The following is a 230,686-nucleotide window of genomic DNA, read 5'->3' as shown; positions in this document are numbered from 1 at the left end:
AATACCTAAATTCAAGTTGTTCTGAAAATAAGCAAATATGTATTCATACCCTGATGTCAATAATCTCACCCCTCATATTTATTATACAATAAAATAGGCGTGAACTAAAACGTATATACATAATATTCTAAATTTATAAACTTAAATGTTTTTCAAATAAATAAAAGAACACATAAACGATATCGTTTATGTGTTCTTTATGACGTTCAACGTTAAATATTGTTCATTATAATTAATTAATATTCATTGAGGGAGTTCAATAAAAAATTAATTATTTAAATTTACGTTTACGTGCTGCTTCTGATTTCTTCTTACGCTTAACGCTTGGTTTTTCATAGAACTCACGTTTACGCACTTCTTGAATCGTACCGCTTTTTGAAACTGTACGTTTGAAGCGACGTAATGCATCTTCGATTGATTCGTTTTTACGAACTACTGTTTTAGACATCTGTATTTCCCTCCCTCCAAATATCAACAAAGCTTTATATGTCATTTACATAGTATATATTACTATGTACTTAAACATTATAAAATAAGTCATTTTTTAAGTCAATAATCATTTGTTATGAATATTAATATGCAACTAATCTTTCGTCTTTATTTGTTGCATGATCCACAACTTTTACAAGTTTACCTTTATTGATAGGATAACCTGGTGTTACAACTTTCACTTTCACTAATTCTCCAATTAGTGATTCATCGCCTTCAAATTCAATCTTCATGTAATTATCTGCATATCCGACTAGTTTACCGTCAGTTGAACCTTTTTCTTCAGGTATCACTTCTAATACAGTTTGATCAAATTTAGAAGCATAATCTTTAGCTAATTGATTTGATAATTCAATTAAACGATGTACACGTTCATTTTTAACTTCTTCATCAATTTGATCTTTCATTCTAGCTGCTGGTGTTCCTGTTCTCATAGAATAAGGGAACACGTGTAATTCAGAAAATTGATGTTTAACAATGAAGTCATATGTTTCTTGGAATTCTTCTTCAGTTTCACCGGGGAATCCAACAATTACATCACTTGTAACAGCTAAGCCTGGTAAAGCTTTATGCAATTTTTGTAGTCTTTCAGAGAAGTGTGCCATCGTATATTTTCTTCTCATACGTTTCAATACAGTATCAGAACCTGATTGTAATGGTATATGAAGATGTCTTACAACTTTAGTTGATTTATCAATAACATCAATAATTTCATCTGTAAGTTGACTCGCTTCTATAGATGAAATACGAATTCTTTCAAGATTTTCAACTTGTTCTAAATCTCTTAATAATTGCGCCAAGTTATAATCTTTTAAGTCTTCACCATATCCACCTGTATGAATACCTGTTAAAACAATTTCTTTATATCCTGAGTTTACAAGTGTTGTTGCTTGGCTAACTACTTGTTCAGGATCTCTTGATCTCATTAACCCTCTTGCCCATGGAATGATACAGAAAGTACAGAAATTATTACAGCCTTCTTGAATTTTTAATGATGCACGTGTTCTGTCAGTAAAGTATGGAACTTCTAATTCTTCATACTTTCTGTTTTTCATAATATTACCTACACCATTAATAGGTTGTCTACTTTGTTTATAGTCCTCAATATAAGAAATAAGTTTATGTCTATCTTGAGTACCTACAACAATATCAACGCCCGGAATTGCCATAATTTCAGCAGGAGATGTTTGAGCATAACAACCTGTTACACAAACAACTGCATCTGGATTTTTACGTATTGCTCTTCTAATCACTTGTCTACTCTTCTTGTCACCTGTATTTGTTACAGTACAAGTATTAATGATAAAGACATCAGCATTCGTTTCAAAATCCACTCTTTCGTAATCATTTTCCTTAAATAATTGCCAAATTGCTTCAGTTTCATAATGGTTTACTTTACAACCTAACGTATGGAACGCTACTGTAGCCAATTTTATTCACCTCATTAATTCTAATTGATAGCTTAAAGCAGCTAAAGCATACAATGGAGCGGTTTCAGCTCTTAATATTCTAGGTCCTAAACTCACCTTAATAGCATCATCATAAAGATTAACTTCATTTTCAGTTAATCCACCTTCTGGTCCAAATATCATTAAAACCTTTTGTCCATGTTTAAGGTTAGAACCAATTTGATGAAATTTGCTTGTTCCCCCACTTTTAGCTTCTTCTTCATAAGCTATTATTACATAATCATATTCATTCATATTATCATAAATTGATTTAAAATTCGACTTATACTTTATACTTGGTATAGTAAGTCTCATACTTTGTTCACTAGCTTCTTTAACAATTTTTTGCCATCTATCTAATTTTTTAGATATTTTTTTCTCGTCTAATTTGACAATAGATCTTTCGGTTTGGACAGCAATAAAATGATGCGCACCCATTTCAGTTGCTTTTTGAAGCAACCATTCATATTTATCGCCTTTAATAAGCCCACTCGCAATCGTTATATCAACAGGTAGTTCCGTTTGTCTTGTAATGTCTTCTACCGTTTCTAACTCAATGCTATCGTCATGAAAAGCAATGATTTTTGAAATTAACGACTTTTGATCTTCAAAAGTTAATATAATTTCTTGATCGATACTTTTGCGCATCACATTTTTAATATGATGTATATCATCTGTATTATGTATAAAAAAACGCTGATTTAACTCAGCGTTTTCTTGTAAGAAATATCTTTGCATCATTTCTCCTACTTTCTAGCTCGTATTGAAACCCAACCATCTTCACGTAGTACTTTTTCGATAGTATAACCAGTATTTTGTAGTTTTTCAATTATTTCATCGGATTTTTCTTCAATAATGCCTGAAGTAATAAAGTAGCCATTATCATTCAATCTTTCATAACTATCTTCTATCATTAAATCAATAATATGCGCTAATATATTTGCAATAACCACGTCATATTGTTCTGTTTCTTCAGTAAGCAAATTGCCAGTATCTGCGACGATATCTTTTTCACAATCATTGATTTCAAAGTTTTCTTTAGCAACTTTAATTGCTAAATCATCTAAATCCACCGCTTTAATGTCGTTTACCCCTAGTAAATGACAAGCTATGCTTAGAATACCTGAACCTGTACCAACATCAATCACTTTGTGTTGAGGTTGTACAACCTCTTCTATATGTCTTAAACACATACTTGTTGTGGGGTGGTCACCTGTACCAAAAGCCATACCTGGATCCAGTTTGATGCAAAGATCACCTTCGTTATTTTGATATCCTTCTTGTTCCCAACTTGGAACAATCGCAAATCTTTCAGAAGCTTTAAACGGATGGAAATAATTTTTCCATTCATTTTCCCAATCTGATTCTTTAATAATCGTTTTCTCAAACGATAAAATTTCTGACTGAATGCCATTTACATTTGCAATTGTTTCTTGAATTTCTTGTTCTAATTGATCCGTAAATACTAATTCATTAAAATAACATTTAACCCTAATATCATGATCAGGATAATCTGCGGGATTTAATTCATAAATCTCACCGTATACATCTGTATGTTCTTTCTCTAATTCTGCTGAATCTTCAATTACGACACCATTTGCACCTAATTCATTTAACAATGCTGTAACTTCTGGTTCTGCTTCGCTATTTATCATGATAGAATACTCAATCCAATTCACAGGCTATTCTCCTTTAAAAAACTTTTTGGCTCTGTCTTTAAAGCTAGATGGTTGTTCTGTAATAGTTTCTCCACCTATTTCAGCAAACTCGCGTAATAGTTCTTCTTGTCTTTCAGTCATTTTATCTGGAGTTACAACTTTTACAGTTACGAAGTAATCACCTTTACCGTAACCATGAACGTTTTGAACACCTTTTTCTCTCAATCTAAATTGTTTACCAGTTTGTGTACCTGCTGGAACGGTTAATGATACATTACCAGTCAATGTAGGAACAGTAATTTCATCACCAAGTGCTGCTTGAGGAAATGATAGATTTAGATCATAGAAGATATTGTCTCCATCACGTCTAAATTTACTGTGTGGTTTCACTCTGAACACAACATATAAATCGCCTGCAGGTCCACCATTTACACCTGGTCCACCTTTACCAGCTAAGCGAATTTGTTGGTCATTATCAACACCTTCAGGTACTTTCACTTTGATTGTAACTTTTTTGTTTTGAGTACCTTTACCATGACAATCTGAACATTTTTCTTCAAATACTTGTCCAGAACCTTCACATTCAGGACAAACTTTTTGCGTTTGCATTCTGCCTAGAATAGTATTTTGTTCAACTGTTACATGACCTTGTCCGTTACAGTACGTACAAGTTTTTTTCTTAGTGCCAGGTTTAGCACCATTACCATGACATGTATCACATTCTACATCTTTACGAACTGTAATATCTTTTTCAGTACCAAATACAGCTTCTTCAAATGTTAATGTCATGCTATATTGTAAGTCATCACCTTGTCTTGGAGCGTTAGGATCTCTTCTAGCGCCACCGCCACCAAAGAATGAACCGAAAATATCTTCAAAGCCACCGAATCCAGAGAAGTCTTGTCCTCCAAATCCTTGTGATCCACCGAATCCTTGTTGCGGACCACTATGACCGAATCTGTCGTATTGCGCACGTTTGTTTTCATCACTTAGCACTTCATATGCTTCTGAAATTTCTTTAAACTTTGCGTCAGCACCTTCTTCTTGATTGATATCAGGATGGTACTTTTTTGATAATTTACGATAAGCTTTTTTTATTTCATCTTTAGAAGCATCTTTGGATACGCCAAGTACTTCATAATAGTCTCTTTTTGCCAATGTAATCTCTCCTTTACACACTGATTTATAATACGTATATGAATTAAAAAAGTCAAAGCCAATCACATTGACTTTGACTTTTTAATGATTAGTATTATTTTTTATCGTCTTCGTTGACTTCTGTATATTCAGCATCAACTACGTCATCATCGTTTGAAGTAGATTGGCCTTCAGCGCCTTCCGCACCTTGTTGTGCTTGTGCAGCTTGTTCATACATTTTAACAGATAATTGTTGTACGATTTCTTGAAGTGCATCTTTTTTAGTTCTGATATCTTCTATATCAGTACCTTCAAGTGCTTTTTTCAATTCTTCTTTAGCTTCTTCAGCTTTAGCTTTTTCGCTTTCATCAACGTTATCGCCAAGATCATTTAAAGTTTTTTCAACAGTAAATACCATTTGGTCTGCTTCATTTCTTAAATCGATTTCTTCACGACGTTTTTTGTCTGCTTCAGCATTTTTCTCTGCATCTTGAACCATACGATCGATTTCTTCATCTGATAATGATGAGCTTGATTCAATCGTAATTTTTTGTTCTTTGTTTGTACCTAAATCTTTAGCTGTTACATTAACGATACCATTTTTATCGATATCAAATGATACTTCGATTTGTGGCACACCACGTGGAGCTGGTGGAATATCCGTTAATTGGAATCGACCAAGTGTTTTGTTATCTGCTGCTAATTGACGTTCACCTTGTAATACGTGAATATCAACTGCTGGTTGGTTGTCAGCTGCAGTAGAGAATACTTGAGATTTAGATGTTGGAATTGTTGTATTTCTTTCGATTAATACTGTAGATACGCCACCCATAGTTTCGATACCTAATGATAATGGTGTAACGTCAAGTAATACTACATCTTTAACATCACCAGTGATTACGCCACCTTGAATTGCAGCACCCATTGCTACTACTTCATCAGGGTTAACACCTTTGTTAGGTTCTTTACCGATTTCTTTTTTGATTGCTTCTTGAACAGCTGGGATACGAGTTGAACCACCAACTAAAATAACTTCATCGATATCAGAATTAGATAATCCTGCATCTTTCATTGCTTGGCGAGTTGGACCCATTGTTCTTTCTACTAAATCGCTTGTTAATGATTCAAATTTAGCTCTTGAAAGTGTTGTTTCTAAGTGTAATGGACCATTTGCGCCACCAGAGATGAATGGTAATGAAATTTGAGTTGAAGATACGCCTGATAAGTCTTTTTTAGCTTTTTCAGCAGCATCTTTAAGACGTTGTAATGCCATTTTATCTTGTGATAAATCTATGCCATTTTCTTTTTTGAATTCTTCAACTAAATATTTAATGATAACGTCATCGAAATCGTCACCACCAAGTTTATTGTCACCTGCAGTTGCTAATACTTCGAATACACCGTCACCTAATTCAAGGATAGATACGTCGAAAGTACCACCACCAAGGTCAAATACTAATACTTTTTGATCTGTTTCAGTTTTATCTAAACCGTAAGCTAATGCTGCTGCAGTTGGTTCATTAATAATACGTTCTACTTCTAAACCAGCGATTCTACCAGCATCTTTAGTTGCTTGACGTTCTGAGTCATTGAAATAAGCTGGAACTGTAATAACAGCTTTAGTTACTTTTTCACCTAAATAACTTTCAGCAGTTGATTTTAAGTTTTGTAAAATCATAGCTGAGATTTCTTGTGGTGTATATTCTTTATCTTCAACTTTCTCTTTATAATCAGTACCCATGTGACGTTTAACTGATTGAATTGTATTTGGGTTAGTTACTGCTTGACGTTTAGCAACTTCACCAACTTGTGTTTCTCCATCTTTAAATGCAACAACTGATGGTGTTGTTCTGTTACCTTCTGGATTTTGGATTACTTTAGGTTCTCCACCTTCTAATACTGAAACTACTGAATTTGTTGTACCTAAGTCTATACCTATTACTTTACTCATAAGAATTATTCCTCCAATTTATAATTAATTAATCATCGAGTTCATTATTCGTTTACTTTAACCATTGCTGGTCTTAAAACACGATCTTTCAATTTATATCCTCTTTGTAACTCTTCAGTTACAACACCTGATTCAAAGTCAGGATTGTTATCTTGCATTACTGCTTGATGTACATTTGGATCGAATGGTTGGTTGTAAGATTCGATTTCTTCTAAACCATTATCTTTTAATGATTTAAGTAAATCGTTATAAACCATGTCTACACCTTTTTTGAAAGTTAAGAAGTCTTCAGACTCACCTTCTTGTTTAAGTGCACGATCCATATTATCTAGCGCAGGTAATACATCTGTAAGTACACGCTGTGCTTGATAATCTTTAATAATGCTTGCTTCTTGTTTCATTCTACGTTTATAGTTTTCAAACTCAGCATATAAACGTAAGTATTTTTCTTCTTCTTCATTTGCTTTTTGTTTAAGTTGTTCGAGTTCAGCTTCCGGAATTTCGACTACTTTATCTTGCTCAACCTCTTCAACATTTTCTTCAGTTTCATTCGCTTCTACTTCTTCAGTAGCGACAGATTGAGTTTGATCATTAGTTTCATCGAATTGTTCATTTTGCTTTTCTTCCGTCATTTCATGCCCTCCATTTTTTCCTTATTTAAAAATGATTCAAAAGTTGAATCACTTTGTTATAATGCATTGCAGTTGGACCAATAACGGCTAAATGACCAGTTATATCACCAGAAATTTCATAATTGGTACTAATAATTGAAATACCATGTAAATCTTTATTAATTTCCTGTCCAATTTTGACACTTATCGAATCATTTGATGTTTCATTTAAAAATTGAGCGATACGTTCAGATTCAAGATACTTTAAAATCGATTGAATCATGGACACATTTGTTACATCTAACGCATCAATTAGGTGCATCTTACCACCTAGAAACATTTCTTCATTATGATCATTAATTTGCGTTAATAATGCTTGTTTAAAATTATTAATAAATTCTTGATCAATGAATGACAACGATAATGATTCTAACGTTTTTATCATTGTAGTTAAAGTATTTTGCTTAAAATACTGGTTTAAGTAGTTCATAAATTTCTCAATTTGTAATTGATTTAAAGATTCATGAATTTGAATATGAACTTTCTCTACATAACCATCTGTAAATACAATGACGCCCATGAGATGAGTTGGGCTGACTCTCACAAAATGAATTTCAAATATAAATCTTGAAAATTTATTCGGTCCGAGTACTACAGTTGTATAATGTGATCGATTTGAAATTTCTAATGCTAACCATTTAAGCATTGCGTTTACATCATATTGATTTTTATCTTGAAAATGTTCAAACCAATTTAAGCTTTTCTTACTTTGAGATTTAGACTCAAGTAATTGATTAACATAATACTTAATCCCTTGTTCAGAAGGAATACGACCTGATGACGTATGTGTCTTCTCAAGAAGGTTCAAATCTTCTAATTGTTTCATTTCATTTCTAACTGTCGCTGGACTAATCGGCAATTGATGCCTTTCAATAATCGACTTAGAACCAATTGGTTGTCCTAACTCAACATAATCCTCAACAATTACATTCAAAATTTGTAATTGCCTCTCAGTAATCATGTCATCACCTCGATTAGCACTCTATCTTCCCAAGTGCTAATTATAATTTATCAAATTGGTCAAAGAAAGTCAACGTTAAAGCATTCAATTTTTATATCTTTTTTTAATACATATTTTTAACTTAATAAAAACTTCTCAAACACTTCATTTCCGATTATTTGTCCACGATTACTTAAGCGTAAATAGTCTTGTTCATCTAGTAATAATTCTTGTTCAATCAGTTCTTTCACATGTTGACCAAATACATCTTCTATTGATTGGTCAAACTTATTTTTGAATTTTGATTTAGAAACACCTTTAGTCATTCTTAATCCAAGAAACATTTCTTCTTCCATTTGTTCCTTCAATGATACTTCTGTACTTTGCAATACAGGCATTTCACCATTCTTTAATTTCTTAATATATTGATTAACCGGATTGATATTTCCATAGCGCACACCATTAATATAGCCATGAGCACCAGCACCGAAACCATAATATTCTTCATTTTTCCAATATACTTTATTATGAAGAGATTCATGCCCTTCTTTCGAGAAGTTTGAGATTTCATATTGATTTAGGTTAGAATCTGCTAATTTCTTTTTCAAATGTTGATACATTTCTTCACCTAAATCTTCATTAGGTAACTTCAAACGCCCTTTTCTATATAAATTATAGAATTGCGTCTTAGGTTCAAGTATAAGTGCATAACTTGAAATATGATCTACATCAAGTGATAGTGCCTTATTAAGTGAATCATCAAATTGTTCTAATGTTTGACCTGGTAAATGAAACATAAGATCTAAACTTACAGAAGGAATTTTGTGTTTTCTAGATAATGTAACGGCTTTTTCAATATCGTCACTATGATGAGTTCTTCCTAACACTTTTAACAATTCATCATCAAATGTTTGAACACCTAATGACAATCTGTTCACACCATATTGTTTGAGTAATTTTATTTTTGCTTCTGTTAATTCATCTGGATTAGCTTCAAATGTATACTCTTTTGTAATCACAAATAAATCGTTAATAGCTTGCAGTAATCTTTCAAGTTGTGCTTCAGATAATGCTGTAGGTGTACCTCCACCAACAAAGACAGTCTCAACTTCTTTATCTTTTCTCGTTGACATCTCTTTTATCAAACAATCTAAGTACTCATCTACCGGCTGATTAGCAATATAGAACTTATTAAAATCGCAATAAGTACAAATTCTCACACAGAAAGGTATATGAATATATACACTTTTTGCCATATAAACGCTCCTTTAAAAATAGAAACAGCTACATATTATGCAGCTGTTTCAAAATTATTCTTCATCCATTTTAAGCACGGCTAAGAAAGCATCTTGTGGAATTTCCACATTACCTACTGATTTCATCTTAGCTTTACCTGCTTTTTGTTTTTCAAGTAATTTACGTTTACGGCTAATATCCCCACCGTAACATTTTGCTAAAACATTTTTACCCATAGATTTAATGTTTGTTCGAGCTACTATTTTATTACCAATTGCTGCTTGAACTGGTACTTCAAATTGTTGTCTAGGGATTAATGTTTTTAATTTATCTACTATTGCTTTACCTCTATCATATGCAAACTCTTTATGGACGATAAAGCTTAATGCATCTACTTTATCACCATTTAATAAAATATCCATTTTAACAAGTTTACTCTCTTGATATCCAATTAATTCATAATCAAACGATGCATAACCTTTCGTATTAGATTTCAACTGATCAAAGAAATCAAATACGACTTCAGATAATGGAAGTTCATAAATAATATTGACACGAATATCATCTAAATAATCCATCGTCTTAAAGTTACCACGTTTTTTCTGACAAAGTTCCATTACAGCACCCACATAATCATTCGGAACCATCATTGTTGCTTTAACGTATGGTTCATATATTCTGTTGATTTTTTGTGGGTCTGGGAATTGTGATGGGTTATCAATTTGTAATTTTTCGCCATCTGTTAATTCACATTCATAAATAACTGAAGGTGCCGTCGCAATCAGTTCAATATTAAATTCTCTTTCAATTCTTTCTTGAATAATTTCCATGTGTAGTAAACCTAAGAATCCTGTTCTGAAACCAAAGCCTAAAGCTTGAGAAGTTTCAGCTTCAAATTCTAAAGATGCATCATTAAGTTGAAGCTTTTCAAGTGCTTCTCTTAAATCATTGTATTTACTATTATCAATTGGATATAATCCACAGAATACCATTGGATTCATCTTTTTATACCCTTTTAAAGGCTTCTCAGCAGGTCTGTCAGCTAAAGTGATTGTATCACCGACATTGGAATCTCCAACGTTTTTAATTGAAGCTACAATATAACCTACATCTCCGACAGATAACGTATCAACTGGAAGTTGTTTCGGTGTATTAATCCCCACTTCAGTAACTTCAAATGTCTTACCTGTAGACATCATTTGAATTTTGTCTCCAGCTTTAACTGAACCTTCAACAACACGTATAGAAGAAATTACACCTCTATAAGCATCAAAAGAAGAATCAAAAATAAGCGCTTGTAGTGGGTTATCTGGATCACCTTCTGGAGGTGGTACCATTTCTACAACTTTCTCTAATATGTCTTCAATTCCAATATTAGATTTAGCACTTGCAAGTACTGCATCACTTGCATCTAAACCAATTACGTCTTCTATTTCTTGTTTAACACGCTCTGGTTCAGCTGCAGGTAAATCAATTTTATTAACAACAGGTATTAATTCTAAGTCATTGTCTAATGCTAAATATACGTTTGCTAACGTTTGAGCTTCGATACCTTGTGCAGCATCTACAACTAAAATCGCACCTTCACATGCTGCTAGTGATCTTGAAACTTCATATGTAAAATCGACATGCCCCGGTGTATCAATTAAATGTAAGATATATGTTTCCCCATCTTTAGCAGTATAATTTAATCGAACAGCATTAAGTTTGATTGTTATACCACGTTCTCTTTCAAGATCCATAGAATCTAATAATTGTTCTTTCATTTCACGTGATTCTACACTTTTTGTATTTTCCAAAATTCTATCAGCTAACGTAGATTTACCATGGTCAATATGAGCAATGATAGAAAAGTTTCTAATTTTATTTTGGCGCTCTAGGCGTTTAGTTCTGTCCATTTGAACTCCAACTTTCTCGTTAATTTTACATGTATTAAATGTAAGTCGCATCTTTGATATGATACCGTCTTTATGAAATAAATGCAAACGTATTATCAAACTATCAATAAAGTGTTATGCTTTATAAGGAATGTGTAAATAATCATTGCACTTATGCCCTACATTTGATAAAATATTTTTTGTTGCAATCAAAAATTCTTTGATCACGGACAACATATTTAGGAGGTGACTCTCATGCCAAACATTAAATCTGCTATTAAACGCGTTGCTGTTACAGAAAAGAAAGACGCTGCTAACATTTCACAAAAAAATGATATGCGTTCAGCTGTAAAAGCTGCTAAAACTGCAATCGAAAACAATGCTGAAAACAAAGCTGAATTAGTTTCATTAGCTGTTAAAAAAGTTGATAAAGCTTCTAAAAACAATCTAATTCATTCAAATAAAGCTGATAGAATTAAATCAAGCTTAATGTCAAAAGCTAACTAATTATGTGAGAGCGTGACACAGAACATTCTGTGTCACGCCCTTTTTTTATGGAATGAAAGACTTGCCTCACATCTTATATTTTTAAAATGAAAAGTTCTAATATGAGTACTTTATCCATATATGAAGATTTCAATTGGTAATCTGTATCAGCACAAATATCAATAGTCGCTAATAAACGATCGAGTGATAGCTTTCTCGTAATACGTAATGCCAGTTTAACCCTATATGGATGTACACCAATCGTTTTGGCTATTTGTTGTTCGCTATAATGTTTACCAGCAAGAATCTTACATTGATAATACAAGCGATAATTACTTGTGATTAACGCTAATAGCTTAATCGGCTCTTCTTTCATATTGATTAAGTCTTTCAGTAAATTAATAGACTTTTCTTTTTGACCCTTCTGAATATATTCCGTTAATAAAAATACATTCTGTTCTAGAGAACGACTCACAATTTCTTTAACGTCTTGTTTATTAATAACCGCTTCATCACCAATAAATAACACTAATTTATCTAATTCTGCTTTAATAATATTAAATTGAATACCTGTCAGTTCTAAAAATTCTATTAGTGCATCTTCTTTTATATCTTTATATTGTTCATGCAAATAAGATTTAATCCATTGTTTTATTTCTTGTTCAGTCATTTGGTCAATTTTATTGAGCCTTGCATTTTTCTTAACTGTTTTAACGAGTTTCTTTCTTTCATCTAATTTCTCATTAAACACATCAAATACGACTAACGTTTCACCATCATATTGTTCAATAAATTGAATTAATTGATCGATATTTTGATTGATTTGAGTACTAACTTTTTCTCCTGTAAAAAGGTAAGCATTCTTAACATGTACAACTTTTTTGTCTGAGAGGAATGGTAAAGTTAATGATTCTTCTATCGCACTTGAAATAGGTGTTTCGTATAAATCAAATATAATATAATTGAAATCGTCTCTTTCTTCACCTAAATATTGATTTATAATTTCGTCAGATTTTTTCTCAATAAGTGCATTTACTGCACCATAATTCAATACAATATTGTCTTCCAAAATAAGTCTCCCTCTCTTATAAAGTTCTAATTAAGTATAGCATTTTTAAGTTTAATATCATATAATGAAAGTAAGTATAGGAGGGAGTCATATGAACAGATTTGAAGGTGAAAATACTCAAGGGCGTAACAATGATGTTAAAGACTCTGGATTTGGATTTATAATTGGTTTCGTATTCTTAGCAGCAATTTATATTATTGCACAAGTATTCAGTTTACTACCAAACTAATATATCAAATCCATTTATATAAAGCTTACAAACGACTACTGTCGATTGTAAGCTTTTTTATTATGTTCTTGTAGTCCATTTGTCATCATCATGTTGTCTTTATTGATTTCAAATTGCACCATTCCGTAATCTTGTGTATTGAACACTTTACAATTGTTTTGTTTAAGTTTATTTACAATAGCCTCTTTCGGAAGTCCATGCCTATTATGTCGACCAGAACTTATGACACAAATATGTGGCTTTGCTTTGAATAAAAAGCGATCACTTGTACTTGTCAAACTACCATGATGCGCTACTTTTAAAATATCATAATTCCCTTTAAGTTGACTCAATATACTTTCCTCTACCTTTTCTGTTGCATCACCTGTTGTTAATATTGTTCTGCCAAACGTTGTGATCTCAGTAACGATTGATGTATCATTCTTATCTTCATAATTCGGACTATTTTGGTTAAAAAACTTATATGTCGATTCTCCAATCTTTAATTCGCTCAAATATGAACTATCTACAATTTGGGTGTTCGTTTCTTTAACCTCTTCTAACAAATGTTTTAATTCACGGCTATCCCAAGTCTTTTTATTAATAATTAAATGTTTGATTGATACCTTTTTACTCAAAGTAGCTAATTCTCCCATGTGATCTGCATGTGGATGTGTGATGATTAAATAATCAATCTTTTGAAATCCCTTTTCTTTAAGTTCAGGCACAATAATTGAATCTGTATAATTTGATATTTTACTTCTAGTTTGCCACGGTTTCTTCTTCAATTTATCTTTACCACCCGTATCGATCATCACAATTTGATTTACATCATGATGATAAGCTATCATTGCATCTCCTTGGCCAATATCAAGAAATTTTAAAATAACCTCATTATGATTAAAATGGTATATGATTCCAATGACTAACATTGCGAAAAGGAGTAACGATGTTATATATTTCTTTTTAATAAATAACATTAAAACTAGTACTACAATAATGAGAATGATTAAATATATCCATTCGGCTAGATTTCTTACAACCAACTCATTTATAGGAATACGACTCATAACATCTATTAATTTAAAAGTTTGATTCATACAAATTTCTATTAGTGTCGTAAATAAATTGGGAACTTTACCAAAAGTGGCAAACATCAACATGAATAACATCACAAGTGGAAAAATAATTAATTCAAAAAGTGGGATAAAGATGAAGTTTGTTATAAACCCTAACCATTGAAAAGCATTAAAGTGAATCAGTAATATGACAAACGAGGATAATTGAGATACGACATTGATCGTAATGATTTTGTGGATTGTATTGAAAGACTTTATAAGTGGTACACATAAAATGATAAACGTGGAGACGATATAGGATAATTGGAAACCAATATCGAAAATAATGTGAGGATTATAAATTGTATAAACAATAAAAGTGATAGATAGTATTTGTAAAGCGTCTATTTTCATGATTTTATTCAAAATCATATAAACCATTACTACCCCTACTGCTCTAAGAACACTCGGACTTAAGCCAGTTAAGACAGCATATATTGGCAACAATATAAATATCATATTCTCGGCATGATGATATTTGATATTCATTTTAAGTAATAATTTAAATAAAAATATATTTAACAATGCGACATGTGATCCACTTACAGCATACAAATGATATATACCTAATTTCTTAAGTTGATCTATTCTTTCTTCACTTAAATAACTTGTATCACCTAACGTGAGCGCAATAATATCATCAACACCATCTATATCAAGTTGTTTCATTTCATGAATTAAATTCGTTCGATATAGTTGAATACGTTCGATAATAGATAATGACCGATTCGAACAAGTATTTAAAAATAAGTGTTCTATCTTAATAACACCTTTAATATCATGATTTTGCAAAAACTCAAAGTATTGAAATTTTAATGCGTTAGTATTAGGTAAAGTTTGATTAACAGAGTATGTAATACGGCAATTTTTTAAATAAGGCATTTTCTTCAAAAATTTAAGCTTTTCTTTTTCATTTTTAATCGTATAAAATGCTTTATACGTTTGATTATGGATTTGTCCTTCAGCTTGAAAGCCGTCTCCATCAATCGTTATCTTATCTCCAAACTGAATCATTTCAGTATAATTTTTATGATTTTTTGAAACTTTAAATGATTCGTAATATTGTATTGGATCATTCGGATAAATTAAGCAACCTATCATAAAAAATATAAAGCTCATCACCAAAATTTTTAATGATTGCCATTTAATATAGCAACTTATAACTAAGATAATGAGCATGACTATACTTACATAGGGATGTACAAAGAAAATTAAACCGGACAATAAATAAAGTGCAAAATAAAACCACATCTTAAATATTAGTCCTTACTTTAGATATTTAATAATGTCTTCTGGGTGGAAATTAATTTTTTCGTAGTGTACACCAGACTGTTCTAACAGTTGTATTGCATATGTATGATTATGATAATCGTCTGCATAATAAATTTGTTTAATACCAGCTTGTATAATTGATTTCGTGCAATTTAGACAAGGAAAATGTGTAACATAAATAGTCGCACCTTCTGAGGAAACGCCTAACTTAGCGCATTGTATGATCGCATTCATTTCAGCATGAATGGTTCTAATACAATGACCGTCTACTACAAGGCAGCCATTATCTATACAATGTTCTTCTCCTGAAACAGAGCCATTATATCCACCAGCAATCACTCTATTATCTTTAACGATTGTTGCACCAACAGATAATCTTTCACATGTTGACCTTAATGATAATAGATGACTTTGAGCCATAAAATATTCTTTCCATTCAATTCTATCCATTACACATCGACCTACCTTTCATATATTCCTATTGTAAAATTTAACAAGTATAAATGCAATTCAATTTAAAACGATAAAGTCTTTTAAACTTTCTACTGTTTTATCTCCAAATCCTTTAACATTCTTCAAATCATCCACAGTTTTAAATTCTCCATTTGTTTCTCTATATTGTAAAATGGCATCTGCTTTACTCGGACCGATACCAGGTAATTTTTCAATTTCTGATTTATCTCCTGTGTTGATATTAACTTCTACTTTATCATTAGAAGGTTGGTTTGTATTAACACTTGGCACATGTTCTCCAGTTATTGGAACATATATATACATTTGATCTTTAAGTCGTTCTGATAGATTGATTTTAGACAAATCTGCATTATGCTTTGTTTGAGCTTTCTTTAATACATCATGTACGCGATCCTTTGAAGACATTGAATATGTATTTGGATAATTAACAGCTCCTTTCACATCTACTACTACGTTTCTATTAACTTCTTTAGTAGATTTAGATTCATCCATCTTATCAACTGACTTCTCTTCTGAAGACTGTTGTTTAACTTCATTTATAGTATCTTGTTGATGAATAATAGCTTCATGATCATCATTACCAGTGAAAAGGCTATTACAAATAAAAAACAATACAACAATCATGATGATTGCAAGTTGATAATTCTCTATTATCCATTCTTTTATTTTATGAATGTATTTCAAAAAAACACCTCCTACATAATTAAACGTAGGAAGTGTTCTAAATTACTTTCGTGCAACTATAAAATGTCTATCGCCTTTTTCATCAAATTGTTCAATATTGAAATCAGTAAATACATTTTCAACTTTAAATCCAGCAAAGTCTAAAAGTTGTTTATAAAGGTCGATTTCATATGTGACTTGATAATGTTCTTCATCGAATCGTTCGTAAAGTCCATCTTCTCTTTCAATGAAAAATGACATTTGATGATATACACTATTTGGTTCTTCACCAGCAATAGCTTGCCAGGCTAAAGTTAATTGTTCGGTTTCATCAATATAGTTACGGTTATTAAATTGGTGATTCATCTTATATAGTGAATGCACATCAAATATAAGTAATCCACCATTATTTAAAAATTGATTAACATAGTTAAATACTTGAAGAACTTCTTCAGGGTCGGTTATATAGTTCAAGCTGTCACAAAAGATGGTAATTACATTGTAACTTTGAGGTAAGTCTAAATCTCTCATATCTTGACAATACCAATTAATATTAGGATTACGACTTTCAGCTACTTCTAACATCTCTTCACTTAAATCAAGACCACTTACGCGACCATATTCTAATAATTGCTCTGTTAAGCGTCCTGTCCCACAACCAATATCCAAAATATCGTTATCATTACCTGTAACATAATGACCGACGATGTGTTTCCATTTATCATATGGTTGATCTTCAGTTAGAAGGTCATAATAATGACTCATACGATTGTATGCCATTATTGCGCTACCTCATTTAGTGTAGTGATTGGTGCATCTTTATATAATCTTTCTAAATCGTAGTAATCACGTTCTTCTCTATGGAATACGTGTACAACAACATCGCCTAAATCAATTAATACCCATCTTGCTTCATTAAAGCCTTCTAGTCTTTTTACTAATACATCATTAATTTCCGCTTCGTCTTTAACATTTCTTGCAATAGCTTGAACTTGCTTGTCACTGTTACCATGACATACAACAAAATAATCAGCTATATCGCTAATACCTTTCATATCAATTGCAATAATATCTTCAGCACGTTTATCATCACATGCAAGTAACGTTTGTTTCATTAAATCATTTGAATTCATTTAACCATTCCTTTATTGTTCTGAATGCATATTATAATAATTTAAGCATTCTATAGTTTTTAAATGTACTGTTTTATCCTTATTAATTAAGTGTAACACTGTACGTTTTGATATTTCATAAACTGCTTTATCCAAGTTGCGTTCTTTAAAGACAATATCTCTAATTTCATCTACACCTGGAGTTGTTCTTTTAGGTTCAATATAGTCAGCAATAAAAATTATTTTTTCAGTCTTATTCATTTGTGCTCTACCAGTCGTATGATTATAAATTGCATAATAAATATCTTCGTCATTTATATCATATTGATCTTTAAGCCTTGCAGCAGCAACTGGTCCATGTAGTATTTCTGAGCCATAACTTAATAAATCTTGCCCTAGATCATACTGCGTTACACTTTGGTATAACGCTGAAAGTTCTTCATATTTACATAAATCATGCAGTATACCTGCTAATTCAACTTTTTTCATATCACCATCAAAGATTTCTGCCATTTTCTTACCTGTTTCGGCAACTCTCATAGAGTGATTATATCTTTTTGTTGGTAACGTTTCTTCAACCAATTTGACTGCTTTTTTAATTTTCATACAATCGTCCCCTTTTGATATAGCTTTCAATTCGTGGCGTAACGAGCATCTTTATAGATTGACGATTTTTACATCTATTGCGAATGTCTGTTGAGCTTACATCCATTCTAGGAATGTGTAATGCTAACATTCCTTCTTTTACATCTTGTTTATCAACTTCTCTATTAACTACGACAAATGTTAATAATTCTTTCAATTCTGCAATGTTTCTCCACTTATGCAAATTCTCATATTGATCTGAACCGATTACAAAATATATTTGGTAATCAGGAAGTTCTTGTTTAAATTCTTTAATCGTATCAAATGTGTAACTCGTACCTTTTCTATTAAGTTCTCTCTCATCAACTTCACCGAATTGCAAATCTTCAATAGCTAATTCTAACATTTTTACACGTTCTGATTCTATTAAATAAGATTCGTTATGTTCTTTAAGTGGTGATTGATAACTTGGTAAGAAAATGAATTTATCAGGTTGAACAAATTGATATGCTTCACTCGCAACTAACATATGTCCAATATGAATTGGATTAAATTGACCTCCATAGATCATGAGCTTTTTCATAATATTATGGTAGTTCTAATCTTTTATTTTCTTTAGATTCTTTATATAAGACAATAATATTACCGATAAGTTGTACGAGTTCAGCACCTGCTTGTTCAGCGATTGATTCAGCTACTTCTTTATGATCATCCATATTATTTTGTAAGATATGAATTTTGATCAATTCTCTTTTTTCAAGTACGTCTTGCACTTGTTCTATCATATTGTCATTTAATCCGCCTTTACCAATTTGGAAAATTGGATCTAAATGATGCGCTTCTTTTCTTAAATATCTCTTTTGTTTACCTGTTAACATAATGATCTCCTTTTAAGTTCCTCTTGTACTTTATTTCTCATTGATTCTATATAAGCTTCTTGTCCAGTCCATATTTTAAAGCTTTCTGCGCCTTGATAAACGAACATATCCAATCCGTTATATATTGCAATACCTGCTTGTTCACATGCTTTAAGTAGCGGTGTCTTGTCAGGAATATAGATAATATCACAAACTAAACTACTTTTACTTATCTTCTCCACAGGAATAATGAATTCACTATGCTGAGTATTCATGCCTACCGGTGTCGTATTAATAATAATATCAAATGTGTGAAGAATAGATTGAACATCTGTAAGACTTATTGTATTTATATCAATTTGCCAATTATCAAATCTAGACATCGTTCTATTTGCTACTGTTATTTTATGATTCGTGAACTTCTGCATTTCCGAAACAATACCTTTACTCGCACCACCAGCACCGAGTACTAAAATTTTACGATCTTGAATACTACCATAATGTTCAATTAAACCTTTAACAAAACCAATACCATCTGTATTATACCCAACCCATTTATTATCTTGTATTAGAACGGTGTTAACAGCACCAATATGCTTAGCATTTGATGATACTTCATCTAAATAAGGCAAGATGAATTCTTTATGCGGTATTGTAATATTAAATCCATCTAAAGCTTTTTCATTTATAATTTCTTTAATTTGTTTAAATTGTTCTGGTGGGATATCTAAAGCACCATATTCATCTTCTCTACCTAATGCTTCAAAATTTGCTGCATGCATAATCGGTGAAAGTGAATGGCTAATAGGATGTCCGATAACTCCAAACTTCATTTAATTCACCTCTTATAAAATAGATGTTCTTAATGTAACTTCGACTTCTTTAGGTGCCGTAACATGTATTTCTGCACCTGCATCTACAGTTACAAATCCTAATCCTGAAATCATAACATCTTTTCTTTCAGCTTCAGTTGTAATCTTAGTTGTTTTTAAGTTGTCGAAGTTAAAGTTTGATGGATCATATGGAGGTTTAAGCAGTTCACCAATTTGACGTTTCCATAAATCATCAGCGTTTGATAACTTTGTTCTATGAATGTTTAAATCGTTTGATACAAAACAAGTTAATGAACGTCTACCGCCACTTACATAATCTACTCTAACTAAGCCACCTAAGAATAAGCTTTGTTCTTCGTTTAATTGATACACTTTTGGCTTAATTTCTTTTTTAGGCATAACAACTTTTAATTCTTTATCTGTAACGTAATGCGTCATTTGATGGCTTTGAATAATACCTGGTGTATCAAACATATATGAATCATCATCTAATGGAATATCAATCATATCTAATGTTGTACCAGGAAAATGACTTGTTGTAATCACTTCTTTTTCACCGACACTCTTTTCAATCAATCTATTGATTAATGTAGATTTACCTACGTTTGTTGTACCTACTACATAAACATCTTTACCATCTCTAACTTTCTCGATAGTTGATAATAAATCATCAATTCCTTGATTTTTATATGCAGAAATCAATACAACTTCGTCAGGATTAAGTCCAAAATCTTTCGCACGATTTCTTAACCAAATTTCGACTCTTCTTTTATTAATGGCTTTAGGTAAGATATCCATTTTATTCGCAACAAGTACAACTTTTTTCTTCCCTACTATATCTTTTAAGCGATGTATCATTGATCCTTCTAAATCAAATACATCCACAACATTGACAATTAGACCATCTTCATTGTGAAGAGATTTCAACATATTTAGAAAATCTTCACTTGTTAAATCAACATCTTGGACTTCATTATAATTTTTAAGTCTAAAACATCTTTTACAAATGACATCTTCTTTATTCAAACTTGATTGTGGAACGTATCCAGCTTCATTCGGATTTTCAGATTGAAGTGTTGCACCACAACCGATACATTTAGCAAACTCTGTCAAATTTATTCCTCCCAGTTAATTAAACCTTTTCTCTTAAAGTAATTTAAAAATCTTCTTTCTATTAATCGATTGAATTTCGTAACGAAACCATCTGTCTTTTTCACAGGTACGACCATAATTGTATATAATCCGTTTCTATTTCCACCAAACACATCTGTTAACATTTGATCACCAATAACAACTACTTCAGACTTATTGACGTTCATTAATTTAGCTGCTTGTCTAAACGCTTTACCACGTGGTTTACGCGCTTTAAAAATATAATCAATATTTAATGTTGATGAAAATGACGCAACACGTTCTTGATTATTATTAGAAACAATCGTAACTGTTATACCATTATCTTTCATATTTTCAAACCAATTTCTCACTTCATCTGTTGGATCTTTAACATCCCAACCAACTAATGTATTATCTAAGTCTGTGATAATTGCTTTTATATTTTTAGATTTTAAATGTTCAGGTTCGATTTTAAATACTGATTGAACATATTCATTTGGTAAAAAATATTTTGTAAATAATCCCATTATTACACCTCAATATTATCTTTTATTTTAACATAAATCATATATACATTCCTTTGGTTGAATACAAAATAAAAGTGTTGCAAATCACTTACGATTCGCAACACTAAATATTATTCTGTAATTTCACGGTCAGAAGATTTTTCAACTTCTGTATTCGCATAAATCACATAACCAACAAGTGCTGTAGCAATGACAGCGATAGCCATTAATATTAACATGAAACTGCCTCCTTATGCCACTCTATTTAATAATAATTTTACAATTTTACTAGAATTGACGCAAGCTACTTTTAAAAATTCTTCAAAAGTAACATCAGATTCTTTATCTGCTAAATCTGAAACAGCTCTCGTAACAATAATAGGCACATTATATTGGTAACAAGTTTGCGCAATTGCACCAGCTTCCATCTCTACGACACTCGCAGTAGGAAAGTTAGATTTAATCACTTTACGCTGATCAATTGAGCCTATGAAACTATCACCTGTAGCAACTTCACCAACAATACCATTTAAATCAAGTTGTTCTATTGATGATTTAGCTAAGTCAATTAATTCCTTATCAGTTTCATAAAATTCTGGCATACTTGGTACTTGTCCCAATTTATAGCCAAATGCCGTTGCATTAACATCATGATAATAAACTTTATTACTAATAATGATATCACCAATATTTAATTCGCTATCAACAGAACCTGCTGACCCTGTATTAATGATTAAATCTGGTTTAAATTCATTGATTAGTAATGTTGCTGTAATTGCAGCATTTACTTTACCAATACCACTTTGTGCTAATACAACTTGTTTATCTTCTATATTACCTTTATAAAAAATAACATGTGCAATTTGGATTGTTTCTCTATTTTCAATAGATGACTTTAATATTTCTACTTCTTCTTCCATTGCTCCAATAATACCAATCATGCTTTATCACTCCATCATATTCATTCATATTTATCTTAACATAATTAGTATACTTTGAAATAAGTTTTTAACTATTCCATAAACTTTGTAAGCCTTGTAATGATAAGACCCCTGCTATTAATGTTGTAAGAACAGCAACAATACCAATTACAATCATCCAAGTTGGGTGTTTATAGTCACCAACGATACTTTTCTTCTTAGAAGCAATTAAAATTGTTCCTAAAGTTACTGGTAAAATCAACCCGTTCAATGCACCAGCAATAATTAATAATTTAACCGGCTTACCAATTGTTAAGAATACAATAGATGAAACGACTATGAAAATAATAATAACTAAGTTTCTATGATTTTTAATAGATGGATGCAATGATTGAATAAATGTTGTACTTGTGTATGCACAGCCAATTACGGATGATAATGCTGCTGCAAATAATACAATACCGAATACTTGTTTACCGACAGGTCCTAATACATGTTCAAATACAGAAGCTGGCGGATTGTCTGGATTTAAAGTGAACCCTGTAACAACAACACCAAGTACTGCTAAGAATAAAAATGTTCTCATTATACCCGTTGTTAAAATACCTGAAATGGCCGCTCTATTTACAAATGGTATATAGCCTTTTCCAGTGATACCTGCTTCTAACAATCTATGAGCACCTGCAAATGTAATATAACCACCAACAGTTCCACCAACCAATGTGATGATAGGTACAATGAGTTTACTAATATCATCAGGTACAATCATTTTTTGTGCCGCTTCGACAACTGGAGGTTTCGTTAATACCATTACATAAGCAACAATGGCAATCATGAGCACACCTAAAATTTGTGTAATAATATCTACGACTTTTTGTGCATTTTTAACAACAAATATTAAAATCGCTAATACGCCTGTAATACCTGCACCAATTCTTACGTCTAAACCGAATATCGCATTAAGTCCTAGTCCAGCACCTGCAACGTTACCGATGTTAAATGCTAGCCCACCAATAGCGATTAATATTGCGATAAATGTACCTAACCCCTTAAACACATCATTTGCGATATCTTGTCCACCTTTACCGACAACTGTGATAACGCGCCAAATATTAATTTGCGCACCGATATCAATCAGAATAGATGCAAGTATTGCAAATGCAAAGCTTGCAAGAAATTGCTCAGTAAATACTGCCGTTTGAGTTAAAAATGCTGGTCCAATAGATGAAGTAGCCATTAAGAATACTGCACCCCATAGAATTCTTCTATGCTTATTTGTTATTTCAAACGGTTGATTTAACTCCTCATACCCTTTATTTTGCTTCATACGCTTTCCTCCTATTTCATTGCACTAATTTCTATGCCTTCAGCTTTAAACTGTCGAATAATTTCTTGAACAAAATCTAAAGCATGTTGACCGTCTCCATGTACACAGATTGTATCTGCTTCAATCGGAATTTCATTTCCATTTATCGTGATAACTTTAGATTCTTTTACCATTTTAATAACTTGTGCGACAGCTTGGTTTGTATCTTTAATAAGCGCACCTTCTTTTTTCCTAGAAACTAATTGGCCATTATCTTCGTATGCACGATCAGCAAATACTTCGCTCTTATATGTTAAATTATGACGTTTACATGATTCGATTAATTCACTATTAGATAAACCAACAAATAATAATTGATCATCAAAATCTTTCACCGCTTTAACAATTGCATCAGCTATTTCTGGATCTTTAGCACCCATTTGATACAATGCGCCATGTGGTTTAACATGGTGAATTTTTGTTTGATGTATTTTACAAAATCCAGCTAATGCTCCTAATTGATAAATGACTAAATCATAAACTTCTTCTGGTGTAACATCTATGTTTCTACGACCAAATCCAATTAAATCTTGAAATCCTGGATGAGCACCAATATGTACATCATGTTGAACTGCCAATTTAACTGTTTCATTCATAACGTGCTGATCTCCTGCATGAAAACCACAAGCCACATTTGCAGAAGTAATTAAAGGTAATATACTTTCATCATTACCAAGTTTATAGTTACCAAAGCTTTCTCCTAAATCACAATTCAAATCAACTTGTACCATAATACCCTCTCCTTAAACGATTTTATGTTCATGTAGAAATTTAATGGTTATATCATTTTTAATATATGGTTCATAGCTCAACACGCGATATAAAAAGTCTAACGTTGTCGGAAAACCATCAATAACCGTTTCTTCTAACGTACCTTTCATTTTTTCAATTGCTTCAAGTCTATCTTCAGCTTTAACAAGTATTTTAGCGACTAATGAATCATAGTATGGTGGAATTTGATAACCATCATATAACATACTGTCTACTCTCGTATTAAATCCATTAGGTAAATGTAATGCTTGAACAACACCTGCTGCTGGGCGGAATTGTTTTTCTGGATTTTCAGCATTTATACGACATTCAATCACATGCCCATCAAAACGGATATCCTCTTGATTAATAGATAACTTCTCACCATTAGCTACTAATATTTGTTGCTTAATTAAATCAACACCTGTTAATAATTCTGTGACTGTATGTTCAACTTGAATGCGCGTATTCATTTCTAAGAAATAATAGCCGTCATCAGTTAGTAAAAATTCAATTGTTCCAGCACTTTCATAATTACAAGCTTTAGCGGCTTTTACAGCATCTGCATGTAACGAATCTCTTGTTACTTGATCTAATGCTGCACAAGGTGCTTCTTCGATTAACTTTTGGTTCTTTCTTTGAATTGAACAATCACGTTCACCGAGATGAATCGCTTCTCCATGTTTACTCGCGAGTATTTGAACTTCCACATGTCTAGCTTCATCAATAAATGTTTCAATATACACACGTTTATCTCCAAAGTATTTTTCGCCTTCAGATTGAGCTTCTTTAAAGAATTGTTCAAGTTGGTCAGGTTCTTGTACGATTCGAATCCCTTTACCACCACCGCCACTAGCAGCTTTTAATACAAATGGATAGCCTACTTTTTGAGCAACTTCTTCTGCTTCTTTAATTGTCTTTACTTCTCCAATAGACCCAGGAATAATAGGTACGTTCGCGTTGTACATCGTTTCTCTTGCTTTTATTTTATCTCCCATTAAATCCATCGTGTTATAACTAGGACCAACAAAGATAATATTTTCTTCATCTACTCTTTTTCTAAAAGTCGTGGATTCTGATAAAAATCCATAACCAGGATGAATCGCATCTGCTTTACTCATCTTACAAGCTTCTAAAATGCGTTCAATATCTAAATAACTACCACTTGATTGACTTGGTCCAATACAAATGGCTTCATCTGCTAATTGCACATGTAAACTATCTTTATCTGCTTTGGAATATATTGCGATTGTTGTGATATTCATCATTCTACATGTTCTAATGATTCTTACCGCAATTTCACCTCTGTTTGCAATCAGTAAACGCTTAATCATATAAATCCCCCTTATTTCAATGTGATAATCGTTTGTCCGTATTCAACAGGATCCCCATGATTAATTTGAATATCATTAACGATACCGTCATACTCACTTATAACTTCATTGAGCACTTTCATTGATTCGATATATCCGACAACTTGACCTTTTTTCACTTCATCTCCAACTTTGACAAGTGGATTTTGTAATGTTTCTTCATCTTGTAAATAAAATGTTCCAAGAATTTCCGCTTCAATTGTATTAAGCTGTTCTTCTTGTTTTGAAGTTGGCGTGCTTTCTTCAATATTATTGGCTGGTGTTGTAGTCACGTTATTTGAAGTTGATTTTAAATCTAACTCAACTTCGACAGTTTCATCTTTATACTTCATATAATTCACTTGATTTTGTTTCATGAGTTTAATAAGTTCTTCTATCTTTTCTATATTCATGATTGATTCCCCTTTATAAGTTTTGCTATTTTTTTAGATTTAGGACGAATATTGCTTAAATCTTTATATTTTTTCAGTTTAATATCATCTATATCTGTTTCTAATTGTTTAATATATGTTTGATATTCAACAGTTGCTTCCTCAAACGAAATCCATTTAAAAGTAATGCTGTCATTTGCTTTTAATTGAGAGAGCTTTTCTCTACCTACAAAACTAACTGTAGCAATCTTTGTATAACCACCTATCGTCTGACGATCATTAAGTAATATAATTGGTTGACCATTAATAGGAACTTGTACACTACCTGGTGCAATCGGTTCAGATATAATATCTGCGTTATGCTTATGTACAAGTGGTTCTTCACCATTAAGTCGATAGCCCATACGATCTGACATTTCTGATATCGTATATGATTGATTAACAAGTTGGTCATGTGCTTCTGATGTAAATTCATCAAATTGTAGACCTTCCATAATTGGAATGATATTTGCATCTTCTAATTGGTTGATATTAAACGTATTACCTATAATGTCATGGTTGATTGTTTTATCTTTGAATTTCAAAACATCATTTCTGTTTAATGTTCTTCCATTCATGCCACCTATCCCACTTCTAGTATGTGTTGATACACTGTCTAATATGGGTTCAATATTTAAAGACTTATGAAAAGCTAAATAGCCTCTCGCCCCAGATAAAATAGTCTTTATATTGAGCACTTGCCCTTTTTCTACATAAATTGCTGTATTTACTGGTATTGTTTGATCATCAAGCTGTATATCAGCATCATACGCAACAAATGCAACTATGTTCGATTCTTCAAATTTCAATGTGGGACCATTTAAAGTCACTTCTAAAACAGGTGCATTGTCATTATCCACTAAAGCATTGGCGATATTGTATAAATATTGATTCATAACACCCGCTTCAGAAAATCCATCTTTTTCAAACTTTGATCGACCAATATCTTGAACAGTCGTAAACAAACCGGGTTTTATACATTTCATTTCAATTCACCTACTAACTGACTATAATCAAATGTGCCATTTGCAATTTCGTCTTCGATTCTTGTAAATTCTTCTTGATGAATTGCTTTAAAAGCAATATAGTCTCCAGCTTCGTATAAAATCATAGGCTCTCGATCTAAGTTAAAAACATCTATCGGCGTGCGACCAATAATTTGCCATCCGCCTGGTGATGATTTCGGATAAAGGCCTGTTTGATTATTTGCAATTCCAACAGATCCTTGGACGATTTTACTTCTTGGCGTTTCCTTTCTAGGTGTATGTATTTTCTCATTTAGTCCTCCTAAAAATGGAAAGCCAGGTAAAAATCCAATTGCATAAATTAAATAATTTTCTTCAGTATGTATTTGAATCACATCTTCTTCTGATAATTGTGCATGGTCAGCAACAATATTTAAGTCTGGTCCAAATTCACCACCATATACAACTGGTAGTGTTATCAATTTCTTTGAACGTGATGCATTTTCTTGATTAAGATTTAAATGATGTAAGTCTAGTTCATCAAGGACTGTTTCGTATGTATAATGTTTAACATCAAATGCGACCATGATTGATCGATATGATGATGTCACACTTATAACAGCTGGATGCTGCAATGATTCAATATGTAATGCGATTGTCGAAATTTTATTCCTTATTTCTGGACTGATTTCATTTTGTTCATAAATCATAAAATGCGTCTCACTCACTTGCTTAATATCCAATTTTACCACCCCTTTGTTAACGCTTTTAATAATCAGATAATTAAATCAATTATACTTTATCATAATACCATGATTTATATATAAAAAAAAAGCTGTAAAAACGTTTGTTTAATACGTTTCTACAGCTCTTCTATTAAATTATTATACGATTAATCGATTTTTACGATTTTAACTTTCATTTCGTTACCATTTGGTAATGGAACATTTACTTCTTCGTTTAATTTTTTACCAATTAAAGCTTTAGCAATTGGAGATTCATTAGAAATTTTACCTTCGAATGGATCTGCTTCTGCTGAACCTACAATTTTGTAGCTTTCTTCTTCGTTACCTGGAATTTCAGTAAATGTTACAGTTCTACCGATTTGCACGTCATTTTTTGAACCATTATCTTCAATAATTTGAGCATGACGAATCATGTTTTCAATTTTTTGAATTTCTTGCTCAATGAAACCTTGCTCATCTTTAGCTGCATCATATTCAGAGTTCTCAGATAAGTCACCAAAACTACGTGCTACTTTTATTTTTTCAACGACTTCTGGTCGCTTAACTGTTTTTAATTCTTCAAGTTCTTTTTCTAATTTGTTAAAACCTTCCTGTGTCATAGGAAATTCTTTTTGTGTTTCCATTCTTCCATCTTCCTTTACTTTATAATTATTTAAATATTTTTAACTAACGATTGAATTTTCGTAGTCATAATATCAATAGCTACCTTATTACTACCACCTTCAGGGATGATGATATCCGCATATTTCTTCGTTGGTTCAATAAACTGGATATGCATCGGTCTTACAACTGATAAGTATTGATCAATTACTGACTCCATCGTACGTCCTCTTTCTTTAATATCTCTCGTTAAACGACGTAAAATTCTTAAGTCAGCATCAGTATCAACATAAATCTTAACATCCATTAAATTACGTAAATCTTCATTTTCAAGCGCGAATATACCTTCAAGTATAATAACATCTTTAGGTTCGAATCTAATCGTCTTATCGCTTCTCGTGTGATTTGAATAATCATACGTAGGCACTTCAATTGCATGTCCATCTTTAATTCTTGTTAAATCTTGTTTCAATCTTTCATTATCGAAAGCGAATGGATGATCATAGTTAGTCTTCAATCTATCTTCAAAAGACATATGTGATTGATCTTTATAATAGTAATCTTGTTCTATTAATGCAACACTATATCCATCTAAATTTTTCATAATTTCGGATGTTACAGAAGTCTTACCTGAACCAGAACCCCCTGCAATACCTATAATTGTAGTCTTTCCCATCAAACGATTCCCTTTCTCATCATGTTATTTGGATAAATCTGACGATCCACTTTTATTTGAATGACTTGAAGTGGATGTCTGGCTGCGTCTAGCTCTTCACCATTTTCATCATATATCTTATCAATGACTTGAGTGAAGTTTTCAATCTCAGGTCCAAAAAATTCAATTTCTTGTCCTGGCTTGAAATAATTTCTTTGTTGGATGGTAGCTATTTGTGATACTTCGTCATAGTCTAACACTAATCCACAAAAATCAAAAGGTGTTTTTTTATTTGATTCGTGTCCAAACATTTGTTCTTCGTAATGTGGTACACCTTCGAAGAACGCTGGTGCAGTGTCTCTATTCGCACATTTATCTAATTCAATCAACCATCTAGGATCAATTTTAAAGTTTTCTGGATCCTCAGCATAGCGATCAATTACTTTACGATATACAGATACAACAGTAGCAATATAATGAATAGATTTCATTCGACCTTCAATTTTTAGAGAATCTATACCGATGTCCATCATTTTAGGTATTGATTCGATTAATTTCAAGTCTTTTGGACTCATTGCAAAAGGTGTGATCTCATTACCATCGAAATATGGCTCTAATTCTCCATCTTCTTCTACTGAAATTAAATCATAATCCCATCTACAACTTTGACAACAGCCACCTCTATTTGAGTCTCTAGCTGTCATATGATTACTTAATGTACATCTACCAGAATATGCAATACACATTGCACCATGTATAAATGTTTCTATTTCAATATCAACTTTTTCTTTCATTTCGCGCATTTCTTCAGCACTCGTTTCACGAGCTAGAACGACTCTCTCAAGCCCTTCTTCTTTCCAATATTGAACTGCGCGATAATTTGATAAAGATTGTTGTGTACTTAAATGGATTTCTAAATTAGGTGCAACACGTTTACACGTTTCTATAATAAGTGGATCGGCAACTATAATTCCGTGTGCACCAGTTTCATTTAGATTTTTTAAATATTCTTCTAGTCCTGGAATATTTTCATCATGAGCAAAAATATTTGTTGTAACATAAATTTTTGCGCCATATTTTGCTGCAAACTGAACGCCTTCTTTTATTTCTTCCATCGTAAAGTTATCAGCATTTGACCTTAAACCATATTCTTGTCCACCTAGGAACACTGCATCCGCACCATAATGAACAGCAATTTTGAGTTTTTCTAAATTTCCTGCAGGCGCTAGAAGTTCTGGTTTTTTTATCTTTGTTTGACGACTTGCGCCAATAGGTTCTAGAACTTTCATATATATCATTCCTTTAATATAACTTAATAAACTGTTTGTTTGAACATAAATCCTTGATCCATTGGACGATGATCTTTTTGAACCGCTTCAATTGGTTCAACTAACATAAATTTTTCATCTTCATATAACTCTGGATCTTCGTTATATAAGTCAATCGCTTGTCTATATTGCTCAGTCGCGATATTAATATATTCATCTGTTTGAAGTACGCCGTCAATCTTAAACGCATCAATTTGTGCTTCTAATAAGTCCTCTAAGTCTTCGATTAAGCAAATATCATTCGGACTCATAATGTGTGTACCATTATAATCTTCATAAATTGGATATTTATTACTTCTTTCTTCATCATATAAAAGCATGTCTTTATTTTCTTTACGATTTTCAATTTTCATGACTTTATCTTGATACATAAAGTAATTACCAAGTAATTTTCTTTTAGACTGGAACATACAAGTCATGCCATGTACTTGAACTTCTATTTCGACATTACTTTTTTCTTTAATTTCTAGTACTTCTTCAATACTTAACTCACGAGCCAACACTGCTCTAGCTGAACCTCTATCACCCCAATAATTACATTGAAAATGATTTGTCACGATTGTTTCAGCATTCCAATTTAAAGGTATAGGATTCTCACGATTTTTCATTGCCATAACTACTGCTGGATCGCCAAAAATGATTCTATCTGCCTTTAATTCATGTAACAGATCAATATAAGATTCCAAATCATCAATATGTTCATTATGAAAAATACCATTTACCGCTACGTATGCTTTTTTACCATGATCATGGATAAGCTTAATGGCTTCACGAAGTTCTGGTTCTTTAAATTCACCAGCAAGTCTTAATCCAAATTTTTCTTCACCAATGACAAATGCATCAGCACCTAATTTGATTAATTGTTCAATATGTTCAACGGACTTAGGTGTCACTAGTAATTCTGTCATTACAATTTCTCCTTTTTAGAAATGGCCATTCCATCACCAATATTAATCAATGTCGTTTTATATTTATCATGATTCATTAACCACTGATTATATTTTTGAACTTTTCTTACCATTTGTTTAACGTTTCTGTTTCTTACAATTTCAATATTACTTACAAAACCATGGTATAAAATATTGTCTGTAATAATGATGCCATCATCTTTAAGCAGTGGTTCATAAAGCTCAAAAAACTTTTGTGATTGTGCTTTAGCAGCATCGATAAAAATCATATCAAATGACTGGTCGGTAGGTAATAATTCAAAAGCTTCTAATGCATCAGAAAAGATAACATTAACTTGGCTTTCATAACCAAAGTCTTTAATATTTGAAAGAGCTTGTTCATACATTTCTTCTTTTCTTTCAATCGTCCACACATTAATACTCGGATCACATGAAGCAAAATGCATCGCGCTATATCCAATTGCCGTTCCAATCTCTAGAATACTTTTCACATCTTTAATTCTAATTAATTGTTTAACAAACTCTGTGGAGATTTTGTCCATTATTGGAACATTATATTGTTCAGCATAATGCCTTAATTCATCGATATTTGATGAATTTTGAAACAACAATTGTTCGATATATTCTATATCTTTTTCCATGTCATTACTTCCTTACACTCGAATATAATAAAAAACCCAACTAGTCTCCTGACTAGTTAGTATGTATCAGTCATATCTGCAATATGATTTCATAAACATTAGATATTTTACCATATTTTCGAATAAAAAGTAAGTATATATATAACAAGAACGCTTTTAAAAATAAAAAGCGTTCTTGTTTGTATTATTTATCTCTATTCTTTTCTTGTTCTTTTAAGTTCTCTGCAAATAATACTTTACCCTTTTTGGTTGTTGTATAGTAAAAATAATCTGTTTCCGGAGGGTTTACCGTTGTTCTAGCTGTTTCATCAGATATGTTGCATATTGGACCTATAGGTAATCCTTTATGTGCATATGTGTTATATTTTGAATCATTTTTATAATCTTTATCTGATAATGCTTCAGTTGTCTCTTTTTTATTCGCATATCTTACAGTGGCATCTGAGTTCAAAGCAATTTGTGGATTATTTTCAATTCTGTTTAAAAGTAATGAAATATATCTCGATTTATCTGTCACGTTTTTCATTTCTGATTCTACAATTGATGATAACGTTAAATACTCATGGAAAGTAATCTTCTTTTCTTCATAGTTAGTCGTATATTTAAAGCCGCCATTTTCTTTATATATTTTATAAGTTGTATGGTAAGTTTCATTCAACATTTCATTTGTAACATCATCAATCGTCACATCTTTTTTTGAAAACTGATACGTACTTGGTGCTAAATAGCCTTCTAATGGGTATCTTAAGTTTTTATTTAATACTTCGTCCGTTAACATATCGGGATATTTTTTTTGATATTTTTTCACAAAATCTTGATCTCTCATTTTCTTCAAAAAGCTTTCGCGACTAATAGAAGTATTCTCTTCTAAAATGCCTGCAATTAATTCTATATTCGAACCTTCTTTTACATCATATTGTACCGCTGTTTTTAAATACACTTTTCCAGTTTCTAAACTTTTCGCAATATCTCTTGGTGACATTGAAGGAGAAAACTTATATTCCCCAGCTTGAAAGCTTGAAATATTATTGAGTTTTAAATAATATTTGAAAATAGTAGCATTTCTAATTATTTTTTTATCGGATAACTCTTGGCTTAACATTTCAGTATTTGTGTTTGGATTAACATTGACAATAACTTGCTCATTGCTGTCGGCGTTAACAGGTTTCACATTAATACCTACTACAATTAAGCCTATTAAAGTAATTAATATAAGTAATAAAAAGAGGATGCTTATGATTGTTAAACTAATATACTTAGATAATAATCTCGCATCTTTATATATACTATTTTTTTCCATATGTAACTCCTTATGTAAAATAAATACCCCTAATGATTATATCACATTAGGGGTAAAGTGTACTATTACATATTAAATTTTAAACATCGTCCATTTCAGTATTAACGATTTCTTCAATCATATCCCACTCTTCGTCAGTTTCAACTGGTAATAATTTACCACCTTCACCGTCGTCATTAGCTTCATTGATCATTGGGATTAATTCAATTTCTTCATCATCTGCTGTACCTTCTTCAGCTAAGATGATGTATTCTTTCTTGAATTCTGGGTGATAGAATTCTAATACTTTACGGTATAAGACTTCATTATTATTTTCGTCTATTAAAGTTAATAATTCTTCCTCATTGTTAATTTCTAAATGTCCTTCGTGATTATGTTCAGTCATTATTCATTCTCCTCATCAATTATTTAATAGAATCTAGGTAACCCTGTAATATAAATACAGCTGCCATTTTGTCTATTACTTTTTTTCTTTTCTTTCGAGAAACATCTGCTTCTAATAATGTGCGTTCAGCACCAACTGTGCTTAATCTTTCATCCCACATTACCATTTTTAATTCTGGTCTTTCTTGTTGAAGTAAATCTTTGAATTGAATGGATGCCTCTCCGCGAGGACCAATAGAATTGTTCATGTTTTTTGGCAATCCTATAATGACAGTATCAACATCATATTCATCAATGATTTTTATAAGTTGGTCAATTCCAAAATCTTCGTTTTCTTCGTTAATGCGGAGTGTATCTATACCTTGAGCTGTCCAACCCATCGCATCACTTACAGCTACACCTATTGTTTTACTACCGACGTCTAAACCTATTATCCTGTTTTTAAGCATTGAATTCATTTTCTTGCTTTAAATAGTGTGATACAAGCTCTTCCATAATATCATCTCTATCTAAACGTCTTATTTGATTTCTTGCTTCGTTGTGTCTAGGTATATAAGCTGGATCGCCAGAAAGTAAATAACCGACTATTTGATTTACTGGATTATAGCCTCTTTCTTCTAAAGTTCGATAAACATTTTGTAGTACTGTTTTGACATTTTCTTTTGGAAAATCATCATAGTTAAATTTCATAGTTTTATCAAAATTATTCATCTTTATTTACACTCCCTAACTCCATTAACTTAATATTAATTATATCATATTCTAATTACACGTAAAATTATAGCGTTTTAATGTAGTCTTTAACAAACTGTAATGCTTCTGTTACTTTAGATGGATCTGTTCCGCCACCTTGAGCCATATCAGGACGACCGCCACCTTTACCGTTTGTAATTTGAGCAGCTTCTTTAATAATGTCACCAGCTTTAACTTTATCCGTTAAATCTTTAGGTACTGAAGACACAAGTGAAACTTTACCTCCGTTGACACTAGCTAATAATAGTACCGTATCTTGCATTTTAGATTTGAAATCATCCATGATTGATCTTAATACTTTTGGATTTTCAGCTTCAACTAATTGTGAAAGTACTTTAATACCATTAATTTCTTCAACGCTATCTTCAATATTGCCTGATTTTAATTCAGTAATTGTTTTGTTCTTTTGTTGAACTTCTTTTTCTAAGTCTTTATTATGTTGTTGAATTTGTTCGATTTTTTCAATTGTTCTTGATTGGTCTTTAATTTTGACATGTTGCATAACATCTTTAAGGATTGTTTCTGTTTCTTTTAATGTTTCGTATGCTTTTCTACCTGTTACAGCTTCGATTCTTCGAACACCTGCACCTGTACCAGATTCTGAAACAATTTTGAAGATACCAATTTCACTTGTGTTACGTACGTGTATACCACCACATAACTCGATTGAGTATGATGACATTTCAACAACTCTTACAACATCACCATATTTTTCTCCGAATAATGCCATAGCGCCTTTTTCTTTAGCTTGTTCTATTGGCATTTCTTCGATTACTACAGGAATGTTTTGCCAAATTTTTTCGTTAACAATTTTTTCGATTGTTTCTAATTCTTCTTGTGTAACTTGACCAAAGTGTGAGAAGTCAAATCGTAATCTATCACTTTCAACTAATGAACCTGCTTGATTAACATGCGTACCTAAAACTTCTTTTAAAGCTGCATGTAATAAGTGAGTTGCTGAGTGGTTTTTGATAATTGATTTACGATCATCTTTATTAACAATAGCTTCTACAGTTTCACCAACATGAACTTGTCCAAATGTCACATGTCCAGCATGTAAATTTTGACCATTAGGTGCTTTTATTACTTCTGTCACTTCAATTTCAAATTGATCATGACGAATGATACCTTTATCCGCTACTTGACCACCTGATACTGCATAAAATGGTGTTTCTCTTAAAATAAATTGGATGTTTTCTCCACTTTCTACTTCATCAACTAATTCACCATTAAATATAATATCTGTAATTTCTGTTTGTGCTTCTGTTACGTCATAGCCAACGAATTTACTTGGTGTATTGATGCTACCAAGTACTTCATTTTGAACTTGCATTGATTGCGTCTTTTGACGTGCAGCTCTCGCTCTTTCACGTTGTTGATGCATTTCATTTTCAAAACCTTCATTATCTATTGAAATGCCTTCTTGTGCAGTGATTTCTTCTGTTAACTCGATTGGGAAACCATACGTATCATATAATTTAAATGCATCTGATCCAGATAATACATTATCCTGTTGCTTAGCTGATGCCATCATTGTGTTTAAAATTGCTAAACCTTCTTCAAGTGTTTCATGGAACCGTTCTTCTTCAGATTTTACAACTTTTTTAATGAAGTCACTTTGCGCTTTAACATTTGGATAATAAGGTTCCATAATATCTGCTACGATATCAACTAATTTATATAAGAATGGCTCGTTAATATTAAGTGATTGACTGAAACGAACAGCTCTTCTTAGTAATCTTCTTAATACATATCCTCTACCTTCATTTGCAGGTAACGCACCGTCACCAATCGCAAAACTGATCGTTCTAATATGGTCTGAAATAACTTTAAATGCGATATCTTGTTCTTTATTCTCTAAGTATTTTAATCCACTAACCGCTTCAACTTGTTCAATAATTGGAATAAATAAATCTGTATCATAGTTCGTTGGCACATCTTGAGAAATAGATGTCATACGCTCAAGACCCATACCTGTATCAATATTTTGATTTGGAAGTGGCGTATAAGTATGGTCAGCATTATGGTTAAATTCACTAAATACTAGATTCCACACTTCTAAATAACGTTCATTTTCTCCACCTGGATACATTTCTTCAGCTGGATCTTCTTTCCCGTATGTGTCGCCTCTGTCGTAGAATATTTCAGTATTAGGTCCAGAAGGTCCTTCACCGATATCCCAGAAGTTACCTTCGATTCTAATAATTCTACTTTCTTCAAGACCAATCAAATCATGCCATAAATCATATGCTTCTGTATCTTCAGGATGAATCGTTACATATAATTTCTCTGGATCCATTGCCATCCATTTATCACTCGTTAAAAATTCCCAAGCATATTCAATTGCTTCACGTTTAAAGTAATCACCAATTGAAAAGTTTCCTAACATTTCAAAGAATGTATGGTGTCTTGCAGTAAAACCAACATTTTCAATATCATTTGTTCTAATTGCTTTTTGAGCATTTACAATTTTAGGATTTTTAGGGATTTCTCGACCATCAAAATATTTTTTTAAAGTCGCAACACCTGAGTTTATCCATAATAAAGTATCGTCATCAATTGGCACTAGAGGTGCAGATGGTTCAACCATATGTCCTTTTTCAACAAAAAAGTCAATATACATTTGTCTGATTTCACTAGCTTTTAATTTTTTCATTGTCTTCACTCCTCAATTAAAATAAAAAACGTCCATCCTCTAAAAAAGGGACGAACGTATCGCGGTACCACCCTAGTTATGACTATAAGTCATCACTTTAAGTTTATTAAACTTTTATAAAAGAAGTAGCGTTCAATAATCATTGTCATGTTTCTCACCAGCCAACATGTCTCTTAAACAATCAATTATTTACTCGGTTTCTTTTTTGTATTCTATTTGATTATAATCACTCGATTTTTAGATGTCAATTATTTCATAAAATCATATGGTGTTTTATTATTCATATTAATCATTGGATCTATTTCAAACATATTATCTTCAGTTAAAATAATATGTTTCGTTTGAATAGATTCTGTTTCAGACTCCGTATCTTCTTCAACATCAGTATCGAAATACATTTTTAATTTCGTATCAAACGATGTCATTCTCTCATGACCTAGCGTTTGAATACCTTGGTTAAAGGCTTGTTCTTCACCGCACACAACAAGCGACTGTTTCGCACGTGTAAGTCCGGTATATAGAATGTTCTTTTGTAACATTCTAAAGTATTGTCTGACAATAGGCATGATGACTATCGGGAATTCTGACCCTTGTGATTTATGAATTGAACAACAATAAGCATGTGTAATTTCTGATAAATCTTGTTTAGTGTATGTTATGTCATTCCCTTCATAATCTACAATGACGACATCTTTGCCAAGTGCATTTTCTTCTGCTTTATAAACACCCGTCACTACACCAATATCACCATTAAATACATTATCATCTGGACGATTAATAAGTTGAAGTACTTTATCATTTTCACGATATTCTATATCACCATATTGAAGGAATCTTGTATCTTCATCTTTCGGATTTAAAATATCTTGCAATAATTCATTTAATTTATTAATACCAGCTGGTCCACGGTATATTGGGGCTAGCACTTGAATATCTTGCATATTATACCCTTTATTTACGGCACCTTGTACGACCTTTTCTACGACTGTCGCAATTTGATTACTACTGCACGGAATAAATGAGCGGTCGTGATGTTTTTCATTGATAGAAACAGGCAATCCATTTTTTATTTTATGCGCTAAATCTATGATAGATGATCCTTCTTGTTGTCTATATACTTCTGTTAAGTTCACTCTCGGTATAACTTTAGAATCAATCAAATCTTTAAAAATCTGACCTGGACCAACAGATGGTAATTGATCTTCATCCCCTACAAATATGATTTGGGCATAATCAGGAACTGCTCTTAAAAATTGGTACATTAACCATGTATCTACCATAGACATTTCATCTAGAATGATTAAATGAGCATGAATATCATTATCTAACACATCATCCGGTTGCGTATCTTTACTCCATCCAATTAATCTATGAATTGTCATCGCTTCTAGTCCAGTTGATTCACTTAAACGCTTTGCTGCACGTCCAGTCGGTGCTGCTAATACAATTGGAAAATCTGTTCCTTCTTGATAATCATCATAATTCAAACTCACACCATGTATTTCAGAATACAACTCACAAATGCCTCGAATAACGGTTGTTTTACCTGTTCCAGGTCCACCTGTTAAAAGCATCATTTTATGATTAATGGCTGTTTCTAACGCTAATTTTTGACCATCTGCATATGAAACATCATTCATATCTTCAATTTGTCCGATATGTAATTGAAGGTCACTTTTCTCAATTTCTTTAAGTTCATCTTGATGTTGATAAAGTCTATGAATGATTTGCACACTTTTCGCTTCTGAATAATAAAGTGAAGGTAAAAAACAATTATCATTTTCGATAATAAGTTTATTTTCTTCACTCATTTCTATAATGACACCATTTATTTGATCTTTAGTTACAACTTCAGGTTGATTATGATTTAACAATTCATATGCACCGTTAACCAATATATCAACAGGTAAAAATGTGTGACCATTCTGTAATGATTGCTGATCTAAAAAGTAACTCACACCCGCTACAAGTCGATCATGATGATCTTTAGATATCCCAACTTGTTCAGCTATTTGGTCAGCTCTTTGAAAACCTATACCATTTATATCCATCACTAAACGATAAGGAGATTGTTTAATAATATTAAGTGTTTCATCTTTATAAAATTGATAAATTGCCATCGCGAGTTTCGGTCCGAATCCAAGTTCATTAAGTTTAATCATAATGCGTTCAATGGCTTGATTTTCACGTATGGATTCTGCAATCGTGTCTCTTTTTTGCTTATTGAGTTTAGGTATTTCTTTAAGGACATCCGGGTCATCTATAATTTTCTGAAGTGCATCTTCACCAAGTTTGTCCACGATTGTTTCTGCTGTTTTCTTACCAATACCTTTAAATAAATCACTCGATAAGTAATGGATAACACCTTGTTTCGTTTGTGGCAATTCTTTTTCAAATGTTTCAGCTTGTAGTTGTTTACCGTATTTCGGATGGTTTGTCACTTTACCTTTGAAAAGGTACGTTTCTCCTTCAACTATTTGAGGTAAGTAACCAACAATTGTGACTTCTTGATCAAAATCTTCATTTGAATCCATCACATCGACTTTAATAACGGTATAATAGTTATCACTATTTTGAAAAAGAATTCTAATAACTTCACCTTTTACATGTGAAAGATCAAATAAAGATAAGTTTTCCAATGTTAGTCCTCCTCTTCTAATAATTGTTCAAACATGTTGATAGCATGACCACTTAATAAATGATCTGGTTGAATGTCGACCGCTTTTCTAAAATAAACAAGTGCTTCTTCAGCATTTTCATTTTTCATATATTTAGCCAATCCTAAATTGTATAATGCGTCTACATGTTTAGAATCTTTTTCTAATACTTTTTCTAGTTGTACAATGGCCTCATCGAACATTTCTAATTGGCATAATGTTAATCCGTATTGGAATCCAATTTCTACATCATCTTCATTTAGCTCATGAGCTCTCATTACATACGGTATAGCTTCAGTATGTGCACCTAATTCGTTGAAACTCATTCCTAACATAAAATTAGTATCTGCATCATTAAGCCCTCTTTTAATCGCATGTTGATATAATTTAATCGCTTCTTCAAAGCGCTGTTGGTTGTAGTATAAATTTGCAAGACTATAATAAGCACCACCATGACTTTCGTTTACAGTAATGGCTTTTTGAAAGAATTTCTCAGCTCTTTCAATATCATTTGCTTCTGCTAATATTGTCCCTGCGTTGATATAATTGGTTACTTCTTTTGGATCTTCTTCTATATTTTCAAATAAATGCGACAATGCTTCGTCGAATTTTTTATTTTGAATTAATTTAACAATTTGTTCTTCACTATGCATGTTGTGACTCCTTTAAATATCATTACTTGCTATTATAACAAAAATAAAAATAGACTGAGACATAAATTTATCTCAGTCTATATATTTTATACCATATAATCTAATTGCTTTTCTGTTTTGTAAACTTCATCGATTGTTGCGCCACCTAAACAAACTTCACCGTCATATAATACGACAGCTTGACCAGGTGTAATTGCACGCACTGGTTCATCAAATATTACTTTAATTTGATTGTCAGAAATTTTTTCTACAGTTACTTGCGTATCTTTTTGTCTATATCTGAATTTGGCTGAACATTTCACCGGTTGTGAAAAATCAAGATCATTCACAAATGAAATATCAGAAGCGATTAAATAGTCACTATATAATGCTTCATGATGGAAACCTTGTTCAACATATAGGATGTTTTCTTTTAGGTTTTTACCGACTACAAACCAAGGATCTCCGTCTCCACCAATACCAAGACCGTGTCTTTGGCCAATTGTATAATACATTAAGCCACTATGTTCACCCATGTCAACACCGTCTAATGTTTGCATTTTACCGTTTTGTGCAGGTAAATATTGAGATAAGAATGTTTTAAAGTTTTTCTCACCAATAAAACAAATACCAGTAGAATCTTTCTTTTTAGCAGTTGCTAAGTTTTGTTCTTCAGCAATTCTTCTTACTTCACTTTTTTCTAATTCACCAATTGGGAACATCACTTTAGATAATTGATCTTTTGTAAGTTGATTTAAGAAATAAGTTTGGTCTTTGTTGTTATCAACACCACGTAGCATTTCAACTTTATCACCATCACGATTAACACGTGCGTAATGACCTGTAGCAACATAGTCCGCACCTAGTTTAAGTGCATGATTTAAAAATGCTTTAAATTTAATTTCTTTATTACACATTACATCTGGGTTAGGTGTTCTACCTTTTTTATATTCGTCTAAGAAATACGTAAATACTTTATCCCAATATTCTTGTTCAAAGTTAACTGCATAATAAGGTATATCTAATTGGTTACATACTTCGATGACATCATTATAGTCTTCAGTAGCTGTACATACACCATTTTCGTCTGTGTCATCCCAATTTTTCATAAAAATTCCAACTACATCATAGCCTTGTTCTTTTAATATATGTGCAGTTACCGAGCTATCTACGCCCCCGCTCATCCCAACGACAACGCGGGTAGATTGATTATTCATTTTCTTCCTCCTTAAATTGTTGATATATTTTCATTATCGTACTTACGATATAATTAATTTCTTCTTCAGTCGTTAATGAGCTGAAACTAAATCTTACAGATTGCTTCACTCTATTATCTTCACCGAACATCGCTTCTAGAACGTGAGATGGTAATGTTGAACCGGCTGTACATGCAGATCCACTTGAAACATATATATTTGCCATATCTAGTAACGTTAACATCATTTCAACTTCAATAAATGGGAAATATAAATTTGTAATATGACCAGTCGTATCTGTCATACTACCATTCAATTCAAACGGTATTGCACGTTGTTGTAAACCTACAATGAGCTTTTCTTTTAAGTTCATTAAATGAATATTACTTTCATTCATATGTTCATAAGCGTCTTTCAGCGCTGTTGCCATACCACATATATATGGAACATTCTCTGTACCTGCTCTTCGCTTTACTTCTTGTTTGCCACCTTGTATAAACGTTTCGAACTGAACACCTTGTTTTACCAACAATGCACCTATTCCTTTTGGTCCGCCAAATTTATGCGCAGTTATGCTTAACATATCAACTGGCATTTCATCGAATTCTATTGGCATATGACCGATAGCTTGAACAGCATCAACATGAAATACGATATCCGTATTCTCTATGACTTCCGCAATATCATACATAGGTTGAACTGTGCCGACTTCATTATTCACTAACATAATTGACACTAATGTCGTATCAGGTCGGATTGCTTGTCTCAAAGCATCAATATCGACAATACCTTCTGAATTTACATCTATATACGAAACATCGAAACCTTCACGTTCAAGTTCTTCAAAGACATGCAATACAGAATGATGCTCTATTCTACTCGTTATAATATGTTGACCTATATGTTTTCGTTTTCGTGCTATACCTTTTATTGCTGTATTATTAGACTCTGTTGCCCCACTTGTAAAAATAACTTCTTGAGGCTTTGCACCTAATAATGTAGCAATCTCTCGTCTTGATTGATCTAAATACTTTCTGCCGTCTCTCCCAATTGAATGAATAGATGACGGGTTTCCAAAGTGTTCAGATAATATTTCTGTTATTTTTTCAGTTACAACGGGCTTAACTGGAGTAGTTGCTGCATAATCTGCATATACTTTCATGTTGAACGTCCTTTCTTAGTTTTCAATGTACCTATTCTAGCACCATTTTTATGAAAAGACTAGAACTCTGTTTCACGATTTCTTTCATCTGTATATTGTTCTAATTCTTTTAATTGATGTTTCATAGATTCTGTATTAATTGGATCTTTAACTTGAACATTTTCATGCGTCATTTGATGATTTTTGATCGTCCATATTTGGTCTTTAATTTGTGATTTAAAATAATCATCATGAGATACAATAAGGACCGAACCTTGAAATGATTGTATTAATTTGATGATTTTTTCTTGCATGCCAATATCAAAATAGTTTGTTGGCTCATCTAAAATCATAATATGAGGATTTGAAAAATATAATTTCACAAATTGTAACCTACACTTTTCACCCATCGACAATGTTTCAACGACATCATTTATTCTATCTTTATCAAAATAAAAGCTTGCTAAAATGGTTCTAGCATCTGCTTCTTTCATTTCAGGAATTTCTAATATTTCATCTATGACAGTATGATGCATATTTAAGTTTTCAAAATCTTGAGAGAAATATCCAATTTCTAATTCTGGATGAACAGTTATATCACCTTTAGTCGGCTCGAGTTCACCGAGTATCAATTTAATTAAAGTTGATTTTCCTGTTCCATTTCTGCCTTCTATAATCACATTTTGATTTCGCTTAATATAGAATGATACATCTTCGAATATCTTCCTATTATCATATGCAAACGACACATGGTTAAATTGAACTAAATAATGTGATTTAAAATCATGATGTTGTATTGAGAAAGCTTTCTCTTTTTTATTTGGATTAGCGATGTGCTCTTGATCAAGTTTACGATTTAATTGTTGTTCTTTTGATTTGAATCGTTTCGCTAACTTACTTAATTGTTTTTGTTGATACGGGTTTCGCACAGAAGCACTTTGTTCTGCTTTTTGATACCACGCTTTATATTTTTTGATCGTTTCTTCAATAGCCGCTTGATCTTTTTGTTGCTTTTCATATTGTAGCTTTAATGTTTCATGCTCTATATCTTTTTGTTGTTTGTATTTATCGTATTTACCGATATATTTCTTAGCACCATCAGGACTCAATTCTAATATAGCATCTGGTGTTTCATTTAAGAATGTTCTGTCATGAGATACAAATAATATAGCACGTTGTTCTTGTTTAAATGCCTTCGTCAACCATTCCTTCATTTCTAAATCCATATGATTTGTTGGTTCATCGATTAATAATAACGATGCCTTAGACATTTTCACTTTTAAAAATGATACTTTTGTCTGTTCTCCACCACTTAAAGTAGAAATTTTCTGTTCTAATTGTTCCTCTTTTATTCCGAGCTTTTTTGCTTCTGTTACGATTTCTCCTTCTATAAGGTATCCATCTAACTCAATATATTTATTAATCATATCAGTATGATTAAGTTGCGATCTAACCTTGGCGATTTCTGGGTAAGATTCAATTATATAATCCATAACTGTCCAATCATAATAAGGTGTTAAATCTTGTTCCATCATCGCTGAATCAACTGTTTGATCTTGGTGAATCACTTTTAATAATGTAGACTTTCCAACACCATTAACACCAACGATTGCTAAATGTTCATGGTCCTCTATTGAAAAAGTCAACTCGGGTATCAATACTTTATGTTCAACTTCTAATGCTTTTTCTTCAAATAAAAATAGCATAATGTAGCCTCCTATACCCATGTATTACACATGAAGACGCACCATTACACTATTCTCAGTTGTAACGGCAACATCATATTATAGACATACTTATCCAATCATCATTGTGCAACACAATGGTTTTTTTACGTTATTTACTATTAGCGCAAAAAATTATTGGATATCCATGCCTATTGTTGATGCCACCTCTCTGTAAATTTGCATTAATTATAACTTTTAGTTACATATTAGTCAAATGTTGTTGAGCAATTAAATAGTACAACATAAATACAGTTGATATACTTCCAATATATAATTATGTAAGGAGCGTCACAAAATGAAATCAAAATTCCCAGTTTCTGCATTAAATCTTGTTCCACTTAGAAAAGGTGAAACGGAACAAGATGCTATTAAGAATATGGTATCACTTGCTCAAAATGTAGAAAAATTAGGCTATGAACGTTACTGGATTGCAGAACATCATAATGCACCAAATTTAGTAAGTTCTGCAACTGCTTTACTCATTCAACATACACTTGAACATACAGAGTCTATTCAAGTAGGTTCAGGCGGTATCATGTTACCAAACCATGCGCCTCTTATTGTTGCTGAGCAATTTGGAACAATGGCTACAATGTTCCCTAATCGATTAAATCTTGGCTTAGGACGAGCACCAGGTACCGATATGATGACCGCTTCTGCACTAAGAAGAGATTCACATAAAGGTGTATATACATTTGGTGACGATATTAAACAATTACTACAATATTTTGGTCCTGAAGAACAACAATCATATGTAAGACCATATCCAGGTGTAGATACAAACATTCCGATTTATGTGTTAGGATCTTCAACGGACTCTGCACATTTAGCTGCTCGATTAGGTTTACCATATGTCTTTGCAGCACACTTTGCACCAGATCAAATGGCTCAAGCAATCGAAATATATAGAGACTTATTTGAGCCATCAGAATATTTAGATGAGCCATACATGACCGTTTGTTTAAATGTCATTGTCGGTGAAACAGATGAAGAAGCAACATATTTATCTTCAACTATGCACTTGATGTTCTTAAGTATTGTAAGAAATGCGCGTATGCCATTACAACCACCTACTGATCAACTTGAAAACATTTGGTCACCACAAGAAAAATATATGGCGCAATCTAAAACAAACACATCTTTCATTGGTAGTGAAGAAACTGTAAAACAACAATTGATAGATTTCCAAAACAAATACAATGTAGATGAAATTATGGCAGTGAGCTATATTTATGATTTAGATAAACAATACCAATCATATGAATCATTCAAGAAAATTGTAGATGATATATACGGGGAAGCATAAAAAAAACGATCATAAAGTGATGAGTCATCACTTTATGATCATTTTTTTATTATTTTAAATTACTTTGTATAAATTGTTGAACGTTGCTGTTAAATAACACGCCACTGTTATGGCTATCTGGTACGCCACCATAATGTAAACCAATAACTTGGTTATTTGCATTAAAGATTGGTGAACCTGAATTACCACCATAAGTACTTAAGTCGTAAGATACGTCACTACCTGAAGCAGATAATATATTACCTTTACTTTCCCATAATGTCGCAATAGGTTTATCTCCTGGATAACCTGTTACTGTGATGTTATCACCTTTTTTAACTGAAGATGTATCTGCGATTGTCGCTGCTTGAACAGCATCACCAATAGATTGACCTTTACTATTTTTACCGACTGTAACGACTGCTAAATCTTCACCGCCTGGCGCTACTTTATAATCAGTTGCTGTAAATGTTCCTGCTGGAAAATTACCATCGCCATTTGCTGCTGGTGAGAATTTTAGTACAGAAGCATTACCATTCGTAGCATCTACTACATGTTTATTTGTTAGTACGGTATTTTTACCGACAACAACGCCTGATGCAATTGATGTACCTCCGATATCAGCGAATGCAATCGATTGATAATGTGCAGACGTTGTATTCGTAATTTGTGTACGATCATTTTTCGGTAATATAACTCTAGATGATGGACCATCTGTCTTTGCGTTAACTTCAAACGGTAATGCAATGAAACTTAATAATAAAACTGCTACTACACTTAATATGTATCGTTTTAAATTTTTCATATACTCTCCCCTTTGTTGTAGTGTACAACTATCTTAATATGAAAGTAATCTTGAAGGGGAATATTACACTACTTAACACATATTCATGCTTAACTGTTAAAATAACGAAATATTTTGTGCAGTTAGGCATGAAATCCATACAGTTAAGAAATAAAAAATAAGATAGCAATCTCCAATATTCGTCTTGAAGATTGCTATCCTATTTAATTTGTGAACTAGATATAGAACATATAGCCTTCTAGTTCATCTTCATTTGTATAATTTGCTAAGTATTCTAGTGTTGTATTATCTAGAACTTCTTTTACAGCGTCTCTAATACGAATCCACAATTGTTGTTGTGCAGGTGGCTCGTCTTCTATACCTTCAACAGGTGTAATTGGCCCTTCTAACAATCTAATCACATCACCAGCTGTAATTTCTGATGGTGCTTTTTGTAATTGATAGCCCCCTTTGGCACCTCTTACACTTTTAATAAGACCAGCATTACGTAGCGGTCCTACTAATTGTTCTAAATATAAATCACTTAAATTGTTTTCTTCAGCGATTGACTTTAAAGATGTACATCCTTGACCATAACGCTTAGTCAACGATATCATAAGTGTTAAGCCATATCGTCCTTTAGTAGAAATTTTCATGTACTACACCTCTTATTTTCTAAAAAAATATTATTAATTCATTTTATCATTTTTTGTACACTTTGAGTAATTAGAAAGGTTGATTCCAAATGAAAAACGAACCATTAGCTTATAGAATGCGTCCCCAAACGATTGACGATGTGATAAGCCAAGAACATTTAGTCGGTCCAAAAGCCATTATTAGGAGAATGGTTAACACTAAAAAGTTAACTTCTATGATTTTTTATGGACCTCCGGGAATTGGAAAAACGAGTATCGCCCAAGCTATTGCCGGGAGTACTCAATATAAATTTAGACAACTTAACGCTGTCACTAACACTAAAAAAGATATGCAACTTGTCGTTGAAGAAGCCAAAATGTCTGGACAAGTTATACTTTTACTAGACGAAATTCATCGTCTAGATAAAGCAAAACAAGATTTCTTATTACCGCATTTAGAATCTGGCAAAATCGTTCTTATTGGCGCAACGACGTCAAACCCATACCATGCTATCAACCCAGCTATACGAAGCAGAACGCAAATATTTGAACTATATCCTCTTAATGAAGATGATATCATCATTGCTTTAAACAGAGCAATTGAAGATGAAGAAAATGGATTAGCATCATACGCTCCTGTTGTAGACAAAGATGCTTTAGAATATTTCGCAAAAGCAAGTTACGGCGATGTGAGAAGCGCTTTAAATGCACTCGAACTTGCTGTACTAAGTGCTGATGTTCAAGATGACAAACGTCATGTCACGATTGAAGATGCGAAAGTTTGTATTCAAAAGAACGCTTTCCAACACGATAAAGATGGCGATCAACATTATGATGTTATGAGTGCATTCCAAAAATCTATTAGAGGAAGTGATGTCGACGCAGCGCTACATTATTTAGCTAGATTAATTGAAGCGGGAGATTTACCAACTATTGCAAGACGCCTTCTTGTAATTAGCTATGAAGATATCGGTTTAGCTTCTCCAGGTGCTGCAGCTAGAACATTATCAGCTATTGAAGCGAGTGAACGTCTCGGCTTTCCAGAAGCACGTATACCATTAAGCCAAGCAGTCATCGAGCTATGCTTATCACCTAAATCTAATTCAGCTATTGTATCTATTGATGAAGCTCTATCAGACATCAGAAAAGGTAAAGCTGGGTTAGTTCCGAAACATTTGAAAGATGGACACTATCAAGGTGCAAAAGAATTAGGCAATGCAATTGGTTATAAATACCCACATAATTATGAAAATGGATATGTAGAACAACAATATTTACCTGATACTTTAAAAGGCAAACAATATTATCAACCGAAGCTCACATCTAAATCTGAACAAAAATTAGCAGAAATATATCGCAACTTAAAAAAATGAGGCTGGACGTATCCAGTCTCATTTTTTATTATCAAAGCTGCTAGCTATTTATCTTTGATTCTTTTTACTGGGATATCTTTCAAAATATCATTCACAACATAGCTCGCACAAATTAAACCAACAACGCTTGGTACAAAAGCATTAGATGATGGTGGCATTTGCGCCTTTCTAACTTTTGCGTTTTTATCGCCTACAACTTCTTTTACATCTTCTCTTATCATAATTGGACTTTCATCACTAAATACAACATTAATACCTTTATGAATGCCCATTTTTCTTAATTTTAGACGTATAATTTTCGCCATAGGATCTGTATGTGTTTTAGAAATATCAGCTATTTCAAATTTAGTAGGGTCTGTTTTGTTTGCAGCACCCATACTTGAGATAACATTAATACCTCTTTCTAAACACTCTTTTATAAGATGAACTTTATACATGATTGTATCACTAGCATCTACAAAGTAATCAATGTCGTATTCATTAAATAAAGCTTCGTAAGTTTCTTCAGTATAGAACATATGCAATGAAGTGACTTTACAATCAGGATTAATTAATTTAATACGCTCTTCCATTAAATCTACTTTAGATTGACCAATAGTTGTTGTTAATGCATGTAATTGTCTATTTACATTTGTGATATCTACATCATCTTTATCTATTAATATGATATGACCAATATTAGTTCTCGCTAGTGCTTCAGCAGCAAATGAACCTACACCGCCTACACCAAGGACAACTACTGTTTTACTTTTTAATAAATCTAAGCCTTCTTTACCAATCGCTAATTCATTTCTTGAAAATTGATGCTTCATCATTATTTACTCCTTTACACAAAAATACGCAAGACATAAAGTCTTGCGTACCGATAGAATCCAATTGTGCCGTAATATTAAGTGCTAGATCATTTTGGCCTGCTATATACAGGTGGGTGCCCTGTTTCTTATTTTGCATGTCCTCCTTACGAGGCGTATGCGCTATTAAGAAAACCAATTAGGCTCCCTTGATCAAAAGTGTTAGGTCAAAATATAAAAAGCTTATTACGAACACTTCAGATGACTACCTTATAAATTTATTTTATCATAATTCTTCTAAATAACAAGTATTTATACTTTTAATTATTTTTCATCTAAATCAAGTTGCAAATGTAATTCATGTAACTGACTGTTAGACACTTCACTTGGCGCATCTGTTAATAGACAAGAAGCACTTGCTGTTTTAGGGAATGCAATTGTATCTCTTAAGTTTGTTCTTCCTGACAATAACATAACTAATCTATCTAAACCTAAAGCAATTCCCCCATGTGGTGGTGCACCATATTTGAACGCTTCAATTAAGAATCCAAATTGTTCTTGTGCTTGTTCTTCAGTGAATCCAAGCGCTTTAAACATTTTTTCTTGGAGTTCTGATTTATGAATTCTAATAGATCCTCCACCTAATTCAAAGCCATTTAAAACGATATCGTATGCATTCGCTTCAACATTTGTTGGATCAGTTTCAAGCATTTCTTCATGCTCTTTTTTAGGTGCAGTAAATGGATGGTGCGCTGCAACATAACGTTCTGATTCTTCATCGTATTCAAATAATGGCCAATCAGTTACCCATAAGAAATTATATTTATTTGGATCAATTAAACCACGATCTTTACCAAGTTTATTTCTTAACTGCGCTAAACTTGCTGCTACGACATCTTTTTTGTCTGCTACAAATAATACTAAGTCTCCTGCTTTAGCTTCAGTTTGGTTTAATAATTCAGCTGTAATGTTTTCATCAAAGAATTTGCTAATTGGACCGTTTAAGCCTTCTTCTGTTACTTTAACCCACGCTAAACCTTTAGCACCATAAATACTTGCAAATGATTGTAATTGGTCGATATCTTTTCTAGAGTAATCAGCCGCACCATCTTCAACGACGATTGCTTTAACTTCTCCACCATTTTCAACTGCAGATTTAAACACTTTAAAGTCCATTTTTGAAGCAAGTTCTGATAAGTTAATCAGTTCCATACCAAATCTTGTATCTGGCTTGTCAATTCCGTATCTTTCCATCGCTTCAGCGTATGTCATACGTGGGAATGGCGTTGTAATATCAATACCTTTTACATCTTTCATGATACGTTTCATAAGACCTTCATTCATTTTGATAACGTCTTCTTGATCTACAAAGCTCATCTCGATATCGATTTGCGTAAATTCAGGTTGTCTATCCGCTCTTAAATCTTCGTCTCTAAAACATTTAACGATTTGATAGTATTTATCAAATCCACCAATCATTAATAATTGTTTAAATATTTGTGGAGATTGAGGTAAAGCATAGAACTCTCCATCATGTACACGAGATGGTACTAAATAGTCTCTCGCACCTTCTGGCGTAGATTTAGTTAATACAGGTGTTTCTACTTCGTAAAACTCACCTTCATCTAAGTAATTTCTTACTGCACGTGTAATTTGATGTCTCATTTTGAATGTTTGAGCTAAACTTTCTCTTCTTAAGTCAATATAACGATATTTTAATCTTACGTTTTCATCAATATCATTCATATCTGTAATAGAAAATGGTGGTGTTTCAGATTCATTTAATATTGTAATTTCAGAAACTTGTACTTCAACTTTACCAGTCTTGATTTTGTCATTAATTGATTTTTCGTCTCTTTTAGTTACTAAACCTTTAACTTGAATGACATATTCAGAACGGATTTTCTCAGCTACACTTAAAGCTTCTTGAGAGAAGTCTGGGTTAAAGACAATTTGTACAACGCCTTCGCGGTCACGTAGATCAACAAATATTAAACCACCTAAGTCACGTCTTTTTTGTACCCAACCATTTAAAGTAACGGTTTGACCAATATATTCTTCAGTTATTTTACCAGCATATGTTGTTCTTTTTTCCATTATGATTCCACCTTTAAATAATTCTCTAATTCTGATAATGAAACAAGTGTCTTTTCACCAGTTTCCATATTCTTAACTTCCACTTCTTGTTTTTCTAATTCATTCTCACCTAATACAATCGTATATTTCGCATTTAATCTATCGGCTTGTTTCATTTGACCTTTTAATTTACGTTGTAAATAGTCTTTATCACAACTAATACCAGCCATTCTTAATTGATTGATTAATTGAACAGACATTCTATCCGCTTCTTCACCCATTGTTGCAATAAACAAGTCGATTGTATTTTCTTCTTCGATTTCAATACCTTCAGCTTCAAGCGCTAGTAATAAACGTTCAATACTCAATGCAAAACCAATACCTGTTTCTTTAGGACCATCAAGTAATTCTAGTAAGCCGTTATATCTACCGCCACCACATAAAGTTGTAATAGCACCAAATCCTTCAGCATTACTCATTACTTCGAATGCTGTGTGTGTATAATAATCTAAACCACGCACTAAATTCGTATCTATTTCATACTCGATACCAAGTTCGTCTAATAAACTTTTTACCTCTTCGAAATATTGTTTAGAATAGTCATTTAAGTATTCCGTAATTTTAGGCGCATTTTTAACTGCTTCTTTATCTCTGTCTACTTTACAGTCCAATATACGCATTGGATTTGTGTGTAATCGACTTTGACAATCGCTACAGAAAGTATCAATTACTGGTTCAAAGTGCGCTTGTAATGCCTTCGTGTAATCAGCTCTTGATTCTGCATCACCAATACTATTGATGACTAATTTTAAGTCTTTTAATCCGAAAGATTTGTAAATGTGTACGAGCATTGAAATGATTTCAACATCAATTGCAGGATTTTCTGATCCTATCGCTTCTACACCGAATTGAACAAATTGACGATAACGCCCTTTTTGTTTTCTTTCATAACGGAACATTGGACCATTGTAATAAAGCTTAACAGGTTGATTCGGTTCACCTTGCATTTTGTTTTCGATGTAACTTCTAACTACACCTGCAGTGCCTTCAGGTCTTAATGTAATGCTTCTATCACCTTTATCTTTAAATGTGTACATTTCTTTTTGTACAACATCTGTTGAATCACCGACACCTCTACTAAAAAGTTCAGTACTTTCAAATATTGGTGTTCTAATTTCTTTGTAATTATATATTTTCATTAACTCATGTAATTTATTCTCAATGTATTGCCATTTATAAGTGTCTTTTGGTAATAAATCTTGTGTACCGCGTGGTATATTAATCATAATATTTCCTCCTTTAAAATATAAAAAGTCCCTTGTATGCATATACATACAAGGGACGAATTATCCGTGTTGCCACCCTAATTAGTATTTAATGATTCATTAAATACTCACTTAACAACATTATAACGGATGTTAACCGATCTTATTTTCGTAAGATTCCCTCTTCTTGTGTTCAAAAGTATACGCAGTATTCATATAACTTTCAGCAAATGTTATACTCTCTGTTTCCTACTATAACGGTATACTATTCAAGAATAAACGGTATATAATCTATTTCATAATTTATATTAATATTAAACCCATAATCTGTAGTAGTCAATATCTAATTTGAAAAGTAAACTTTCAAACCGTCAACAATACCTGTTTCTACAATGTGTCTATATTTTCTATCAACAATTAAATCTTCATCTGTAGGATTACTAATATAACCTAACTCTAACAATACAGCCGGCATTTTAGTTTGACGAATCACTTGGAAGTTTTCGTTTCGTACACCTCTATCAGATAGTATGGATTTTTGATTGATTGAAGTTTGTAACGTATCTGCAAATTCTTTTTGAGAATCATGATGGTAATAAACTGTTAAACCATGTGGTGCTGATGAATCTAATGCATCATTATGGATACTAATAAAGACATCTCCATCACCTTGTCTATCTTTTAATTTAACATATTCATCTTTTGTTCTCGTCATTTTCACTTTAGCGCCTTCAGCTTCAAGCATTTCTTTAAGTTCTTTTGCAGTTTTTAATGTAATGACTTTTTCGGTTACATCTTTATGTTTTGAACTCGATGCACCTTGGTCACTTCCACCATGACCAGGGTCTAAAATAATCACTTTTCCTTTTAATGGTTTTAATACTGGATTAACATCTTCTTTAATATCAAGATTTGTATGCCAACCAGCAATCCAGCCTTTTTCATTTTGATCATTTTTGACTTCGAACCATTTTCCTTCTCTATCTGTTATATCAAAACTATCTCCCTTTTTTACATCAAAGATAATAGGATAATAAGCGGCAGGTCCAGTTCTTAACTCACCATCTTCTTTCATAGATAATGTTTTAGGTTCGTCCTCTTTAGGAATCAATAAATAAATAATAATGATTAACAAAACAATCAGTAAAATGGCAACACTGATGACAGGAACAGGCTTTATTCTCCTCTTTTTAAACCATAAATTAATTCGGTTCATTGAATGTTACCATCCTTACTTTCGAATATAATCGTAATTGGTCCATCATTGATTAATGACACATCCATATGTGCGCCAAATTCTCCTGTTTTCACGTTAATATTATAAGAAGCTAACTGTTCATTAAAATATTCATATATCTTTAATGCTTCATCTGGACTTTTAGCATTTGTAAATCCAGGTCTATTACCTTTTTTCACTGAAGCATATATTGTAAATTGAGATATCGATAAGATTTCACCACCGACTTGGTGTATATCTAAATTCATTTTACCTTCTTGATCTTCAAAAATTCTTGTCTTTGCTATTTTCTTAGCGATAACATCTGCATCTGCATAAGTAGATTCTTGTCCAACACCGACTAATAATAAGAATCCTTGTTTAATTTCATTTTGAGTATTTTCAGATGTCACTTTAGCTTGGCTTACTTTTTGTAGAACAACTTTCAAAAAAATTCACCTCTTAATTCCATACACGACTTACTGTATAAATATCGCCTAATTGTTTAATTCGATCAACAATTCTATATACGTCATTCACATTTTTAACCATTACGCTAATGTTAATAACAGCATTTTTATCTATATCAGCTTTACCTGAAACTTTTACTAATTGTACTTTAATGGCATTCACAACTTGAAGTACTTCATTTAATAAACCATTTCTATCGTAACCCGTAATTTCTAAGTCTACTTGATAATTTTTTTGTTCATTTGTATTTTTAACCCATTCAACATCGATTAATCGTTCATTTTCGTTAACGATGTTCGGGCAATCTTTACGATGAACTTTGACGCCATGACCTTTTGTAATATAGCCAATGATTTCATCACCAGGTATTGGATTACAACATTTAGAAAGTTTAATAAGCATGTTATCTAAACCTTCGACATAGACACCAGTATCTGTTCTAATATCTTGTTTAATAGGAATGGATTTATTGACTTCTTGCACTTGGTTAAGCGATTGTTTCTTACGTTCAAGTCTAAGCTTTTCTGTTAGTCTATTAACAGCTTGTAAGGCAGTTATGCCACCAAAACCAACTGCAGCATATAAGTCATCTTCATTTGAAAAATTATATTTTTCGTTAACAAGTTTAATGTTTTCAGCATTTAATACTTCATCTACATTGTAGCCATGCTCTTTAATTTCCGCTTCAATCATGAATTTACCTTTTTCAATATTGGCAGAGCGGTCTTGTTTCTTGAAGAAACTGCGGATTTTACTTTTCGCACTTGAAGATCGGACGATTTTTAACCAATCTCGACTTGGTCCATATGAATGTTTACTCGTTCTAATCTCAACAATATCACCAGTAGATAACTTATAATCGATAGGAACGATTTTGCCATTAACTTTCGCACCTATCATTTTATTACCTACTTCACTGTGAACAGCATAAGCAAAATCAATTGGAACTGCGCCATATGGTAATTCAACAACATCACTTTCAGGTGTAAAGACATACACTTTATCACTTTGAAGGTCATATTTTAAAGATTCCATAAATTCTTCTGCATCAGGTGAAGTATTGTCAGTTTCAGCTATTTCTTGTAGCCAACTCATTTTTTGTAAATATTCTTCTGATTTATTGCTTAAATTTTTGCCTTCTTTATATGCCCAGTGTGCAGCAACCCCATGTTCTGCAATTTCATGCATTTCAAATGTTCTGATCTGTATCTCTAACGGATCTCCATTTGGACCAACGACTGTAGTATGCAGCGATTGATACATATTCTGTTTAGGCATAGCAATATAGTCTTTAAATCGACCAGGCATTGGTTTCCATAATGTATGGACAAGACCTAGCACAGCATAACAATCTTTGATTGAAGGAACGATTACTCTTATTGCAAGTAAGTCGAAAATTTGTTCGAATTGCTTTTTCTGTTTGACCATTTTTCTATAAATACTATAGATATGTTTAGGTCTACCACTTATGTCGCCAGAAATATTCATAACTTCCATTTCAGACTCTATATCTTTAATCGCATTTGCAATATACGTTTCTCGTTCGCTTCTTTTCTTTTTCATCAAATTAACAATTCTAAAATATTGAACACTATCAATATATCTTAATGAGATATCTTCAAGTTCCCACTTAATTGTATTGATCCCTAATCTATGCGCAAGTGGTGCATAAATTTCTAACGTTTCTTTAGCAATACGTTTTTGTTTTTCTTTAGGCATCGCTTTTAAAGTACGAACATTATGTAATCTATCTGCTAATTTAACTAATATAACTCTGACATCTTTAGCAATTGCTATAAATAATTTTCTATGATTTTCAGCTTGTTGCGTTTCTTTAGATTTATATTTAACTTTTTTTAATTTTGTAACACCATCTACTATAATGGCTACTTCTTCATTAAACATTTCTACCAAATCATCATACGTATAAGGTGTATCCTCAATTACATCATGAAGGAATCCAGCAACTATAGTTGGACCATCCAATTTCATTTCGGTTAAAATACCCGCTACCTGAATAGGATGCATGATATATGGCAAATTATTTTTTCTAATTTGTCCTTGATGTGCTTTAAAAGCCAAATCATAACTCTTTTCTACTAAACGATACGCGTCTTCAGATAAGTAACTTTTAGCTTTATATAAAACATCATCAGCACTATATGGATATTCTTTATTCATAGGGACACCACCTCATCAAATAAAATTCTCTTGAATATTACTATTATAGCAATTTTCAATAGTAATATGCCACCGTTAATTATAATAATTAAAAATAAAATAGCCACAAAGTGACTATTTTATTCATCGTATGAAATTAACGAAACAACATCGTAACCTTTTAATTTTTCAATGCCGTTTAAATATTTAAGTTCAATTAAAAATGCGATACCCACTACGATTCCACCTAATGATTCTACTAAGTGAATTGCCGCTTCAATTGTACCACCTGTTGCTAATAAATCATCTGTAATCAATACACGTTGACCAGGTTTGATTGCATCTTTGTGCATCGTTAACACATTTGATCCATATTCAAGATCATATTCATAACGAATCACTTCACGCGGTAATTTCCCTTCTTTACGTACTGGTGCAAAACCAATACCCATTGCATATGACACAGGACAACCAATAATAAATCCTCTTGCTTCTGGTCCAACTACAACATCAACTTGTTTGTCTTGAGCATATTGTACGATTTGGTCAGTAGCATACTTGTATGCTTCACCATTATCCATAATTGTCGTAATATCTTTAAAGTTAACACCTTGTTTTGGCCAATCTTGTACTTCTGAAACGTATTGTTTTAAATCCATTATACTTCCTCCTCAACATCACTTAACAATGAATGCATCCACTTAATTAATGATTGGCTATCATTGTACAACAATGTCTTTTCTATTTCTATTTGTTGTTTTCTTGCTTGATATAACGGTGCGTTTTCAATGTCATTTTTTCCCGCATCTTTATTTATTTCAATTATACCACGATTCATTGTAATAAAGTTTAACTCATAAAAGCAATTCAAAATGAATTTCAATTGATCAGGTTTAATTTTTAATGCTTCACATAATTTCATACCATCATTTTGAATATTGGTTGATTGATTCATATATAAGGCTTTATAAGCTTGTTTGAACTTTTCATCACTTGGAATACCTTCAAAGTATGAATTGGTTTGCCCTTTAAATACAAGATAATATTTTTCGGCTTTAATATTAGATAAAGTTTGTTTGAATGATTCTAAATCTTGTGGTAAATCTCTTAACACACACGTTTCGACTTCATTTGGATAAGTATCACCATAATGTATATATTGCTCATTTATTTTCTCTGATGATGGGTTAATGACAAATAATGCATTTTCTTGATCAATTTTTAACAAGTCATGTTTATTTTTACTTCTATAATCAAAAATAGCATGGTCATTACTCAACGCTAAATCTTTAAGAATAATTTGTGGTGATTGATGTCCATTCCATTCATTAACATTTAAACTACCTGCAACATTGATTGTCGTATCATTTGAAATATCATGAATGAGATGTCCAGCATTCCAATGTAATGCTGCAATATTTTTGTCTGTTAAAGTTAATTTAAGGTGTTTATTACCTTGACCAATACCTTTAACAGATTTAACCGGAACTTTACTAATTGAAAATAGAGGTGCTAATAAATTAGTACCAAAAGGTCTTAATCTTTCTAAATCAAATATGTTATCAACCGTAATATCTGAAGTTTCTATTTCTGCATCAACGATTAACTGTGGTAATAATTTTTTACCTTCTGTTATGTTGTGCATATCTGCATTCAAAGCTTTCTTCAATGGTTCAATCGCGTCAATATCTAATGTCATACCAGCCGCCATATGATGACCACCAAATTTACGAATTAAGTCGCTATGGTTTGTTAGAAATTCAAACATTGAAACTTGTTCAATACTTCTTGCTGAACCTTTAGCATGGTTTTGCTCAATATCGACATTTAATACAATTGTTGGTAAATGATACTTCTCGACTATTCTTGAAGCCACAATACCTAATACACCTTCATTCCAATCTTCTTTTGCAAGTATTAGAAATTGGGCATTTTGTTGCATTTCAATTTCAGCTAGCTCCATAGCTTCATTCGTAATATTTTCAACAATTGCTTTACGTTCTGTATTAAATTGGTCCACTTCTTCAGCTAAGAACATTGCTTCATCGTCATCATCACTCATAAGCAATTCTCCAGCTAATCTGGCATCATCTAATCTACCAACTGCGTTTAAACGAGGTCCGATAATAAATCCAACTGTTTGTTCACTCACTTCATCCGTAAAATCAGCTACGGATAATAAACTTTTAATCCCTGGTAAAGGTTGTTCATTTAATATGCGTAACCCTTGTTTAACCATATATCTATTTTCATCAGTTAAGCTCACTAAGTCGGCAATCGTACCGATAGCAACTAAACCTAAGAACGCATCTGGTATATCTGCTTTAAGTGCTTTAGAAAGTTTATATGAAACACCTACACCAGCTAAATATTTAAACGGATAATTAAAATCAGGGTGCATAGGGTGAACAATCGCATATGCATTAGGCTTTGTTTCGCCAAATTCATGATGGTCTGTCACAATCACATCAATACCAAGTTCATTGGCAATATCAATTTCATGATGACCTTGAATACCATTATCCACTGTAATGATAAGAGAAACACCTTCATCATGTGCATTTCTAAACGCCGCTTCACTTGGTCCATATCCTTCAGTAAACCTATTAGGAATATACCAACCTACTGTAGCGCCCATAGACTCTAAAGTCTTAACGAGAATCGTTGTAGATGTGACACCATCTGCATCATAATCACCATATACTAATATTCTTTCATCATTTTCAATAGCTTTATGTATTCTCGAAGTTGCCTTTTCCATATCACTTAGTAACATCGGATCGTGGAATAACACTTCATTAGATAATAAACTTTCAATTTGTTCTTCAGACGTATAGCCTTTTGAAATTAAAGTTTTTTCTAAAAGTGGCGAAATTTTATATTTTTTTATGATTTGCGGATCAATATTTTGATTGAGCTCTGATTTTTTCCATTGATAACAAGCTTTAGTCATATCAAATCTCCTCATTTCTACTCAAAACATTATACATGAAATATCATACTTTCTCTACTAAACAAATAAAACATAATTAAAGAGTATGTATGAACAAAAAGGCAGCTGTTAGTTACAATTTGTCGGGATTTTGTAATTATAGGGTTCCATAGTTACAATTCCCCGGACTTTTGTTACTATGGACTGCCTTAGTTACAATTCTACGAACTTTTGTAATTATGGGGCGCCATAGTTACAATTCAGCCGACTTTTGTTACTATGGCACTCCTTAGTTACAATTCTTCAGACTTTTGTTACTATGCCGCTAAGCTAAATCTTTATCATTTACTCTAAAACAAAAATGTACCTGCCCTTTTAACAAGGACAGGTACACAATTATTTAAACTAATATTTTTTCATCGTTTGATTTTTTCTCAGTATATACAACTAATTTACCATTTTCTGATTTTTTAAGTTGTCGTTTTTTCAAGATACCCCATAAAGGTACTGCAACGAATACTGATGAGAACACACCGGATACTAAACCGATTAATAGTGCTAATGAGAAGTTGAAAATACTTGATGAACCAAGTATTAATAATGCGACAACTACTATAACAACTGTTAATACGGTATTGATTGATCTTGTCATCGTTTGTCTAATAGATGAGTTAACGATCATATCAATTGTTTCTGGTTTCGTTATCACTTTCACTTTACGTAAATTTTCCCTCACGCGGTCAAATGTAACGATCGTGTCATTAATTGAATAACCAATTATTGTTAGAACTGCTGCAATGAATGTAATATCCACTTCGAGTCTGAATAAACTAAATACCGCTACAATCATAAATACGTCATGTAATAACGCAAGTACTGCAGTAGTACCCATTCTCCACTCAAATCTAAAGGATACGTATAATACAATTCCTATTGCTGCATAAAGCATTGCTTTTAATGCATTGCCAGCTAACTCTTGACCAACAACTGGTGAAACCGTACTTACGTTTGGATCATGACCCAATGATTTACCAAAGTCAGATTTAACTTTTTGTATTTCAGATTTGTTTAATGCATCTTTAAATTGTACGGTTGCCATTTTGTTTCCAGTTCCACTAGTTGTAACTTGTGACGGATCTAATCCCATATCTTTAAACTGTTTTGAAACTTGTTCAGTCTTGATAGCTTGATCAGATTGTAAGTCAACACGTGTACCACTTGTGAAATCAATACCTAAATTCAATCTGAATATTGATACGATGATGGCACCAACAATGATTGTAATAATACTAAATGTTAATAATGGTTTAGCAAGTTTTACGAAATTAATTTTGTCATAAACAGTTCTTAAATCATGAACATCTAATCTTTCACTAATATCATGTCTATCTTTCTTAGAAACACCAAACCAATTGTATTTTTTCTTGAAGTAATTTGAGTTTACTAGTAAACCTAATAATATTCTAGTGAAGAATACTGAAGTTACAAAACTCATTAGAATCGCAAGTAATAACATTGTTGCGAAACCTTTTACTGAACTTTCACCAAATACGAATAATACGAGCGCTGCTAAAATTGTTGTTAAGTTAGCATCTAATATCGTAATAAATGAAGAACCAGAACCTTTTTTGAAGGCTTGTTGTAAAGTCCTTCCGATCCGTAATTCATCTTTTATCCGTTCGTACATGATGATGTTAGCATCAACGGCCATACCTACACCTAATACTAAGGCTGCAAGTCCAGGCAATGTTAATACCCCTGAAATAAAGTTAAATGCTACTAATGTTAAGTAAACATAAGCACTTAATGTAATAACAGCTACAACACCAGGTAATCGGTAGTAAATAAGCATGAATAAGAATATAATACCTACACCTATTGTAGAAGCAAGTACTGTTTCATCTAATGCATCTTTACCGAATTGCGCACCTACTGATGTAGAATAAACTTCATCTAATTTAACAGGTAGTGAACCTGAATTTAATAAGTCTGCAATTTGTTTTGCTTCTTTAACGCCTTGTTCACCATTAAATCCACCAGAAATTTCAACATTTTCTGAATTGATTGGTTGGCTTACAGTCGCTGCAGAAATATATTTTGGCTCTTTACCTTCTTGTTCTTTTTTAGCTTCTTTCTCGTAACTGTCTCCTTTTTCATAGTCCATCCAAATGACCATTAAATTAGGATTCATTTTAGAAACTTTTTCAGTTACTTCTTTGAACTTTTTGGCATCTTTAAGCTTAAGTGTAACGGCTACTTCGTTTGTATTGTCTTTAAAGCCTTGCTTAGCGCCACCTTGAACTAAATCTTTACCAGATAGTAAAACTCTATCCTTTGCATCTCTGATTGTTAAATTCGCTTGTGTAGAAAGTACTTCACGAGCTTCATTCTGGTCTTTAATACCAGCTAATTGAACTCGAATACGATTACCTTCCTCAACTTGAATTTTCGGCTCAGAAACACCTAATACGTTTACACGTGACTCTAAAGTCTTTGCAGTAGATTTAACCGCATCATTATCAATCTTATCACCTTTGTCTAAAGGATTAACTTGATATAATACTTCAAAACCACCTTGTAAGTCTAGACCTAAATTTACATTCTTTGTTATATCTTTTGTTGTTGATCCTATTAAACTAAAAACCAACACTGCAAGAAGTAAAAAGGCTATAATTCTACTCCGCTTTTTCACGATAACACCTCTTACATATATTTAATTCACTATATATGTTATAGCATACATCAACTATAGTTGAATAGCCATAACATTCATGAATGAAAAAAAGACATGGATAACCATGTCTTTTAACATCAAATATGATACATAATATTAAACCAATTTCCTAAAAAAGTAAACTATTTTATGAAGGGTCTACTTGTTTGATAGCTGGTTTTTCAAATGTAATTTCGTGTCCTTTATCGTTTACAGAAACAACAACGATAGACTCATCAACTGCTCTAACTGTACCTTTGATACCACCGATTGAAGTTACTTTTTGACCAACTTCTAAACGGTTTAATAATTCACGATGTTCTTTAGCACGCTTTTGTTGTGGTCTGATCATTAAGAACCAAACAAGCGCAAAAATTAAGATAATAGGTAATAATTGTACTAATACTTCCATATTCAATCTCCTTTAAAAGTTTTTGGGGTTATCTACATTTAGTCCATACTGCTCGAAAAATTCATCTTTGAAATCAAGTAATCGATCTTCTCTTATTGCTTGGCGAATGTTCTCCATAAGTTTTAATAAGAAATACAAATTATGATATGTAGTAAGACGAATTCCAAATGTTTCATCTGCTTTAATCAGATGACGCAAATATGCTTTAGTATAGTTTCTACATGTATAACAATCACACTCTGGATCAAGTGGTGATAAATCTTGCTGATATTTAGCATTTTTTATAACGACTCTACCTTGAGATGTCATACATGTACCATTTCTAGCTATACGTGTAGGTAATACGCAATCAAACATATCGATGCCCCTAATTGAACATTCGATTAATGCGTCTGGAGAACCAACTCCCATTAAATATCTTGGTTTATTAAATGGCATTAATGGCGTTGTATGTTCAACCATTCTGTACATGACAGGTTTAGGTTCACCAACAGACAAACCACCAATTGCATAGCCAGGAAAATCAAGTGAAACGAGGTCTTTAGCACTTTGCTCTCTAAGATCCTTATATTCTCCACCTTGGATAATACCAAATAAAGCTTGATCTTCAGGGCGACGATGAGCTTCTAGACATCTTTCCGCCCATCTTGATGTTCTCTCAATTGAATTTTTTACATATTCATATTCAGATGGCATTGGAGGACATTCATCAAACGCCATCATAATATCTGAACCAAGATCATTTTGAATATGCATCGCTTTTTCAGGACTTAAGAACAATTTAGAACCATTTAAATGATGTCTAAAATGTACACCTTCTTCTTCGATTTTTCTCATATCACTTAAGCTGAATACTTGAAAACCACCAGAATCAGTAAGTATAGGTCCATCCCAATTCATAAACTTATGTAATCCACCCACTTTAGAAATGATATCACTTCCAGGTTGTAACCACAAATGATAGGTATTACTAAGTATAATTTTTGCTTCCATTTGTTTAAGCTCTTCAGGGCTCATTGTCTTAACGGTTGCTTTAGTTCCAACAGGCATGAACATTGGCGTCTCAAATGAACCATGAGGTGTATGCACAATCCCGAGTCTTGCACCTGATTGCTTACAAGTTTTAATGTGCTCATATGTTACTGCAGGCATATTGTTACTCCTTTTCTATATTAAAATCATTGCATCGCCAAAACTAAAGAATCTATACTTTTCTTCAACTGCATGTTTATATGCATTTAAAATATGTTCTCTAGTTGATAATGCAGATACCAACATAATAAGTGTTGATTTTGGTAAATGGAAATTGGTAATTAATCCATCTATCGCTTTAAATTCGTATCCCGGATAAATAAATATATCTGTCCAACCGCTTTCTTCAACAAATTGGTCATTTTTAGAACGAATTGTTTCTAGTGTTCTTGTAGACGTTGTACCTACAGATATGATTTTATGACCACTTGCTTTTACACGATTTAATAAATCAGCCGTCTCAGCAGTCATTTGGTAATATTCTGAATGCATCTCATGATCATCTATATTATCTACACTGACTGGTCTAAATGTACCTAAGCCAACATGTAATGTAATAAAAGCAATGTGAACGCCTTTATCAGCGATTTCTTGTAATAAATGTTCAGTGAAATGTAAACCTGCTGTAGGCGCAGCTGCAGACCCAACTGCTTTAGCATAAACTGTTTGATATCTATCTTGGTCATCTAAACGTTCTTTAATATATGGTGGTAAAGGCATTTCACCTAGTTCATCTAATCTTTCTTGTAAAATACCTTCGTATGAAAGTTTCATAATGCGTCCACCTTGTTCAAGTTCTTTGACACAAGTCGCAATAATTTTACCTTCTCCAAATGACACAGATTGACCAACTCTAATACGTTTAGCTGGTTTAATCAATACTTCCCATTCATTATCTTCTTGTTGCGTTAGCATTAGCATTTCTACTTTTGCACCAGTTTCTTCTTTGATACCAAACAATCTTGCTGGCATCACTTTCGTATCATTTAATACTAAACAGTCCCCTGGTGAAAGTTGATTGACAACTTCTTTAAACGTTAAATCTTCCAATTCACCTGTTGCTTTATTACATTTTAATAACCTACTGCTTTCTCTATCTAACAGTGGTGTTTGTGCAATTAATGATTCAGGTAAATCAAAATCGAAATCTTCAATATTCACAAACTTTGCCTCTTTCCTAATCCTTTTTAATGTCGAAGTGATCGTAACTTAATGCAGTTGCACGACGACCTCTTGGCGTTCTTTCTATAAATCCTTTTTGGATAAGATAAGGTTCATAAACGTCTTCAAGTGTTACACGCTCTTCACCTATGGTAGCTGCTATTGCATCTAACCCAACTGGACCACCTTTATAATTATTCAGGATACAGTGCATAATTTTATAGTCTATATGGTCAAGTCCTTCTTCATCTACTTGCAACAAATCTAAAGCATGCTTTGTAATATCCATAGAAATAGCTTCGTCACCTTCTACTTGAGCAAAATCACGCACTCTACGTAACAAACGATTTGCTATACGAGGTGTTCCTCTACTTCGTTTAGATAATTCAACCGTGCTATTTTGATCAATATCTACTTCAAATACTTCAGCAGTACGTTTTATAATTTCTTGTAAACTATTATCGTCGTAATATTCTAATCTAAGATGCACACCGAAACGATCTCTCAAAGGTGCTGAAAGACTCCCTACACGCGTTGTAGCACCTACTAGCGTAAATGGTGGCAAATCGATTCTAATACTTCTAGCTTCTTCACCTTTACCAACAACGATATCTAAGAAGAAATCTTCCATAGCAGGGTATAACACTTCTTCAACAACTCTGCTTAATCGGTGTATCTCATCTATGAAAAGTACATCTCCAGGTTGTAGCGCAGAAAGTATGGCTGCTAAATCACCGGGTCTTTCAATAGAAGGTCCACTTGCAGTTCGTAGATTAACATTCATCTCATTAGATATAATATGCGCTAAAGTTGTCTTACCTAGACCAGGTGGACCGTAAAGTAAACAATGATCTAAAGGTTCTTCCCTTAACTTAGCAGCTTTAATAAATATATCTAAGTTTGATTTAATATTGTTTTGACCAATATATTGATTTAAAGTATCTGGTCTTAATGAAAGTTCACTTTGGATATCATCTTCGTGCCCATGTTCATCCATTAATCGCTCATCCAAAAAATCACCTCATTTACTGAATAAGTAATGCTAAACCTCTTTTAACACAAGCATCTACTGAATCAAATGATTCTTTTTCTAGGTTCTTCTTAACTTTTGTAATTTCTCGTTTAGAGTAACCTAATGCTTCTAAAGCTAACAATGCTTCTTCTAATACATCTTGACCGGCATCTTTACTTTCTGGGAATAACTCAGATTCTTCTGTGATGATTAATTTCCCTTTTAAATCAAGAATAATTTGTCTTGCTGTTTTTTTACCGATACCTGGAAACTTTGTTAAATATGATTCATTTTCATTTTCTATAGCAATTGCTACTTCATTAGGCGTGCTTGTCGCTAAAATTGCTAAAGCTGACTTCGGTCCAATACCTGTCACTTTAATTAAGCTTAAAAACATATCCTTTTCTTCAAGATTCACAAATCCATATAATAATTGGGCATCTTCACGCACAATTAATTGTGTATATACTTGCGTTTCTTTATCTAATTGAGATTGAAAACGATATGAGTTAGGTGTTTGAATTTCATAACCTATACCATTTGCCTCAACTACAATATGAGAAGGGTATAATTGTGTAACGATTCCTTTTATATATGCATACATTTAGACAACTTCCTTTACATACTCATTCCAATAATTTCTACTTCATCAACATATGGACTTTCTTTAATTGCATCCATTAACTCTTCTAAAGATAACTCAATATTTGCAGCATTAAGAGAAATTGTAATCGTTGCTCTATCCTTTATTGGTAGACTTTGATGTATGGTAAGTACAGAACCTTTAACTTCTGCAATTTTATTCAAGACAGTTGCGAGCATCCCCACTTCATCTTGTACATATAAAATTAACGTTAAATTTTTGGTCTGTTCTTCTAATCTATCAATTGGAAATATTGTATCTTTATATTTATAAAAAGCACTTCTAGATAAATTAAATTCTTTAACTGCATCATAAATCGTTAAATTATTATTTTTTAATAATGCATTTTTAACTTTGATTGTCTTTTGCACTGACTCTGGCAAAACATCTTCTCTGATTAAATAAAACCTTTTTGTTGATTCATTTGATTTTTTCAATTGGAACACGCCCTATTCGACAAATTCAAATTCTCCACCTAAAATTCTTACAATATCACCATTTGAAGCACCACGTTCTCTTAAGGCATCATCAATACCCATTGAACGCATTTGTCTTGCAAATCTTCTGACTGCTGCATCACGATTAAAGTCCGTCATTTTGAATAATCTTTCAATCGAATTACCTGATACAACATAGGCACCATCGTCATCTCTTGTAATAACAAAATGATCTCGTGATTTTTCGTGTTTATAGACAACACGATGTACGCCAGTTTCTTCTTCGACTGAATCGAAGTCCATTCCTTCAGTTTCATCTAATAAATCAGCAATTTGATAAAGTAGTTTATCAACATTATGACGTGTAACTGTACTAATAGGAATAATATTAACATCTTCTTGAAGTTGTTCTTTAAACATTTCTAATTGTGTTTCTGAATCTGGTAAATCCATTTTATTCGCAACAACAATTTGTGGTCTTCTAGAAAGATTTTCATTATATGATTTTAATTCTTGATTAATTGTAACATAATCTTCATATGGGTCTCTGCCTTCCATTCCACTCATATCTATTATATGAACAATTACTCTTGTACGTTCAATATGTCTTAAGAATTGATGACCTAAACCTACACCTTCAGAAGCACCTTCAATTAAACCTGGTAAATCTGCCATTACAAATCCTCGACCATCATTTGTTTGGACAACACCTAAATTAGGTTTAATTGTCGTAAAGTGATAAGCACCGATTTTTGGTTTTGCTTTGGAAACGATAGATAATAATGTTGATTTACCAACGCTTGGATAACCTACTAAACCTACATCTGCCATAAGTTTAAGTTCTAACATGACTTCAAGTTCTTCACCAGGTTCACCATTTTCACAGAAATCTGGTGCCGGATTACTTGCTGAAGCAAATCTTGAGTTACCTCTACCACCACGGCCACCTTTAGCGACTGTAGCGCGTTGACCATGTTCAACAAGGTCAGCTAAAATCTCTTCATTTTCGGCATTTTTAATAATTGTACCAGGTGGTACTTTTAATACTAAGTCGTCTGCTCCACGACCGTGCATATTACTACTTTGTCCATTCTCACCTTTATCAGCTTTAAATTTTCTTTGGAATCTAAAGTCTAATAAAGTACGTAAACCTTCATCTACCTCAAATACGACTGAAGCACCTTTACCACCGTCGCCACCTGCTGGTCCACCAAATGGAACATACTTTTCACGACGAAAAGCTACTAAACCGTTACCGCCATCACCGGCTTTTAACGATATTTTGACCTGATCTATAAACATGTTTACACCTCTATTTCTTTTATGTTAATAAAAAATTCTAAATCTATATGATTTTGACTTTCTGATAAAACTTCAACGTTATATTTAGAAAATGATTGTTCAATTTGATTAAGCTCCTGATTAGTCGCACTTAACCAAATAATCATTGTGACAAATTCCTCTTCTACTGTAAGACTAATATGAATATTTTTTTCATCCATATCGTTAATCACAACATATTTCAAATCATTAAATATATTTGTTAAAGTACCATCTGTTCTTTCTAAGTTCTTTTGATAATAATCGATATTTGAGTTGTCAATTTCAAATGTCCATTTAGAGCCTGACAAAGATAGTTTGTATTCAAATACATTATGAACAAATTTTCTACACGGTGCATTTAAAAACAACTGTTCTTGCTTGAGATTTTTGTACAATTCATCAATTAATAAATCAACCTCTTCATGTTTTCCTAACTGTTTATATGTATATAACAATTGGAACTGATTCACAAAATCATGTCTAGACTTTAAATACACATCTAAATTATTCATTCCATCACCTTTATTATCATTATTCATAACACTCATTATAACATTTTAATATTATGAATAAAAAAAGAAACTGCATTTCTGAATACCTTCATTATAAATAAAACGTACCATTCATGTTTATATAAATAACTGCCAACATAATGATTGAGGCTGGGACAATTATACATGTCCCAGCCTCATCTAAATATAAAGATTATTCAGCAGCTGCGTATACAGATACTTTCTTTTTGTCACGACCAAAACGTTCGAATTTAACAACGCCGTCGATTTTAGCGAATAATGTATCGTCTCCACCGCGACCTACGTTTTCACCAGCGAAAACTTTAGTTCCACGTTGACGATAAAGAATAGAACCACCAGTAACGAATTGACCGTCAGCACGTTTAGCACCTAAACGTTTTGATTCAGAGTCACGACCGTTCTTTGTAGAACCTACCCCTTTTTTCGATGCGAAAAATTGTAAGTTTAATTTTAACATGAGTTACACCTCACTTGTAATTTAGTTTAATATATTGCCCATATTCTTCTTCGATTGTTTTCAAAGAAACGATAAGGCCTTGTAATAATATTTGCGCTTGTTCATTTTCTAAGTTTACACTACGTATATGAAAATATCCACCGTCGTCACTGTAATCTATATCAGGCGACTCATCAGTTAATCCAATGATAGCATTTGTTGTACCAAAGACAACTGCTGAAGCACCGGCACAGACTAAGTCTTTACCGTATTCACCTGAATCAGCATGTCCAGACATTTCAATATCTGTAACTTGCCCTTCTTGATTCAAACTAACATCTACATTAATCATAAATTATGCGTTGATTTTTTCGATTGTTAATTTAGTGTAAGGTTGACGATGACCTTGTTTACGTTTGTAGTTTTTCTTAGCTTTGTATTTGAATACAGTGATTTTTTTACCGCGTCCTTGTTTTTCAACTTTAGCAGTAACTGAAGCACCTTCAACAACAGGTGATCCAACTTTAACTGAATCTCCACCTACAAATAATACTTGGTCAAATGTGAATGAATCACCTTCATTTACGTCTAATTTCTCAACCCAAATTGTTTGACCTTCTTCTACTTTAACTTGCTTTCCGCCAGTTTCAATTATAGCAAACATACTTGCACCTCCTAATTTTTTAAGTCACGCCATTCATAGGTGACATACGTACTTTAAGACCTATGATCGAGCGGTTGTATGTAGCTAGAAACTACTCAACTTCAATAGAGTACCACCTACAGCTATTGATGTCAATAATCTTTCATTAATTAGTATTTCTTTCTAATAATTTTAATACAAATGGGAAAATGATGATTAAACATATTAAATTAAATATGACAGTTGGAATTAATCTAAATAGAATAATTTGGCCAATATTAATTGAGGCAATGCCTAAAAATCCATAAAAAACCATGACCCATATTTCAAGTAATACAACTGAAGATATTAAGAGAATAACCATCATCAAAATATCTCTATAAAATACTTTAAATAGTTTATCCATCATAATCACAAAAATAGCATATCCAAATGTATAGACACCGTATATACCGCCATAATAAATATCTGTAAAAATACCTGTAACGATTGCTAAAATAATGGCAACTTTAGGATTTTTGTATACAGCAATTATGAGTAAGTACAAAAATGTTAATCGAGGCACGATAATAAATGTCTCACCAAATAAATGTAAAGGTGATAAACGTGTTAATAATGAATCTAAGTAAAATAATAAGACACCAATTAAAGGAATAACGTAAAATCTCATTATTCCTCACCACTTTCTTCAGATGAAGGTATCGTTTCTGGATCACGTTTAGCAACATATACATGGTTTAATTCTTTAATGTTTGTAGATGTCTTGATATAGGCAACTTTAGATAAACCATATTCATCATTTTCTACTTTTTCAACTTTACCAACCAATATACCTTTAGGAAGTTGGTCACCTAAACCATTTGTTACAACTTTAGATCCTTTTTTGATACTGTATTTATTATCGATATCACTAATAACAAGTAAATCTTTATCTTCGTCATATCGATTAATCATACCAAAGATATTATCATCATCTTGCTGTATATCTACTGAAAGCTTACTCGTTTTAACACTTGTAGATATTAATTCAACTTGTGAAGAAAATTGGTTTGCTTTTTTAATTCTACCTACTAAACCTTCACTCGTAATGACAGCCATATTTTCTTTCATGCCGCTCTTTTTTCCTTTATCAATAATGATTGTATTCATCCATTGATCTGGACTTCTACCGATTACAGTAGCTGATATTGGATTGAATTGCGAAATATCCTTCATATCCAATTCTTTTTTTAAGGCTTTGTTTTCTTTTTCTAATCTTGCTTTATCAGCTTTGATTTGATCTGTACTTTTTACTTCTTCTTTTAGTTTATCAACGTCTTCGTCTGAAGTGAAAATTCCAGAGAAGAAATCAGAAACAAAAGTAACTGGATAAGATACGATTCTTCCACCAAACGATGATGTATCACTCGCATATTGTTCACTAAGCGATGCAGATTGCGCTCTCACTGAATAACCAACAATTACAATTAATAAAACCATAGAAATTAGAAAAATCATTATTTTATTATTTTTAAAAAAATTCGACAATCCGAACACCTCTTAATCTTCAAATGACTCATTAACAATGATATTACTATTTTAGCTTACACAGCACTTTAAATAAAGTAAGAGACTGCCGAAATAAAAATTTAATATGCAGTTTTAGGTAATAATTCTATATTTGAGTGCATTGCACTTAAATCATTCATTAAATCTTGCTCTGTTTGATAAACATACATCTTTGGTTCCCCAAATTTATACAAGATATACTCTGTTCCTCTTTGCCCTGCAACATAGTTGTCGTCATATCCCATACGTTCTAGTCCTGAAACATCCATGAATTCACTTTTATTGATCCAATTAAATGCTTGTTTAGTTTGACCTAATGGTACATTTTGTAATAATGGATTATCTTCAATTTTATAAGTTGCATTTGCATGTTGTGGAGCCATTTCTTCAGTCGTTTGTTCATTACTATGATCAAACGGATTTAAATCACTCAATGCTGGTACGTTTCTATATACAATAACAATGATAATGACAATTGCTAATAACGCTAATAAATTTCTAATTAATCTAAATAACCATCTCAAAATTATAGACACCTCTCATTCATTTATATTATACGAAAATTGCTCAAATAACATCATCGGGCTTTAGACCTAAACCTTTAATCATTCTGTAGTCTGATGTATTTAATGAGTTTATTCTTTATAATGAATTCAAGAGGTGATAAATTTGGAATTAATATATATATTTTTAGCTATCTTGTTTTTAATTATCTTTTTTAGATTTTTCGTTGGATTATTAAGAGTTGTAATAAAATTAGCAATCATCGCTTTAGTTATTTACTTCATATATCAAGGCGTACTTTACTTTATGTGACCGCAATGATGAGTTTAAAAAATATAAAACAATGGCCTGGGATAATATATCCCAGGCCATTAGTTTGTTTAACACGATTAATCTGTTAAAGACTGCATTTGATACATTTTGTAATATTGCCCTTCTAACTTGATTAACTCATCATGATTTCCTTTTTCAATAATGCGACCTTTATCAAGAACAATAATTTGATCAGCATTCTTAATCGTTGAAAGTCGGTGCGCAATAATAAATGATGTTCGTCCTTTAGACAACACAGTCATTGCTTTTTGTATAATTTCTTCCGTTTCAGAATCAATACTTGATGTTGCTTCATCTAAAATCAAAATTTCTGGATCAAATGCAAGTGCTCGCGCAAATGAAATGATTTGTCGCTGTCCAGAACTTAATGTACGACCTCTTTCAATAACTGGTTCATCAATCCCTTTTTTAAAGTGTTCTAACACTCTATCTCCACCTACTGCATTTAAACTTTCAACAGCTTTTTCTCGCGTTACTTTAGGATCGTCTAATGTAATGTTGGATAAAATAGTCCCTGTATATAAGTATGGGTCTTGTAATACAATGCCCATATGTTTTCGCATATCTCTTTTATCAGTCTTAATGGTCGGTATACCATCAACTTCAATTGTTCCATTAGTAGGATCATAGAATCTGAATAGTAAATTCATGATAGAACTTTTCCCTGATCCTGTATGTCCAACTAACGCAATTGTTTGTCCTTTATCGACATCTAAATTGATATCTTCCAAGACGTATTCACCTTCATTATAAGCAAACGAGACATCTTTAAAATGTACACGACCTTCTATTTTTTTAGGCAACTGAATTTGATGTTCTGGCATCTTTTCTTCAGAGACATTCATCATTTCAAATACTCTTACGCAAGAAACTCTTGCCTGTTCTAATTGTCCCAATACGTTTAATACACCAAACAAAGGATCAAACAATCTTGTTATATAATTTACAAGAATATATAACGTTCCGACTGAAATTGCGACAGAAGAATTTAGAAATTGTGTTCCAAATACGACAATCAACATTAAAAACACAATACTTCTAATCGTACTTAACAAATTATGTTCTGTCAGCGAATCAAATTGTATGATTTTTTTATAATTGTTTAAATACGCTTGATTCATTTCATCAAAATCATTCATAATTTGTTTTTCTTGTTTAAATGCTTGAATGATATTCATACCATTTATAGATTCATTTATAAGTGCATTCATATCACTATTTTTTTCTCGAATGACATAGTTGTATTTACCCGTTACTTTTTTGTACCACAATAACCAAAGTATTACGAAAGGTATTGTAATCAATGCGATAAAACCAATTTTAATATTAATAAAGAATATCGCAATAATGACACCTATCATCGTAATAAAAGCTGAAATAAAGTTTGGTAATATAACAGTGAATAGTTCGAGTATCATTTGTGTATCATTCGTTATTCTAGCTACTACTTTTCCAGCTGGTAAATTATCAAAGTATTTAATCGGTAACTTTTGAACGTGTTCAAAGAGCTTAATTCTTAACTCTTTAATTACATCTGATCCAGCACGTTGAAGAACGAGTGTTTGAAAATAACTTAATATCGCATGAATAAGTGACACTACAAAGAACAAACTCAATAATAGTAACACTGGTCGTAATTGTATAATTTGTGAAGCAGATGTTTTAACATAATGATCAATAATATACATCGCAACCAATGGCCCTAATAATTCGAACCCCACTGCTCCAATTAAAATAACAATACCAATGATGAATCTTTTCTTATATTTGCTAACAAATGGAAAGAGTTGATTTACAATACTCACTTGCTATACACCTCCTTCAACCGTTGTCTTTCAAATTGAGATTTGTACCAACCATTCATTTGGAGTAATTGGTCATGTGTACCTGACTCCGTGATTTCTCCGTGGTCCATGACAACAATTTGATTAGCATGTTTAACACCTGATAATCGATGTGTCGCAATAATGGTTGTTTTACCCTGTCTATATTTTTGTATATTTTGTATAATTTTCTTTTCTGTTTTTGCATCAACAGCAGATAGTGCATCGTCTAAAATTAATATTTTAGGATCCATAATCAATGCTCTAGCAATTGCTATTCTTTGCTTTTGACCTCCAGAAATTGCTATACCTTTTTCTCCTACTAATGTTTCTAAACCTTGTGGTAAACGTTCGATATCTTTTTCAAAGTATGCTAATTTAATCGCTTCTTCGATTTCATTGTCGGTAGCATTCGATTTACCAAATCTAATGTTATCTCTAATAGATCTAGAGAATAAAATATTTTCTTGAGATACATAACCAATTAAACTTCTTAAATCACTTTTTGAAATTTGATTAATATTAGTATCTCCAAGTACGATTTCTCCATCACCAGTAGGATACTCTTTCAAAATTTGTTTGATTAATGTCGTCTTGCCAGAACCAGTTGCACCGACAATACCTAAAGTTTCACCTTTACTTAGTATGATATTAATGTTGTTCAAGTTAATGGATTCACTTGATGGATATTTAAACACAACAGAATTCATACCTATATCATGTGAAGGCATGCCTTTATTTTCTACATCAATTACTGTTTCCGCTTCATTTAACGTTTCTTCAACACGATCTATAGACGCATTTCCTCTTTGCATAATATTTATCAAAATACCAACTGAAAACATTGGCCATACGAGCATATTTAAATATACGGTGAATGAAATTAGTCCACCAATTGTCATTTCACCACTATTAACGAGAAATGCTCCATAACCTATTCCGATCACTTGACTCATAGCAGTGATAATAATCGTTATTGGTTGAAAAAACGCATCCATTTTTTCAACATTCATAAATTTTTCTACGACACTTTCGGTCATATTTTTGAAATCTTTGTTGAGTTTATCTTCTTGTACATACGCTCTTGTAACACGTACACCTTCAATAGACTCAAGAACACTGTCATTCATATCACCAAACGATTTTTGTGAAACTAAATAGCGTTTATGAATTCTTTTACCTAATTCAATTTCTAATATGGCTAGTAAAGGTAATGGAATCAGTGCAAATAGTGTAAGCTTCCATGACACTGTAATACCCATCGTTAATATTATCGTTCCCATAAATGTTGTAGAATCAATTAAAGTTAAAATCCCTATCCCTGCAGTATTTCTAATTTGATTTAAATCGTTTGTAGACTTTGCCATTAAATCTCCAGTTCGATTTTTCTCAAAAAATGTTGGACTCATAGATAAAAATTTTTGCATCAGTTTACGTCTCATAATTGATTCAAGTATTTGAGAACCTGAAAAGATTAAAGTTCTCCAAATATAATTCACGATATAAGCCAAAATTAATACAATTATAAAAATAATTACTAATTGATGATATATTTGTTCAGTCAAAGAACGGTCACTTATCTTATCTATAGTCTGCCCTACTAACCAAGGTGGCAATACTTCTACAACGTTCGCAATTAGCAACAGAATAATTGCAATCGTATATCTCTTCCAATGATCTTTAAAAAACCACATTAACTTTTTAATTGCTTGAAACATGTTGTCCCCCCTTAACCCCTATCATTAAACACAAAAAAGCACACGCATCCTTAAAGAAAGCGTGTGCTTAAATTACATTCTAAAGGAAGTGAATATACTACTCCCTAATGCTTCATATTTAACGTAGGGGTAGTGATGTATGATGTTGTTTGTTTATAAAATCTTCTTCTGATGTTTCTCATAAGTCACTACCTCCTCTCTCATAAATTTAAGTTAATGATAGCCTTTTCAAAAAATAATGTCAATATAATATCCGAAAATTTACAATTTTATTTATTTGTTTAATATTTTGTTTAAAATGAATAATGTAATTGAAACGAGAATACCCCAAGCAATTCCCGCAACAATTGAACCAAGTATTAAATTAATTGAAAGTGCAGAACCATCTTTTGTTAAAGTAAGAATAATAGATGCTAAGAATACACCTATGATACCTAACATCAACGTGATGCCATAGTCTTTTCTAACAATTGGTCGCTTTTTCTTGCGTTGAAATAAAGAAATGATAAATAGTAACGGTAATACGACAAATATGAACGTTATGATTTGCAAAATAAAAACTCCTGACTCATTTTTAATTACATTATAACATTGAATCATTCAGTTATATTATTAATTTCTAAGTCTTCACGCATGATATAGTCATTTTCAAATATGCTAATAAATTCTCCATCACCAATGATAATATGATCTAATAAGTCGATACCCATTAAATCACAACAATATAATATGCGCTTTGTCGTTTTAATATCTTCTAAGGAGGGTGTTGGATCACCACTTGGATGATTATGTGCAATCACAATTGAAGCAGCAGAATGCTTAACTGCCTCTCTCAATAAATCTCTCGGATGAACAACAGCCATATTTAATGAACCAATAAAAATCGATTGTTCATGTATAATTTGATTCTTTGTATTTAATAATAAAGCCACAAAGTGTTCTTGCTTTAAATATCTTAATTTTTCCATTAAATAATCTGCAACATCTTGTGGTTCATTGATTTCTACTTTGTCGAGAACGGTATTGCTATGCATTCTTTTAGCTAATTCAATAACTGCTAGAATAGTAATTGCTTTAGATTCACCAATACCATTAACACTTAGTAATTCAGACAAAGTTAAATGTCTTAGTTCTCTTGTATTTTCAACTAAATTCAATACTTTATTTGCACATTCTAGACTAGAATATTGTTTGCTTCCTGAATTAATAATGATCGCCAATAATTCTCTATTTGTTAATTTATCTGGACCATATGATTTAAGTCTTTCTCTCGGTTTATCTTCATGTTGTAAATCTTTAATTTTAATAACCATAGTAGCCTCCTAAAAAATAATCATTAAGTTGAGTTTGGAATAATTGTACAAATATAACTGCAAGTGTCATAAAAGGAACGAGTGGTACTTTTTGAATTTTATTTCGTGTGATACATACATAAAGTGTGATCAATACACCCGCAAATATAAAAGTAAACATAAAACATAATATAAAATGTGATATCGTCAAAATTAAACTGAGTAACGAAAATAATTTAATATCTCCATAACCTAGCCCTCCCCTTGATATGAAATATAAGATGTGCAAAATTAATATGATAATCAGTGCGTAAATAAATTGTTCTCGCGTTAATCCAAATAAATAAACACTACATACTAACATAATGATGAGCATATGATTCGGTATGACAAAATGATGGAAATCATAAATGGACAAAGGTATTAAAAAGATAATTAAGAAGTAATACAAAAGAGGATTTAGTTGAACTGTTGAAAGAATTGGAATGAGAAATAGTATGCCTAAAAAGACTTCACAAATTAATAAACTTATTGGAATATCCTTCTTACAATAACGACATTTACCGCGCAATGCTACATAACTTACAATGGGTATTAAATCTATCGGTTTAAGTGATGTATGGCATGATTCACAAACAGAACGCTTCGTTAACAAATGAAAGTTCACTTTCTTCACACCCGTAAGTTGATACATATAACTTGCAATGATTGCACCGAATATAAACATTTTAAACATTCTTTTTAACTCCTTTTTGATATAAATTAATATACCAAATAACACCTCAATATTTATAATCGCATTTTGTTAGTAAATAGCTCTAATACTTTTAAAAACTTTATAAATCCATTAAAAAAACTTGAAAAACATCTAAAGATAGCATGTGTTTTTCAAGTTTTGTAAAATTTTAAAATTTAATAACCTAGGGCTAACGCAATAATAATACCAACTAAGCAGATAACAACCCACAGTAATAATAACTTCCAAATAAATTTAACCCAAGTTGTGTATGAGATTCCTGCTACAGCTAATCCTCCCATTAACGAAGCTGATGTTGGGAATATACTATTACTTACTGCATCACCATATTGGAACGCAAGTACTGCCATTTGTCTATTGATATTCAATAAATCAGAAATAGGCACCATTAATGGCATAGTCGTCATCGCTTGACCAGAACCAGATGGGATGAAGAAATTCAAAATCATTTGTATGATAAACATCATCCCTACCGTAATACTTGCTGGTAAATCTTGAATTGTATTTGTTAAATAATAAACAATTGTGTCGATAATTTTACCATTTTCTAATACAACGACGATTGCTTTAGCGAAGCCAACAATTAATGCTCCAAATAAAATAGACTGCATACCCTCGATTAATGCATCGAAAGTACCGTTAAAACCTAGACCAGCAATAAAACCTGCCAATAATCCGACTAGCAAGAAATTGGCACTCATTTCATTAAATGACCAACCAAATGTAAAAATACCAAATACGTTAAAACATATTGCACTAACTAATAAAATTAAACAAAACATTTGTCGCTTTGTAAATCTACCAATCTTTTCTTGTGGTTCTATTTGATCTTTTTCTTGTTGTTCTAACTCATATACTAAACTTTTCATTGGATTCTTTTTAACTTTTCGAGCGTAAAACATAACGTATGCAATACCTACAATTAATACACAAATATAAATAATTGTTCTAAATTCCCATCCTGAAAAGAGTGGAATTTCTGCAATCTGTTGAGCAACGCCAACTGTAAATGGGTTGAGCATTCCGCCGAGAAAGCCAGCAGCAGCGCCCATGATAATCATTGCAGCACCTGTCATTGCATCATATCCGACTGCTCTAGCAATCGCTATACCGATTGGAACAAAAATTATGGTCTCTTCAGCTAAACCTATCGAGAAACCAAGCAATGAAAAAATGAGCATCGTTAGTGGAATCATAAACTTACCGTTTTTACCAAGCTTATTCATTGCAGCATTGACGCCATTGGTAATGGCACCTGTCTTATGAATAATGCCAAATGCACCACCAACTAAAAATATGTAAAAGATAATATCAGCACCACTGATTAATCCTTCAGGTATTGATCTAAATATTTCTAAAAAGCCAGAAGGTTCACTATCTACTAAATGATATGTACCCGAAACAACCTCTTCCCGATCATTAACAGACTTCCTGTCAAATTCCCCAGAAGGTATCACATATGTCAGTAAACAACTCATAGCAATAATGAAAAGCAATATAGCATATGTATGAGGATTCTTGAACCTTATAAATTTTCCAAATATATCTTTCAAATTAATCCCCCCTATTTATAAGTACTATCATACACTATTATCAGAAAATATTGAATATTATACACAAAAATGCTTATTTCAATTTAAAACTTAAAATAAATAACATCGATAGTAATAATTTATTTATTGTAAATAAATATTATTCTTCAAATCTACGATTTTGTTCGTGCATGCCCATAAAAAAATGCCGTCAAAGTCAATGACTTTAACGGCATTTTATATTAATCTTTAAATAATTTTCTTACTTCACTAATAAAGTATAAACTTCCTGTTACAACGAGTAATTCTCCATCGTATTGTTCAATAAATTGAGGATAGTCTTGAACTTTTTCAATATGGTGGTGCTCTAAATAATCGTATACTGCATCTATTGGTAATGCTTTTGGAAAATCAAATGTTGTTACATAAAATCTATTGGCTATTTCTTCTATGCTATTCATCATTTTCCCTATTGGCTTACCATCTATCGCTGCAAACAACACATCGATTTTTTTGTCTGAATAGTATTGTTTTAATGTATCTACTAACGCATCAATACTTTCTCTATTATGGGCACCGTCTATTAAAATAAGTGGTTCTTCTTGAACTTTTTCAATTCGACCTGACCATGTTGTATGTTCTATCGCATCAATCATTGTATTAAAGTTTAATTGAATCATACCTCTTTGATACATTTCAATAAGTGTTGTGATCGCTAGTGCAGCATTTTCATGCTGATGTTGACCTATCATTTTGAGTTGAATGTTTTCTAATTCATAACTACCATATCGATACGTAAATTCAGTATCATCTGATAGTACATGAAAATCGCGATCAAGTTCTAGACCTTTATTGTAATTTTTCTCAACTACTTCTCTAACGAAATGTAACGCATCTTTAGGCTTAATCGCATATACAAGAGGTACACTTGGTTTAATGACACCAGCTTTTTCTCTTGCAATATCCATATACGTATCTCCTAAAATATTCGTATGATCTAAACCGATACTTGTTAACACCGTCATTATTGGTTGAAATACATTCGTTGAATCATTTAAAGCACCTAATCCCGCTTCAATGATAACAAAATCTACAGGATGTACTGTACCAAAATATACAAACATCATTAATGTAATGATTTCAAATTCAGTAGCAGGACCTAAATCAGTTTCAGATTCAAGTCGTTCAGATATTGGTTTAACAATCTGAACTAACTCAACTAATTCATCATCTGTAATTGGTGTTCCATTAATACTGATTCTTTCATTGAAAGTGACAATATATGGCGATGTGAAAGTGCCGATTTCATAGTTATTAGCTACTAGGGCTTCTCTTAAATAACTGACAGTTGAACCTTTACCATTTGTACCGACTACGTGAACTGCTTGAATCTTTTCTTCAGGATTACCTAATTTGTCGAGCATCCACTTCATTCTTTTAACGCCTGGTTTAATACCGAACTTCGTGCGTTCATGTATCCAGTGTAAACTATCTAAATAATTCATAAGATTTCCTAGCCTTTCAGTTGTTCAATTCTTGCTAATACACCATCATATTTTTCTTGATAATTAACTTTTTTATCTTTTTCTTCGTTAATAATCTTTTCAGGTGCATTTGCAACGAATTTTTCATTGCTTAATTTTTTATTAACACGATCTAATTCTTTTTGCCATTTTTGAAGTTCTTGTTCAAGTCTTTCTATTTCTTTATCCATGTCAATTAAACCTTCTAAAGGTAATACAACTGTTGCACCAAATACAACTTCAGTCATCGCTTTTTCTGGAATATCAACTTTCGTATCAATCACTAACTCACTTGGATTACAGAAACGCATTAAATAATCTTTATTGTCTAAGAGTTGTTTTTTCACTGTTTCATCTTTAGCTTCAATGTGAATTGGTACTTCTTTAGACATTGGTGTATTCACTTCACGACGTGCTTGTCTTACAGATTTAATGATTTCAACTAATAGTTGCATAGATACTTTACTATTTTCATTTGATAATTCTGGTCTTACTTCTGGCCATGAAGCTTGAATAATTGTTTCGCCTTCATGTGGTAATGCTTGCCAAATATGTTCTGTTACGAATGGCATTAATGGATGAAGCATACGCATTGTTTGGTCTAACGTATAAGCTAGTACTGAACGTGTCATTTGTTTTTTAGCTTCGTCATCACCATTCATTGGTATTTTACTCATTTCGATATACCAATCACAGAATTCATCCCAAATAAAGTTATATAATACACGGCCAACTTCACCAAATTCATATTTATCACTTAAATCCGTAACGTTCGCAATCGTTTCATTTAATCGTGTAAGGATCCATTCATCTGCAACAGATTTTTCACCAGATAAATCTATATCTTCAAATTTAAAATCTTCACCGATATTCATAATGCTGAAACGAGACGCATTCCAAATTTTATTGATAAAGTTCCATACCGCTTCAACTTTTTCAGTAGAATAACGTAAGTCATGACCTGGAGATGAACCAGTAGCTAAGAAGTATCTTAAACTATCTGCACCATATTCATCTATTACATCCATTGGGTCAACACCGTTACCAAGTGATTTACTCATTTTACGGCCATCTTCAGCTCTTACTAAACCGTGTAGTAAAACGTCATTGAACGGCTTTTTACCTGTAAATTCTAATCCTTGGAAAATCATTCTTGATACCCAGAAGAAAATAATATCATAACCTGTTACTAACGTATTAGTTGGATAGTAACGTTTGAAATCTTCATTGTTTTCATCTGGCCAACCTAATGTTGAGAATGGCCATAATGCAGAACTAAACCATGTATCTAGAACATCTTCATCTTGAGTCCAATTCTCGATATCTGCTGGAGGTTCTTCACCAACGTATGTTTCACCTGTTTCATTATGGTACCATGCTGGAATTTGATGACCCCACCATAATTGTCTTGAAATTGTCCAGTCACGAATGTTTTCCATCCATCTATTGAATGTGCCTTCAAAACGTTCTGGTACAAAATTAATACGACCATCTGTATCTTGATTGTCTAATGCTTGTTTAGCTAATGGCTCCATTTTAACAAACCATTGTGTAGATAAATAAGGTTCAACTACTGCGCCACTTCTTTCTGAGTGTCCAACAGAATGAACATGTTCTTCTATTTTGATTAATTCGCCAGTTTCTTTTAAGTCTTCGATTAATTGTTTACGGCATTCAAAACGATCTAAACCATTATATTTACCTGCAAGCTCATTCATCGTACCGTCTTCATTCATTACATTAATTTTTTCAAGTTGATGTCTTTCACCAATTTCGAAGTCATTAGGGTCATGAGCTGGTGTAACTTTCATTGCACCACTACCGAATTCAATATCAACATAGTCATCACCAATAATCGGTAATTCACGGCCAATAATCGGTAAGATAACGGATTTACCAATTAAATGTTTGTAACGATCATCATTTGGGTTAACAACGATTGCTGTATCACCTAACATCGTTTCAGGACGTGTTGTTGCAATTTCAATTGCACCTTCACCGTCTTTAAAAGGATATTTAATATGATAGAAATGACCTGTAATATCTTCGTGAATAACTTCAATATCAGAAATAGCTGTTTTAGTTTGTGGATCCCAGTTAATAATTCTTTCACCACGATAGATAAGACCTTTGTTATACATATCAACAAACACTTTTTTAACTGCTTGAGATAAACCTTCATCTAACGTAAAACGTTCACGACTATAGTCTAATCCTAAACCTAATTTAGCCCATTGAGCTCTAATAAAGTCAGCATATTCTTCTTTCCATGACCAAGCATGCTCAAGGAATTTTTCTCTTCCTAAATCATGTCTTGATAAACCTTGTTCTCTTAATTTACCTTCAACTTTAGCTTGAGTCGCAATACCTGCATGGTCCATACCAGGTAAATACAATGTGTCATAGCCTTGCATTCTTTTCATTCTTGTTAAAATATCTTGTAAAGTTGTATCCCATGCATGACCTAAATGCAACTTCCCTGTTACGTTTGGTGGTGGAATAACAATTGTGTATGTTTCCTTTTCTTTATTTTCACTTGGCTTAAAATAATTATGATCTAACCAAAATTGATAACGGCCTTCTTCAACCTTTTTAGGGTTATACTTAGGTTCCATTTCCATTAAAATCACTCCCTTTATAATATAAAAAACCCGTCCTAATAAATAGGACGGGTTAAACCGTGGTACCACCTAAATTCAATATAATCACTTATATTGCACTCTAACGATTATCGCTCGCACACGCATTAACCTACTTAGTTTCAATTAACGTTCAATTTAAGGCTACCTTCAATCATCATTAATATGCATTTACACCAACCATGCACTCTCTATCATTAATCAATGATTTACTCTTCCTTGATAAATATTCGATTACTTTAATAATATAAGCAGAATCCATATAAGTCAATATTGATTCATTTTAATTTCCATATTTTCTAGATCTAACTGTTAAGAATATTTTAATTAATGGTGCAACGATCAACAGAATAAAGAATATCCTAAATATGTGATAACTTGATATCATCGCAACATCTCCACCAGTTTCTAATGCTACAACGATGATTTGAGCCATACCACCAGGTGCTGCACTTAAGAATAAGTCGTTTATATTGTCGTCTATAAATATCTCAAATACAAAAACTAGTACAAATGCACCAATAATCAGTGATACATTTTGAAATGCGATAGCAAATATCGTCTTTTTCGTTAAATTATTAATCAAATCAGATATTTGAACACCTATTCTTATGCCAAATAATACTTGTGCAACGACAATGATCGGATAATCTAACGAGAAGATTTGCCCGGTATATAAATTCCATACTAATAAAACAAATATCGGTGCTAGTAACTGAGGTACAGGTACTTTAATTTTATAGAATATATAGAATAAGGCGAGGATACTCATTAGTATCACAAATAGTCCTGAGATATCTAGCGCTCTAAATATAGATGGCGCTTTTTCAATTTGTCCTGACGCCGTACCATCATTACCATAAATAGATGAAATAATTGGAACTAATATGACGACAAACATGATTCGAGATGTTTGAGTCAATGTAACGATTAATAAATCTGCTTTTTTATTTTCTTCTGCCATTATAACCATCTGACTTAAAGCACCTGGAATTGCACTTAATAATGCTGTTTCGAATGTAACATTTGCAATTTTTCTAAATGCTATAGACACAATTAATGCAAGTAATAAAATAAATACTGACATTAATATTATTTGTAGCCATTCATCTTTAATATCATGAAGGACAGTAGGCGTAAATGTTGAGCCCATTTGTATCCCTAAAATAAGTAAACCGATATTACCTAACCATACTGGCCATTTAATCGTACGTTTTAATACTTTAATCATTATTAAACTCGCAAATATAGGTCCAAACATCCACGGTAATATCATGTGAATACTTTGTAACACAAAACCAAGTATAATGGCTAACAAGCATACAAATACAATGTTCCATTTATTTCTATTCATGATTAACACCTCAAAAAGATTATATCATTTATGTTTCTGTATTTTGAGGTAAGTTTTATTCGTTTGTAATTCTTTCTAATGCTGTGTCAAAAGCTTGAATTGTTTTTTCAATATCTTCTTTAGTATGAGCAGTAGATAGGAATGTACCTTCAAATTGTGAAGGTGGTAAAAATACGCCCTCTTGAGCCATTTCTCTATACATTTTGCTGAATAGTTCTAAATCTGAAGAATTTGCTTCTTCAAAATTAGTTACAGGTCCTTCATTTAAGAAATAACCGATCATTGAACCTGCTCGATTAACCGTAATCGGTACAGCGTGTTTCGCAAATACTTCTTTAAGACCTTTTTCAAGTAAATCTCCAAGTTCGTTAAAATATTGATAGCTTTCTTCAGTTAATTCACTTAGTGTTGCGTAACCACTTGTCATTGCTAATGGGTTACCTGAAAGTGTACCAGCTTGATATACATTACCGACTGGTGCTATTTCTTCCATAATTTCTCTCTTACCACCGAATGCGCCAACTGGTAGTCCGCCACCTATAACTTTACCTAAACAAGTTAAATCAGGTGTCACACCAAAGTAACCTTGTGCACAGTTATAGCCAACTCTAAATCCAGTCATGACTTCATCAAAAATAAGTAATGAACCGTATTCTTTCGTAATATCACGTAAACCTTCTAAGAAGCCTTCAACAGGTGGGACAACGCCCATGTTACCAGCAACTGGTTCAACAATAACACCTGCAATATCTTCACCAAAGTGTTCAAACGCAACTTTCACTGCTTCAATATCGTTATATGGTACAGTTACAGTGTTTTTAGCTGTGCCTTCTGGTACACCAGGAGAATCTGGCAAACCTAAAGTTGCGACGCCAGAACCTGCTTTAATTAATAATGAATCACTATGTCCGTGATAGCATCCTTCAAATTTCAATATTTTATTTCTGCCAGTGTATCCTCTAGCAAGACGTAATGCGGCTAATGTCGCTTCAGTACCTGAAGAAACCATTCTTACCATTTCAATAGATGGCACACGTTCAATAACAAGTTTAGCCATTTTATTTTCAAGTTCAGTTGATGCACCGAATGAAGTTCCTTTATCAACTGCTTCATGTAATGCAGCTTTTACTTTTTCATGTGTATGACCTAGAATTAACGGTCCCCAACTTAACACATAATCAATATATTCATTACCATCTACATCATAAATTTTAGATCCTTGTCCGTGGTCCATAAAAATCGGTGGTGTATCTACTGATTTAAAAGCACGTACTGGACTATTTACGCCACCTGGCATTAAATTTACAGCTTCATCATAGGCATTTATTGAACGTTCATATCTCATATTAGTAGTCTCCTCCATCTAAATATTTACAAATATCTTTAGCAAAATAAGTAATAATCATGTCAGCGCCAGCACGTTTCATTGACGTCATTTGTTCCATCACAATTTTTTCTTCATCAATCCAGCCATTTAATGCAGCTGCTTTTGTCATACTGTATTCTCCACTTACATTATATGCAACAATTGGTAAGTCTGAGCGATTACGAACATCTCTAATGATATCTAAATAGCTTAGTGCTGGTTTAACAATCATCATGTCGCAACCTTCTTTAATATCACTTTCTAATTCTCTGAATGCTTCTAATCGATTACTTGGATCCATTTGATAAGTCTTACGATCACCAAATGAAGGTGCCCCTTCTGCTGCTTCTCTGAATGGGCCATAGAAGCTAGATGCGTATTTAATACCATAACTCATAATAGGAATATTTATAAACCCTGCTTGATCTAATCCTTCTCTAATTTCAGCAACAAATCCGTCCATCATATTACTTGGCGCAATAATATCTGCACCAGCTTTAGCTTGTGATACAGCTGTTTTTACAAGTAATTCTAATGATTGATCGTTATCTACATCTTTTGTTTCTTCGTTTATTACACCACAATGTCCGTGGTCTGTATATTCACATAAACACGTATCCGCTACAACTAACATATCTGGGAATTTACTTTTAGATAATCGTGTTGCTTTTTGTATAATACCATCATCAATAAAAGCACCTGTTCCACAAGCATCTTTCTCATTAGGTATACCAAAGAACATAACACCTCTAATGCCTAAATCATAAGCTTCTTTAAGCTCTTGTTCTAATAAGTTTAAACTTAATTGATAAATACCTGGCATTGAAGATATTTCGTTTTTAATATTATCTTCTTCAATTACAAAAATCGGATATATTAAATCTGATTTATGAACATACGTTTCTTTCACCATATTTCTCATTACTTGAGATGATCTAAGTCTTCTATGTCTATCAAATTTCATGATTTTACCTCTTTCAAAATTGTATTTATCATGCCTTCTAATGTATATTCTTCTGCTACTTTAGAAGGTTGATGATATGTATTTAACTTTCGCTCTGTTATCGCACCAATTGCATAAACTTCGACTGAGTCTGGAATTCGATGATAGTTATCAAAATAACTAGAAACAGCAGATGAACTTGAAAAAGTAACATGCGTTACTTCTTGCTGTTGTATCAGTTCATGTACTTTTCTAACATTTTCTAAATTTGTAACAGGTTCATAAAGATGCAGTACTTGTACTTGATTATCCCATTTCATAAGTTCTTTCGCCAGTTTATCTCTAGCTTGTTTACTACATGGAATTAATATAGATTGATTTGTGAATTGATCTTTAAATTCTTGTAATAAACCTTCTTGAGTAAATGAATCTGGCATTAAATCTACTGGGATATTGAACTGATCTGCTATTTTTTTAGTTTTTGTACCGATAACAGCAATACGATCGACTTCTATTTGATTTAAATATGGTTCAAATATTTTAATCGCATTTACAGACGTAAAAATAAGCCAATCATAGTGCGGTTTTAAACAAGATTGTTCAAATTTGATAGGAACAATATCAATAAACGGATAATGACGAATTTCGACATCTTCACGTTGAACAGTTCTTGTACTTGTAACCACAATGATTGGCTTCATGTTAACGACTCCTTATTATGCTTCTTCGTTCAATTTCTTAATGATTTCATATGCACCTTGTGCTTTTAGTTCTTCAGAAACTTGTTTACCTATTTCAACAGGGTCAGTTCCTTTTATTGTTGATTCATATCTTTCTTTACCATCTGGAGACATGATTAAACCTGTAAATGAAATTTCATCTTTTTCAAGTGTTGCGTAACCAGCTATTGGCACTTTACAACTACCATCCATTTCATTTAAGAAAGTTCTTTCACATGTTACACATGTTTCTACATTCTCATCATGAACTGATTTAAGAATATCTAATAATTCTTGATCATCACTTCTACATTCGATACCTAGTGCACCTTGTCCTATAGCAGGTACCATCGTATCTTCTTGTAAATATTCAGTAACGATATCATCACTCCAGCCCATACGTTTTAATCCAGCTGCAGCAAGTATAATCGCATCGAAGTCTTCAGTTTCTAATTTATTTAAGCGTGTGTCAATATTTCCACGAATCCACTTAATTTCTAAATGAGGATATTTTGCTAATAATTGTGCACCACGTCTTAATGAACTTGTACCAACGATACTACCTGGTTTCAAATCCGCAAGTTTAACATGGTTATTTGCGATATATGCATCAAATGGATTTTCACGTTCTGGAATACATCCTAGTGTTAATTCATCAGGTAATTCACTTGGAACATCTTTTAAGGAATGAATAGCAAAGTCAATTTCATGATTGAATAATGCTTGTTGTATTTCCTTAACGAATAATCCTTTACCACCGACTTTAGATAATTGAACATCAACAATCTTGTCACCTTTCGTAACGATTTCTTTAATTTCAATATCTAAATCTGGGTGTTTTTCTTTTAATTTATCTATAAATTGCTGACTCTGCGTCATAGCTAATTTACTTTTTCTAGAACCTACAATAATTTTACGCATAATTTCCTCCACCATTGTTTAGTTAAACCATTGATGAAATCCTGAAAATTTTGAGACCACCAAATAATTTATCATACACACGAGAAACATCATAATATTTGCTATAACTAACGTTTTTGTGTTGATTGATTTTCTCACTCTTAAAAACAAATAAATACCATAAAGTAGTAAGACAATTAAGGAACCGACTACTTTACTATCAATCCAAATTTCACTACCAATTATAATAAGTCCCCATTGAATGCCAAGTATTAAACTAATTAATAAGACTAAAAATCCTACTAATGTAAATCTGAATACATTTTGTTCTAATTGATCAATACTGCCCATTCTAAAGAACTTTTGATTAAATTTTTTCTCTTTTAAATTTTTTCTTTGTAACAAATACAAAATTGCATGTGATGTACTCAATGCAAAAAGAACATAGCTTAAAATAGCTAAAGAAATATGTATTAAAAGTAATTCATTCATTATATTTGCAGCAGTATTTTCTGTGTCATACTGTTCTGGTCTAAATGTATGAATAACTAAAAATACAAATCCAATCAAATTGATAATAAAGACTGTTAAATCTGTGGATTTAAAATAATTTAAAACTAATGAAACAGTGATAATCATCCATGTATAAAAATAGAATCCTTCAAAAATTGTCAGTACAGGGAATTGTTTCGTTGTGACAATATACATGCACAAAAAGATTGTTTGAAAAATCCAAACAATCCCTAGCGCATAATACCCAAACTTTCTAACTTTAGAATTCTTTTGAATAAAGTCATAAAAATAGCACCCTAAACAAATCATGTAAATAATTAATACTATTTCATGCAAACGTACAGAAATTACATCTTGCATAGCATCACCATTATTTTGTATTAAGATTCAACTGTTTTAGGAGACAATTGATCTTGCTTTAATTCTTTCTTAGTTTCATTTATTCGCTCAACTTCACTTGAGATATTGAAGATTTCTTGGAATAATTCTAATTTTTCTTTTGATTTTTTGTCCGTTGATAATTCTTTTGCTTGTGTAATCGGATCTTTTAATAGTTGATTGACGATACTCTTCATGTGTTTAGAAATAACTTTACGCTCTCTGTCAGTCATATCAGGAAGCTTTCTTTCAACACTCATCATTGTATCTTGTTGTATATGTGATGCTTTGTCTCTTAATGCCGTAATAATTGGCACAACACCTAACATATTTACCCATTCATCGTGTTTATCAATTTCTTTAGCAATTAATAATTCAATTTCACGTGCTGCTTGTTCACGTTCAGCTAAATTAGCATCAACAAGTCCGTTTAAATCATCCACGTCATAATTAAACATTGAATCTAAATCATTTACACCTGGGTCTATATCTCTAGGTACCGCAATATCAATTAATACTAACGGTTTATTTCTTCTAAAACGCTCTACATCACGCATCATATCTTTAGTTAATACATAATGTTCAGCACTAGTAGAACTGATCACAATATCAGCTTCCATTAATGAACATTGTAATTCATTGATGCTTTTCGCTACGCCTTTATATTGCATTGCAAGAGATTCTGCTTTAGCTACTGTACGGTTTAAAACAGTGATGTCTTTAACGCCACTACCATTTAAATTCGCAACTGCTAACTCAGCCATTTCCCCTGCACCAATGATTAATGCTTTCTTATTATCTAATTTACCTAAAACTTTTTTAGATAATTCGACAGCTGCATAAGATACTGAAACAGCATTTGACGCAATATCAGTCTCATGATGCGCACGCTTAGCTAAAGTAATTGCTTGTTTAAATAGACGGTTAAACATTGTTCCAGTTGTAACCTCTGTTTGAGCAATTTGAAATGCGTCTTTCATTTGACCTAGAATTTGAGTCTCTCCTAGAACCATAGAATCTAATCCTGAAGTCACTCTGAATAAATGTTCCACTGCATCATTCTCAGTTAAAACGTTCGTATAATGTTTAATTGTATCTAAAGATTGATCAAACCAATCTGCTAAAAATGACTGAATATAATATTTACCAGTGTGAATTTGATCTACAACAGCATATACTTCAGTTCTATTACAAGTCGATAAGATTACACATTCTAATATAGATTTTTGATTGTTTAGTGTTACAAGCGCATTCTCAATTTCTTGATCATTAAAAGCTAGTTTTTCACGCATTGCAACATCTGCAGTCTTATAGTTTACGCTTACTACAACAACATGCACTTCTAACGCCCCCATTAATTTATGTCCAATGTCTAAATTATAACATTTCTAATCTAGAAATGTGAGTAATTTGTTTAAATAAATTGTGACAATAATGCCCAAATATTGTCTGTCTTATCTTTATTTAAAGATGAGTAACTAATCAATTTATCTTCAGGATCTAATTCTAAGGTTTGTCTAATGATTTTTAAATGCTTTTGTACTTTACCTTTAGGAATTTTATCCTCTTTAGTCGCAATGACGATAGTTGGTATTTCAAAATGTTTCAGATAGTTATACATCAACACATCATCTTGAGTCGGTTTATGTCTAATATCAACTAATTGAATTACACATCTTAATGCTTCTCTAGTTGTTAAGTACTGTTCAATCATCTTACCAAACTGTTCTCTTTGCTTTTTACTAACTTTAGCATATCCATAACCTGGCACATCTACAAAGATAAGTTGCTCATCGATATTAAAGAAGTTTAATGTCTGTGTCTTACCTGGTTTCGATGACGTTCTTGCCACTTTTTTTCTTGAAATTAACGTATTGATAAATGTTGATTTCCCAACATTTGAACGTCCGCTAAGTGCTATTTCTGGCAAACCAGTCTCAGGATATTGTTTTGGATCTACTGCACTGATTATAATATCTACATTATTCGGATTAATTTTCATCGTTTTCTCCTACAAGTTTGTTTCTTTTATTATATCTTATCTTACTTATATTTTAAACACAGTAACGATAGGTCTATCAAATCACTTTTAAACATTAAAGAAGGCTGAGACAGTTAATAACATGTCTCAGCCTTTATAATCATATGTGATTATGCTGATGTTTTTTCATCATTGATTAAATTACCTTCACTATCATATAAGTTTGGTAATTTATGATCTCTAATTGTATCTTCAGTAATAACTACTTTACTTACATCAGAGCTAGATGGAATATCAAACATAATATCGATTAAAGCTTCTTCAATAATTGAACGAAGTCCACGTGCACCTGTTTTACGTTCTATTGCTAATTCACTAATAGCCGTAAGTGCTTGTTCATCAAATTTTAGTTCAACATCATCTAATTCAAGCATCTTAGTATATTGTTTAACTAACGCATTCTTAGGTTGCGTTAAAATATTTTTCAATGCATCAACATCTAATGTTTCAAGGTTAGCTACAATTGGAATTCTACCAATAAATTCAGGAATTAAACCATAAGCCTGTAAATCTTCAGGTCTAATTTGTGATAATAATGATTCTTCGTCACTAATTTCATCACCTGAACTACTAAAGCCGATAACTTTTTCACCAAGTCTACGTTTAATAACTTCATCAATACCATCAAAGGCACCACCAAGGATAAATAGAATATTTGTTGTATCTATTTGAATAAACTCTTGGTTTGGATGCTTTCTTCCACCTTGTGGCGGTACACTTGCTGTCGTACCTTCTAAGATCTTAAGTAACGCTTGTTGTACACCTTCACCAGATACGTCACGTGTAATTGACGTATTCTCTGATTTACGTGCAATCTTATCAATTTCATCCACGTAAATGATACCTTTTTCAGCACTTTCAACATCGAAATCTGCTGCTTGGATTAATCTTAATAATATATTTTCAACGTCTTCACCAACGTAACCTGCTTCAGTTAAACTTGTTGCATCTGCAATTGCAAATGGTACATTTAATGATTTAGCTAACGTTTGTGCAAGCAATGTTTTACCACTACCAGTAGGTCCGATTAATGCAATATTACTTTTCTGTAATTCAACACCATCTTCACTTTCAGAAGGTTGTTGTACACGTTTATAATGATTATAAACAGCTACAGCTAATGATTTTTTTGCATTTTCTTGACCAATAACATAATCATTTAATTGTTCCATAATTTCTTTAGGTGTAGGAACATCAGTAAACTGTTCTGGTTCTTGTGACTTTAATTCTTCCTCTACAATTTCAGAACACAATTCTATACATTCATTACAAATATATACGCCACTACCAGCAACAAGTTTTTTAACTTGATCCTGTTCTTTACCACAAAAAGAACATTTTAAGTTTTCTTCACCATCGTTAAATTTAAACATTTTTACACCCCTATTCTTTTTAGACTATACTAAATGTTTTTTACTTTTTCAAATTAAACGGACTAAAAAAGAATAGTAGCAGAAATATTCTGCTACTATAGTTACTTTAATACCGAATAATTATTATTCTCCAGCTGATTCAGCTACTAATAAATCGATAACTTTTTGGATTTTAAGGTCATTAACTAAAATATCGTTATTACCTAATGTTGCTTTAATATCTTCAACAGATAATCCAAATTGTTCGCTCATTTTAGCGAATTCAGCTTCAACATCTGCATCAGATACTTCGATATTCTCTGCATCAGCAATAGCTCTTAAAGTTAAATTAGTTTTAACGCGTTTTTCAGCATCTTCTTTCATTTGTGCTTTAAGTTCTTCTTCTGATTGACCTGAGAATTGATAGTATAACTCAAGGTTTAAACCTTGTTGAGAAATACGTTGTTCAAATTCTTGCATCATACGATCTAATTCTGTATTAATCATAGCTTCTGGAATATCAACTTTTGCATTGTCAGTAGCTTTTGTAATAGCTTCTTCTTTTTCAGTTGCTTCTGCTTGATTAACTTTAGCTTCTTCTAAGTCTTTACGTAATTTTTCTTTATATTCATCAACTGTGCTAACTGATTCATCAAGTTCTTGTGCTAACTCGTCATCTAATTCTGGAATTTCTTTAGATTTCACTTCGTTAACTTCACATTTGAAAGTAGCTTCTTTACCAGCTAATTCTTCAGCGTGGTATTCTTCTGGGAATGTGACAACAACATCTTTGCTATCGTTAGCTTTAAGACCGATTAATTGTTCTTCAAATCCAGGGATGAATGATCCAGAACCAATTTCAAGATCATAACCTTCTGCTTGACCACCTTCGAAAGCTTCACCATCAACATAACCATCAAAGTTAATGTTAACAACGTCTCCTTCAGCGATTTCGCCTTCTTTAACTGTTAATTCAGCTTGACGGCTTACTGCATCTTCAATTGCTTGATTGAATTCTTCGTCAGTTACTTCACGATCTTGTTTCTCGATTGAAAGACCTTTATAGTCTCCTAATTCAACTTCTGGTTCAACAGTTACAGTTGCTTCAAAGATAAGTTCTTTACCTTTTTCCATTTGTGTAACGTCGATTTCTGGACGATCAACTGGGTTGATTTCTGCCTCTTCTACTGCATTACCATATGCTTCAGGTAAAATGAAATCTAAAGCATCTTGGTATAATGATTCAACACCAAATCTTTGTTCAAATAATGGTCTTGGCATTTTACCTTTACGGAAACCAGGTACATTAATTTGTTTAACAACTTTTTTGAATGCTTTGTCTAATCCTTTATCTACTTCTTCTTTAGGAACCGTAACAGTTAATAAACCTTGGTTACCTTCTTTCTTTTCCCATGTTGCTGTCATGAATAAAAACCTCCGTGATTATCCTAATTTTATAAATTTTCAACTCTTTAATTATAACATAGCTTTCTAATGTTTCAACTATAGTGTTTATATTCATTGCAATTTTTGAATGACTTCAATGAATATGTCCCAATCTTGTTGAGTCACACTTTCGTAGTTAGCGTCTATATTAAAACGTTCTGATAAAAGTTTCAAGTAACATGCAACTAAAACATCATCATTTATATCATTTAGTGTAATTGGATACATAATAATGGCATGTTGGTTTAATAAACTTTTAGCTAACTCTATAGATGAAGGACTATCAATTTCAAGTTGATCAATTACTTTAGGAATGATATTTTGTGTAAAATTTGTTCTTTCTATACCAGGTAATTCAGTCGGTATAACAGTAATATTCTCATCTATTTTATTGAATTTAACTTCAGCTGACCATTCACTTAATCTTAAATATTCTAATATTAAACTTTGCACATTAGGATGTAATACTTCATTCTCAATAATTTGAGCTAAAGTTAAATTAAATATACCTAAGTGATGATCAATTAAATCTATAAGTAGATTAATTTGTTCTTCAAATTGTGTTTCTTGAAATGTTCTCAATACCTCTGAAGCTTTCAATTGCCTTTGGTTCAACTTTTCTTTAGCCATATCTTGAATAGGTAGCAATGCCATTCTCGTAGCGTGTTCGATATTTTCATCTTTAATTTGATTAATAATTTCAACTACTGTTTGATATTGTTCTAAAAAGTATAAACTTTCTACAAAATAAATGACTATTTTGTCATAGAATGGATGACCTTGATTCAGCAATATACTCGCTTCTTCTCGCAATTCAAGATAGTAACCGCAAGATTTTAAGACTTCACATTTCTTTATTGATAAGTCATCATCCATCTCAAAATGTTGCTCGTATGTTTCAAACAATTCATACGCTTCATCAAATTGTTCATTTCGAATCGCAAGATTAATATTGTTAACCAGTTGTTTTTTTAATTTTGGAAATGGAATAATATCACTCAAGGTTACTCACCTCTTCTGTATATACCATCTATAATTAGACTACTCCATGTTTCATAATTCTTATGATTCAACAATTCTGTTTGATCAGCCCACTTAATTTTTAATGTATCTGTTTCGACTGCTTCAACGCTAGATTTATTAACTTTTAATTTAAAAACAACACCAATATGAACTTTACCTACTTCATCTTGATCATCATTTATAAATCCAATTAACTCCATGTTTGCTACATCTTGTTTATTTAAACCAACTTCTTCTTCAAGTTCTCTTGCAGCATTCTCTCTGATTACCTCTTCAACTGTCACAGCTTCAGGAACATCATTCATATGTCCGCCTACTCCTATTGAACTTAAACCATGTAATCGACTTTCGCCACCACCAGTTAACCTTTCATATACAAGTACTTCGTCGTCCTCATTTTCTAATATACAATATGAAATGAGTTGTTTATATGAAGGATCTTCTTCCATATCACCACGACGTTTTGTTTCAAATTGACTAATTGTTTCATAAATATATTTAGTTTCTTCATCTTGAATAGATTTAAACCCATCAAATTGATAAGCTTCGTCTTTAAATATTAATTTACGTGGTACTACTGTAATCATTTCATCAAATTTAGACATAATAAACTCCTTATTCTTATTTCTACACTATTTTATCAAAGCGAATTTGAAGCGTAAAGAAGACGCACTTTCTACTATATTATTTCATAAAAAAAGCCATCAATAAAGTTAATAACTTTATTGACAGCTTATACAACAATGAAATGCAATTATTTAGCTAAAGCGTCTTTAGCTTTAGTAGCTAATTCAGCAAATGCTTTTTCGTCTGAAATAGCGATTTCAGAAAGCATTTTACGGTTAATTTCAATACCAGCTACTTTAAGACCATTCATTAAACGGCTATAGCTGATGTCGTTTTGACGAGCTGCTGCATTAATACGTGCAATCCATAATTTACGGAATTCACGTTTTTTCTGACGACGGTCACGGTAAGCGTAGTTACCAGATTTCATAACTTGTTGCTTAGCAACTTTATATAATGTATGTTTTGAACCAAAGTAACCTTTAGATAATTTTAAAACTTTTTTACGACGAGCTCTCGTCACTGTTCCACCTTTAACACGTGGCATGATAATTCCTCCTTAAAATGGACCATTAGTCCGCTATGTTTATTATTTTACGTACGTTAACATTTGTTTAACTCGTTTAGTATCTGATTTAGAAACTAATGAAGCTTTACGCAATTTACGTTTTGCTTTTGTAGATTTGTTTGCGAATAAGTGTGAAGTGAACGCTCTAGAACGTTTTAATTGACCTGAACCAGTTCTTTTAACACGTTTTGCTGCTCCACGATGAGTTTTCATTTTAGGCATTGAGATTTCCTCCTATAATTTCGGTTTATTTGTCGTTTGAAATTGGCGCTAACATTAAGAACATTGAACGCCCTTCCATTTTAGGTCTTTGTTCAACTGTTGCTATGTCTTTACAAGATTCTGCAAAGCGTTCTAACACACGTTGACCAATTTCTTTATGCGTGATCGCACGACCTCTAAATCTAATAGATACTTTAACTTTATCTTCTTTAGATAAGAATTTTTGAGCATGTTTCAATTTAGTTTCGAAGTCATGTTCTTCGATAGTTGGACTTAATCGAATTTCTTTAACATTGACTACTTTTTGTTTCTTACGCATTTCTTTTTCTTTCTTCTGCTGTTCGAATTTGTATTTACCGTAATCCATAATTCTTGCAACAGGTGGTTTAGCATTAGGCGCTACGATTACAACATCTAAATCTACTCGTTCAGCCATTTCAAGGGCTTCATATTTAGATTTAACACCAATTTGCTCACCATCTTGGCCAATAAGGCGAAGTTCTTTTGCACGAATTTTGTCGTTAACTTGAGTCTGATCTTTAGCTATGGTTGACACCTCCTAGAATTTTACGAAGTCGTCCAAGAAAAAAAGAACGAATGCATAATGCACCCGTTCTCATCCATAAACTTTAAAGGTTTATTGTACCTGCTAACTGCTTTACGCGTCACTACAGGTGAGAAGCGGGTATGCTTCTACTTGGTCCGTTTCGTATTCAACAAAACTTATCTTACCAATTATAAACCCTTATGTCAATGTTTATTTAATATTCTTTTCAAATTCTTTCATATCCACATCTTGACTTAAGTCAACTTTATCAAGTGGAATCATTTTAGTTCTATATTTTAGTTTATGGAAAATATAAAACGCTAAAAATACAGGAATACCCATATAAGTAATAAAGAATCTTCTTGGTTCGAATTCACCAGTTTGGATGAAATCAACATCTTGTCCTACAATTACAATCGCACATAAAGCAAATGCAAACAATGGACCAAATGGGAACCATTTAGCTTTATATTTTAATTTAGTCTTATCATAATCTTGTAGATCAAATGCTCTTCTAAATCTATAATGGCTGATTGCGATTCCTAACCAAGCAATAAAGCCTGTCATACCTGAAGCAGCGATAATATATTCGTATGCGCCACCACTTAAATGCTCAATTGCAAATATAAGTATAACAACTACTGCTGTTGCAAATAATGCTGTGTATGGAACACCTGATTTATTTGTTTTTGAAAATACTGGTGATGCTAATTTATCTTTACTCATTGAGAATAGCATTCTAACTGAAGCGTACATACCAGAGTTACCTGCTGATAATACTGAAGTTAAAATAACAGCATTCATAAATGAAGCAGCAAATGCTAAACCTGCATTCTCAAATACTAGTGTAAATGGTGATTTCGCAATTTCGTCTCCACCCATTAAGTTTGGATTTGTATAAGGAATAATCATACCAATTACAAAGATTGCTAAAATGTAAAATAATAAAATTCTCCAGAATACTTGTTTAATCGCTTTAGGAACTGCTCTTTCAGGATTTTCAGATTCTCCAGCTGTAATACCAATTAACTCGGTACCTTGGAATGAGAATCCTGCAACTAAGAATACACCTAATACAAGTAAGAATGTATTAACGTTCGAGTCACCTAAGAATGGTGCATCACCTGCTACAAAGTTATCGAATCCTAAGTATTCGCCACCTAGTAAACCAAATATCGTTAATAAACCTACACCAATGAAAATAATTACTGTAGCTACTTTAATAAATGCAAACCAGTATTCACTTTCCCCGTATACTCTAACTGAAAGTGCATTAAGGCCAAATATGATAACCATAAAAATGATACTCCATAACCATGATGGAATGATTTCTAATGGTTCCCAGTAACTCACAACTTGAGATGCAATTGTAATATCAGCTGCAACTGTAATAACCCAGTTAAACCAATAGTTCCATCCCAATGCAAATCCTAGTGAAGGATCGACAAATCGAGTTGCGTAAGTACTAAAAGAACCTGAGACTGGTAAATAAGTCGCCATTTCTCCTAATGATGTCATAAGGAAGAAGACCATCAAGCCAACTATTGCATATGCTAGTAATGCACCACCCGGTCCAGCATCTCTAATCGCTCCGCCAGAAGTCATAAATAAACCAGTACCAATACAACCACCGATGGCTATCATAGAGATATGTCTATCTTTGAGTTTCCTTTGAATATTGTTCGTTGATTTTTCTTGATTCATTGCTATTTCCTTTCTCCATTCTACAATCGAGCCACTAAAAAAGTCGCATATCTCAAGAGATATGCGACCGATATATGAACATTCCATACAAATTGGTAGCACATCACTTAGTGTGACAGTCCAGTATCTATTAAACACTGACCCAACAAATCATATTATGGATATGATTCGTTTCGGCGATGCACCCTTTCATTATTTCAACATACGCGCCATTTCGCTTCTGAATAATTACTCTTGAACATCGCAACCTCTAACTCATTACTGAGGAATATTTAATTAAATTTCACTATTAAAACTATACCCGATGATTCCAGAAATTTCAATAGGATATTACTTTTTTAGTCGAATTTCATCCACAATATTCCAGATGAATTCGTCTTTTTCAACTGTTTTTGAATCTTTAGATCCGTATTGACGTACATTTACTTCTTGGTTTTCTACTTCTTTATCACCGACTACTATTTGGTACGGTATTTTTTTCATTTGAGCTTCACGAATTTTATATCCCATTTTTTCGTTACGGTCGTCAATATGAACACGCACACCTTGAGATTTTAATTCATCGTTTAATGCTCTTGCATAATCGTAATGTAAGTCAACATTTACAGGTATAATTTCCACTTGTTTTGGTGCTAACCAAAGTGGGAATGCACCTTTAGTTTCTTCTATTAAGAATGCAGTAAATCTTTCCATAGTAGAAATTACGCCTCTATGAATAACAACTGGACGATGTTCTTCACCATCATTACCGATATAAGTTAAATCAAATTTTTGTGGTAATAAGAAATCTAATTGAGCAGTAGAAAGTGTTTCTTCTTTACCCATTGCTGTTTTAACTTGAACGTCTAATTTAGGGCCATAGAATGCCGCTTCACCGATTGCTTCTTCGTATGGTAATGCCATTTCATCGATTACTTCTTTAAGAACCGCTTGTGCTTTATTCCACATTTCGTCATCATCGAAGTATTTTTCTTTATCTTCTGGATCGCGATAACTTAATCTGAATTTGTAATCCTCGAAACCGAAATCTTTATACACATCAAGAATCATGTTAACAACACGTTTAAATTCTTCTTTAATTTGGTCTGGACGAACAAAGATATGTGCGTCATTTAAAGTCATACCTCTAACACGTTGTAGACCAGATACTGCTCCACTTGCCTCATATCTATGCATCATACCTAATTCAGCTATACGAATTGGTAACTCTCTATATGAATGACGACTATTTTTATAAATCATCATGTGATGTGGACAGTTCATAGGTCTAAGCACAAGTTCTTCATTACCTAAATCCATTGGTGGGAACATATCTTCGTGATAGTGATCCCAATGTCCAGATCTCTTGTAGAAATCTACATTAGCCATAATTGGTGTATACACATGGTCATACCCCATTGCGACTTCTTTATCTACAATATAACGCTCTAATTCACGTCTAATTGTCGCACCATTTGGTAACCATAAAGGTAATCCAGCACCAACATCTTGGTTAGTAGTAAATAATTCTAGTTCTCTACCGATTTTACGGTGATCACGTTCTTTTCTTTCTTCTAATACTTTCAAGTATGCTTTTAATTCCTTTTTATCAAAGAATGCTGTTCCGTATATACGTTGCAACATCTTATTGTTTGAGTCACCTCTCCAATAAGCACCTGCAGTAGATAACAATTTAAATTCTTTAATTTTTGAAGTTGAAGGAACATGTACGCCTCGACATAAATCTGTAAATTCACCTTGAGAATAAAGTGTTACGTTTTCGTCTTCAGGAATAGCATCGATCAACTCTAATTTATACTCATCATTTTTAAAGAATGCTTTCGCTTCATCGCGACTTACAACTTTACGTTCAATTTTAAAGTTTTCATTCACAATTTGTTTCATTTCTTTTTCGATAGTTTCAAAGTCGTCACTAGAAATTTTATGTTCTGTATCTACATCGTAGTAGAAACCACCTTCGATTACAGGACCTACGCCAAACTTCACATCTCCGTATAATCTTTGTAAAGCTTGTGCCATTAAATGTGCAGTTGAATGTCTTAACACTTCTAAAGCTTCATCGCTTCCTGGTGTAACGATTTCAATTTCTCCATCATTTTCTAAAGGTCTTGTTAAATCTACTAACTGACCATTAAATTTACCAGCTACAGCTTTCTTTCTTAAACCTGGGCTAATAGATTGAGCGATTTCTTCAGTAGTTGTGCCTTGCTCAAACCCTTTTACATTACCGTCCGGAAACTTAATATTTATCTCACTCATAACGACTTCCTCCTCTTTTTTATTAAAGAACACAAAAAAGAGACCTCATCCAAAGGGACGAAATCTCTCGCGGTACCACCCTCATTAACGTACTTAACAAATAAGCACGATAACTCTACATAAGATAACGGTCTTGAGCCGAATGTGGATTAACACATCATGTATTGAGGGAGTAACTATTTATATTGCATTATCTCAATTTCAGCTCAATGAGACTCTCTGTGAATGCTTTATAGACGTCATGTCCTCTAAATTTGTATATTCATTTAAGATAATTCAATTATACAACTCTACTGTAAAATATCAAGCTAAAATTAAGCGCGATAGTTTTTACCATCTAATTCATATGGCTCAGAGATTGTTTTAATACGTTCCATTATTCGACTAGCTTTCGTTATTTCTGAACCTTGTCGTGTTTTGCTCAAATGAAATTCTAACTCTTCAAAGTTAAAATTCGAACTAAAGAATGTCGGTAATTTATGGACCATTCTATAATGCAATAATGGACCCAATATTTCATCACGAACCCATGGTGTCAGTTCTTCCGCACCTATATCATCTAGCATCAACACTTTAGCTTCACGTGCCGCTTCAAATCGACTACTGAATGATCCGTCATTAAATCCATTTTTAAGCACTCTAATAAATTCAGGCAAATATATAATTGTAGAAGGTTGCTTTTTGACTTTTAGCTGATTTGAAATTGCACCTAATATATACGATTTACCCGTTCCGAATGGACCATGAATATATAGTCCTTTAACTTCATCACCAGCTACAATTTTATTACAGATATCCATAGCCTTCTTAATAATTTGCATACGAGATTCATTATCGATATATATATCTTTGATCGTCGCTTTCAACGTTTCTTCTGGCATTTGGAATGATGTCACTAAACTTGATTCAAATCTTTGTTCATCGTATTCGATTTTGTTCGGACATGGTAAGTACCTTGTTTTGATGTGATCATTCTCAATGTATAGTTCAGGTACATGACCTTTCACAAAGTTGATACAAGTGCCATAACTACCACATTTCTCACAACATTTCGATTGATCTTTATATGCTTGTAATTGATCTAAATCTCTATCAATCATTTCGTTCGTTAATTCAGATTGATGTTCTTCTAAAAATGCCTTTACTTCATTATGAGACAATGTATCTTTTTTAATTTTTTCTAATCGTTTTTGAAAATCTTTATTTTGTTTCAAATGTTGTCCAAGTGGTTCCATTATTGATCACCTTCTTTCCAAAAAGCTTCCATTTCTTTTTGAAGCGCTTGTTTTCTTTTTTCAAACGCAGCATCAGATTCATGATCATTTTGTTTCTCTTCTTTAGTTGATTCAGAAGATTTTTGTTTTAATAACCATTCTGGTGTCTTTTCAATTGATTTTAATTTATAAGGGTTATTTGCATTACTTTTACGTTCTTTTTTCTTCTCTGCTTTTTGTTTATCGAGATTTTTAACGTAATGATAAGCTTCTTCAGCTGAAGATAATTTAAGCTTTTTCCAATTCGAAGCAATTTCTTCAATATATGCTTTCGGTAATTGCATATTATTTTTAAACATTACATACTCTAACAATATGTTAATTACACCATACGGTAATTTTTCGCGTGTAATAATATCTTCAACAGTTCTCTTTTGTGATATTGTCGGTTCAGACTGCGTAAATGATGATAACACGTCTATTGGACTTGTCGTATCCAACAGTTCAAACCAAGACAATAAAGAGTTCACTTCACTGTTTTCAGCATGCGCATTTGTTTTAGGCTTTTCATTTTTTAAATCTAATGTTGGTAGTTCACCTTTATGCTCAATTTGATAAATTGTACGTGCATGTTTTCTTAAATCTTGTAATGAAATCGTTTGGTTTTCTGTAATGGATTTTAAAATAATAGACTTCATTTCAACTGGTGTAATACCATATAACGTAGCAATTTGTATGATGACTTCTTTCGTCTGTTTATTTAAAATCTCTTTAGAAATCAAATGATTACTCAACAATAATTCTAACATTTCAAAATCAAATTGAACGTCTGACAAATCGAGACCTTTACTTTTATATTCGGGTCGAATATTGATATCATCTTGTTGTTCAACATTCGTCAACTTTGGCACTTTAAATACATCAGTAAAGCTCTTGGTCACTTCATGAAAACCTTCTGTTGTCACACTGTCATCTTTATATCTATTTTTTAATCTAATATATCTCGACTTCCCAATTTGTTGATATAAAAATACAGATAATAAAGGATCATTAAAGAATTGCTCTGCAGTAGCAGGTTGCTCTAATTGATAAATAAATGATTGTGCTTCTTGATTCGTCTTAAAATATGTCTTCAGTAAGCCTATACCTTCTAACAAGTCTAAAGCATCTCTAAAGCTAGACAGATTTATTCTTAAATCATTCATAATTGTATAATGATTATACGCTTCTGTTTCATGATGATAATTAAACTGCGATAAATATAAATAAACACCAATTGCATCAGTTCCAATTAATGGCGTATATAAACTAACTAATATATCTTGATGTACATGTGTATAATTATAATTCGATTTAACATAGAAGCCATCACTTGGCTTGATACCACTAAAATATTCCGCCATTAATACTCACCTTACTTTCGGTCTTTCAATATGCCTTGCATAGACTTTAATAATTGATCGACATCTTTAAATTCTCTATATACAGACGCAAATCTTACATAAGATACTTGATCGACATCCATTAAATGTTCCATTACTTTTTCACCAATATCATTTGAAGATACTTCTGTGTTACCTTCAGATCTTAATTCTTTTTCAACTTGATTTGTAATTTCTTCTAATTTTTGATAAGCAACCGGTCTTTTTTCACAAGAACGTACTAAACCGTTTAATATTTTATCTCTATTAAATGTTTGTCTTGCGCCGTCTTTTTTTACGACGATTAAAGGTGTGAGCTCTACCCTTTCAAAAGTTGTGAAACGAAATCCACATGATTCACATTCTCTTCGTCTTCTAATTGCTACTAAATCATCCGCGTGTCTAGAGTCTACAACTTTGGAATTTTCATATTTACAGTTTGGACATCTCATTCGTTTCACCCCTCATATACTTATTACATAGGTTGATTATACAGTAGTTTGTTATTTTTTTAAACGCTCACTACTTTTCAAAATGCACTTATAGATACTTAACAGTATTATTATTCAATAAAAAAACGTAATGCGGTATTTAATTTACCACATTACGTTTTAAATGTAACTTATATCACTTATGAAATTTTTTGTTCTCTCACTTCTGAAAGTATTTGAGCAATTTGTTCTGCTAGTTCAACAACTCTCATTGAGTAACCCCATTCATTATCATACCAAGCAAGTACTTTCACTTTATTATCTGCAATGACCATTGTAGATTGTTCATCAACGATTGCTGAATGTGGATTCGTTTTGAAATCAATTGAAACAAGTGGCTCATCATTAACATCCATAATCCCTTTTAATGGTCCATTACTAGCTTGACGTAATGCTTCATTCACTTCTTCAACTGTTACATTTTGTTTTAAATCGACAACTAAATCTACAAGAGAAACATTAGAAGTTGGTACTCTTAATGCCATTCCATGCATTTTCCCTTCTAATTCAGGTAATACAAGTGACAATGCTTTTGCTGCACCTGTTGAAGTTGGAATGATACTATCCGTACAAGAACGTGCTCTTCTTAAATCTTTATGAGGATTATCTAAGTTCTTTTGGTCATTCGTAAATGCATGTACAGTTGTCATTAATCCATTTTCGATTCCAAATGTATCATTTAAAACTTTGGCTACTGGGCTTAAACAATTTGTTGTACAAGATGCATTTGAAACAATATCAAAATCATTTAAATCAAGTGCATCATCATTTACACCTCTAACAATTGTTTGAACATGGCCACCTTTAGATGGTCCTGTTAAAATAACTTTCTTAGCGCCAGCGTCAATATGTGCAATAGCTTTATCTCCATGATTAAATTTACCAGTTGCTTCTATAACAATATCAATTCCTAAAGTTCCCCACGGTAATAATTTAGGATCTCTTTCAGATACAAGTAAAATTTTATGACCATCAATGATGATGCCATCTTCAACTGCTTTAATTTCTCCATCTAATTTGCCATGTGTAGAATCATACTTAATTAAATGAGCAATTGTTTCTGGTGGATATGAAGCATTAATAGCCACAATATTTAAATCATTTGATTTAAGTGCACCTCTTAAGACCATTCTTCCAATTCTTCCTAAACCATTAATTGCGATATTTTTCTTCATAGTCGAGAACCCCTTTTAATGTGATATACTATTTATTGCAATTAGTATATCACATTAAAAGTTTGTTGAAAACGTTTTCTATTATCTTTTTCTAAAATAATTTAAAAAAGTGGAAGAATAACAAATGCTATTCATCCACTTTCATTTTAAGCTTATTTAATTTTAAAGATTTAATGCCTTATTATTAAGTAAATCATCAATATTTTGATGTAAATCCTCTAAACTTCCATTGTTATCAATTATACAATCAGCTAATGCTTTCTTTTCATCTATTGGTATTTGTGATTGTATTCTTGCTTCCGCTTCTTCGTCACTTAACTGATTACGTTCTTTAAGACGTTGTATTTGAGTTTCTTGATCTGTATAAACTAACCAAGTTTCATCGACTGTATTTTGCAATTTGTTCTCAAACAATAACGGAATATCCATTATGACATTTTTACCATGACTTAATGCCTCTTCTTTTTCTTTATCCATTATTGTTCTTACTATCGGGTGAATAATATTGTTTAGCTTTTCTCGCATTATTGAATCTTTAAATACAATAGAACCAATATATTGTCTATTCATTTCACCATCTATAATTGCATCTTCTCCAAATACTTCTTTAACTTGTTGTAGACCAACGCTACCTTTTTCGACTGCTTTTCGACTAGCTACGTCGGCATCTACTATACAAAACCCTTTATCTTGTAAAATACGAGATACTGTAGACTTGCCGGTAGCAATACCTCCAGTTAAACCTATTACTTTCGCCATTTTTACACCTACTTTTGACAATTTGGACAATAGTGCGTGTTTCTTGTGGCAATGACTTTTTGTAATACTTGCCCGCCACATTGACCACACACTTTTTTACCATATATTCTATGCTTTTCTTGCATTGTCCCTTTTTCACCATCTGCATTGTAGTAATCAGATATACTTGAACCACCGTTATCGATACCTTCTTGTAACACGTTAACCACTTCATCAAAGACCGCTTTACGTTCTTTTGAAGTTAAGTCTTTCACTGGTCTCATCGGAAGAACGCCTGCTCTTAACAAAGCTTCATAAGCATATATGTTGCCGCAACCTGATATAACTGTATGGTCCAATATCGCGACTTTAATTGGTTTATTGATAAATTTATTTGACATCACTTTATTTAAGTAATGTTGGTAAGCTTCTTCAACAAACGGTTCTGGTGCAATCTTTAAGACTGAAGGATATTCACTTAAATCTTCCAATGCTCTTAATTCACCAAACCTTCTAATATCTGTGTAAATAAGCTGTAATCCGTTATCTAATTCAAATATAACGTGCCAATGCTTTCTATGGTTATCAACTTCAATATGACTTAAATCTGGAACTGTAAAAAATGCCCCCGTCATACCGAAGTGACACATGATAACATTGCTATTTTCACCGTTATCAATTTCCATAAAAATATATTTACTTCTACGATAGACACTCATAATCTTGTAATATTCAGTACGTTCTTTGAATACAGCTAATGAACTACCTTTTATAATTGTTTCTTTACCTGTCGATTTGCCCAATTCAACTTTTTCAGAAAAAGTTACATTTTGTATTGTGGCACCGACAATTTTAGGTTCTATCACTTTTTTAACACTTTCTACTTCTGGTAACTCAGGCATATATAATCTTCTTTCCTATTATTATTTAGCATCATACCATGTTTGTCCTGAACTAGATTCTACACTTAATGGCACAGATAACTCGAGTGCATTATCCATGATGTCTTCTACAAACGGTTGGAATGCTTCTAATTCATCTTCTGGAACTTCAAATATTAATTCATCGTGTACTTGTAATAATAATTTAGCTTTAAAATCTTTATCTTTCATCTTGTTCGCAAATTGTACCATTGCTAATTTAATAATATCCGCTGCACTACCTTGAATTGGCGTGTTCATAGCTGTTCTCTCAGCAAAACTTCTTAAATTAAAGTTACGATTTGTGATGTCTGGTGTATATCTTCTTCTGTGAAGTAGCGTTTCTACATAACCTTTTTGTTTAGCATCTTGTACGATTGTATCCATATATTCTTTTACTTTAGGGAAACTATCTAAGTAATCATCAATAAATTGCTTAGCAGCTTTTCTTGTAATGCCTAAACTTTGACTTAAACCATAGTCACTAATACCATACACAATACCAAAGTTAACTGCTTTTGCTTGTCTTCTCATATTTGAAGTTACTTCATCTTTACTTACATTGAACACACGCATTGCAGTTGTCGTATGAATATCTTCATTAGCAGTAAAGGCTTCTTTCATATGCTCGTCACCTGTAATATCTGCTAATACACGTAATTCAATTTGAGAATAGTCAGCAGCAAATATAACATGATTTTCTTTACTTGGTCTAAATGCTTTTCTTATTTTTCTACCTTCTTCTAATCTTATCGGTATGTTTTGTAAATTAGGATCTACAGAACTTAAACGACCTGTTTGAGCTAATGTTTGATTAAATCTTGTATGAATCTTACCTTCAGACGTAATCATTTTTTGTAATCCTTCAATATAAGTAGATTGAAGTTTAGCGAGCTGTCTATAGACTAATATATCTTCAATAATTGGATGTTCATTACGCAATTGTTCTAACACATCAACTGCAGTTGAATATCCTGTTTTTGTCTTTTTAATAATTGGTAGTTTTAAATCTTCAAATAATACGACACCTAACTGTTTTGGTGAATTAATATTGAATTCCGAACCAGCATGATGATGAATTTGTTCAATCAATTTATCGATACGTACTTTCAAGTCTTCTTGCATTTCAACTAAAGTATCTTTATCAACCGTTATGCCGATATATTCCATTTCAGCTAATACACGTGCTAACGGTAATTCTAAATCATCGTGTAGACTTAATTGATCTTTTTCATCTAGTAATTCAGTCATTTTATCTTTTGTTTCATAAACTGCTGTTACCTTTTTAGCGATACTTTCAAAAAGCATATCTTCTTCTGGGACGTGCAACTTTTTACCTTTGCCATATATACTTTCATCATTCGGTACATAATAAATGCCAAATTCTGATACAACTGAGTATACATCATCAATTGTTCTAGAAGGATCTAAAATGTAACTCGCTAACATTGTATCGAACTGAATACCATTAATTTCAATACCTAATCTTTTACATAATATAATCGTTTTTTTAGCATCATAAGTTGCAAATGTTACTTGATCATTTTCAAGCCATTGTTGTAATTTTTTATGTTCTTTTAAAACATCAGGAGAAACAACATAAGTTTCGTCATTTGCATGAATCGCAAATCCAAGTATATCTGCTTTTAAATAATTAGCCTCGTTTGTTTCAAAATGAATAGCCGCTTCAGTTACATTATCAAAATCAAAGTCATCAATATCAGTTGAGTATTTAATCTCTCGGTCATCTGTTGCTTCAGCACTTGCATCCATTTGATCAAGCAATTGTTTGAATTCTAATGTCTTAAATAACTTTATCTTCTCGTCATTACTTTGTTCTGTAAGTTTCAAGTCATCAATTGTGACTTCAATAGGAGACTCACGATTAATCGTAGCTAGCTCTTTACTTAACTTAGCATTGTCTTCGTTATCTATTAATTTTTCTTTCATTTTTGATTTCTTTAACTCATCAATATTTTCATAAACACCTTCTACAGTCTCAAACTGTTTCAGTAATTTAATCGCTGTCTTCTCACCAATTCCAGGAACACCCGGTATATTATCTGACTTATCACCCATAAGCCCTTTCATATCAATAATTTGGTTAGGTACTAAACCATCATATTTTTCAGCGATAAATTCAGGTGTGTAATGATCAATATCTGTTACACCTTTTTTTGTATAATAAATCGTTACATTTTCACTTGCTAGCTGAGTTAAATCTCGATCACCCGTAATAATGATTGTCTTAATATTTTTCTCATCCGCTTCACGAGATAATGTACCGATAATATCATCCGCTTCATAATTTTCTAATTCATAATGTTTAATATGATAACTTTCCACAAGTTGACGGATATATGGTAATTGGCTTCTTAATTCATCCGGCGTCTTTTCACGACCACCTTTATATTCACTGTACATATTATTTCTGAAAGTTGTTTTTCCAGCATCAAAAGCAACCATAAAATGAGTTGGCTCTTCTTCTTTAATTATTTTATCTAAAATCATTGTAAAACCATATATAGCATTCGTATAAACGCCAGCTTTATTTGTTAATAAAGGCAAAGCAAAAAATGCTCTAAATGATAAACTATTACCATCAATCAGTACCAATTTTTCCACAATAAGATACCTCCATCTTTATATTGATTATATTTTATCATATCTCACAATATAATAAGATTGTTTCGCATAAATAAAAAAAGCGAAATACACAATGTATTTCGCATAATCATCAAAATGAAGGGGTCTATGTTTATTCTATCTGTTCATGATTAATTCAATATGAATTAATTGTAAAGATTATATGAAGATTACTTATTAAAGAGTTTCACAATAAAGTTAGATCCTTTGCCAACTTCTGATTCCACTTTGATTTGTCCATTATGTGCTTCTACAATATGTTTCGTAATGGATAAACCAAGTCCTGTTCCTCCCGAATCTCTACTACGCGCTTTATCTACACGATAAAATCTTTCAAAAATTCGTTTTTGTTCATCTTTAGATATACCTATACCATTATCTTTCACAGAAATGATTTGACCATCATCTACTTCTTTAATCGTTATAATAACTTCACTAGATTTCGGTGAATAACTAATGGCGTTCGTTAATAAATTAATCAACACTTGTGTTAATTTATCTTTGTCACCATATCCATACACTTCTTTATCGATATGATTTGTAATGTGAATGTCTTTTTTAGAAGCAACATTTGATACTGTATTAATCGAATGTTCGCCAATTTCAGTTAATGATATTTGTTCTTTCGGTATCTCACTATTTTGTTCGATTTTTGATAACTCGAGTAAATCTTGAACAAGTGATTGAATTCGATTAGATTCTTCTAACATAATATTTAAGAACATATCTAACGATTCAGGATTATTTTTAGCACCATCTAATAATGTTTCTGCAAATCCTTTTATCGATGTAATTGGTGTTCTTAATTCATGAGATACATTAGCCACAAAATCTTTTCTCATATGTTCTAATTTCTTCAACTTCGTTATATCATGCATAACGACAACTAAGCCTAATAGATTTAGTTTTTTTCGAGATAATACTGGAATAACTGAAACTTCAAAGAACTTATTATGTACATCATTAATATACATTTCGACTTGTTCAAACATAGGTTTTTCTAATTTTAAAGCTTCGTTCATCATCTGTATAATCTCAACATTAGGCATTGCCTCTTTAAATAACTGTCCTTCAGAATGACTATTTCTATCAAATAAGTCATGATACGTCTTGTTTGCAATAACAATATAACCTTCTCTATCTAACATTAAGATTGCACTTGGAATATTCTCTAAAGTCGTTTCCAATCGATTACGTTGCAATTTCTGTTCATTATTCAAATTATCTAATGTTCTAGCAAGTTCATTCGTATTAACAAAGAGTTCTTTCGTTTCTTTCACATTACTTTCTGGCACTCTAACGCGATATTTACCAGAAGCCAATAATTTAGTAGCATATGTCACTTCTTTAATTGGATGAATATAAGATGTATTAATATATCGAACGACAAAATAGATTAAAGGTAATGTAAAACATAAGACTAACAATAAATATTTCCAAATATCTTTTTGAATAATCGCTATCGTATCTGTATGTTTTGCAATGACAACTGTATAATCACCATATGTTCTTGCATACATGACTTCAGATTCTGACTTGTCTACTGCAAAATATTCATCAAAAGCTTTTGCATCAGATATAGCTTGCTTTTTATTTTGATTAAATATGTTTGTATCTTTTTCACTTGAACGATATAACACTCGTCCATCTTTTTGAAGTAAAATATCTTGATCAAAGACACTTAAAATATCTTTAAGATTTTCAGGATTATTTTTTGCAATATCGTAAACTTTTTTGGATTCAGTCTTTAATAATTTTTGCTGTTGTTTAGAAATTAAATCGTAACTAGAATTATGAAGGAAAAACCCTAATATAAGAAAACTTACAACAGTAACCGTTGTAAGTATAATTAGTAATTTATTATAGAACTTAATCATTATTCTTTGGTCTTTCTAACTTATAGCCTAAACCTCTCACCGTTTTAATGAATTGAGGTTGTTTAGGATTTTCTTCAAGTTTATCCCTCAAATGACTAATGTGCACATCAACTATTCTAGAGTCTCCAGCAAATTCATAATTCCAAACTGAATTCAACATATGTTCTCTAGTTATCACACGACCTTGTCTCTCAATAAGGTAAAGTAAAAGTTCGAATTCTTTTGGTGTCAATTCTAATAACTCATCATTTCTATACACTTCAAAGAAGTCAGGTCTAATTCTAATTGCACCTAGAATAATATCTTCATCATCATCTATGTTTTTATTTTCAACTTGCCCAACGCGTCTTAATATAGCTTTAACACGTGCTACAACTTCACGAGGTGAAAATGGTTTAGTCATATAATCATCTGCACCTAATTCTAGACCTAATACTCTATCAAATTCATCGTCTTTAGCTGTAAGCATAAGAATCGGAACTTGGTTTTTATCTGATCGAATCGTTTTACAAACTTCAATTCCATCTTTCTCAGGTAACATTACATCTAATACTACTAAATCTGGTTTCTCTTCATTTACTTTCTCTAACGCTTGAACTCCATCATAAGCTACAATTACTTGGTAACCAGCTTGTTCTATATTATATTTAAGCAATGTAACGATAGATTGCTCATCGTCTACTACCAATACTTTTTGTGACATTCAAGGTCCTCCTTAAGCGATTTAATATAATTATAACTTAAATTATTAAAAAAATAATGGTTATTTAGAGAACTTTACAAAAAGTTAACACTAGCTAAATAAAACAGACGCATTCAAAGCAGAATGCGCCTTTTAACTGTTATTTTATTGTAAAATACTCTTTACTGCTTCAACAGATTGAGCAGATTCATCAAGTAATTGCTTTTCTTCATCAGTTAAGTCTAACTCGATGACTTTTTCAATACCTTTAGCACCTAATACAGTTGGTACACCTAAATAAATGTCTTGATAACCATATTCACCTTCTAAATAAGCAATTGAAGGTAATACTCTCTTTTGATCTTTCAATATTGCTTCTGTCATTTCAATTAAAGCTGCTCCTGGTGCATAATATGCTGAACCATTACCTAGTAAGTTAACAATCTCAGCTCCACCTTTTCTTGTTCTATCAACAATTTCAGCAATTTTTTCTTCAGATAATAACTTTTCTAAAGGTACGCCACCAGCTGCTGAGTATCTAATAAGTGGAACCATTGTATCTCCATGACCACCTAATACAAATCCTGTTACATCTTTAACTGAAAGGTCTAATGCTTCTGCAACAAATGTTCTAAATCTAGCAGTATCTAATACGCCAGATTGGCCAATTACTCGCTCTTTCGGAAATCCTGATTCTTTATACACTGTATAAGTCATAGCGTCTACAGGGTTTGTTAAGACTAAGATAACGCAATTAGGTGAGTATTTAACAATTTCTTTCGTTACAGATTTCATAACATTTTGATTCGTTTGTACTAAATCATCACGTGACATACCAGGCTTTCTTGCAATACCCGCTGTAATAATGACGACATCTGAATCTTTTGTATCTTCATAATTAGCAGTACCCGTTACTTTTGAATCAAAGCCTAATACCGGTGCGCTTTCTGCAATATCTAACGCTTTCCCTTTTGTTGGATTTTCAGATTGAGGCATATCAACAAGTACAATATCACCTAACTCTTTTTGAGCTGCTATAAATGCAGCTGTAGCGCCAGTAAATCCTGCTCCAATAATTGAAATTTTCTTTCTTGCCATGTTGTTCATCTCCTTATAATAAAAGGAAGGTTAATAAATAACCTTCCTCAAATAACAATCTATTATGGTAAATTTTTAATTAATTCATCAGCGAATTCTGAAGATTTAACTTCAGTTGCGCCATCCATTAAACGAGCAAAGTCATATGTTACTACTTTAGAAGCAATTGTAGCTTCAACAGATTGTGTTACTTTGTCAGCAGCTTCTTGCCAACCTAAGTGTTCTAACATTAATACACCACTTAATAATACTGATGAAGGGTTAACTTTATCTAAACCAGCATATTTAGGAGCTGTACCGTGTGTCGCTTCGAAAATTGCATGTCCTGTTTCGTAGTTAATGTTTGCACCTGGTGCAATACCAATACCACCAACTTGAGCTGCTAATGCATCTGAAATGTAGTCACCGTTTAAGTTCATTGTAGCTACTACATCAAATTCAGCAGGACGCGTTAAAATTTGTTGTAAGAAGATATCAGCGATAGAGTCTTTGATAATTAATTTACCTTCAGCCTCTGCATCTGATTGTGCTTTATTAGCAGCATCTTTACCTTCTTCTTCAACAATTTTATCGTATTGTTGCCAAGTGAATACGCGATCTCCGAATTCACGTTCAGCTAAATCGTAACCCCATTTTTTGAAAGCACCTTCAGTGAATTTCATGATGTTACCTTTATGAACTAACGTAACATTTCTACGATTATTATCGAATGCATAGTTAATTGCTGCTCTTACTAATCTTTCAGTACCTTCTTTAGATACTGGTTTAATACCGATACCTGAAGTTTCAGGGAATCTAATATTTTTAGCACCCATTTCATTTTGTAAGAAGTCTATAACTTTTTTAGCTTCATCTGAGCCTTCTTGGAATTCAATACCAGCATAAATATCTTCAGTATTTTCACGGAAGATAACCATATCTGTATCTTCAGGACGTTTAACAGGTGAAGGAACACCTTTGAACCAACGTACTGGACGTAGACAAGTGAATAAATCTAACTCTTGACGTAAAGCAACGTTTAATGAACGAATTCCGCCACCGATTGGTGTAGTTAATGGACCTTTAATAGCGATTAAATATTCTTTAATCGTTTCTAAAGTTTCGTTTGGTAACCATTCACCAGTTTCATCGAATGCTTTTTGACCTGCTAATACTTCTTTCCATTCGATTTTCTTTTCGCCATTATATGCTTTTTCTACAGCTGCATCTAATACTCTACTTGCTGCATTCCAGATATCTGGTCCGATTCCATCCCCAATAATAAATGGGATAACTGGATTATTTGGAACATTTAAAACGCCTTGATTTGTTGTAATTTTTTCTGCTGTCATTATATGATTCCTCCATCTAAATTTGTTAGTTATATTATATTCATTAAATTAACGATTTTCAATTGGTTCATATTTACGATCACGTTCACCAGTATATTCAGCTCTAGGTCTCATAATTCTATTTGTTCTATATTGTTCAAGAATATGAGCTGTCCAACCTGACATACGACTAATCGCAAAAATTGGTGTGAATAAATCGTGATCAATACCCATGCTGTGATATACAGTTGCACTGAAGAAGTCAACGTTAGGTAATAATCCCTTTTCTTCTTTCATAATTTCAGCAATTCTTAAAGAAATTTCAAACAGTTCTTTTTGACCTGATTCATCTGTAATACGACGACTCATTTCTTTTAAGTACTTCGCTCTAGGATCACCATTTTTATAAACTCTGTGTCCGAAGCCCATAATTTTTTCTTTGTTTGCGATTTTTTCTTTAATGTAATCATCAGTTTTGTCGACAGTACCAATTTCAGTTAACATTTTCATAACTTGTTCGTTAGCACCACCATGTAATGGGCCTTTCAATGCGCCAGCTGCTGCTGTCACACCTGAATACATATCAGATAATGTCGAAACCGCTACACGTGCTGTAAATGTTGAAGCATTGAATTCATGGTCAGCATGTAAAATTAATGCTTTGTTAAAACCTTCTACTTCAACATCAGTTGGAACTTCACCTCTTAACATATATAAGAAGTTTGCTGCATATGTTAAATCTTTTTTAGGTTTTACAACTTCTTTACCTTGTCTTACACGAGAAAATGCTGCAACTAACGATGCAACTTTTGCTTGAATTCTAATTGCACGTTCATAGTTCATTTCTTCATCAAATTTTTCAGCATCTGGATCGAAATGCGCTAAATAAGATAATGAAGTACGTAATCCAGTCATTGGATGAACTTTATCAGTCGCATAATCTTCAAAATGTGTATACATTCTAGGGTTTAGAGTCATATATCCTAGTAGTTTCTCATTTAGTTCAGCTAATTCCTCTTTGTTTGGTAATCTTAAATTCCATAGTAAAAACATAACTTCTTCGAATAAAGCATTTTCAGTTAAATCATCTATTTCATAACCTGCATAAGTTAATTGATTATCTATGATTGAACTAATTTGAGTTTCAGAAGCAATGATGCCCTCTAACCCTTTTGCTACTTGTGCCATAATAATATCCCCCTTACTAAATAATTGCCCATATATGTAATGGCTTTCATCTATCATTATATATAATTTCTTGAGTTTTGTGAATGCGAAGGACTTTTAAACTTTAAATTCTTTAGTAATTTTAGATGAATAAAAATAAACAGTTGTAATTTTATAATTTTTATAATATTGCTATAGTAAATTAAATATATCCCGAAAACGTGAACACAAAAGGATTTACGAGTGAGTAATACCCTATCATTTTTATCAGAATACGTCATTTCGTCGTTCATCCATTCATTTTTATTATTATATATGATAAAAATAATAAATCATGTTAACAGGTATCAAACAGTTGTTAAACATTCATTTTTTAATTGCTATTTTCTTACAGTAAGCGCATAATAATAACATAAAAGTTTGTATATGAAAGAGGGATAAAGTTTATATGGCTAACAATTTACAAAGGGAGTTAAGCAATAGGCATGTACAACTTATTGCGATAGGTGGTGCTATAGGTACAGGCTTATTCTTAGGTGCTGGTGAAACAATCAGTTCAGCAGGCCCTTCAATACTACTGACCTATATTATAATAGGTTTAATTTTATTTCTGTTTATGAGAGCTTTAGGGGAAATATTACTCTCAAACACTGATTTTCATTCTTTTGCAGATGTCACACATACATATATCGGCCCATTCGCGGGATATATAACAGGATGGACTTACTGGTTCTGTTGGATTGTCACTGGTATGGCTGAAGTAACTGCAGTAGCAAAATACATAAGTTTTTGGTTTCCTGACATACCAACATGGATTACAGCATTATTTACAATACTCATATTAATGACAATGAATTTAATGACTGCTAAACTATTTGGTGAATTAGAGTTCTGGTTCTCTATTATTAAAATAACAACGATCGTAGCATTAATCGTTGTCGGTATTATCATGATCGTAATGGCATATGAAACACCATACGGTACAGCTTCACTAACACATATTTGGGATCATAATGGTATTTTCCCAAATGGTATGAATGGTTTCTTCTTATCATTCCAAATGGCAGCATTCTCATTTGTAGGTATTGAATTAATCGGTGTTACAGCTGGTGAAACGAAAGATCCACATAAGACGATACCAAGAGCGATAAATAGTGTTCCAGTTAGAATTATGCTTTTCTATGTAGGTTCACTTATTATCATCATGTCAATTACACCTTGGGACAAAATCGACCCTGCCGAAAGTCCATTCGTAAAATTATTTGGACTGATTGGTATTCCAATCGCAGCAGCAATTATCAACTTTGTTGTTTTAACAGCTGCAGCTTCATCTTGTAATAGTGGTATTTTCTCAAATAGTAGAATGCTTTATGGATTATCACAAAATGGACAAGCAAATAAAAGTTTTGGTCAAACAAATAAAACTGGTGTCCCTTATAAAGCAACACTATTTAGTTGTTTCTTATTAATGATCTCAGTACTTTTAAATTACGTAATTAAAGACGCTGGTGAAGTATTTAAATATGTAACATCAGTTTCAACTGTTCTTTTCTTAGTAGTATGGTCATTAATTATTATTGCTTATATTAGATATCGTAAAATATCACCAGAATTAAACAAAGCTTCTGATTTCAAATTACCTGGTGGTGTTCCAGTAGCATGGATTACATTAATATTCTTTATTTTCGTATTCGTGTTATTGATGACTAATAAAGTGACATTAATCGCTATATTAATTACACCAATTTGGTTTATCATTTTGACATTCATGTACTTTAATCAAAAACGTAAAGTATTTAAATAAAGTAAATTAAAAACATCTCATTTTCTTGAGCAAATCAGAAAATGAGATGTTTTTTTGTAGCCTTATTTAGTAGTCATATATAGGAACCAGTATTTGCACTTTTGACCAGGACTGCTAATAACGGCATATACATTCATAAAATCAAAAAAGAGACTAGGATATCATATCCCAATCTCTATCTCACATATATTATAATACGTTAGCATATCCTTCGAACACTTTGTGTTGTTTTGGATCTAATGTAATTAATGTACCATCTGCTATTTTTTCGCGAGCGCCTTCTACACCTACGATAGTTGCTACGCCTAAGTTAAGGCCTACAACTGCAGCGTGTGAAGTTAATCCGCCTTCTTCTGTTACAATTCCTTTAGCATTTTCTAAATATGGAACCATATCAGCATCTGTTGATTGTGTAATTACAATTGACTCACTTAAATCTTTTCCTTTTAAGTCGTCAGCAGTATTTGCTACTACAGCTTTACCTACTGTTGAATGATGACCGATTCCTTGACCTTTAGCCAATTCGTCACCTACTAAATGAATCTTCATTAAGTTAGTTGTACCTGTTTCACCTGTTGGTACACCTGCAGTAATAATGATTAAATCACCATTATCAACTAAACCTGTGTTAACAGCTGTTGATACAGCATTATTTAATAATTCATCAGTTGTTTGTTTACCTTTTTTCACAACTGGTAATACGCCCCATACTAATGTCATATGACGAGCAGTTGTTTCATTAGGTGTAACTGCAATAATGTGTGAATGTGGTCTATATTTAGAAATTGTTTGCGCTGTAGCTCCACTTTCAGTTGCTGCTACGATTGATACAACGTTTAAGTTTAAAGCTGTATGTGCAACTGATACACCGATTGCATTAACTAAATTCGTATCGATCATTTTTGAACGATCAGATAATAATTTTTTGTAATCTTGAGCTTCTTCAGCAGCTACTGCAATATTTTGCATTGTACGTACTGCTTCTTCAGGATATAATCCCGCTGCAGTTTCACCAGATAACATGACTGCATCTGTACCATCGTAAATAGCGTTCGCTACGTCACTGGCTTCTGCTCTTGTACAACGTGGGTTTCTTTGCATTGAATCTAACATTTGTGTTGCTGTAATAACTGGTTTACCTAATTTATTACATTTTTGGATTAATTGTTTTTGTACCATTGGAACTGCTTCTGGTAAAATTTCAACACCCATATCACCACGAGCAACCATTAAACCATCTGAAACTTGAAGAATTTCATCGATATTTTCAATACCTTCTTCATTTTCAATTTTAGGAATAATTTTAATAAAATTATTTTCTTTTTCTTCTAAAATTGCACGAATATCTAATACATCTGATGGACGTCTTACGAAACTGGCTGCGATAAAGTCTACACCTTGTTCGATACCGAAGCGGATATCACTAGCGTCTTTATCAGTAATACCAGGAAGGTTTACTTTAACACCAGGTAAGTTAACACCTTTTTTATTTTTTAATTCGCCAGTATTTTCTACTGCACAGTGAACTTCACCTTTAGCGATATCAATTGATTTAACTGTAAGTTCAATTAAACCATCATCAAGTAGAATTGTTGATCCAACTTCTACATCTTCTGCTAATTTTTCGTAAGTAACTGAGAACGCTTCTTTAGTACCTTCTACTTCAGTTGTTTTAACTGTTACTTCACTACCTTTAGTAAGTTCAATTAAACCATCTTTCATGTTATGAGTTCTAATTTCAGGACCTTTTGTATCTAATAAGATACCAATATTTTTATTTAATTTAGAACTTACTTTTCTAATTGTATCTATACGACCTTTGTGTTCTTCATGACTTCCGTGAGAGAAGTTCAATCTAGCAACGTTCATGCCTGCAAGCATTAATTTTTCTAACATTTCTTCTGATTCTGATGCTGGACCTATCGTACATACAATTTTTGTCTTTCTCATATTAAAATGACCTCCGTAGTTTTTCTTTTTTTATATAGATAATTGATGTGCTAAATTATACATTTTCTTGTCGATGTTATGTTCTGCTTGGAATATTTCATCAAAATGCGTACATGTTAATTCATTTTGTTGGATTCCAACTGCTTTAGCACTATCACCTTGCATAAGTAATTCAACTGCATAACCGCCTAAACGAGAAGCAAGTACTCTATCCATTCCAGTAGGTGTACCACCTCTTTGAATGTGGCCTAAACATGAAACGCGTGTATCAATGTTAATAAATTTCTTCAATTCTTCACCACATTGATGACCAGTCATGACACCTTCAGCACAAATAATGATAGAATGTTTTTTCCCTCTATCCATACCATGTTGAATTTTTTCAGCGATTTCTTCAATGTCTGATTTAACTTCTGGAATTAAAATTGTTTCCGCTCCAGCTGCTAATCCTGACCATAGCGCTAAATCACCAGCGTCTCTTCCCATTACTTCAATAATAAAAGTACGTTCATGACTTGATGCTGTATCTCTTATTTTATCGACAGCATCAATGATTGTGTTAAGTGCTGTATCAAAACCAATTGTAAAGTCTGTACCATTAATATCGTTATCGATAGTACCGGGTACACCGATAGTTTTAAGATTTTTAGCTTCTTCGCTTAATCTTTGTGCACCTCTATAACTTCCATCTCCACCGATAACAACTAATCCTTCTATACCTCTTTTTTCAAGGTTTTCAATTGCTTTCGCACGCACTTCTTTTTCTTTAAATTCTGGACATCTAGCAGAATAAAGGAATGTACCACCTCTTTGAATCATGTCACCAACTGAACCTAATTCAAGTTTTTTGATATTATCATTTATTAAGCCTAAGTAACCTTGGTATACACCATAAACTTCAATATCATGATAAATAGCTTTACGAACAACTGCACGAATTGCTGCGTTCATCCCTGGTGAATCTCCACCGCTCGTTAAAACCGCAATTTTTTTCATAAATATACAGACCTCTCTTGTTATATGATTGTTAATTTAAAAATAACACAAATATTGGCTTGATTCCATTAAAACTACTGTTATTTAAATATGTAAACGTCTTCTTAAAAAAAGATTCCAACTTTTGTAATTTTTCAAAAGTTGGAATCGCTTAATTTTAATTCAATTATGCACATATACATAAATTTATGAAAAGAAATTATATCAGTATAAATGATTACTTGTCATTTTAAATATACTAATCGATATAACTTCCTATATTACGATACTTATTAAAACGATCTTCAACTAAACTTTCTGCATTTAATGTTCTTAAGTCTGAAAGATGTTTTTCAATTGATGTCTTTATAAGTGATGCTTGTGATTCTAGATGTTTATGAGCGCCACCAAATGGTTCTTTAACAACTTCATCTACAACATCTAAATCAAATAAGTCAGGTGCTGTAATTTTCATTGTTTCAGCTGCCATTTGAGCAAGCCCAGAATCTTTCCATAACAATGCTGCTGCACCTTCTGGAGAAATAACTGAATAAGTACTATTCTCTAACATAAGTAGACGATTGGTTACGCCTAATCCAAGTGCGCCACCACTTCCGCCTTCACCAATAACTATAGAAATAACAGGTACTGTTAAAGATGCCATTTCGACTAAGTTTTTAGCAATAGATTCACTTTGTCCACGTTCTTCTGCAGCTTTACCTGGGTATGCGCCTTTCGTATCAATGAATGTAATGATTGGTCTATTAAACTTTTCAGCCTGCTTCATTAAACGCAATGCTTTACGATATCCCTCAGGATGTGCCATACCAAAGTTTCTATAAATATTATCTTTAGTGTCTTTACCTCTTTGATGACCTATAACAGTCACAGGTAAGCCATTAAAGTAAGCCAATCCACCTATTAAAGCTGGATCATCACGGAAAGTACGATCACCGTGAAGTTCGATAAAATCATCAAATATGTAAGGGATATAATCTAAAGTTGTAGGTCTTTCTTGTAATCTCGCAACTTGTACTCTATCCCAAGGCTTTAAATTATTATAAATGTGTTCAGTTTCTTTTGTTAAAGTGGCTTCCAATATTTCTATTTCATCTGTTAAGTCTACACCATGTTTTTCTTGATAAGATTGTAGAGATGCTATTTTTTCTTTAATTTCTTCTAAAGGTTTTTCAAATTCAAGCATTGTCTTTCACCTCGTTATGATGCATCTTAAGCACAGTACTTAAAGTTTTATACATATCTTTTCGATGTACAACTTTATCTAATTGGCCATGTTCTAGTAAAAATTCTGCAGTTTGGAAATCGTCAGGTAGTTTTTCACTAATCGTTTGTTCAATGATTCTTCTACCAGCAAATCCAATTAAAGCTTTCGGTTCTGCAAAGTTCAAATCACCTACTGAAGCAAAGCTTGCTGAAACGCCTCCAGTTGTAGGGTGTGTCATATATGAAATGAATAGTAAGCCTTTATCACTATGACGTTTAATGGATACACTTGTCTTTGCCATTTGCATAAGTGAGATGATGCCTTCTTGCATTCTTGCACCACCACTTGCTGTGAACAATACAAATGGTAAATTGTGATCTGCACAATAATCGACAATTCTACAAATTTTCTCTCCTACTACTGCACCCATACTACCCATTCTAAATCTTGAATCCATAACACAAATACCATAAGGAATACCGTCAATTGACGTTACACCAGTAACGACTGCATCATTTAAACCAGTGCTTTTTCTATCTTTTTCTAATTTTTCTTCATATCCAGGAAATTCTAATGGGTTTGAAGCAGTCATACCAACATCAAACTCTTTAAATGCATCTTCATCACTCACAGCTCTAATTCTATCGTGAGCAGTTAATGCAATATGATGATCACAGTTAAAACAGACATTTAAGTTTTGAACGAGCTCTTTTGTATACATGATTTTTTTACATTTAGGGCATTTAGTCATGATACCTTCAGGCACGTCATTATCTTTACTGTTTTGAACAGTTACATATTTTTTCTTTTTCTGGCTTCGATTGAACAAGTCTTTAAACATGTCACTATCCCCCTGATTTTATTTACAATTGTCTCTTTCAAATCTATCACTATATTGAGAGAGTAGCTTCCAAATCATATACATAATTTGATTATTATTATTTGAAACAAGTTCTTCTTTTGAATTTGTTTCAATGTTATTGTGTTCTTCACAGAAATTTTCAATCATCCATTTTAATTCATTAATTTCATCTAGCTGTGATTCATTATGAATTAAGAACCTTCCGATTAAATCAAAAAGCTGGTGTTGGTACATATCACTTAAGAATGTACCTTCACCTCTTCTAGTATGTATCACCCCTAAAAGTTCTAATGCTCTTAGGGCTTCTCTGATACTTGAACGTCCAACATTTAAGGTTTCACTTAAAAATCTTTCGGAAGGCAGTTTTTCACCCACTTGAATATTTTTTTCAACAATAATTGACTGAATTTGTTCGACAATCTTGATTAATCCTTTTTGCTTTTCTTTATCCAACGTGAGTCTCCTTCCAAAATTATGACAAGTCTGCTAATTCATATGTTCTACGTTCTATTTCATCAATATCAACTTCAATACGTGCCACGCCTGATTCCATACCAGCTTTTGCTACTGCTTTCGCAACATATGGTGCAACTCTTGGATCGAATGGCCCAGGAATGACATAATCAGCGTTTAATTCTTCCTCTGAAACAAGGTTAGCAATTGCTTCTACTGCAGCTTGTTTCATTTCTTCATTTATATGAGTTGCACGAATATCTAATGCACCTCTAAAAATACCAGGAAATGCTAATACATTATTAATTTGGTTAGGGAAATCAGAACGTCCTGTACCAATAACTTTAGCACCCGCTTCTTTTGCTATATCTGGCATAATTTCAGGAACTGGGTTAGCCATAGCAAAGATAATTGGATCTTCAGCCATAGTTTCAACTAATTCTTTAGTTAATGCGCCTTCAACAGATACACCTACAAATACATCCGCATCTTTAATAACATCTGATAATTGACCTTCTGTTTTGTCTTTGTTTGTCCATTTCGCAACAAAGTCTTTAGTAGGATTCATACCATAAGGACGGTCTTCGTAAATCGCACCTCTAGAATCACACATAATCATATTTCTTACACCATAACTGTATAATAATTTAATAATTGCAATACCAGCTGCACCTGCACCGTTTAAAACAACTTTTATATCGGATAATTTTCTGTCAGTAATTTTCAATGCATTAATCAAACCAGCAACAGTTACGATCGCCGTACCATGCTGATCATCATGAAAGACAGGTATTTTAGTTTCTTTTTTTAGACGTTCTTCAATTTCAAAGCATCGAGGTGCCGAAATATCTTCTAAGTTAACGCCACCGTAGTTAGGTTCTAATAATTTAACAGTATTCACAATTTCATCAACGTCTGTCGTATTAAGTGCAATTGGTACACCATCTACACCAGCAAAGCTTTTGAATAAAACTGCTTTCCCTTCCATTACAGGTATACTTGCTTCAGGACCAATATCACCTAAACCTAATACAGCTGTTCCATCTGTAATTACAGCTACTGCATTTGATTTCATTGTATAGTCATATACTTTTCTTACGTCTTCATGTATATCTTTACATGGTTCTGCAACACCTGGAGAATAAGCAAGACTTAATTCCTCTTTATTAGTGACTTTAACTTTGGCATAAACGCCTAATTTACCTTGTTTTTCTTTATGCATATATAGTGCATCATCTCTTAATGACAAAATAATCATCCCTTCATTGTATGTATCTATCCCTTTATTATACATTAAATTTCTATAATTAAATTAAAAAATTCTTCATAGTGGTCAGACCACCATGAAGAATACTATAGCATAAATTATTTAATTAATAAAGCCTATAAAAGACGTACATTTTCATAACCTATTTTATGAATAAATTCTTCAAAGTTACCATGATTTAAGTTTAAATAACCAAGCATTTTTGAACTATAATCTTTATCATTAAAATACGTTACTTTAATATGACGATTGTGGTCATTTGTTATCCACTCTGCTATATCTTCTACATTTCTTACGACGACTTCTTTTGTCGTATTAAATTTATGTTGTTTAAATGCTTCTAATGTATCTATTTGATTAATAATCATTTGTGTCTTACCATTTCTTTTTTCGAATTTGCCATTGATAATTACTGGGACATTTGTAATATCAGTTGTTTCAATTTGTTTATATGCATCAGGGAATATAACCCCCTCAACTTCATTTAATCCATCTATTAAATTGACGAACGCCATATTTTGACCTTTTTTAGTTCTAATTTTCCTTAGTGATGCAATCATTACGAGCATCGGTACTTTATTATGGTCTATTCTTAATGGATAAATCGATAAATATTGATGTTGATTGAATAATGAAATGATTGGATGTTCAGTTGCATAGAACCCTAAGTATTCTTTTTCATACTCACTTTTCATAAGATTAGGCATTTCTTCAACTTCTTTAAATTCTTTTTTTACATTCAAACCTAATTCTTTCAATAAATTATTAGAATCTCCGACAGACTCGCTACTTTCATAAACATCGTCAATAGACTGTAACAACGTCGCTCTAGTCTGACCAAAATCATCTAAAGCACCTGCATATATAAGTGCTTGAATCAATTTCTTACTTTTAGCCTTACTTGGTAATCGATGTACAAGATCAAACATATCTTTATAGGTTCCGTTTGTTTTTCTTTCATCAACAATCACTTTTACACTTTGATAACCAACGCTTTTAATTGCACCAAGTGATGTATATATACCTTTTTTAGTTGCTTTATAGAACCATTCACTATGATTAATGGACGGTGGATATATTTTCACACCAATTCTTTTAAGTTCCGTTACCATTTGTTCTGTCTTAACTTCATTACCAACTACATTAGAAAGAATCGCAGCATAAAAATATGTCGGATAATGTACTTTCAAATAAGTCATGATATACGCAATTTTACTATATGCAACTGCATGTGCTTTTGGATAACCATAGTCTGCAAACTTCAGTATTAAATCAAATATTTTTACAGCTGTTGATTCCTCGTAACCTCTTTCCAAGCTACCATTCACGAAATGTTTTCTTTCATTTTCTAACACTGCTCTATTCTTCTTACTCATCGCACGTCTCAAAATATCCGCTTCACCATATGAGAATCCTGCGAACTTACTCGCAATTTGCATAATCTGTTCTTGATAAATAATAACGCCATATGTTGATTTCAATATATCTTTTAAATCTGGATGTAAATATTCTATCTCTGCATTTTGTCTACGTCTTTTAATATATGTTGGTATTTCTTCCATTGGTCCAGGTCTATATAGAGATGTAACTGCTACAATATCGAGAAAATGGTCAGGCTTTAACCTTTTTAATACACTTCTAACACCTTGAGATTCGAGTTGGAAAATACCTGTTGTTTCACCTTTAGACAATAGTTGAAAGACTTTAGGATCATCAAAAGGAATTTTTTCAATATCTACAATTTGATTTTCTTGATATTTCACTTGATTGACCACTTGTTGAATAATCGATAAATTTCTCAAACCAAGAAAGTCGATTTTCAATAGACCGATCTTTTCAGTTTCTGTCATCGTCCATTGCGTTAAGACACCTGTATCACCCATCATCGTAGGTACAAATTGGTGTAAAGACTGTTCATTAATAATGATACCTGCTGCATGGGTCGATGTATGTCTCGGTAAACCTTCTAATTGTTTACTTAGTTGAAACCATTTTTCATGCAAATGATTCTGGTTAACAAATTGTTTAAACGCATCATCTTCAAATGCTTCGTTTAACGTAATACCTAATTTATGAGGAATTAATTTTGAAATGTAATTGAGTGTAGCATCATCAAACTGCAATATTCTACCTACATCTCTTGCTACTGCTCTCGCTTGAAGATGACCGTATGTTACAATCCCAGCAACACGATTATCACCGTATTTTTCTTGAACATATTGAATCACTTTATCACGCTTAGTATCTTGAAAGTCGATATCAATATCTGGCATCGTCACACGTTCTGGGTTTAAAAATCTTTCAAATAACAAATCAAATTCAATCGGATCAATAGTTGTAATATTTAAAATAAAACTAACTAGAGATCCACCAGATGAACCACGTCCAGGTCCAACTAATACATTTTGATCTTTCGCATAATTGATTAAGTCACTAACGATTAGGAAATAATCTGAATATCCCATTTTTACAATAATATCGTATTCGTATTGAAGTCTTTTTTCATATACTTCATTAAATTGTGGATACTTTGCTTTATTCATCATTAATAATTCCCAAAGATATTCATCACTTGATTGATTATCAGGCGTTTTATATTTTGGTAATAAATCTTGATGATACTCAATTTCGACCTGACATTTTTGAGCTATTTCATCTGTATTTTGTATGTACGCTTCATCTATATTAATTTGCGATATATCTTGTTTAGTTAAAAAATGATGATTTAAGTTTTGTTGAAAATCACTCATCGTTAATTTTTCATTATTTTTAATTGCGTGAAGTGCAATTAAACTATCACCATCATTTTCATTCAAATAAAGTGCAGACTTCATAAAGACTTTTTTATGATCCATATCAATCGTAGAATCATGAGAAATATATTTATCATTGTCATCAATTGTTATAGCTTGGAATAAATAATAGTTGGCTTCATTGATTTGTTTACCAATAATTATAAGACCTTCTGAATATGCATTTACCCATTCAATTGGTGCTGAAAATCGTTCTTTAATGGATATAGCAGACGATAACTTAATTAAATTATGATAGCCCGTTTTATTTTTAGCTAAGACCACACATTCAACTTGATTGAGTTGGTCATCTAAATAAATAGTTAATCCGAAGATAGGTTTTATATTTTGTTTTATACATGCATCATAAAATTGTAAAGCACCGTGCAGAACATTTAAATCTGTAAGAGCAAGCGCTTGATAATTTTCATTTTTAGCTTTTTGAACAACATCTGGGATTCTAATACTTGAATTAAGCAAATCATATGATGAATGAATATTTAAATGACTTACCATGCGCTCACCTCCTATATTTCAGATTTAATATCTGCTGCTAATGCATCAAACTCTTCCCAACTATATACAGATGCACCTGAAGCATTTGGATGTCCTCCACCGTTATATTTAGCTGCGATATGATTAATTTTTATGCCTTTTGAACGAATTCTACATCTTATTTCTTTACCTTCATCGACAGCAAATACCCATGCTTTTAATCCTTTAATATCTGAAACAGTATTCACGAATAATGAAGCTTCATTAGGTTGCAAGTTGAATTGTTCAAGTATATCTTTCGTAATTTTAATTGAACAGAATCCCTCACCATCATATTTGAAATTCTGAAGAATATATCCTTGGAAGTGAAGTAAAGCTGGGTCTCTTTCACTCAATTGGTTAAGTAATTTAGTACGTTCAAATTCTTTCGTCATTAACTCTGCTGCAACTTCCATTGTATGTGTAGACGTATTATCAAATAAGAATCTACCTGTGTCACCAACGATGCCTAAATATAAGACTCTACTTGCTTTCTCACTTACATTTGAACCATTTAAATTCCATGATTTATTTAAATCAAAGATAATTTCACTTGTAGATGATGCTTCTGTATTTACAAAATTAATATCACCATATGAGTCAACTGGAGGGTGATGGTCAATCTTAATTAATTCGTCACCAGTATTATAGCGACTATCATCAATACGTGGTGCGTTTGCTGTATCACAAACAATCACAAGTGCGCCATTATATGTGTCATCTGCAATTTCATCCAAATCCCCAATAAATGTTAGCGTCGGTTCAGGTTGACCGACTGCATATATATGCTTTTCAGGAAAAGCCTCTTGTAATATATATTTCAAGCCTAATTGAGAGCCGTATGCATCAGGGTCTGGTCTAACATGCCTATGTATGATAATTGTTTCATATTGCTTTATTTTATTTAATATTTCTTCCATTGTTATCCTTCTTTCTTTATATTTACTTATATTTTATTAATTGATATAATTCGACTTGGTAGGAGGAATCAAACATGTCATCTGAAATTATGTCTACACTAGTTGCTTTAGCAGTAACTGTTATGATTATTGCTTTAATATTTGCTATCTTAAATTTAGCACGTTCATTTAGAACGAAACGTGACGTTAGAAAAGCTTATCATAAAGCACGTTCAAGATTTTACTTTGGTATATTTATGATCGCATTTGCAGCAGACCAAGTATTGTTATTCCCAACATTAGTCACTTATATTATTGTTTTAGTATTATTATTCTTTGGTATTTTAAACGTATCTTATGGCTATAGAGCAAGTAAATACTTTAAAGGTAACTTACCTATCGAGAACAAAGCTTGGGAAGAATTCGAACAAAAAAAACATCAATAATATTTTAAAAAGCGTTGTATCACATAACGCTTTTTTATTTTTCGAGAATTTGACACATCAATAATGCTTTCGCAACAGTCGCACTACCGCTCACCATCGTAACTTCGAATTTAGCAAATATTCTACCGATATCTAATGTTGTAATTTTCACTTCTACATCGTCATCAATTTGAACAGTTTTTAAATAATAAATATCTATATGTTCAATCATGATTTCTGATTTTTTCATTTTTCTTATTTCATAACGTAACGCTTCTTCAATAACTGCAATATAGACGGATTTCGTTAACATACCGAATTGATTCGTTAATTGTGGAGATATATTCACCACAACATTACCATTGTCCATTGTGATTTGCTTTGCAATTTGGTCATGAATCGTTTCACCTATTTGTGGTTGTCTACTCATTAATTGCATCGTCTTTAATACATCTTCACGAGAAATAATTCCGATTAATACTTTAGAGGTTGATACAACAGGCAATAATTCAATCCCTTCCCAAATCATAAGATGGGCACAAGTTGCGATTGTCGTATTTAAATGCGCAATGATAGGTGATTTCGTCATCAATGTTCTGATACTTTTATCTTGTTCTTCGTTAACAATATCTTTACTCGTTAAAATACCTACAACTTTCATTTCGCTATCAACAACTGGAAATCTCGTATGAGATGTTTGTTGAGATAATTCATTCCAATCTCGCACTTTTTGTTTATCATCTAAATAAGAAGTTGATTCAATAGGAATCATAATATCTTCAACCATTAAAATTTCTTTTTTAATCATTTGATCATATATAGCTCTATTAATAATATTGGCAACTAAAAATGTATCATAATTTGATAAAATAATCGGAAGTTCGTGTTCGTCAGCGTAGTTTATAATATCTTCATTCGCTTCAAAACCACCCGTAATTAACACGGCAGAACCTCTTTTTAAAGCTTCCATTTGTACATCTGATCTATTACCAACAATCAGCAATGTATTTTTAGTTAAATATTTAACGACATCATTTAATTCCATTGCGCCTATTGCAAATTTTGATAAAGTTTTATATAAGCCTTGTTTACCGCCCAATACTTGACCATCCACAATTTTAACAATTTCATTAAATGTTAAATTTTCAATTTGTTCTCTAGATTTTCTCTCAATTCTAACTGTCCCTACTCTATCAATAGATGCTACAAGCCCTTGATTATCCGCTTCTTTAATTGCACGATAAGCTGTACCTTCAGAGACATTTAAATCTTTCGCTATCTGTCTGACAGAGATTTTATGTCCAACAGATAACGATTCAATATACTTAATAATTTGCTCATGTTTCGTCATGTTTATACCCTCTATCAAATTTTATGAATTACTTTCTATTATACATTTTTAATGTCTTAAATGATATCTTAAAAATTAAATAAAAGATTGAAACAACGCTTATTAAATTAAGTATTTTATACAGATTTACTTCTTAAACTTAAAAGCTGAGACGATAAAATCATCTCAGCTTTCTAAACTTACTACCATATTCATTTATAATTCTACCGATTCACCAGGTTTTAAAATGTGAACTTCTGATTCCGTTACAGCTTTTTCAAAATCTTTAGGGTCTTGTTTAATAAAGTCAAATGTATCGTAATGAATAGGTACTACTTTTTTCGGCTTGATAAATTCATTAACTGCATAACTTGCATCATCAATACCCATTGTAAAGTTATCGCCTATCGGAATAAAGCACAAATCAACTGGGTGTCTATCTGCAATTAATTTCATATCACTGAATAAACCAGTGTCACCTGTATGATAAATTGTACCCGCTTCAGTTTCTAATACAATTCCAGCTGGCATACCTAAATAGATGATTTCTCCATTTTCTTCTGTAAAGCTATTACTATGAAAGGCTTGCACATACTTTACTTTTCCAAAATTAAATTCAATATTCCCACCAATATTCATTGGATGTAAGTTTTCTAATCCGTGTTTATTAGATAAATAATCAATCGCTTCAGGCAACGCTATAACAGTTGCACCAGTTCTTTTTGCAATGCTAACAGTATCACCTAAATGATCGCCATGACCATGAGTTAATATAATATAATCTGCTTCTACTTCATCTGCCGTCAAATCTGATAATGGATTCCCTGTTATAAATGGATCCACAATCACTTTATGTCCTTTACTTTCAAAATAGATTACTGATTGTCCATGAAATGATACTTTCATGAATCTCCCTCCTCACATTGTCTTTTCCGTATATTATATACCCTAAATTTGAAATTATGAATCAAGAAGTCTAAAATAATGATGTAAGAAAGAGATTTGGGAGGAAGAATAATGGAACATAATGAAATTGCAACATTTTTAAAAGATAAAGGTGCGGACGCAGCATGGATTACAACGCCTTTAAACATCTTTTATTTAACAGGTTATTTATCTGAACCACATGAACGTCTATTTAGTTTATTAGTCACTAAAGATGGTGAAGAAACACTATTTTGTCCAAAAATGGAAGTTGAAGAAGCTAAAAATGCAGGTTTCACTGGAAACATCGTTGGATACTTAGATACAGAATCACCATTCGATTTAATTGAACAACAATCTTATAAAACTTTCGCGATTGAATCAGAGCATTTATCAGTTAAAAGACTTCGTGAAATTGAAAAAGCATTTAATGTTGAAACAATTGTTGATATTGATCAAGTATTAAAAGATATTAGAAATGTAAAAACAAATGACGAGATTGAGTTGTTACAAGAAGCGGCTAAATATGCAGATTTAGCAATTCAAGCTGGCGTTGATAAATTAGAAGTTGGCGTTTCTGAAATTGAAGTATTAAATCATATTGAAACAACTATAAAACAACATGGTATTTCTAAGATGAGCTTTGATACTATGGTATTATTCGGCGATCATGCAGCAGCTCCTCATGGTACACCAGGAGAAAGAACTTTAAAAGAAAACGAATATGTACTATTTGACCTAGGTGTCATTTATAAAGGTTATTGTTCAGATATCACTAGAACTGTTCCATTCGGTACACCTTCTGATAAAGCACAAGAAATTTACAATGTCGTACTTGATGCTAACAAACAAGCGATTGAAATGATTAAACCAGGTACTAAAATTGCTGACTGCGATAAAGTAGCTAGAGATATTATTAGCAATGCTGGTTATGGTGAATACTTCCCACATAGACTTGGTCACGGACTTGGATTAAGTGTCCATGAATTCCCAGACATTTCAAGTGCAAACACGGATGAATTCAAACCAGGCATGGTATTAACAGTTGAACCTGGAATATACGTTCCTGGTGTTGCTGGTGTTAGAATTGAAGACGATATCGTTGTAACTGAAGATGGACATCGCATACTAACAGGCTACCAAAAATGATTAAAGAAGCTTGTGTAGAAACAATTTCGCAAATTGAACATGCGATTAAAAACGGTGCAAATCGAATAGAACTTTGCGATAACCTTTCAGTTGGTGGTACAACACCAAGTTACGGAATGGTAAAGATTGCAGTAGAACTATGTCATCAACATAATGTCGAAGTTGCGGTCATGATTAGACCTCGCGGTGGAGATTTTAACTATAATTATTTCGAATACGAAATCATGAGACAAGATATATTACATCTGAAAGATTTGAAAGTTGATGCATTTGTATTTGGATGCTTAGATGAACACGGACATCTTGACGAATGGAAGATGAAAGCATTAAAAGAAACATGTGGTATCATACCCGCCGTTTGTCATATGGCGTTTGATTCTATTAATCCATATCATCAATTAAAATCATTAGACTGGTTAATTAAACACCAATTCAGTCGCCTACTAACACATGGCGGACCTAGTGATAGTGTGATATTTGATAACATTAACCATTTAGGTAAATTATTGATTCACTCAAAAGGCAATATCACAATCATGCCTGGTGGCGGACTCAATAAAGATAACTTATCTCAACTCATAGAAGACATACCATTTGATGAAGTACACGGTACAAAAATCGTATAATAAGAAAAACCTGAGACAAAATTCGTCTCAGGTTTTTTGGTGGAGTTTATCTCAAAACTTCTTGATAAGGAGTGTATTCTTTATCAAAAGCTTTTGCAACTTCTTTATATGTTAATTTACCATGTATTGTGTTTAATCCTTTAGCAAGTGCTTCGTTATCTTGACATGCTTTAACGTAGCCTTTGTTTGCTAATTGAATTGCATATGGAGTTGTTGCATTATTTAATGCAATTGTAGATGTTCTTGGAACTGCTCCTGGCATATTAGCAACTGCATAGTGTACGACACCATGTTTAACATATGTTGGATCATCGTGTGTCGTAATTCTATCTGATGTTTCGAATGAACCACCTTGGTCAATCGCGATGTCTACTAATACTGAACCTGGTTTCATTTTCTTAACCATTTCTTCAGTTACAAGTTTCGGTGCTTTAGCGCCTGGGATAAGTACTGATCCAATTACTAAATCACTTTCAACAACTGCTTCTTCAATATTTAATGGTGATGACATCATCGTTTGCACGCTTGCACCAAATAGATCATCTAATTGTTGTAAACGTGTAGGATTTAAGTCAATAATCGTAACGTCTGCTCCAAGACCAACTGCCATTTTAGCAGCATTTGTTCCTGCTTGGCCTCCACCGATTATTGTTACTCTCCCTCTTTTAACACCTGGCACACCAGATAATAATATTCCAATGCCTCCGTGTGTTTTTTGTAGGAATTGCGCACCAATTTGAGTTGACATTCTTCCTGCTACTTCACTCATTGGCGCTAGTAATGGTAATGAACGATCGCTTAACTGAACAGTTTCATAAGCAATTGCAGTTACTTCATTTTCTAGTAATGCATTTGTTAAAGATTCTTCAGCAGCTAAATGTAAGTATGTAAATAGGATTAAGTCTTTCTTGAAGAATTGGTATTCTTCTTGTAATGGTTCTTTAACTTTCATAACCATTTCAACATTCCATGCTTCTTCTTGACTTACAATTTCTGCTCCAGCTTGTTGATAATCTTCGTTAGTAAATTGTGAACCTAACCCTGCCTCAGTTTCTACTTTAACAACATGATTTTGTGCAACTAAACTTGCCACGCCACTAGGTGTTAATGCCACCCTATTTTCGTTATTTTTTATCTCTCTTGGTACTCCAATAATCATTTTTCATTCCTCCTTGTTTTTATCATAACGCCACAAATTTGAAAGCGCAATCATTATTATTCAATTTTTATATTATCCTTATTTTCTAAATTTTTTAAATTTTCTTACTACAACCAATTTTAACATACATTATATAAAAATCGTGTAAATTCCCTATTATTTAAAAGTTTATAATGTTATTTTTTCAGAAAATTATGATATAATTAAACAAAAGAACTAGGAGGCGGTTTCTATGTTAAGTTACAAAAATATTTTAATTGCAGTAGACGGATCAACTGAATCAGAATGGGCTTATAATAAAGCTGTAGCCGTTGCTAAACGTAATGACGCTAAATTAACAATTGTTAACGTTGTAGATTCTAGATCATATGCAAGTGTTGAAGCCTATGATACTCAAATAGTAAATAAAGCAACAAGTTTTGCTGAAAGTTTATTATCTGGATATAAAGAATTCGCTGAGAATAATGGTGTTCATAACGTAGCGACTAAACTTGAATTCGGATCTCCAAAAACAGTTATTCCTAAAAAATTAGCAGTAGAATTTGACGTAGATTTAATCATGTGTGGTACTTCAGGATTAAATGCAGTAGAACGATTTATCGTTGGTTCTGTATCAGAATCAATTGTAAGAAACTCACCATGTGACGTTCTAGTAGTAAGAACAGAAACAATGCCTGAAGATTTCGAACCAGTTGTAGCAACAAAAGAATTATTCGAAGAACACCACGAAGGTAAATAAATAGACATAAGAAAAGCGTTCAGTCTTAATGGCTGGACGCTTTATCTTTTTTCTTATCGAAAAAATCTTTTTTAATTAAAAAATCAAAAATCACAATAATTATTACTACTCCAAAGGGCATAATTATGTATCGAATACTTTTATTTATATCATCGATAGATTCCCCATAAATATTTAAAATAAAATACATTATAAAACAATAAATAATCGCTACTAGTATACCTGTTTTATTTCTCTGTCTTTTTTTTCGCATGATACGCTCCTTTCTTTGTATTTTAGTAAAATTTGGAAATGCATAAATTAATTATAATACTACTTCCAATTTTTGTATATAATAATTGTCAGAAATTTGAATAAATTGATATTTTTGTCTAAGTATAATACGTAGAATACCTTTCTAATAGCTTAACTTCCTCCTCTTAACAACATTCCAAATAAAAAAACATTCAACCTTATGGCTGAACGCTTTTATATTAGTTTTGATTATTATTTTGATTTTTTAAGTTTTGATTATTTTCTTGTTTTTGTTTTCTTGATTGTTCTTTAACGACTCTACGTGTAACGATTCTAACTAATTTCATTAATGCTCTTTCTGGTCTCATTTATATATCCTCCTTAGAACATGCATTACTTAAATATAACCGTAGAATCACTTTTTAAACATAAAAAAACGAGACTGGCATCTTATTCACATATAAGATACGCCTGCCTCGCTTTAAAATATACTTTATTATCCTAAGTTACCAAATTTCACAACATCACGTGCGATCATAACTTCTTCGTCAGTTGGAATTACAATAACTTTTACTGGTGAATGTGGGTAGTTGATGAACGCTTCTTCTCCACGTAAACCTGTGTTTAAGCGTTGATCCCAATAAACACCCATGAATTCTAATCCTTCTAATACTTTAGCACGAACTGTGTCAGAGTTTTCCCCTACACCAGCTGTAAATACAATTGCATCTAAGCCGTGCATTCTTGTAGCATATGATCCCATATATTTATGGATTCTAGATGCGAATACATCTAATGCTAATTTAGCACGTTCGTTACCTTCGTTAGCGTCTTGCTCGATATCTCTTAAGTCACTTGATGAACCTGAGATACCAAGTAAACCTGATTCTTTATTAAGGATATTTAATACTTCTTCAGCATTTTTACTAGTTTTCTCCATGATATATGGAATTAAAGCTGGGTCAAGGTTACCTGAACGTGTACCCATTGTAACACCTGCTAATGGTGTGAAGCCCATTGAAGTATCAACTGATTTACCACCGTCAATTGCAGCAATAGAAGCACCATTACCGATATGACAAGAGATAATTCTTAATTGTTCTAATGGACGATCTAATAATTCTGCTGCTCTTTCAGATACATATTTATGACTTGTACCATGGAAACCATATTTACGAATACCGAAATCTTTATAGAAGTTGTAAGGTAAGCTGTATAAATATGATTCTTCTGGCATTGTTTGGTGGAATGATGTATCGAATACTGCAACGTGTGGAATACTTGGTAATAATTTTCTAAATGCTTTAATACCCATGATGTTTGCAGGATTGTGTAAAGGTGCTAAATCAGTTAATGATTCGATTTTAGCTAATACATCATCAGTAACAAGTGCTGATTCTGGGAATAATTCTCCGCCGTGAACAACACGATGACCAGTACCTTGAATATCATTAATGTCTTCGATGATATTGTGCTCTTTTAAAGCTTCAATCATGATGTTTACTGCAACTTCATGATTTTCAATATCTAATGTTTTTGTGATTTTTTCCCCGTCAACCGTAATTGAGAAAATTGAATTTTTCAATCCGATACGTTCGATTAATCCTTTTGTGATAACTTTTTCTTCAGGCATCTCAAATAATTGGAATTTTAAAGATGAGCTACCAGCATTAATTGCTATAATTTTTGTCATTTAGACTTCCTCCTGATAATACTATTCTATACTATTTAAACACTAATACAGTTATGAATCAAGCATTAATACAGTTTATAAAGAATGATTTTCTTTCATCCATTCATCTACTTCAGATAAAAACGTTTGCAATTGAGATTGTGCCTTGAAATCTGGTATGTTTGCTAGCAATACTTCAACGCTCTTAGTAATTCCAGGGTCTTTCTTCTGTAAAATCAATAGTGATTTACGTGATTGTTCTGTCTTGAACAATGAATTAGGAAAGTTTAAAAATGCTTGCATTTCTGTTTCTGTTGCAATATATTTTTGAAGCTGTTTCACTTCTTCACCTTCAAAGATATTTGTTGGTACGATTAAGAATACATAACCACCTGGTCTTGTTGCTGTAACAGCTTGTTCTAATAATAAATAATGACTATAACTATGCCCTTCATCAAAGCCCAATTTCATCTCTTTACTGCGTTCATCAAGTGGATAATACCCAACTGGTAAATCTCCAACAATGACATCCGCTTCTTCTAAAGGTAGTGGCATAATAGCATCTTGTGGGTATACATCAAATGGTATTTCTAAGAAGTTAGCTAAATGTATACTTACACGTTGTAATACAGGATCTACTTCAATCAAGTGGTGCATCAATGTCTTGTCTTGATTTTGTTCATTGATTGTTGCACTCAAATGTCCTGTACCACTTGCAATATCTACAATGTTTAATTCTTTTTTGTTTTTATTAAATAAGTTTACAAGGTAGCTTAAAATAAACCCAATTGAATCTGGCGTCATTTGATGATTGGGTTGAATCACTTCTTCTTTTAATAAACTTAAATAAGCAAATTGGAACGCTTTTCTTCGTTCTTGTAATGTTGATTGTTCTAAAAGATCTCTTTGGTTTGTATAAATGTCTTCCATCGCCAAACCAAGATTCTCTATATAGCTTTGTCCATTCTCGTCGTGGAGGTCTTTACTTTTTGCATCAAGTTTTTCAAATAATACTTCCATCATATTCTTTTCTTCAGTCATAATTGCCCTCTTTCGTATAAAAAGCTGTCCACTAAATGGACAGCAGTTTATGGTTGTTAATTAGTCTAAATTTTTGAATGCTTCTAAAGCTTTGTCATAGTCAGGATGGTTTGTACCTTCACTCACTATTTCTGCATAAACAACTTTATTATCTTTATCCAATACAAATACTGAACGTGCTAATAAACGAAGTTCTTTCATGATAACACCATAGTTCTCACCAAATGATAAATCACGGTGGTCACTTAATGTAATCACATTATCTAAACCTTCAGCTGCACACCATCTTTTTTGAGCAAATGGTAAGTCGTTAGAAATTGTTAAGACAACGCCATCTTGTTCATTTGCAGCTTCTTCATTAAATTTACGTGTTTGTTGACTACACACGCCTGTATCTAAAGAAGGTACGGCACTAATAAGTTTCTTTTTACCTTCATAGTCTTTTAATGTCTTTTCAGATAGGTCGTTTGCTAATACAGTAAAATCAGGTGCTACTGAACCTATTTTAACTTCCTCACCTAATATTGTAATTGGTTCATTCTTGAATGTAACTTGCGCCATAAAAAAAGCCTCCTTATTCTTGATAAATATATTTTATCATGATTAAAGAGACTTTAAAATTCTTTTGATTATAACTTAGTTATCCAATCACATTTTGGAAGTCTTTTCTCATTTGAACATATTTGTTTTTGAGAACAACTGTTTCCCCAAAATAGTCATGAATACCTTTATGCTTTTTCGTAAATGCTACTACAATATATGGAATGCCTAACAATGCGCCAGAAATAATTCGTCCGATCCATTCTCTAAATAGGACATCCTTCAATTTGAGCGGTTGAGCATCTTCTCGATAGACACTTAAACCTAAAATCATCTTGCCTAGTGTTGCTTTAAAATAATACGTCATCAACACGAAATATAAATAAAATATTAAGGCACTAGCCATATTTTCAACACTGAAGTATGGCACCCATAGATAAGAATCATTGATATCTGTAAGTGCAAATATCGGACTTAACACAATACCTTTAAATCCTGCTAAAGCTAAGATATCGATGATATAAGCTAAAAATCGGACCCAGAATCCAGCAAATACGATGGATTTAATATCAGACATATATTTATTGACAGTACGCTCAATTTCACTTTGTTCACGTGTAGTAGCGACTTGTTCATAACTTGTTTCTGTCATTACAATCCCTCCTTATTCACCGTATAAATACATAGGTTGTGGTGATTTATTCGCTTTAATTAAGGCTTCATATTTAGTCATATCATCTAAACCTATCATAGAAGAAAGTTTACTTTTAGCAGCCATTGGGAAGTTTAAGAATCCTCCTGTTGTATCATATGTTACAACTTGTGCATGTTTGGATTTAATGTCACTTCTTAATGCTTTAATAGCATCATCTTCATAACCAATTTCATCAATTAAACCGTTTGATTTAGCTTGTTGTGCTGAATAAATTCTACCGTCAGCTAATTTCTTAACTTCTGATTCTGACATATGTCTACCATCTTTAATGACATTTACAAATTGTTTATAACTATCATCAATAATGGATTGCATGATGTCGCGTTCTTCTTTCGACATTTCTTTCATAGGGTTCAAGATTTGTTTATGTTTACCAGAAGTGACAGATTCATCTTTCACACCTAAATCATTCGCAAGTTCTGAATAATTAATGCTTGAGATAATAACCCCAAGTGAACCTGTTAATGTTTGTGAACCTGCATAAATTTTGTCTGCTGGTGTTGAAATATAATAGCCACCTGATGCTGCCATATTTTTCATTTGGACATAAACTTTTTTATCTTTAGCTTTAATTTCTTCTAATTTTTTATGTATTTCATCACTTTCATATGTTCCACCACCTGGTGAATTCACAACTAGAAGTACACCTTTAACTTGATCGTCTTTTTTAATTTTATCAAGTTGCTTTAAGAAGGATTGATGATTATACCCTCCACCACTAAATAATGACTCTTGGACACCTGTATCTTGAATGGTACCATCTACTGATAATTTAACAATTTTGCTACTACTATCACTACCAGATACGACAGACTCACTTATGCCATCTGAATCTGTTACTGTTTTTTTCCACGAATCGTCTAAAAATATGCCAACTGTGCTGACAACTATACCACCTACAACTAATACAGCTGCGATGATTATCGCTATAATTCGTTTAGACATAGTATCATCCTTTCTATTTTAAATATTTACATTTATAATAATAACAGACTTTAATAATAACTGTAACTTTTGGGAGGAACAAATTATGACTTCGTATAAACGTATTTATTTATTTAGTTCAAAAGACCGTGACGTATTAGAAACACGTGAAAAAATCCAGAAAGAAATGGAACCACACGGATTTGAATTTGTTTCAAATTACGATGATGCAGATATTATTGCTTCAGTCGGGGGAGATGGGAGTTTCTTACAAGCTTGTAGAAAAACAAACTTTAATAAAGACAAAGTTTATATAGGTATCAAAACACGACTAGATCAGAATTATTTATATGTAGATTTTAGTATAGATGACATTCCACATTTAATTGAATCTATTGATTCTCATGAAGTAAGTGTGAGAAAATATCCCGTCCTAGAAGTAAACTTGAATAACCAAATGTCTTATATGTGTTTAAATGATTTTTACATTAAATCAAGTGTCATCAAGCCGATGAAGATGGAAATATACATTGACGACGAATACTTCGAAGCATTCAACGGAGATGGTTTATTAATTTCAACACCAACAGGATCAACAGGATATAACAAATCATTAGACGGCGCAATTATTGACCCCAAAATTAGAAGCATGCAACTAACTGAAATCGCATCACTGAATAACAATAATTTTAGAACAGTGAGTAGTTCAGTAGTATTGGGTGATACAAGAACTCTTAAAATCATTCTTGATAAAGAAGGTAACTATTATCCAATTATGGGACTAGATAACGAAGCATTAAGCATTCAAGAAACAGACTTTATTTCACTTAGAATTCAAGATAAATATATTCGAACATTGAAATTACCTCAGAATTCATTCTGGAGTAAAGTACAAAGAAAATTCTTATAACAATATGCAACAACCCATAAACTAAAACACCTTAGCGCATAGACGCTAAGGTGTTTTTTACATAAAGTGACTACTAATATAGTCATATAGATTTTTGAGAATTAACGTTATCGTTACAATAATAAATAATACTTTAACATAAGATACGCCTTTTTTGATAGCAAATGTAACTCCTAAATACGAACCGATAACCATAGATACTGCCATACTTAATCCATATATATAATTGACATGTCCTAAAACCATAAATAACAGTAATGCACCTATGTTAGAAGCAAAGTTTAAAAATTTAGCATTTCCGGCTGCGTGTAAATAATCAAGACCAATCATTAATAAAGCAAATAGGAAGAATGATCCTGTGCCGCCTCCGAGAAATCCATCATAATAACCAATTAACGTTACACCAATAATAAACAAGATTGCTTTTTTAAGTGACAATTTCTTATATCGATTAATGTCTCCCCAATCTTTCTTTACTATTGAGTATATGGTTACAAGTGCCAATATAATGATTGCCAATGGCTTTAAATATTCTGGTGGTAAATATGTAGCAGTAATCGCACCGAATATCGAACCTACAAAGGATAATGGAAATAGTTTACCTACAATATCGAAATCTACTTTCTTCGCTCTTATAAATTTCATCGTACTCGTAAATGAACCGAATGAACTCGCTAATTTATTTGTACCTAGAGCTGTAGCTGGATCCATTCCCACTGCTAGTAATGCAGGTAAAGAAATCAATCCTCCTCCACCTACTACCGAATCGATAAATGATGCAATTAAACCAAACAAAATAATGATTAATAATATATTTAAATCAAACTCCATATGGATATCTCCTCTACTTTAATGATAACGACATCCCAACGTTCGTATTAAAGTAGTTCATCCATCCATTCGTCTTTTTGTTGATTCAAATCATCATGCTTAGAAATTGTAAGTGTTTCTACATTTTTAACCGCTTCATCAATTAGTGGACCAAAATCAAATTTAGATTCAAAATATTCCACTTTTTCTAATTTAGGATTTGTCTTTGGATTTTTTGGTGTAAATATCGTACAACAATCCTCAAATGGTTGAATTGATAAATCAAATGTATTAATAGCTTTCGCTTTTTTAACAATGTCTTCTTTATCAAATGTAAGTAACGGACGCAAAATTGGCATTGATGTTACACTGTTAATGGCATACATACTACCTAAAGTTTGACTTGCTACTTGTCCTAAGTTCTCACCATTTACAATTGCATGTGCACCAATTTCATGTGCCACTTTTTCAGTAACTCTTAACATCATTCTTCTTGTACTTGTCATTGTATAGCTTTCTTCAACGACTTTATGAATTTGCTTTTGAAGTTCTGTAAAAGGTACAATATGCAATTTGATATCGCCTGTTAAATGTGCAAGTTGTTTTGTTAAATCGATTACTTTTTGTTTAGCTTGTTCACTTGTATACGGTGGACTATGAAAATGAATAGCTTCAATTGTCACGCCTCGTTTCATCACTTCCATACCTGCTACTGGTGAATCGATTCCACCTGAAAGCATAAGTAATGTTTTACCACCTGTCCCAACAGGTAGTCCACCAGCTCCTTCAAGTACGCGGTTGTACATATAAATAGCATCTTTACGAACTTCTACTTTAATTTTATGATCAGGTTGTTTAACATTTACTGTTATATGATCAGTATTCTGAAGTACATGACCGCCTAATTCTTGTTGCAATTGAAAAGTATCAAGTTCAAACGTTTTATCTGCACGCTTGACGTCAATTTTAAATGTGTCACCATCTTTAAAATCATGCGCAAACTTTAAAGCGACTTCTTTCATTAAATCTAAATCTTTTTCAATTCGAACTACTGGACTTACAGAATGTACGCCAAACACAGTTTGAATTCTGCTCATCATTTCTTCAATGTCAGAACCTTCGTGTACATCGATATACATACGGTCACGATTTGCACGTACTTTATAACCTTGAAGTGGCATTAATCGGCTTTTGATATTTGCTTTTAATTTATTCACAAACATATTTCTATTACCTGTTTTTAAAGTCAGCTCTCCGTATCTCACTAATATGTGATCATAATTCATATTTTATTAACTCCTTTACCTCTTTATATACTTTATCAAAGGCATCTTTAAAACGTTCTATTTGTTCATTCGTTAAATCTGGTGCAATACTTATTCTTATACTTCCTTCAATAACAAGGTTGCTTAATCCCATTGCTTTTAACGTTTCATTATGAGAACTTTTCTTTGAAGAACATGCACTCGTTGTAGACAAATAAATTTCAAATTTAGAAAATGCATTGACTAATACTTCACCTTTAACACCTGGAAAAGAAATATTTAAGATATATGGTGCTGCATCGATTGGTGAATTAATCAAGACACCTTTATATTGTTCGACAAACGCTCTAATTTCTTTACCTCTTTGACTTAATGCTTGAGCATTATCTTCCATATGATCGTTCATTATTCTCATCGCTTTTGCTAATGCAATATTGACTGGTGCATTAACTGTACCGCTTCTTAAGCCTTGCTCTTGTCCGCCACCAAATATAATTTGTTTAATCGATTTAATTTGTTTAATTGCCAAAATACCTGAACCTTTTAATCCGTGGAATTTATGTGCGCTTAAACTATAACTATCTGCTAAATTAATATCTAATGGTACTTTCCCAAAACCTTGTACACCATCTACATGAAAATGCACTTTAGGATATTCTTCTAAAATTCGACTAATTTCTTCAATCGGTTGAATTTGTCCCATTACATTATTAACATGCATACATGTAACAAGTACAACATCATCGTTTAGTAATTCTTGTAAAGATGATATATCTAATTTGCCATCATTCGTCGTTTTAATATATTTCAAATTAAAACCTTCGTCCTCTAATCCTCTCATCGTTTCAAGAACTGACGGATGTTCCATCTTTGTTGTAAGAATTGTATTACCAAATCTCTTTTTCGCTTTGGCCATTCCTTGAAGTGCGATATTATTCGATTCAGTAGCACCACTTGTAAATATAATATTGAATGGATCTTTTAAATTTAAATATTGTTTAATATTTTCTCTTGCTTTATCAAGTAAATGAGCAATCTTTATGCCGGCAGAATGAGGACTATTTGGATTGAAAAAGTATTGTTGATTCATTTGTGTATATGTTTGGATAACGTCCTCATTAGGCTTTGTCGTTGCAGCATTATCAAGATATATCATACTGTCACCTCTTTTTTTCATTATATAATGATACCACAAGTCATTTCGTATAGATATACTAATTGACTTAGAAAAAACATCCACTAACTCAGAAAAAAATAAAGGCAAAGACATTTACCATGTCTTCGCCTTTATGACGTTCTTATCGTTTATTTACATCTTCTTCTATTTTTTCACTGATACCAGGTTCTACTTTTTCAAGTGCCGCTTCAGCTATTTCAATAGCACGTTTATATCTATTGTTAGCAAACAGTCTTTCTGCTTCATTAAGACTCTTATTCAGTTCATTATTTTCTTTTCTATATCTATTACCATATTGAATTAATGTTTCAGCATGAACTGCATTGATAAGTACATCTGTTGTTTCATCTTCAAATTTATTCATTTGAAGTACAATGTTACTTACTTTATCTTTCACATATTGTACATTAATAGGTCTTTGACTAAAGATTTTATTTACTTCACGAATTTCGTGATCAATTTCATTTTTCATAATGATAAATCTTTCAGGTACACTTGGTAAATTAGATGCTAATAAATTTCTATATATTTCTTCTTTCTTAGATTGAACACGTAATGTATTTTGTTGAGCTGTAGCTTCGTCTTCTCTAAGAGAAACTAAATGATTTTGTATTTTTTGTTGGTTATCATTAATTACTTTAACATGTTCTTCTATATATAGTAGATTATCTTCAACTTCACTATAGCGTACATTTGTTTTAGCCATTTCACCTAAAATTTCATCGTATACACTGATTAAGTTTTGAATTTCATTCTCATACTGTCTTACTTTATGTACATCTTCTTCAGAAATATAATAGTTCTCTTTAACATATTCAATTTCAGTTTGAAGTGTGTAGTTCATATCTTTAGCATGGAATAATTCATCTGTAATAATTTCTTTAGATTGTTCGACAGTATTTTTAGATTTTACTTCATGTTCGATTAAATCATACATATCATCTAAAGAATCATTAATTTCATTAATAATGCTTTCTGCTTTCGTTAATTCTAATCTTCCAATCAATGGTTCAACTAAATTTAATTTGCCACGTAAAGTTTGTAATGTACCTTCCACTTTAACGTGTTCAAGGTTATAACCTTCAACTTTCAAATCTCTACATCCAAATTTCAAGTCTTGGAATTGACCTGGTAATTCTTTTTGTACATCTTTGATTAATAATGGAATTTCCTCCATATCTTCTTGCATACGTTTCATATCCGTATTCAATTGATCGATATGACCACTTGCTTTAATGTAGTGTCCATCTTCAACAAGTCCTTCATATTGTTCAATTCTAGGTAGAAAAGCTTCGATGTTTTTTTCGATTAGTTCAGCAGCATCCCCAAACTGGTGTCTATTCGCTAATACTTCTCTCTTCGTTTCTCTATAAATCTGTTTAGATTCATCGTATAGTTTGTCGCTTGTTTCCACTGTTGTCATTAATTCTGTAACACTCTGAGTTAAGCGCGTATATTTCTTTTCTATACCATCCATTATTTTGTTAGCATCAGCAATACTTTCTTCTGATTGTGAGAACTTAAATTTATCAAGTTCTGCATCAGCATCGTGAATTTTTGCATCTACAACTTTTAAATCTTCTTGTAAAACAGTTTGCCATTCTCTCTTAAATTGGTCATACTTGTCTTTAGCTTCACCATGGATATTTAATTTTTTAAGCTTCGCTAATTCATCTTGAAAAGGTAATTGCTTAATTTTTTGCTTACGCTGCTCAGTCTCAGTAATCAAATTTCGCTTTGATGTACGCAACCATAACATTATACCAATACCAATTAATATAATGATTATAACTGCAAGTGTTATATAAATTGCCATTATGTATTCTCCTCCTAAATCGTTCTCTTTATTATAACGTAAAATATATATCCAACAAACCTTTTTCTATGCAAAACATATTCAAAATCATAAAATAGTAATATAATTCAAATAAATATTGAAATGAGGAATAAAAATGTCAGAACAACAACTAGATTATTCATTACTCAACCGCCAATTAGATGGTTTATTATCAGGAGAACAAGATTTAATTGCTAATTTAAGTAATGCATCTGCGTTCATCAACCAATTCTTACCAAACATTAATTGGGTTGGATTTTATCTTATTAAAAATAATGCCTTAAAACTTGGTCCATTTCAAGGATTACCAGCTTGTGTAGACATTGAAATTGGTAAAGGGGTTTGTGGAACAGCTGTTGCAGAAAAGCAATCACAACTTGTTGAAGATGTTAATCAATTCCCTGGGCATATAGCATGTGATGCTAATAGCCAATCAGAAATCGTTATACCTATATACTATAACAAAGAAATCATCGGTGTGTTAGATATAGATGCACCTGTTAAATCAAGATTTGATCAAACTGATCTTGAAGGGTTAGAATTACTTGTCAAAACGCTAGAAAAGCATATCCATCTTTAAAATATAAATTGACATGAACAAAACAAAAATGTATAATAGCTTTTGTGTGAATTAACGAAAGTAGCAGTTAAATATTATAAGGCTCTATGTTATTCCCAAAGAAGGCGTGTTGTGTAACCGCGGCTGCAAGGTGAAGGCACACAAATATAACATATCCCTATGAGCATTTAACATTCTTTCTTGTTTCTTCATAACAATCAAACAAGAAAAAGGAGGAACTTCAAAATGGCAAGATTTAGAGGTTCAAACTGGAAAAAATCACGTCGTTTAGGTATTTCATTAAGCGGCACAGGTAAAGAATTAGAAAAACGTCCTTACGTACCAGGACAACACGGTCCAACTCAACGTAAAAAATTATCTGAGTATGGTCTTCAATTACAAGAGAAACAAAAATTACGTTACATGTACGGAATCAACGAACGTCAATTCCGCACTATTTTCGATAAAGCTGGTAACATGAAAGGTATCCACGGTGATAACTTCATGGCACTATTAGCTTCACGTTTAGACGCAGTAGTTTACCAATTAGGTTTAGCTCGTACTCGTCGTCAAGCACGTCAATTAGTTAACCATGGTCACATTACTGTAGATGGCGCTCGTGTTGATATCCCATCTTACACTTTAAAACCTGGTCAAACTATCAGTGTTCGTGAAAAATCACAAAAATTAAACATCGTATTAGAATCAGTTGAATTAAGTCATCACGTTCCTGATTACTTATCATTCGATGCTGACAAATTAGAAGGTACTTTCGTACGCGTTCCAGAACGTAGCGAATTATCTGCTGAAATCAATGAACAATTAATCGTTGAGTACTACTCTCGTTAATCTTTGTTCAAACAAAACCACTTTCATTTCGAAAGTGGTTTTTTATTTTATAATTTATGACTTCATCCATTCATCTAATAAATGTGCATAATCCGATATTAAACCATCAACACCCATCGCTAACATTTTTTGAGCCGTAGATTTATCATTTATCGTATACGGCAATACCTTAAGTTGCGATACATGTGCTGCCTCTACAAATCTTCTCGTTACAATTTTATAATTCGGATTAATATAGTTTGCATACTCCCCTATTTTCTTAATTGTCCTTCTACTTATAAAACGATCTTTCTTCTTAATCAAGACACCTAATTCTATTTCTGGCCATAAACTGTTTATTTGTTGAATTGAATTTCTATTGAATGACTGAATGATAATTTGATTGTGCGAAATATCATGTTGTTTGATCATAGCAATAATATCTGATTCGATATTTGGATAGTTTTCTGGTTGCTTGATTTCTATAAGTAGCTTTAAATGTGTGTCTTTTATTAATTTAAGTACATTTTGAAATAATGGAATTTGCTCACCAATATATGCTTGCCCTTTCCATTTACCGACATCATATTTTTTCAATGTTTCATATGTTAATTTATTGATTACCCCTTTTTCTTGTGAAGTACGGTTCGTTGTTGGATCATGGATAACAACAAGTTCACCATCCATCGTTCTATGTATATCTATTTCAAGAACATCTATATTGAATTCTATTGCACGTTTAAAAGAAATCATTGTATTTTCTGGTGCTAATGATGGGACACCTCTATGTGCAACTTTTAATTTGCAATTTTGATTATTCACATTCATTGTCTACTCCTTTAAAATCAGTCATACTATAGATTATACCCAAATATTTTTAATTATAGAAAGGAACATGAATATGACAACACATATTTTTAATTTAAAAGGAACATGGACTAAAGGCAGAAATGCTTCTGGCCATATTACAACTGATAATTTATCTACTCGAGTATCAATCCCTGAAGTAATGGACGGACCAGAAATCGGTACAAATCCAGACGAGATGTTACTAGGTGCAGCTTCAACTTGCTATATGATTACATTGGCAGCAATGATTGAACGCTCTGAAATTGATATTGAAAGAATCGAAGTAGATTCTAAAGGTCATGTTGATTTCGAAGATGGCGTGATCACTTATAAAAAAATAGAACATTTCCCTATTATTTATTTATCTGAAGAACCAGATGAAAATTTACAAAAAAGATTAAACAGACTTGTTCAAAAAGCAGAAGAATCTTGTATGATAACACGTGCTTTAGCTGGTAATGTTCAAGTTGTAGCAACAGGTGAAATAAGATTTTAGTAATGAAAGCGTTTTAATCAGAATTTTCAATAAATTCACTATTATTTTACTATTTTCTTTGCTACAATATAGAACATAAATTCAGTAAGGAGTGTATATATATGTATCAGCATGATTCTTTATTACTCGCACCAGGTCCTACAACTGTTCCTAGGGAGATTTTAGAAAGTATGAATCAACCTATGACAGGACATAGAACAAAGGAATTTAGTCAAATTATCCATCAAGCATCGAGAGATTTACAAACAATTTTTGGGGCTAAACACCCTGTTGCTATTCTAACTTCATCAGGAACAAGTGCTCTTGAAGCAGCTATGGTTAATGTAGCGAATCCTGAAGATGATATTGTCATTATTGTTTCAGGCGCTTTTGGGGATAGGTTTAGAAAAATCGCATCCTCATATCCATTTAAGGCACATATTTTTGAAGTTGAATGGGGAAAAGGTGTCGATTTAAAAGAATTTGAAACATATTTAAACTCACTTAATGTTGATGTTAAAGCCGTATTCACACAATTTTGTGAAACATCTACTTCTGTTAAACACCCTATTAATGCTTTAGGTAAGTTAGTTAAACAATTTAATCCTGACATCTATTTTGTAGTCGATGGCGTTAGTATTATTGGTGCAGTTGAAGTAGATATGGAACAAGACAACATCGATGTGCTCGTTTCAGGTAGTCAAAAAGCAATCATGTTACCACCTGGAGCAGCTTTTGTAGCATATAATGATAGAGCTATCGAAAGGTTTAAAGAAGTGACAACTTCAAGATTTTATTTAGATTTAAATAAATACATAACTTCTTTAAACGATGATTCAACACCTTTCACACCAGCTGTATCACTTATTAGAGGTGTACAAACTTATTGTGATTTAATTCAAGAAGAAAAATTTGAAAATACAATCAAAAGACACGAAGTATGTAAAACAGCCGTTCGAGAAAGTTTAAAAGCTTTAGATATGGAACTATTAGTTGAAGATGAATTTGCTTCACCTACTGTAACAGCTTTTGTGCCAAATAAAGATGAAGTTAAGACGATTAAAGATGAATTACTTAATAGATTCAACATTACAATTGCAGGTGGTCAACAGCATCTTAAAGGAACAATATTAAGAGTTGGTCATATGGGTAAAGTCTCTCCGAATGACATGTTGCAATTTATTAGCGCATTAGAAATTATACTTTCAGAAATACGAGAACAATCAGTACTTGGTAAAGGTGTTTCAAAATTCCAGGAGGTAGTTAATCAATATGTTTAAAGTAATTGTAGTCGATCCAATATCAGAAGAAGGTTTAAAAAGTTTAACAGATCATGAAAAATTCGATATAGACATCAAAACTGGCTTGAGTGAATCAGAAATCGTTAACATTATCGGTGACTATGATGCTTTAATCGTAAGAAGCCAAACTCAAATCACACCCCCTATTCTAGATGCAGCAAAAAATCTTCGCGTTGTAGCTAGAGCAGGTGTTGGTGTTGATAATATTGATATCGATCACGCAACTAAACAAGGTATTCTTGTTATTAATGCGCCTGATGGTAACACTATTTCTGCAACTGAACATTCTATGGCAATGATTCTTTCTATGGCTCGAAATATTCCAGAAGCACATCGTTCATTACAAGAGGGTAATTGGGATAGAAAAAAATATCGTGGTACTGAATTATACAAGAAGACACTTGGCGTAATTGGTGCAGGTAGAATCGGTTTAGGTGTTGCCAAACGTGCTCAAAGTTTCGGCATGAATATTCTTGCATTTGACCCTTATTTATCTAGCGATGATGCGAAACGTTTAGAAATTACGAGAGCAACTGTAGACGAAATTGCTGAACAAGCAGACTTCATTACAGTGCATACCCCTCTTACACCAAAGACTAAAGGACTTGTAAATGAAGACTTCTTCAATAAAGCGAAACCTAACTTACAAATCATCAACGTTGCTAGAGGTGGTATTATCGATGAAGATGCCTTAATTAAAGCACTTGATGAAGGTAAAATCGAAAAAGCCGCTCTAGACGTATTTACTGAAGAACCAGCAAATAACACACCGCTTACGCAACATGAAAAAATCATCGTAACACCACATCTTGGTGCTTCAACTATTGAAGCTCAAGAAAAAGTTGCAGTATCTGTTGCAAATGAAATCATTGATATCTTTGAAAATAATAACGTCTTACATGCTGTAAACGCACCACAAATGTCTGGTGAAGTTGAAGCAGAACTTAGACCTTTTGTTGAATTAAGTAGAACAACTGGTGAAGTTGGTATCCAACTATTTGAAAAAGGTCCAAGAGAATTAAAAATTAAATATCATGGTGAAATTGCATTAGATGATACAAGTTTAATTACAAGACAACTTGTTATGGGTGTCTTACAACAAGACTTAGGTGATCATGTTAATTTAATCAATGCACTCGTATTGTTAAATGAACAAGGTGTAACGTATCAAATCGAAAAAAATAGTAAAAAATATGGTTTCAGCAACTATATTGAATTGGAATTAGTGAACAAAGATCATTCTATTAAAATCGGTTCAACTGTATTAAATGGTTATGGACCTCGTATCGTAAGAATCAATGACTATCCAGTAGATTTCAAACCAGAAAAGCATATGTTACTTATCCATCATAATGACAGACCAGGTATCGTAGGTAAAATGGGACAAATCTTAGGAGAACATGGCATTAATATTGCTTCAATGCACTTAGGTAGACATTCTATCGGTGGAGAAGCATTAATGATATTATCAATAGATGATGAAGCTTCAGATGAAACAATAGATGACTTATTTGCTATTGATGGCTTCCAAAGCATTAAAAAAGTCGAACTAAATAAACAACTATAAACAATAAACCACGTTTTAGCATTCAGCTAGCACGTGGTTTTTATTATGCATATTTAACTAACAAATGCTTTCAGTACGAGTCTTGCTCGATTGTTGTTCATTTCATGAATATCATAGTACGTTAAGATATGTAACCTTAAATCATTGATCAATTTTTCTTCAGATGATTTACCAATACTTTTCACTTTACCAACAATCCATAAAATAAATGACGTTAAAACAGTTTGAGAAACGTCTTTCATATATTGTTGATCATGAGATATATCAGATTGCTTAATATCATTAATCAGACTATAAACCTCTTTACTCACTAAAAATTCTTTAGGACTCGTATCAATCACAATCTTTAGTTCTTCGACAGTTTGTGCTTTATAAAGTGTCCCCTTTTCTTTAATTTGCCGTAATTCATTTCTAGTACTGTCATAGCTTAAATTAAGAAATTGAGCAATCTCTTTTATTAAATCATCACTATACGAATTAGGATCTTGCTTATTGAGTTTAGAAATTTTCTTATGAGAGAACCCAGTTTGCCTTATAAAGTGGTTTCTATCAGCATCATGATTTTTAAGTAAAATATCAATATACATAATTCCAACCCCCATTTGGTTTTTCAAAATTTTTCCACAGTTCTATTATACAATATTTGTAAGTAAATATTGTAATGAAATCTTATAAAATTTTTATTCATCAAAAAATCCCACAAATCTTTGATGATTTGTGAGATTTTCAATTTATAATAATACGTTTCTAATATCTAATACGTTATCTACAATAAAATCAGCATCATAATCTTCTAACTCTGCTCTTGCTGACTGACCTTTTAATCCAGTGAGTGTGCCTATAAATGTTGCACCTGTTTTTTGTGCACTCAATAAATCAGCTAATGAATCACCTACTATATATATATCTTGCTCACTAAACACTTGTTCTTGTTCTTTAATATAAGTTAAATAGTTCTCTGGGTCATTTCCACCATTCGCTATTAAATAGCTAAACGGATTTGGTTTACCGAGTGGTTTAAATTCTGGATATGTTGTTTCTGCTTTAAGCACTTCTGATGCTGTTCCTATATGGAATTCATCAAATTGTTTTAACCATCCGATTGTTTCAAATGGAACGATTGTTTCTGTTCTTGGTCTACCTGTAGCAATACCGATTTGATAGCCTGCTTCTTTCAAATCTTCTAGCAATTGTGTTACTTCATCCACATCAGCTAACACTACTTCTTCTCTTATATAACCATTTTTAAAAGTTGTACGAGGTGTCTTGTGTTCAACTTCTTGATATAATTCAGTACCTAAGTACCATTCTTGATATACTTCTTGTGCTACATCCCAGAACTTACTTTTCAGTTCAAAAATTGAAGCATCTTCTACATTTAGTTCTTCTTGTGCAAAAGCGATAAGATCATGATAAATATTTTCTTTACCGGAAGTCGCTTTAGATAAAAATCGACGAGGTGTTTCTATATTTATCTCTTGACCTACTATTTGTTGAGCATAATTTTTCAAAGTATTGTCGTCAAAGTTAACGTTACTCAAGTCAAGATTTGTAGCTTTTGATTGCTTTAACAATTCAATTAAATGTGTACTAATCACAATAAAAAGCATATCCCAGTTAGAATTCAAACCTAAAGACTTAAGTTGATTCAGTATTTGATCATCAATAAATATGTCTTTTCTAATTTGTTTAATATCTTGTTCGTCTAATGTTTCTATGTCTACTGTTCCTTTTAAGTTTAAAAAAGCTTCACTATGTAAAATTTCATAAACTGTTAAAGCAGAAACATCAAAACATCTTTCTTCACTTAAAAAAACACCGTCTACATCAAATAATACTTGTTTCATATTATGCCTCCATTTTTTGAACATTCTGATTATAATTTTAGCATAGATTATTACTGAATACAGTAGTATTACAACATAAGATAAATGAAAACGTTTTAGTTTAAAATACAAAAAAATCTTACAAGCAAATGGTCGCTTGTAAGATTTTTAAATGTTATTTTTGTCTAGATTTCTGAGCGATATACGTCACTTCTTTTTGTAAAGTATTCGTTCTTTCTTCTAATAAAGTCATAATTTTAGCGATTTTTTCACTTTTCTTCATATCACTTGGGAAGTCGTTTGGATCAATTGGCTCTCCAAATTTAATAAACGACTTTTGTCTAAATCCAAAAATTGATTTAACTTGTTTAGGTCCTTCAAAAGCAGCTGGTACAATTGGTTTGTTACTTAATACAGCAATCGTTGCAGCCCCTCTTTTTAAAGGTGCTTCACCTGTTTCTGCTCTATGACCAGATGGGAAAATTCCAACACTTTTACCTTCATTTAATAATTTAACAGGTATTTTTAAAGTACTTGGACCTGGTTTTTCTCTATCAACTGGAAATGCATTCAATGAATGAAAGAACTTATCTGACCAGTCTTTCGAAAACAATTCTTTTTTAGCCATATAATTAATTTCTGTAGGATATAAACTTAAAGCTAACATAATCACTTCTACATATCCTGTATGTGTACATGTAACGATATAAGGTTCATCAGGAACTTTTTCTTTGTTGATTGCTACAATTTGTTTCCCGAATTTTTGAAAAATAGTATGTAAAACAGTACTCGCAAATTTATACATTTAATGACCACTCTCTTCTTAATGATATACATATTCTATCATTGTCGTACTTACGTAACAAGTTTTCATACAAAATATTGTAACAATTTAAAACGACCATATCATTAGCTTTTTAAAAGAATTTTTATAATAATTATTTTATGGACAGTGTTTAAGGAGGCAATACAATGGATCAAAATCAAAATGAGGATCAACAAAATATTAATAAGACAACTTCAAATGGATACTATTACAAACAAAAGAATAAAATCCCTTGGTATCAAAGTTGTCTTATCCCATTTATTTCTGGTATTTTAGGTGCGGTATTAATACTCGCATTATATATCGGCGGGACTAAAATAGTAGATGTATTTAGCAATTATAATGATGAAGCAAATATTACAAAAGCACCAGCTAATGAAAAAGGTGGCAATATTAAAGATAATAAATCAAGTAACAAATCCGTTTCTAAAATGATTGAAGATGTTTCACCTTCAATTGTAGGTGTTATAAACAAACAAAAAGCAAGCGGACTAGAATCATTTTTCGGTGGTAACAACTCCGAGGATTCAGACGGGTCTGGTGATTCAGAAGAAACGGGAACAGGCACAGGCGTGATTTATCAATCCAATGGTAATAGTACTTATATCGTAACGAACAACCATGTTATAGAAGGTGCAAATGAAATAGAAGTTCGCCTTCACAATGATAAATCAGTGAAAGCCAAACTTGTTGGTACAGATGTTATGACAGACTTAGCAGTATTAAAAATAGAAGGCAATTATAATATAAAACCAATTAAATTCGCAGATTCATCTAAAGTTAAAGCTGGTGAAACAGTATTTGCTTTAGGTAACCCATTAGGTGTAGAATTTGCAAACAGTGTGACTCAAGGTATTATTTCTTCAGAAGAACGTACGATGAATGTACAAACTTCTCAAGGTGTTACAGAAGCAACAGTAATTCAAACAGATGCTGCCATAAACCCAGGTAACTCAGGTGGCGCATTAATCGACTTAAACGGTAACCTTATCGGTATTAACTCAATGAAAATTTCAAGATCAGATGTAGAAGGTATCGGTTTTGCAATACCAAGTAATGAAGTAAACAATATCATTAAAGATATTATGGATGACGGTAAAGTTACACGACCTTATATCGGCATCAGCATGATTTCAATAGATGATATACCAAACCAATATAAGAAAGAATTAAATCTCACTACAGATAAAGGTGTTTACATTTCTGAAGTAGATAAAAAAGCAGACAACGGGCTTAAAAAAGATGATGTCATCACAAAAGTAGACGATAAAGATGTATCAGACGTTTCTGATATTAAAAATTATATCTACAATGAGAAAAAACCAGGTGACAAAATCACAATCAAATACATTAGAGATGGCAAAACACATACAACAAAAATCACATTGAAAGAACAAAACTAATTCAAAAACCGCATGGGACTATGTTAGAGTCCCATGCGGTTTTTTTCGTATGTCTTAGTTACACTTTCGACTACTTTTGTTACTAACAGCCTCCTTAGTTACAATTCGAACGACTTTTGTTACTATGGCCGGCCTTAATCACACTTCAGCCAGATTTTGTAATCAAACCTACTAATATATACGCATAAACTCCATATAATTCAAAAAAGCATGCAACTCATATCGAGTTGCATGCTTTTTCTATATACATATTACAATCTAGAATCCTCTACCTGCGCCGCCGCCAGAGAAGCCGCCTCCTCCGCCGAAGCCACCTCCGGAGAAGCCTCCACCTGAGAAACCGCCACCTGAGAAACCGCCACCAGAACTACCTGATGAACCTCCAAAGATAAATGGTCCAGTCATACCACGTCTTGTACCTCTTCTATTTCCACCTCTTGGAGGTCTACCGCCTCCATTTTTGAAGTAAATAATGAAGAATACAATAATAAATATGATAAAGATGATAAATGGTATTTTTCCTAACCCACTACTTTGTGGTTCGTCTTCTGTGAACTTTTTACCATCGTATCCGTAACTTTTAGCTACTTCATCCCACACTGCATCATATAAATTTGTTAAACCTTGACTGTAATAGGCGTTTGCTTTTTTAGTATCTTTAGTTTGAGCAGCTTTCTTTTGATAAGGTATGAATTTAGAATCGATCAATTCCCCAACTTTAGAGTCATTGAGGACACCTTCAAGTCCATCTCCAACTGCTATATCAATACCTCTATTATTGTTCTCATTACCGTTATCCATATTTAATAGGATAACAATCCCCCGATTATGCTTTTGGTCACCAACTTTATAGTGTCGCCCCGCTTCTAACGCATAATCTTGGCGAGGTGTTTGACCTATTGATTTCATCGTCATTAACAAGATATCTGCATCTGTTCCATCTTGTAATTTTTGACCTTTTTGATTAATTTTGTCTTTATCTTGATCAGTCATTAATTTAGCATGATCTTGTACAAATACAGGCTGTTCTAACTTAGGAAATTTATCATCAGCTGCATGTACGACATAACTTAGTGAAAAAAAGCTAACAATAAGCAAGACACAAAATCGTTTAAACATTGATTTCATTAAGATTCGTCTCCGCCAAAGTCAACTTTTGGTGCATCTTTAGCTTCACCTTTGGCTTGGAAATATTCTTTCTTATCAAAATTAAACAATCCTGCTATGATACTAGATGGGAATCTACGAGTAGCTTGATTATATTCATTAATAGATTCATTATAATCTTTTCTAGCTACTGCAATTCTATTCTCAGTACCAGCTAATTCGTCTCTTAATCCTGTAAATTGCTTATCTGCTTTTAAATCTGGATAATTTTCACTGATAGCAAGTAAACGACTTAACGCACTATTAACTTCTCCATTTGCTTCTGCTTTTTCTTCTGGCGTATTCGCACCTGCTAATTTACTACGTGCATCTGATACATCTTTAAATACTTTTTCTTCATGTTTCGTGTAACCTTTAACTGTATCAACTAAGTTAGGAATTAAGTCAACACGTCTTTGAAGCTGATTATCAATATTAGATAATGACTTATCCGCTTCTTCTTCAAGTCCAACTAATCTATTGTATGGACCGATCATAAATAAGCCAATAATAACAATTACTGCTACAACAACAATAATTGGTCCTAAATATTTTTTCATTAAATGTCTCCCTTTCTTTTTATAAATAAATGGTCTTCTTTATTATACAATAAATACCATATGTATGCGAAAAAAGACTGAGACAAACATCGTTGTCTCAGCCATTATAACTCATAAATATTAAACGTATTTAACCATTGTGTATTTCTTTTTACCTCTTCTAACAATTGTAAATTCATCATCTATTTTATCTTCGCTTGAAATCTCGTGGTTAACATCTTGAATACGTTCACCGTTTAAGTAAATTGCACCATTTGTGATATCTTCACGTGCTTGTCGTTTTGAAGGAGAAACACCTGCTTCAATAATAAAGTCAACAAGTTGTACAGTTTCAGAACTTACTTCAGCTGTTGGCACGTCTTTAAAACCTTCTACGATTTCAGATTTTGTTAATGATTTAATATCGCCTTTAAATAGTGCATCTGTAATTCTTTTAGCTTCTTCTACAGCTTCTTCACCATGTATAAAGCGAACCATTTCTTCAGCTAATACTTTTTGAGCTTCTCTTAAATGAGGTGCTTCTTCAACTGTTTTTTCAAGTCTTTCAATTTCTTCTCTATCAAGGAAAGTAAAGTATTTCAAGTATTTCACAACATCAGCATCTTGTGAATTAATCCAGAATTGGTATAACTCGTAAGCTGATGTTTTACTTCTATCTAACCATACAGTACCTGATTCAGATTTACCGAATTTTTTACCATCTGCTTTTGTAACAAGTGGAATTGTGAAACCGTAAGCTTCAGTGTCACCGTACATTCTTCTCATTAAATCTAATCCTGTCGTGATGTTACCCCATTGGTCTGAACCACCGATTTGCATTTTACAATCATAATTACGGTTTAAGTATCCGAAATCAATTGCTTGTAAAATCATGTACGTAAACTCAGTGTATGAAATACCTGTTTCTAATCTTGTCTTAACAGAATCTTTCGCTAACATGTAGTTTACACCCACGTGTTTAGCGTAATCTCTTAAGAATGAAATTAAGTCTATTTCTTTTAACCAATCTTTATTGTTAACAAGAATCGCTGAGTCTTCACCTTCAAAATCAAATATTTTATGCATTTGATTCATGATTCCTCTTACGTTAGCTTCAACTTGTTCATCAGTTTGTAATTTTCTTTCTTCTGAACGTCCTGATGGGTCACCAATCATACCTGTACCACCACCGACTAAGACGATTGGTGTGTGTCCATGGTTTTGGAAACGACGTAATGTTAAATATGGTAATAAATGTCCAATGTGCAAACTATCAGCTGTAGGATCTGCACCACAATATATTTTAACTGACTCTCTATTTAATAAGTCTTCAATTTCTTGTTCATCAGTTTGTTGATAAATTAAACCTCTCCATTTTAAATCTTCTAAAAGTTCATTTGTCATTATATTTTCCTCCTCTAAAATAGAATATAAAAAAGCACCCTCACAAAAAATGTAAGGGTGCTTGAATACACGGTACCACCATACTTATGATGTAAATACATCATCACTCTTTAATGTTACGTACATTAAAAACGTTGAACTTGTTGTTATAAAGGTGTATTCATCATTATCACTTTATCAGTTCGCAGCACCACTGACTCTCTTAAAAAGAAAATAATCACTACTTCTCCTTTAGTTCATTACCTTATGCAATTAATTACAAAGTATAATGCTAACTTTTTTAAAAGTCAACACTAAACATATATGTTATAATATTGATGATTAGATTGGAGGTAAAAATTTGAGTTCAAATCAGTCTAAAAACAAACTTAAAGAACAATTTAATCGTTCAAGTAAGAAATATAAAGATACTTTTAAAGAAACAAAATGGTCCCCAAAACTCATATTCCATACTACATACAATGTAATAAGCAATTTATTTTTCATTATTGTATTTATTAGTTGTTTATTATTAGCTTTAGGATTGGGTATTGGCGGCGGATACTTCGCAGGACTTGTCAAAGATGAAAAAGTAATGTCTAAAAAAGAAATGAAGCAACAACTTTATTCAATGACAGAAAGCACATCTGTTTATTTTGGTTCTGGAGAGTCACTTGGTCGATTAAAAAGTGATGTCCAAAGGGATGTTATTAAAGGGAAAGACATAAGTAAGAATGTTAAAAATGCACTTATATCAACAGAAGATGAAGACTTCTACAACCATAATGGTATTGTACCTAAAGCTTTTATAAGAGCATCAGTACAAGAAGTACTTGGTAGTGCTAATTCTTCTGGCGGGAGTACATTAACGCAACAACTTGTTAAGAACCAACTTTTAACTAATGAAACATCATTTGAACGTAAAGCTAAAGAAATGCTACTTTCAATGAATGTTGAAAAGAACTTATCAAAAGAAGAAATTATTGATAGTTACTTAAACGTCGTTTCATTCGGAAGAAATTCAAATGGTTCTAATATAGCGGGTATTGAATCCGCTGCTCAAGGTGTATTTGGTAAATCAGCTAAGAATTTAAACATCGCACAATCTGCGTATCTTGCTGGATTACCACAGAATCCTTACACATACACACCTTTCTTACCGAATGGTGATTTGAAAGATGATGAATCCTTGAAATACGGCATCAATCGTCAACACTATGTTCTGAAAAGAATGTATCAAGAAGAAAAAATTACGAAAAAAGAATACGATGAAGCATTAAAATTCGACATCAAGAAATCATTTGTTGATAAAGTTGAAGAACCTAATCAGAAATATCCATTCTTAACTGAAGAAGTCGAAAAACGTACTGTTGATATTCTTAAATATCACTTAGCTAAAGAAGATAATATTTCTAAGAAAGAACTTGATCAAACGCCAGTTCTTATGACGAAATATACTGAAAAAGCTAATCAAGCTATGCGAACTGAAGGTTACCGTGTAGATACAACGATTGAAAAAGATATGTACGATAAACTTCAAGAAGTTAAAGATAATTCTGGTAGCTACTCTTGGGATAGAGAAGCAAGTTATACAAACAGTGAAGGTAAAAAAGCTTCCAAAGAGTTCCAACATGAAGTCGGTGCATTATTAAAAGAAAATCAATCTGGTAAAATTCTAGCGTTCGTTGGTGGTAGAGATTATGAGAAATCACAAATCAATCACGCAACAAGTGCTAAACGTTCTCCAGGTTCAACAATGAAACCATTACTCACATATGCACCAGCATTTGAAAATGGATTAATCACACCAAACACTGCCCTACTGGATAAAAAATTCGACTTCCAAGGTTATTCACCTGATAACTACGATAGAAGAGAATTTGGACCAGTAACAGCAGATTATGCTTTAAGAAATTCTTTAAACTTAAGTACTTTAAGATTGTATAGCAATGTTCAAGACTACAAACCATGGGAAAACTTAAATAAAATGGGTATGACCGTACCTAAAGATATCCAAGATGGTTTAGCCTTAACACTTGGTACAGCAGACTTCACATTAGAACAAGATGTGAATGGTTACAGTACTTTAGCTAATAAAGGTGAATATAATGAAAGTTATATGATTGAATCTATTAAATCACGAGATGGTGAAGTGATTTATCAACACAAAAAAGATCCTAAACGTATCTTTAGTGAATCAACAACATATTTAACAACTAGTATATTAGAAGGTGTACTTGATGATGGTTCAGGTTACCAAATTAAGAATTCATTTGACGGTAACTGGGCTGGTAAAACAGGTACATCACAAGATGCTAAAGATAGCTTGTTTGTAGGCTATACACCGAAAGTTACACTAGGTATTTGGATGGGTTATGACCAACCAATAACATTTGATGAAGACAGTCATTATCAATTATTTATGTGGAGAGATATGGTTAATGCATTATCTTCTACAGATAGAGAAAAATTAGGATACGATAGTGAATTCTCTAGACCTAGCACAGTTAAAGAAGACACAATTTGCCAATACACAAATTCTACAGGAAGCTGTAGCAGTGGCGAATCTAAATCTTCTACATTAATATCTGATAAAGTCGATACTTCGAATAAAGATATTAATTCTGACTATGTATTAAAACGACTAGGACAAGCAATTGATACAAACACATCATCAAAAGTTAAACCTAAAGAACGCGTATCTAAAAATTCTAAAGAAGCTTGGTCATATAAATCAAGCAGCAATAAAGATAGTAATTCAAACAGCAATAGCAAGCCATCCAGTGGTACAAGCACCGCACCACCAAGTGGCAATAATTAGATAAACTTTCTAGTTCAAAATAAATAACACCTCATTTTCAGTGAAAATGAGGTGTTATTTTTTGTTGACTTATATTCTATTTAGAATAATCCTACTGCAGAACCGTCTTCGTTAACATCCATATTTAATGCTGCTGGTTTCTTTGGTAAACCTGGCATTGTCATGATGTCCCCTGTTAATGCTACGATAAATCCTGCGCCAGTTCTTGGTGATAGTTCTCTAATTGTTATATCGAAGTCTACTGGTGCACCAAGTTCTTTTGGATCATCTGTAAATGAATATTGTGTTTTCGCCATACAAACTGGGTATTTATCCCAACCGTTTTCTTTAATTGTCTTCAATTGTTTTAAGGCTTTATCACTGAATTTAACAGATCTACCGCCATATACTTTCTGAACAATTGTTTCTATTTTTTCTTCTATAGATAAATCCAAGTCATATAGATGTTTAAATGATTGTGGCGTTTCTAATACTTTTAATACTTCTTTAGCAAGTTCGACGCCACCTTTTCCGCCTTTTTCCCAAACTTCTGTTAAAGCTACTTTTACGTTATTTTCTTTACACCAATCTAAGACAACTTGTACTTCATCATCTGTATCGTGAATAAACGCATTAATTGCTACAACAGGCTCAACGCCAAACTGTTTAATATTATTGACATGTCGTTCTAGGTTTACGATACCTTGTTGAACAGCTTGAACATTTTCTTCTTTAAGATCAGTTTTTGCTACACCGCCATGCATTTTTAACGCACGAATAGTTGCGACTATAACAACTGCACTTGGATCAAATCCAGCTTTGCGTGTTTTGATATTTAAAAACTTCTCTGCACCTAAATCTGAACCAAATCCACTTTCTGTTACGACGATATCCGCTAACTTTCTAGCAGTATTAGTTGCAATAATTGAATTACATCCATGCGCAATGTTCGCAAAAGGTCCACCATGTACTAATGCAGGCGTGCCTTCTATCGTTTGTACAATGTTAGGTTTTAGCGCGTCTTTTAAAATAAGTGTTAAAGCACCTTCTACTTTTAAATCACGAACCGTTACGGGTTGCTTATCCACATTATAGCCAATTGTAATTTTAGCTAGATTTTCTTTTAAATCTTTAATGCTGTTTGATAAACAGAATATAGCCATTATTTCAGATGCAACTGTAATATCAAAACCATCTTCTCTTGGTACACCTCTTGTTGGACCACCTAAACCAACTACGACTTGACGTAACTCTCTATCATTCATATCAAGTACACGTTTCCATTCAACACGTCTAGAATCAATATTAAGTTCGTTACCTTGATAAATGTGATTATCGATAAATGCTGACAACGCATTGTTTGCAGTCGTTATCGCATGTAAGTCACCATTAAAATGTAAATTGATTTCTTCCATCGGTAAAACTTGTGCATAACCACCACCTGTTGCGCCACCTTTCATACCAAATACAGGACCAAGTGAAGGTTCTCTTAATGCGACCATTACATTTTGATTAAGTTGATTAAAGGCATCTGCTAATCCAACCGTTACTGTTGATTTCCCTTCACCAGCTGGCGTTGGACTTAAAGCTGTTACAAGTACAACTTTACCTTTTTCCTCTAGATCATTTAGCTTTGTAATATCAACTTTTCCTTTATAGTGACCATAAGGTTCCAAAGCTTCATGAGAAATCCCCACCTTCTCAGCTATTTCACTAATTGGTCTTAAAGTACTTTGTTTTGCAATTTCTAAATCTGATAAATGACTCAACATCGTTCACTCCTTAAATTTATATTACAAATTAAATATTAAATGACATATCCTAACACTATTAGGATATACAATTCACTCATAAAAGTCGATATGTAAGCTACTTTTATTCAAATTTCCCGTAAAAAAGATCACGCCAATTATATGACGTGAACTTTATTTAAATTAATCTTCAAGCGTAGATAAGTCACCTGCTGGTAAATCTAATTCCCAAGCTTTAAGTACACGTCTCATAATTTTACCTGAACGTGTCTTCGGTAATTTATCTTTAAATTCAATTTCACGAGGTGCTGCATGTCCAGCTAATCCTTCTTTAACAAACTTTCTAATTTCTTCTTTAAGTTCGTCTGATTCTTCATAGCCATCTCTTAAAGCAATAAATGCTTTAATAATTTCACCTCTTACTGGGTCAGGTTTACCGATAACACCCGCTTCAGCAACAGCTGGATGTTCAACAAGTTTAGATTCAACTTCAAATGGACCAACACGTTCACCTGCAGTCATGATGACATCATCAACTCTACCTTGGAACCAGTAATAACCATCTTCATCTTTATATGCAGAATCTCCTGAAACATACCATTCATCATTGATAAAGTAAGAATCATATTTAGGTTGGTTATTCCAAATTGTTCTCATCATTGATGGCCAACCTTTTTTAAGGGCTAAGTTACCCATTCTATTCGGTGGTAATTCATTACCTTGATCATCTACAATTGCTGCTTCAATACCTGGTAAAGGTTTACCCATTGAACCAGCACGTATATCCATAGATGGATAGTTTACAATCATATGTCCACCTGTTTCAGTCATCCACCATGTATCATGTACTCTATGATTAAATACGTTATGTGCCCATTTAATAACTTCAGGGTTTAACGGTTCACCTACTGAAAGCACATGTCTTAATGATGAAAGATCATATTTACTAACAACATCATCGCCAGCACCCATTAACATACGTAGTGCAGTTGGCGCTGTATACCAAATCGTTACGCCATATGTTTGAATAAAGTCATACCAGCCTTCTGGTGAGAATCTTCCACCTACGATACAGTTTGTAACACCATTTAACCATGGACTAAATATACCGTATGATGTTCCTGTTACCCAACCTGGGTCAGCTGTACACCAATAAATGTCATCTTCTTTAAAGTCTAATACATATTTACCAGATATATAATGTACGATCATAGCCTCTTGAACATGTAATACACCTTTAGGTTGTCCTGTAGAACCTGATGTATAATGTAAGATCAATCCATCTTCTCGATCTAACCATTCAATATCAAATTCTTCACTTGCTTGTTCAAATGATTGATTGAAATCAATGTATTCATCACTTACTTCGTCATCTACAACGACAATATGTTCAAGGTTTGGTAATTCATCTTTCGGAATTCTACCTACTAAATCGTTCGTTGTAATGATAACTTTAGCTTCACTATTTTCTAATCTGTCTTTAACTGCTTTTTCCATAAAGGCTTCGAATAATGGACCTACGATAGCCCCAATCTTCAAAGTACCTAATAAAGAGAAATATAATTCAGGTGTTCTCGGCATAAAGATAAATACTCTATCACCTTTTTGTACATTCGCTTCATTTTTCAAGACATTTGCAGCTTTATTACTCGCGATTTGTAATTCTTTAAATGTATAACTATCTTGTCTATTGCTATCTTTATAATGAAGTGCAATTTTGTCCCCTTTACCATTATCTACATGACGATCTATACATTCGTAAGCCATATTTATTTTTCCAGTTTCACTCCAACTGAAATTCTTTTCGATATCTTTCCAATTATGATTTTTTACTGTTTCATCATAATCAGCAAGGTTATAAGAATCATTTAATGCTTCGTATACTTCGACTTTCATTTAAATCTCCCCTTTTATGAATGTAATCGTTTTCAATAAAGCCTATTTACATTATAATATAAATAGATGATACTTTTCAAAAAAATTTGATTATTCAAAATACATATTACAAATATAGAATATCATACTTAATGAAAGGAGGTACAACATTGGAATTCAAGAAGACTTTTATATCTGAAACAGTCCCCTATGATAAAGACACAGATATTATCGTTGAAGGACCTGTACATCCAGATGAATTACGAAATATGACTTTTGATGAAGGACTCAATAGTTTTAGAGTATCTAAAGAACAATTTGAAGCGATCATTGAAATTGCTGAATTACCAGAAGGAAGAATAATTATTGCACGTATTGATCAACATATTATTGGTTATACGACATACTTATACCCTGACCCATTAGAGAGATGGTCAGATGGTAATTTACCGTATATTCTAGAATTAGGCGCTATTGAATTGTCTTTAGATTATCGTAAATATGGTCTAGGTAAAAAAATGCTTCAACTTGCTATGAAAGCACCAGAAATGGAAGATTTCATCGTCATTACAACTGAATATTATTGGCATTGGGATTTAAAAAACAGTGGTTTAGATGTTTATCAATATCAAAAAATCATGCATAAAATGATGGCTGAAGGTGGATTAGAAGTGTTTGAAACAGATGATCCTGAAATTATTAGTCATCCAGCAAATAGCCTAATGGCAAGGATTGGACAAAATATTCAACAAGAACAAATGGAAGCATTTGATAAGCTCAGATTTATGAATCGATTTTTCTTTTAGAGGGGGTTTAAATTTATGTTAGTTGAAAAAATTATGACATCACCTTGTACGACAATACAAAGTGATAAATCTATTGAAGATGCTTTAGTATTAATGACACAAAAAGAAATTAGACATTTACCGATTGTTGATGAAGAAGATCATTTACTCGGTATTATTTCTGATAGAGATATAAAAATGGCACTGCCTAGCATATTATCTGATGACGAGCCCAATAAAAGTTTGTCATTATCTGTTTCAAAAATTATGAGACGTAATGTGATACGCTGCCATCCACTTGATTTTGTAGAAGATATTGCACTAGATTTTTATGAAATGTCTATCGGGTCAATTCCAGTTATTCGAGATAATAAAGTAATTGGTATTGTTACCCAAAAAGACATGCTCAATACATTTCTAGAACTTACAGGTGTGACTATGCCTGGTTCTATTATTGAAGTACATATTGATGATAAAGTTGGCGCACTTCATGATATTACAAGAATATTTAAAGAACAAAATATTGATATCTTAAACGTTCTTGCATATGCAGATCAACAAGATATTAATAAGAGATACCTGATGTTACGAGTGAAATCAATGAATCCAGAGAAGATATACAAATTATTAGAAGAACAAGATTACCATGTCATCTATCCGTTTGGTATAAAAAATGACTAATGTTAAATATGTATATTCTGAAGATTTATTGAAATATCGTTTTTCAGATAGTCACCCTTTCAATCAAATGAGACTTAAATTAACAACTGATTTACTCTTTGATTTAGGGGTATTAACCGAAGCGCATATTATTCCACCTCGGGTAGCGACTGATGAAGAACTTCAACTCGTACATGAATCAAATTATATAGAAGCAATAAAGAAAGCTGGCAATGGTGAATTACCATTAGAAGAATATGATAAATACGGATTAAATTCTGAAGACACACCACAATTTGTAAATATGCATGAAAATAGTGCACGTGTTGTTGGTGGAACTTTAAGTGCAGTAGATGCTGTTATGTCTGGAGAAGCAACAAGAGCATGCCATCTTGGTGGTGGCTTACATCACGGCTTTAAAGGTAAAGCGAGCGGATTTTGTATATATAATGACAGCGCTGTTGCCATTCAATACATGCAATCAAAGTATAATCAACGCGTCTTATATATTGATACAGACGCTCATCATGGCGATGGCGTACAATGGTCATTTTATACAAACGAAGACGTCATGAACTATTCTATACATGAAACTGGTCGATACTTATTTCCAGGCACTGGTGCGTTAACAGAACGCGGTGATGGTAAAGGATTTGGAACCACAGTCAATGTACCATTAGATGCTTATACAGAAGACGATTCATACATAGACGTCTTTAAAGATACAGTAGAAGCCGTTTGTAAAGCATATAAGCCAGATGTCATACTTAGTGTAAATGGTGTGGATATACATTATTTAGATCCACTCACACATTTGAGCTGCACACTTGATACATTGTATAAAATACCTTATATCGTTAAAGGTTTAGCAGACAAATATTGTGATGGCAAAATCATTATGATTGGTGGCGGTGGCTATAATATATGGCGCGTTGTACCTAGAGCGTGGTCACATGTATGGTTTGCACTAAATGACCTACAAACACCTGAAGGATCATTACCAGATTCTTGGTTACAAAAATACCAATCACACGCACCATTACCACTACCTTCAACTTGGGTAGATGAAAAAGAAGACTATACTGAAATACCAAGAAGAACAGAAATAACAGAAAAAAATAATAATACTAAATTAAGAATATTAGACTGGTTTAATTAAATATTAAAAAAACGACTGAAACAATTGTTTGTTTCAGTCTTCTTTTTACTATTATTTAGTTGTACCTCTATATTCAACTCTATAAGGTAAAATCACATTCGGTTCATCAATTTGTTCGTCATTCATATATTTAGTTAATAATCTCATACCAACTGCACCAATATCATATAATGGTTGTGTCACACTTGATAATTGAGGTCTAACCATATGAACTAATCTTGTATTATTGAAACTTACAACTTGTAAATCATTTGGTACATTAACGCCTGCATCTTGTGCTGCGTGTACAATACCAATTGCTTGTTCATCACTAATACATAAAATAACATCCGGCTTATCTTGTGAAACAGCCTCATAAGCACGGCTACCATCTTTATATGTTTCATTACCAACAAATTTAGCATTGTCTTCGATTTCAAGACCAGCTTCTTGAAGTGCAAGTTCTAATCCTTTAAAAGCATCATCTTGTGCTTTTTCTGAATATCCTCCACCTACAAATGCAAATTTCTTAGCACCTTTCTTGATCAATGATTCAGCAATTTCTTTACTAGCTTCTGTATAGTTAATGTTAACTGAAGCAAGTTTAGAGTCTTTATCATTCGTACCAGAAACGACTACTGGTACTGATGATTTATCAATAAGATCCACTGTTTCATCTGTTAAAGTACCACCTAAGAAAATGATACCGTCAACTTGTTTACTTAATAAATTATTAAATATCTCTTGTTCTTTTTCACTATCATTATCAGAATTTGAAATGATTGTATGATATTTATACATAGTGGCAATATCTTCTAATCCACGAGCTAATTCAGAATAATAAACATTTGAAATGTCAGGAATAATTACCCCAACAGTTGTTGTTTTCTTGCTTGCTAAACCTCTAGCTACAGCATTAGGTCTATAATTTAATCTTTTAATGACTTCATTTACTTTATCACGTGTTGAAGGTTTAACATTTTGGTTACCATTTACGACACGTGAAACTGTTGCCATTGATACTTTTGCTTCTCTTGCAACATCATATATTGTTACAGTCATAATATCCTCCTATCTTGAAAACGTTTTCTACTTTATTCTAGCACGTTTTCATAATGTTTTCAAAGTATATGAAAGCGAACTCACAATTACCAATTATAAAAGATTATAGAGGTGTTGTCGATACAATTGCTCTAATATTTTTGTCTTTTGTGTAAATTGTAAATAGTTTTTCAGAAAACAAACGAACATATGTTAATTTACAACATAAAAAAACTGGCGAAAAGTTATGATAACTTTTCGCCAGTTGATGTATATGAATATTATTTTTCGTATAATTTAGCAGCTTCAACGATTTCTTTGTAGAATGCATCAAATTCGTTTAAGTCCATTTGTTGACCAGCATCACTTAATGCTACTGATGGATCAGGATGTACTTCTGCCATTACACCGTCAGCTCCAACTGCTAATGCAGCTTTAGCACATGGTAACATAATATCTTTACGTCCTGTACTATGCGTAACATCTACCATAACTGGAAGATGTGTACCTTGTTTTAAAATTGGAACTGCTGAAATATCTAATGTATTTCTTGTAGCTTTTTCATATGTTCTAATACCACGTTCACATAAGATAATGTTATTGTTACCTTGTGAGTGAATATATTCTGCAGCGTAGATGAATTCTTCGATAGTTGCAGAAAGACCACGTTTTAATAAGACAGGTTTATTTGTTCTACCTGCTTCTTTTAATAACTCAAAGTTTTGCATGTTTCTTGCACCAATTTGGAATACATCTAAGTATTCATCAGCCATTTCAAAGTGTGCAGGATTTACAATTTCACTTACGATATTTAAACCGTATTTATCTTTAGTATTTTTAAGAATTTTTAATCCTTCTTCACCTAAACCTTGGAAGTCGTAAGGAGAAGTACGTGGTTTAAATGCGCCACCTCTAATGAATTTTTCGCCTCTATCAGCTAAATCTTTCGCAACTGCATCAACTTGTTCTTGTGATTCTACAGAACATGGACCGAATACGAATGATTTTTTATTATTACCAATAATTGCACCATTGTCGAATTGTACAATAGTATCTTCTGGTTTTAATTTACGAGAAACATATAAATGTTTTTCATTTTCAGATTTTTGTAAGTCAGTAGAAGCTTTAAAGATCTCTTTAAATAATTGCTTAATAGTATTGTCGTTATATGGTCCTTGGTTATTATCAATTAAATGATTTAACATTTCTTTTTCACGTTGTGGATCATATACTTGAGTACCTTGTTTACGTTTTTCTTCACCAATTTTTTTAGCTAAAGTACCACGCTCTTGTAATAAAGCTAAAATTTCATCATTAATACCTTCAATTCTTTTTCTTAAATTCTCTAATTCATTTGACATCCTTTTCACCTCATGTAAACAATTTAACTCACATACTTTAAAGCGATAAAATATATAAGTAATTAGATGTTAGTATAACAATTAAAATGCTCTGATTCAACCCCAACATCTCAAAAATATTAAAATTTATTACTAATCAGACTAATAAAGTATATTTTAATTTATAATGGTGTTCATTACAATATAAAAAACTACCGAAAAGTTATGTTATGACTTTTCGGTAGTATAAATAATATGCGTTATACATCACTTATTTATTATTTTTTATCGAAAGTTTTTTTCTCTACAACTGTTTTTGGACCTTTTAAGTCTTCATTTTCTACTTCAGATTTAATCGCACCTTTTTGTGCTTTTAATTCTTCATCGCCTACATCGTCAGCTGTTACAACGCCTTTATTAGCTTTCTTTTCAGCTTGTTTAGATTTTACTTCTTCTGCTTTTTTCTTAGTTTCTGTTTTCTTTTCTGAAGCTTTTGTTTTAACTTCTTCTTTTTTGTCAGCGGCTTTAGCTTTTACTTCTTCCGCTTTTTGACTAGCTTCTTCTTTTTTATCAGCAGCTTTAGCTTTCACTTCTTCTGCTTTTTCGTTAGCTTGTGCTTTTTTATCTTCAACTTTAGTTTTGACTTCTTCTTTCTTTTCTTCAGCTTGTGTTTTGATTTCTTCAGCTTTAGATTGAGCTTGAACTTTTAAGTCGTCAGTTTTAGTTTTAACGTCATCGATAATTTTGTTTGATTTCTCACTTAAATCATCTTGTAATTCTTTCCCTGATTTAGGAGCTAGTAATAAACCAACAATTCCGCCTACTACTGTACCTAATACTACACCAAATACAAAATCTCTACCGTTTGTATTTTTTTCATATTCAGCTTCATATGTTTCTAAACCATGTGTATATAAATCTCTATTGTATTTGTTTTCCATTATATTTTCCCCCTAATTTTATTAAAGAAATCAGGCTGTGACATGTTTAAATGCCTCAGCCTGAAAAGATAGTTATTTGCTTCCATGCACTTTATTTTTTCAAGCCTGCACCAATTTTATCTTCATCTAGGTTGTCACCTGATGTTGTTGTTTCATTGTAGTCTTTCGGCACTTGCGCTTCAAAATCTTTAGAAGCATTTACATTATTTTTGTATGATACGTTACTTCTACGATCTCTTCTTAATTGCCATTTATCTGCAACTTCCATTGCAACATTTGACCATTGAATAACTTGAGAAATCTTATCTTCATTTTGTGAGATATTGTGAGTAATAGAATTTGTAACTCTATCTACTGAATTATTAAGTGTTTGTACAGAATCTCCAACACCTTTAACTGCATCTACTACTGAGTTTAAGCGTAATGATTTATCTTGAATATCTTCAGTTAAACGATTTGCTTTATGAAGTAAATCAGTAGATTCACGTGTGATACCTTGTATTTGGCCTTGAATGCCATCTAAAGTTTCATTAATTCCTTTAACTGTTTTTAATAATTGCATTAAAAATAGTGCTAAGACAACACAAATAATTAAAAATGCAACCGCAGCAATTATGCCTGCTATTGGTAAAATCCAATCCATACTGAACGCCTCCTAATAATTATAAAACTAATCTTTATTCGATTTACTAATATTTAATACCCTCACTATTAAAGTATAAACATATTATATTTAATGTGATAGTGAAGAAACATAGGCTTTTTGAACTTTTTGAATATCTCCAGCACCCATAAATAGTATAACACCATTATCATGCTTTTGTAGCTGAGAAACTGATTCTTCGCTAATTAAATCCGCATTAGGAATTAATGCTTTTAAATCATGAATTGTCAGCTCACCTTGTTGTTCTCGAATAGAACCAAAGATGTCACATAAGTATACTTTATCAGCAAGGTTTAAACTTTCAGCAAATTCGTTTAAGAAAGTTTCTGTTCTTGAAAATGTATGAGGTTGAAATACTGCAACCACTTCGTTTTCAGGATATTTTTTTCTAGCTGATTCAATTGTAGCATTAATTTCTCTCGGATGGTGTGCATAGTCATCGATTAAGATTTGATTGTCGTAAAAACTTTCACTAAATCTTCTTTTTACACCACCAAATGTTAATAATGCTTCTTTAATATTTTCAATATCTAGTTTTTCTAAATGACAAATTGCTATAACTGCTAATGCATTTAGAACGTGGTGATCACCATACATAGGTGTTGTAAATGTACCTATAAGTTCATTTTTAGATTTGAAGTAAACATCAAATGTTGTACCTTTAGAAGACGTTTGAACATTGTCAGCATAGACATCATTGTCGTGCTCAAAACCGTAAAAGTAAAATGGAACATCAGCTTTAATTTTTCTTAGCTCAGCATCATGACCCCAAGCAACGATTGCTTTTTTAACATTACTAGCCATCTCTTGGAATGCATTTGTTACGTCTTGTAAATCTTTAAAATAGTCTGGATGATCAAAATCAATATTTGTCATAATCGCATAATCTGGATAATAACTTAAGAAGTGTCTTCTATATTCACAAGCTTCAAAGGCAAAGTATGAGCTATCAGGTAATCCCATACCTGTTCCATCACCTATTAAGAATGATGTCTTTTGATCACCATTCATCACATGTGATAATAATCCAGTTGTCGATGTTTTACCGTGTGCACCTGTAACTGCAACTGACGTATATTGAGACATAAATTCACCTAGGAAAATATGATATCTTTTCACTTCAAGTCCCATTTCGTATGCTTTAGCTATTTCAGGGTGTGTATCTGGAAAGGCATTACCTGCTATAACTGTCATGCCTTCTTTAATATTTTCAACATCAAATGGTAATATTTTGATGCCTTTATTTTTTAATGCTATTTCAGTAAATACTGTATTCTCTATATCAGAACCTTGTACTTTATGTCCCATGTCGTGCATGATTTGTGCAAGTGAACTCATACCTGCACCTTTTATGCCGACAAAATGAAATAATGTCATTTCATGTCACTCCTTCTATTTCTTAAATGTTAGTTTCTCTTTCTTCTATCATATCTTTAGTAATGAGTACATCTCTTGGTTTAGAGCCGTTAGGTCCAGATATATAACCTCTCTCTTCAAGGTTATCAATCATTCTAGCTGCTCTATTATATCCAATTTGGAAATGTCTTTGTATAAGTGAAGTTGAAATATGACCTTCGTTTAACATAAATTCACAAACTTCATCAAACAGTGCATCAGCAGGTTGTTCATTTACCTTTTTCAACAATGTTTCTTCTTTGAATAGATAATTTGGTTTCATTTGACTACTTACATTTTCTACTGTTTCGTCAATTTCATCATCTGATACAAATGCACCTTGAACTCTTATCGGTTTATTCATACCGTTACCAAGATATAACATATCACCATTACCAAGTAATTTCTCTGCTCCACCAACATCAAGAATTGTTCTAGAGTCAATAGAAGACGATACCATGAATGATATTCTTGTTGGTACGTTTGCTTTAATTAAACCTGTAATCACATTGACGGATGGTCGTTGTGTCGCAAGAATCATATGTATACCACATGCTCTAGCTTTTTGTGCAATTCTAGCAATAGATTGTTCAACTTCTTGAGGTGACATCATCATTAAATCAGCTAACTCATCTATAACTATAATGATTTTTGCCATTCTTTGCTCGTAATTTGCTTTCTTATTAAATGCAGTAATATTTCTAACATGTAATTCCGCAAAACGTTTATATCTACGTTCCATCTCTTCAACAGCCCATTTTAAACTAGCTGTTGCCGCTTTTACATCGGTAATAACTGGCGCAACTAAATGCGGTAAATTGTTATACGGTGCAAGCTCTACCATTTTAGGATCAATCAGTAATAGTTTCAGTTCATCTGGATGATTTTTATAAAGTAAACTTGTTAAAATAGCATTAATACATACTGACTTACCAGAACCTGTTGCACCGGCAATGAGCGCATGAGGTGTCTTTGCAATATCCATTAATAACGGCTCGTTATTTATTTTAAAGCCCATTGCTACAGTTAGTTTACTTTCTGCTTGTTGGAAAGGTTTAGACGTGATCATTTGGCCTAAAGGAATCTTTTTAGGACTTTGATTAGGCACTTCGATACCTACTAAACTTGTACCTGGAATAGGTGCTTCAATACGAATATCTTTAGCAGCTAATGCCATCTTAATATCATCTTGCAAAGCAGTAATTCTAGATACTTTAACACCTTTTTCAACAGATAATTCAAATCTCGTTACAGTTGGCCCTTGTATCATATTTACTACATGTGCAGGCACATTAAAATGATAAAAAGCTTCATCTAGTTCTTTTTTCTTTTCCTCTAACCATTCACTATTATCTTCTTCCTCGACAACATCATCTAATATAGATACTGGTGGAAGTACATAAGATGGTCCTTTACGTTTAACAGCTTGGTTAGACCCATGTTGTTCGTTTTGAGATTCACTTTCTGTTTGTTGTATGTTTGATGTTTGTGTCTTGTTGATATTTGATGAACTCTTAAATGCTTGATGTTTACGCTTATCTGAAGGTGTCATCATCACGTTAAATGGTGAAGATTTCCTTACCGGCTTAGGCTTCAAGATAGGTTCGTGAGAAGTTGTCTCTTTAGGTTCTTCAGGTTGTTGAACCGTGTCCTCTACTTCTATAGGTTCGTTATTTGATTCTTCTTCTGCAATAACATTATCCGCTTCTTCTGTTTCAGTATCACTTTCCACATCAACATGATCAGACTTGAATAAGCTTTCTTCTTGATCTTCTTCAGTTTCGTCAAATGTTAATACATCTTCTGCATTATCAATTGTATCTATTTCTTCAGCTTCAGAATCAGAATCTTCTACTTCTTCAAAATAAATATCATCTTCGACAAATTGTTCTGATTGTGTAATGGATGCATCATTGTCTTCTTCGAGAGAATCATGCGTATCGATTATTTCTGAAGGTTCGATAACAGCTTCATTAGAATCATCTTTATCTTCTTCAAAATGCTGTATTGCTTCAACTTCAGTACTATCTTCAGCATTATTAATTTCTTCAACTTCATTGTCTGATTCTACTTCTTCAAATTCTGAAGTTTCCTCTTCATTTGAATCGTGATTTGAAGTGACTTCTTCTTGTTCAGCATCAACTTCTTCAACGATTTCATCAACATCGTCTTGTTGAATGTCATCTTCTGTATCATCAAAATCCAAGTCTATCTCTTTAAATTCATATGTAGTTAAATCATTGACATCTGGTTGTAAAGCATTGGAATTAGCCGTCTCTTCATGAGAGTCGTTTGATGCATCTTGATGTATGTCATTTTGTAATTCATCGTGTAAGTCTTCTTGTTCATCTTCCACTTCTTGATAATCTTTTGAATCATTTTTAATATATGACGCTTGTTGTTTTAAATAATAGTCTTGATTTTTAATTTGTGACTTTTTCTCTTCTGAGTCAAGACTGTTAAGTTCTTGTTTTCTTTTTTCTCTTAAAGCTTTTTCAAATTGTTTTTTCTTTTGAAGTTTCTTCTCACGTTCTTTTCTAATTTCAGAAACAATTTGTGAAGCATAAATATTTTCAATGTTAATTGTATTGTCCGTCTTTGAATAAGTAGGGACATCTCGTACGATTTCACTACTTTGTTTACGTTTATTTTCTTTTTCAGCATCATTTTGTGATGATTGAGCTGAATGATCTTTCAAACCACTATTAGGAACTTCTTTTTGTTTTCTCATACCGAATATTGCAGAAGGCACTTCAGAAGCTTTAAATTTTGGCTGATGTAAAGCATTCAATCTCTCTTCAAATTGATAGTCATCATGATGACGTTTACTGTTGTCGTAGCGTTGAGAAGATTGTTTACTTTTCGTACCGTAATGATGTGTTACATCCTGGTCATAACTTCTTGACTTCTTAGCAGGTTCATATGAATCTGCATTACGATTTCTTCTACGTCTTCTTCTATTAGTTGGAAAAGAAGCTGAGCTTTCATCATAAAATCTACTATCATGATATTTCTCTTCTCGTTGACTTGTGTCATGATCATGTTGATGATGCTCTTGATTGGATTGTTCTTCATATTCCATTTGTATCGGAAATCTAAATTTGCCTTTAGGTCTTCTATAAATTTCTTCATTAGTTGAATCGTCATCTGGATGATGATCAAAAGACACTTGATCGCTTTTTTGCTTTTCATTTTTTTGTTCATTTTTCGATTGCCCGAATATATCATCAAACCAACTCATAGGTTCACTACCTTTCGTCTTCAAAGAATGGTGTTCCTACAGTATAACTATCATCTAGTACCATTATACCTTTTTCTTTTGGAGCACCTTCTAAATCAAGTTCTTTCATTGAACAAATCATACCGCTAGAAGGAACACCACGTAATTCTGCATCTTTAATAATCATTCCACTAGGCATTACCGCTCCTACTTTAGCAACAACAACTTTTTGTCCTTGATCAATATTTGGAGCGCCACATACAATTTGTAATGTCTCATTTCCAACATCAACTTTACATACTGATAGTTTATCTGCATCAGGATGTTTTGATTTTTCAGATACGTATCCAACTACAAACTTAGGAGATAAATCAACGTCTAATTTATAATTAATATTATTTTTCTCTAGTAAGTCTTGAATACTATTAATGTGTTTCTCTTCAACTTTAATATTGCCATTGCCTTCTATTTGAACATATTTAGAAGCATTGAATATATTCAATCCAACAATTTTATCTTCGCTTTTGATAATTGTTAAATCATTTTGAAAATCATATTCTAATCCTTCAGTTAAAGGTTCTAAAGTAACCATTAATACGTCGCCAACACCATTTTTATTATAAAATAAATTCATTTCTCCTACTCCTTACAATCTTTTTTGATTATTTTTCATTTTTTTAAATATTTCTCTATTTTTTTCTAAACGCTCAATAACTTCTTGGTTTCTCTTACGAGAGTGATTTTTACCTAAAATAAATATTGGTTCTAAAGGTTTATCAGGTGTATAAGAGAATGATAATGATGTTATTGGCACTAAGCCATTTTGGAAGAATTGCATCGTCATTTGCGCTACAATATCATATCCAATTTCATTTTTAATATCACAAATCACCAATACATCTTGATGAGGTGTAGCTAATAACATTTCCCCTTCAATATTTTGATAAACATCTTTTAAGAATGTTTGATTGAGAATACGTGAAGCATCATATCCATCATTCGTGTTAATGAAGTAGAATGTATTACCTTGAACTTCATCAGACTTGTAAGTTGTTTTTCTCTTTTTAATATTGAATAACGCTTGCTCTTTAATTTGTTCTTTCGTTAAATTAAGTTCACTGAGCATAGACTCATCTATTAGTCTATAAGTATTTCCTAAATCAAGCGCATAATATATATTTGTTTCAGCTGTATGTTCATCAATGACAAAAGGTGTACCTTCTTTCGTTTCTTTATGAAAACTAGTAGACCTTATGACAGGCAAGATCTCAATCTTATTAATTTCTTTATTAGATTCATCTTGCATTGCATTTATAGTTTCAGTGACGTAATAAACAATTTCGTCTATTGTTTTATTACCGTTATTTTTATATTTAGCAATAATCGGAGCTAATTTAACTGAAAGCCCTTTTTGATTATCCGTTCGTTCAATTCTTAAACTTTCATTTTCCCTATCAAACTTAAAATTTGCATCTAAAGTTTTCAATCGGTCTTTTAATAAATCTCTCATTTGAAAGACATTCATACTTAACACTCCTATTTTTATACCTCTATATAGTTTACAACAAATCGCAGTTATGTAACAGTGATAAACATATTTAAATGAAGTTAAATAAAATAAAAAAGCAGGTAATTCGAAAATAAAAGAAACTTTTTTCGACCTGCTTTTTTTATATAAATTTAATTATTTAATCCATCAATAAATGCACTAATTTGTGGAATTGTTTTTCTTTCTTTACCAACGTATCTATCAAGTTCTTGACCGTTGTTATAAGCGATAAAACTTGGAATGCCCATAACATCAACTTCTTGGCATAAATCAATAAATTCATCACGATCAACTGATACGAATTGATATTGATGATATTTCTCTTCAAGTCCAGGTAAATCAGGATCTATAAAATGACAATCCGGACACCAAGATGCTGTGAACATAAATATTGTTGGTTCGTTAATCAATGATTTGTATTCTTCGATTGACGTTAATTGTTTCATTTCTTTGCACTTCCTATCATTAATGTTTGTTGACCATCTTTAATTATATGATACTTCTTCAACAATTGATAAACAAATAAACTGATTACAGCTGGTAATAAGAAATGGAAGAATGCAATTTGTAAGTATACTTCAGTCGTACTACCCATTGTTTTAATCGTCATAATTTGCCCTACAAGTCCACTTGAACCCATTCCAGCACCAGCAGCATTATTTTCCATTGGCCAAAAGACTGTCATAATTGGCGCTACGACAATACTTGCTACGACTGGTGGTATTAATATAAAAGGCTGCTTTAAATAATTTGGAATTTGAAGTTTACTTGTACCAATACCATGAGCAATAACACCTGAAATACCATTATCTTTATAGCTTGTTACTGCAAATCCGACCATATGACAACAACCACCTATCGTAGCTGCTGCTGCCGCTGTTCCACTTAAGCCAAGCATTAACGCTAAAGCTGCACTTGAAATTGGACTACTTAGTGTAAGTCCAACTATAAGGCTGACGAATATCCCCATTAATAAAGGTTGTTGATCCGTACTTAATTGTATCCAGTTTCCTAATGCTTTCATAAATGCATCGATAAATGGTGCTATAAACTTTGCAATTGCTGCACCTATAAATAACGTTAAAATCGGTGATAAAATAATATCTATTTTAGTTTTGCCTGAATATAATCTTCCAAGTTCACTTGCAAATACTGAAGATAAATAACTACCTACAGCGCCCCCTTGTTCATATCCATACATTCCTGTTACAGCAGTTGTAAATATAATGAGTGGTGATGCGCCTAAACCGTAACTCACTGCTACCCCTACCCCAGCTCCAGTTAAAGTTTGAGCTAACTTACCTATTTCTATCATCATTGAAGTATCAAAATATGTATTTAATGATTGGCCTAAAGTTTCAATAATCAGTCCAACAATTAATGTGCTAAACAAACCTAAAGCCATATAACTTAATCCATCTATAATTGTTCGATTAAAAAAAGATTTTACGCGTTCCATTTATTCACACTCCTTAAAAGGATTATACAATAAAAAATACACATGTCATTATTTAAATTAAAATAATAACATGTGTATATTGAAACTTTATACTTCTATAACATTTAGAAATTTCTTCAATGCGTCTGTTTTCGGTTGAGTAAACATTTCTTCCGGTTTACCTTCTTCACCGATTAAACCATCATGAATGAATATCATTCTATCAGAAACTTCTCTAGCAAATCTCATTTCATGTGTAACAATGACCATCGTCATACCTTCATTGGCTAAATCTTTAATAACTTTTAATACATCATTCACTAACTCTGGGTCTAATGCTGATGTCGGTTCGTCAAATAACATCACTTTAGGGTTCATTGCCAATGCTCTCGCAATCGCCACACGTTGTTGTTGACCACCAGATAAAGCATGAGGTCTTTGATCTTTAACACTTTCTAATCCTACTTTTTCTAAAAGTTGAAGTGCTTCGTCATATGCTTTTTGTTTATTTACTTTTTTAACAGTAACTAAACCTTCCATAACATTTTCAATTGCTGTTTTATGTGGAAACAAGTTGTAATTTTGAAACACCATACCTGATTGTTTACGCACTTTAATTTGTGACTTCTTATTATCTGCCGTGTACGTTTCGCCATTAACAACTACAGTACCTTCAGTCGGAATTTCCAATGCATTCATCATTCTCAATAAAGTTGTCTTACCAGAACCTGATCTTCCAATCAAAGTAATCACTTCACCTTTATCTACTGAAAGATTAATCCCTTTGATGACTTCTTTATCATTAAATGATTTTTTAATATTTTGAAGTTCAATCATGAACGATACCCTCTTTCAATATAAGATTCATAGTAAGATTGAATGATTGATATGATAAAACATACAATCCAATACAATATCGCTACTAGTAAATAAATCGTTAAGAATTCATAAGTTGTAGAAGCGACTTCTTGTGCTTTTCTAAACATTTCTGCTACTAAAATAAAGCCAAGTAAAGACGTATCTTTAATCAAGCTTAAGAATGTATTACCTAATGCAGGTACTGAAACTCTAATTGCTTGAGGTAATATAATTCTTTGTACAGTTTGTTTATAATTCATACCAATCGAGTATGCCGCTTCAGTTTGACCTTTCGGAATAGACATAATTCCACCTCTTAAAATTTCAGATGCGTATGCACCTACATTAAAAGAAAGACCAATTATCGCAGCTATGACAGGTGACAAAGTTAATTGATTGTCTGCATTTCCTGTTGCCAATCTACCAATCTCAGGGATTCCGTAAAAGATAATGAATAATTGAACAATCATAGGTGTACCACGAATGATTGAAACATAAAAACGTGCAATCCCTTTTAGAACTTTACTACTTGATATACGCATCAATGCTGTAGCTAATGCCAAGATTAAACCAAGCACAAAAGTAACTAAAGTAATAGGAATAGAATATTTAACTAGACCCTCTAACATCGGTAGAAATGCTTGTTTGGCAGCATTTAATGCATGAAGTTGCTCATCATTTAGGCTCTGAAACATTAGCGCCAAACCATTTCTTACTTATTTTTTCTAATTCGCCATTATCTTTTAAAGTTTTTAGACCTTTATTAAAATCTTTAATCACTTTGTCATCTTCTTTTTTACTAAATGTAAATGCAGATTGACTTTGTTCAGCATCACCTTGAATTGCTTTTATTTTAGCGTTAGGTTTTTGCTTTTTATAATCTAAATATGAAACATTATCATTGAAAGTACCTTCAACACGATTTGATTGTAATAAATCCATCGCTTGGTTGAAGCCGTCTACTTTAGTAATATCTGCACCTTTAGATTTTGCAAGTTGACCATAGTTAGATGTTAAAGTTTGTGCTAATTTTTTACCTTTAACGTCGTCGAATGATTTAATGTCTTTATTATTCTCATTTACTACTAATACACCATTTGAATAAGTGTATGGATCTGAGAATTTATATTTTGCTTTTCTTTCATCGTTAATACCAACTTGGTTAGCAATCATATCAAAACGTCCTGAATCTAACCCAGCAAACATTGAATCCCATTGCGTTTCTTTAAATTTAACTTTGTATCCCATTTCTTTAGCAACTGCTTTAGTTACTTCTACATCATATCCAGTTAACTTATCATTTTTATCATGGAAGCTAAATGGAGAATAAGTACCTTCTGTACCAACTACAATTGTTTTATCATCTTTCTTACTGCTTTCTTTCTTGTCGTTGCTGTTTCCACATGCAGCTAACACAACAATTAATGCAATAATTAAAAATATACCCTTTTTCATATATACATCCCTCTATTCTTAGTATCCAAATCGGAATAAACATATTTTAGACCGAATTACAACTACTGTCAATTACTAAAATCTGGACTATTTAAATTTCAAATATTCAATCTTTTCTGAACTTAAATTTAACACGATTTCATTGAGTAATAATTTTGCACTTTCATAATCTCTTGCGTCATAAATAGCTTTACTTGTATGGATATATCTAGCACAAACACCGATTACCGCAGTTGGGATACCTGTTAGAGCTTTATGAATTTCTCCACCATCTGTACCACCTGGTGATTGGAAGTATTGATGATTAATTTCTTTTTCTTCAACCATTTCAATTAAATAATCTCTCATTCTTTCAGATAAAATCATCGTACGATCTAAAATTCTAATTAATACACCTTTTCCTAAAGCACCTGATAAGCCAACGTGTCCTTTCATATCATTTGCAGGTGAACAATCTACAACTAATGCTAAATCTGGTTTGATTAAATTCACACTTGCTGAAGCACCTCTTAAACCAACTTCTTCTTGAACATTTGCGCCTACATATAAATCAACATCAAGCTCTTCATCTTTAACTGCTTCGAGTAATTCTAATCCAACTAAACAACCATATCTATTGTCCCATGCTTTAGCGAGTATTCTATTCTCTGTTAGTTGTTCAAAATTCGTACTTGGAACAATTGTATCACCAATTTTAATGCCCATTTCTTTTAATTGATCAATGCTTTCTGCACCAACATCTAAAAGCATATCTTCAATAGCAACACCTGACTCTTTACCAGTTCTAAAATGTTTAGGGATACTGCCAACTACGCCGTTATAGTATTTACCGTCACGCGTTTTTAACTGTAATGTTTGTGATAGCCATACGTCTGATGACACACCGCCAAGTGGTGTGAACTTTAACATACCCTCTTTTGTCATTTCAGTAACCATAAAGCCAATTTCATCCATATGAGCTGCTACTAATACTTTAGGTGCATTTTCTTTTTTAGATTTTTTCACACCATAAATACTGCCCATATTATCACCAATAATTTCATCAACAAATGGTGCCATTTTTTCTTTTAAATATTCACGTACTTCATTTTCAAATCCAGGTACAGCGTGTAATTCTGTTAATTCTTTCATTCTATTAAGTGTTTCTTGTCTAATTTGTGTCATTGTAAATCTCCTTATTGAAATATTTATCTATCATTCAGTCTTTGTGTTAAACTTAAATTAAATAGAAGGAGGCATGGTCATGCAGAATAATAAGTTCCGCTTTTTCATTATATTGTTGTCCGTTTTTACTGGTTTAGGCATTGTTGCTTCTATTGTATATGCTAAGCAATATAAACCATATAGTTGTGAAGAAATACTTAAACAAGTCAAAGCACAATTTAATAATGTTGAAGCCTCTTATATATTACATATCCCAAAGACCTACCAAAAATTCGGCATTGAAACTAAAGTTGTGCATGGTGGCATTACCGTTAACAATGATGGTAAACAAGTACACTATGAATTTATAGCCGATGCCTTTAATGGCCAAGTCATTGATATATTTGAAATTTAATAAGCTTAAAAAGATGAGTCTGAGTGATTAATTTAAACCTCAGACTCTATTTTTTATGACTGAAACATTATTCAACTTCACCGTGATCTAGTGCGTCGAATGACTTTTTAATAGATTCTAAACCGCTTCTTAATTTTTCTTCACTACAAGCTAAATTCATTCTGAAATGATGACTTTCTCCAAGCTCATATGAATGTCCGATGCCTGTTGCAAGTTTACCTACAGATTGCAATGCTTTTTGAACATCACTTTCTACGTAACCACTTTTAGAAAAGTCTATCCAAGCTAAATATGTCGATTCAGGTTTAATAAATGATAACTGATCAGACATTTCATTTTTAATAAATTCATCTAAGATGGTCATATTCTTCTCGATATGTTCATTTAATTGGTCTACCCATTCACCTGCTTCATTATAGGCTACTTTAACTGCTTCAACAGCCAATGTATTTGCAGCAGACAATCCATAATATGTTGCCAATTTACGATTGAATTGTAATGTGAAATAACGATGTTTCGTAATCATATAACTACTTGCTAAACTCGCTAAGTTAAATGTTTTACCTAATCCAGTAACAACAAGAATTGGAGAATCTAATGTCATTTCATTTGTCATAGAATAGAATCCATTTTCACTTCTCACAAAATCCATATGAATTTCATCAGAAACAATAAAGACACCATGTCTTTCACACACATCTTTCATAAATGCACATTCTTCTTTAGTCCAAACTTTACCTGTTGGATTATGAGGACTACACAGTACTAACACTTTAACATCATCACGCGCTGCCATTTCTTCAAATTGTTCTTTATCCAACTCATAACCATTTTCCGTCGCAACTAACGGAGATTCGACAGCAACTCTTTTATTACCTTCAATTAAATTTAAAAAGGCATTATATGAAGGTGTATGAATTAACACACCTTCACCTTCTTTCGTAAATTCACGTATAACTTCAGTTACTGTGAATAAAATACTTGGCACATAATATATATCATTCTTTTGGATATTCACAGAAAATCTTGTTTTATACCAATTTTTAATCGCATTTAAATATGCTTCTTGTTTCCATACTAAATAACCGAAATGTGCTTGATCCAATTTATTTTTCAAATGGTTAATAATAAAATCAGGTGTCTTAATATCCATATCAGCGATCCAAAATGGTTCTAAGTTCTCATAATCATAAACTTTACGTTGTCCATCATATGCTACTGTTGCTGTTCCCCTTCTATCAATCACTTCATCAAAATTATATTTCAATTAAATCATCCCTTCTTATTTCTTCTTTAATTCCCTTCGTTTGTTCATCAAGCTTAAGCGCAAAATAATTGGCATCATGATAGAACACGAACCAATAATCTTCTTTAATATATCTCTGTAAAAGCCTTTCCTTAGCATTAATAGAATCCATTGGATAGTCATCATAAGCTGTAACCCATAAAGGATTCAGATGGGCTAATGTAGGCAAGATATCAGCCATATGCACAGCTTTCACACCATTACTTTCAATTTCAATGACACTATGCCCAGCGCTATGACCACCAGTATGTATCATTTTAATGCCTGGAACGATTTCCATCGAATCTACAAATGTTACAACTTGATGTTCAATACCTTTATAATTTTGTTCCCAATATGTAGCACTACTTCTTATATTTGGGGCTCTCAATTCATTCCATTCAATTTGTGATGTATAAATTGTTGCATTTTTAAATACTGATTGACCATCTGCAGTTGTGAGGCCACAAGCATGATCAAAATGCATATGAGACATCAATACAATATCAATATCATCTATGGTCAAATTAAATTGCTTTAATGAGTTACTAATATCACTTTCATAAGTTGTACCATAGTTTCTTTTTTGTTTATCTGTTAATTTACCATTACCTATCCCAGCATCAATTATAATATTGTGTTCACCTGTTTGAACGAATATTGGATGTGTTACGAGAGGTATTTGATTAAGTTCATTAGGCGGGTATTTTTTAGTCCACAATGCTTTTGGAACGACACCAAACATTGCTCCTCCATCCATTTGCGTAATACCACCTTGTAATGGATATAATTTAAAATCACCTATATTTAACAAGAAATTCCCCTCCAATCATTTATTATTATTTTATCACTAATTAGAGTAATGAACATCTTTCATGATTGCTACAACACATTAGTTAAAAATGGCATAAAAAAAGAAGTTAGAATCATAACGATTCCAACTTCCTTATTTAAAGCTTGCTTCCATACGATAGATTCTAAAACCTCTACTAGAGAATTTATCTTCGTATTCAGTACGGATATTATCTTCAGGCTCATCTTCATGTAAATTCAAATTAATATAATCAAATGACATACCATATTGAGACATACTTTCTAAACTATACTCAAATAATCCTTGATTATCTGTTTTGAAATGTATTTGCCCATCTTTTTTCAAAATGTGCTGATAAATTTCTAAAAAGCTAGAAAAAGTTAATCTTCTTTTAGCATGTCTTGTCTTTGGCCATGGATCTGAAAAATTCAAATAAATTCTAGAAACTTCATTTTCAACAAAATACTCTGTTAATAATTTAGCATCTTGATTAATCAATTTAATATTGTTTAATTCCATTTCTTTAACTTTTTCAAGAACACGGACCATAACATTTTTATCTTTTTCAATTGCTACGTAATTGATATTAGGATTCTGTTTAGCCGTCTCAGTAATAAATCTACCCATACCAGTTCCGACTTCAATATGAATGGGTTGATCTTTATCAAACCATTCTGCCATCTTATATTGATGATTAAGATCTACATCTACTATATTGGGATGATCTTTTAAGAAATCGTCAGCCCAAGGTTTATTTCTCATTCTCATTCAAAGTTACTCCTTATATAAATACATTTCTTGTCATCACTTCATTTAAGAAGTGTAACCAATCATTCATATCTTTATAACGTTTTTTCTCTTCATACCACTCTACCATTGCGATAGCTTGAATCAATGTATACCACTTCATACGTTTCTTTAAATCATGCGTATCGTTAATGCCATACATACTTAGCCAATCTGACCAATCTTTCTCATCAACATAAGTATATAAAATCATTCCGATATCAATAGCTGGATCTGCAATCATTGCACCTTCCCAATCTACTAAGAAAAGTTCATCTTGATCAGATAAAAGCCAATTATTGTGATTCACATCTCCGTGTATGACTGTATAGAATCTACTGTCTAATGTTGGCATGTTATCTTCTAGATATAACAATGCCTTTCTCACAGTACGGTTAGACAATACATGTCGTGACAATGAGCTGTTAATTTTATTAAATAAAATCTCTGGATGCATTGGTTTCATTTCCATACGTTTAAGCATATTTAATAATTGTTTAGAAGAATGTATTTTTTTAAGAAGTTTGGCAACACGGTTAGAATTCATTTCATCTTGGACTAACTCTCTACCATTTTTCCAATGTTGTGCAGTTACAACTTCTCCTGTTTCGATTCTTTTTGTCCAAACTAATTTTGGCACGATACCTTCAGCAGATAATGCTGTTAAGAAAGGACTTGAATTACGTTTTAGGAAGAGCTTGCGGCCATCTTGTTCTGCCATATATGCTTCACCAGATGCACCACCTGCTGAGTCTAATGTCCATCCTAATTGATAAAAATGTTCCAACCTATCCACCTCACTTTCAATAAAAGAAAAAGAAAAAGACTCAAGAATATTCTTTTTCAAGAGTCATATTTTAATCTTAAAAATTTTTGTTTAATTTTTGTAATTTTAGTGCGCTTGATTTAAATTTTATTATCTTTCGGTTAAGATTTCAACCTCATAAATGAAAACTTTCGAGTATTTTGAACCTATTCATATACAATAAGTCTTATAAATTCAGTATCCACTTGAATTACTTAAGATATTAAAATTACACTAAAAAATTTTTATGATTTTGACTCTATATAATTATTAAATGCATTTTGTAATTGCTTCGTAATTTGTCCGACTTTTCCGTCACCTATTTTTTGATCATTTACTTGCACAACTGGCATCACTTCAATAGATGTACTTGAAATAATCACTTCATCTGCATTATTTAAGAAATCTAATGTAAATGATTCTTCAATAAATGGAATATTTAAATCTTCGGCTAATTCTTTTATAACACGTCTCGTAATCCCATTAAGAATTAAATTATTTGCAGGATGTGTATAAATCTTGCCATCTTTAATCGCATAAACGTTACTTGAACTACCTTCTGTAACTGTTTCGCCTCTATGCATGATTGCTTCAGCAGCATCATTTTGTGTAGCTTTCTCTTTTGCTAACACGTTACCTAATAAGTTCAAGCTCTTAATATCACATCTTAACCATCTGATATCTTCAACAGTTATAGCTTTAACACCATTTTCTAATTCGTCATATGGTCTGTCATAGCTTTTAGAGAATGCTGAGAATACAGGCTTTGTACTCGCATCAGGAAACGGATGATTTCGAGGTGCAACACCACGTGTCACTTGAATATACACGCCACCATTTACAACATTATTCTTTGCTGCTAATTCTTTTGTTACTTCTGTTAAACCTTCAACAGAATACGCGTCTAAATTAAGTCCGATTTCTTTCGCACTTCTAAATAATCTTTCATAGTGTTCTTTAGATGTAAATACTTTACCATCATATATACGTATGTATTCGTATATGCCATCACCAAAGTTATAACCTCTATCAGAATAGCTAACCTTACCTTCAGATTCATCAACAAACTCATCATTTATATAAATATAACTCATTCATCATCACCCTTTACACAGACATTGTATATAGCTTCTAAATAAATTGCAGTTGCATTAAATAATTGTTTTTTCGTGATATATTCATTTTTTTGGTGCATTAAATCTTCAGAATCTTTAAACATGGCACCGAATGCCACACCTTTATCTAAGTTTCTAGCGTATGTACCGCCACCGATTGTATACGGCTCGGACTGATCACCTGTTTGATTGCGATATGCTGATAATAATTTTTCAATGAATGGATCATTTTTATCTACATAATGTGGAACTTGGTGTTTATCCATTTCAATGTCAAAGCCTTTTTCTTTCACTTCTTCAGAAAAACGAGACATTGACTGATCGAAATTAAAGCCTTCTGGATATCTTAAATTAATACCAAATTGACCACCATCTACATCTGTATAACTCATAATACCTGTATTAGTCGTCACTTCACCCATTTCTTCAGTAGCAAATTTCATACCCATTTTTTCACCTTTTGGAGAATCAACTAAATATTCATTTGCAAATTTCACGTATGAGCTCGCGTATTTATCTAAATTTAATTCATTTAAGAATTGAATAAGGTATAACCCAGCATTCACACCTAATGTAGGATCCATACCATGAGCTGATTTACCATGAACAACGATGTTTAAGAATCCTTCATCAATTGTTGTTTCGCCTTCAATCTCATGTTCATTTAAAAATGATTCAAATTTCTGAACAACATTCGTCATTTGTTCTTTGATAAGTAATTTAGCTTGAGCAGTATCTGGTACCATATTGAATCTTTCACCTGAGAAGAATGCTTTTAATTCTACTTCAGGCTCATCATTATCTTCCACATAACCAGATTGAACGATGTTGAATGTTACAATCCCTTTTTCTCCATGGATTAGAGGGAATTCTGCATCTGGTGCAAAACCTACTGAAGGCATTTCTTCAGTTTCAAAATAACGATCTGTACATTTCCAATCAGATTCTTCGTCAGTACCTACAATAATATGTATTCTTTTTTTCCATTCGACTTTCATATCTTCAAGTATCTTAACGGCATAGTATGCTGCAATTGTTGGTCCTTTGTCATCAAGTGTACCTCTTGCAATAATTGCATCTTCTGTTTCTACAGGTTCAAACGGATTAGAATCCCATCCAGCACCTGCTGGCACAACGTCGACATGGCAAAGTATACCTAATAAATCGTCACCTTTACCCGCTTCAATTCTACCTGCGATATTGTCTATATCAACGTGAGAAAATCCATCTCTTTCCCCTAACTTATACATATAATTTAACGCTTCTTTTGGACCTGGTCCAACTGGCGCATCGTATGTACTTGCTGCATCATCTCTAACACTTTCGATGCTTAATAGCCCCTTTAAATCATTTATAATATCTTCTTCATATTCTTTAACTTTATTTCTCCACATCGAAAATCATCTCTTTCTTAACTTGAATAGTTATCTATATAATACATGATATTTTTGTAAATATGAAATAGAATTACCGATAAATTTTTAATTTTTTATGCGAAAAGTTATTTCCTTTTACGTACGACTAAAGTCTTATATAAAATTATTTTTTTGAATCATATTATTTCCCGACATGACAAAAGTTGTTAACAAAAAAACTAGGACAAATAAGTTGCCCTAGTTTTAGCCAATATTGAACATAAGAAGAAAATTATTTCTTCAAGTCTTCTTCTGTAACAACTCTTAAATTGTTGTTAGCAGTTCCGCCTTCGTCATCAAATTTAGCTTCTCTTTGTTCAGTTGGATCTTGATCTTCTTTTTTTAGACGAGATTTAGCATTTGATGCATAACCTTTTGGATCTTCTTTTGCTTTTTGGAATTCATTTTTCGCTTTTTCTTTAGCTGACTCTTTATAAGAAGTTGGATCTTCTTTATATTTTGAGTACTCGTCTTGTGCTTTACCTTTTAGTTCATTTGCTTTTTGTTTAGCATTTTCTTTGTAGTTCTCTGGATCTTCTTTATATTTCCCGTATTCATTTTTTAATTTATCTCTATTTTCTTTTTTAGATAAGACAACTGCTGCTGCAGTTCCCCCTAATACTACTAACGTTCTAAATAATCCTGCTTTTTTAGCCATTTGTATCCACCTCTATTTAGTTAATAGTTATTATATTACCCCGAGGAAATCTTTCTAAACATTTTAAACAGATAAATTTAAAAGTTTAAAATCTTCTTCTAATAAATGTCTATACTCACCAAGTTCTAAACGTTCATCAAGTTCTAAATCAGCAATTTGAACACGTTTTAAATAAGTCACTTCGCAACCTATCGCATGAAACATTCGCTTAACTTGGTGGAATTTACCTTCATAAATCGTAACGAAAGCTATGGACTCTTCGCCATTTTCTACAATTTCTAATTCACTTGGAGAAGATGTAAAGTCACCTAAATCAATTCCTGATTTAAAAATATCTATTGCATCATCTGAAATGTGTCCAGATACTTCAACATAATACTTTTTAGCGACTTTTTGTTTCGGACTCATAAGTTGGTGCGAGAATTTACCATCATTTGTTAAAAGTAATAAACCTTCTGTATCTTTATCTAAACGCCCAACTGGAAATAAATCTAAATGCATATATTCTGGAACAATATCAATGACAGTTTCATGTTCATCATCTTCTGTTGCTGAAACGAATGCTGCTGGCTTATTCATCATTAAATAAACAACTGGTTCATATTCTATCGGAATATCATCAAAAGTTATGACATCTTCTTCTGGATTAATATGCATTTCAGGTTTCTTAACGATTTCATCATTAACGGTAACGAGATTTTTCTTTAGAAACTTTTTAACTTCTTTTCTTGTTCCGATACCTGAATTTGCTAAAAATTTATCTAATCTCATCATTTACACCCACTTAATTTTGCGTCTAATTTTTGCAGTTAAATCACCTAAAAATTCATCCGCTAAACGTGAACGCATTGTTAAATATCCATATACGATTACACCTACACATCCGCCTACAATAAGTGTGATAAGCGCACCTAATTTAGATGTTGGATCAATGATTAATGACACAATAAAGTAACTTAATTCAACGAATAGTACCATGATAATAGTATAGAAAGTAATTCTTAATGTATGGTAAATTGTGATATTAAATTTAAATTCTGCATATTTATATAGAACTACACAATTTAAGATAACAGCTACTAATAATGCGATTGCCGTACCAATAACAGCACCTAACGTATGGAATACCATAATAAGTGGTAAGTTAATAACTGCTTTAATGACTAATGACGCGATAACGATCCATACTGTTAAGGCTTGTTTATCAATACCTTGCAACATTGAAGCTGTTACAGATAATAATGCGATTAAAATACTAACTGGCGCATACCAGAATAATATTTCTGTACCCATTGGATTGTAACTATAGAACACGTTATATAAAGGCTGTGCTAATACCATAATGCCAAGTGATGCTGGAACTGTTAAATATAATAATACGCCTAATGATTTTCTAATTTGATGATGCATTGCATCAATTCTACCTGAATTGTAAGTATTCGTAATAAATGGTACTAAACTCACTGCGAATCCTGCTGCAAGAGATGTCGGAATCATAACAATTTTATTAGTTGTCATACTCAGCATAGTGAAATAAATATCTTGTAATTCACTGCCTACACCCGCCATCGCTAACCCAGTATTATGTGTAAACTGGTCGATTAAGTTTATAATTGGGAAACATAAACTTACGATTACAAATGGAATACTGTATTTAATAATTTCTTTATATATTTTGATATACGACACATCTATATCGCTTGTATCTTGTTCAACTTCTGCTTTTATTAAATGTCTTCTCTTCATCCAAAAATAAAGTAAAGTCAGTAATGCGATAATTGCACCGATACCAGCAGCAAATGTTGCAACTTGGTTGGCCATTAACACAGAACCATCCATGACATTTAATACGATATAACTTCCGCCAAGTATAAATGCGATACGTGCTACTTGTTCAGTTACTTCAGATACGGCTGTAGGACCCATTGAATTAAATCCTTGGAAGATCCCTCTCCATGTTGCGAGTAATGGAATAAATAATACTACAAAACTTATTGTTCTAATAACAGTTGTAATATCTTCTATACCCCATCCACCTTCTATACCACCTTTATTTGCTAAAGTTAATTGAGCAATAGTTGGTGATAAGAAATAAAGTAATAAAAATCCGATAAATCCTGATACCGTCATAACTAAAAAGCTTGACCGGTACAATTTTCTACTTACTTTATAAGCACCTAATGCGTTATATTTAGATACATATTTCGCAGCTGCTAAAGGAACGCCCGCAGTTGCTATTGTTATCATGATTGTGTATGGTTGATAAGCATATGTAAATGGAGCAAGATTTTTTTCATCGCCTATAATAGCGTAAAAAGGTATTAAATAAAGAATACCAATTACTTTTGTTATTAAAATACTTGCAGTAAGTAGGAAGGTTCCCCTTACTAGCGCTTTACTTTCTGACATAATTTCATCCCTATCTAATTTACTTTTAAATTTAATAATAACAGGTTTATTTCTATTCTACTACTTTTTTAAAGACACATTATTCGTTAAAATATTATTACATCGACTTATGGAGGTAACTTATGTATCATACAATAATTATCGGCGCTGGACCTAGTGGTTTAATGGCCGCATATAGTGCAAGTTCAAATGGTAAAAACGTCTTGCTACTTGAAAAGAAAAAAGGCTTAGGACGAAAGCTTCGCATATCTGGTGGCGGTAGATGTAACGTTACCAACCGCTTACCTTATGAAGAAATTATAAAAAACATTCCTGGTAATGGAAAATTCTTATATAGTCCATTTTCAACATTCGACAATGAATCTATTATACAATTTTTTGAATCTAGATCTGTACAATTAAAAGAAGAAGATCACGGACGAATGTTCCCTGTTTCAAATCGCGCTCAAGATGTTGTTGATGCACTAGTTGATTCCATTAAACAAAATGGTGTAGAAATACGCCAAGAAACTACAGTATCATCTATTGAAAGTGAAAATCAACAAATAACAGGCGTCACACTACAAGATGGTACATTTATCCCTGCAAAGACTGTCATCATCGCATCAGGCGGTTGCAGTGTGCCACATACTGGATCGACAGGAGACGGGTATAAATTTGCTGAACATTTAGGTCATTCCATAACAGAACTATTCCCAACAGAAGTACCAATTAAATCTAGTGAACCATTCATTAAAAACAAAATACTACAAGGATTAAGTTTACAAAATGTCGGACTATCTGTACTCAAGAAAAATGGTAAACCTAGAATCACACATCAAATGGATATGTTGTTTACACATTTTGGCGTTTCAGGACCAGCAGCATTAAGATGTAGTCAATTTGTTTACAAAGAACAAAAATCTCAAAAGAAAACCGACATACAAATGTCTATAGATGCCTTTCCAGAAATTAAAGCACATGACTTAGAACAACAAATTGTAAAAAAATTAAAAGACGAACCAAATAAAGCGATTAAAAATGCACTAAAAGGACTTGTCCAAGAAAGATATTTACATTTTATCTTACAACAGTCAAGTATTGATTTAGATGTGACATACCATCACTTGTCCCAGCAAGCCATTAGAACATTTGTAGAAAACCTTAAATCATTTACATTCACAGTAAATGGTACACTTCCACTCGATAAAGCTTTCGTAACAGGTGGCGGTGTTAATATTAAAGAAATCGAACCCAATACAATGGCATCCAAAATATGTGCAGGACTTTACTTCTCAGGAGAAGTATTAGATATCCACGGTTATACAGGTGGCTATAATATAACAAGCGCACTTGTCACAGGATATGTAGCAGGCTATAACGCAGCACAATTTAATGATTAAGATTCTATAGCTTGAATATAGTGTGAGGTGTGATTTATGACATCCTTATTTACAAAACTGCTTAGAATTGTTACTAACGGCTCCCTTAGTTACAAAACTGCCTGGAATTGTTACTAACGACACCCTTAGTTACAAAACTGCCTGGAATTGTTACTAACGACGCCCTTATTTACAAAACTGCTTAGAATTGTTACTAACGACGGCCTTATTTACAAAACTGCTTGGAACTGTTACTAACGGCACCCTTAGTTACAAAACTGCTTAGAATTGTTACTAACTCTAAATAATATTATACTCACACATATTTTAAGGCTGAGACATTTAAAAAATGTCTCAGCCTTATCTATTTCTTCATTAAACTCTTTTGTTTTCTAAACCATCGTCGCCCCACTCATTCATGCCGCCTTCTACGTTTACTGCATCAATGTCGTGGTCATTTAAATAATCAACTACTCGAGCACTTCTAACGCCACCTGCACATACAATATAATATGTTTGGTCTTTTGAAAAATGATCTAATTCATTTGGAATTTCTCCCATTGGAATATGTTTAGCGCCAGGGATTACACCTAATGCTACTTCATGATCTTCTCTCACATCAACTATATTAATTGGACTATTAGATGTAATTTTTTCTGCTAATTCTGTTACTGTAATTTCTTTCATCACTAGAACACTCCTAATTGATTAATTTGCTACGATATTAACTAACTTTTGTGGAACTGCAATCACTTTACGGACTGTCTTACCTTCAATCGCTTCTTTGATTTTTTCATTATCCATCGCAACTGCTTCCATTTCATCTTTCGATAAATCTTTAGAAATTTTAATTTTGTCTTTTAGTTTACCGTTAACTTGGATAACAATTTCTATTTCGTTATCTACTAGTAATGACTCATCAAATGTTGGCCATTCTTCATAAGATAAAGTATCGTTATGACCAAGTTTTTGCCATAATTCTTCAGAAATATGTGGCGCAATTGGTGATAACATTTTAACAAAACCTTCAGCATATGTTTTGCTGATTTGATCTTGTTTATAACAATCATTGATGAATACCATCATTTGACTGATTGCAGTATTGAAGTTTAGAGTATCGAAGTCTTCAGTTACTTTCTTAACTGTTTGGTTATACACTTTATCTAGGTCTGGTGTTTCGTTTTCAACGACCTTATCCGTAATGTTCCCTTCTTCAGTAACAAATAAACGCCATACTCTATCTAAGAAACGACGTGAACCGTCTAATCCATTTTCACTCCATGCAATTGCTGCATCTAAAGGACCCATGAACATTTCATATAGACGTAATGTGTCTGCACCATGAGAACGTACAATATCATCAGGATTAACAACATTACCTTTTGATTTACTCATTTTTTCATTACCTTCACCAAGAATCATACCTTGGTTAAATAATTTTTGGAAAGGCTCTTTAGTTGGTACTACACCGATATCGTATAACACTTTATGCCAGAATCTTGAATATAATAGATGAAGCACGGCATGTTCTACACCACCGATATATAAATCAACAGGTAACCAGTGTTTAAGTTTTTCAGGATCAGCTAATTGTTCATTGTTATGTGGATCGATATATCTTAAGTAATACCAACAGCTTCCTGCCCATTGTGGCATTGTATTCGTTTCACGACGACCTTTCATACCTGTCTTAGGATCTACAACATTAATGAATTCATCGATATTAGCTAAAGGTGATTCTCCTGTACCTGATGGTTTAACTTGATCTGTTTCAGGTAGGATTAATGGAAGTTCTTCTTCAGGAACTGTTGTCATTGTACCATCTTCCCAATGAATAACTGGAATTGGTTCACCCCAATAACGTTGTCTACTAAATAACCAATCTCTTAATTTATAACTTACTTTTTTATGACCGATACCTTTTTCTTCAAGTAATTCAATTGCTTTAGGTACCGCTTCTTCTTTTGTTAAGCCATTTAATACATCAGAATCAATCATTTTTCCATCTTCATCATATACTGTGATGATATCTAAATTGAATTTCTCTGCAAACTCAGCATCTCTTTCATCGTGTGCTGGAACTGCCATAACTGCACCTGTTCCATAACTAATTAACACATAATCAGCAACCCAAATCGGCATTTTTTTACCAGTGAATGGGTTTGTTGTAAATGCACCAGTGAATACTCCACTTTTATCTTTTGCTAAATCCGTTCTTTCTAAATCAGATTTACGTGATGCTGCTAATTTATATGCTTCAACAGCTTCTTTTTCATCTTCAGTCGTAATTAAATCTACTAAAGGATGTTCTGGTGAAAGTACGGCAAAAGTCGCACCATAAATTGTATCTGGACGAGTTGTAAACACTTCAAATGATAAATCCGTATTATCAATATTGAATTTTAATTCAGCACCTTCAGATCTACCAATCCAGTTTCTTTGCATATCTTTAATAGATTCAGGCCAATCTAATTCATCTAAATCTTCTAATAAGCGATCTGCATATTCAGTGATTTTTAATACCCATTGTCTCATTGGTTTACGAACAACTGGATGTCCTCCACGTTCTGAAACACCATCAACGATTTCTTCATTAGATAATACTGTACCTAAAGCTGGGCACCAGTTTACTGCTACTTCATCAACATAAGCTAATCCTTTATTATATAATTGAATGAAAATCCATTGCGTCCATTTATAGTAGTCTGGGTCAGTTGTATTCACTTCTCTATCCCAGTCATATGAGAAACCTAGCTCTTGAATTTGTCTTTTAAAAGTCGCAATATTTTTAGCTGTAAATTCTTTAGGGTCATTCCCTGTATCGATAGCATATTGCTCAGCTGGTAAACCAAATGCATCCCAACCCATTGGGTGAAGTACATTGTAACCTTGCATTCTTTTATATCTTGAGACGATATCTGTAGCTGTATAACCTTCAGGATGTCCTACATGTAAACCAGCGCCAGATGGATACGGAAACATATCTAAAGCGTAGAATTTCTTTTGTCCAAGATTATCGTTAGCTTTAAATGTTTTGTTAGCTGCCCAAAAATCTTGCCATTTCTTTTCAATTTGTTGATGATTATAATTCATTTGTTCGTTCCTCCTATAAAATAAAAAAAGCCATCCCAACCATCATAACAGTTGGGACGACTTGAATAAATATGCCGCGGTACCACCCAGAATTCACAATTAAGTGCGCTTCATTTATATGGTTTAAGATTGCTTTTAATAAATAATAAATCGTTCGTAAGTTCACTTAATGGATATCATCAGTTCACAGCACCACTGACTCTCTTAAGATTCGCATTAAAGCTACTTTACTTATATACATCCTAATATTATGCAATTTCAATATATTTTGCAAGTCTTATTTATTAATATCATGTATCTTGCTTTGAAATACCTCTATCATAAATGTATAAGAAGTAATAACCTATTAAAATAAGTAATATCATACTGTAAAACATCATTTTCATATCAAACATATCAACTATTACACCACCTACAACTGGCCCGAATGCTTTCCCTACTGTTGAAGATGCATTTACAATACCTTGATATGCACCCATTCTGCCTTTAGGTGCTAATTTATTTGCGATTGCAGGTACTGCTGGCCATACAAACATTTCTCCAAATGTTAAAATAACCATCCCTACTACAAACATTGTAAATTGCTCAGCAAAACTTGTAATGACATAACTTAATATAAAAATCGTCAGCCCTATAAACATTTGTAATTTCAATTTCTCTTTGAATCTATTGATAAATGGCGCAATTAAAGGTTGTCCTGCTAAAATCAATACACCATTTATTGTCCAAAGGAAACTATATTGTTTCAAGGAAATTCCAACTGACTGTGTATAGGTTGCAATTGTCGTTTGCCACTGAACATAACCGATCCAACATAAACTAAACATAATACATAGAAGTATAAGTGCAGTAAATTTACTTTTATCTTTAACTTGCATAGCACTCGTGATGCCTTCATCATTTTTCAAATGAATATCTAAATCTATGTTGTAATATTTTAAAGCTATTATGATAAACACGACATATAGTAGTAAGTTCGCCATAAAAATATAATTAAAGCTAAAGTCCGCTACAAATCCACCTGCTGCAGCCCCAATAGAAACACCTAAGTTCTGTGCAAGATAAATTGCATTAAATGTTGTGCGTCCTCCGTTAGGCCAACTCGCAGCAGCCATCGCATAAATAGCTGGCACAATTACGCCTCCACCAAAACCAAGTATCACAAGCCAGAAAGGATACCATGGCCAATCATTTAAAAAGTTTAACCCGATTAAACTTAAAATATTTAAAATAGACGCAAAAATAATAGAACGAAACCCACCAATTTTGTCGAATAAACTTCCGCCTAATAAATTCCCAATTACACTCCCGAATGCATTAATCATTAAAACGATACCAGCTGTACTTAAACTCTTACCTAACTCTTCATTCATATATATTGTATTAAGTGGCCATAAGAAACTTGATCCTGTAATATTGATCGCCATTCCTATGATGAGCATTTTAACAATTTTCGGCATTCTCAAGGATTTCGACCTCCTCTCAAATTTTGTCAATTTTAATAGTCTAAACCTTTTTCTGCAAAAGTTCAATATTATATGTTAAAATGCTTTAGATAAGTTTGTAGAACAGGATGTGAAATATAATGACAGAACAATTCCGTTATGCATTTGATAACAAGAGATATCATACATGGAATTATCATTTAAGAAATAAATTTGGTGAGAAGATTTTTAAAATCGCATTAGATGGTGGATTTGATTGTCCAAACCGTGACGGCACAGTAGCTCATGGGGGTTGTACATTTTGTTCAGCAGCCGGGAGCGGTGACTTTGCAGGTAATCGTGCAGAACCAATTCATGTACAATTTAAAGAAATTAAAGACAAAATGCATGAAAAATGGTCTGAAGGAAAATATATCGCTTATTTTCAAGCTTTTACAAATACGCATGCACCAGTTGAAGTATTAAGAGAAAAATACGAAGCTGCTTTAGCAGAAGAAAATGTAGTCGGACTATCAATTGCGACAAGACCAGACTGCCTACCAGATGATGTTGTAGAATACTTAGCAGAATTAAATGAAAGAACATATTTATGGGTAGAACTTGGATTACAAACTGTACACCAAGAAACATCTGATTTAATTAACCGTGCTCATGATATGAAATGCTATTACGAAGGTATCGCTAAATTAAGAAAGCACAATATCAATATATGTACACATATCATTAACGGTTTACCTGGTGAAGATTACGATATGATGATGGAAACTGCTAAAGAAGTCGCACAAATGGACGTTCAAGGGATTAAAATTCATTTGTTACACTTACTTAAAGGTACTCCAATGGTTAAACAATACGAAAAAGGTATGCTTGAATTCATGACTCAAGATAATTATACGCAACTCGTTTGTGACCAGTTAGAAATTTTACCAGAAGAAATGATCATTCATCGTATTACAGGTGATGGCCCTATCGATTTAATGGTTGGCCCTATGTGGAGTGTAAATAAGTGGGAAGTCCTTAACGCTATAGACAATGAACTTAAAGAACGTGGCACAATGCAAGGATCTAAATTCAAGAAAGCAGAACAAGTTCAAAAATGATTGTTCAAGGAATTTTACCATTCGCAAGAGATTTAATAACAACACATATAACAGACAAAAGTATCGTAGTTGATGCAACATGCGGTAACGGCAACGATACACTTTTCCTTGCAAATCAAGTTCCAAACGGAGAAGTATATGCGTTCGATATACAAGAAGAAGCCATTAAAAATACTAAAATCAAAACAGAAGCATTTAGTAATATCCATTATTATCAATCAGGTCATGAAAATGCAGCACCTATAATAAAAGAACGTCATCAGCAAATTGATGCTTCAATATTTAATTTAGGCTATTTACCAAAAGGCGATAAACATATTACAACGAATGCACCGACAACAATTAAAGCAATTGAATGTCTATTCGAAATGACAAGTAAAAATGGCATCATCGTATTAGTCGTATATCCAGGACACCCAGAAGGCCAGATAGAATCTAACGAAGTCATCAATTACGTAAGTTCAATAGATCAACAATCAGCACACGTACTCCACTATCAATTTATAAACCAAAAAAACAATCCACCATATATATTAGCAATAGAAAAAAGATAAAAATGAGTAATATGAGTAAACGCAAACCTTAGATTAGGTTTGCGTTTTTTTTATGTGTGAGATTTGAGGTTTTTTGGATATATTCGGTGGTTAAGCCAAGACTTGGGTGATCTCTTGGCTTTATTCAGTAGTTAAGCTAAGACATGGGTGATCTCTTGGCTTTATTCAGTAGTTAAGCTAAGACTTGGGTGATCTCTTGGCTTTATTCGGTACTTAAGCCATGACTTGGACTATCTCTTGGCTTTACTCGGTACTTAAGCCATGACTTGGTTCATCTCTTGGCTTTACTCATCACTTAAGCCATGACTTGGGCTATCTCTTGGCTTTATTCAGTACTTGAGCCATGACTTGGGCGATCTCTTGGCTTTATTCAGTACTTAAGCCATAACTTGGACAATCTCTTGGCTTTATTCAGTACTTAAGCCATAACTTGGACAATCTCTTGGCTTTATTCAGTACTTAAGCCATGACTTGGGCGATCTCTTGGCTTTATTCAGTACTTAAGCCATAACTTGGGCGATCTCTTGGCTTTATTCAGTACTTAAGCCACGACTTGGTTCATCTCTTGGCTATATTCGGTACTTAAGCCATGACTCGTGGGTTTATTCCACCTTTAACTCACATCTTTTTCACTCTTAAACTGCTCACTCATTTTTTAACCTTCTTCTTTCTTAATTCTTGCAGCCAAAACCTATATACCTCCCCAAAATTTTTCAAAATGACAAAACGCAAACCTGATCATCAGGTTTGCGTTCTTATATATTACATGTATTAACGATTGATTCAAATTGTTTTTCAAAATGTTCTTTTCTATTCTTGATTTCTTCACAAGCGAAATCGATTATTGCATCTTTCTTGTCTTCGAAGTCTTTATTCACTTCAACGATTACTGTTCTTTCGTCATTCTCTGGGCGTACTTTCTTAATCCACCCTTTTTTCACAAGGTTATTGTATAATCTTGTTCGTTTGTATGGCTTAATATCTATATAACCATCCAACTCTTTCAAACTCATTGATCCATTATTCCATAACATGATTAATGTAAGAAACTCTTCTTTTTCTATATCAAACTTTTCTTCGATTTTATAAAAAATAATATTTATATTTTTTTGAATATCATCTAATAGAATTAAGTCACTTACGTTATTTACTTTCTCTGTCATAAACTCGCCCCCAACGTTCTCTATATGTGTTATATACCCGATATAGTAACGCTTAAGCTTATTTGTATGATATTTTATAAATTATTCTGTTTCATCATCTATTAATAATCCTACATAGTGAATGCGATTATTCATAAATGAAATGATATATTTCATAACATTTTCGCGTTCTGGTTCATTATGTACTTCGTGATTAAGTCCATGCCAAGCTTTGAAATATAATTCGTTTGTATTGATTGTTTTACCGATTTGTCGAATTGATTCTGTATCTACTATTTTATCTTCTGTACCTAGCATCAGCAATGTAGGAATTGGAGATATGTGGTGGATATTTTCCATTGTTGCTTTCATCGTTTCTAAAATGGTCTTATACCAGTGGTAACTCACTTTATTTAGCATTAAAGCATCTTTATTTGTGTCATCTATTACTTCTTTATTTCTTGTTAAGCTTTCTACTTTAATACCTGTATCAAATTTAGCATCTTTCGCGACTGTACCGAAACTTGAAGCTAAGAAATTACGTCTTGTTGAAATATTTTGTTGAAAAGCAACTAACGGTGAAATCAATAGTACGCCTTCTACTTTTAAATCTACTTTTTCTAATAAATTAAGAAGAATAAGTCCACCTAGACCAACACCTAATGTAAATACTGGTAAATGATATTCTTCAGCAATAGATATCCATTCAAGTACTTGCTCATGGTATTCTTCAAATTTATCAACATGTCCTCTATGTACACGGGAAGTTTGTCCTTGCCCTTTTAAGTCACCCATAATAACGTGGTAACCTTCTCTTCGTAGCTTAGTGATTACGTATGCGTATCTTCCTGTATGTTCTAGCATATTATGTACAATTACTACAATTCCTTTAGCTTCTTTCTCAGTTTCCCATTTCCACATAATATATTACTCCTTTTACCTAAATAGCTACTTTTTTGTTAAACTTAGTATAACAAAATTTTTCAAAAGAATGGAGAATCTTGAATGATTAAATCTTTTAAAGGTCAAAAACCACAAATCGATCAAAGCTGTTATATTGCTGACAATGCAACTTTAACTGGTGATATTACTATAGGTCCTAAAAGTTCTGTATGGTTTAACTCAGTTATTAGAGGAGATGTTGCCCCTACAATTATTGGTGAAGGTGTTAATATCCAAGATTTATGTTGTTTACACCAAAGCCCTAACCAACCACTTATAATAGAAGATTTTGTAACAGTTGGTCATAAAGTGACATTACATTCTAGTATTATTCGTAAGCACGCGTTAATCGGAATGGATTCAACTATTCTTGATGGTGCAGAAATTGGAGAATATGCATTTATCGGTGCTGGGTCACTCGTTCCACCAGGTAAGAAAATCCCGCCACATACGTTAGCGTTTGGTCGTCCTGCAAAAGTCATTAGAGAACTAACAGAAGATGACTATAACGAATTAAAAAGAATCAATGCATCATATATTGAAAAAGCTGAGATTTATAAAGCAGATCAATAAATAGTAAAAAGGATTGAGACTCGATGTCCCAATCCTTTTTTGTTACGCTATTTTAAATTTGCTATGCATAAACGGTAATTTTACAACGATATAAGCGATAATTATTTCATAAAACATCGAGAAGAACTTCTCAAAGAAGAAGACAACATTCTGAACTAATATTGTGCCTATACCTGCCCCACTAAAGTGGTAGTTAACGAGTAAGAAATTATCAATAATATTTAAGGCAATGATTGTTATAAAAACTGTCCATGACTTTTTAGTAATCATCGCCACTAAAATTGCTATAATACCAATCACAATTGGCTCAAAAATAAACAATTGCACGAAACTATCTAAAGGTTTACCAAACATATAAAATGCCATATCCCTAAACATCCCGATTTCTCCTTTACAGTCATTTCTAATACATTCATTATATCACGACAAACTAACTATAATTATTAAGATACTTTAAAGATTCATCGCTTTCCTTAACATAAAATTAACATTAATAATCATTAAATCTTTACATTGAATTAGCAATCAATTCATATTGTCGTGTTACTTTAAAGATGTAACATAAGACGCCTTTAAAGGAGCATGATAAAATGCATTTCTTTAAAAAAATAATTATTTCTTTGTTTATATTCACATTTCTACCACATGCAATTAGCATAGCAGCAGAACCCATTTCACCAAACTATGAGCAAGTCACTTCATCATCAACCCCCTAAACCATAATAAGCAATATTAAAAAAATTAAATAATAATGAATTAACAAAGAAACTGACCTTCCCAATCAGTTTCTTTATTACAATATAAATTCCTTTTTTATCCATTTATGTATATAATAGTATTAATTACATCTAAGAAAAGTATTCTCGGAGGGATTTACTATGTTGCATTACTACAAACTATTTTGGTTAAATGCTTTTAATATTCACGGTCGATCTAGACGCAAAGAATTTTGGTATCCCATACTTGCTACAATCATTATCACTATGCTGGGAAATCTATTAATTAGATTGATACCTATTCCTGAACTTATTACAGTTGTTATTTCTTTCATATTTAATTTCGCAACATTTATTGCTTCTATTTCTGTAACTAGTAGAAGATTCCATGATTTAAATATGACAATGACATTTCCAACTATAACTTATGCAATTACTTTCACTTTAGATATTTTGTATAGTTTATTTAATAGTTACGTTACAAGTACAACTGTTAGTGTAATATATGCTGTTTTAATGATTATCTGTTTCTTTTTGAATCTAGCAATACTAATTATGGCGTGTGGTGACGGACATAAAGAACCAAACAAATATGGAGAAAGTCCTAAATACGCTTAAGATTTAATTGTTCAATGGCATTATACAAATCTATTTAAACTACATTAATATACGTGTATATAATATCTAATTTCGGACAAAATATTGTCAATATTATGGAACGCCTTACGGGGGCGTTCTTTTTCGTGTCAGAATTCATAATTAGTATAATTTTACATTATATTAAAAATGTAAACGCTTAACTAAATTTGTATTTCCATGATAAAATAAATTAAATGAACATATATATTTAAGGAGGACTTGCTATGCCTGTCGTAAAAGATTTTTTTATTGCATTATCTAACAACAAATTCATGAATGAATCAGCTAAGAAAATGGGTCCTGCACTAGGTGCAAACAAGGTCGTAGCGGGCGTTGATATTGATTCAACAATCGATACAGTTGAAAGATTAAATATGAAAGGAATTTCATGTACGTTAGATAATCTAGGGGAATTCGTAACATCACGTCAAGAAGCTTTAGAAGCTCAACAAAATATTGTTGAAATTATGCGAAGAAACTACAATGCTAATATTGATGCGCATGTATCTATTAAACTTACACAATTAGGTCTTAATATAGATAGAGAGTTTGCTTATCAAAATACGAGAGAAATTTTATTAAAAGCTCATGAATACGGAAATACATTTGTAAACATCGATGCTGAAAAATATGAAGATTTAGTTGGTACTACTGAAATAGTAGATAAACTTAAAGGTGAATTTAAAAATGTAGGAACAGTTATTCAAGCATACTTATTTGATGCTATGAATATTATGGATAAATACGATGATGTACGTTTACGATTAGTAAAAGGTGCATATAAAGAAGCACCACATATTGCTTTTCAAACTAAAGAAGAAATTGATAAAAATTATATAGCATTAATTGAAAAAAGATTATTAACTGCTAAAGCATTCACTTCAATTGCAACACACGATCATAATGTTATTAATCATGTAAAACAATTTGTTAAAGATCATAATATTTCAAGAGATTCATTTGAATTCCAAATGTTATATGGTTTTAGAACAGATTATGCATATCAAATTGCTAACGAAGGCTATAACTTCTGTATGTACGTACCATTTGGGGAAGATTGGTTCGGTTACTTTATGAGAAGATTAGCAGAAAGACCTCAAAATATTAATTTAATGTTATTAGATATCTTTAGTGAAAAGAATAAAGGAAAAATCGCTATCGGAGCTAGTGTATTAGCTGGCTTAACGCTATTGGGTATTGGCGGCATTGCTAAAGGTAAGAAGAAATAACATATAATAAGCCAGGACGCTTGTCCTGGCTTCATTGGTTTTATATTTGTGTTTCGATATTTTTAAGTAAGTTTGCCATTTCTATTGCAGCTAAGGCAGCATCTCCACCTTTATTACCTGCTTTTGTTCCTGCTCTTTCAATCGCTTGTTCAATTGTTTCTGTCGTTACGATTCCAAATATTACAGGTACTTCCGTTTCATCGTTTACTTTAGAAATACCTTTCGCAACTTCATTACATACATAATCATAATGTGTAGTCGCCCCTCTAATGACACAGCCTAATGTTACGACTGCATCGTATTTACCTGACTTCGCTAACTTTTTAGCTACTAAAGGAATTTCATACGCGCCAGGTACATATGCGACATGAACATTTTCTTCTTCCACATTATGTCTGATTAAAGTATCTTTAGCACCATCTAATAAACGACCTGTTATAAAATCGTTAAATCTACTCACGACGATTGCTACTTTTAATTGTGATCCATCCATTTTACCTTCAAATTTCATTTTAAAAACTCCATTCTATTTTATATTAAATGACCCATTTCATGCTTTTTAGTATTGATATATGATGCGTTTGTTTCGTTCGGTTCAATTACAACTGGAACTCTATTAGAAACATGTATACCTAAATCTTGTAATTGATTAAATTTATCTGGATTATTACTGATGAGTTGAATTTCTTCTATATTAAAGTATTTCAAAATCTGACTCGCTTCAGTATAATCTCTTAAATCCGCTTCAAAGCCTAAAGCTTCATTAGCTGTAATTGTGTCATAACCTTGTTCAATAAGTTCATATGCTTTAAGTTTATTGATGAGACCTATTCCTCTACCTTCTTGAGGTAAGTATAAAATCATGCCACCATGTTCTTGAATGTATTTCATTGAATATTCAATCTGTTCTCCACAATCGCATCTTTCACTATGGAAAATATCACCTGTCACACATTCAGAATGAATACGTACATTCATATCATTTTTTATTTCTCCTGAACTAATGACAATATATTCTTTATCATCTAATTGAGATGTAAAACCGTACATATCGAATTCACCGTATGAAGTTGGTAATTTAACTTTAGATTCAAGATGAATAATTTGATCATGTCGCTTTCTATATTTTACAAGTTCATCAATCGTTATCATTAACAAACCATGTTTACGTTTAAATTGATATAAATCATCTCTACGAGCCATCGTGCCATCATCATTCATAATTTCACAAATAGCACCAGCTGGTTTCGCTCCAGAAAGTTTCGCTAAATCAACACAAGCTTCTGTATGACCTATTCTTTCAAGAACACCATTGTCTTTAGCTATTAATGGAAATACGTGACCTGGTTGAACAAATGCTGTTGGTGACGTTTCATTTATTAAGGCTTTAAACGTATCTGCCCTTTCAAAAGCACTTATACCTGTCGTACTCGATGCATGATCAATACTTACAGTAAATGCAGTCTTATATTTATCACCTGTTTCAGTCATCAATTTCAAACCAAATTGTTGAGCAATTTCGCTGCTAATCGGTGCACAGATTAAACCTCTCGCATGTGTAGCCATAAAATTAATCGTTTCAGCTGTTAAATACTCAGAAATAGCGACGAGGTCACCTTCATTTTCTCTATCTTCATCATCTACTACAATAATCGGTTTACCACTTTTAAGTTCTTGTATGGCATCTTCTACGTTATCAAACATGTTATAGCCTCCTAAAATCCTAGATTAAGTAATTTCTCTTCGGATAAATTTGAATGATTTTGTCCTGTTGCTTTCTGCACATATTTAAATAACAAATCCGTTTCAATATGTACGCTGTCGCCTTGTTTTTTATTAACAAAGATTGTACGATCTCTCGTTTCAGGTATTAAATGAATTTCAAATTTTTGAGGATATAATTTAAAAATTGTCAAACTAACACCATCAACTGTGATAGATCCTTTATCAATCATTTGATTTAATAAATGCGCTTCTGTAGATATTTCAATAATCCATTCATCTTGTCTCTTTGAAATATGTTTAATAATGCCTTGACCATCTACATGTCCACTTACAAAATGACCGCCAAATCTTCCATTTGCTAACATCGCTCTTTCAAGATTGACTTTGTCATTCATTTTCAAATGTTCTAAATAAGTTACTGAGATTGTTCCAGTAATCACTTCCACTTTAAAAGTAGAACTTGCTTTCTCAGTAACGGTCAAACAAACACCATTAACAGCAACGGAATCACCTAAGGATAAATCATCCATTATTTCAGTGGCTTCAATTGTTAATGTTTTAACGCCTTGGTTTGTACTTGTATTCTTGATTACACCAACTGTTTCAATGAGTCCTGTGAACATCTTGTCACTTCTTTCTTAATGTTATTTTAAGATCTCCACCAATGATTTCTGTTGATATAATTTGAAATAATTTACTATTGGATAAAGGAACGACATCTTGCGTTTGATAATATTGATATTTTCCTTGACCACCAATCATCTTCGGGGCTTGATAAATAATTAATTGGTCTACTAAGTCTTGTTCAATAAACTGACTTACAAGTTTAGGACCTGCTTCAACCATCACTTGAGCATATCCTTCTTCATATAAATCTTTCATAATCGTTTTTAAATTTGATAAATCACTGTTCTTAACTTTAATATGTTGATTCTCATACGTGTGAAATGATTCCGAACTCGTTACAACAACGACAGGATTATCTTCATTTTTGAATATCTCATAATCACCTTCAAAGCTTGATTGCTCTGTTAATACAATTCTAGTTGGATTACTTAACTCAGGATTACGAGAAGTTAATAATGGATTATCTTCACGAACTGTCATCCCACCTGTAATAATGGCGTCATGTTGTGAGCGCAATTTTAATACATCTTGTTTAACTTCTTTAGAAGTAATCCATTTACTTTCTTTGTAATCTGTCGCAACTTTACCATCTAGACTCGTAGAAATTTTCAAAGTGATAAATGGTAATTTCGTTTGTTGTTGTTGAAAAAATGCCTCATATAAGTCTTCAGCTCTTTTTGAAGGCTCATGTTTTACATCTATTCCAGCTTCGTACAACATTTCATGACCACTATTTTTAAGAGAACCATCTTTGACTGCATATACAACTGATTGAATACCGTTGTCGATAATCGCTTGCGCACAAGGTGGTGTTAAGCCATAATGTGAACAAGGTTCTAAAGAAACATATATTGTTGCACCTTGAGCTTCTTCACCTGTCATTTTTAAAGCTTGTATTTCAGCATGTGCTTCACCCTTTTTTAAATGTGCTCCAAAACCTATGATTTTATGATTTTTAACAATAACTGCACCAACAGAAGGATTCGTACCCGTCTGTCCTTGTACACGTTCAGCTAAATCAATTGCAAAATCTAAATATTGATTCATTTCTTTACCTCCTAAAAATAAAAACCACCGAAAATCACTTTTCGGTGGTTGGGAGTAAAAATGTATCACGAAATAAGCCTTTTATAAAAAAAGACTTTAACATTTTAAGTATAACGAAATAAGCGTATAACATACGCTGTCGTCTATTCTTTCTCCCATCCAGACTATACTGTCGGCTTCAGAATGTTACTGAATCAGCCATAAATGAAAAATCACTTATGGGTCGCGGGCTATTATACCGCCGGTTGGGAATTTCACCCTGCCCCGAAAGAATATATTATTAAATTATATATCAGTAATCACTGATGACATCATTCTATACCATTTCACTAAGAATTACAAATGAAGAAGTTAAATTTATTTAGCTGGTGTTTGTCTAATGGTTTTAAAAAACTGATAACGGCGGGCGTTGTGAACACTTCTGGCCAATCTTGTTCATAACGGGGGGCGTTAGTTACAAAAGTCAGCTGAAGTGTTACTATAGACCCCCATATTTACAAAACTCGTCCGAATTGTTACTATGAGCCCCCTTAGTTACAAAAGTCAGCTGAATTGTTACTATGAGCCCCCTTAATTACAAAACTCGTCCGAATTGTTACTATGAGCCCCCTTAGTTACAAAAGTCGGCTGAATTGTTACTATAGACACCCATAATTACAAAACTCGTCCGAATTGTTACTATGAGCCCCCTTAGTTACAAAACTCATCAGAATTGTTACTATAGACCCCCATAATTACAAAACTCGCCTGAAATGTTACTAACACACTTGTTATTTGCACTTCTTGCCAAACTTGCTAATAAAGGTATCAGTATTTGCACTTTCAGCCAAAACTGCTTTTAACACCCCATCACCCGTGCACAGAAAAATAGAGTCTGGACATAATGTAATGTTTCAGACTCTTTTAGCATCTTGGCAGTAGCTGACTGAATTGAAAATGCGCTTGTATCAAGCTTTTTTCAACTCTAGTCATCCTTGCCGGGGCGGGACTACGAAACCTTTTTATACAAATTAGATTTCTGTCCCGCTCCCTATTCTATTTCTTTTTTGATTTCGCCTTTTTAACTTTTTTTCTTTCTTCTAATTCCACGTATAAGTCATTGACTGCTCTTACGGATTGATCGACTAATAATGAAACACCATTTACGTCAAAATTAACACCACTTGTTAATTGTCCAATCACTTTTAAATTAGGCATTGTACCAAATTTAGGACTAATGACTTCATTTGAATATGGCATGACTAGAATACCTCCAAATGGATGTGCAGCTATAATTTGTTTATTTTCTAGTCCTTTAATAAAATGCTCTTCTTCTGTCAGTTCTGATAAATGTTTTTTAGGACCAGTTGCATTTATGACATAATGGTAACTTGATTCTTCTTGTTCACCTTCGTATTTAACTCTAAATTTACCGTAATATTTTCGTACATTTTCTAATCCTTCTTTAACAACAATGTCTCCATTTTCAATCCATTCGATTAATTGCTTAGCAGACGATTGAGGCATTGGATTCGCATTACGTTTAAAGTGATGTCCATACTTTTCTAAAAATGTCGTCTTATCATCAAGTGTCATGGCATTCCAAACAGGAATCATATGATGTTTTACTTCTTCAACAAATGATTGAAAATGCCCTACCTCATCTTCATGTCTTAAATCATATTTCATATTCGCTATATTATCTTTTTTAAATCGATAAAGCATTTTTTTCAAGTTGATATTTTGATATTCACATTCTTTCGCAAAGAGACTTTCTATTTCTTTTAATGGTGCGATACCTTTATGCGTCTTTTTTAATTTTTCTATTGCATCTTTCGTAATATACTTCAAATTGATTTCATGTTTAATACCTCTGACTGTCGGAAATTGAGCATGTCTTGATGCTACAGTTATTGGCAGTTGTTTATGATTTTCCATTACAAATCTAATAACATCTATTGAACTAAGTCCTGTTCCAATTATCGCAATATCGTCGTTTTCTTTTACATCACGCAATGCTTTAATAGTTGGATATGGCGATTCAATATACCCTTTTAATCCAGATAAATTGTATGGATCTTTATAAGGTAAAGTTCCAATAGTCAAAAATACATAGTCATATTTTTGACATACCGCTTCATCATCTTCTATATAACAGACATCTATTTTATATTGACCTCTTTCATCTTTAATTTCTTCGACATAGCAACTATCAACTTTATGCTTATGTACGAATATATTATCGTGTTTATTTAACAAGTCATTTAAAATAGATTTCATATAATGGCCAAATACTAATCTTGGTAAATATTTCGCTTTTCCATAGTCAAAATCATCATTTTTCTTATACCATTTCTTAAAATCTTTCGTATCAACTGGACTTAAAGACATTTGATTAGCTGGTAAGTTAATGAGTAATCGATCACTATCATTTTGAAATGGCTTGCCCATACCCATATCTTCGACACTATCAAAAATATCGACCGTAATTTTTTTGAATTTTTTATGTTTTGCTAATTGGTTTAATGTACTAACACCAGCGGTTCCCATTCCTATTATTGCTACTTTCAAATTGTACCCCTCCAAATCTTTCAATGCATAATATGCAAAAATACCGAATTTTATAAATCTATTATACATGTTAAAAACACGACTTGTCTTTATACATACTTCTAGCCTAATTCACACTTTTTGTATTTATTCCTTTTTTTAAATAACAATAAACATAAATTACACGATTTGGGCGATTTTCATAATTATGCAACTAATGTGTTATAATAATAAACGTCATTATTATAAATTTCAAAAAAAGGAGAAGTGTTATGTTATCAATCCAAGACTTAACTAAAGTTTATCGTGGCGGTAAAAAAGCCGTTAATAGCATCAATATGGAAATTGAATCTGGTGAATTCATAGCTTTTATCGGTACGAGTGGTAGCGGGAAGACAACTGCTTTAAGAATGATTAACCGTATGATTGAGCCAACTAGCGGGACAATTACGCTTGACGGGAAAGATTTAAGCAAGATGAATCCAGTTAATTTAAGAAGAAATATAGGTTATGTCATTCAACAAATTGGTTTAATGCCACATATGACGATACGTGAAAATATCGTATTAGTACCTAAATTACTTAAATGGACTAAAGAAGAAAAAGAGAAAAAAGCTAAAGAACTTATTAAATTAGTAGACTTACCAGAATCATATTTAGATTTATATCCATCGCAATTATCTGGTGGACAACAACAACGTATTGGTGTTGTAAGAGCACTTGCAGCAGACCAAGATATCATTTTAATGGACGAACCATTTGGCGCGTTAGACCCTATTACGAGAGATACATTGCAAGACCTTGTTAAGACGCTGCAACAAAAACTTGGTAAAACCATTATATTTGTTACGCATGATATGGATGAAGCAATTAAATTGGCAGATAGAATTTGTATTATGTCTCAAGGTGAAATCATTCAATTTGATTCACCAAACAATATTTTAAAAAATCCAGCTAATGATTTCGTACGCGAGTTTATCGGTCAGAACAGACTTATTCAAGATAGACCTAACATACGTGTTGTTGATGATGCAATGAAAGATCCAATTGCCATCACTTCTGAGAAGACTATTGACGAAGCTGTTTCAATTATGAGAGAGCGACGCGTAGATACGCTATTTATTACAAATGTAAAAGGTAAACTTGTTGGATATATTGATATTGAAGATTTGAACGAAGGATATCGTAAAAAATCAGACATTATCGATATTATGCATCGAGATATTTATACAGTTAAGACAGGTACGATGCTTCAAGACTCTGTTCGTACAATTTTAAAACGAAATGTAAGATTAATTCCTGTTGTTGATGAACAATATTACATAAAAGGTGTTATAACAAGAGCAAGCTTAGTAGATATTGTATACGATTCTATATGGGGACAAACCGAGGAAACAGAAGCAACTGAAAAAAGTGATATCAAATAAGGAGTGAAAAATAGTGATTGAATTCTTACAAGTTAACGGAAACGAACTACTTCAGAAGACACTGGAACACTTCTATATTTCATTATTAGCTTTACTTTTAGCAATGATCGTAGCGATACCACTTGGCATTTTATTAACACGAACTAAAAAATTAGCCAAAGTTGTATTATCTATTGCAAGTGTTCTACAAACCGTTCCGTCATTAGCAGTATTAGCACTTATGATTCCTTTCTTAGGTGTTGGTAAATTACCTGCCATTTTAGCATTATTTATTTATATCTTATTACCGATTTTAAACAACACATATATCGGCATTAATAATGTTGATAAAAATGTTAAAGCAGCCGGACTAAGTATGGGTATGACAAAATTCCAAGAAATGTTCATGATTGAATTACCACTTGCTATATCAGTCATTATGAGTGGCGTACGTTTATCAAGTGTTTATGCAATCAGTTGGGCAACATTAGCAAGTTTCATTGGTGCTGGTGGTTTAGGCGACTTTATCTTTAATGGTTTGAACTTATACCAACCTGATTTAATTATTGGCGGTGCCATAAGTGTTACATTAATCGCGCTTATTATGGACTTTGTACTTTCTAAAGTTGAACTATGGGTTACACCTAAAGGGTTAAAAGTTTCAAGATAAGGAGGAAATATAAACATGAATAGATATTTTAAACTGTTATTGCCTATCATGGCTTTATCTGTCATTTTATCTGGATGTTCATTACCTTTTCTTGGCGCTTCAGGTGATGAAAACTCAATAAAAATAGGTATGCAAAACACAAGTGAATCACAAATTATGGGACATATAGATAAATTGATGATAGAACATGAAGCTAAAAAAGATAACGTAAAAGAAAACAACATACAGCTTATCAATAATTTAGGATCATCGACTGTTACATTTAATGCTCAAAATAGTGGAGATGTTAACATTTCAAGTGCAAGATATACGGGAACTGATTTAACAGGTGCATTGGGTAAAGACCCTATCACTGATCCTAAAAAAGCTTTAAAAGTAGTGAGAGATGCATTCGATAAAGATTATGACCAAAAATGGTATGGTTCATATGGTTTTGAAAACACTTATGCCATGATGGTTACGAAAGAAACAGCGAAGAAATACAACCTAAAAAAAGTTTCAGATATGAAAAAAGTAGCAAACAAATTAGAGGCTGGCGTTGACTCATCTTGGATGAAACGTCCTGGCGATGGATACCCAGCATTTAAAGAAAAATATGGTTTCGATTTTAAACGTACTCGTCCAATGCAAATTGGTCTTGTATATGATGCGTTAAACACAGGTAAAATGGACGTTGTTTTAGGTTATACAACAGACGGAAGAATTGCGAGCTATGATTTAGTTGTGCTTGAAGATGACTTGAACTTCTTCCCTCCATACGATGCAAGTCCATTAGTTACAAAATCTTTAATTAAAGAAAAACCTTATGTTGATCGTGCAATGAATAAATTAAGAGGAAAAATTTCAACAGAACAAATGCAAAAATTAAACTACGAAGCAGATAATAACCTTAAAGAACCTGCCGTAGTAGCTGAAGAATTCCTTAAAAAGCACAATTATTTTGACGATGAAAAGGATGGTGAGTAATAGTGGTTGATAATCATGTATGGTCACAATTAGTCGATTATTATGCAACAAATGGTGGATATATATTTCAACTTTTTCTAACTCATTTACTTATTTCTGTTTATGGTGTGTTATTTGCGGTTATAATAGGTATACCAGTAGGAATTTTCATTGCTAGATATTCTAAATTATCCGGCTTTGTTATTTCACTAGCTAATATAATTCAAACGGTTCCAGCACTTGCCCTACTAGCTATACTAATGCTTGTAATGGGTCTTGGTTCTAACACTGTTGTTATGACAGTATTCTTATACGCTTTATTACCGATTATCAAAAATACGTATACTGGTATTAATAACGTAAATTCTAGTATAAAAGATGCTGGTAAAGGTATGGGTATGACATCACGTCAAATCTTGACGATGGTTGAACTTCCCCTTTCTTTATCTGTTATGATTGGTGGTATAAGAATCGCGTTCGTTATTGCAATTGGTGTTACTGCAATCGGATCATTTATTGGATCGTCTACACTTGGTGATATCATTATTAGAGGTACAAACGCTACTGATGGTACATCACTTATCTTAGCCGGTGCAATCCCTACCGCTTTATTAGCAGTATTAAGTGATTTATTTTTAGGATATATTGAAAAGAAATTAGACCCAACAAAGAGAAAGCAAAAAGGTCCACAACCTCAAACACTTTCGGAGTGATATTAAATGAAATTTATATTTAAAGTAATTGTAGCAACTATTGTTATTTTAATACTTTCACCTAAGAAAAAACTCAAATAATTTACATTAATAACTTATGTAATTATATAATTTTTTGCTATTATTAATTGCATAGTGTTAGTATAGTTAAAACAAAGGAGGAAGTAATATGAAATATAGAATACTTGGAAGTTTATTTTTATCATCAACACTTGTTTTAGCAGCATGCGGGAATGGCTCAGATAGTTCAGATTCTGATACAAAATCAGAAAAGAAAGATGACACTAAAAGTTCTAGCCAAGTCGTAAAAGACTTACAAAGTAGTGCGAAAGATGTTAAAAGTTATCATACTGATAACAAAATCGAAGTTTCTGCTGAAGGCGAAGATAGTCAAACTGTAGAAGTTGGCATGGATGTTGATGAAAAAGAAACAGCTAAATTAGATATGGACCAAGCTGGACAAAAAATGTCAATTTATGTACAAGGCGATAAAATGCTCGCTAAAGTAGATGACCAATGGGTAGACTTATCTTCTCAAGTAGAAAATATGAATATCGATAGTTCTCTAGATCAATTAAATTATGAAAAATACGCAAAAACTTTAAGTGCTTTTAAAGATGCGAAAACTAAAAAAGTTGACGATGGATATGAACTTACATATGACATCAAAAACAAAGAAGATTTCACTAAGTTAGCTAACGCCTCAGGTAACAAAGATCAACTAGAACAATTTGAATCACAAGTTGATAAAGTTAAAGGTAATGCTGTATTGAAAGTAAATAAAGATAATCATATTGATTCATACAAATTAAATGCTAAATTAACTAAAGATGACGAAACCGCTGATATGAAGACAAACGTCACATATAATAAGTTAAACGAAATTGATGAAATTAAGATTCCAGATGAAGCAAAAGACGCTAAGAAAATAGAAGACTTACAAGGCGGATCATCTAGCTCATCAAGCAGTAGTTCATCAAATAGTTCAGATAAAGCATCATAAATAGTAAAGACTCGAGGTTAATGCCTCGAGTCTTTTTTGATTTGGATAGGTGCGGTTCCTTGTGAACACTTTCGCCCAAACTTGTTCATAACGGGATTGTTAGTTACAAAACTCGGCTGAAGTGTTACTATGGACCGCCTTAGTTACAAAACTTGGCCAAAGTGTTACTAACGCCCTCCTTAGTTACAAAACTCGACCGAAGTGTTACTATGGGCTGCCTTAATTACAAAACTCCTGAGATTTGTAACTAAGGAACTCAGTTAACGGCACCAGTATTTGCACTTCTCACCAAACTTGCTAATAACGACACCAGTATTTGCACTTCTCACCAAACTTACTAATAACAGCAATCTATTACGACTACTTCTATACTCCACTCACACAAAAAAAGACTCGAAACATGTGTCTCGAGTCTTCTTAATTACTATTTTCTTCTTGTTTATCTAATTTTTCATCTAATGCTTTGATTGAAAGTGACTTATCTGTATCTTCGTATTTATATACGATATAGTACTTTCCTTCTGTTTTAAGTTCGTTATAGAAATCTGCTATTATACGTGCATTACTTTGTGCCCATTTGATATCTGTTGCGTATTGATGTACGCCTGGTTTCTCTGGGTTCCATCTCATACTATATAATGTGTTTTGCTCTGGGTTTGATAAATAATGATCATGTATAAACTTCGCGCCACCTGATATGGCTTTTTGAGGTGTATCCCAGTCTCTTTTTTTAGCGTAATTTGCGCCTGTTCCGATAGGATCACTGTCTAAAGCACCGACACCATAAAAGTTATAATACTTTTTACCATCAGATTCTTCTTTAGATTTCGTTACTTTCCCTTTGTCGGTTAACATGACACCATTTGCTAATTCACTTTTGTTATTACCTGTTTCTAATATCGCGTGAGATATTAAATACACTTCATTAACATGCTCTTTCTTAGCAGCATTTAAAAATTCTGTTGTATAATCTTCAAGTACTTCTTGCTTTCTTAACATATGATGAATTCGTTTTTCTTCAATTCCTTGATACTCTGATAAGTTCAGAAATTGATATACTTGTTTTTTATCATTTAAGATTTTTTCAACATCCATCACTTCATATATTTCGCTTCGTGTTGCATTTTTCCAATTGCCTGACTCTGTTGCTACTTGCATTTTCGTATCATTTTTATATTGTTTATTTACCGCTTTACTTAAAGTTAATGGAACTTCTACATTATCTTCTTGTTTATCTACTTCATAAAATTTCAAATGATCTGAAATCAAATAATAAAACAGGCCAACAATAACTAACAAGACTATTGATAATATGACTAAATTTTTAATGGTTTCTAGCCTGGCATTTTTCATCGTTTCACCTCTATGTTTGTAAACCACCATCAATCATAATTTATTACCTAATTTTTACAATTGTATTAAAGTTTACTCTTTATATTCTATAGGATAAGGGCTTATTATTCAAAAATAAGAATGTTACGTTTTAATTACTATTATATTTCAACAAAAAAAGCAAACATGCTTTGAAAGTATGTTTGCTTATTTATAAGTTGAATAATTCATAAATATAAATGACATTGCCGCTGATCTATTCTTATAGTTATAGTGGCTTAAATTGATTGTACCCTCTTCTTCGCCATTTCTATAATTCATAAATCTGTTTACGTTGTTAATCATTACAAAATCTGCGTTATCTCTTATCGTATTCAAGTCATTATTTCTTGCAAAAAAGTGTTCTAAATTTAGATGTTCGTAATCCATATGATGAGCCTCCTAATCTTTGCCCCAATAAAACATATGTCCATATATATAACCAAATATACACGTTTGAAGCGAAAATGTAAATCATTTCAATCTATGTTTTTATAAGATATTTTCGAGAAAAAGTCTTTATTTTTTCAAAATAATCTCATAAATTATGTTCTATTTTAAAGTTTGTCCGTTTTTTTAATATTTAACTGATTTTTAAAGTGCTTATTTATTATTTACAATGCGTTTATCCGGAAATAAACGTGTGCATGCTCACCAAAGAGGACAACATGAAACAACACAAATTTGAACATTATTATAAGCAATACAAAAATATGATTCATTATTTACTGCATCGATATCAAATCAAATATGGTTACGAAGATTATTATCAACTGTTATTAATTAAACTATGGACTGAAATAGAGCGTTATGATTTTTCAAAGACCGCTTCACTAGATAAATATTTATATACGAAATTAAAGTATTACCTCATTGACTGTATCAGAAAGCAAAGTAAAGATTCAAACCGTGTTTCCCCCACTTCAAATAATGAAATGTTAGATCAAAGTTTCATTGAATCTCATCAATTTGAAACGTTTAGTATGTTAGAGATTTTGTCTCAAGATGAACTTATGTGGCTAAAGTTAACATTACAAGGCTTCTCAACTCAAGAAATTGCGATATATTTAAATAAAAGTGAATCGTCCATTAAGTATTATCGCAAAAATGCACGTCGTAAATTGAAATCTCATTTTTTATTTTAATTACAAATGAATCTTCAAAAATTACAATCATTTTTTCCAAAATTTAAGTAACATGTTATATAGGGAGGTGTATCAATTGACTTTGATCAACCCTAATATGACATTACTGAAATACGCTGATGATTCAGCTTATAGATTCCAAATCGAATATTTAGATCAATCAACCATTTATACTAATCATTCTATCCCTTATCTTATTAACGATGCACTGAAAATTGAAGGTGCTAGTTTAAAATCAAGAGAACGTTACGCCAAATATGTCCTAAAAATTTCTAAACTTCTTCCTATTCTCATCTATGCCACTGAGGATTTCGTATTATTTCCAACAAGTGCTAAATCTAACTACAATTATATGCTGATTAACAGTAAACACATTGTTCATATCGACGCATACAAACATTACACTAAATTGTTTTTAATTAATCAGCATACGAAAGTGATATATCATGAATATCCTATCATCAGTAGAAAACTCGGTGAATCATTAAGACTCATTCAGTTTCAAAAGCATCATCTTAACAGACTAAATCTACCCTCATATATATAAAAGTCGTTACGCTTTAAACGCGTAACGGCTTTATTTGTCATGTTATATTAACTTGCTACTTACACCTGATAACAATGCTTGGTATGCACTATTAAAGAATGTCAGCAGTACTTCATCTCTTCTAATGATACTTTCTAAATCTTCTTCATAAATTAAAAAGCTTCCATCTTTACCATTATATTCAGCATATGATGGTTCTACTTGTTTCAAGTTGATTTTATCTTGCTTAAACGGATTAATCTTAATAATATAATAAGGAGACTCTCTATATTTATCTCCAAAGTAATAACAAAGTGATACGGTATACTCATCATTACCTTCTACGTAAAAAATAGATGTTACATCAAATTTATCCCAAAACAAACCTGTTTTGACATCTTTAATATTTCTTGAATGCAAAAATTGATAATGATCATATTGAGCTTGCTGCATTAATCTAAGTGCATGATATGCAGTCTTTGGATTAAAGATGCGTTCTTTATCATCTTCATCTAGCGTTTTTTCATATGGAATATTATATGGCTTCGTATTGATTGCAATATCAATGCCGTTATCATGCAATGTATCAAATATAAAGTGATAATATTCTTGAATTGTACGTCCAGATTTGACGATCATTGATTCTTCCTTTTCATCTATTTTAACGATTAATAACTGATCGATTAAATCTAAGTTAATTTCAAATGTATGGTTGTCCTTTTTTAATTCACCTGTAGATAGCCCAACTTGATTGACAGTTAACATAACGTGCTTATATAACGGTTCAGGTGTATTCACAGCTAAACAACATTTCCCCATAATTTGAACAATATATCTTATTGTTGCACGTGTATCACGCCATTCATCAAAATATAACAAGCTCATCTACAACACCCCCTAATCAGTAATCTATGAAAATTCTTTAAATCTTCTAGCGATTAATAAACGCCTTGTAAAGAATGCATTTACCCATTTGATACCTTTATAACCTATAAAAAATAACACAATACCTATAACAAGGTATAAGGCTTGTAATGTTAATGCTTCACCAATTGGTTTTGTGAAATATAATGTAAATGTCCCTAATATCAACAAAGCAGCTGTTATTAAAATGCCCGCCATTAAGACATTTCCAAATAATAGTCCACCTAACGTAATTACTTTATACAAACTACTTGGTGGTGTTGCTTTATCTATAATTTCATTTTCTACAAATTCATTCACAAATTTACTTGGTTTACCATATTCATCGATTAAATTTTTATCTGTATGATGGTTTAATTTTTCATGCGCTATATGTTTTTCTTTTTTATTGATAAACCAAAGCTTTTTATAAACAATGGATTTATATTGTTCGTTATTCATTACACACCTCTAAAATTCATTAATATTTTAATTATAACATTAATCAATCACTACGTTGATTATTTTTCAAAATTGCTATTTTGAAGGAGTGAAAATAATGTTTAATTTTAATATCAACTTTATTTCACATGAAAATAAATGGATTTATCATAATGAATACGCATCGATCATATATGTCACAAATGGTTATATTAATATTTTTTATCATACATCGAATTACATGATGACATTGAATAAAGGATTTTTGTGCATTGTACCATTTGATGAATATAGTTTTATTTTTGCAGTTAATGGTCAAATATGTATACTGAATATTAATAAATTATTAATATATACGTTAGCTTCAAATATCTATGAATACTGCTTACTCAAAAATTTCTATCCTATTATTCAGTCTTTCAAATTTGATAAAGTATATGACCTCTTAAATACACTTAACATATTTGCACCTTATCATAAAGATCAATTAACGACTTCGATTTCAACGAGTATCATTACGTTATTAGATGATATTAAACAGCCACCTTATCCTAAAATTTCAACTAACGATTCTTATGTAAGTCTTTACCACCACAATCATTATAGAAACCGTCAATTGTTTGAAGCTACTGTTGCACTTATCTTCAATACACATCAATCTATTTCAGATATAGCTTTAGAATATGACTTTTATGACCAAGCTCATTTTACAAAAGTCTTTAAAAATCACCGAAACATGACGCCGCTTCATTTTAGAAAAAGATACAATGTCTATTCACATTACAAATAGCGATTGATAATTTCTTCAGCCTCTATATTCTTTGCTAAAATATTTAATGAATCAAAATTCAAATCTTCTGTAATTTCATGCGTTATAACGATTACGTCCATACCAGCATCTATTGCAGCTTGTGCACCATTCGTCGTGTCCTCAATTGCTAAACACTTTTCTGGTTCTACTTCAAGATCATGTGCTACTTGAATATATAATTCTGGATTCGGCTTAACAAACGCAACATCTTCTCGCCCTTTAATAACATCGATATATTTATCTAATTCTAATCTTTGTACATTAGGCATAATATGCGCTTTATAACTACTAGTCGCGATACCCATTTTCTTTTGATTTTGAGTACCATATTCTATTAAATCTTTAACAACTGGTTTAATAGGCAGAGATTTCGTACCTTCATAATGATCTTCAAACATCTCTTCTAAAGCCTGTTTTGAACCTAAAGCATTCAATATTTTATCATTTAATGCTTCTGATACTGACCCTATAGAAGCTTTATATTCATCTAAACTTATCTTTTCGTTATTCTTTTGTTCAATGTGTTTATTTAACGTGTTAAATAAATTAATTTCTGTATCTATTATCGTACCGTCAAAATCAAATATGATTGCATCGTACATGTTCATACACTCCATTCTAAAAAAATAAGAGACTAGGACTATTCTTAATCCCGGTCTCTTATTTTGATTATAAATCTTCTGATTTAAGTGTCAATTCTAAACGATCGATAATGTTCTCTAATTGAATTAAACTAAGTGATTTTTCCTGTGCAATGCGCTCTCTATTTGTTGCTAAATATTGCACGATATCATGTAATGGGATAATAGAACCTTTTTGTGTCCCATTCTCTTCAATAATAAATAAGCCATCTGACTCATTTAAGTTTAATTCATCTTGTTTTGCATTTGATAAATCATTCTTAAAATACACTGAACCATGAGGAAAATCTTGATGCTTTCTTTCTTCTAAAGAAATGACTGCATCGTGTATATTCTCTTGATTTAATCCATTGTAAAATTGATTAATAATTTGAGTACGATTATCGTGATCGTCGAATAATTTTAGGTTTGTTAACATAGTCATTCACCTCATCCCGTTGCTTATATTTTAACATCTTAAACTGAATATTTAGAGTATTTTATTATTACATTTTCAAGTCATTTATTACATAATTTTTTCGGCATTCACGAAAGCGTCAAAAATTACGTCGTTTCCATATTGTAATTAATTTCAAAAAATAATAATGTTAAATAGAAGTTATACATTATTTGAAATAGAGGTTGAGTACATGAACAAAAGTTTTAATCCATTGAGACGGTTACATTTTTATGCAGCTTTCTTTATCACACCTTTATTATTAACACTCTCACTTACAGGTATTGGTTATTTATTTTATACAAATGTAGAAAATAATATTTACCATGATGAATTTTTTAAAGATAGCGCTACGAAAGGTCATCAATCATTAGATGATGCTATTCAAGAAATTAGAGATGTATATAAAGGATACGACTTTCAAAAGATTAGTATTATGGATGAGCCATACAATAACAGAGTTACAATCGGGAATGAAGATGGTGATTCACGTTATATTTTCTTGGATGAACATAACCAAAGAGTTGCAAATCAAAATGCTAAATATACATATTCCAACGTATTAAGAGAAACACATAGTTCATTATTCGTTGGTGGAAGTTTTGTAAATTATTTAGTTGAGTTAGCTGCATGTTGGACAATTTTTATGATTATATCAGGTATTTATTTAACTTTTAAATCAAAAGCATTGAAACCAACTAAAAAGAAATCATCATTCTTATTTAATAGACGATTACACGCAATCATAGGACTTATTATTGCAATTCCTATATTCATAATCGTTCTAACAGGCTTACCATGGTCAGCACTTATGGGTAAACAAATTAACCAATTTGCTGAGGATCATCCAAAGCTCGGCTATACAGCATTACAAGCTAATCCACCAGAATCAGAAGATAATGAATTACCATGGGCAACGCGTACTAAGGAGAAACCTTCATCTAAAAAAGATCCACATGCCGCACATCACGGTTCTATGAGTAATGTGATTGGTGCAGATGGACAACAAAGTTTAGAGAATATTATCGCAAGTGCTGAAGAAAATGGCATTAAAAAGCCATTCTCTATCGTTTACCCTTCTGATGAAAAAGGAGTATTCACTGTTTCGAAAAGTAGTAATACAGGTGTTACAGGATTAGACGTTGCACCAAAAGAAGAAACGACAGCATATTTCGATCAATATTCAGGTAAACTATTAGATAAAGTAGATTATGATGATTATGGTATTATCGGTAAATGGTTCAGTTTCGGCATACCTTTACATGAAGGACACCTATTTGGAACTGCAAATAAAATCATTAACCTATTAGTTTGTTTAGCCTTTATTGGCGGCATTACATTTGGTTTCTTATCATGGATGAAACGAAAGAAATCCAACTCATTTAGTGCACCAATAAGAACTAGTAATCAAATTCCAATTGGACTTATTGTATTCTTAGTTATATTAGGAATCGCAATGCCATTATTCGGATTATCACTAATTCCAGTCGCTATCATTGAATTCTTCTTATGGAGACGACATAATAGATTAAATACAGTGTAAATAAAAAGCATATCACGTATCTGAAATTAATTTCAGATAACACGTGATATGCTTATTTTTATACAAATATTTAAATGCATTCATATATTCATTAAACTTAGCTATTAGCCTCGTCATAATCATTACAAACTGCTTCAAGTAAGTGTCTTAAATCATGATCATCCATATCATCTGGAACTCTAACTTTTATAAGATGATTTTTATCAGTAATAACATGAAAATAATGATGGTCATTCTCATATCCTTTTCCTAGTATTTGCATGAATAACATCCCCTTAGATATATATCAAACACTCATATACTAATAGTATCATACTTATTTAATTTATTTTAATATTTGAATTTCGTAATAAATTGTTTACAAGTTAGGTTCTGGATGTACATAAGACGAATATACGCCAGCTTCTTTTAATTGATGTTCAACTAAATCACAAATATCATGTGCTTCATCTAGTGTTAAATCTTTATCTACAATGATCGTTACATCAAGAAAGACACTATTACCATGATAACGCCCTTTTATAGATGGAACGTCTAATACGCCCTCTATATTTTCAATTTCTTCTATATAATTATTTAAATCTTTTTCATGAAAACCATCACTCAAAGTGAATATCGATTCTTTAAAAATCGTAAAACCTGTATAAACAATAATAAAGCCTAGAATGACAGCAAGAATAATATCAATTATAGGTAGACCAAACTGTGTAAATATAAGGCCAATACCAGTACCGATGCTGACTAACGCATCAGACAAATTATCTTTTGCTGCTGATTTAAGTGATGTGCTTTTAGTCTTAATCGCTAATTTCCAATTAAATAAATATACTAAAATCATGATAATACCACTTATAAAACTGACCCATATCGTCAGTGTGCTAGGTTCACTATAGTCACCTTGAAGTAATTTAGGAATGTTGCTAGAAATAACTTCTATCCCGACAAACATAATGATAAAAGATACAATTAAAGTTGTAATATTTTCAGTCTTCATATGTCCATAAGGATGATTTTTATCAGCAGGTTTAACCGAAATCTTCAACCCTACCAGTACTGCCACAGAAACAAATATATCTGTTAAGTTGTTTAAACTGTCCGCTTTTAATGCAGCTGAATTATAAGTTGTCCCTACTACATATTTCAAAATAGAAAGAATAATATAAGTAACCAAACTTATATATGCGCCACGTTGTGCAATTCTCAAATTATTTGCCATTTCCAACACTCCAATTTTTTCACTGAAATATGATTATATAACAAAATTTAAGACAAGTTAATGAATTAGTTATCGTAAAATAATATAAATTATTTCGCATATTTATGTTTTAGGTATACCTATATTTCAAGTACATATTCTCTTATAATATAGTATTTATATATCTAAAAATTTTTAATATATGTTCAGATGAAATTTGTTACAATAGACCCCCTTAGTTACAATTCCTCCGACTTTTGTAACGTCTAAAAATCATTTTACTTACAAAACTAAAAAACCCAACAAAGTTAGATAACTTTGCTGAGTTTGATGAACTACATTCTTATAAAATACTTAATCCGCTAGCTTTAATATCTTTAGCAAATCCTTGAACTGTATCTACAGATAATTCATTAATATCTCTTCCGATGTTTGGTACTTTTGCTACTACATCTTTAGGACATGTAATGATATCTACGCCAATTTCGTCTGCTTGAATAACGTTAAATAATTCACGGCAACTTGCCCATAATAATTTAACGCCTTCTTTACTATGACAAACTTTTTCTGATTCTTTCATTAATGGTAGTGGATCTACACCTGTATCAGCAATTCTACCTGCGAATACTGAAACATATGTTTCAACTCCTGGTTTAATTGCTTCTACTATTTCTTTAACTTGTTCAATTGTATAAACAGCAGTGACATTAACTTTAACATCACTTTCTGATAATTTTTTAATTAAAGGAATCATTGATTCACCTTTTGTATTTACAACAGGAATTTTTACAAATACGTTTTCACCGTATTGTTTTAAAATCTCTGCTTCTTTAGCCATTGTTTCTATATCATCTGCAAATACTTCAAATGAAATCGAAGCATCTGGTATTGCTTTAACGACATCTTCAGCAAATGTTTTATAATCCGTTACACCTGCTTTTTTCATTAAACTTGGATTTGTTGTGAAACCATCAACTTCTTTATTCTGATAGGCTTGTTTCATTTCTTCAATGTCTGCACCATCAGCAAAAACTTGTACTTTAAGATTACTCATGAATTTCATTCCTTTCTACATGTTGTGCATTTATCGTACCATAATTTGCAATCGCTTACTAAATTATTTGTTTAAAACGACAATATCCGAGTTATTTTAAATGTATTTTGAGGTGCTTTATGGCATAATAAGAATAAATATAAATCAAATAATATTTTTTAAGTAATATAAATTGCTTAGGTGGTGTATTTTGATGGCTGATAATATAGAAACAATAAAGCATTTCAAACTATATACGACCGGTTCATTTTTAGGTGACGAAGCAGTCATCAATAATAGTCCTACGAGCCGAGTTGAACGGTACTATATTTTTTCCTACTATTTAGAAATTAATGATTTCAAAATACTCATAAATACAGGCTTTTCCGAACATGTGAAACCAAGTACGGATTTAAAAACTTTAAAATTATTTCGCAGACAAGACTATAAAGTGTACGAAACTTTGCCAAGTCAATTGTTGAAAGATCACGTACATCCAGATGAGATCGATTATTGTATCATTACAAATTTTTCAAGTCATCATCTCGGATATTTAAATGCGTTTAAAAATGCGACAATCATAACTTCAAGTGAAGCTTATCACGATTTTATTACACAACAAGTTTCCAACAACAATAACCTTCAATTAAGCTTTCATGTTATGCCGGATAACTTTAAAGAACGCATTGAATTTGTAGAAGATTTTGTACAAACTGAACACCCTATTTTGGGTAAAGGATATAAAGTCTTCAATCAAGATGCCTTAGTTAGCTATGATTTGCCAGGAGCCATGCCAGGTCAATTCGGCTTAATGATGACATTCTCTAATTTAAAGATTTTTATGTGTAGCGATGCCGCATGGTGCCGTTCAAATATTCAAAAGAATGACCTTCCTACTAAAAGATTGTTGCGCAAAGCATACAACGGCGAACTTTTCATTGAAACCCATTTAAAGCTTATTGATTTAAAAGAAAATGCGAATACCTCTCTTTTTATCATTCCTAGTCATTGTAAAAAAATGGACGACTTTGAAGAAGTAATGGAATTATTAGATGCAATAAAATAATTTATATGATAACATAAACGATTATATGGAATTTTTGGAGGGCATCATGGATAAAGCTAAACGCTATTTTTATATATCAATTATACTTATTATTATTAGTTTATTTTTAAGTGCACAAAATCCACTTTTAGAAACGATGTTTGGATCTTTAGTTTCACTCGTACTAATAAGTAGTATATTAAACGGTATTTTATTATTAATTGCTGTCTTTACAACTGATAAGTCAATTAAATATCAAACTGATAAACACTCAACATTATCAAAATTGAATAAACTATTACCAATTGTTTTATTCATCGTCATTTTATATCATATTGTCGTTATAATAAGATTTTTCGGAATAATTTAAGGGAAACATAATGTTTCCTTTTTTTAATGAGGAGGTTTATTAAATGGTATATTTAGCAATATTTTTAGGCGGTGCTATAGGTGGAGGGCTAAGATATTTAGTTTCGTTAATGATCACTAATGACGCTTTCCCGTTCTCCACCTTAACTGTTAACGTAATCGGAGCACTTTTAATGGGTATTTTCTCTACATATTTCATTAGCTATTTCAAAGCACATCCAAATATTAAAAAATTAATTACAACAGGCTTCTTAGGTGCTTTAACAACTTATTCATCTTTAAGTTTAGAAACAGTCGAGCTACTAGAACGTGGACATATATTTCTTGCAGGCACATATTTACTCGTTAGTTTACTTCTCGGATTCATATTTATTGCAATAGGATATAGGAAAGGAACTGATGAAGCATGACGTTATTATATATTATGATAAGTTCAGGTATAGGTGCTCTTTGCAGAAATTTCGTGAATGAATTCTTCACTAAACTATATACAAATCACTTCCCAGTAGCTACTCTAACTGTTAACGTAATCGGAAGCCTTATAATAGGATTTGCCGCACAATATTTAAATGATAATAGTTATTCATATGCAATTATCGCAATAGGCTTTTGCGGTGGATTTACAACATTCTCTACTCACTTTTTAGAAATATATGAACGATACTTGTTAAAATCATATAAAATGATGACTATTTATATCGTATCTACAGTCATACTATCAATCGGAGCATGTTATTTAGGATATCACTTATAATGCTTCTTACGAAAAGATACATTTATATCTATGACAAAATAAAAAGGACTGACAAGAATAAATTTTCTTATCAGTCCTTTTGTGTTTAAAAGTGTTTATTTTTTAGTTAAGATTCTAACTATTTTACTTATCGGTCTTAGAATCTTTTTTCTTTCTTCTAAATGTTAAAATTCCACCAAATAACGCAATAACAGATGCAAATAAAGTTAAGTTTTTATCTTGTTCACCTGTATCTGGTAATACTTTAGAATCGTTTCCACCGTTGGATGAATTGTCTCCATTATCTCCAGAGTTGTTGTTTCCACCGTTTGATGAATCGTCTCCGTTATCTCCTGAGTTGTTGTTTCCACCGTTTGATGAATCGTCTCCGTTATCTCCTGAGTTGTCATTTCCACCGTTGGATGAATCATCTCCGTTATCTCCTGAGTTGTCATTTCCACCGTTGGATGAATCATCTCCGTTATCTCCTGAGTTATCGTTTCCACCGTTGGATGAATCATCGCCATTATCTCCAGAGTTATCGTCACCGTCATCATCGCCGGGATTGTTACCATCATTTGATGAATCATCTTTTACAATTATAACGAAAGTTGTCGTTGTTTCATTGCCTTCACTATCTCTAGTTACAACTGTAACAGTGTATTCACCAGCTTTTGTCGGTGTGCCTGAAATTGTATTTGTTTCTGGATCGAATGTTACACCGTCTGGTAAGCCACTTACTTCATGTGTCACTGGTTTTCCACTATTATCTTGACCATTCAATGTTATATCTTTGATTGGTGTGTTCACTTCTGTTGTTTGGTCTTCTACTGGATCTACCGTTGGTGCTGTTGTATCTTCCACTGTAATCGTGAATGTAGTTTCTGTTTTGTTTCCTGATTCATCTGTTGTAACTACTGTTACATCATAGCTACCTACTGTTGTTGGTGTACCTGAAATGGTATTTGTCTCAGGATCATATGTCACACCTTCGGGTAATCCTGACACTTCATGTGTCACTGGTTGGTCACTGTTATCTTTACCATTCAATGTTACATCTTTGATTGGCGTATTTACTTCTGTTGTTTGATCTTCAATTGGTTCTACCGTTGGTGCTGTTGTATCTTCAACTGTTATTGTAAATGACGTTTCTGTTTTGTTGCCTGACTCATCTGTTGAAACTACTGTTACTTCATAACTTCCTACTGTTGTTGGTGTACCTGAGATTGTATTTGTTTCAGAATCATATGTCACACCTTCTGGTAGTCCTGATACTTCATGCGTGACTGGTTGACCACTGTTATCCTTACCGTTTAACGTCACATCTTTGATTGGTGTGTTTACTTCTGTTGTTTGGTCTTCAATTGCTTCTACCGTTGGTGGTAATGTGTCTTCTACAGTTATCGTAAATGTTGTTTCTGTTGTATTACCAGACTCATCTGTTGTAACTACTGTTACTTCATAGCTACCTACTGTTGTTGGTGTACCTGAGATAGTATTCGTTTCTGAATCATATGTTACACCTTCTGGTAAGCCACTTACTTCATGTGTCACTGGTTGACCACTATTATCTTGACCATTCAACGTTACATCTTCAATCGGTGTGTTCACTTCTTTCGTTTGGTCTTCAACCGGATCTACCGTTGGTGGTAATGTGTCTTCAACTGTTATTGTGAATGTTGTTTCTGTTTTGTTGCCTGACTCATCTGTTGAAATAACTGTTACGTCGTAACTACCTACTTTTGTTGGTGTACCTGAGATTGTATTTGTTTCTGAATCATATGTTACACCTTCAGGTAAGCCACTTACTTCATGTGTCACTGGTTGACCACTATTATCTTGACCATTCAACGTTACATCTTCAATCGGTGTGTTCACTTCTTTCG

At 32.3% G+C, this 230,686-nt stretch carries 222 protein-coding genes, 1 other RNA gene, 2 riboswitches and 5 other annotated features (1 of these 230 cut by a window edge); of the genes, 40 read left to right on the top strand and 183 right to left on the bottom strand.

Going from position 1 to position 230,686, the window contains the following annotated elements:
• From LQ617_RS01110 to lepA, 11 genes are all read right to left on the bottom strand, one after another.
• A protein-coding gene (locus LQ617_RS01110; protein ID WP_239739253.1) for an NfeD family protein crosses the window boundary here: on the bottom strand, positions 1 to 60 show its start. Its footprint begins 657 nt before the window's first position; the window shows 60 of its 717 coding nt (coding positions 1–60); the start codon lies at positions 58 to 60; the stop codon falls past the left edge of the window.
• A gap of 211 nt (positions 61 to 271) precedes the next feature.
• Complete coding sequence (gene rpsU, locus LQ617_RS01105; RefSeq protein WP_016998564.1) at positions 272 to 448, bottom strand: 30S ribosomal protein S21; 177 nt, start codon at positions 446 to 448, stop codon at positions 272 to 274.
• A 124-nt stretch (positions 449 to 572) separates the two neighbouring features.
• Positions 573 to 1,919, bottom strand: coding sequence for a tRNA (N(6)-L-threonylcarbamoyladenosine(37)-C(2))-methylthiotransferase MtaB (gene mtaB / locus LQ617_RS01100; protein ID WP_239739251.1), 1,347 nt, complete (start codon positions 1,917 to 1,919; stop codon positions 573 to 575).
• Positions 1,920 to 1,925: 6 nt separating this feature from the next.
• On the bottom strand, positions 1,926 to 2,675 hold the full coding sequence (locus LQ617_RS01095; protein WP_239739750.1) for a 16S rRNA (uracil(1498)-N(3))-methyltransferase: 750 nt from the start codon (positions 2,673 to 2,675) through the stop codon (positions 1,926 to 1,928).
• Between the two features lie 8 nt (positions 2,676 to 2,683).
• Positions 2,684 to 3,616: a 50S ribosomal protein L11 methyltransferase gene (gene prmA, locus LQ617_RS01090; protein ID WP_126477525.1), complete on the bottom strand. Its 933-nt coding sequence runs from the start codon at positions 3,614 to 3,616 to the stop codon at positions 2,684 to 2,686.
• A 3-nt stretch (positions 3,617 to 3,619) separates the two neighbouring features.
• Complete coding sequence (dnaJ, locus tag LQ617_RS01085) at positions 3,620 to 4,753, bottom strand: molecular chaperone DnaJ (protein ID WP_037588347.1); 1,134 nt, start codon at positions 4,751 to 4,753, stop codon at positions 3,620 to 3,622.
• 94 nt (positions 4,754 to 4,847) lie between these two features.
• Positions 4,848 to 6,683, bottom strand: a complete 1,836-nt coding sequence (gene dnaK / locus LQ617_RS01080) for a molecular chaperone DnaK (RefSeq protein ID WP_191835624.1) — start codon at positions 6,681 to 6,683, stop codon at positions 4,848 to 4,850.
• A 44-nt stretch (positions 6,684 to 6,727) separates the two neighbouring features.
• The gene (grpE, locus tag LQ617_RS01075; RefSeq protein WP_037588350.1) at positions 6,728 to 7,315 is read right to left on the bottom strand and encodes a nucleotide exchange factor GrpE; all 588 of its coding nucleotides are present in this window, start codon (positions 7,313 to 7,315) and stop codon (positions 6,728 to 6,730) included.
• Between the two features lie 25 nt (positions 7,316 to 7,340).
• On the bottom strand, positions 7,341 to 8,315 hold the full coding sequence (gene hrcA / locus LQ617_RS01070; protein WP_070368859.1) for a heat-inducible transcriptional repressor HrcA: 975 nt from the start codon (positions 8,313 to 8,315) through the stop codon (positions 7,341 to 7,343).
• A gap of 116 nt (positions 8,316 to 8,431) precedes the next feature.
• Complete coding sequence (hemW, locus tag LQ617_RS01065) at positions 8,432 to 9,550, bottom strand: radical SAM family heme chaperone HemW (protein WP_191835626.1); 1,119 nt, start codon at positions 9,548 to 9,550, stop codon at positions 8,432 to 8,434.
• Between the two features lie 54 nt (positions 9,551 to 9,604).
• Positions 9,605 to 11,428, bottom strand: a complete 1,824-nt coding sequence (gene lepA, locus LQ617_RS01060; RefSeq protein ID WP_049318748.1) for a translation elongation factor 4 — start codon at positions 11,426 to 11,428, stop codon at positions 9,605 to 9,607.
• Between the two features lie 234 nt (positions 11,429 to 11,662).
• On the opposite strand from lepA, the gene rpsT reads away from it, so the two are divergent.
• Entirely contained in the window at positions 11,663 to 11,914 is a 252-nt protein-coding gene (rpsT, locus tag LQ617_RS01055; protein ID WP_025904213.1) for a 30S ribosomal protein S20, read from the top strand.
• Positions 11,915 to 11,987: 73 nt separating this feature from the next.
• Here the strand turns inward: rpsT and holA are convergent, their stop codons facing one another.
• Positions 11,988 to 12,962: a DNA polymerase III subunit delta gene (holA, locus tag LQ617_RS01050; protein WP_239739243.1), complete on the bottom strand. Its 975-nt coding sequence runs from the start codon at positions 12,960 to 12,962 to the stop codon at positions 11,988 to 11,990.
• A gap of 91 nt (positions 12,963 to 13,053) precedes the next feature.
• On the opposite strand from holA, the gene LQ617_RS01045 reads away from it, so the two are divergent.
• Complete coding sequence (locus tag LQ617_RS01045; RefSeq protein WP_075577996.1) at positions 13,054 to 13,191, top strand: YqzM family protein; 138 nt, start codon at positions 13,054 to 13,056, stop codon at positions 13,189 to 13,191.
• Positions 13,192 to 13,226: 35 nt separating this feature from the next.
• Here the strand turns inward: LQ617_RS01045 and LQ617_RS01040 are convergent, their stop codons facing one another.
• The 33 genes from LQ617_RS01040 to sal(A) all read right to left on the bottom strand — a co-directional run bounded on the left by LQ617_RS01040 (position 13,227) and on the right by sal(A) (position 44,790).
• On the bottom strand, positions 13,227 to 15,407 hold the full coding sequence (locus LQ617_RS01040) for a DNA internalization-related competence protein ComEC/Rec2 (RefSeq protein WP_239739241.1): 2,181 nt from the start codon (positions 15,405 to 15,407) through the stop codon (positions 13,227 to 13,229).
• Positions 15,408 to 15,554: 147 nt separating this feature from the next.
• Complete coding sequence (locus tag LQ617_RS01035) at positions 15,555 to 16,010, bottom strand: ComE operon protein 2 (RefSeq protein WP_037588364.1); 456 nt, start codon at positions 16,008 to 16,010, stop codon at positions 15,555 to 15,557.
• Positions 16,011 to 16,070: 60 nt separating this feature from the next.
• Positions 16,071 to 16,718, bottom strand: a complete 648-nt coding sequence (locus LQ617_RS01030) for a helix-hairpin-helix domain-containing protein (protein ID WP_191835629.1) — start codon at positions 16,716 to 16,718, stop codon at positions 16,071 to 16,073.
• A 42-nt stretch (positions 16,719 to 16,760) separates the two neighbouring features.
• Complete coding sequence (locus LQ617_RS01025) at positions 16,761 to 17,480, bottom strand: class I SAM-dependent DNA methyltransferase (protein ID WP_481816965.1); 720 nt, start codon at positions 17,478 to 17,480, stop codon at positions 16,761 to 16,763.
• Entirely contained in the window at positions 17,477 to 17,830 is a 354-nt protein-coding gene (gene rsfS / locus LQ617_RS01020; RefSeq protein WP_204258548.1) for a ribosome silencing factor, read from the bottom strand. The genes LQ617_RS01025 and rsfS overlap by 4 nt, the downstream gene beginning before the upstream one ends.
• 12 nt (positions 17,831 to 17,842) lie before the next feature.
• On the bottom strand, positions 17,843 to 18,415 hold the full coding sequence (gene yqeK / locus LQ617_RS01015; RefSeq protein ID WP_159315590.1) for a bis(5'-nucleosyl)-tetraphosphatase (symmetrical) YqeK: 573 nt from the start codon (positions 18,413 to 18,415) through the stop codon (positions 17,843 to 17,845).
• On the bottom strand, positions 18,405 to 18,977 hold the full coding sequence (nadD, locus tag LQ617_RS01010) for a nicotinate (nicotinamide) nucleotide adenylyltransferase (protein ID WP_239739237.1): 573 nt from the start codon (positions 18,975 to 18,977) through the stop codon (positions 18,405 to 18,407). The genes yqeK and nadD overlap by 11 nt, the downstream gene beginning before the upstream one ends.
• Before the next feature lie 4 nt (positions 18,978 to 18,981).
• Positions 18,982 to 19,272 carry a ribosome assembly RNA-binding protein YhbY gene (gene yhbY, locus LQ617_RS01005; RefSeq protein WP_103360667.1) on the bottom strand — a complete coding sequence of 97 codons (291 nt, stop codon included), beginning with the start codon at positions 19,270 to 19,272 and terminating at the stop codon, positions 18,982 to 18,984.
• Complete coding sequence (aroE, locus tag LQ617_RS01000) at positions 19,266 to 20,084, bottom strand: shikimate dehydrogenase (protein ID WP_239739235.1); 819 nt, start codon at positions 20,082 to 20,084, stop codon at positions 19,266 to 19,268. The genes yhbY and aroE overlap by 7 nt, the downstream gene beginning before the upstream one ends.
• Before the next feature lie 12 nt (positions 20,085 to 20,096).
• Positions 20,097 to 21,197, bottom strand: coding sequence for a ribosome biogenesis GTPase YqeH (gene yqeH, locus LQ617_RS00995; protein WP_119650964.1), 1,101 nt, complete (start codon positions 21,195 to 21,197; stop codon positions 20,097 to 20,099).
• A gap of 2 nt (positions 21,198 to 21,199) precedes the next feature.
• Positions 21,200 to 21,724, bottom strand: coding sequence for a YqeG family HAD IIIA-type phosphatase (locus tag LQ617_RS00990; protein ID WP_191835633.1), 525 nt, complete (start codon positions 21,722 to 21,724; stop codon positions 21,200 to 21,202).
• A gap of 230 nt (positions 21,725 to 21,954) precedes the next feature.
• Positions 21,955 to 22,644, bottom strand: a complete 690-nt coding sequence (locus LQ617_RS00985) for a 5'-methylthioadenosine/adenosylhomocysteine nucleosidase (RefSeq protein ID WP_037588376.1) — start codon at positions 22,642 to 22,644, stop codon at positions 21,955 to 21,957.
• A gap of 67 nt (positions 22,645 to 22,711) precedes the next feature.
• Entirely contained in the window at positions 22,712 to 23,950 is a 1,239-nt protein-coding gene (locus tag LQ617_RS00980; RefSeq protein WP_206166974.1) for an NRAMP family divalent metal transporter, read from the bottom strand.
• Positions 23,951 to 23,961: 11 nt separating this feature from the next.
• A complete protein-coding gene (gene pxpA / locus LQ617_RS00975; protein ID WP_206166973.1) occupies positions 23,962 to 24,720 on the bottom strand; it encodes a 5-oxoprolinase subunit PxpA in 759 nt (252 codons plus the stop codon).
• Positions 24,721 to 24,732: 12 nt separating this feature from the next.
• On the bottom strand, positions 24,733 to 26,073 hold the full coding sequence (locus LQ617_RS00970) for an acetyl-CoA carboxylase biotin carboxylase subunit (RefSeq protein WP_239739234.1): 1,341 nt from the start codon (positions 26,071 to 26,073) through the stop codon (positions 24,733 to 24,735).
• An 11-nt stretch (positions 26,074 to 26,084) separates the two neighbouring features.
• Positions 26,085 to 26,504: an acetyl-CoA carboxylase biotin carboxyl carrier protein gene (locus tag LQ617_RS00965; protein WP_191835635.1), complete on the bottom strand. Its 420-nt coding sequence runs from the start codon at positions 26,502 to 26,504 to the stop codon at positions 26,085 to 26,087.
• Positions 26,501 to 27,508: a 5-oxoprolinase subunit C family protein gene (locus LQ617_RS00960; protein ID WP_239739233.1), complete on the bottom strand. Its 1,008-nt coding sequence runs from the start codon at positions 27,506 to 27,508 to the stop codon at positions 26,501 to 26,503. Before LQ617_RS00960 ends, LQ617_RS00965 begins: the two co-directional genes overlap by 4 nt.
• Complete coding sequence (pxpB, locus tag LQ617_RS00955) at positions 27,505 to 28,239, bottom strand: 5-oxoprolinase subunit PxpB (protein ID WP_308193299.1); 735 nt, start codon at positions 28,237 to 28,239, stop codon at positions 27,505 to 27,507. The genes LQ617_RS00960 and pxpB overlap by 4 nt, the downstream gene beginning before the upstream one ends.
• Before the next feature lie 140 nt (positions 28,240 to 28,379).
• On the bottom strand, positions 28,380 to 28,856 hold the full coding sequence (greA, locus tag LQ617_RS00950; RefSeq protein WP_025904231.1) for a transcription elongation factor GreA: 477 nt from the start codon (positions 28,854 to 28,856) through the stop codon (positions 28,380 to 28,382).
• Positions 28,857 to 28,885: 29 nt separating this feature from the next.
• Positions 28,886 to 29,509, bottom strand: a complete 624-nt coding sequence (gene udk, locus LQ617_RS00945) for a uridine kinase (protein ID WP_025904232.1) — start codon at positions 29,507 to 29,509, stop codon at positions 28,886 to 28,888.
• Complete coding sequence (locus LQ617_RS00940; protein WP_037588390.1) at positions 29,509 to 30,777, bottom strand: peptidase U32 family protein; 1,269 nt, start codon at positions 30,775 to 30,777, stop codon at positions 29,509 to 29,511. Before LQ617_RS00940 ends, udk begins: the two co-directional genes overlap by 1 nt.
• A gap of 23 nt (positions 30,778 to 30,800) precedes the next feature.
• Complete coding sequence (locus LQ617_RS00935; protein ID WP_239739232.1) at positions 30,801 to 31,724, bottom strand: peptidase U32 family protein; 924 nt, start codon at positions 31,722 to 31,724, stop codon at positions 30,801 to 30,803.
• Entirely contained in the window at positions 31,724 to 32,365 is a 642-nt protein-coding gene (locus tag LQ617_RS00930; RefSeq protein WP_204258556.1) for an O-methyltransferase, read from the bottom strand. Before LQ617_RS00930 ends, LQ617_RS00935 begins: the two co-directional genes overlap by 1 nt.
• 184 nt (positions 32,366 to 32,549) lie before the next feature.
• Positions 32,550 to 33,665: an endolytic transglycosylase MltG gene (gene mltG, locus LQ617_RS00925; RefSeq protein WP_239739231.1), complete on the bottom strand. Its 1,116-nt coding sequence runs from the start codon at positions 33,663 to 33,665 to the stop codon at positions 32,550 to 32,552.
• A gap of 79 nt (positions 33,666 to 33,744) precedes the next feature.
• Positions 33,745 to 34,050, bottom strand: a complete 306-nt coding sequence (locus tag LQ617_RS00920) for a DUF1292 domain-containing protein (RefSeq protein ID WP_025904237.1) — start codon at positions 34,048 to 34,050, stop codon at positions 33,745 to 33,747.
• 19 nt (positions 34,051 to 34,069) lie between these two features.
• Positions 34,070 to 34,498: a Holliday junction resolvase RuvX gene (gene ruvX, locus LQ617_RS00915; RefSeq protein ID WP_025904238.1), complete on the bottom strand. Its 429-nt coding sequence runs from the start codon at positions 34,496 to 34,498 to the stop codon at positions 34,070 to 34,072.
• Complete coding sequence (locus LQ617_RS00910; RefSeq protein WP_037588397.1) at positions 34,491 to 34,760, bottom strand: IreB family regulatory phosphoprotein; 270 nt, start codon at positions 34,758 to 34,760, stop codon at positions 34,491 to 34,493. The genes ruvX and LQ617_RS00910 overlap by 8 nt, the downstream gene beginning before the upstream one ends.
• A gap of 67 nt (positions 34,761 to 34,827) precedes the next feature.
• The gene (gene alaS, locus LQ617_RS00905; RefSeq protein WP_239739230.1) at positions 34,828 to 37,458 is read right to left on the bottom strand and encodes an alanine--tRNA ligase; all 2,631 of its coding nucleotides are present in this window, start codon (positions 37,456 to 37,458) and stop codon (positions 34,828 to 34,830) included.
• A 43-nt stretch (positions 37,459 to 37,501) separates the two neighbouring features.
• Positions 37,502 to 37,667: a binding site (T-box leader), on the bottom strand.
• A 39-nt stretch (positions 37,668 to 37,706) separates the two neighbouring features.
• On the bottom strand, positions 37,707 to 40,097 hold the full coding sequence (gene recD2 / locus LQ617_RS00900) for an SF1B family DNA helicase RecD2 (protein ID WP_206179720.1): 2,391 nt from the start codon (positions 40,095 to 40,097) through the stop codon (positions 37,707 to 37,709).
• A 2-nt stretch (positions 40,098 to 40,099) separates the two neighbouring features.
• Complete coding sequence (locus LQ617_RS00895) at positions 40,100 to 40,768, bottom strand: tetratricopeptide repeat protein (RefSeq protein WP_191835641.1); 669 nt, start codon at positions 40,766 to 40,768, stop codon at positions 40,100 to 40,102.
• An 86-nt stretch (positions 40,769 to 40,854) separates the two neighbouring features.
• Positions 40,855 to 41,964 carry a tRNA 2-thiouridine(34) synthase MnmA gene (gene mnmA, locus LQ617_RS00890; RefSeq protein ID WP_048539659.1) on the bottom strand — a complete coding sequence of 370 codons (1,110 nt, stop codon included), beginning with the start codon at positions 41,962 to 41,964 and terminating at the stop codon, positions 40,855 to 40,857.
• The gene (locus LQ617_RS00885) at positions 41,957 to 43,105 is read right to left on the bottom strand and encodes a cysteine desulfurase family protein (RefSeq protein ID WP_239739229.1); all 1,149 of its coding nucleotides are present in this window, start codon (positions 43,103 to 43,105) and stop codon (positions 41,957 to 41,959) included. The genes mnmA and LQ617_RS00885 overlap by 8 nt, the downstream gene beginning before the upstream one ends.
• A 59-nt stretch (positions 43,106 to 43,164) precedes the next feature.
• Complete coding sequence (gene sal(A), locus LQ617_RS00880; RefSeq protein WP_239739228.1) at positions 43,165 to 44,790, bottom strand: ABC-F type ribosomal protection protein Sal(A); 1,626 nt, start codon at positions 44,788 to 44,790, stop codon at positions 43,165 to 43,167.
• A 316-nt stretch (positions 44,791 to 45,106) separates the two neighbouring features.
• Here sal(A) and LQ617_RS00875 point away from each other — a divergent pair, with 316 nt between their 5' ends.
• Positions 45,107 to 46,117: an LLM class flavin-dependent oxidoreductase gene (locus tag LQ617_RS00875; RefSeq protein ID WP_239739226.1), complete on the top strand. Its 1,011-nt coding sequence runs from the start codon at positions 45,107 to 45,109 to the stop codon at positions 46,115 to 46,117.
• 49 nt (positions 46,118 to 46,166) lie between these two features.
• Here LQ617_RS00875 and LQ617_RS00870 read toward each other — a convergent pair whose 3' ends face one another.
• Both LQ617_RS00870 and cymR read right to left on the bottom strand, forming a co-directional pair.
• Positions 46,167 to 46,901, bottom strand: coding sequence for a trypsin-like serine peptidase (locus LQ617_RS00870; RefSeq protein ID WP_037588412.1), 735 nt, complete (start codon positions 46,899 to 46,901; stop codon positions 46,167 to 46,169).
• A gap of 215 nt (positions 46,902 to 47,116) precedes the next feature.
• A complete protein-coding gene (gene cymR / locus LQ617_RS00865; RefSeq protein WP_025904248.1) occupies positions 47,117 to 47,536 on the bottom strand; it encodes a cysteine metabolism transcriptional regulator CymR in 420 nt (139 codons plus the stop codon).
• Positions 47,537 to 47,625: 89 nt separating this feature from the next.
• Between cymR and LQ617_RS00860 the strand changes: the two genes are divergently transcribed.
• Complete coding sequence (locus LQ617_RS00860) at positions 47,626 to 48,888, top strand: replication-associated recombination protein A (RefSeq protein ID WP_204188553.1); 1,263 nt, start codon at positions 47,626 to 47,628, stop codon at positions 48,886 to 48,888.
• 44 nt (positions 48,889 to 48,932) lie between these two features.
• Here LQ617_RS00860 and LQ617_RS00855 read toward each other — a convergent pair whose 3' ends face one another.
• The 61 genes from LQ617_RS00855 to LQ617_RS00555 form a co-directional block, all read right to left on the bottom strand.
• Positions 48,933 to 49,700, bottom strand: coding sequence for a tRNA threonylcarbamoyladenosine dehydratase (locus LQ617_RS00855; RefSeq protein WP_204186844.1), 768 nt, complete (start codon positions 49,698 to 49,700; stop codon positions 48,933 to 48,935).
• A 53-nt stretch (positions 49,701 to 49,753) separates the two neighbouring features.
• A non-coding RNA gene (ssrS, locus tag LQ617_RS00850) (6S RNA) lies at positions 49,754 to 49,946 on the bottom strand.
• Positions 49,947 to 50,003: 57 nt separating this feature from the next.
• On the bottom strand, positions 50,004 to 51,776 hold the full coding sequence (aspS, locus tag LQ617_RS00845) for an aspartate--tRNA ligase (RefSeq protein ID WP_239739225.1): 1,773 nt from the start codon (positions 51,774 to 51,776) through the stop codon (positions 50,004 to 50,006).
• On the bottom strand, positions 51,776 to 53,041 hold the full coding sequence (gene hisS / locus LQ617_RS00840) for a histidine--tRNA ligase (RefSeq protein WP_239739224.1): 1,266 nt from the start codon (positions 53,039 to 53,041) through the stop codon (positions 51,776 to 51,778). The genes aspS and hisS overlap by 1 nt, the downstream gene beginning before the upstream one ends.
• 322 nt (positions 53,042 to 53,363) lie before the next feature.
• Positions 53,364 to 54,236 (bottom strand): N-acetylmuramoyl-L-alanine amidase family protein, encoded by an 873-nt coding sequence (locus LQ617_RS00835; RefSeq protein ID WP_037588420.1) that lies wholly within the window; start codon positions 54,234 to 54,236, stop codon positions 53,364 to 53,366.
• Entirely contained in the window at positions 54,233 to 54,685 is a 453-nt protein-coding gene (dtd, locus tag LQ617_RS00830) for a D-aminoacyl-tRNA deacylase (RefSeq protein ID WP_025904254.1), read from the bottom strand. Before dtd ends, LQ617_RS00835 begins: the two co-directional genes overlap by 4 nt.
• Positions 54,686 to 54,698: 13 nt before the next feature.
• Positions 54,699 to 56,888, bottom strand: coding sequence for a RelA/SpoT family protein (locus LQ617_RS00825; RefSeq protein WP_025904255.1), 2,190 nt, complete (start codon positions 56,886 to 56,888; stop codon positions 54,699 to 54,701).
• 119 nt (positions 56,889 to 57,007) lie between these two features.
• Positions 57,008 to 57,526: an adenine phosphoribosyltransferase gene (locus LQ617_RS00820; RefSeq protein ID WP_025904256.1), complete on the bottom strand. Its 519-nt coding sequence runs from the start codon at positions 57,524 to 57,526 to the stop codon at positions 57,008 to 57,010.
• Entirely contained in the window at positions 57,526 to 59,820 is a 2,295-nt protein-coding gene (gene recJ / locus LQ617_RS00815; RefSeq protein ID WP_204188550.1) for a single-stranded-DNA-specific exonuclease RecJ, read from the bottom strand. The genes LQ617_RS00820 and recJ overlap by 1 nt, the downstream gene beginning before the upstream one ends.
• A gap of 379 nt (positions 59,821 to 60,199) precedes the next feature.
• Entirely contained in the window at positions 60,200 to 62,491 is a 2,292-nt protein-coding gene (secDF, locus tag LQ617_RS00810; RefSeq protein ID WP_204252585.1) for a protein translocase subunit SecDF, read from the bottom strand.
• 169 nt (positions 62,492 to 62,660) lie between these two features.
• Positions 62,661 to 62,924 (bottom strand): preprotein translocase subunit YajC, encoded by a 264-nt coding sequence (yajC, locus tag LQ617_RS00805; protein ID WP_025904259.1) that lies wholly within the window; start codon positions 62,922 to 62,924, stop codon positions 62,661 to 62,663.
• A 12-nt stretch (positions 62,925 to 62,936) separates the two neighbouring features.
• Positions 62,937 to 64,076, bottom strand: coding sequence for a tRNA guanosine(34) transglycosylase Tgt (tgt, locus tag LQ617_RS00800; protein ID WP_025904260.1), 1,140 nt, complete (start codon positions 64,074 to 64,076; stop codon positions 62,937 to 62,939).
• Positions 64,077 to 64,091: 15 nt separating this feature from the next.
• A complete protein-coding gene (gene queA / locus LQ617_RS00795; protein ID WP_037588426.1) occupies positions 64,092 to 65,117 on the bottom strand; it encodes a tRNA preQ1(34) S-adenosylmethionine ribosyltransferase-isomerase QueA in 1,026 nt (341 codons plus the stop codon).
• 16 nt (positions 65,118 to 65,133) lie between these two features.
• A complete protein-coding gene (gene ruvB, locus LQ617_RS00790; protein WP_411814889.1) occupies positions 65,134 to 66,114 on the bottom strand; it encodes a Holliday junction branch migration DNA helicase RuvB in 981 nt (326 codons plus the stop codon).
• Between the two features lie 28 nt (positions 66,115 to 66,142).
• Positions 66,143 to 66,733: a Holliday junction branch migration protein RuvA gene (gene ruvA / locus LQ617_RS00785; protein WP_025904263.1), complete on the bottom strand. Its 591-nt coding sequence runs from the start codon at positions 66,731 to 66,733 to the stop codon at positions 66,143 to 66,145.
• A gap of 14 nt (positions 66,734 to 66,747) precedes the next feature.
• Positions 66,748 to 67,209, bottom strand: coding sequence for an ACT domain-containing protein (locus LQ617_RS00780; protein WP_025904264.1), 462 nt, complete (start codon positions 67,207 to 67,209; stop codon positions 66,748 to 66,750).
• A gap of 12 nt (positions 67,210 to 67,221) precedes the next feature.
• On the bottom strand, positions 67,222 to 68,511 hold the full coding sequence (gene obgE / locus LQ617_RS00775) for a GTPase ObgE (RefSeq protein ID WP_025904265.1): 1,290 nt from the start codon (positions 68,509 to 68,511) through the stop codon (positions 67,222 to 67,224).
• Positions 68,512 to 68,513: 2 nt separating this feature from the next.
• Positions 68,514 to 69,071: a Spo0B domain-containing protein gene (locus tag LQ617_RS00770; protein ID WP_239739222.1), complete on the bottom strand. Its 558-nt coding sequence runs from the start codon at positions 69,069 to 69,071 to the stop codon at positions 68,514 to 68,516.
• Between the two features lie 166 nt (positions 69,072 to 69,237).
• Positions 69,238 to 69,522 (bottom strand): 50S ribosomal protein L27, encoded by a 285-nt coding sequence (rpmA, locus tag LQ617_RS00765; protein WP_025904267.1) that lies wholly within the window; start codon positions 69,520 to 69,522, stop codon positions 69,238 to 69,240.
• A 10-nt stretch (positions 69,523 to 69,532) separates the two neighbouring features.
• Positions 69,533 to 69,853 (bottom strand): ribosomal-processing cysteine protease Prp, encoded by a 321-nt coding sequence (locus tag LQ617_RS00760; protein WP_037588433.1) that lies wholly within the window; start codon positions 69,851 to 69,853, stop codon positions 69,533 to 69,535.
• Positions 69,854 to 69,856: 3 nt separating this feature from the next.
• Positions 69,857 to 70,165: a 50S ribosomal protein L21 gene (rplU, locus tag LQ617_RS00755; RefSeq protein WP_016911517.1), complete on the bottom strand. Its 309-nt coding sequence runs from the start codon at positions 70,163 to 70,165 to the stop codon at positions 69,857 to 69,859.
• 12 nt (positions 70,166 to 70,177) lie between these two features.
• Positions 70,178 to 70,251: a sequence feature (ribosomal protein L21 leader region), on the bottom strand.
• 59 nt (positions 70,252 to 70,310) lie between these two features.
• Positions 70,311 to 70,814 (bottom strand): rod shape-determining protein MreD, encoded by a 504-nt coding sequence (gene mreD / locus LQ617_RS00750; protein WP_037588435.1) that lies wholly within the window; start codon positions 70,812 to 70,814, stop codon positions 70,311 to 70,313.
• A complete protein-coding gene (gene mreC, locus LQ617_RS00745; RefSeq protein WP_037588437.1) occupies positions 70,814 to 71,671 on the bottom strand; it encodes a rod shape-determining protein MreC in 858 nt (285 codons plus the stop codon). Before mreC ends, mreD begins: the two co-directional genes overlap by 1 nt.
• Positions 71,672 to 71,772: 101 nt before the next feature.
• Positions 71,773 to 72,216, bottom strand: coding sequence for a DUF4930 family protein (locus LQ617_RS00740; protein ID WP_037588438.1), 444 nt, complete (start codon positions 72,214 to 72,216; stop codon positions 71,773 to 71,775).
• Positions 72,217 to 72,585: 369 nt separating this feature from the next.
• Positions 72,586 to 74,334: an ABC transporter ATP-binding protein gene (locus tag LQ617_RS00735; RefSeq protein WP_239739221.1), complete on the bottom strand. Its 1,749-nt coding sequence runs from the start codon at positions 74,332 to 74,334 to the stop codon at positions 72,586 to 72,588.
• A complete protein-coding gene (locus LQ617_RS00730; RefSeq protein WP_206166953.1) occupies positions 74,331 to 76,070 on the bottom strand; it encodes an ABC transporter ATP-binding protein in 1,740 nt (579 codons plus the stop codon). The genes LQ617_RS00735 and LQ617_RS00730 overlap by 4 nt, the downstream gene beginning before the upstream one ends.
• 273 nt (positions 76,071 to 76,343) lie before the next feature.
• Entirely contained in the window at positions 76,344 to 76,622 is a 279-nt protein-coding gene (locus LQ617_RS00725) for a hypothetical protein (RefSeq protein WP_191835657.1), read from the bottom strand.
• A gap of 44 nt (positions 76,623 to 76,666) precedes the next feature.
• The gene (gene radC, locus LQ617_RS00720) at positions 76,667 to 77,383 is read right to left on the bottom strand and encodes a RadC family protein (RefSeq protein ID WP_037588446.1); all 717 of its coding nucleotides are present in this window, start codon (positions 77,381 to 77,383) and stop codon (positions 76,667 to 76,669) included.
• On the bottom strand, positions 77,373 to 78,098 hold the full coding sequence (locus LQ617_RS00715) for a prepilin peptidase (protein ID WP_206166950.1): 726 nt from the start codon (positions 78,096 to 78,098) through the stop codon (positions 77,373 to 77,375). Before LQ617_RS00715 ends, radC begins: the two co-directional genes overlap by 11 nt.
• A 176-nt stretch (positions 78,099 to 78,274) precedes the next feature.
• Complete coding sequence (locus LQ617_RS00710; protein ID WP_239739219.1) at positions 78,275 to 79,672, bottom strand: YfcC family protein; 1,398 nt, start codon at positions 79,670 to 79,672, stop codon at positions 78,275 to 78,277.
• 221 nt (positions 79,673 to 79,893) lie between these two features.
• Complete coding sequence (locus tag LQ617_RS00705; RefSeq protein WP_126477556.1) at positions 79,894 to 81,156, bottom strand: bifunctional folylpolyglutamate synthase/dihydrofolate synthase; 1,263 nt, start codon at positions 81,154 to 81,156, stop codon at positions 79,894 to 79,896.
• A gap of 8 nt (positions 81,157 to 81,164) precedes the next feature.
• Positions 81,165 to 83,795, bottom strand: a complete 2,631-nt coding sequence (locus LQ617_RS00700) for a valine--tRNA ligase (RefSeq protein ID WP_239739217.1) — start codon at positions 83,793 to 83,795, stop codon at positions 81,165 to 81,167.
• Between the two features lie 40 nt (positions 83,796 to 83,835).
• Positions 83,836 to 84,048, bottom strand: a binding site (T-box leader).
• Positions 84,049 to 84,096: 48 nt separating this feature from the next.
• Complete coding sequence (locus LQ617_RS00695) at positions 84,097 to 85,167, bottom strand: AbrB family transcriptional regulator (protein ID WP_239739205.1); 1,071 nt, start codon at positions 85,165 to 85,167, stop codon at positions 84,097 to 84,099.
• Positions 85,168 to 85,222: 55 nt separating this feature from the next.
• Positions 85,223 to 86,512, bottom strand: coding sequence for a glutamate-1-semialdehyde 2,1-aminomutase (gene hemL / locus LQ617_RS00690; protein ID WP_037588456.1), 1,290 nt, complete (start codon positions 86,510 to 86,512; stop codon positions 85,223 to 85,225).
• A gap of 1 nt (position 86,513) precedes the next feature.
• Positions 86,514 to 87,497, bottom strand: a complete 984-nt coding sequence (gene hemB / locus LQ617_RS00685; RefSeq protein ID WP_025904284.1) for a porphobilinogen synthase — start codon at positions 87,495 to 87,497, stop codon at positions 86,514 to 86,516.
• Entirely contained in the window at positions 87,494 to 88,177 is a 684-nt protein-coding gene (locus tag LQ617_RS00680) for a uroporphyrinogen-III synthase (protein ID WP_204170156.1), read from the bottom strand. The genes hemB and LQ617_RS00680 overlap by 4 nt, the downstream gene beginning before the upstream one ends.
• A gap of 15 nt (positions 88,178 to 88,192) precedes the next feature.
• On the bottom strand, positions 88,193 to 89,116 hold the full coding sequence (gene hemC, locus LQ617_RS00675; protein WP_159315549.1) for a hydroxymethylbilane synthase: 924 nt from the start codon (positions 89,114 to 89,116) through the stop codon (positions 88,193 to 88,195).
• Between the two features lie 18 nt (positions 89,117 to 89,134).
• Positions 89,135 to 89,968: a cytochrome C assembly family protein gene (locus tag LQ617_RS00670; RefSeq protein WP_037588464.1), complete on the bottom strand. Its 834-nt coding sequence runs from the start codon at positions 89,966 to 89,968 to the stop codon at positions 89,135 to 89,137.
• Between the two features lie 20 nt (positions 89,969 to 89,988).
• A complete protein-coding gene (gene hemA, locus LQ617_RS00665; protein WP_204173691.1) occupies positions 89,989 to 91,326 on the bottom strand; it encodes a glutamyl-tRNA reductase in 1,338 nt (445 codons plus the stop codon).
• Between the two features lie 74 nt (positions 91,327 to 91,400).
• Positions 91,401 to 91,988, bottom strand: a complete 588-nt coding sequence (gene yihA / locus LQ617_RS00660) for a ribosome biogenesis GTP-binding protein YihA/YsxC (protein WP_025904289.1) — start codon at positions 91,986 to 91,988, stop codon at positions 91,401 to 91,403.
• A 149-nt stretch (positions 91,989 to 92,137) separates the two neighbouring features.
• Positions 92,138 to 93,400, bottom strand: coding sequence for an ATP-dependent Clp protease ATP-binding subunit ClpX (gene clpX, locus LQ617_RS00655; protein ID WP_239739203.1), 1,263 nt, complete (start codon positions 93,398 to 93,400; stop codon positions 92,138 to 92,140).
• A 123-nt stretch (positions 93,401 to 93,523) separates the two neighbouring features.
• Positions 93,524 to 94,804: a trigger factor gene (gene tig, locus LQ617_RS00650; protein ID WP_025904291.1), complete on the bottom strand. Its 1,281-nt coding sequence runs from the start codon at positions 94,802 to 94,804 to the stop codon at positions 93,524 to 93,526.
• A gap of 93 nt (positions 94,805 to 94,897) precedes the next feature.
• Entirely contained in the window at positions 94,898 to 95,827 is a 930-nt protein-coding gene (locus tag LQ617_RS00645; protein ID WP_239739201.1) for a hypothetical protein, read from the bottom strand.
• 2 nt (positions 95,828 to 95,829) lie between these two features.
• Positions 95,830 to 96,453 (bottom strand): NUDIX domain-containing protein, encoded by a 624-nt coding sequence (locus tag LQ617_RS00640; RefSeq protein WP_025904293.1) that lies wholly within the window; start codon positions 96,451 to 96,453, stop codon positions 95,830 to 95,832.
• Between the two features lie 149 nt (positions 96,454 to 96,602).
• A complete protein-coding gene (gene rplT / locus LQ617_RS00635; protein WP_025904294.1) occupies positions 96,603 to 96,962 on the bottom strand; it encodes a 50S ribosomal protein L20 in 360 nt (119 codons plus the stop codon).
• A 42-nt stretch (positions 96,963 to 97,004) separates the two neighbouring features.
• Positions 97,005 to 97,205, bottom strand: a complete 201-nt coding sequence (rpmI, locus tag LQ617_RS00630; RefSeq protein ID WP_016910907.1) for a 50S ribosomal protein L35 — start codon at positions 97,203 to 97,205, stop codon at positions 97,005 to 97,007.
• Positions 97,206 to 97,230: 25 nt separating this feature from the next.
• Entirely contained in the window at positions 97,231 to 97,761 is a 531-nt protein-coding gene (gene infC / locus LQ617_RS00625) for a translation initiation factor IF-3 (RefSeq protein ID WP_025904295.1), read from the bottom strand.
• 23 nt (positions 97,762 to 97,784) lie between these two features.
• Positions 97,785 to 97,910: a sequence feature (ribosomal protein L20 leader region), on the bottom strand.
• Positions 97,911 to 97,962: 52 nt separating this feature from the next.
• Positions 97,963 to 99,456 carry an amino acid permease gene (locus LQ617_RS00620; RefSeq protein WP_159315695.1) on the bottom strand — a complete coding sequence of 498 codons (1,494 nt, stop codon included), beginning with the start codon at positions 99,454 to 99,456 and terminating at the stop codon, positions 97,963 to 97,965.
• 88 nt (positions 99,457 to 99,544) lie between these two features.
• Positions 99,545 to 99,717, bottom strand: a riboswitch (Lysine riboswitch).
• A gap of 69 nt (positions 99,718 to 99,786) precedes the next feature.
• Positions 99,787 to 101,715: a threonine--tRNA ligase gene (thrS, locus tag LQ617_RS00615; RefSeq protein WP_037588475.1), complete on the bottom strand. Its 1,929-nt coding sequence runs from the start codon at positions 101,713 to 101,715 to the stop codon at positions 99,787 to 99,789.
• A 314-nt stretch (positions 101,716 to 102,029) separates the two neighbouring features.
• Entirely contained in the window at positions 102,030 to 102,950 is a 921-nt protein-coding gene (dnaI, locus tag LQ617_RS00610) for a primosomal protein DnaI (protein ID WP_191835668.1), read from the bottom strand.
• Positions 102,950 to 104,332: a replicative helicase loading/DNA remodeling protein DnaB gene (locus LQ617_RS00605; RefSeq protein WP_239739200.1), complete on the bottom strand. Its 1,383-nt coding sequence runs from the start codon at positions 104,330 to 104,332 to the stop codon at positions 102,950 to 102,952. Before LQ617_RS00605 ends, dnaI begins: the two co-directional genes overlap by 1 nt.
• 11 nt (positions 104,333 to 104,343) lie before the next feature.
• Complete coding sequence (nrdR, locus tag LQ617_RS00600; protein ID WP_025904300.1) at positions 104,344 to 104,802, bottom strand: transcriptional regulator NrdR; 459 nt, start codon at positions 104,800 to 104,802, stop codon at positions 104,344 to 104,346.
• 179 nt (positions 104,803 to 104,981) lie between these two features.
• Entirely contained in the window at positions 104,982 to 106,016 is a 1,035-nt protein-coding gene (locus LQ617_RS00595; protein WP_037588481.1) for a glyceraldehyde-3-phosphate dehydrogenase, read from the bottom strand.
• Between the two features lie 162 nt (positions 106,017 to 106,178).
• Complete coding sequence (gene coaE, locus LQ617_RS00590; protein WP_206166942.1) at positions 106,179 to 106,775, bottom strand: dephospho-CoA kinase; 597 nt, start codon at positions 106,773 to 106,775, stop codon at positions 106,179 to 106,181.
• 8 nt (positions 106,776 to 106,783) lie between these two features.
• The gene (mutM, locus tag LQ617_RS00585) at positions 106,784 to 107,656 is read right to left on the bottom strand and encodes a bifunctional DNA-formamidopyrimidine glycosylase/DNA-(apurinic or apyrimidinic site) lyase (protein WP_239739195.1); all 873 of its coding nucleotides are present in this window, start codon (positions 107,654 to 107,656) and stop codon (positions 106,784 to 106,786) included.
• Positions 107,657 to 107,677: 21 nt separating this feature from the next.
• Positions 107,678 to 110,299: a DNA polymerase I gene (gene polA / locus LQ617_RS00580; protein WP_204258573.1), complete on the bottom strand. Its 2,622-nt coding sequence runs from the start codon at positions 110,297 to 110,299 to the stop codon at positions 107,678 to 107,680.
• 191 nt (positions 110,300 to 110,490) lie between these two features.
• Complete coding sequence (gene pnpS / locus LQ617_RS00575) at positions 110,491 to 112,197, bottom strand: two-component system histidine kinase PnpS (RefSeq protein WP_239739194.1); 1,707 nt, start codon at positions 112,195 to 112,197, stop codon at positions 110,491 to 110,493.
• Complete coding sequence (locus LQ617_RS00570; RefSeq protein WP_037588492.1) at positions 112,190 to 112,900, bottom strand: response regulator transcription factor; 711 nt, start codon at positions 112,898 to 112,900, stop codon at positions 112,190 to 112,192. The genes pnpS and LQ617_RS00570 overlap by 8 nt, the downstream gene beginning before the upstream one ends.
• A 144-nt stretch (positions 112,901 to 113,044) precedes the next feature.
• A complete protein-coding gene (gene mdh, locus LQ617_RS00565; RefSeq protein WP_191092289.1) occupies positions 113,045 to 113,977 on the bottom strand; it encodes a malate dehydrogenase in 933 nt (310 codons plus the stop codon).
• 62 nt (positions 113,978 to 114,039) lie between these two features.
• Positions 114,040 to 115,308, bottom strand: a complete 1,269-nt coding sequence (gene icd / locus LQ617_RS00560) for an NADP-dependent isocitrate dehydrogenase (RefSeq protein WP_025904308.1) — start codon at positions 115,306 to 115,308, stop codon at positions 114,040 to 114,042.
• Positions 115,309 to 115,356: 48 nt separating this feature from the next.
• Positions 115,357 to 116,475: a citrate synthase gene (locus LQ617_RS00555; protein ID WP_037588495.1), complete on the bottom strand. Its 1,119-nt coding sequence runs from the start codon at positions 116,473 to 116,475 to the stop codon at positions 115,357 to 115,359.
• Positions 116,476 to 116,902: 427 nt separating this feature from the next.
• Here LQ617_RS00555 and LQ617_RS00550 point away from each other — a divergent pair, with 427 nt between their 5' ends.
• Positions 116,903 to 118,258: an amino acid permease gene (locus LQ617_RS00550; RefSeq protein ID WP_037588496.1), complete on the top strand. Its 1,356-nt coding sequence runs from the start codon at positions 116,903 to 116,905 to the stop codon at positions 118,256 to 118,258.
• 189 nt (positions 118,259 to 118,447) lie between these two features.
• Here LQ617_RS00550 and pyk read toward each other — a convergent pair whose 3' ends face one another.
• The 8 genes from pyk to LQ617_RS00510 form a co-directional block, all read right to left on the bottom strand.
• Entirely contained in the window at positions 118,448 to 120,208 is a 1,761-nt protein-coding gene (gene pyk, locus LQ617_RS00545; RefSeq protein ID WP_239739193.1) for a pyruvate kinase, read from the bottom strand.
• A gap of 30 nt (positions 120,209 to 120,238) precedes the next feature.
• Positions 120,239 to 121,204 carry a 6-phosphofructokinase gene (gene pfkA / locus LQ617_RS00540; RefSeq protein WP_037588500.1) on the bottom strand — a complete coding sequence of 322 codons (966 nt, stop codon included), beginning with the start codon at positions 121,202 to 121,204 and terminating at the stop codon, positions 120,239 to 120,241.
• Between the two features lie 238 nt (positions 121,205 to 121,442).
• Positions 121,443 to 122,387, bottom strand: coding sequence for an acetyl-CoA carboxylase carboxyltransferase subunit alpha (locus LQ617_RS00535; RefSeq protein WP_126477571.1), 945 nt, complete (start codon positions 122,385 to 122,387; stop codon positions 121,443 to 121,445).
• Complete coding sequence (accD, locus tag LQ617_RS00530) at positions 122,380 to 123,249, bottom strand: acetyl-CoA carboxylase, carboxyltransferase subunit beta (protein WP_025904314.1); 870 nt, start codon at positions 123,247 to 123,249, stop codon at positions 122,380 to 122,382. Before accD ends, LQ617_RS00535 begins: the two co-directional genes overlap by 8 nt.
• An 18-nt stretch (positions 123,250 to 123,267) precedes the next feature.
• Positions 123,268 to 123,723 (bottom strand): FadR/GntR family transcriptional regulator, encoded by a 456-nt coding sequence (locus tag LQ617_RS00525; protein WP_025904315.1) that lies wholly within the window; start codon positions 123,721 to 123,723, stop codon positions 123,268 to 123,270.
• 19 nt (positions 123,724 to 123,742) lie between these two features.
• Complete coding sequence (gene ystJ / locus LQ617_RS00520; protein ID WP_239739748.1) at positions 123,743 to 124,972, bottom strand: NADP-dependent malic enzyme; 1,230 nt, start codon at positions 124,970 to 124,972, stop codon at positions 123,743 to 123,745.
• A gap of 134 nt (positions 124,973 to 125,106) precedes the next feature.
• Positions 125,107 to 128,298: a DNA polymerase III subunit alpha gene (locus LQ617_RS00515; protein ID WP_239739191.1), complete on the bottom strand. Its 3,192-nt coding sequence runs from the start codon at positions 128,296 to 128,298 to the stop codon at positions 125,107 to 125,109.
• Positions 128,299 to 128,309: 11 nt separating this feature from the next.
• A complete protein-coding gene (locus LQ617_RS00510) occupies positions 128,310 to 129,236 on the bottom strand; it encodes a DHH family phosphoesterase (RefSeq protein WP_025904318.1) in 927 nt (308 codons plus the stop codon).
• A 74-nt stretch (positions 129,237 to 129,310) separates the two neighbouring features.
• On the opposite strand from LQ617_RS00510, the gene LQ617_RS00505 reads away from it, so the two are divergent.
• Complete coding sequence (locus LQ617_RS00505) at positions 129,311 to 129,661, top strand: YtpI family protein (RefSeq protein WP_025904319.1); 351 nt, start codon at positions 129,311 to 129,313, stop codon at positions 129,659 to 129,661.
• 34 nt (positions 129,662 to 129,695) lie between these two features.
• Here LQ617_RS00505 and LQ617_RS00500 read toward each other — a convergent pair whose 3' ends face one another.
• Together LQ617_RS00500 and LQ617_RS00495 are read right to left on the bottom strand one after the other, a co-directional pair.
• Positions 129,696 to 130,991 (bottom strand): DRTGG domain-containing protein, encoded by a 1,296-nt coding sequence (locus tag LQ617_RS00500; RefSeq protein ID WP_037588511.1) that lies wholly within the window; start codon positions 130,989 to 130,991, stop codon positions 129,696 to 129,698.
• A gap of 195 nt (positions 130,992 to 131,186) precedes the next feature.
• Positions 131,187 to 131,876: a metal-dependent hydrolase gene (locus tag LQ617_RS00495; protein WP_037588512.1), complete on the bottom strand. Its 690-nt coding sequence runs from the start codon at positions 131,874 to 131,876 to the stop codon at positions 131,187 to 131,189.
• Positions 131,877 to 131,987: 111 nt separating this feature from the next.
• Between LQ617_RS00495 and LQ617_RS00490 the strand changes: the two genes are divergently transcribed.
• Entirely contained in the window at positions 131,988 to 133,043 is a 1,056-nt protein-coding gene (locus LQ617_RS00490; protein WP_239739190.1) for a M24 family metallopeptidase, read from the top strand.
• A complete protein-coding gene (locus tag LQ617_RS00485; protein ID WP_206166934.1) occupies positions 133,040 to 133,669 on the top strand; it encodes a copper homeostasis protein CutC in 630 nt (209 codons plus the stop codon). The genes LQ617_RS00490 and LQ617_RS00485 overlap by 4 nt, the downstream gene beginning before the upstream one ends.
• A 46-nt stretch (positions 133,670 to 133,715) precedes the next feature.
• Here the strand turns inward: LQ617_RS00485 and ald are convergent, their stop codons facing one another.
• On the bottom strand, positions 133,716 to 134,828 hold the full coding sequence (ald, locus tag LQ617_RS00480) for an alanine dehydrogenase (RefSeq protein ID WP_204252562.1): 1,113 nt from the start codon (positions 134,826 to 134,828) through the stop codon (positions 133,716 to 133,718).
• A gap of 232 nt (positions 134,829 to 135,060) precedes the next feature.
• Here ald and LQ617_RS00475 point away from each other — a divergent pair, with 232 nt between their 5' ends.
• A complete protein-coding gene (locus LQ617_RS00475; protein WP_025904325.1) occupies positions 135,061 to 135,567 on the top strand; it encodes a universal stress protein in 507 nt (168 codons plus the stop codon).
• 25 nt (positions 135,568 to 135,592) lie between these two features.
• Here LQ617_RS00475 and LQ617_RS00470 read toward each other — a convergent pair whose 3' ends face one another.
• The 7 genes from LQ617_RS00470 to sppA all read right to left on the bottom strand — a co-directional run bounded on the left by LQ617_RS00470 (position 135,593) and on the right by sppA (position 140,714).
• Positions 135,593 to 135,820, bottom strand: coding sequence for a hypothetical protein (locus tag LQ617_RS00470; protein WP_126477578.1), 228 nt, complete (start codon positions 135,818 to 135,820; stop codon positions 135,593 to 135,595).
• Between the two features lie 220 nt (positions 135,821 to 136,040).
• A complete protein-coding gene (locus tag LQ617_RS15960; RefSeq protein ID WP_257213200.1) occupies positions 136,041 to 136,169 on the bottom strand; it encodes a hypothetical protein in 129 nt (42 codons plus the stop codon).
• Positions 136,170 to 136,297: 128 nt separating this feature from the next.
• The gene (locus LQ617_RS00465; RefSeq protein ID WP_239739189.1) at positions 136,298 to 137,494 is read right to left on the bottom strand and encodes an acetate kinase; all 1,197 of its coding nucleotides are present in this window, start codon (positions 137,492 to 137,494) and stop codon (positions 136,298 to 136,300) included.
• A gap of 75 nt (positions 137,495 to 137,569) precedes the next feature.
• A complete protein-coding gene (locus LQ617_RS00460; RefSeq protein ID WP_239739188.1) occupies positions 137,570 to 138,514 on the bottom strand; it encodes a class I SAM-dependent methyltransferase in 945 nt (314 codons plus the stop codon).
• A 60-nt stretch (positions 138,515 to 138,574) separates the two neighbouring features.
• Complete coding sequence (gene tpx, locus LQ617_RS00455) at positions 138,575 to 139,075, bottom strand: thiol peroxidase (RefSeq protein ID WP_048539591.1); 501 nt, start codon at positions 139,073 to 139,075, stop codon at positions 138,575 to 138,577.
• 79 nt (positions 139,076 to 139,154) lie between these two features.
• Positions 139,155 to 139,706, bottom strand: a complete 552-nt coding sequence (locus LQ617_RS00450) for an RDD family protein (RefSeq protein WP_058592042.1) — start codon at positions 139,704 to 139,706, stop codon at positions 139,155 to 139,157.
• A 12-nt stretch (positions 139,707 to 139,718) separates the two neighbouring features.
• Positions 139,719 to 140,714 carry a signal peptide peptidase SppA gene (gene sppA / locus LQ617_RS00445; protein WP_204170162.1) on the bottom strand — a complete coding sequence of 332 codons (996 nt, stop codon included), beginning with the start codon at positions 140,712 to 140,714 and terminating at the stop codon, positions 139,719 to 139,721.
• A gap of 85 nt (positions 140,715 to 140,799) precedes the next feature.
• Here sppA and LQ617_RS00440 point away from each other — a divergent pair, with 85 nt between their 5' ends.
• Complete coding sequence (locus LQ617_RS00440; protein ID WP_025905507.1) at positions 140,800 to 141,603, top strand: NAD kinase; 804 nt, start codon at positions 140,800 to 140,802, stop codon at positions 141,601 to 141,603.
• Positions 141,604 to 141,660: 57 nt separating this feature from the next.
• Here the strand turns inward: LQ617_RS00440 and LQ617_RS00435 are convergent, their stop codons facing one another.
• The 4 genes from LQ617_RS00435 to ezrA form a co-directional block, all read right to left on the bottom strand.
• Positions 141,661 to 142,434 (bottom strand): sulfite exporter TauE/SafE family protein, encoded by a 774-nt coding sequence (locus LQ617_RS00435; RefSeq protein WP_126477579.1) that lies wholly within the window; start codon positions 142,432 to 142,434, stop codon positions 141,661 to 141,663.
• Between the two features lie 47 nt (positions 142,435 to 142,481).
• The gene (gene thiI, locus LQ617_RS00430; protein ID WP_037588526.1) at positions 142,482 to 143,699 is read right to left on the bottom strand and encodes a tRNA uracil 4-sulfurtransferase ThiI; all 1,218 of its coding nucleotides are present in this window, start codon (positions 143,697 to 143,699) and stop codon (positions 142,482 to 142,484) included.
• The gene (locus tag LQ617_RS00425) at positions 143,689 to 144,834 is read right to left on the bottom strand and encodes a cysteine desulfurase family protein (protein ID WP_204252559.1); all 1,146 of its coding nucleotides are present in this window, start codon (positions 144,832 to 144,834) and stop codon (positions 143,689 to 143,691) included. Before LQ617_RS00425 ends, thiI begins: the two co-directional genes overlap by 11 nt.
• A gap of 142 nt (positions 144,835 to 144,976) precedes the next feature.
• Positions 144,977 to 146,671, bottom strand: a complete 1,695-nt coding sequence (gene ezrA / locus LQ617_RS00420) for a septation ring formation regulator EzrA (RefSeq protein ID WP_204252558.1) — start codon at positions 146,669 to 146,671, stop codon at positions 144,977 to 144,979.
• 136 nt (positions 146,672 to 146,807) lie between these two features.
• Between ezrA and LQ617_RS00415 the strand changes: the two genes are divergently transcribed.
• Together LQ617_RS00415 and rpsD are read left to right on the top strand one after the other, a co-directional pair.
• A complete protein-coding gene (locus tag LQ617_RS00415; protein WP_103361546.1) occupies positions 146,808 to 147,272 on the top strand; it encodes a GAF domain-containing protein in 465 nt (154 codons plus the stop codon).
• 225 nt (positions 147,273 to 147,497) lie between these two features.
• On the top strand, positions 147,498 to 148,100 hold the full coding sequence (gene rpsD / locus LQ617_RS00410; RefSeq protein WP_025905513.1) for a 30S ribosomal protein S4: 603 nt from the start codon (positions 147,498 to 147,500) through the stop codon (positions 148,098 to 148,100).
• A 54-nt stretch (positions 148,101 to 148,154) separates the two neighbouring features.
• On the opposite strand, the gene LQ617_RS00405 is transcribed toward rpsD, so the two are convergent.
• Positions 148,155 to 148,907, bottom strand: a complete 753-nt coding sequence (locus LQ617_RS00405) for a glycerophosphodiester phosphodiesterase (RefSeq protein WP_204189053.1) — start codon at positions 148,905 to 148,907, stop codon at positions 148,155 to 148,157.
• Between the two features lie 73 nt (positions 148,908 to 148,980).
• Here LQ617_RS00405 and LQ617_RS00400 point away from each other — a divergent pair, with 73 nt between their 5' ends.
• The 3 genes from LQ617_RS00400 to serA all read left to right on the top strand — a co-directional run bounded on the left by LQ617_RS00400 (position 148,981) and on the right by serA (position 152,271).
• Positions 148,981 to 149,424, top strand: coding sequence for an SACOL1771 family peroxiredoxin (locus LQ617_RS00400; RefSeq protein WP_037588539.1), 444 nt, complete (start codon positions 148,981 to 148,983; stop codon positions 149,422 to 149,424).
• Between the two features lie 101 nt (positions 149,425 to 149,525).
• Complete coding sequence (locus LQ617_RS00395; protein WP_037588540.1) at positions 149,526 to 150,683, top strand: pyridoxal-phosphate-dependent aminotransferase family protein; 1,158 nt, start codon at positions 149,526 to 149,528, stop codon at positions 150,681 to 150,683.
• On the top strand, positions 150,676 to 152,271 hold the full coding sequence (gene serA / locus LQ617_RS00390) for a phosphoglycerate dehydrogenase (protein ID WP_206166930.1): 1,596 nt from the start codon (positions 150,676 to 150,678) through the stop codon (positions 152,269 to 152,271). The genes LQ617_RS00395 and serA overlap by 8 nt, the downstream gene beginning before the upstream one ends.
• A gap of 53 nt (positions 152,272 to 152,324) precedes the next feature.
• On the opposite strand, the gene LQ617_RS00385 is transcribed toward serA, so the two are convergent.
• From LQ617_RS00385 to LQ617_RS00375, 3 genes are all read right to left on the bottom strand, one after another.
• Complete coding sequence (locus LQ617_RS00385) at positions 152,325 to 152,858, bottom strand: helix-turn-helix domain-containing protein (protein ID WP_037588544.1); 534 nt, start codon at positions 152,856 to 152,858, stop codon at positions 152,325 to 152,327.
• A 144-nt stretch (positions 152,859 to 153,002) separates the two neighbouring features.
• The gene (locus tag LQ617_RS00380) at positions 153,003 to 154,118 is read right to left on the bottom strand and encodes an HAD family hydrolase (RefSeq protein ID WP_239739185.1); all 1,116 of its coding nucleotides are present in this window, start codon (positions 154,116 to 154,118) and stop codon (positions 153,003 to 153,005) included.
• 154 nt (positions 154,119 to 154,272) lie between these two features.
• Positions 154,273 to 154,902 carry a lysophospholipid acyltransferase family protein gene (locus LQ617_RS00375; protein ID WP_204252556.1) on the bottom strand — a complete coding sequence of 210 codons (630 nt, stop codon included), beginning with the start codon at positions 154,900 to 154,902 and terminating at the stop codon, positions 154,273 to 154,275.
• Positions 154,903 to 155,069: 167 nt separating this feature from the next.
• Between LQ617_RS00375 and LQ617_RS00370 the strand changes: the two genes are divergently transcribed.
• Entirely contained in the window at positions 155,070 to 156,326 is a 1,257-nt protein-coding gene (locus LQ617_RS00370; protein ID WP_239739183.1) for a S1C family serine protease, read from the top strand.
• A gap of 258 nt (positions 156,327 to 156,584) precedes the next feature.
• On the opposite strand, the gene LQ617_RS00365 is transcribed toward LQ617_RS00370, so the two are convergent.
• The 3 genes from LQ617_RS00365 to tyrS form a co-directional block, all read right to left on the bottom strand.
• On the bottom strand, positions 156,585 to 157,454 hold the full coding sequence (locus LQ617_RS00365; RefSeq protein WP_239739182.1) for a TPM domain-containing protein: 870 nt from the start codon (positions 157,452 to 157,454) through the stop codon (positions 156,585 to 156,587).
• Positions 157,454 to 158,032, bottom strand: coding sequence for a LemA family protein (locus tag LQ617_RS00360; protein WP_037588552.1), 579 nt, complete (start codon positions 158,030 to 158,032; stop codon positions 157,454 to 157,456). Before LQ617_RS00360 ends, LQ617_RS00365 begins: the two co-directional genes overlap by 1 nt.
• A 120-nt stretch (positions 158,033 to 158,152) precedes the next feature.
• Complete coding sequence (tyrS, locus tag LQ617_RS00355; protein WP_103361687.1) at positions 158,153 to 159,415, bottom strand: tyrosine--tRNA ligase; 1,263 nt, start codon at positions 159,413 to 159,415, stop codon at positions 158,153 to 158,155.
• Between the two features lie 50 nt (positions 159,416 to 159,465).
• Positions 159,466 to 159,655 (bottom strand) — a binding site (T-box leader).
• 100 nt (positions 159,656 to 159,755) lie between these two features.
• Between tyrS and LQ617_RS00350 the strand changes: the two genes are divergently transcribed.
• The gene (locus tag LQ617_RS00350; protein ID WP_239739181.1) at positions 159,756 to 162,215 is read left to right on the top strand and encodes a transglycosylase domain-containing protein; all 2,460 of its coding nucleotides are present in this window, start codon (positions 159,756 to 159,758) and stop codon (positions 162,213 to 162,215) included.
• A gap of 80 nt (positions 162,216 to 162,295) precedes the next feature.
• Here LQ617_RS00350 and LQ617_RS00345 read toward each other — a convergent pair whose 3' ends face one another.
• Together LQ617_RS00345 and acsA are read right to left on the bottom strand one after the other, a co-directional pair.
• Complete coding sequence (locus tag LQ617_RS00345; protein ID WP_239739746.1) at positions 162,296 to 163,963, bottom strand: formate--tetrahydrofolate ligase; 1,668 nt, start codon at positions 163,961 to 163,963, stop codon at positions 162,296 to 162,298.
• 165 nt (positions 163,964 to 164,128) lie between these two features.
• A complete protein-coding gene (gene acsA / locus LQ617_RS00340) occupies positions 164,129 to 165,841 on the bottom strand; it encodes an acetate--CoA ligase (RefSeq protein WP_239739180.1) in 1,713 nt (570 codons plus the stop codon).
• A 149-nt stretch (positions 165,842 to 165,990) separates the two neighbouring features.
• Here acsA and LQ617_RS00335 point away from each other — a divergent pair, with 149 nt between their 5' ends.
• The 3 genes from LQ617_RS00335 to LQ617_RS00325 are packed head-to-tail and all read left to right on the top strand — an operon-like array spanning position 165,991 to position 168,424.
• Positions 165,991 to 166,626, top strand: coding sequence for a GNAT family N-acetyltransferase (locus LQ617_RS00335; protein WP_239739179.1), 636 nt, complete (start codon positions 165,991 to 165,993; stop codon positions 166,624 to 166,626).
• A gap of 15 nt (positions 166,627 to 166,641) precedes the next feature.
• Positions 166,642 to 167,286: a CBS and ACT domain-containing protein gene (locus LQ617_RS00330; protein ID WP_075578034.1), complete on the top strand. Its 645-nt coding sequence runs from the start codon at positions 166,642 to 166,644 to the stop codon at positions 167,284 to 167,286.
• Complete coding sequence (locus LQ617_RS00325; protein ID WP_239739178.1) at positions 167,279 to 168,424, top strand: acetoin utilization protein AcuC; 1,146 nt, start codon at positions 167,279 to 167,281, stop codon at positions 168,422 to 168,424. The genes LQ617_RS00330 and LQ617_RS00325 overlap by 8 nt, the downstream gene beginning before the upstream one ends.
• A gap of 51 nt (positions 168,425 to 168,475) precedes the next feature.
• Here LQ617_RS00325 and ccpA read toward each other — a convergent pair whose 3' ends face one another.
• The 14 genes from ccpA to LQ617_RS00255 form a co-directional block, all read right to left on the bottom strand.
• Entirely contained in the window at positions 168,476 to 169,465 is a 990-nt protein-coding gene (gene ccpA, locus LQ617_RS00320; protein ID WP_025905288.1) for a catabolite control protein A, read from the bottom strand.
• Between the two features lie 260 nt (positions 169,466 to 169,725).
• The gene (locus tag LQ617_RS00315) at positions 169,726 to 170,805 is read right to left on the bottom strand and encodes a bifunctional 3-deoxy-7-phosphoheptulonate synthase/chorismate mutase (RefSeq protein WP_037588564.1); all 1,080 of its coding nucleotides are present in this window, start codon (positions 170,803 to 170,805) and stop codon (positions 169,726 to 169,728) included.
• 257 nt (positions 170,806 to 171,062) lie between these two features.
• Positions 171,063 to 171,725 carry a YtxH domain-containing protein gene (locus LQ617_RS00310; protein WP_204167276.1) on the bottom strand — a complete coding sequence of 221 codons (663 nt, stop codon included), beginning with the start codon at positions 171,723 to 171,725 and terminating at the stop codon, positions 171,063 to 171,065.
• A 91-nt stretch (positions 171,726 to 171,816) separates the two neighbouring features.
• Entirely contained in the window at positions 171,817 to 172,368 is a 552-nt protein-coding gene (locus LQ617_RS00305) for a DUF948 domain-containing protein (RefSeq protein WP_025905285.1), read from the bottom strand.
• 90 nt (positions 172,369 to 172,458) lie between these two features.
• A complete protein-coding gene (murC, locus tag LQ617_RS00300; protein ID WP_239739177.1) occupies positions 172,459 to 173,766 on the bottom strand; it encodes a UDP-N-acetylmuramate--L-alanine ligase in 1,308 nt (435 codons plus the stop codon).
• Between the two features lie 22 nt (positions 173,767 to 173,788).
• Positions 173,789 to 177,049: a DNA translocase FtsK gene (locus LQ617_RS00295; RefSeq protein WP_345773038.1), complete on the bottom strand. Its 3,261-nt coding sequence runs from the start codon at positions 177,047 to 177,049 to the stop codon at positions 173,789 to 173,791.
• Positions 177,033 to 177,638, bottom strand: coding sequence for a YtpR family tRNA-binding protein (gene ytpR, locus LQ617_RS00290; protein WP_126477592.1), 606 nt, complete (start codon positions 177,636 to 177,638; stop codon positions 177,033 to 177,035). The genes LQ617_RS00295 and ytpR overlap by 17 nt, the downstream gene beginning before the upstream one ends.
• Positions 177,639 to 177,650: 12 nt before the next feature.
• Entirely contained in the window at positions 177,651 to 178,529 is an 879-nt protein-coding gene (locus LQ617_RS00285; protein WP_025905281.1) for a DUF1444 domain-containing protein, read from the bottom strand.
• A gap of 155 nt (positions 178,530 to 178,684) precedes the next feature.
• Complete coding sequence (locus LQ617_RS00280; protein WP_025905280.1) at positions 178,685 to 178,999, bottom strand: thioredoxin family protein; 315 nt, start codon at positions 178,997 to 178,999, stop codon at positions 178,685 to 178,687.
• Positions 178,996 to 180,012, bottom strand: a complete 1,017-nt coding sequence (locus LQ617_RS00275; RefSeq protein ID WP_159315521.1) for a PTS sugar transporter subunit IIC — start codon at positions 180,010 to 180,012, stop codon at positions 178,996 to 178,998. The genes LQ617_RS00280 and LQ617_RS00275 overlap by 4 nt, the downstream gene beginning before the upstream one ends.
• A gap of 87 nt (positions 180,013 to 180,099) precedes the next feature.
• Positions 180,100 to 180,828, bottom strand: coding sequence for an amino acid ABC transporter ATP-binding protein (locus LQ617_RS00270; RefSeq protein ID WP_025905278.1), 729 nt, complete (start codon positions 180,826 to 180,828; stop codon positions 180,100 to 180,102).
• Positions 180,825 to 181,544 carry an amino acid ABC transporter permease gene (locus LQ617_RS00265; protein ID WP_037588578.1) on the bottom strand — a complete coding sequence of 240 codons (720 nt, stop codon included), beginning with the start codon at positions 181,542 to 181,544 and terminating at the stop codon, positions 180,825 to 180,827. The genes LQ617_RS00270 and LQ617_RS00265 overlap by 4 nt, the downstream gene beginning before the upstream one ends.
• Positions 181,525 to 182,304, bottom strand: a complete 780-nt coding sequence (locus LQ617_RS00260) for an amino acid ABC transporter substrate-binding protein (protein ID WP_025905276.1) — start codon at positions 182,302 to 182,304, stop codon at positions 181,525 to 181,527. The genes LQ617_RS00265 and LQ617_RS00260 overlap by 20 nt, the downstream gene beginning before the upstream one ends.
• Positions 182,305 to 182,391: 87 nt before the next feature.
• Positions 182,392 to 183,468, bottom strand: a complete 1,077-nt coding sequence (locus LQ617_RS00255) for a M42 family metallopeptidase (protein WP_206166919.1) — start codon at positions 183,466 to 183,468, stop codon at positions 182,392 to 182,394.
• A 79-nt stretch (positions 183,469 to 183,547) separates the two neighbouring features.
• On the opposite strand from LQ617_RS00255, the gene LQ617_RS00250 reads away from it, so the two are divergent.
• Positions 183,548 to 183,862: a hypothetical protein gene (locus LQ617_RS00250; RefSeq protein WP_051539247.1), complete on the top strand. Its 315-nt coding sequence runs from the start codon at positions 183,548 to 183,550 to the stop codon at positions 183,860 to 183,862.
• A gap of 67 nt (positions 183,863 to 183,929) precedes the next feature.
• Here the strand turns inward: LQ617_RS00250 and LQ617_RS00245 are convergent, their stop codons facing one another.
• From LQ617_RS00245 to LQ617_RS00205, 9 genes are all read right to left on the bottom strand, one after another.
• A complete protein-coding gene (locus LQ617_RS00245) occupies positions 183,930 to 185,129 on the bottom strand; it encodes a MalY/PatB family protein (protein ID WP_239739176.1) in 1,200 nt (399 codons plus the stop codon).
• Positions 185,119 to 185,961: a YtnP family quorum-quenching lactonase gene (locus LQ617_RS00240; RefSeq protein WP_239739175.1), complete on the bottom strand. Its 843-nt coding sequence runs from the start codon at positions 185,959 to 185,961 to the stop codon at positions 185,119 to 185,121. Before LQ617_RS00240 ends, LQ617_RS00245 begins: the two co-directional genes overlap by 11 nt.
• A gap of 132 nt (positions 185,962 to 186,093) precedes the next feature.
• The gene (gene trmB / locus LQ617_RS00235) at positions 186,094 to 186,729 is read right to left on the bottom strand and encodes a tRNA (guanosine(46)-N7)-methyltransferase TrmB (protein WP_025905271.1); all 636 of its coding nucleotides are present in this window, start codon (positions 186,727 to 186,729) and stop codon (positions 186,094 to 186,096) included.
• Between the two features lie 13 nt (positions 186,730 to 186,742).
• Positions 186,743 to 187,534 (bottom strand): phosphotransferase family protein, encoded by a 792-nt coding sequence (locus LQ617_RS00230; protein WP_025905270.1) that lies wholly within the window; start codon positions 187,532 to 187,534, stop codon positions 186,743 to 186,745.
• Between the two features lie 263 nt (positions 187,535 to 187,797).
• Complete coding sequence (gene dat, locus LQ617_RS00225; protein ID WP_037588586.1) at positions 187,798 to 188,646, bottom strand: D-amino-acid transaminase; 849 nt, start codon at positions 188,644 to 188,646, stop codon at positions 187,798 to 187,800.
• On the bottom strand, positions 188,643 to 190,061 hold the full coding sequence (gene pepV, locus LQ617_RS00220; RefSeq protein WP_037588588.1) for a dipeptidase PepV: 1,419 nt from the start codon (positions 190,059 to 190,061) through the stop codon (positions 188,643 to 188,645). The genes dat and pepV overlap by 4 nt, the downstream gene beginning before the upstream one ends.
• Positions 190,062 to 190,314: 253 nt before the next feature.
• Positions 190,315 to 190,740 (bottom strand): YtxH domain-containing protein, encoded by a 426-nt coding sequence (locus LQ617_RS00215; protein ID WP_025905267.1) that lies wholly within the window; start codon positions 190,738 to 190,740, stop codon positions 190,315 to 190,317.
• Positions 190,741 to 190,803: 63 nt separating this feature from the next.
• Positions 190,804 to 191,511 carry a pseudouridine synthase gene (locus LQ617_RS00210; RefSeq protein ID WP_239739742.1) on the bottom strand — a complete coding sequence of 236 codons (708 nt, stop codon included), beginning with the start codon at positions 191,509 to 191,511 and terminating at the stop codon, positions 190,804 to 190,806.
• 3 nt (positions 191,512 to 191,514) lie between these two features.
• A complete protein-coding gene (locus LQ617_RS00205; protein WP_239739173.1) occupies positions 191,515 to 193,149 on the bottom strand; it encodes a putative polysaccharide biosynthesis protein in 1,635 nt (544 codons plus the stop codon).
• 122 nt (positions 193,150 to 193,271) lie between these two features.
• On the opposite strand from LQ617_RS00205, the gene LQ617_RS00200 reads away from it, so the two are divergent.
• On the top strand, positions 193,272 to 194,531 hold the full coding sequence (locus tag LQ617_RS00200) for a BaiN/RdsA family NAD(P)/FAD-dependent oxidoreductase (RefSeq protein WP_239739172.1): 1,260 nt from the start codon (positions 193,272 to 193,274) through the stop codon (positions 194,529 to 194,531).
• A gap of 354 nt (positions 194,532 to 194,885) precedes the next feature.
• Here the strand turns inward: LQ617_RS00200 and LQ617_RS00195 are convergent, their stop codons facing one another.
• From LQ617_RS00195 to LQ617_RS00185, 3 genes are all read right to left on the bottom strand, one after another.
• Positions 194,886 to 195,197 carry a rhodanese-like domain-containing protein gene (locus tag LQ617_RS00195; RefSeq protein WP_025905263.1) on the bottom strand — a complete coding sequence of 104 codons (312 nt, stop codon included), beginning with the start codon at positions 195,195 to 195,197 and terminating at the stop codon, positions 194,886 to 194,888.
• Between the two features lie 21 nt (positions 195,198 to 195,218).
• Positions 195,219 to 197,603, bottom strand: a complete 2,385-nt coding sequence (leuS, locus tag LQ617_RS00190) for a leucine--tRNA ligase (protein WP_126477596.1) — start codon at positions 197,601 to 197,603, stop codon at positions 195,219 to 195,221.
• Between the two features lie 290 nt (positions 197,604 to 197,893).
• Positions 197,894 to 199,069 carry an MDR family MFS transporter gene (locus tag LQ617_RS00185; RefSeq protein ID WP_037588595.1) on the bottom strand — a complete coding sequence of 392 codons (1,176 nt, stop codon included), beginning with the start codon at positions 199,067 to 199,069 and terminating at the stop codon, positions 197,894 to 197,896.
• A gap of 119 nt (positions 199,070 to 199,188) precedes the next feature.
• Between LQ617_RS00185 and mnmL the strand changes: the two genes are divergently transcribed.
• Both mnmL and mnmM read left to right on the top strand, forming a co-directional pair.
• The gene (mnmL, locus tag LQ617_RS00180) at positions 199,189 to 200,148 is read left to right on the top strand and encodes a tRNA modification radical SAM protein MnmL/YtqA (RefSeq protein ID WP_037588597.1); all 960 of its coding nucleotides are present in this window, start codon (positions 199,189 to 199,191) and stop codon (positions 200,146 to 200,148) included.
• Positions 200,145 to 200,702 (top strand): tRNA 5-(aminomethyl)-2-thiouridylate-methyltransferase MnmM, encoded by a 558-nt coding sequence (mnmM, locus tag LQ617_RS00175; RefSeq protein WP_239739171.1) that lies wholly within the window; start codon positions 200,145 to 200,147, stop codon positions 200,700 to 200,702. The genes mnmL and mnmM overlap by 4 nt, the downstream gene beginning before the upstream one ends.
• A gap of 755 nt (positions 200,703 to 201,457) precedes the next feature.
• On the opposite strand, the gene LQ617_RS00170 is transcribed toward mnmM, so the two are convergent.
• Both LQ617_RS00170 and LQ617_RS00165 read right to left on the bottom strand, forming a co-directional pair.
• Positions 201,458 to 201,865, bottom strand: a complete 408-nt coding sequence (locus tag LQ617_RS00170; protein ID WP_025905249.1) for a transcriptional regulator, SarA/Rot family — start codon at positions 201,863 to 201,865, stop codon at positions 201,458 to 201,460.
• An 81-nt stretch (positions 201,866 to 201,946) separates the two neighbouring features.
• A complete protein-coding gene (locus tag LQ617_RS00165) occupies positions 201,947 to 202,765 on the bottom strand; it encodes an alpha/beta fold hydrolase (RefSeq protein WP_025905248.1) in 819 nt (272 codons plus the stop codon).
• Between the two features lie 84 nt (positions 202,766 to 202,849).
• Between LQ617_RS00165 and LQ617_RS00160 the strand changes: the two genes are divergently transcribed.
• The gene (locus LQ617_RS00160) at positions 202,850 to 203,359 is read left to right on the top strand and encodes a gamma carbonic anhydrase (protein ID WP_239739166.1); all 510 of its coding nucleotides are present in this window, start codon (positions 202,850 to 202,852) and stop codon (positions 203,357 to 203,359) included.
• Between the two features lie 42 nt (positions 203,360 to 203,401).
• On the opposite strand, the gene LQ617_RS00155 is transcribed toward LQ617_RS00160, so the two are convergent.
• Positions 203,402 to 203,737, bottom strand: coding sequence for a hypothetical protein (locus LQ617_RS00155; RefSeq protein ID WP_025905246.1), 336 nt, complete (start codon positions 203,735 to 203,737; stop codon positions 203,402 to 203,404).
• A gap of 500 nt (positions 203,738 to 204,237) precedes the next feature.
• Between LQ617_RS00155 and LQ617_RS00150 the strand changes: the two genes are divergently transcribed.
• Both LQ617_RS00150 and LQ617_RS00145 read left to right on the top strand, forming a co-directional pair.
• Positions 204,238 to 204,693, top strand: coding sequence for a DUF805 domain-containing protein (locus LQ617_RS00150; RefSeq protein ID WP_037588603.1), 456 nt, complete (start codon positions 204,238 to 204,240; stop codon positions 204,691 to 204,693).
• 245 nt (positions 204,694 to 204,938) lie between these two features.
• Positions 204,939 to 205,943, top strand: a complete 1,005-nt coding sequence (locus tag LQ617_RS00145; RefSeq protein ID WP_107577375.1) for a proline dehydrogenase family protein — start codon at positions 204,939 to 204,941, stop codon at positions 205,941 to 205,943.
• 40 nt (positions 205,944 to 205,983) lie between these two features.
• On the opposite strand, the gene ribH is transcribed toward LQ617_RS00145, so the two are convergent.
• From ribH to LQ617_RS00120, 5 genes are all read right to left on the bottom strand, one after another.
• Positions 205,984 to 206,454: a 6,7-dimethyl-8-ribityllumazine synthase gene (ribH, locus tag LQ617_RS00140; RefSeq protein WP_025905243.1), complete on the bottom strand. Its 471-nt coding sequence runs from the start codon at positions 206,452 to 206,454 to the stop codon at positions 205,984 to 205,986.
• Positions 206,455 to 206,474: 20 nt separating this feature from the next.
• Positions 206,475 to 207,647: a 3,4-dihydroxy-2-butanone-4-phosphate synthase gene (gene ribB / locus LQ617_RS00135; RefSeq protein ID WP_239739164.1), complete on the bottom strand. Its 1,173-nt coding sequence runs from the start codon at positions 207,645 to 207,647 to the stop codon at positions 206,475 to 206,477.
• A gap of 11 nt (positions 207,648 to 207,658) precedes the next feature.
• Entirely contained in the window at positions 207,659 to 208,291 is a 633-nt protein-coding gene (locus LQ617_RS00130; protein ID WP_037588611.1) for a riboflavin synthase, read from the bottom strand.
• A 4-nt stretch (positions 208,292 to 208,295) separates the two neighbouring features.
• Positions 208,296 to 209,342: a bifunctional diaminohydroxyphosphoribosylaminopyrimidine deaminase/5-amino-6-(5-phosphoribosylamino)uracil reductase RibD gene (gene ribD / locus LQ617_RS00125; protein ID WP_239739162.1), complete on the bottom strand. Its 1,047-nt coding sequence runs from the start codon at positions 209,340 to 209,342 to the stop codon at positions 208,296 to 208,298.
• Positions 209,343 to 209,485: 143 nt separating this feature from the next.
• A riboswitch (FMN riboswitch) is annotated at positions 209,486 to 209,618 on the bottom strand.
• A gap of 759 nt (positions 209,619 to 210,377) precedes the next feature.
• Positions 210,378 to 211,892 carry an FAD/NAD(P)-binding protein gene (locus LQ617_RS00120; protein WP_239739160.1) on the bottom strand — a complete coding sequence of 505 codons (1,515 nt, stop codon included), beginning with the start codon at positions 211,890 to 211,892 and terminating at the stop codon, positions 210,378 to 210,380.
• Positions 211,893 to 212,143: 251 nt separating this feature from the next.
• Between LQ617_RS00120 and LQ617_RS00115 the strand changes: the two genes are divergently transcribed.
• The 5 genes from LQ617_RS00115 to LQ617_RS00095 all read left to right on the top strand — a co-directional run bounded on the left by LQ617_RS00115 (position 212,144) and on the right by LQ617_RS00095 (position 216,608).
• On the top strand, positions 212,144 to 213,298 hold the full coding sequence (locus LQ617_RS00115; protein ID WP_198052177.1) for a betaine/proline/choline family ABC transporter ATP-binding protein: 1,155 nt from the start codon (positions 212,144 to 212,146) through the stop codon (positions 213,296 to 213,298).
• Positions 213,299 to 213,311: 13 nt separating this feature from the next.
• Complete coding sequence (locus LQ617_RS00110) at positions 213,312 to 213,947, top strand: ABC transporter permease (RefSeq protein WP_025905237.1); 636 nt, start codon at positions 213,312 to 213,314, stop codon at positions 213,945 to 213,947.
• A 15-nt stretch (positions 213,948 to 213,962) separates the two neighbouring features.
• Complete coding sequence (locus tag LQ617_RS00105; protein WP_037588621.1) at positions 213,963 to 214,913, top strand: osmoprotectant ABC transporter substrate-binding protein; 951 nt, start codon at positions 213,963 to 213,965, stop codon at positions 214,911 to 214,913.
• 2 nt (positions 214,914 to 214,915) lie between these two features.
• Positions 214,916 to 215,605 (top strand): ABC transporter permease, encoded by a 690-nt coding sequence (locus LQ617_RS00100; protein ID WP_025905235.1) that lies wholly within the window; start codon positions 214,916 to 214,918, stop codon positions 215,603 to 215,605.
• A 169-nt stretch (positions 215,606 to 215,774) separates the two neighbouring features.
• The gene (locus LQ617_RS00095; protein ID WP_239739159.1) at positions 215,775 to 216,608 is read left to right on the top strand and encodes a DUF6612 family protein; all 834 of its coding nucleotides are present in this window, start codon (positions 215,775 to 215,777) and stop codon (positions 216,606 to 216,608) included.
• 417 nt (positions 216,609 to 217,025) lie between these two features.
• Here the strand turns inward: LQ617_RS00095 and sagB are convergent, their stop codons facing one another.
• Positions 217,026 to 217,961 (bottom strand): peptidoglycan release complex glucosaminidase SagB, encoded by a 936-nt coding sequence (gene sagB, locus LQ617_RS00090; RefSeq protein WP_239739157.1) that lies wholly within the window; start codon positions 217,959 to 217,961, stop codon positions 217,026 to 217,028.
• 186 nt (positions 217,962 to 218,147) lie between these two features.
• On the bottom strand, positions 218,148 to 218,369 hold the full coding sequence (locus LQ617_RS00085) for a hypothetical protein (RefSeq protein ID WP_025905232.1): 222 nt from the start codon (positions 218,367 to 218,369) through the stop codon (positions 218,148 to 218,150).
• 278 nt (positions 218,370 to 218,647) lie between these two features.
• Here LQ617_RS00085 and LQ617_RS00080 point away from each other — a divergent pair, with 278 nt between their 5' ends.
• Both LQ617_RS00080 and LQ617_RS00075 read left to right on the top strand, forming a co-directional pair.
• The gene (locus LQ617_RS00080; RefSeq protein WP_239739155.1) at positions 218,648 to 219,124 is read left to right on the top strand and encodes a sigma-70 family RNA polymerase sigma factor; all 477 of its coding nucleotides are present in this window, start codon (positions 218,648 to 218,650) and stop codon (positions 219,122 to 219,124) included.
• Positions 219,125 to 219,200: 76 nt separating this feature from the next.
• Positions 219,201 to 219,671 carry a competence protein ComK gene (locus LQ617_RS00075; RefSeq protein ID WP_224658753.1) on the top strand — a complete coding sequence of 157 codons (471 nt, stop codon included), beginning with the start codon at positions 219,201 to 219,203 and terminating at the stop codon, positions 219,669 to 219,671.
• A 42-nt stretch (positions 219,672 to 219,713) separates the two neighbouring features.
• Here LQ617_RS00075 and LQ617_RS00070 read toward each other — a convergent pair whose 3' ends face one another.
• Positions 219,714 to 220,535, bottom strand: a complete 822-nt coding sequence (locus LQ617_RS00070; protein WP_037588630.1) for a DUF5996 family protein — start codon at positions 220,533 to 220,535, stop codon at positions 219,714 to 219,716.
• A 24-nt stretch (positions 220,536 to 220,559) separates the two neighbouring features.
• Positions 220,560 to 221,015: a hypothetical protein gene (locus tag LQ617_RS00065; RefSeq protein ID WP_037588633.1), complete on the bottom strand. Its 456-nt coding sequence runs from the start codon at positions 221,013 to 221,015 to the stop codon at positions 220,560 to 220,562.
• Positions 221,016 to 221,112: 97 nt separating this feature from the next.
• On the opposite strand from LQ617_RS00065, the gene LQ617_RS00060 reads away from it, so the two are divergent.
• Positions 221,113 to 221,784 carry a helix-turn-helix domain-containing protein gene (locus LQ617_RS00060; protein WP_239739154.1) on the top strand — a complete coding sequence of 224 codons (672 nt, stop codon included), beginning with the start codon at positions 221,113 to 221,115 and terminating at the stop codon, positions 221,782 to 221,784.
• Here LQ617_RS00060 and LQ617_RS00055 read toward each other — a convergent pair.
• Complete coding sequence (locus LQ617_RS00055) at positions 221,775 to 222,407, bottom strand: HAD family hydrolase (RefSeq protein WP_239739151.1); 633 nt, start codon at positions 222,405 to 222,407, stop codon at positions 221,775 to 221,777. The genes LQ617_RS00060 and LQ617_RS00055 overlap by 10 nt on opposite strands.
• Before the next feature lie 67 nt (positions 222,408 to 222,474).
• Positions 222,475 to 222,864, bottom strand: coding sequence for a hypothetical protein (locus LQ617_RS00050; protein ID WP_202188957.1), 390 nt, complete (start codon positions 222,862 to 222,864; stop codon positions 222,475 to 222,477).
• 211 nt (positions 222,865 to 223,075) lie between these two features.
• Between LQ617_RS00050 and LQ617_RS00045 the strand changes: the two genes are divergently transcribed.
• Entirely contained in the window at positions 223,076 to 224,425 is a 1,350-nt protein-coding gene (locus LQ617_RS00045; protein ID WP_239739149.1) for a PepSY-associated TM helix domain-containing protein, read from the top strand.
• A 97-nt stretch (positions 224,426 to 224,522) separates the two neighbouring features.
• On the opposite strand, the gene LQ617_RS00040 is transcribed toward LQ617_RS00045, so the two are convergent.
• From LQ617_RS00040 to LQ617_RS00030, 3 genes are all read right to left on the bottom strand, one after another.
• Positions 224,523 to 224,687: a hypothetical protein gene (locus LQ617_RS00040; RefSeq protein WP_162841912.1), complete on the bottom strand. Its 165-nt coding sequence runs from the start codon at positions 224,685 to 224,687 to the stop codon at positions 224,523 to 224,525.
• Between the two features lie 96 nt (positions 224,688 to 224,783).
• The gene (locus LQ617_RS00035) at positions 224,784 to 225,641 is read right to left on the bottom strand and encodes a cation diffusion facilitator family transporter (protein WP_037588643.1); all 858 of its coding nucleotides are present in this window, start codon (positions 225,639 to 225,641) and stop codon (positions 224,784 to 224,786) included.
• A 322-nt stretch (positions 225,642 to 225,963) separates the two neighbouring features.
• Positions 225,964 to 226,674, bottom strand: a complete 711-nt coding sequence (locus LQ617_RS00030; protein WP_037588645.1) for a transaldolase — start codon at positions 226,672 to 226,674, stop codon at positions 225,964 to 225,966.
• A gap of 193 nt (positions 226,675 to 226,867) precedes the next feature.
• Here LQ617_RS00030 and LQ617_RS00025 point away from each other — a divergent pair, with 193 nt between their 5' ends.
• Genes LQ617_RS00025 through LQ617_RS00010 form a run of 4 tightly spaced genes read left to right on the top strand, consistent with a single transcriptional unit; the run spans position 226,868 to position 228,821 of the window.
• Positions 226,868 to 227,719 carry an MBL fold metallo-hydrolase gene (locus LQ617_RS00025; RefSeq protein WP_239739146.1) on the top strand — a complete coding sequence of 284 codons (852 nt, stop codon included), beginning with the start codon at positions 226,868 to 226,870 and terminating at the stop codon, positions 227,717 to 227,719.
• 46 nt (positions 227,720 to 227,765) lie between these two features.
• Complete coding sequence (locus LQ617_RS00020; RefSeq protein WP_037588649.1) at positions 227,766 to 228,068, top strand: hypothetical protein; 303 nt, start codon at positions 227,766 to 227,768, stop codon at positions 228,066 to 228,068.
• 43 nt (positions 228,069 to 228,111) lie between these two features.
• Complete coding sequence (crcB, locus tag LQ617_RS00015; protein WP_126477612.1) at positions 228,112 to 228,477, top strand: fluoride efflux transporter CrcB; 366 nt, start codon at positions 228,112 to 228,114, stop codon at positions 228,475 to 228,477.
• Positions 228,474 to 228,821, top strand: a complete 348-nt coding sequence (locus LQ617_RS00010) for a fluoride efflux transporter FluC (RefSeq protein ID WP_037588653.1) — start codon at positions 228,474 to 228,476, stop codon at positions 228,819 to 228,821. The genes crcB and LQ617_RS00010 overlap by 4 nt, the downstream gene beginning before the upstream one ends.
• A 123-nt stretch (positions 228,822 to 228,944) precedes the next feature.
• Here LQ617_RS00010 and LQ617_RS00005 read toward each other — a convergent pair.
• The coding region (locus tag LQ617_RS00005; protein ID WP_239739144.1) for a putative Ig domain-containing protein at positions 228,945 to 230,686 on the bottom strand (1,742 nt) is incomplete at its 5' end.

It is taken from the genome of Mammaliicoccus sp. P-M59 (assembly GCF_022386135.1).
Classification (GTDB): domain Bacteria; phylum Bacillota; class Bacilli; order Staphylococcales; family Staphylococcaceae; genus Mammaliicoccus; species Mammaliicoccus sciuri_A.
Note: the sequence above shows the minus strand (reverse complement) of the source record. Positions and strands in the feature narration are given on the sequence as shown.

What these genes read in the sequence shown, in the direction of transcription:
- rpsU (WP_016998564.1), bottom strand. Translation starts at nt 448, where the DNA reads ATGTCTAAAACAGTAGTTCGTAAAAACGAATCAATCGAAGATGCATTA.
- LQ617_RS01095 (WP_239739750.1), bottom strand. Translation starts at nt 2,675, where the DNA reads ATGCAAAGATATTTCTTACAAGAAAACGCTGAGTTAAATCAGCGTTTT.
- dnaK (WP_191835624.1), bottom strand. Translation starts at nt 6,683, where the DNA reads ATGAGTAAAGTAATAGGTATAGACTTAGGTACAACAAATTCAGTAGTT.
- grpE (WP_037588350.1), bottom strand. Translation starts at nt 7,315, where the DNA reads ATGACGGAAGAAAAGCAAAATGAACAATTCGATGAAACTAATGATCAA.
- hrcA (WP_070368859.1), bottom strand. Translation starts at nt 8,315, where the DNA reads ATGATTACTGAGAGGCAATTACAAATTTTGAATGTAATTGTTGAGGAT.
- hemW (WP_191835626.1), bottom strand. Translation starts at nt 9,550, where the DNA reads ATGGCAAAAAGTGTATATATTCATATACCTTTCTGTGTGAGAATTTGT.
- lepA (WP_049318748.1), bottom strand. Translation starts at nt 11,428, where the DNA reads ATGGACAGAACTAAACGCCTAGAGCGCCAAAATAAAATTAGAAACTTT.
- rpsT (WP_025904213.1), top strand. Translation starts at nt 11,663, where the DNA reads ATGCCAAACATTAAATCTGCTATTAAACGCGTTGCTGTTACAGAAAAG.
- LQ617_RS01045 (WP_075577996.1), top strand. Translation starts at nt 13,054, where the DNA reads ATGAACAGATTTGAAGGTGAAAATACTCAAGGGCGTAACAATGATGTT.
- LQ617_RS01040 (WP_239739241.1), bottom strand. Translation starts at nt 15,407, where the DNA reads ATGAGCTTTATATTTTTTATGATAGGTTGCTTAATTTATCCGAATGAT.
- LQ617_RS01035 (WP_037588364.1), bottom strand. Translation starts at nt 16,010, where the DNA reads ATGGATAGAATTGAATGGAAAGAATATTTTATGGCTCAAAGTCATCTA.
- rsfS (WP_204258548.1), bottom strand. Translation starts at nt 17,830, where the DNA reads ATGAATTCAAATGATTTAATGAAACAAACGTTACTTGCATGTGATGAT.
- yqeK (WP_159315590.1), bottom strand. Translation starts at nt 18,415, where the DNA reads ATGAAAATTAAAAAAGCAGTCAAATTGGTTGAAGAAACGTTACCAACA.
- nadD (WP_239739237.1), bottom strand. Translation starts at nt 18,977, where the DNA reads ATGAAAAAGCTCATGATCTATGGAGGTCAATTTAATCCAATTCATATT.
- yhbY (WP_103360667.1), bottom strand. Translation starts at nt 19,272, where the DNA reads ATGTTAACAGGTAAACAAAAGAGATATTTAAGAAAAGAAGCGCATCAT.
- aroE (WP_239739235.1), bottom strand. Translation starts at nt 20,084, where the DNA reads ATGAAGTTTGGAGTTATCGGACATCCTATTAGCCATTCACTTTCACCG.
- LQ617_RS00990 (WP_191835633.1), bottom strand. Translation starts at nt 21,724, where the DNA reads ATGGGATTATTTACAAAATATTTTTTACCAAATGAATATGTTCAATCA.
- LQ617_RS00985 (WP_037588376.1), bottom strand. Translation starts at nt 22,644, where the DNA reads ATGATTGGTATTATTGGAGCAATGGAAGAAGAAGTAGAAATATTAAAG.
- LQ617_RS00980 (WP_206166974.1), bottom strand. Translation starts at nt 23,950, where the DNA reads ATGAAGCAAAATAAAGGGTATGAGGAGTTAAATCAACCGTTTGAAATA.
- pxpA (WP_206166973.1), bottom strand. Translation starts at nt 24,720, where the DNA reads ATGGTACAAGTTGATTTGAATTGTGATTTAGGAGAAAGCTTTGGTAAC.
- LQ617_RS00970 (WP_239739234.1), bottom strand. Translation starts at nt 26,073, where the DNA reads ATGATTAAGCGTTTACTGATTGCAAACAGAGGTGAAATTGCGGTAAGA.
- LQ617_RS00965 (WP_191835635.1), bottom strand. Translation starts at nt 26,504, where the DNA reads ATGAATATAGAAAAGATAGAAGAACTTATTAAACTCATGAAACAAAAT.
- LQ617_RS00960 (WP_239739233.1), bottom strand. Translation starts at nt 27,508, where the DNA reads ATGAAATGTATAAAACCCGGTTTGTTTACGACTGTTCAAGATATTGGT.
- greA (WP_025904231.1), bottom strand. Translation starts at nt 28,856, where the DNA reads ATGGAAACACAAAAAGAATTTCCTATGACACAGGAAGGTTTTAACAAA.
- udk (WP_025904232.1), bottom strand. Translation starts at nt 29,509, where the DNA reads ATGGGAAAGACTACAATTATAGGTATTGCAGGGGGTTCTGGTTCAGGT.
- LQ617_RS00940 (WP_037588390.1), bottom strand. Translation starts at nt 30,777, where the DNA reads ATGAAAGTTCTAGAACCTATTGGCGCAAGTCGTCAAACAAAGATAAAA.
- LQ617_RS00935 (WP_239739232.1), bottom strand. Translation starts at nt 31,724, where the DNA reads ATGACAGAATTACTAGTGACACCTAAGTCCGTTGAACATATTGAACAA.
- LQ617_RS00930 (WP_204258556.1), bottom strand. Translation starts at nt 32,365, where the DNA reads ATGGAAAAAGATATAGAATATATCGAACAATTGTTGTTTCAAAATTCA.
- mltG (WP_239739231.1), bottom strand. Translation starts at nt 33,665, where the DNA reads ATGGAAAAAAATAGTATATATAAAGATGCGAGATTATTATCTAAGTAT.
- LQ617_RS00920 (WP_025904237.1), bottom strand. Translation starts at nt 34,050, where the DNA reads ATGACTGAACATAATCACGAAGGACATTTAGAAATTAACAATGAGGAA.
- ruvX (WP_025904238.1), bottom strand. Translation starts at nt 34,498, where the DNA reads ATGCTTAAAAACAGGATAATAGGTTTAGACGTCGGTAGTAAAACAATA.
- LQ617_RS00910 (WP_037588397.1), bottom strand. Translation starts at nt 34,760, where the DNA reads ATGAATAATTTTGATAAAACTATGAAATTTAACTATGATGATTTTCCA.
- alaS (WP_239739230.1), bottom strand. Translation starts at nt 37,458, where the DNA reads ATGAAAAAATTAAAAGCTAGTGAAATCAGACAAATGTATATTGACTTT.
- LQ617_RS00895 (WP_191835641.1), bottom strand. Translation starts at nt 40,768, where the DNA reads ATGCATAGTGAAGAACAAATTGTTAAATTAATTCAAAATAAAAAATTC.
- mnmA (WP_048539659.1), bottom strand. Translation starts at nt 41,964, where the DNA reads ATGAATAATCAATCTACCCGCGTTGTCGTTGGGATGAGCGGGGGCGTA.
- LQ617_RS00885 (WP_239739229.1), bottom strand. Translation starts at nt 43,105, where the DNA reads ATGAAAGTATATGCAGATTATGCAGCAACTACTCCAGTTAAGCCCGTT.
- LQ617_RS00875 (WP_239739226.1), top strand. Translation starts at nt 45,107, where the DNA reads ATGAAATCAAAATTCCCAGTTTCTGCATTAAATCTTGTTCCACTTAGA.
- LQ617_RS00870 (WP_037588412.1), bottom strand. Translation starts at nt 46,901, where the DNA reads ATGAAAAATTTAAAACGATACATATTAAGTGTAGTAGCAGTTTTATTA.
- cymR (WP_025904248.1), bottom strand. Translation starts at nt 47,536, where the DNA reads ATGAAAATTTCTACTAAAGGACGATATGGCTTAACACTTATGATATCG.
- LQ617_RS00860 (WP_204188553.1), top strand. Translation starts at nt 47,626, where the DNA reads ATGAAAAACGAACCATTAGCTTATAGAATGCGTCCCCAAACGATTGAC.
- LQ617_RS00855 (WP_204186844.1), bottom strand. Translation starts at nt 49,700, where the DNA reads ATGAAGCATCAATTTTCAAGAAATGAATTAGCGATTGGTAAAGAAGGC.
- aspS (WP_239739225.1), bottom strand. Translation starts at nt 51,776, where the DNA reads ATGGAAAAAAGAACAACATATGCTGGTAAAATAACTGAAGAATATATT.
- hisS (WP_239739224.1), bottom strand. Translation starts at nt 53,041, where the DNA reads ATGATTAATATACCACGCGGTACACAAGATTTATTACCAAAAGACACT.
- LQ617_RS00835 (WP_037588420.1), bottom strand. Translation starts at nt 54,236, where the DNA reads ATGAACCGAATTAATTTATGGTTTAAAAAGAGGAGAATAAAGCCTGTT.
- LQ617_RS00825 (WP_025904255.1), bottom strand. Translation starts at nt 56,888, where the DNA reads ATGAATAAAGAATATCCATATAGTGCTGATGATGTTTTATATAAAGCT.
- LQ617_RS00820 (WP_025904256.1), bottom strand. Translation starts at nt 57,526, where the DNA reads ATGGATTTAAAACAATACGTTTCAGAAGTACAAGATTGGCCAAAACAA.
- recJ (WP_204188550.1), bottom strand. Translation starts at nt 59,820, where the DNA reads ATGACTAAAGCTTGTTATCAATGGAAAAAATCAGAGCTCAATCAAAAT.
- yajC (WP_025904259.1), bottom strand. Translation starts at nt 62,924, where the DNA reads ATGGAAGTATTAGTACAATTATTACCTATTATCTTAATTTTTGCGCTT.
- tgt (WP_025904260.1), bottom strand. Translation starts at nt 64,076, where the DNA reads ATGCCTGCAGTAACATATGAGCACATTAAAACTTGTAAGCAATCAGGT.
- ruvB (WP_411814889.1), bottom strand. Translation starts at nt 66,114, where the DNA reads ATGGATGAACATGGGCACGAAGATGATATCCAAAGTGAACTTTCATTA.
- ruvA (WP_025904263.1), bottom strand. Translation starts at nt 66,733, where the DNA reads ATGTATGCATATATAAAAGGAATCGTTACACAATTATACCCTTCTCAT.
- obgE (WP_025904265.1), bottom strand. Translation starts at nt 68,511, where the DNA reads ATGTTTATAGATCAGGTCAAAATATCGTTAAAAGCCGGTGATGGCGGT.
- LQ617_RS00770 (WP_239739222.1), bottom strand. Translation starts at nt 69,071, where the DNA reads ATGAATAATGATAATAAAGGTGATGGAATGAATAATTTAGATGTGTAT.
- rpmA (WP_025904267.1), bottom strand. Translation starts at nt 69,522, where the DNA reads ATGTTAAAATTAAACTTACAATTTTTCGCATCGAAAAAAGGGGTAGGT.
- LQ617_RS00760 (WP_037588433.1), bottom strand. Translation starts at nt 69,853, where the DNA reads ATGATTAATGTAGATGTTAGTTTGAATCAAGAAGGGCAAGTTACAGAT.
- rplU (WP_016911517.1), bottom strand. Translation starts at nt 70,165, where the DNA reads ATGTTTGCTATAATTGAAACTGGCGGAAAGCAAGTTAAAGTAGAAGAA.
- mreD (WP_037588435.1), bottom strand. Translation starts at nt 70,814, where the DNA reads ATGAGATTTTACGTTATTCCTTTAATTGGTGTCTTATTATTTTACTTA.
- LQ617_RS00730 (WP_206166953.1), bottom strand. Translation starts at nt 76,070, where the DNA reads ATGTTTCAAGCAATTAAAAAGTTAATGTGGTTTTTTAAAGATCATTGG.
- radC (WP_037588446.1), bottom strand. Translation starts at nt 77,383, where the DNA reads ATGGTTATTAAAATTAAAGATTTACAACATGAAGATAAACCGAGAGAA.
- LQ617_RS00715 (WP_206166950.1), bottom strand. Translation starts at nt 78,098, where the DNA reads ATGTTTAAAATGTTTATATTCGGTGCAATCATTGCAAGTTATATGTAT.
- LQ617_RS00705 (WP_126477556.1), bottom strand. Translation starts at nt 81,156, where the DNA reads ATGAATTATTTAGATAGTTTACACTGGATACATGAACGCACGAAGTTC.
- LQ617_RS00700 (WP_239739217.1), bottom strand. Translation starts at nt 83,795, where the DNA reads ATGGAAATGGAACCTAAGTATAACCCTAAAAAGGTTGAAGAAGGCCGT.
- LQ617_RS00695 (WP_239739205.1), bottom strand. Translation starts at nt 85,167, where the DNA reads ATGAATAGAAATAAATGGAACATTGTATTTGTATGCTTGTTAGCCATT.
- hemL (WP_037588456.1), bottom strand. Translation starts at nt 86,512, where the DNA reads ATGAGATATGAACGTTCAATAAATGCCTATGATGAAGCTGTAAATTTA.
- hemB (WP_025904284.1), bottom strand. Translation starts at nt 87,497, where the DNA reads ATGAAATTTGATAGACATAGAAGACTTAGATCATCTCAAGTAATGAGA.
- LQ617_RS00680 (WP_204170156.1), bottom strand. Translation starts at nt 88,177, where the DNA reads ATGAAGCCAATCATTGTGGTTACAAGTACAAGAACTGTTCAACGTGAA.
- hemC (WP_159315549.1), bottom strand. Translation starts at nt 89,116, where the DNA reads ATGCGTAAAATTATTGTAGGTTCTAGAAAAAGTAAATTAGCTATGACG.
- LQ617_RS00670 (WP_037588464.1), bottom strand. Translation starts at nt 89,968, where the DNA reads ATGCAAGATGTAATTTCTGTACGTTTGCATGAAATAGTATTAATTATT.
- yihA (WP_025904289.1), bottom strand. Translation starts at nt 91,988, where the DNA reads ATGAAAATTAATCCGAATAATGTAGATATTATAATCAGTGCAGTAGAT.
- clpX (WP_239739203.1), bottom strand. Translation starts at nt 93,400, where the DNA reads ATGTTTAAATTTAACGATGGTGAAGAAAACTTAAAATGTTCTTTTTGT.
- tig (WP_025904291.1), bottom strand. Translation starts at nt 94,804, where the DNA reads ATGACAGCAACATGGGAAAAGAAAGAAGGTAACCAAGGTTTATTAACT.
- LQ617_RS00640 (WP_025904293.1), bottom strand. Translation starts at nt 96,453, where the DNA reads ATGTCTAAATTTGATGAAATGATTACAGTAGTACCACGTAAATTAATA.
- rplT (WP_025904294.1), bottom strand. Translation starts at nt 96,962, where the DNA reads ATGCCACGTGTTAAAGGTGGAACAGTGACGAGAGCTCGTCGTAAAAAA.
- rpmI (WP_016910907.1), bottom strand. Translation starts at nt 97,205, where the DNA reads ATGCCTAAAATGAAAACTCATCGTGGAGCAGCAAAACGTGTTAAAAGA.
- LQ617_RS00620 (WP_159315695.1), bottom strand. Translation starts at nt 99,456, where the DNA reads ATGAATCAAGAAAAATCAACGAACAATATTCAAAGGAAACTCAAAGAT.
- thrS (WP_037588475.1), bottom strand. Translation starts at nt 101,715, where the DNA reads ATGAGTGAGATAAATATTAAGTTTCCGGACGGTAATGTAAAAGGGTTT.
- dnaI (WP_191835668.1), bottom strand. Translation starts at nt 102,950, where the DNA reads ATGGAACCACTTGGACAACATTTGAAACAAAATAAAGATTTTCAAAAA.
- LQ617_RS00605 (WP_239739200.1), bottom strand. Translation starts at nt 104,332, where the DNA reads ATGGCGGAATATTTTAGTGGTATCAAGCCAAGTGATGGCTTCTATGTT.
- nrdR (WP_025904300.1), bottom strand. Translation starts at nt 104,802, where the DNA reads ATGAGATGTCCAAACTGTAAATATGAAAATTCCAAAGTTGTAGACTCT.
- LQ617_RS00595 (WP_037588481.1), bottom strand. Translation starts at nt 106,016, where the DNA reads ATGAAGAAAAATATCGCAATTAATGGTTTAGGAAGAATTGGAAGAATG.
- coaE (WP_206166942.1), bottom strand. Translation starts at nt 106,775, where the DNA reads ATGGCGAAAGTAATAGGTTTAACTGGAGGTATTGCTACCGGCAAGTCT.
- mutM (WP_239739195.1), bottom strand. Translation starts at nt 107,656, where the DNA reads ATGCCTGAGTTACCAGAAGTAGAAAGTGTTAAAAAAGTGATAGAACCT.
- pnpS (WP_239739194.1), bottom strand. Translation starts at nt 112,197, where the DNA reads ATGATTAAGTTCTATAATAAATTACTAATTATACTTACAACGGTTACT.
- LQ617_RS00570 (WP_037588492.1), bottom strand. Translation starts at nt 112,900, where the DNA reads ATGTCACAAAAAGTATTGGTAGTAGACGATGAGCAATCTATCGTTACA.
- mdh (WP_191092289.1), bottom strand. Translation starts at nt 113,977, where the DNA reads ATGGCAAGAAAGAAAATTTCAATTATTGGAGCAGGATTTACTGGCGCT.
- icd (WP_025904308.1), bottom strand. Translation starts at nt 115,308, where the DNA reads ATGACAGCAGAAAAAATTACAACAAATCAAGGCGTTTTAAATGTTCCA.
- LQ617_RS00555 (WP_037588495.1), bottom strand. Translation starts at nt 116,475, where the DNA reads ATGGCACAAGTAGCAAAAGGGTTAGAGGGCATCATTGCTTCTGAAACT.
- LQ617_RS00550 (WP_037588496.1), top strand. Translation starts at nt 116,903, where the DNA reads ATGGCTAACAATTTACAAAGGGAGTTAAGCAATAGGCATGTACAACTT.
- pyk (WP_239739193.1), bottom strand. Translation starts at nt 120,208, where the DNA reads ATGAGAAAGACAAAAATTGTATGTACGATAGGTCCAGCATCAGAATCA.
- pfkA (WP_037588500.1), bottom strand. Translation starts at nt 121,204, where the DNA reads ATGAAAAAAATTGCGGTTTTAACGAGCGGTGGAGATTCACCAGGGATG.
- LQ617_RS00535 (WP_126477571.1), bottom strand. Translation starts at nt 122,387, where the DNA reads ATGCTTGAATTTGAAAAACCTTTAGAAGAAATTAAAGAAAAAATAGCA.
- accD (WP_025904314.1), bottom strand. Translation starts at nt 123,249, where the DNA reads ATGTTTAAAGACTTGTTCAATCGAAGCCAGAAAAAGAAAAAATATGTA.
- LQ617_RS00515 (WP_239739191.1), bottom strand. Translation starts at nt 128,298, where the DNA reads ATGGTAAGTCATTTAAATATTCATTCATCATATGATTTGCTTAATTCA.
- LQ617_RS00510 (WP_025904318.1), bottom strand. Translation starts at nt 129,236, where the DNA reads ATGGAAGAAATATTAAATAAAATAAAGCAATATGAAACAATTATCATA.
- LQ617_RS00505 (WP_025904319.1), top strand. Translation starts at nt 129,311, where the DNA reads ATGTCATCTGAAATTATGTCTACACTAGTTGCTTTAGCAGTAACTGTT.
- LQ617_RS00500 (WP_037588511.1), bottom strand. Translation starts at nt 130,991, where the DNA reads ATGACGAAACATGAGCAAATTATTAAGTATATTGAATCGTTATCTGTT.
- LQ617_RS00495 (WP_037588512.1), bottom strand. Translation starts at nt 131,876, where the DNA reads ATGAAAGTATCATTTCATGGACAATCAGTAATCTATTTTGAAAGTAAA.
- LQ617_RS00490 (WP_239739190.1), top strand. Translation starts at nt 131,988, where the DNA reads ATGGAACATAATGAAATTGCAACATTTTTAAAAGATAAAGGTGCGGAC.
- LQ617_RS00485 (WP_206166934.1), top strand. Translation starts at nt 133,040, where the DNA reads ATGATTAAAGAAGCTTGTGTAGAAACAATTTCGCAAATTGAACATGCG.
- ald (WP_204252562.1), bottom strand. Translation starts at nt 134,828, where the DNA reads ATGATTATTGGAGTACCAAGAGAGATAAAAAATAACGAAAATAGGGTG.
- LQ617_RS00475 (WP_025904325.1), top strand. Translation starts at nt 135,061, where the DNA reads ATGTTAAGTTACAAAAATATTTTAATTGCAGTAGACGGATCAACTGAA.
- LQ617_RS00470 (WP_126477578.1), bottom strand. Translation starts at nt 135,820, where the DNA reads ATGCGAAAAAAAAGACAGAGAAATAAAACAGGTATACTAGTAGCGATT.
- LQ617_RS15960 (WP_257213200.1), bottom strand. Translation starts at nt 136,169, where the DNA reads ATGAGACCAGAAAGAGCATTAATGAAATTAGTTAGAATCGTTACACGT.
- LQ617_RS00465 (WP_239739189.1), bottom strand. Translation starts at nt 137,494, where the DNA reads ATGACAAAAATTATAGCAATTAATGCTGGTAGCTCATCTTTAAAATTC.
- LQ617_RS00460 (WP_239739188.1), bottom strand. Translation starts at nt 138,514, where the DNA reads ATGACTGAAGAAAAGAATATGATGGAAGTATTATTTGAAAAACTTGAT.
- tpx (WP_048539591.1), bottom strand. Translation starts at nt 139,075, where the DNA reads ATGGCGCAAGTTACATTCAAGAATGAACCAATTACAATATTAGGTGAG.
- LQ617_RS00450 (WP_058592042.1), bottom strand. Translation starts at nt 139,706, where the DNA reads ATGACAGAAACAAGTTATGAACAAGTCGCTACTACACGTGAACAAAGT.
- sppA (WP_204170162.1), bottom strand. Translation starts at nt 140,714, where the DNA reads ATGTCTAAACGAATTATAGCGATAATCATCGCAGCTGTATTAGTTGTA.
- LQ617_RS00440 (WP_025905507.1), top strand. Translation starts at nt 140,800, where the DNA reads ATGACTTCGTATAAACGTATTTATTTATTTAGTTCAAAAGACCGTGAC.
- LQ617_RS00435 (WP_126477579.1), bottom strand. Translation starts at nt 142,434, where the DNA reads ATGGAGTTTGATTTAAATATATTATTAATCATTATTTTGTTTGGTTTA.
- thiI (WP_037588526.1), bottom strand. Translation starts at nt 143,699, where the DNA reads ATGAATTATGATCACATATTAGTGAGATACGGAGAGCTGACTTTAAAA.
- LQ617_RS00425 (WP_204252559.1), bottom strand. Translation starts at nt 144,834, where the DNA reads ATGATATATCTTGATAATGCTGCAACGACAAAGCCTAATGAGGACGTT.
- ezrA (WP_204252558.1), bottom strand. Translation starts at nt 146,671, where the DNA reads ATGGCAATTTATATAACACTTGCAGTTATAATCATTATATTAATTGGT.
- LQ617_RS00415 (WP_103361546.1), top strand. Translation starts at nt 146,808, where the DNA reads ATGTCAGAACAACAACTAGATTATTCATTACTCAACCGCCAATTAGAT.
- rpsD (WP_025905513.1), top strand. Translation starts at nt 147,498, where the DNA reads ATGGCAAGATTTAGAGGTTCAAACTGGAAAAAATCACGTCGTTTAGGT.
- LQ617_RS00405 (WP_204189053.1), bottom strand. Translation starts at nt 148,907, where the DNA reads ATGAATGTGAATAATCAAAATTGCAAATTAAAAGTTGCACATAGAGGT.
- LQ617_RS00400 (WP_037588539.1), top strand. Translation starts at nt 148,981, where the DNA reads ATGACAACACATATTTTTAATTTAAAAGGAACATGGACTAAAGGCAGA.
- LQ617_RS00395 (WP_037588540.1), top strand. Translation starts at nt 149,526, where the DNA reads ATGTATCAGCATGATTCTTTATTACTCGCACCAGGTCCTACAACTGTT.
- serA (WP_206166930.1), top strand. Translation starts at nt 150,676, where the DNA reads ATGTTTAAAGTAATTGTAGTCGATCCAATATCAGAAGAAGGTTTAAAA.
- LQ617_RS00385 (WP_037588544.1), bottom strand. Translation starts at nt 152,858, where the DNA reads ATGTATATTGATATTTTACTTAAAAATCATGATGCTGATAGAAACCAC.
- LQ617_RS00380 (WP_239739185.1), bottom strand. Translation starts at nt 154,118, where the DNA reads ATGAAACAAGTATTATTTGATGTAGACGGTGTTTTTTTAAGTGAAGAA.
- LQ617_RS00375 (WP_204252556.1), bottom strand. Translation starts at nt 154,902, where the DNA reads ATGTATAAATTTGCGAGTACTGTTTTACATACTATTTTTCAAAAATTC.
- LQ617_RS00370 (WP_239739183.1), top strand. Translation starts at nt 155,070, where the DNA reads ATGGATCAAAATCAAAATGAGGATCAACAAAATATTAATAAGACAACT.
- LQ617_RS00365 (WP_239739182.1), bottom strand. Translation starts at nt 157,454, where the DNA reads ATGAAATCAATGTTTAAACGATTTTGTGTCTTGCTTATTGTTAGCTTT.
- LQ617_RS00360 (WP_037588552.1), bottom strand. Translation starts at nt 158,032, where the DNA reads ATGAAAAAATATTTAGGACCAATTATTGTTGTTGTAGCAGTAATTGTT.
- tyrS (WP_103361687.1), bottom strand. Translation starts at nt 159,415, where the DNA reads ATGACAAATGAACTTTTAGAAGATTTAAAATGGAGAGGTTTAATTTAT.
- acsA (WP_239739180.1), bottom strand. Translation starts at nt 165,841, where the DNA reads ATGAAAGTCGAAGTATACGAAGCATTAAATGATTCTTATAACCTTGCT.
- LQ617_RS00330 (WP_075578034.1), top strand. Translation starts at nt 166,642, where the DNA reads ATGTTAGTTGAAAAAATTATGACATCACCTTGTACGACAATACAAAGT.
- LQ617_RS00325 (WP_239739178.1), top strand. Translation starts at nt 167,279, where the DNA reads ATGACTAATGTTAAATATGTATATTCTGAAGATTTATTGAAATATCGT.
- ccpA (WP_025905288.1), bottom strand. Translation starts at nt 169,465, where the DNA reads ATGACTGTAACAATATATGATGTTGCAAGAGAAGCAAAAGTATCAATG.
- LQ617_RS00315 (WP_037588564.1), bottom strand. Translation starts at nt 170,805, where the DNA reads ATGTCAAATGAATTAGAGAATTTAAGAAAAAGAATTGAAGGTATTAAT.
- LQ617_RS00310 (WP_204167276.1), bottom strand. Translation starts at nt 171,725, where the DNA reads ATGGAAAACAAATACAATAGAGATTTATATACACATGGTTTAGAAACA.
- LQ617_RS00305 (WP_025905285.1), bottom strand. Translation starts at nt 172,368, where the DNA reads ATGGATTGGATTTTACCAATAGCAGGCATAATTGCTGCGGTTGCATTT.
- murC (WP_239739177.1), bottom strand. Translation starts at nt 173,766, where the DNA reads ATGACATTATTTCATTTTGTCGGCATAAAAGGTGCAGGTATGAGTTCA.
- ytpR (WP_126477592.1), bottom strand. Translation starts at nt 177,638, where the DNA reads ATGAATTTATTTTATAATAAAAATGGTGTTGGCGACGTATTAATGGTT.
- LQ617_RS00285 (WP_025905281.1), bottom strand. Translation starts at nt 178,529, where the DNA reads ATGAATGTCTTTCAAATGAGAGATTTATTAAAAGACCGATTGAAAACT.
- LQ617_RS00280 (WP_025905280.1), bottom strand. Translation starts at nt 178,999, where the DNA reads ATGAAACAATTAACGTCAATCGAAGAATACAAATCATTGATTAACGAA.
- LQ617_RS00275 (WP_159315521.1), bottom strand. Translation starts at nt 180,012, where the DNA reads ATGGAACGCGTAAAATCTTTTTTTAATCGAACAATTATAGATGGATTA.
- LQ617_RS00270 (WP_025905278.1), bottom strand. Translation starts at nt 180,828, where the DNA reads ATGATTGAACTTCAAAATATTAAAAAATCATTTAATGATAAAGAAGTC.
- LQ617_RS00265 (WP_037588578.1), bottom strand. Translation starts at nt 181,544, where the DNA reads ATGTTTCAGAGCCTAAATGATGAGCAACTTCATGCATTAAATGCTGCC.
- LQ617_RS00260 (WP_025905276.1), bottom strand. Translation starts at nt 182,304, where the DNA reads ATGAAAAAGGGTATATTTTTAATTATTGCATTAATTGTTGTGTTAGCT.
- LQ617_RS00255 (WP_206166919.1), bottom strand. Translation starts at nt 183,468, where the DNA reads ATGACACAAATTAGACAAGAAACACTTAATAGAATGAAAGAATTAACA.
- LQ617_RS00250 (WP_051539247.1), top strand. Translation starts at nt 183,548, where the DNA reads ATGCAGAATAATAAGTTCCGCTTTTTCATTATATTGTTGTCCGTTTTT.
- trmB (WP_025905271.1), bottom strand. Translation starts at nt 186,729, where the DNA reads ATGAGAATGAGAAATAAACCTTGGGCTGACGATTTCTTAAAAGATCAT.
- dat (WP_037588586.1), bottom strand. Translation starts at nt 188,646, where the DNA reads ATGAGTTATATTTATATAAATGATGAGTTTGTTGATGAATCTGAAGGT.
- pepV (WP_037588588.1), bottom strand. Translation starts at nt 190,061, where the DNA reads ATGTGGAGAAATAAAGTTAAAGAATATGAAGAAGATATTATAAATGAT.
- LQ617_RS00215 (WP_025905267.1), bottom strand. Translation starts at nt 190,740, where the DNA reads ATGGCTAAAAAAGCAGGATTATTTAGAACGTTAGTAGTATTAGGGGGA.
- LQ617_RS00210 (WP_239739742.1), bottom strand. Translation starts at nt 191,511, where the DNA reads ATGAGATTAGATAAATTTTTAGCAAATTCAGGTATCGGAACAAGAAAA.
- LQ617_RS00205 (WP_239739173.1), bottom strand. Translation starts at nt 193,149, where the DNA reads ATGTCAGAAAGTAAAGCGCTAGTAAGGGGAACCTTCCTACTTACTGCA.
- LQ617_RS00200 (WP_239739172.1), top strand. Translation starts at nt 193,272, where the DNA reads ATGTATCATACAATAATTATCGGCGCTGGACCTAGTGGTTTAATGGCC.
- LQ617_RS00195 (WP_025905263.1), bottom strand. Translation starts at nt 195,197, where the DNA reads ATGAAAGAAATTACAGTAACAGAATTAGCAGAAAAAATTACATCTAAT.
- leuS (WP_126477596.1), bottom strand. Translation starts at nt 197,603, where the DNA reads ATGAATTATAATCATCAACAAATTGAAAAGAAATGGCAAGATTTTTGG.
- mnmL (WP_037588597.1), top strand. Translation starts at nt 199,189, where the DNA reads ATGACAGAACAATTCCGTTATGCATTTGATAACAAGAGATATCATACA.
- mnmM (WP_239739171.1), top strand. Translation starts at nt 200,145, where the DNA reads ATGATTGTTCAAGGAATTTTACCATTCGCAAGAGATTTAATAACAACA.
- LQ617_RS00170 (WP_025905249.1), bottom strand. Translation starts at nt 201,865, where the DNA reads ATGACAGAGAAAGTAAATAACGTAAGTGACTTAATTCTATTAGATGAT.
- LQ617_RS00165 (WP_025905248.1), bottom strand. Translation starts at nt 202,765, where the DNA reads ATGTGGAAATGGGAAACTGAGAAAGAAGCTAAAGGAATTGTAGTAATT.
- LQ617_RS00160 (WP_239739166.1), top strand. Translation starts at nt 202,850, where the DNA reads ATGATTAAATCTTTTAAAGGTCAAAAACCACAAATCGATCAAAGCTGT.
- LQ617_RS00155 (WP_025905246.1), bottom strand. Translation starts at nt 203,737, where the DNA reads ATGTTTAGGGATATGGCATTTTATATGTTTGGTAAACCTTTAGATAGT.
- LQ617_RS00150 (WP_037588603.1), top strand. Translation starts at nt 204,238, where the DNA reads ATGTTGCATTACTACAAACTATTTTGGTTAAATGCTTTTAATATTCAC.
- LQ617_RS00145 (WP_107577375.1), top strand. Translation starts at nt 204,939, where the DNA reads ATGCCTGTCGTAAAAGATTTTTTTATTGCATTATCTAACAACAAATTC.
- ribH (WP_025905243.1), bottom strand. Translation starts at nt 206,454, where the DNA reads ATGAAATTTGAAGGTAAAATGGATGGATCACAATTAAAAGTAGCAATC.
- ribB (WP_239739164.1), bottom strand. Translation starts at nt 207,647, where the DNA reads ATGTTTGATAACGTAGAAGATGCCATACAAGAACTTAAAAGTGGTAAA.
- LQ617_RS00130 (WP_037588611.1), bottom strand. Translation starts at nt 208,291, where the DNA reads ATGTTCACAGGACTCATTGAAACAGTTGGTGTAATCAAGAATACAAGT.
- ribD (WP_239739162.1), bottom strand. Translation starts at nt 209,342, where the DNA reads ATGAATCAATATTTAGATTTTGCAATTGATTTAGCTGAACGTGTACAA.
- LQ617_RS00115 (WP_198052177.1), top strand. Translation starts at nt 212,144, where the DNA reads ATGTTATCAATCCAAGACTTAACTAAAGTTTATCGTGGCGGTAAAAAA.
- LQ617_RS00105 (WP_037588621.1), top strand. Translation starts at nt 213,963, where the DNA reads ATGAATAGATATTTTAAACTGTTATTGCCTATCATGGCTTTATCTGTC.
- LQ617_RS00095 (WP_239739159.1), top strand. Translation starts at nt 215,775, where the DNA reads ATGAAATATAGAATACTTGGAAGTTTATTTTTATCATCAACACTTGTT.
- sagB (WP_239739157.1), bottom strand. Translation starts at nt 217,961, where the DNA reads ATGAAAAATGCCAGGCTAGAAACCATTAAAAATTTAGTCATATTATCA.
- LQ617_RS00085 (WP_025905232.1), bottom strand. Translation starts at nt 218,369, where the DNA reads ATGGATTACGAACATCTAAATTTAGAACACTTTTTTGCAAGAAATAAT.
- LQ617_RS00080 (WP_239739155.1), top strand. Translation starts at nt 218,648, where the DNA reads ATGAAACAACACAAATTTGAACATTATTATAAGCAATACAAAAATATG.
- LQ617_RS00070 (WP_037588630.1), bottom strand. Translation starts at nt 220,535, where the DNA reads ATGAGCTTGTTATATTTTGATGAATGGCGTGATACACGTGCAACAATA.
- LQ617_RS00065 (WP_037588633.1), bottom strand. Translation starts at nt 221,015, where the DNA reads ATGAATAACGAACAATATAAATCCATTGTTTATAAAAAGCTTTGGTTT.
- LQ617_RS00060 (WP_239739154.1), top strand. Translation starts at nt 221,113, where the DNA reads ATGTTTAATTTTAATATCAACTTTATTTCACATGAAAATAAATGGATT.
- LQ617_RS00055 (WP_239739151.1), bottom strand. Translation starts at nt 222,407, where the DNA reads ATGTACGATGCAATCATATTTGATTTTGACGGTACGATAATAGATACA.
- LQ617_RS00050 (WP_202188957.1), bottom strand. Translation starts at nt 222,864, where the DNA reads ATGTTAACAAACCTAAAATTATTCGACGATCACGATAATCGTACTCAA.
- LQ617_RS00045 (WP_239739149.1), top strand. Translation starts at nt 223,076, where the DNA reads ATGAACAAAAGTTTTAATCCATTGAGACGGTTACATTTTTATGCAGCT.
- LQ617_RS00040 (WP_162841912.1), bottom strand. Translation starts at nt 224,687, where the DNA reads ATGCAAATACTAGGAAAAGGATATGAGAATGACCATCATTATTTTCAT.
- LQ617_RS00035 (WP_037588643.1), bottom strand. Translation starts at nt 225,641, where the DNA reads ATGGCAAATAATTTGAGAATTGCACAACGTGGCGCATATATAAGTTTG.
- LQ617_RS00030 (WP_037588645.1), bottom strand. Translation starts at nt 226,674, where the DNA reads ATGAGTAATCTTAAAGTACAAGTTTTTGCTGATGGTGCAGACATTGAA.
- LQ617_RS00025 (WP_239739146.1), top strand. Translation starts at nt 226,868, where the DNA reads ATGGCTGATAATATAGAAACAATAAAGCATTTCAAACTATATACGACC.
- LQ617_RS00020 (WP_037588649.1), top strand. Translation starts at nt 227,766, where the DNA reads ATGGATAAAGCTAAACGCTATTTTTATATATCAATTATACTTATTATT.
- crcB (WP_126477612.1), top strand. Translation starts at nt 228,112, where the DNA reads ATGGTATATTTAGCAATATTTTTAGGCGGTGCTATAGGTGGAGGGCTA.
- LQ617_RS00010 (WP_037588653.1), top strand. Translation starts at nt 228,474, where the DNA reads ATGACGTTATTATATATTATGATAAGTTCAGGTATAGGTGCTCTTTGC.